Origin of the sequence: Cobetia sp. 14N.309.X.WAT.E.A4 (assembly GCF_030397495.1) — a bacterium.
GTDB lineage: Bacteria > Pseudomonadota > Gammaproteobacteria > Pseudomonadales > Halomonadaceae > Cobetia > Cobetia marina.
In genome coordinates, this window is record NZ_JAPNXT010000003.1 from 1 (window position 1) to 230686 (window position 230686).

Consider the following 230686-nt stretch of genomic DNA (forward strand, 5'->3'; position numbering starts at 1 on the left):
GATCGCCCTCGGTCAGCGCGGTCGTCGGGGTGTAGGTCCAGCTGCCATTGGTATCTGCCGTGACAGTAGCGATCACTTCATCGTTGTGGGTGATCGTGACGGTGCTGCCGGCTTCGGCGCTGCCGGTCAGCGTCGGGGTCGCGTCATTGGTGCTGTCGCCCGAGGCGAGGGCGCCTGTGACGGCTTCCACGTCGTCGGTGGCAGAGGCGATGGTCGGCGTGTTCGGTGCGGTGACGTCGGCATCTTCCGGCACGGTCAATGTGGCAGAGGCTGCGCTCTCATTGCCAGCGGCATCGGTAGCAGTGGCGCTCAGTTCGGTGCCTGGCTCCTGCAGCGGATCCAGCTCAACGACAAAGTTGCCATCGGCATCAGCCGTCGCGGTGCCCACGATCTCACCGGATGCATTGATGACTTCGATAGTGGCACCGGGCTCGCTGATGCCGCTGAGGACCATGCCATTGGTGTCGCTCAGAAGAGGAGCATCGGGCGCTGTCGTGTCCGCATCAGAGGAAGCGCTATCGCCAGAAGTGGCTGCGGCAACCCCAACGCCGGCGGCTACTGCAACACCGCCTGCCACCAGTCCGGCAGTACTGATGCCGGCGCCAGCCCCTGCGCCGGTGGCTGCTTCCGCCCCGGCGCCGACAGAGCTTGCTCCCGCAGCCGCTGTGGCGAGGGCAGACTCTGCCGTGGTCAATGTCGCAGTGCTCGTGAAGGGGACTGCGCCACTGGCACCGGCCTCGCCAAGGCCGACCTGGAATATTTCTCCAGCGAATTCATCACCCTGAAGATACAGATGACTGAGTTCGCTGGGGTCGGCGTAGAAACTCTCGATCGTGACCAGATCCCCGTTCTCGAGAGTGACAAGCAGGTTGTCCCCCTGGCGGGTCATCATTTCTACGTCACGTGGATGGAGATCCAGGCTGACATCCGAGGCTTCATTGAGGGTGATGTTATCGACTTCACGCAGGATAGCTTCCTGACTTTCGAGTTGACCGTGCGAAGCGACCTTGGCATTGACTGGCATATTGTTGTCCTCAATGGCACTTCTTGTGTGCTTTTACGACTTTCTATTAATTATCAATGATTAACACAGTATTATGTGTGGGTTCATTTTTCTAGCACTGTCGCATGAATGGTATGCGTTTATATATCGTTTGATTTGTTTTTCTTGTGTTTCTCGATTTCTTGTTCAACACGTCGAATGCTGTCTACGCCACTGATACCTAGGTAGCATGGCGGTATGGGGTGTGTTTTCAAGAACGCTGCAAGGACGTATCTGGATCATTCCTTGGGTATGATTATTCTGGTTTCGTATCGATGCGTACATGGAATGGCGCTAACTGATTAATATTGTGGCGAAAAATCGCATTACTTTAAGATATCCTTATAAGTAGGCGCCCGCTGGTCAGTAATGTCCGTTGCTTAAACGTTTGAAATGTGTATCTGAGCTCACAAAAAAACGCCACCCTGTCGGGTGGCGTTTTCATGGTTTGAGAGGAAATCGTGTCGTCAGCGTTGGAGAGGGCGAGAATTCTCCCCTCCTTGCCACTCCAGGTAGGCATCGATCTGTGACCGAGAGGCTTCGATCGGTGATTTCATCACAAACCAGGTGACGGGTTCAGAACATGGCGGAGTGGTCAGCGAGCCGGAGTATTGCCAGCCAGCATGCTCGCGTGGCAGCAGCAGGTTGGCCGACAGTCCGCTTGTCAGAGTCTCGGAGAGTCCTCGCTGTGGAAGACGGCTCAACAGACGGCTGAGCGCCAGATTGTCATGTCCTTCCTCGACCAACACGGCCAGCACTGCCAACTTGCCTTCTGGAGTGGTGTGCACCAGATGGATTTCCATGGCAGCGCGCTTGCCATCGATCGCGTGTTCCGAGGGCACATGCAGATGCACCTGTGACAGAGTGTAGGGGGTGCCATCCAGTGTCATCGTGTTTCCGCTGGCCCCTTCGATCTGCAAGGTGTGCCCCGTGTCCCGAGTGACGAGCAGCGGCGAGTGGTAGTCGAGCTTCGGCCCTGTTTCATCCAGAGGGCGTGACTGACTGTCGATGTCGATCGGTGATTGCCGGGCACCACTGGCGCATTCCGCGTAGCCGGGGGTGAGGTCTCCCCAGTGTTCCGGTCCATTGGCGCTGTCGCCCGACTCACTCGAGTAGCTCCATTCGGTGACGGATGTTCCCGGGGCTGGTGCCGTTTCATTGTCATTGGCCAAGGCCGGGAGGGATGACGAAGCGGTGGCAAGCAGCACAGCCATGGTGAGTGGGCGCAACAACGCACGAGGCGACGAGGAATTGGCTGGCATTGAGATGTCCTTGCTCAAGAGTCCGGAACATTCCAGCGTTCTGGCCTGCGGTTGGCAGGCCAGAACGCTGACGAATAAAAGCAGTCAGTGTGCCGGACTCAGAGGGAAGGTCAAGATGACGCTGGAGGGTCACTCGGTTGTCGCATTCCAGCGTCAGAGGAGGTGGGGATGCCGGTCAGTAGCGGAAATCACTCAACTCTCCAGCCATAGACACTCCACACTGTCGCCGGGGCTTATCTGTGCGTGGGGAGGGATCACGGCCAATGCCTCAGCGCCGACGCATGAGGAGAGCACGGCTGAGTTCTGGTCCGGGAAGGCGTGAGCCTCAATCTGGCCATCATCGGCTGGCGTCAGCGTGACACGCAGATGGTCCTGACGGATGGCGGTGTTGGCCGAGAAGGCGGAGCGTACCCGGAGGCTTCTCAGGGTCCGCAGTGCGTCACACTCGAGCATCTCGCCCAGTATGGGGCGAAGAAACAGCCAGCTACCGACCCAGCTCGACACCGGGTTGCCAGGTAGCCCCACCACACGCACCGAGTCGCCTTGCGTGTTGAGGATGCGCCCCAGCGCCAGTGGCTTGCCCGGTTTGATGGCCAGGCGCCAGAGATCCAGGCTGCCGAGCGCCTCGATGGCAGGGCGGACGTGATCTTCCTCTCCGACGCTGACCCCGCCACAGGTGACGATCAAGTCGGCCTGTTCTGCCGCTGTCGCGAGAGCGTCACGGGTGGCCTCGAAGGTATCGGCCACATTGAGTGGCGCCAGCACCACGTCAGCCCCGAAGTCGCTGAGCATCTGGCTGAGCATCACGCGATTGGAGTTGTAGATCTGCCCCGGTACGAGCGGCTGGCCGGGTTCGATCAGTTCATCGCCGGTCGCGAACAGGGCAACGCGTACCTTGTGTCGTACCGATACGTAGCTGAGCCCTTGACCACAGAGCAGGCCCAGCATCGCGGCATCCAGGCGAGTGCCGGCGGCGATCAGCCGAGTGCCACGAGTGACGTCGCGTCCCTGTCGGCGGATATTGTCGCCGGGAATCCGTGGGCCGGGCAGCCAGGCTTCCGTGGTGCCATTTTCGTTCTCACGCAGTGTCACTTCTTCCTGCATGACCACAACGTCGGCGCCTTCGGGGATTTCCGCCCCGGTGAACAGCCGTGCACAACTTGCCGAGGCGAGTGGCGAGGTGGGCTGGCCTGCCGCGATGCGCTGGCTGATTGGCAGCCAGGCGCCATCACCGATATCCGCCACTCTTGCACAGTAGCCATCCATCTGTGAGTTGTCGGCAGGAGGAACGTCCAGTTCGGCATAGATGTCCTCAGCGAGGACACGCCCCGCGGCCTTGCTGACAGAGACTTGCTCTACCGGCATTACCGGACAGCATTCGCGCAATGCGGACAAGGCACTGGAAAGAGGGGCCAGGCCCTTGGCGCCAACCGGCACGCTATCGCAGCCGCAGGCGGTCGTTACCTGGCCCGTCCGGGATGCCTCTTGTGCAGAACAGGAGTCAGTGGGCATGGGTTCCGCGCTCCGGGATCACCAGATTGGCGAAGTTGCAGGGGCGATGACGGCTGTCCAGTTGCTCCTTGAGGATGCCGTTCCAGGCTGTCCTGCAGGCCCCGGTAGAGCCGGGTAGGCAGAACACCACGGTACGGTTGGCCAGCCCTCCAAGACAGCGGCTCTGGATCGTGGAGCTGCCGACTTCCTGATGGGAAAGCTGACGGAACAGCTCGCCGAAGCCCTGGATTTCCTTGTCGAGCAGCACGCGGATGGCTTCCGGTGTGGAATCACGTCCGGTGAAGCCTGTGCCGCCGGTGGTCAGGATGACCTGCACGGCCGGGTCCGCGATCCACTCGCTGACCACGGCGCGCAACTGATAGATGTCATCGGGGACGATACGTTTTTCATGCAGGGTATGGCCGGCTGCCGTCAGGCTCTCGACCAGGGCGTCACCGGAGCGATCAGTGTCCTCGGTGCGCGTGTCGGAGACGGTCAATACCGCGATGGTGAGGCCGATCTGTTCGTCATTGCCGCTCATGATCAGTCCTTCTTGCCTTGTTGACGAGCCTCGAGCGCTGCGAGTTGCTCAGGGGTCGCCTTGGCCTGGTGATGTGTCTTCCACTCGGAATAGGGCATGCCGTAGACGTGCTCGCGCGCCGCGTCATAATCGAAGCTCACGCCGCGTTCCTCGCCGGCGGCCATCAGCCACTTGGACAGGCAGTTGCGGCAGAAGTCGGCGAGGATCATCAGATCGATGTTCTGGACATCCTTGTTGTCATCCAGGTGCTTGAGCAGACGGCGGAAAGCGGCCGCTTCCAGCTCGGTGCGGGTCTGCTCGTCCAGCTGGTTCAGGTCCTGGATGGTCTGGGGGGTCGGGTCGCTCATGGAAATCTCCTGAGAAGGCGCGGCATGGCGCAGGCCTTCATGGTAGAGGGGGCCTGGTGAGACCAGGCCAGATACCTGAAACTTTACGCAACTAATGCAGGGCTGTGAACCGGTGCGAGAGGCCGGGCGACGGGCAGGGAGAGGCGATATCAATGCAAAACGCCCGGCAGGCGAACCTGACCGGGCGAATCATCACTCATCCAGCGGATGTCTGGCCTCGGACTAATTCGGGCGTTGCTGACGCGCCAGGCTGTCGTCAGGTGCCGTGGCGGGGTCTGATGCCGGGTCCGCCGCCTCGGCCTGCTTGACCTCGTCATACCACAGATTGTGGTGTTGCTTGGCCCAGGTTTCATCGACGTAACCGGTCTTCATGCCCTCGAAGGCACCTTCCGTGCCGGCGGTACCGATGTAGATGTGGCCGAAGGACACCGCGATCAGCATCAATGAGGCAACGCCGTGGAAGACATTGGCCCACTGCATGTTGTCACGGGTCTGACCGAATATCGGGAAGTCGAGCACCAGCCCGCTGGCAATCACCACCAGGCCGACTGTCGCCAGAATCCAGTACCAGGCCTTTTCCCCGCCATTGGCGAAGCCGGCATCCGGGTGCTTGCCCTTCATCATGCCGCCACCCTGGCGGAACCACTCAAGGTCATGCTTCTTGGGAAGGTTGAGCTTCAGCCACTTGGCCAGCACCAGAATCAGCATGATCGAGAACAACGGCCCCACATAGTTGTGGATCACCTTGGTCGCCATGATCATGTTGGCCCAGAACACATCCCCGAAGACATTGCGGAACACGAACTTGCCCCACAACAGATTGATGCCGGTGATGGCCAGCGTGAGGAACAGTGTGGCCAGTGTCCAGTGCATGGCACGTTCCAGTGCCGTCCAGCGCAGCATCAACTTGCCTGAGCGGGGGTGGTCCAGATCGTTGCGCCCCACCAGCAGATAGAAGATCGCCAGCACGGCCAGCATACCGCCCAGAGCGATCAGGCCACCCGGTGAGATCCAGCGGTTGCGGATCTGACGCCAGGTCTCGCCGCTCTGGTTGATCAGGCTGTAGTTGGAGTCATGGCGACTGTCGATGGAATTTTCCCCATCTTTCACCTGACGCCAGGTGTCGGCATTCACCGTGCCGACCGCCTGACCGATCTCGCCGTCAGGATTCGCGGCCAGCGCCTGAGGGGCCAGCCAGAGGCTGGCCAGCATCAGACACAGGAACATGGCGACGACGGTCAACCGTGAAGCTGTGAAGTGCGCGCGCATGTCGCCTCCTTACCCCTTGCGGGCTGCGTCGTAGGCCAGGTGATCCGCCTGCTGAACGCTGCTGGTGGTCAGGTTGGCCGAGGTTTCCGGGTGGCTGGCCTTGTCGACCGGCGACCAGGCGCCGTCTTCATGGCCACGATAGACCACGCGCTGACGGAAGATGTCGGAGACGGTCTCGGCGTCACCGGCCAGCAGGGCCTTGGTGGAGCACATCTCGGCACACAGCGGCAGCTTGCCTTCGCTGATGCGGTTGGCACCGTACTTCTCGAACTCTTCTTCCGGGCTCTCGGCCGGGCCGCCGGCACAGAAGGTGCACTTGTCCATCTTGCCGCGCTCGCCGAAGGCACCTTGCTGCGGGAACTGTGGTGCGCCGAACGGGCAGGCATACAGGCAGTACCCGCAACCGATGCAGATATCCTTGTCGTGCAGGACGATGCCGTCATCGGTCTTGTAGAAGCAGTCGGTGGGGCAGACCGCCATGCAGGGCGCGTCGTCACAGTGCATGCAGGCCACCGAGATGGAGACTTCGCTCGGCTTGCCGTCATCCAGGGTCACGACACGGCGACGCTGAATGCCCCATTCCGTCTCGTTGGCGTTCTTGCAGGCCGTCACGCAGCCATTGCACTCGATGCAGCGCTCTGCATCACACAGGAATTTCATCTGGGCCATCTTGCTTCTCCTTCACGGCCCGTCGTCGAGTGGCTCAGACGACAGGCCGGATATTTCTGATCATCGACATATGATTGGCTCGATGATTCGGCGTTTACGCGATCGACAGTCAGGGTCGGGACGCGCTTCAGGCGAGGCTGACTCGGCACAGCGTGACCTTGGTTTCCTGCATCAGGGTCACGGGGTCATAGCCATAGGTCGTCGCGGTGTTGGCGGACTCACCCAGCACGTAGGGCACCGTGCCTTCCGGGTAGCGTGACTCCAGGGACTCGCCCTCGTAGTGGCCCCCGAAGTGGAAGGGCATGAAGACCACGTCCGGCCCGACTCGCTCGGTGACCAGCGCCTTGACCTTCACGCGGCCGCCTTCAGCACCCTCGACCCATACCATGTCGCCATCCTTGATGCCCTGGTCATTGGCCAGCGCCGGATTGATCTCGACGAACATCTCCTGCTGCAGCTCGGCCAGCCATGGGATGGAGCGTGTCTCTTCGCCCCCCCCTTCGTATTCCACCAGGCGGCCCGAGGTCAGGGTGATCGGGTATTTGGCGCTGACGTCCTTCTCCTGAATGGAGGCGTAGAGCGTCGGCAAGCGATAGATGGACTCCGAATCCGGCCAGGTCGGATAGTCCTTCACCAGGTCACGGCGCGCGGTATACAGCGGCTCGCGGTGCTTGGGGATCGGGTCCGGGAAGGTCCACACCAGGGCACGTGCCTTGGCGTTGCCGTACGGCATGCAGCCATGCTTGATGCACACGCGCTGGATGCCACCGGAAAGATCGGTCTTCCAGTTCTTGCCTTCCGCCGCCTGCTTTTCCTCGGCCGTCAGGTCGTCCCACCAGCCCAGCTGCTTGAGCAGCTTGTCGGTGAACTCCGGATAGCCATCCTCGATCTCGGCGCCCTTTGACCAGGAGCCCTCGGCCAGGATATTGGTGCCGTTGTGTTCCACGCCGTAACGGGCGCGGAAGTTGCCACCGCCTTCGGCCACCGTCTTGGAGGTGTCATACAGGATGGGCGAGCCCGGATGGCCCATCTCCGGCGTTCCCCAGCACGGCCATGGCAGACCGTAGAAGTCGCCATTTGCCGGACCACCCCGTGCCTTGAGTGTCTCGAAGTCGAAGGTATGCCAGTTCTTCTGATGTGCCTTCAGGCGCTCGGGACTCTGGGCGGTATAGCCAACGGTCCACATCCCGGCATTGAATTCGCGGGTGATGTCCTCGACCACCGGCACGCTGCCCTCGACCTTGATGTTGCGGAACAGCTCGTCGGCAAAGCCCAGCTTGCGGGACAGCAGGTACATGATCTCGTGATCCGGCTTGGAATCGAACATCGGTTCGATGACCTGGTCACGCCACTGCAGCGAGCGACTGGAGTTGGTCACGCTGCCGGTGGTCTCGAACTGGGTCGCGGCCGGCAACAGGTAGACGCCATCGGTGCGGTCGTGCATGACGGCGGCGATGGTCGGGTAGGGGTCGACCACCACCATCATGTCCAGCTTGGCCATGGCCTTCTTCATCTCGGGCCCGCGGGTCTGGGAGTTGACGGCATGGCCCCAGTAGAACATCGCCTTGAGCGCGGTGCGCTGGGAGATGCGATCCGGGTCCTCGAGCACGCCATCGACCCAGCGCGAGACGGTGATGCCGTTGGTGTGCATCGGCTTGCCGTCGTGGTATTCGGTCTGGTCGTAGCGGTTCTGGATCCAGTCGAAGTCGACGTTCCATACCTTGGCCCAATGCTTCCACGCCCCTTCGGAGAGGCCGTAGTAACCTGGCAGGGAGTGGGACATCAGGCCCAGATCCGTGGCGCCCTGAACGTTGTCGTGACCCCGGAAGATGTTGGCGCCGCCACCGGACTTGCCGATGTTGCCCAGTGCCAGCTCCAGAATGCAGTAGGCGCGGGTATTGTTGTTGCCGGTCGTGTGCTGCGTGCCACCCATGCACCACACGACACTTCCCGGACGGTTCTGGGACAGTCGACGTGCGACGTCGAGCATGTCGGCTTCACCGACACCGGTGATGCGCTCGACCACGTCCGGCGGGAAGTTGGCGACTTCCGCGCGTACCTCGTCCATGCCGTAGACGCGCTGCTGGATGTAGGCCTCATCTTCCCAGCCGTTCTCGAAGATGTGCCACAGCAGTCCCCAGATGTAGGCAACATCGGTGCCCGGACGCAGGCGAACGTACTTGTTGGCTTTCGCTGCCGTGCGGGTGAAGCGCGGATCGACGACGATGATCTCGGCGTTGGAGCGCTCCTTGGCCAGCAGGATGTGTTGCATCGCCACCGGATGGGCTTCGGAGGGGTTGGAGCCGATGAACAGGATCGAACGACAATTGTGCATGTCGTTGAACGAGTTGGTCATCGCGCCATAGCCCCAGGTGTTGGCGACGCCGGCGACGGTGGTGGAGTGGCAGATACGCGCCTGGTGATCGACATTGTTGGTGCCGAACAGCGCTGCGAACTTGCGCATCAGGTAGGCCTGTTCATTGCTGAACTTGGCCGAGCCGAGCCAGTAGATGCTGTCCGGGCCATGCTGCTCGGTCAGCTCCAGTACCTTGTTGCCGACTTCCTCGATGGCCTGCTCCCAGGACAGCTTCTTCCACTTGCCGCCTTCGAGCTTCATCGGATACTTCAGACGACGATCAGAGTGACCATGCTCACGCAGCGAGGCGCCCTTGGCACAATGCGCGCCGCGGTTGAAGGGGTGATCGAAGGCGGGTTCCTGCTTGGTCCAGACGCCTTCCTGGACTTCGGCATAGACGCCACAGCCCACGGAGCAGTGGGAACAGATCGTGCGCTTGGTCTCGACAGGTGCCTGAGAGACTTCCGTCTTGGCCTCGGCACGCTTCATCATCGGGGTGGCCATGAAGCTGGCCGCGGCAAGGCCGCCGGTCGCAACACCGCTGCGCTTCAGGAACTGGCGGCGGTTGATGCCGAGTCCCGTACTCTCCGTGCTGGAGGGGGTGGGGGTCAGTCGCATGACATCTTTCTCCTCATCACCCGATACACGACATGCACCGCTTGGGCGGGTCAGATGGCCGTGTCGGGAGTGGCGGTTCTTCAGGTGGCTCTTCTGGCATTCGCCAGCAAGCCCCTGTGCCGTCTTGTCGCTGTCAATGGCGGCTGGAGTGAACTCCACGCTGCCCTTTGTGTCTCTGATCGGTCACGCCGTCAGGCGAGTCTGTACTCTCCCGGAGGATCTGGCAGTGGCGGCGTTGCCACTGGCAGATTCCCCTGTGGAGACGTGACCGACAGAAGGTCAATCTCGCAGAGTGGCGTAGAACGCTTTCACGTGATCCGTCTCGCGATAGTTGTCGGTCACTCTGTCTGCTGTCTTGCCGTCCTGTGGCGCGGCCTGATCCGGGATGACGGCCCCGGCCAGCGTTCCAGCGGCTGCCGCCCCGACGGTGCTGGCTCCCAGTACCCTCAGGAACTTGCGGCGGCCCTGACGGGCCAGTTCCTGGCCTTGCGTGTTGTCATCAGTCTTCATGCTGATCTCCTGTCTGACATGTCATGTTCAAGGCGAACGTCGCTGAATCCGTTGTCGCTTGAAGGGTGTCTCACGGTCTTGCTTCAGGTCTTGCATCAGGGTCTTGCATCAGGGTCTTGCATCAGCCCCAGCACTGGCCATGGCGTGTGCCGGGGCTGTGGGTGCTGTCCGGCGCGTGTCTGTCGGTCTCACGATTGGGGAAGTTGTATGCCTTGCCAGCCAGTGGTGTCTTGGCTTGCGACGTCCGCCAATGAGGCTGTCGGTTGGGGAGCCTCTCCGAGATTGCGTCGTTCGGCTGCCAGAAATGCCTGGCCAAGATAGCCAACCGCGGCATAGAAAGGACTCTTGCGGCGCGCAAGGTCGGCACAGCAACGCTCACCCCAGTTCGCCAGATGCTGACGGAAGAAGTTGACCTGTTCGCCGGGCAGCTCCTCGATCAGCATGGCCATGACCTCGCACAGAGCCCCCAGGTGGTCCTCCGGCTCGCGAACGTCGGCTTCGCGCTCGAAACCGAGGCGCTTGAGGTCATGGCGCAGTGCCACCAGCGGCATTTCCATCAATGAGCCGGTCAGGTACCAGCTGGCATACGGCACCACTTCGCCCTGCACGACCCCGACCAGTGCCTGGAAATACTCATCCTCCAGTCGTCGAGGGTCACTGACCCGCGCCGAGAGAGACAGCGAGGCCAGCGCCCTGGGCAGTTGCTGCTGATCCGCGCCGGGCATGGTGATGGCCTCAGGCTCCAGCGCCGCCAGGAAGTCGATGAGTGGCTGATCGGGCGCTGCCCGCAGCAGGCGAGCCAGCAGGCGGTAGAGATCGGCCCGCAGTGCCTGTTGCTCGGCACTGTGGCTGATCAACGATCCATCATCAGGTGTCATATCAGTGTCATCACTTGAAGGCATGGACTCAGACCTTGAGTTGAGCATCGGGATTGCGGGCCATTTCGTGCCAGATATCCTTCACGCGGCAATCGCTGCACATCTTGAGGCGCAGCGCACCGTCACCCTGGAAATAGGCGTGGGAGGCCAGCTTGGTCTGCATCGCCGTGATGGTGGCGGTGGAGCCGAACGGGGTGCCGCAGCTGATGCAGGGGAACGGCGTGTCCTGCTTGAGCAGGCGCGGTTCACGGCGCACCTCTGGTTGTGCGGAAAAGCCCGGCGTCAGAGTGATGACGCTCTCGGGGCATGACTGCTCGCACAGGCCACATTGCACGCAATCTCCCTCGGTGAAGGACAGTGCCGGAGAGGTGCGGTTGGCGGACAGTGCGCTGGTCGGGCAGACCGCGACGCAGGCCTGACAAAGGGTGCAGCCGTCGCTTTCGACCTGAATCGCGCCGAAGGGCGCACCGGCAGGTACCTCGACGGCGGTCTGCGCCAGGTCAGCGGCGGCCAGCGTGGCCAGGTGATCCAGTACACGATTCAGGCGCTCACGCTTGCCGGGTCGGGCATCCGGTTGACCCAACAGCCAGTCACGCGCGATCGGCAGGCCCGGCTGGCCGTCTTCTTCGCGATCGGCACCGGGCGCCAGCGCGATGCAGAGCGGACTGACGAGCGTCATGGGCGAGGCCGGCACGGCGGACTCGGTGATCAGCACGAGACGGGGGGAGCCCTGGGTGTCCGTGGCCAGTTGCATGCTTTCCAGCAACGCATTGCACAGACGCTGTTCCTGCTCGAGTTGCTGGTGCTGACCGGCAGGCAGTGTCCGAGGCAGTTCGACGATGACCTGGGTGGCGCCCAGCGCCAGCGCGGCCAGCCACTCGTCGTGCCCGGTGGCGCTGATTTCATCCAGTGCAATGTCCAGGCAGCGTTCCTGATCCTCAGGTGCCAACGGCGAGTGGCGGTCACTGGCAGACTCGAGGCGGTAGCGCAGTATCGGCTGCGTGCCCCCTGCATCCTGATAGCGCTCAAGCAGACGCTGGATCTGTTCGAGACGCTGTTCGAGTGGCGGCTGGGTAAAGCTCAGCGCGCCGGTCGGGCAGGCACTCACGCAACTGGCGGCACCATGGCAGAGGTACGGGTCGATCTCGATATGCGCGTTGCGGCGTCCCGCCACGGAGAAGATGGCATCGGCGCTGCAGGAGGAAAGACAACGTGTACACCCGATGCTGCCCGCACTTGAATGAGCACAGATGTCGAGATTGACGTTGACATAATTGGGCTTGTCGAAGCTGCCGACCAGACCGGCGAATTCTGTCGCCCAATGGGTCAGGTTCGTGATCTGATCGCCGCTCTCGACAAGGCTGGCGTCGCTTGCGAGACGATCCAGCTCGCCCAGCACCGTATCCTCTGCACGCAGATAGCCCGGCGGCGGAAGTTCCGCCTGATTGAGGGGCTGGTGACCCAGATCGGCGATCAGGTCGAAGGTCTCGACCTGTCGGGCACCTGTGGACAGCAGTGCGCGCGCCAGATTGACCCCGCCAGCCAGCAGCGTGAAATGGCCAAGATGGCCGCTCAGCGAGAGCGCCTCGCGGGTGCTGGCATGGGAGGGCAGTGCTTCGCTCGTCGTGATATGCCGCTCGTCGAGGGATACCAGTGCGCTGTTGTCCTGCTCGCTGATCAGCAGAGACAGTGACAGGGAGTGAGTGGCGGGCAGTGCCAGCATCAGGCTGGACAGGGCACGCAGGCGCGCTTCGCTGCCGATCAGCAGTGTGAGGCCCTGGCTGCGATAGCGGATCGGGGCGCTGCCGGCATCACTGGCCAGCAGTGGCAGGCTGGAAGCGGGGGAGGCTCCGAGCACTGCCGCCAGGGCGCGTTGGCGTGCTTGCTGGTTGAGCGCGCGCTGGGCGTTCTCGAGACTTGAACTGAGCATCCTCATCCTTATTTCGGTCGTGGCGGCTCCGCCCTTGCGCGCCTGTCAGGTGGCGCGGTGGACGGTTCCTGATCGCCGCTGATTCTCGAGGCTCGCGCCCGGTCAGCGGTCGAAGGTCATTCAAGGAAGTGCATGGGCTTCCAGCAACGTCTTGCGCCTGATGTCATCCGGATGATCCGCATGGCGGCATCATTGCGACTGGCTTCAGCATAGTCAGGGACTGAAGGGCCAGCGATGAGCATCGGGCGTAGTCGGTCAGGTATCGGGAGGCAGTGCCGTTCTCCTGCTAGACGATACCTGCCTCTGCTGAGCGGATTCTTGCAGGCAGTGCGCCTCTCGCATGGGAGTGGAAGTCATGTGAGAGGCAAGGGAATGACCCCGCATGCCGAAAACGGAGCTCGCGCTGGGTCATAATGTCTCAGTGTCTGAGGCAGGCGTGTCATTCTGGTGGTTGGGGCGATCTGTGGGTGGGCCCATGTCCGTCAGCCGTGACGCCATCGGTCTGGTCCCATACGCCTTGCCGTGCATGCGTGTCATGCGCAAGGGCAGCATCAGTATCCGTGTGCTTGTCCTGCGCGGGTTCTCGATGGGTCTGTGGGCCGTGATCCGATGATGTCTCATCCAGTGAGTCGAGGCCTTGCTCATCCGTTGAGGGTGCAGCCTCCAGCGCCTCACCCTGCGGCTGATCTTCCGAGCCGTTGCTGGTGGCTGCGCACGCAGCCTCGTCATCTTCCAGGTTCTCGAGTCCCTCTTCGACATCGCGGGTCCAACGTCTCAGTGTCTCGGCCACACCTGCGGCGAGCGGACGCATCTGGGAGAAATCCTGATCGTAATCGTCCAGGCCATCGCGCAGGGAGTGCTCGCCTCCCATGAAGATGCGGCGCAGGGCGCGTTGTCGCAGCGCCGGGTCCACTCCTGCCTGCATGTAGGCACTGATATCCGCATCCGGCAGCAGGGTGTCGGGGTCTGGCAGCTCCACGACGGGAGGGGACTCATCTGCCTCCTGTGCAAGGGCCTCGGCGTCGGTCGTCTCACTGCCGCCTTCAGCGGACGCTTCGCCATGCCGCTCACTGTGCAGAGCATGGCTTGGCTCGTCCGATGCCTCGCAGGCCTCTGTTTCCGTGGGTGCGGTCTCAGTGGGTGCGGTGTCATTGGCCGTGGAGGGCCGAGCGACCGTCGCCAGCCCAGCGACGGCATCGGGGGAGTCCGTGGTCGTCCGTGAGGCTTCGGCGCGCTGCTTGCGGCGTGACCAGCGGGACAACAGGCCTTGCGAGGTATTGTCGCGGTCGTCGGAGTGACTCATGGCCCTTCCTTGTTGGCAGCATCAGCGTCCGGGCGCACGGTGTCGGTCTGACTGGCGCGCCCCGCCCCCTTGCGCTTCTTCTTCTTGCCTTCATCGATGCGCTCACCATGCCGGGCGAGATAGCCCTCCAGCCAGACCATCAGGGCAGGAGGCATCGGGGTATCCAGTACCAGCTGGTCGCCATCCAGCCAATGCGAGGCCACCTCCTGGCAGGCGGTGACGACCCTTGGCTGCATGCCATCCGCTTCACGCTCTTCACACAAGACGAACAGGCGCGGCTGTTCGCAACGCAGGTTGTAACGATAGTCGGTGCGCTCGGTGAGATGCAGCTGCAGGGGCAGAGTGCGTTGAGGCTCCGGTTGCGCCGCCTGTTCAGGCGTCCGGGGCGTGGTCTCGCCGTGATCCGCGGGCGCGATCCGGGAAATCACCCAGGTGTCGAGAGTGAAGCGGCCGAGAGTCTGCTGCGAGGGGGCCAGTGTCACGGTCAGCCAGCGAGTGTCGTCAGGTCGTGATGACTCGCGTGAGGCGTCGAGTGCCGTGTCCATCAACGGGTCGGGTGGCTGGGTCATGGCGTATCTCTTGAGGGCGTTCTGGAAGTGGTTCAGGGGGTGACCCGAGTCGTGGTCGGCGGCGTATCGGGTCCAAGGCGAGTCTGTCATCAGCGCCGTGGCTCGTACGTTCACGAACATGCGACGCTCTACCGGTTTTAGCAAGAAGCGTGCCGCATGCGTCGAGAATTGCATGACGCGAGATCGCAATGGCTGCCGGATCAGGACAGCCTCTCGGCCTGACTGGTATTCTTTGAGCGCTGGGTGACGACGCATGCCGCAACCTGCATGGCAGGTTCGCCGTGTGGCGGCACCCTCCGGCATCAATTCGGCTCGAAGAGGGAGACCCCGACGCCATGAAAACCTCCATGCCTCCGGTCATCAGCAATGCTCGATTGCCCACCACGCTGGATATCGTCGTGATGGATGAGCGAGGCCAGCGCCAGACGCAGTCGATCGCCGCCGAGCGCGCGCTGACGATCTACCTCAACAAGCGTGAGATCGTCACTCTGATGACGCTGGGGGCCGAGCCTGAGGCGCTGGTGGCGGGCTATCTGCGCAATCAGGGCCTGTTGGGAGATATCGAAGACCTGGAGGCGCTGCAAGTGGACTGGGAGGTGGAAAGCGCCTCGGTGGTGACGCGCCATCTACCGAAGGATATCGAGCAGCGACTGAGCAAGCGTACCGTCACTACCGGCTGCGGCCAGGGAACCGTCTTTGGCAATCTGCTGGAGCGTCAGACGCTGGAGGCGCTTGATGATCGCCCCTTTCAGCAGAGTGTGCTGTATCAGCTGCTGGCATCTCTCGCGGCCCACAATGCCACCTACCGCAAGGCGGGGGCGGTACATGGCTGTGCGCTGTGTCGGGATGATGAGGTGCTGGCATTCATCGAGGATGTCGGTCGCCACAATGCCGTCGATACCCTGGCAGGCCTGAACTGGCTTTCACCTGTGCGCGAGGACGAGACGGATTACCGGGGTGCCAATATCTTCTATACCACGGGGCGTCTGACCTCGGAGATGGTGCTCAAGGTGGCGCAGGCGGGCATTTCGGTGCTGGTCTCACGCTCCGGGGTGACCCAGAAGGGCGTTGAGCTGGCCAGACGCTTCGGGGTGCTGTTGATCGCACGTGCCAAGGGCAGCCACTTCCAGGTGGTGGACCCTGCCGGTCGGATGATACTGGACGCCATCCCTCCGCTGCGTGCCGGTGATCATCTTCGTGAAGCTGGCAAGTCTCGCCCGGGGGGCGAGCAATGAATCAGCCTGTTTCCGGGGATGCGACGATGCATGACAACCCCTTTCTGACGGTCCATGAGGTCGCACGACTGTTGCACCTCAATGAAAAGAAGATCTATCAGCTGGCCAGTGAGGGCACCATGCCGGCCACCAAGGTCACCGGCAAATGGCTTTTCCCGCGGCGCCTGGTCGAGCAATGGATTCTGGAGTCCAGCCATCATGGGGTGCTGGCGGATCGCTTGATGATCACCGGTAGCGATGACCCCTTGCTGGCAGCGCTGACGATGCGACTCAACCAGCAGCACGATGGCAGTGCCTTCTATGGCACGAGTGTCACCGGGACACGCCTGGGGCTGGATCTGTTGAGTCAGGGGCGAGCCGATGTCTGTGCCATCCACTGGGGGCGTGCCGAGGAAGCATCGCTTCGCCATCCGGCCTTGATCCGCGGGCACGATGGTTATCGTCAGTGGGTATTGGTCCGGCTGGCTCGGCGCACCCAGGGGCTGATCATTCGTCAGGAAGATCGCCACCTGCCGATCAATCCCGGTGGTCTGTTCGGGTCTCAACGGCGCTGGGTAGTGCGTCAGGAGGGGGCCGGTTCGCAGCGCTTCCTGCAGGAGTGGCTGTCCGGCCATCAGATGCGCCCGGAGCAGCTCAACACCCTCGCCATCGCCTACTCGGAGCGAGAGGTCGCATCACTCGTCGCGCGCGGGGAGGTGGATGTCGGGCCGGGGACGTTATCGGCCGCGAATGAATTCGGTCTCGGTTTCGTGCCGGTCTGTGAGGAGGCCTTTGATCTGGTCGTGCCACGCAATGTCTACTTCCGTGACCTTTTCCAGGGCCTGCTGGACTATCTGTCCACGCCCAATGGCATCCAGCTGGCACAATCGTTGGGAGGGTATGACCTGCGTGAATGTGGTCAGCTCATCTGGCGAGGCGACGCCGCCCAACATGACTGAGTCAAGATCGCCCGCTAGCACCAGGCTAAACGGTGATGATGTGGGCGCTGCCTCTGCCTCGCCAGGCCATTGTTCTGGCGAGGTAAAGATCTTTCACGTCACATGCTCCTAGAGAACGGTTTAGCGTTGCGCCAGTGAGCGTATCATCAATCGGCGTCGTTGCGCGTGCAGACCGACAGCACTACGGCATCGTCTTCGCTGGTGGAAACCAGAGCATGGCCCATGTCGGAGTCGAAATAGATGCTGTCTCCATCCCCGAGAGGCAAGGGTTCATAGAACTCGGAATACAGCAGAATGCTGCCCTCCAGCACCATCAGGAATTCCTCGCCGTCGTGGCGCACCCAGTCGGGAAACTCCTCGAAGCTGCGAGCGCGCACCCGGGTCTTGAAGGGAATCATGCGTTTCTGAGCCAGCTGCCAGGAAAGCAGCTCATGTTCATAGGTCGGGGTCGGGTGGCTCTTGCCTTCACCGAGGCGCGTCAGATCACGTCGGCCCAGCGTGCCGCTCTGTCGCTTGGGAGGACTCAGCAGTTGAGGAAGGTCGATATTGAGACCATTGATCAACTTCTGGACGGCGGTGAAGGTGGGGGATATCTGTTCATTCTCGATCTTGGACAGCGTAGAGCGTGCAAGCCCGGTACGCTGGCTGACGTCCTCGAGGGTCCAATGATTGGCGAGACGGATCTGCTTGACCCTCTCTCCAAGCTTGAGGGGCTCAACGAAGGCCTTGCGGCCGGAAGCGATCCGGACCGCGGCATCCTTGTCAGTCGGTGTACTCATGGGAAGCTTCGCTGTGGTCGATGGCGGCGGGAGTTCACAAGTTTACTATTGGAAACTTTTTCGCCAGCTTATCACAGCAAGGAAATCACGGTGTAGCTGAGCAAGGCATCGACGATGCTCCTGGCGACAGGGCACGCGTTTCTTGAGGTCGCATGTCTGGTCACTCAGAACAGTGGATGATCACGCTCATCTGGCCTTGCATGAACCGTGGGTGACGCGTGCGCGGCTGGCGGCGAATGACGCAGGGATATCCCGTCCTCCATCGGCAGACCCGCCAGTGCCTTGACATGGGCCTCAGTGCTGCGTGCCAACGCTTCCAGGCAGTAGCCGCCTTCCAGTACCGAGACGACACGTCCCTGACAATGGCGCCTGGCCACGTCCATCGCCAGGCGCGTGATCCAGTAATAGTCGTCGTCCTCGAGACACAGTTCGGCCATCGGATCCTCACGATGCGCGTCGAAGCCTGCCGAGATCAGGATCAACTCCGGCTTGAAATCATCAAGCTTCTTCAGCCATTGCGCTTCGATGGCATGGCGAAAGTCCAGCGAACCACAGCCTTCTGCCAGCGGGGTATTGTGAATGTGCTCCCAGCGGCTCTCGAGATAGCGCCAGGGGTACATGGCGTTCTGGAACGATGAGCAGACCAGCGTGTCGGGGTCATGCTTGAAGATATCTACCGTGCCGTTGCCCTGATGAACATCGAAATCGAGGATGGCGATGCGTCTGACACCGTACTGCTGGCGGGCATGCAGCGCGCCTACTGCCACGTTGTTGTAGAAGCAGAAGCCCATGGCATCCGCGCGTTCGGCATGATGGCCCGGTGGGCGCACGGCACAGAAGACGTTGTCCGCCTGATTGCGCATCACCTGGTCGACCCCGCGCACGACGGCCCCTGCCGCGAGACGTGCCGCCACCAGGCTGTCTGCACACATCACGGTGTCCTCGCTGAGCGCCAGCAGCTGACCTGCCTGGGGCGGGCACTTGTCGAGAGCCTGCAGGTGGCGCATCGGATGGACTCTTGCCAGCTGTTCCAGCGTGGCAGGGCGTGCATCGTATTGCTGGACATGCTGAATCACGCCGCTCAATGCCAGCTGACGCTGGATGGCCTGCAGGCGCAATGGGCTCTCGGGATGTGTCGGACCCATGAAATGATTGCCACAGTCGCTATGAGAGATATAAGAGGTGATCATCGGCATGTGCCTGTTTGGCTGGGCGCTAGACTGAGGATAGTTCGAAACCTCACAGTAAGATTCACTGGTAGACACGGATAGTGGCGGATGGTCTACCTTCTCCAGCACCTGCCGGCTGCTGTTCAGGCACTCACTTTCGCGGCATGCTGGTGGCATCGCGCATTGGATGCGCACCGGCTGACAGGACACCTCCATGGGGATGCGATTTCTGCGCAATTTCTTCGAGCCCACCAGTATCGCGGTGATCGGGGCCTCGGAAAAGACACACTCACTGGGCGGCCAGGTGCTGAGAAACCTGCTGGAAGGCGGGTTCAAGGGCACGCTTGTCGTGGTGAATCCCAAGGGCTATGACACGGTGCATGGAGTGCCCTGTGTGCGCCGGATCAGTGAGCTGGACACGATGCCGGACCTCGCCATCCTGTGCTCGCCTGCCGAGACCTTGCCGCGCATCGTCGAGAAGCTGGGGCGTCGCGGCGTCAAGGCCGCGTTGTTGATCTCCGGAGGAGTGGCACCGTCGCCGGCAAGCTCCCTGGCCCGCGTGACGGAAAAAGGGCTCGGAATGCTTGCCCGGCGTGAACCTGTGGCCCCCGACCACGCGCGACTGCGCATCCATCCGGATCAGGAGAGTCTCAACAGCCGTCTGCTCAAGGCGGCACGTGGCAGTGGAATACGTCTGCTGGGCCCGGAGTGCATGGGGGTCTGCGTGCCCAATCGGAATCTGAATGCCTCCTTCAGTGGTCAGCCTGTCGCCAAGGGCAAGGTCGCCTATCTGGGGCAGTCGGGGATGCTGGGCAATGCCATGATCGACTGGGCAGCGGGGCGCGGTATCGGCTTCTCCCATCTGGTGACGCTGGGAGACAGCGTCGACGTGATGCTGCCTGACCTGATTGATTACCTGAATCAATATGGGCATGCCCAGGCGCTCCTGCTGCATCTCGAGCGCATCCATGACTCGATGCACTTCATGACTGCGCTGCGCGAGGCCTCTCGCAACCGACTGGTATTGGCGATCAAGAGCGGTCGCACGCCCGAGGCCGACCTGTTCGGGACTCACGTCACCCCCGGCATCCCCAATCGCGATCAGATCGTGGACGTCGCGCTGGCGCGAGCTGGGGTGGTACGCGTCAATGACAGCGAGGACATGTTCGATGCCCTCGAGACGCTCAATCGCATGAAACCGCTGCGGGGGGACCGGCTGGCGATCGTCTCCAATGGTCTCGGGCCGGCCCTGTTGGCGATCGACAAGTTGATGGCGGGAGGCGGCAAGCTTGCCGAGCTGAGCAAGGAGAGTCGGGATGCGCTGCTCAAGGATCAGCTGGATGTCAGCCTGCCCGGTCGCAATCCGGTGGATCTGGGGGGCAATGCCACGCCCGAAGACTTCGTTGCCGCAGTCAACATCGTGGCCAATGATCAGGGAGTCGATGCGGTGCTCGTCGTGCACGCCCCGACAAGACTTGCACCATCCAAGGACACGGCCGAGGCCCTGATCACGCATCGCAAGCAGTTCCGGCGCAATCTGCTGACCAGCTGGATGGGGCTCGAGCAGGCGCTGGCGGCGCGTCATGCCTGCCACGCTGCGGGTATCCCGACCTATCTCTCACCCGAAAAGGGCGTCAAGGCCTTCCTGCAGATGGTGGATTACCAGCGGGTGCAGTCCCTGTTGCAGCAGACCCCGCCGAGCCTGTCCTTCACCACCAGCGCCGAGATTCGCGCCCGAGCACATGATCTGGTCCATAGCGCTCGGCGTGCCGGTCGTGAATGGCTGACCCATTCTGAAACGGCTCAGGTACTGGAGACCTATGGCATCGCGACAGCTGCCAGTCATTATGTGTCTGACGCCGCCGAAGCCGCGCAGGCCATTGCAGCTCTCAGGCAGGCGGCTGGCAAGGAAGACGCCGAGATGGCAGCGGGGCCCTTCGCCTTGCGGGTGGTCCACGAGCACAACAGCCAGCCCTTCCGCTATCGCCGCTTCCCGCAGCGTCTGTCTTCTGGCGTGGTCCAGGATCTCAATGGCCCGGATGACATCGCCCTGGCCATGCGTCGCATCACCAGCAAGGTGAGCGAGCGTGATGACGAGCGGGGACGCAGCGGCAGCGAACGCACCCGCATCCATGAGTTCTGCCTGCAGCCGATGCGCCGCGGCAAGCATTCGCTGCAATTGAGTGCGGGCATCACGCGTGACGAGGAGTTCGGGCCGGTGGTGGTCTTCGGGCTGGGGGGCTACAAGGTCAACGTGCTGGTAGACCGCCAGGTTGCCTTGCCGCCTCTCAACATGACGCTGGCACGCGAGCTCATCTCGCGCAGTCATGCCTCGCGTCTGATCGAGGAGCACTCGCCGGACCCCGAGCGGGATATCGCGCGCCTGTGTACCTTGTTGATCAAATTGTCGCAGTTGGCATCGGATTTGCCTGACATTCGAGGGCTGGAGATCAATCCGTTGCTGCTCAATCGTGATGAGGCCGTCGCGGTGGATTTCACGCTGGATCTGGGCAAGCCCGCGCGCTTCGCCATCATGCCGTACCCGGAAGAGCTGCGGGAGTGGGTGCGGCTTGAGGATGGCACCGAGGTGGAAGTGCGGCCGATTCGTGCAGAGGATGCGCCATTGATCACCGCTTTCCATGCCAGATTGTCCGAGGAAAGCATTCGTTTCCGTTATTTCCATCACAAGGCTTCCCTGACGCAACGCGATCTGGCGCTGCTGGCCCAGATCAATTATGACCGCCAGATGGCATTCATCGCCGAGCGTGAAGTCAGTGAGCAGGAGGAGGGCGGCTCACGTCGTGAAATGCTGGGAGTGGTGCGGGTCTGGAATGACCCTGACAACATTCGCACGGAGTTCTCGGTGATCATTCGTGATGACCTGCAAGGTGAGGGGATCGGACGACTGCTGATGGAAAAGATGCTGCGCTATTGCCGTTCGTTGGGCACTCTCGAGATGGTAGGCAAGATCATGATGGACAATCACCCGATGCGTGCACTGATGAAGCATCTGGGGTTCACCTGTCGTTACAACATGGAGGAACAGGTCATCGATGCGAGTATCCGACTCAATGAGCCCACCAGTGATTGGCAACGCCTGAGGCTTGAATCCAAGGCCTGATGTGCGCGTGTCGGGGCATGATCGGTGGTATGCCACCTTCGTCGTATAAAGCTGTGTTGTTGTTTGAGTGAATATCAATAACTCTGTATCATTATTTTAAATATAAGAATCCTTTATGGAAATTGGCGCAGGGAATGACGTGGCATTCTGCTCAGTATCAGGCAGTGTCATGACGGGTATCTCCCGCATGACGGCCTGATTGGCGCTATGCCACCCTCAGCGGCGCAACATCGTGAAAGCGCGTTGCCTGCCGTGTGACTGATCAAGCCTGTTCACGCTTCCCTGTGCACTCACAACAGGAAAGCCAATGACTGACACTCGCGATGTGAAGATCCGGGTGCGCAACCTGAGCAAGGTGTTCGGTAACCAGCCTGACAAGGCGCTCACTCTGCGTGACCAGGGACTCAAACGTCCTGAAATTCTGGAAAAGACCGGCCAGACACTGGGCCTGTCCAATGTCGATTTCGATGTAATGGAAGGTGAGCTGCTGGTCATCATGGGGCTGTCCGGCTCCGGGAAGTCCACCTTGATCCGTTGTCTCAATCGTCTGATCGACCCGACAGAAGGCGAGATCCTGATCGACGGTCAGGACGTGGCCAAGCTGGATGAGAAATCGCTGCTGCGCTGTCGTCGCAAGCACTTCTCGATGGTCTTCCAGAACTTTGCGCTCTTCCCTCATCGTACGGTTCAACAGAATGCCGAGTACGGCCTAGAAGTGCGCGGCGAGGCGAAGGAAGTCTGTTTCCAGCGCGGGCGTGATGCACTCAAGCAGGTAGGGCTTGACGGGTGGGAGGATGCCTATCCCGATCAGCTGTCCGGCGGCATGCAGCAGCGTGTCGGGCTCGCACGTGCATTGGCCAATGATTCTACCGTCCTGCTGATGGATGAAGCCTTCTCGGCACTGGATCCGTTGATCCGCAAGGACATGCAGCAGGAGCTGCTGGCGCTGCAGCACAAGATGAAGAAGACCACCATCTTCATCACCCACGATCTGGATGAAGCCCTGTCCATCGGTGATCGCATCATCCTGCTCAAGGATGGTGAAATCGTCCAGATCGGCACTCCCGAGACCATTCTCACCGAGCCCGCTGACGATTATGTCGCGCGCTTCGTCGAAGGCGTGGACATGTCGCGGATTCTGACCGCCCAGTCCGCCATGACGGATGTCCGTGCCACCGCGCGAGACGATGATGGCCCCCGTACGGCATTGCGCAAGATGGGAGAAAATGGCCTGGACAGTCTCTTCGTGGTGCGCCGCGACCGTACCGTTCTGGGAATCGTGACGGCAGAAGATGCCGAGCGTGCCGTGCGTGAGAACCTCACGGATCTCTCCAGTCTGATCCACTCCGATTGCTGTCGGGTCTCGCCTGATGAGCCCTTGCACAACCTGTTCGCGATGTTTGCCGGCCATCACCACCCGCTGGCAGTCGTGGATGAGCAATCGCGCTTGATGGGAGTCGTGGTCAAGGGATCCGTACTGGCTGAGCTGGCCGAAGCAGGGGAGGCGCATGCATGAGTGAGTCGACAGGTTTCACCATTCCGAAGATAGAGCTGGGTGACTGGATCGAGGCAGGGCTGGATTATCTGACCAACAATTATTCCAGCGTGACCCGCGCCATTTCCAAGTTCACCGAAACCGGCATCGGTGCGCTCAATGACGCCCTGATGTGGATGCCCCAGTGGGCCTTGATCGCAATGGTCGCGCTGTTGTGCTGGCGGCTGGCGGGAACGCGCCTGGCGATCGGTTCCATCCTGGGCCTCGGCCTCATCTGGAATCTGGATCTGTGGGATCCGATGATCGAATCGCTCACCCTGGTGGTCATCGCGACGCTGGTGGCCGTGGTCATCGCCATCCCCCTGGGCATTCTGGCGGCGCTGTCGGATCGCTTCTATCGGGTCATCATGCCGGTTCTGGATTTCATGCAGACGATGCCGGCCTTCGTCTATCTGATCCCGGCCATTCCCTTCTTCGGTATCGGGTCGGTCTCGGCGATCTTCGCTACGGTCATCTTCTCGATGCCGCCGGCGATCCGTTTCACTACCCTGGGGATTCGTCAGGTGCCCAAGGAGCTGATCGAGGCCGCAGATGCCTTCGGGTCCACCCGTCGCCAGAAGCTCTTCAAGCTGCAGCTGCCCCTGTCGCTGCCGACGGTGATGGCGGGCATCAACCAGACCATCATGCTGGCCCTGTCGATGGTCGTCATCGCGGCCATGATCGGCGCCGATGGTCTGGGCAACGAGGTCTGGAAGGCGATCCAGCGTCTGCGTCCCGGAGATGGGTTCGAAGCGGGTATCGCGGTGGTGATCCTGGCCATGCTGCTTGACCGCCTGACCCAGACCTTGAGCAAGGAAAAGAAGTCGCGCTCCTGAGGTGACTCACCTCGACCCACAAGCCGGCACCGCCTGTCGTGCCGGCTTGTCCCATCTCTTAAGGGCGCTTCTTGCCCACATTTCTGCACCGCGACACATTCTCCTGTTCTTTACACGTTGCATGGGGATACGGCATTCGCGGCAGCCAGTCTTTCTGCTGGTCCTGTATTGATGAAAGGCTGACCTGATCGGCGATCAGGCAATTCTCGCCCTAAGAAATAAGTAGATTCAAATAAAGGGGAAGTTGATGAATAAGCAAGGTACTTCACGTAGCCATCTGACCATCACCGCCAAGGCACTGTTGCTGGGGGCCGCCATGTCATCCTCGGTGGTCGGTGTCAGCGCGGCTCATGCGGCAGGTGACAAGGGAGATGTCACCCTGGCGTATGTCGAGTGGTCCTCCGAGGTCGCCTCCACCAATGTCGTGAAAGCGGTGTTGGAAGCCCAGGGCTACAATGTCGAGCTCAAGGCGCTGTCCGCCGCCGCGATGTTCCAGGCGGTCGCCTTTGGTGATGCTGATGGCATGGTCGGTGCGTGGCTCCCCACGACCCATGAAGACTACATGGCCAAGGTCGGGCCCAAGGTCGAGGACCTGGGAGTCAACCTCGAGGGCACCAAGCTTGGCCTGGTGGTCCCGGCGTACAGCAAGCTCGAGTCCATCGAGGACATCACCTCGCATGCCGACGAGATTGATGAGCGTATCGTCGGTATCGAGCCAGGCGCCGGCCTGACCCGACTCACCGAGCAGGTGCTCGAGGATTACGATCTCGAGAATATCGACCTCACGACCGGTAGCGGCGCGACCATGACCGCAGCGCTGAGCAATGCCATCAAGGGCGAGCGGGATATCGTGGTGACCGGCTGGACCCCCCATTGGATGTTCGCGCGCTGGGACCTCAAGTACCTGGAAGACCCGAAGGGCGTCTATGGCGGTGCCGAGGAGATCCATACCCTGGCACGCAAGGGGCTCAAGGAGGACATGCCGGAGGTCTACGCGATCCTGGACAACTTCGCCTGGACGCCGGCGGACATGGGCGAGGTGATGCTCAACAACCAGGAAGATGATGCAGACCCCTACGAGACGGCCAAGGCGTGGGTGGAAAGCCATCCGGATATCGTCAATGAGTGGCTGCCGGCAACGGCTCAGTAACCTCATCGTGATGGCAGCGGTCTAGTCCACCTCGGCCTGCCATCAATGTGAGTAAGACCAAGACAAGACGCCCCCGCAGGCTTGCCTGCGGGGGCGTCTCGTCTATCAGGGTCGTCTATCTGTCTCACCATCCGTCTCGCCGATGCGGGACGTCAAAGACGCTCAGAAGGGACAGGGGCTGCGGACTTCCATGCGCTCGCCGCTGACCGGGTGATCGAAGGCGATCATCTCGGCATGCAGCATCAGGCGCTCGGCCATGAAGAAGGCTTCATCACTGGCATACAGATCGCAGCCCAGGATGGGGTGGCCCAGCTGCTGACTGTGGATGCGCAGCTGGTGGGTGCGCCCGGAGACGGGCGTGAATTCGACCCGGGTACGCCTGGGGGCCTCGAGCCGCTCAAGCACGCGATAGTCACTGATGGCGGTCTTGCCTGTCTCATGGCAGATCTTCTGCAACGGGAACTGATCCACGTCCTTGGCAATCGGCAGCGAGATCCGTCCACTGTCCTGCTCGACGTGTCCCAGCAGCATCGCGCGGTAGGACTTGTCGATGGTCCGGGCCTGGAACTGGCGCGTCAGGTTGCCGTTGGCCGGCTTGTTGAGTGCCACCAGCATGATGCCTGATGTGCCGAGATCCAGACGGTGCAGCAGCTTGGCGGTCGGGTATTCCTTGACCAGCCGATGGTGCAGCGAGTCCAGATTGAGCGGATGCTTGCCGGACAGGCTCAGCAGACCACTGGGCTTGTGGATCAGCAGGATGTCCTCATCCGCGTAAAGCACCTTGTAGGTCTCATGACAGGGCGGAACGATGAACGGGTCGGCTTGTGGCTGCATGGGGTCTCACAGATGACGATGGGCGGTTCGACGGTGATGGTCGGCAAGGCGGGTGACGAGCTCGCCGTCACTCGTCAGGCAGCGGGGAGGCCAGCAGATCGATGTCTTCCCAGTGATACTCGTATTCCTCCTCCTCGGTGTCGTCGGGAGCTCGCCCGATGAACAGGCTGGCGGTGAAAGCCCGCACGAAGATCACCTCGCTGCCATCCAGTGCCGCAAGGCGCTCGCCTTTCCTGAGCTTCTTGATCTTGCGCTTGCGCGCCGCGACATCCTCACGCGCGGCGCGGGTCGCCTCTCGCCACTGGGCGGCAATCTCACCGGGGGCAGTGGACTGCGCCAGGAGTGCCGGCGGGCATTGCAGCGGAATATCTGGCGTGCCTTCATCCCGGATATGGTACTCCCAGCGGCTGGGGTCACCCTGTCGGGGAGCCTGCATCAGATGCTGGCGGATGAAGGTATGACCATGGGGATGCTCCAGCACGGTGTAGAGCACATTGCCGACCACGGCGTGATCCACCAGCGAGATGCCATGGTGATCGGAAGGTGTGTAGCTTGCCAGCAGGCGATCTACCAGTGTCTGACGAGCCACCTTGGGTGTTGCACTGTCGTCCCAGGCCATGTGGCCTCCCTTCCTGTAAGCATGTGACGGTGTATGCAGAACATGGGCCGTGCAGCTGTCGCCGACCTGAGCATGACCTGCACCGAAAAGCCGGCCATTGTCTGTTCTGGCACGGCGCAGGGCAAGTCATGCGTAATCTCGCGTGCCGCGTCGATGGGGCGCATCGCGGGTGCCGCATGGCTGGATGTGAGGGGCATGGCGAGAGGGGCATGGTGCGAGGGGCATGGCGTGAGGGGCATGCGTGCATCGATCAGCACGCAGGCGCCTTCACGCAAAAGGCCCCGCCATGGCGGAGCCTTCGAGAGCGTGTGGCGATCAGGTGCCACTCACGGTGCGAGCATCACCTTGTGCCACTCATTGTCTTCGGTATCCAGACGCTGATAGCGGACCCGGTCGTGCAGGCGTGATGGCTGGCCCTGCCAGAATTCGATCATCTCGGGCACCACGCGATAGCCACCCCAGTGCTCAGGGCGCGGGACATCACTGTCGGCATAGACCTTCTCGAAGCGGCCCTGTCTCTCGCTGAGCCAGTCGCGATCCGGAATCTCGACGCTCTGCTGCGAGACCCAGGCCCCCAGCTGGCTTTCCTTGGGACGGGAGGCGAAGTAGTGGTCCGAGGTGGCGTCCGAGACCTTCTCCACGCGACCCTCGATACGGACCTGGCGCTCCATGGCAGGCCACCAGAACGTCAAGGCCGCATGCGGCACATTGGCCAGTTCGCTGCCCTTGTGGCTCTGATAGTTGGTATAGAAGATGAACCCTTGTGCGTCGTATCCCTTGAGCAGCACGATGCGCGCGTGCGGCTTGCCCTGGCTGTCCACGGTGGACAACGTCATCACATTGGCATCGTTGTCATCGGCGGAGAGTGCGCTGGTCAGCCATTCCTGAAACTGCTCGAAGGGTTCGGTCGGGGTGTTGTCAAGATTCAGGCCATCACCGGAGTAGGTTCTGCGCACGTCAGCGATATCGCGATTCATGGTGGGCTCCCTTGATGAATTGCTCATGTAATGTAAGGACTGTGTACCGTCGAGCGCCAGATCGCAAGGGCCTCAGGCCTGTGCCATGGGGCCGAGCTGTACCCACGCCATGTAAAGACCGGTACCGACGGCGATGGAGAGCAGCGCATTGCGTCGCCAGAGGTGAAGGCCGGCCACGCAGGCGGCGGATATCAGCATGCCGGCACCCTCGGCCTGCATCAGCCAGTCGCGCCAGAGCTCGCTGCGAGCAAGCGTGGAGGGCAGATCACGGGGGAAGTCGCCGGGCAACGACATGGCAGACAGGGACACGATGATCAGCACGACCATCACGATGGCCGGCAGATAGCGACCCATGTGCAGGATCAAGGGATGTGCGGAATGGCGTGAGAGAAACAGGAAGGGGGTCACGCGTGTCGCGAAGGTCGCCAGAGCGGCCACGCCGATCAGCAGCAGTGCCTGGGTCGTTGTCATCGTGTCCGGCTCCCGTCGCTCAGAGAGCGCTGTTGATGGAGATAATGGCCGAGCAGAAGGACACTTGCCGCGGCGATGCTGCCGAGCAGCAGTTGGTCATGGGGTAGTACCCATAGCCCCGCCAGGGTGATCACCAGGCCCAGCAGGAAGGGCCAGCGTTCCCGCAATGCGTACCATTGCTCGATGCCGAGCACGACGAACAAGGCAGTGAGGGCAAATTCGATGCCGCTGCTGTCGAAGGTAAGCTGGCCGGCCGCCAGTCCCAGTGCGGTCCCCAATACCCACCACAGCTGGTTGAGCGCCGTAATGCGCAGCATCAGACGCTGATCATTGCGCCTGGCGGCCTTGTCATCCCGCTCACCGCTGCGCGGCAGGCTGGATAGCAGCGAGTAGGTCTCGTCGGTGAGACCGAAGATGAGATAGAGCTTGGCGATTCCGGCCTCGCGAAAACGCTCCAGCAATGACAGGCCATAGAACAGGTGGCGTGAGTTGAGCAGCAGGGTGGCGACGGCCACCTCCGTGACGCCCGCTCCAGCGCTCAGCAGAGCGACTGCCAGGAACTGCCCGGCACCCGCCAGGATGATCACCGACATCAAGAGTCCCAGCCAGGGGCTCAGGGGCAACTGGGTGAACAGCACCCCGAAGGCGGCTCCCAGCGGGATATAGCCGAACATCACCGGTAGCGTCTGACGCAGCGCCTCACGCCACGCCTGGCGAGCACTCAGCCAGGCGCTGGCCGTGGTGATCGACTCAGGTTCGGCCATCTTCAGGGAGGGCGCGCCGTCGTCGAGGGTGCGTGTCACGCCATCGGTGGTGGGTGTCGTAGGCATGAGGCGTAGGGGGTTCCTGTCGGCTCAATGGGCATTGGCATCACGCAAGGCTGCGTGACGACCCGATCCCGAAGGGGTCAGATGAATCAGCATAGCGTGACGATGATGGTGTGGCGATGCGGCCAAGGTGGCATTCTGCAGTGCAATCCTCTGGATTCTAGCGCCAATTGCCCGGCAAGCCACCGTCGAGCGCTGATCTATCATTGGAATCCTCCGCGCATCTTCAAGGGATAAGCGCCGAGGCCGAGGAAAAGGGGAAGAGGAAAAAGAGAAGTGGAAAGAGATAGCGGAAAGAGATAGCGGAAAGAGATAGCGGCAGGGACAGAAATGAGGGAAGGGGCAGAAAATTCGAAAGAATCGCCGGTCGTGCAGACAGAGCGCCAGGCCTGATGACAGATAGCGCCCCCTGGGCGCTATCTGTCAGGTCCTCGTCGGCCGGCCTTTTACCCCATGGGGGGGCCGGCCCGCATCACGACTGAGGCTGACGCTTCAGATTGCGCGAGCGAAAGCGAGCATACGCCATGCTGGCGAGGAACAGGCCAAGTGCCGCAAGCGCCTCCAGTACGCCGATCACCCCATGGCCGGGTACGCTGGCCAGCATCACGCCCTGCATGAGATAGAGCAGGCTGACGAAGGCCAGCCAGACGTGGCCGCGGGCGCGACGAGTCAGCACGGCGGGCAGGAAAAGGGCAATGGGCAGCAGGCGAATCAACAACGGCACCAGGCCGGTGTTGTCACTCTGGGCCATCAACTGGATGCCACCTACCAGCAGGATGACGGCCAGGGCCGCGAAGCTCACGATCACGCCGCGGCGGCTCTTGGCCTCGAGGGTGTCGAGGCCCTGTTCGCGTTCCATTCGTTCAAGCCAGGCGCGCATCTATCGGTTCTCCCTGAGGGGTTGCATGGCGAGGGCCAGACGCGCAATGCGCTTGCCTTGTGCGACGGCCAGGCGTCTCTCATGGTCGTTCACGTCATTGTCACCGCGCTTGCCGCTGACATGGGTGGTGCCATAGGGCGTACCGCCCTGGGTGGTTTCCAGCAATTCAGTGGCGCTGTAGGGCACACCCGCATAGACCATGCCGTGGTGAAGAAGAGGCACCAGCATGGTCATCAAGGTGGTTTCCTGACCGCCATGCAGTGAGCTTGAGGCACTGAAGGCGGTGGCGGGCTTGTCGATCAGTGCCCCGTTCATCCACAGCTCGCTGGTGGAGTCGAGGAAGTACTTCAGCGGAGCGGCCATGTTGCCGAAACGGGTCGGGCTGCCAAGTGCCAGGCCTGCGCACTGACGCAGGTCATCGAGGGTGGCATACATGGCACCGCTGTCGGGGATTTCCGGCGTGGTCTGCTCGCAGGTCGTCGAGACTTCGGGGACGCGGCGCAGGCGGGCCTGGATTCCCGGAATGGACTCTATGCCAGCGACGATCTGCTCCGCCAGGGTCTGGGTCGCACCGTGACGCGAGTAATAAAGCACGAGCACATAGGGTGTCGTATCGGGGGACGTACTGGAATGGGTGTCAGCTGACATGGGCGTCCTCAGGTCACGAAGGGATCAGGCGTCGTCGAGCAGGGCGAGTACATCCTGCGGTGGTCTGCCGATGATGGCGCGCTTTCCGTCATCGAGAATCGGGCGTTGCATCAACCTGGGCGTGGCAGCGATGGCGTCCAGACGTCGTGCATCATCGGGTTCCTCAAGGGCGAGCGCCTTCCAGTCACTCTCGTTCTCTCGCGTCAGGGCTTTCGCCCCGCCTTCGAGTCGAGCGGCCAGCGCACTCAGCTGCTCACGGCTCAACGGGGTGTCCAGGTAACGAATGGTCTCGAATTCGTCGCTTTTCAGGCGTGACTCCAGCAACGCGAGGGTTTCGCGTGACTTGGAGCAACGCGGGTTGTGATAGAGTTTCAGCATTGGCATGACTGTCTCCGTTTCCGGACAGGCGGTAAGGCGAATGGACTGTGCCGTCAGTGATTCCTGACGGCAGCTTCACATCAGGGATGCATTGTAGAGGGGCGCATGAGAATGCCACAACTGCCACAACTCAAGCGGATGACGCCTGCCATCGGGGTCGTCCTCAAGCTGGTCTCACGTTTCAACTATCACGATGGCAAGAAGACTGCCTCCGCCTTGACCTATACTACCCTGTTCGCGGTGGTGCCTCTGATGACGGTGATCTATTCGATGTTCGCCGTCATCCCGAGCTTTGACGGTGTCGGGCAGCAGCTGCAGACCACCGTCTTTGCCCAGTTCCTGCCCTCCACCGGCGAGACGGTGCTTGAGTATCTCAATGAGTTCTCGGGCCAGGCTCGCAATCTGACCTCCGTGGGCCTCATCTTTCTGTTCGTCACCTCGGTGTTGATGATGATCACCATCGAAGGGGCGTTCAATGCCATCTGGCAGGTACCGGAAGGGCGCAAGGGGCTGTCGAGCTTTCTGATGTACTGGGCAGTACTGACACTCGGGCCGCTGATGCTGGGGTCCGGTTTCCTGCTGTCTTCCTATCTGACTTCGCTGTCGTTCTTCGATTCAGCGGCTTCGATGCTGGGCGGCAAGGCGGTATTGCTGCGCCTGTTGCCACCATTGTTGAGCGCGGTGGCCTTCACCTTCATCTATGCCGCGGTACCCAATTGCAAGGTGCGCCTGCGCGATGCGGCCGTGGGAGCGGTGACGACAGCTCTGGCACTGGAACTGGCCAAGGCCGGGTTCTCGTTCTACGTCACGCAGTTCCCGTCCTATCAGGCCATCTATGGTGCCTTCGCGGCAGTGCCACTGTTCCTGCTGTGGGTCTTCCTGTCCTGGTGCATCGTGTTGCTGGGGGCGGAAGTGGCGGCCTGGATGGGGGAGCGCTCCAACGCTGACTGGCACCGCTGGCCACCGTTCTGGCAGACCCTGGGGGCCGTCATGCTGCTCAAGGATGCGCATGAACGGGGCGAGCCGCTCTCGGATGACAGCCTGACCGAGGTGTTGGGCAGCCGCTATCGTCGTGTACTCAAGCCCTTGATTGAGGAGAACATCGCCAGCCAGACCCAGGATGGTCAGTGGGTGCTGGGACGTGATCTCAATCACTATACGCTCTGGGAGCTGGCGCGAGCGCTGCCCTGGGATCTGCCGGCAGGCGAGGCCGGCGAAGCGCCGCACCCTCGTCTGGAGCCGTTGCGAGAAGCGTTGGCTCAGGCGCGTCAGGCCGAGAAGGAACGCATGGACTGTGGGCTGGTGGAGGTTCTGCCCAGTGTCGGTGAGGTCGAATCTGGCTCTGCCCACACCGGCGACCCCCTTCCGACGAATCCGTCATCCACCTCCTCCATGGCGACGTGAGTTGTCCCTGGATGAATGCGAGATGACAGCAGGCCCTCGAGTGGGCAGAATGCGCACCTCACGACCTGCCTGAGGCTGGAGGATGCAAGCTGCCAGGCAATCCAAAAGGCCCGACTCCGGTACGGGCCTTTTCATGTTTCGTCGCTCAGGATTTGTTGCCGCGCGCATCGCCATGACGGCATGGACAACGGCTTGCATGACCGCCGTGGCGCAGCGGCGAAGATCCTGAGCTGGACCTTCTGCGTGCAGGTCGCGCAGGAACCGAAGAAGACTCGACAGTGTGGCGCGTCATTTCCGGCGCGCCATTTCATGTATCAGGGAGACGCGCGCGTTTCCCGCTGGAGGTGACCCCCTGCCGATGAATAGCTCTGCTCCTGAGACGACCCCACTGGTCAAGTTGCGCTCCATCACCAAGACGTTTGGCGAGCGCAAGGTGCTCGACAGCCTGGATCTGGATTTGAAGGATGGTGAGTTCGTGACCCTGCTAGGCCCCTCAGGGTGTGGCAAGACGACCGTACTGCGCTTGATCGCAGGCTTCGAGGATCCAGATGCGGGTACCATCACGCTCGAGAACGCGGCATTGCAGCACACGCCTGCGCACCTGCGTCCGGTCAATACCGTCTTCCAGAGTTATGCGCTGTTTCCGCACATGAATCTTTACGACAACGTGGCCTTCGGGTTGCGCATGGAGAAGGTGCCCAAGGCCGAGATCCACGAGCGTGTGCGTGAAGCGCTGGAAATGGTGCAATTGGCGCATCTGTCCGACCGTCGTCCGGACCAGCTCTCCGGTGGCCAGCAGCAACGTGTCGCCATTGCCCGCGCCGTCATCAAGCGCCCGCGTGTCCTGCTGCTGGATGAGCCGCTCTCGGCATTGGACTACAAGCTGCGCAAGCAGATGCAGAATGAACTGAAGCGTCTTCAGCGCCGTCTGGGCATCACCTTCGTCTTCGTCACCCACGATCAGGAGGAAGCGCTCTCCATGTCCGATCGTGTGGTCGTGATGCGGGAAGGGGGGATCGAGCAGATCGGCACGCCGCGTGAAGTCTATGAGTCGCCGAGCACGCTGTTCGTGGCGCGCTTCGTCGGCGAGATCAATCAGCTGGCGGCACGCGTCGAGCGGCCTTCGACAACGCCGGGGCGCATCCACGTCGAGGTGCTGGGAAAGTCGCTGGAGCTGAGCAGCCACGGCCGCGAATACCTGGGTGGCGAGGCGGTGCAGGTGCTGCTGCGCCCGGAGGACATGCGACTCAAGTCCGCCGAGGACAGCGAAGGCTTCGCGGCCCGTGTCATCGAGCGCAACTACAAGGGCATGACGCTGGATACGGTGCTGGAGCTCGACAGTGGCCAGCAGCTGCTGGCCAGCGAGTTCTTCGATGAGGATGATCCGGACTTCGATTATCGCCTCGGTGAGCGCGTCAAGGTCAGCTGGGTGCCGGACTGGGAAATCATCCTGCCGGATGATGCCCCCGTGGAGGCGGGGGCATGAGTGTGGTGCGCAATCCCTTCAAGACGGCCACGCTGACCATCATCTGGGGCTGGCTGATCGTGCTGGTACTGGCGCCCACCTTGCTGGTGGTACTGGTCAGCCTGATGCCCGAGGGCAGTGGGCAGCTACTGAGTGGCGACATCTCGCCTGCCACGCTCTGGCAGGGCTTGCTGACCAATTACGGCCAGATGATCAGTCCGGTCTATCTGGGAGTGTTTGGCCATTCGCTGTGGATCGGCCTGGTCACGACCCTGATCTGCCTGGTGCTCGGCTATCCGTTCGCCTGGATGATCTCGCGTGCCAGCCCCCGGATGCAGCCGCTGCTGCTGCTGCTGGTGATCATCCCGTTCTGGACCAACTCGCTGATTCGCATCTATGCCCTGCGCACGCTGATCGCGACCCGTGGGCTGCTCAATGATGTGCTGATGACTCTGGGGCTGATCGATACTCCCCTGCGGCTTCTGTATACCGAGGAGGCGGTGATCATCGGGCTGGTCTACATGCTGTTGCCCTTCATGATTCTTCCGCTTTACGCGGTGTTCGAGCAGCTCAGCCGTCCGACCCTGGAGGCGGCACGCGATCTCGGCGCCAATGGTCTGGCCACCTTCCGTCATGTGGTGTTGCCGCTGACCATGCCCGGCATCATCGCCGGCGTGCTGCTGGTGTTCCTGCCGGCGATGGGCATGTTCTATGTGTCGGATCTGCTGGGTGGCTCGCGTCATCCCTTGATCGGCAACATCATCAAGGGGCAGTTCCTGGAAGCCAACAACTGGTCCTTCGGGGCGGCCATCAGCGTGATGCTGACACTGGTGATGGCCTTCCTGCTGCTTGCGTATTACCGCAGCGTGAAGCTCTTCAAGCGGGAGGTGACACTATGAGCCTGAACCGCCCCCTGCGCGTGTTCAGTCGTTGCTACATGACGCTGATCTTCACGCTGCTGTACGTGCCGATCCTGGTGTTGATCGGGATTTCCTTCAATGATTCGCGCAATCCGTTCCTCTGGGGTGGCTTCAGTCTGCGCTGGTACGACAAGCTGCTGGGCAACGCCAATCTGATGGATGCTGCGCTCAATACCCTGTGGCTGGGCGTGACGGCGGCGACTCTCGCCACGCTGATCGGCACCCTGACCGCCACGGCGCTGTACCGTTATCGCTTCCGGGGAAAGCCGCTGCTCAACGGCATGCTGTTTACCGTGATGATGATGCCGGACATCGTGATGGCGATCGCGTTCCTGGCGCTGTTCATCGCCCTGGGCATCCAGCTGGGCTACCTCTCGTTGCTGGTCTCTCATGCTACCTTCTGTCTGCCCTTCGTGGTGATCACGGTGTATTCGCGTCTGTCGGGGATCAATCCGCAATTGCTGGAGGCCGCACGTGATCTGGGGGCCAGCGAAGCACGAGCCGTCTGGCATGTGCTGGTGCCAGCGTTGATGCCGGCGATAGCCTCGGGTTGGCTGCTCAGTTTTACCCTGTCATTGGACGATGTCGTGATCTCGACCTTCGTCACCGGTCCGACCTTTGAAGTACTGCCGCTGCGTATCTATTCCATGGTGCGCCTGGGGCTCAAGCCTGAAGTGAATGCACTGGCAACTCTGCTGCTTGGATTGTCACTCTGTCTGCTGGTGATTTCCCAGTGGTTGATCAAGGAGAAAAAATAACATGCAAGGTTCCCGTTTCCCGCTGCGCGCCGCTGGCCTGATGGCTGCCGTCAGCCTGGCATCCGTGGCGACATCCGCCCCCGTTCTGGCCGCGGATGACAGCGACAAGGTGCTCTACGTCTACAACTGGACGGAGTACATGCCCGATGAGGTCATCGAGCGCTTTGAAGAACAGACCGGTATCGATGTCATCTATTCCACCTTCGATTCCAACGAAGCGATGTACGCCAAGCTGAAGCTGCTGGACAGCGACAACAGCTACGATCTCGTCTTCCCGTCGACGTATTACATCGACAAGATGGCGCGCGAGAATCTGCTGCAGAAGCTGGATGTCAGCAAGCTCAGCCATTTCAAGGATCTCGATCCCAACCTGGTCGACCGCGACTTCGACAAGGGCAATCAATATAGCGTGCCTTACATGTGGGGCAGCGCCGGGATCGGTTACAACCCTGACTATGTCGAAGAGGGCGCGCTGACCAGCTGGAACGATCTGTGGGATGACAAGTATCGTGACAAGCTGCTGCTCTCCAATGACATGCGCGAGGTCTTCCATGTCGCGCTGGCAAGCCTGGGCTACAGCGGCAATACCACGGACCCGGACGAGATCAAGGCGGCGTACGAGAAGCTGACCGAGTTGATGCCCAATGTTCGCGCCTTCAACTCCGATGCGGCGCGTGTGCCGTTCATGCAGGGCGAGGTCGATGCCGGTCTGATCTGGAACGGTGAGGTCTACCAGGCCAATGAGGAAGGCGTACCGGTGAATTACGTCTATCCCGAGGAAGGCATCATTCTGTGGATGGACACCATGGCCATCCCGTCCAATGCGCGTCACGTCGATGCGGCCTATCAGTTCATCGATTATCTGATCAGCCCGCAAGTCAGCAAGGAGATCAGCGAATACGTGGGTTACACCACGCCGAGCCTTGCCGCCAAGGAGATGATGGACCCCGAGGTGCGTGACAATCCGGTGGTCTTCCCGACGCAGCAGGATCTCGCACGTGGCGAGTTCCAGACCGATGTCGGCGATGCGCTGTCGATCTATCAGAAGTACTGGGAACAGCTCAAGACGGGTCACTGATCCCGTCGTGACGCCAGTCGTGTGAACGCACGAATTTGGCATGGACGCTTGAGCTTGGTTGACGCCCCGAGGCATTCTCTGTCTCGGGGCGTCGTCGTTTGCGTCCTCTGCGCCCCCGGGTGGCCAACCATCGCCCCGGGCGCTGGCAGGTCTTGATGACGACCTGCTCCCTGATTGCCACGTCCTGGTGAAGACTGGAGGGTGCCATGTCACGTTTTTCCCCTGCAATGATGTCGGCAGCGCATTCGCGCGAGATCACCCCTGATGAAGCGGATGCGCTGTTCAGTCGTGAGATGCAAGGTGTTGCTCCTCTGACGCGTGGCAAGGATCGCGCGGATGTGGCCACGGGGCCCAAGGCACCGAGCGAAGCACAGCTGGCCCGTCGGGAAGAGGCCCAGAAGGCGCTGGGCAATGAGCTGGATGGGTTGTCAGACAGTTACGTGGAGCATCTGTCGCCGCATGATCCGGTCGAGTATCGGCGTGATGGCATTCAGGTGGGCGTGCTGGACCGTCTGCGTCAGGGCGGCTACCCCCCTGAGGCACAGCTCAATCTGATGCGTCGGCCCTTGATCGAGTGTCGTCGAGAGGTCCATTGCTTCATTCAGGATGCCTGGGGCAGTGAATTGCGCTCGCTGCTGGTGATCCATGGCAAGGGGCGTGATGGTGAATCGCATGCTGCCTTGATTCGCTCCTACCTGGTGCATTGGCTGCAACAGATGCCGGAGGTGCAAGCCTGGAGCAGTGCTCCGCAGCGTCATGGTGGCCTGGGGGCAACGCTGGTGATGTTGCGCAAATCCCGTGCGGCGCGTGACAACAACCGCGAGCGCCACCAGAAGCGTCGCGGCTGACGCTTCGCTTCAAGGCTCACGACACAGAACTCACCACACAGAACTCGCGACACAAGACTCACATCACCAGGCCTTCAGGTCTTCTGCGAGCAGGCAAGCAAAGGCCCGCCACGATGAGGTGGCGGGCCTTTGCTTGCCTGCGGAGGGATGACTCGCGCCGGCTGACTTATTGCACGCTGTAGCCGCGTCCGCTGAAGCAGGCACTCAATGCGCGACGATAGGTGTCGGCATTGCCAGCGGTCACCGGCGGGGCGGCGGAATTGGCATCCGCGCCACTTTCCTGATTGGCCCAGCGATGGCACTCGTAGCGATCCCTGGCCTGCTGGTCCTGGCTCTGCCCCTTGGAGGGATAGGCGATGACATCCACCGCGGGGGCGGAGAGCGTCGCCGGAGCAGGGGCCTGGACCGGCAGGTACTGTTGCTGGCTGGCCTCCCAGAGGTAATAGGTGCCCGCCGCCAGGTAGTAGAGAGTGGCGCCAACCCAGATGCCGCGAGCGCCTGCCGGCAGTCCATGCCCGTGGCCGGGGCCGCCCGGGGCCCAGCGTACCAGCGGCCCAGGGCCACCATGCCCGATGAAGATATCCGGGCCATCCAGACGTGGGTGCCCCGGACCGGCCATTGCCGAAGCGGCCGGCAGGGCAGTCAACAGGGCAAGTGACAGCGCGAGGCCGCGCGTGGATCCTTTTCTGCTCATGCATTCAACTCCTCTGCATCAATCCGTCACGCCGATTATGCGCCTGCCGCGCTCGTTCAGTGTGCAAGCAACCCGCAAAGAAATGATATCTGATGATGTCGTGATACCCCGCAATGGCGTGTCCATGGCGTTGGGCGTGTTGCCATCAAGTGGTATTATCCGCGCCGCCATTGATGACGACTTTTCATTATGGATATGCGCGTTGAGGCGGCCAGGGGACATCAAGTGCCCACGCTGTCTCGCCAATACACCCACTAGGAAATGCCCATGCGTTCAACCCCTGCTGCGGGTGGCGGAGAGCCCGGCAAGGAGTCTCGTTCAGGCCTGTTTGCCAAGGTCAATCCGCCAGTCTTCTTCTGCGCCAACGCCATCATCCTGCTATTGGTGATCTTCACGGCAGTGTTCTCGGACACGGCCATGTCGGTATTTGACTCGGTCCAGCATTGGATCACCAATACCGTCAGCTGGTTCTATATCCTGTGTGTCGCGATCGTTCTCATTTCCGTGATCTATGTCGGTTTCTCGCGCCACGGCGAGATTCGTCTTGGTCCGGATCACTCGCTGCCGGACTACAGCAACGTCACCTGGTTCGCGATGTTGTTCTCGGCTGGCATGGGCATCGGACTGATGTTCTTCGGTGTCGCCGAACCGGTGATGCATTTCCTGAATCCGCCGACCGGAACCCCTGAAGAGGTGGAGACCGCGCGCGAAGCGATGAAGCTGACCTTCTTCCACTGGGGACTTCACGCCTGGTCCATCTATGCCATCGTCGCGCTGATTCTGGCCTACTTCAGTTATCGCCATGAACTGCCGCTGACGTTGCGCAGCGCGCTGTATCCGCTGATTGGTGAGCGTATCCATGGGCCGATCGGCCATGCGGTGGACATCTTCGCCATCGTCGGCACCGTCTGCGGGGTTGCCACCACGCTGGGCTACGGCGTGGCACAGGTCAACGCCGGGCTCTCGCACCTGACCGGCATGCCCAACAATGACTGGACCCAGGTGGCGATCATCGTCGTGATCACCGGCCTTGCGACCATCTCGGTGGTGACCGGGCTCGACAAGGGCATCCGCATCCTGTCCGAGGTCAATCTCGGGCTTGCCGTCGTGCTGTTGCTGTTCGTGTTGCTGCTCGGGCCGACCGCCTTCCTGCTCAAGGCCTTCGTGCAGAATTCCGGTTTCTACATGGCCGATATCGTCGGCAAGACCTTCGAACTCTACGCCTATGAGCCCAACGACTGGATCGGTGGCTGGACGCTGCTGTACTGGGGTTGGTGGATGTCCTGGTCTCCGTTCGTCGGCATGTTCATCGCGCGTGTCTCGCGCGGTCGCACCATCCGGGAGTTCGTGATCGGCGTGCTGTTCGTGCCGGCCGGCTTCACCCTGCTGTGGATGACCATCTTCGGCAACACGGCCATCTCGATGATCATGGAGCAGAACGTCACGGCGCTGGTCGATACCGTCAACGACAACTATTCGCTGGCCCTGTTCACCTTCCTCGAGCAGCTGCCGCTGGCGTCCATCACCTCGGTGATCGCGCTGGTGATGGTCATCGTGTTCTTCGTGACATCCGCGGATTCCGGCTCGATGGTGGTCGACATGCTGGCCTCCGGCGGTCGGGAAGATACCCCGACCTGGCAGCGTATCTACTGGGCCTTCGCGGTGGGCATTCTGGCGATCGTCCTGATGCTGGCCGGTGGGCTGGGCGCACTGCAGACGGCCACCATCGCCACTGCCTTGCCGTTCGGGATGATTCTGCTGGCGTCGATCTTCGGGCTGCTGCGCCAGCTCAATCTCGAGTCCGTCAAGCGGCGTTCACTGTCCGTCAACACGGCAGCGGCGACCCCGATGGGCGAGAAGGGCAACTGGCGCAAGCGTGCCCAGCACCTGATGAGCTTCCCGACGCGCGCCATGGTGCGGGGGTTCCTGCGCGGTACCGTCGCGCAGGGCATGCAGGAGCTGGCGGAAGAGCTGCGTGGTCAGGGGCTGGAGGTGGAAGTCACCATCAGTCGTGATCGCGTCTACTTCAATGCGCGCCATGGCGAGGAAGATGACTTCATCTACGGCGTGCGCATTCGCTCCCACCTGCGTCCGGATCTCAATCTGGATCAGGAAGACGAAGGCGATGAAGAGGATTACTGTCGTGCCGAGGTCTTCCTCAAGGAAGGCGGCCAGTCCTATGACCTGATGGGCTACAGCAAGGACCAGGTCATCAATGATCTGCTCGAGCAGTACGAGCGTCATATGCACTACCTGCACCAGCTGCGCCTGACCCAGTCTGCCGGCTGACAGCGAGTCTCTGCGCGAGACCGTCAGACCCCAAGCCCCCGTGAGTTGACTCGCGGGGGCTTTTGTCTGTCTGGATGAGACGGACCGGATGAGACGGACCGCATGAGCCGGACTGGATGAGCCGGAATGGATAGTGCATCTGTCGAGAGACCGTGACCTGAGGCCTCGCTTTCTCAGCTCAGGCATTAGCTCTGCTTATCCAGACGACGTCGAGATCTTATTTGTCTCGCGAGCGGGGGCCCTCTAGCATGGTTTCTTCCCACAAAGTCGCATACCGGCGAGGGGCCAGATGACATGCCGTGGTGGTGTCTCCTGCCAGGGTTCTCGCCCATGACTGACCGAAGGTGAACTCGATCTGCCCGCAATGTCGCCATGACGCCTGAGGTTCCCTGAGCCCCAGTATCCGCTGTCATGAACCACGATACCGGTGTCATGAAAAACGATAATAAAAGCCCGTCACGAGGTAGAAACATGCTGAAAGGAAAGGAACTGGATGCACTGATCGAGCAGCGAGATGTCTTGAAGGGACTCAACTCGACGCTCGGTATCACCGCGATCACCATGACCGTGTTTTTCATTCTCTATGCGATTCTGTTGGGCAAGACGGCCAGCGATCAGTTTCTGGGTATCAAGTCCTGGATAGAGAGCACCCTGGGCTGGTACCACGTGCTGGTCATGTTCTCGACCTTCGTGGTCTGTCTTTACGTGATGTGTTCGCGTGTCGGCAAGATCCGGCTGGGGCGTGACGATGAACGTCCGGAGTTCAGCAATTTTGCCTGGTTCTCGATGCTGTTCGGCTGCGGTACCGGCGCGGGCATGCTGTTCTTCTCGATGTCCGAGCCATGATCCATTTCGCGAGTGACTGGAGCGGGGGCAATCCGTTTCTGAGTGCTGACATCAAGGCGGCCGTCGCCGTCTTCTTCGAGGCCAAGCAGGCAGCCTTGGCGAGTGGGCTCATGCCGGGGGACGAAGGCTTCCCGGTGCCTGACAGTCGCGTCGCGGAAGCGGCGGCCGGTGGCATCAAGCTCACCGTCTTCCACTGGGGTACGATCGCCTGGGCCATGTATGCCATCGTCGGACTGTCACTGGCCTATTTCGCCTTTCGCAAGGGCCTGCCGCTCTCGATGCGCTCGGCCCTCTATCCGCTGATCGGCAACCGTATCTACGGGCCCATCGGACATACCGTCGACATCCTGACCGTGTTCGGCACCATTTTCGGCATCGCCACCACGCTCGGCCTGGGCGTCGAGCAGATCGGCTCCGGCCTGATGTCACTGGGCCTCATCGAAGAGAAGTCGCGGATGGTGACCGTGGTCTCCATCCTGCTGATCAGCGCCATCGCCACTCTGTCAGCGACCAGCGGCGTGGCACGTGGCATCAAGCTGCTTTCCACCTTCAATACCTGGGTATGCCTCGGCATCCTTGCCTACTTCCTGCTGGTGAGCGATGCCAACTATCTGATCGCGAGCTCCATCACCGCGCTCGGGGATTACCTCACCGATGGCGTCTCGATGACACTGTGGACGGCGCGCACGCCGGACGAGCGCATCTGGCAGGGCGGCTGGACCATCTTCTACTGGGGCTGGTGGATCGCCTGGGCCGGTTTCGTCGGCATGTTCATTGCGCGCATCTCGCGCGGCCGAACTATCCGTGAATTCATTCTCGGGGTGATGGTGATCCCCTCCATCGTGGCGCTGGTCTGGTTTGGCGTCATCGGCTCGGCGGGCATCTATCAGTCCCTGTACGGGGCCGACATGGGCATCTATACGGCTGCGGTCACCAACTGGGACTACGCCGGAACCCTCTACCACTCGTTCGAGGTGCTCACGCCCGGCATCGCCGCAACCGTAGCCAAGGTGGCGGCGCTGCTCGTGGTGATCATCTTCTTCGTCACGTCTGCGGATTCCGGCACCCTAGTGCTGGGACGTCTGCTGGCCTTCGGTCGTCGTCCTCCGGTTCAGCAACGCATCATCTGGGGCATGATGCTGGGCGCCGTGACCTTGATCCTGCTGTTGCTGGGGGGAGATCAAGCGCTCAAGTCCCTGCAGGCTGCCTCGACCGCCGGCGCCTTGCCGTTCACCTTCGTGTTGATCGCCATGATGATCGGGTTGTTGAAATCGCTGCGCGAGGACGGCGAATCGATGATCGAGAACGAAGAGCATATCCGCAAGATGATCGAGAACGAGGTCCGCGACCTCTCTTGAGTTGCCTGTTCCTGACGTGCGCGCCAGACGTATACGCCTGACGTGTGCGTACGGTGTGCAAGACATGAGGCCTTTGCCCCCCTGGGCAGGGGCCTCGTTGTTTCTCACTTTCGGGTGAGAAGGCGAGATCTCGCTCATCCATGTCAGCGATTTTCCGGCTTTAGGTCAGGGCTGTTTCCTCCCTGGGCTCAGGGCTGTTTCCCTGCTCCAGAGCCAGCCTGCGCATGTCACCAAGGTCGCAAGGCAATATCAAACGTACGTATGTTCCAATGCTGGCAGGTCCATCGATTCCGCCAACGGCGCGCAGCATGGGTTTGCGGCTATGCTGTCGAAAGTAAAGAGCCCACAGGCTGACACCCACCCGACGGAGCCCCAGCAGCGCCTCACCACGCAACTCACCACGATGTCTTACGACGTAGTCGCGCGACGACGTCTTACAACAACGTCATACAACAACAAGGTAGCGGGGGCAGTGACGCCGAGCGCCCCACGTACTGTTCAAGGAGCAACGCCATGCATGATCCCCTAGCGGCTCGACCCGATGAGTCAGGCAAGTCCACTAACGACGTGACTACAGAACCTTCCCACGTGGCAGATGCCTCGCCCGACGCTTCGAGAGCACAGCCAACGACAGACGACATGAGCGGCATGTCGTGCCTGCGCTCCTCGCGGGAAGTGGACTTCACCGGCCTTGATTCCCTGATGGACATGTTCGAGAACGCCTGTCGCACTCACGCCCAGCGGCCGGCCTTCACTTGCATGGACCGCACCATGAGCTTTGAAGAGCTCGAAACTTCCAGTCGCCAGCTGGCGGACTGGTTCCAGCACGAGACCGATCTCAAGCCGGGCGATCGGGTCGCCATCCAGTTGCCCAATACCTTGATGTTCCCGGTGGTGGCCTTCGCCGTCATTCGTGCGGGGCTGGTGCTGGTCAATACCAATCCGCTGTATACCGAGCGCGAGATGGAGCATCAGTTCAATGACTCCGGCGCACGGGCGCTGGTGGTGCTGGCCAACATGGCCGACAAGGTGGAGCGGGTACGCGAGCGTACCGGCCTTGAGTACGTGCTGGTCTGCGAACTGGGCGACATGCATCCACCGCTCAAGCGCCTGTTGATCAATGCCGTGGTCAAGCACGTCAAGAAGCTGGTGCCGAGTTATCGCTTGCCGGATGCCATCCCGCTGCGTCAGGCCATCTCGCAGGGCAAGGCCGAGCGTTGGGAGCGGCCGACACTGGCGCTGGATGATGTCGCCGTCCTGCAATACACCGGAGGCACCACAGGCGTCGCCAAGGGGGCGATGCTTACCCATCGCAACCTGCTGGCCAACATGCTGCAGGGCAAGATGGCGCTGACCCAGGGGCTCTCGGCCGGGAATGAGACGCTGGTGGCACCTCTGCCGCTCTATCACATCTATGCCTTCACCATTCATCTGGCCTGCATGCTCAGCGAGGGCAACCATTCACTGCTGATTCCCAATCCGCGGGACATTCCGGGCTTCGTGAAGACGCTGCAAAAGCATGACTTCACCATGTTCGTGGGGCTCAACACCTTGTTCGTGGCGTTGTGCAACAATCCCGGCTTCCAGGCACTGGATTTCTCTAAGCTCAAGATCACCACCTCGGGAGGCGTGGCGCTGACGCGCAAGGCGGCTGAAGAGTGGAAGCGGGTCACCGGCAGTGATATCTCCGAAGGCTACGGCATGACCGAGACCTCGCCGATCGTGTCGTTCAATCCGTTGGATGCCATCCAGCTGGGCACCATCGGGTGTCCGATGCCCTCGACGGAGGTGCGTCTCTACGATGAAGAGGGCGAGCTTGTCGCGATGGGGGAGCCCGGGGAGCTGTGCGTGAAGGGGCCGCAGGTGATGAAGGGGTATTGGCAGCGTGAGCAGGCGACCAAGGATAGCTTCACTGCCGATGGCTTCCTGCGCACCGGTGACATTGCGGTCTTCCAGGACGATGGCTATATGCGCATCGTCGATCGCAAGAAGGACATGATCATCGTCTCCGGCTTCAACGTCTATCCCAACGAGGTCGAGGATGTGATCGTGCGGCATCCGGATGTCCTGGAGGCCGCTGCGGTATCGGTTCTTGATGAACGTAGCGGGGAAGCCATCAAGCTGTATGTGGTACTCAAGGACGGTGCGGAGCTTGAGGCGGATGCGCTGAGAGAGTGGTCGCGCAAGGAGCTGGCCAGTTACAAGGTGCCACGCCATGTGGTGTTCATCGATGACCTGCCCAAGACCAATGTCGGCAAGGTGCTGAGGCGCGAGCTGCGCGATTCCCCGCCGGAGGCGACAGCCTGAGAGGAAATGGCGAGAGACTCCTGACGAAATAAGAAGCCCCGCTCGATGAGCGGGGCTTCTTCGTGTCAGCCACTGATCGTACGGCTGGGGTGTCTCATGAGTGGCATGTCCTATGTGACATGTCACCTGAGCCATCGGACGAAAGACGTCGCAAGCACTCCTGGTGGCGTCACTGCTTGTGCGGCGCGTTGTAGATCTCCAGATCCAGTTCCTTCTCGGACTTGCCGACGAGGGTGGTGACCATCAGGTCGCCCGCGACGTTGACGGTGGTGCGCGCCATGTCGAGGATGCGGTCGATGCCGGCGATCACGGCGATCGCTTCCAGCGGTAGACCCACCTGGCTGAGCACGATGGAGAGCATGATTAGCCCGGCGCCGGGAACGCCCGCCGTGCCGATGGAGGCCAGGGTACCGGTCAGCACGATCATGCCGTAATCCATCATCGACAGCTCGATTCCGGTCATCTGCGCGATGAACAGTGCCACGACACCCTGATAGATGGCGGTACCGTCCATGTTGATGGTGGCGCCTACCGGCAGCACGAAGCCAGACACGCCTTCCGAGACGCCCAGATTCTTCTGGGCACAGCGAATCGAGATCGGCAGGGTGCCGGAGCTTGAGGCCGAGGAGAACGCCACGACCAGCGCATCGACGATGCCGCGCAGGTAGCGCATCGGGTTCAGCTTGCCCAGTGTCGCCAACAGGCCGGAGTAGACCACCAGCACATGCACGATGCTCGCCAGATACGCCACGGCGATGACCTTGGCCAGCGGCAGCAGTACATCCATGCCGTAGTTGCCGGAAACATGCGCCATCAGGCCGAAGACCCCGAACGGGGCGAAGGCCATCACGAACTCGGTCAGCTTGTACATCACTTCCGCGAAGCTGTCGAAGACACGCACGACCGGTTCGCCCTTGTCGCCGATCATGATCAGCGAGACACCGATCCCGATGGCGAAGACGATGATCTGCATGATGTTGCCATTGGCAAGCGCATCAATGGGGTTGCTGGGCACCAGATCCACCAGGATCTGCACCAGAGACGGTGCTTCCTTGGTTTCCATGGCCTTGTCGAAGCTGAATTCGAAACCGGCACCCGGCTGGAAGATGGCAGACGCCAGCATGCCGATGGCAATCGCGAAGGCCGTGGTCAGCAGGTAAAGCGCGATGGTCTTGCCACCGATGCGCCCCATCTTCTGAGGGTCACGCATCGAGGTGATACCGACGACGAGGGTGCTGAATACCAGAGGTACGATCAGCATCTTGATGGCATTGATGAAGATATCGCCCAGCGGCTTGAAGACACTGGCGTTCTCACCCATGAGGGCGCCGGCAAGGATACCCAGCGCCAGGCCACCGAGGATCTTCTGCCATAGCGGCAGGCGGCGCCAGAGATTGGGACGTGAAGTGTCACTCATGTGGTTGTCCTTATTCGAGGTCGCGATCTCGATCGCTCATTGCACACAGGAGAACCCGAGCGCTGCTTGATAGGGGGTGTCGCAAGTTGAGGCACCGTTTTAGTGCGGGAAGATTACCAGTCCACCTGAGTGGTCCCCTTGCATCTTTAGTCGTAATTTTGCGGTCCCATTGCAGGATTCTGCGTTTCCATACCAATCCTGCATAAGCTCATGCCGCGAATCGTTCCACCAAAGATGTAGCGCTCAGGCAGTACTATTCACTGCAATCACCTATCTTTTACGTTAACGTCAACTTTCTAGCGCTGGCTGGACAACCTCGACTACGCTGACAGCAACGAGGCATGACGGAAACCACGTCGCATCGGCGATTGCCGGAGAGCGTATTGCATCGCGAGTCCTCCTCGCAGCACTTCTCTCTGCATTCCCGGGGTGGCTCAGCCAGACCATCTGCCTGCTCGCTCTCAAAAGGAGCGGGCGGGGGCCTCAGGCACCTGATCGGTAAAGAGGATGATGCGCATGTCCCATACAAGAACCACCGGCTCCTGCAAGGGCGATGGCTCCACCAGTGAGTCCGCCACTCGTGAACAGGCCCCCGCGGCCGCCTCCACATCGTCTGCGAGTGCAGCCAGGGCCTCAGCCTCGGACGCAGTGAAGGCTGACACGATGGCCTCGGGCTCTGATCCGACCGCACATCCCGAGTTGACGTCACTTCCCACTTCCCGGCAGTTGGCGCCTGAAACCGCGAATGTCCTGCATCGCATCGCCTTCATGACCGGCGATGAGCTCTGCATTCCTCTCTTCCAGCGTCTGCGCCAGGATGGCTCGCTGCATGAGGGGGGGAAAGAGGTCAGTCTCACGCGCGAGAAATCGCTCAGGATCTATCACACCATGCTGTTCATCCGGGTATTGGATGAGCGCATGCTGGCTGCCCAGCGTCAGGGGCGTCTAAGCTTCTATATGCAATGCACGGGTGAGGAAGCCACGGTGATCGGCAGTGCGGCCGCGCTGCAGGATGATGACATGATCATGGCCCAGTATCGCGAGCAGGGCGCATTGGCGTGGCGTGGGTTCAGCTGTGACGAATTCATGAACCAGATGTTCGGCAATGAACGCGACTACGGCAAGGGACGCCAGATGCCGATCCACTACGGCTCGCGTGATCTGAACTACATGACCATCTCATCGCCGCTGGCGACCCAGATTCCCCAGGCGACCGGCTACGCCTATGGTCAGAAGCTGGCGGGCAAGGGGCAATGCACCATTACCATCTTCGGAGAGGGTGCCGCGTCGGAAGGGGATTTCCACGCGGCCCTCAACATGGCATCGGTACATCGTGTGCCGTGCATCTTCCTGTGCCGCAACAATGGCTACGCGATTTCCACACCGTCCTGCGAGCAATTCGCCGCAGATGGCATCGCGCCGCGCGCCTTCGGTTATCACATGCAGTGCATCCGCGTGGATGGCAACGATGTGATTGCCGTCTACGAAGCCACCCAGGCGGCGCGCAAGATCTCCGTCGAGACGAATCAGCCGGTATTGATCGAGGCGATGACCTATCGCCTGGCCGCGCATTCCTCCTCTGATGACCCCTCGGGCTATCGCAGCAAGAAGGAAGAGGCCATCTGGCGCGACAAGGACCCCATCCTGCGCATGCGACACTGGCTTGAGGCCCAGGGCTGGTGGAGCGAGGAGGAGGAGAAGGCTACCGGCGATCAACTGCGCCGAGAGGTGCTCGAGTCGATGAAGCGCGCCGAGAAACTGGCTCCGCCTCCGCTGGAGAGCCTGATCACTGATGTCTATGACACGCCGCCCCCCTTGCTGGAAGCGCAGATGGAAGACCTCAAGCAGCATATTCGCAAATACCCGCATGCCTATCCCAAGGGGGCCAGCAGCATGGGGTTCAGTGCCGATGAGATCGAGCAGAGCCGCAAGGCCCATCAGCAGCGTCAGCAGGGAGGCCAGCCGGCATGAGCGATTCGACTCCGACCACTGCCCGTCACGACGTCACTCCCGCATCGGGTGAGACAGCCGGCGCGAGCTCAGGCAAGAAGCAGATGAACATGCTGCAGGCCATCAACAACGCGCTGGACATCGCGATGGCGGCCAACCCTCAGGTGGTGCTGTTCGGTGAGGACGTCGGCGTATTCGGCGGTGTCTTCCGTGCCACCAGTCATCTGCAGGACAAGTACGGCCGTGAGCGTTGCTTCAATACGCCCTTGACGGAACAGGGGATCATCGGCTTCGCCAATGGACTGGCGGCGCAGGGCTCGACCCCGGTCGCCGAGATCCAGTTCGCCGACTACATCTTCCCGGCGTTCGACCAGATCGTGAACGAGGCGGCCAAGTTCCGTTACCGCTCCGGGGATCTCTTCAATGTCGGCGGGCTGACCATTCGAACCCCCTATGGCGGGGGCATTGCCGGCGGGCTCTACCACTCCCAGTCACCTGAAGCCTATTTTGCGCATACCCCCGGGCTCAAGATCGTGATTCCGCGCAACCCCCATCAGGCGAAAGGCCTGCTGCTGGCGGCGATCCGTGACCCCAATCCCGTGCTGTTCATGGAACCCAAGCGCCTCTATCGCGCTTCCGTGGGCGAGGTGCCGGAAGCGGATTATGAGCTGCCGCTGGGCGTCGCCGAGGTCATCCGTGAAGGCCGTGACATCACGCTTCTGGGCTGGGGAGCCCAGATGGAGGTCATCGAGAAGGCGGCCGCATTGGCCGAACAGGACGGTATCGACTGCGAGGTGATCGACCTGCGCAGCATTCTGCCCTGGGATTTCGAGACCGTATGCCAATCCGTGCTCAAGACGGGTCGCCTGGTGGTCAGTCATGAAGCACCGCTGACGGGAGGTTTCGCCAGCGAGATAGCGGCAACCGTGCAAGAGCGTTGCTTCCTGTATCTGGAAGCGCCCATACGTCGCGTCACCGGTCTGGACACACCGTTCCCGCTGGTGCTCGAGAAGGAGCACCTGCCGGACGAGCTCAAGATATACGAAGCCATCAAGCAGAGCCTGAATTACTGAGCCCGAATGATGGAGCTCGAATGACTGAGCCTGAATGACTGAGCCTGAATGACTGAGCCTGAATGACTGAGCACGGACCTGGAATTGCTGATGGAGGCTCGATGATGTCGAGACCGCTCATGTCCAGGTGACGGCTTGTGTTTACGTGATGAGTTGCAGGGAGTGACGTGTGCCATGAATGATTTCATCCTGCCCGATATCGGCGAGGGGATCGTCGAGTGCGAGCTGGTCAAGTGGTTGATCAAGGAAGGCGATGTGATCGAGGAAGATCAGGCGGTCGCCGAGGTAATGACGGACAAGGCATTGGTGGAAATTCCCGCGCCCCACGCAGGTACCGTGGTTCGTCTGTATTGTCGGGAGGGCGAGATTGCCCGAGTGCATGCACCGCTGTTTGCGGTGGATGAGGCGGGTGAGTCGGATGGGAAGGGTGGGACAGGTGAAGCAGGTGGGGCAGATGGACAAGCAGCGCCGGCTGGCGATCACGCCCCGTCCGGAGCGAAGGCGCCGGGCGCCGACAGCGCGGATCAGACCGCTGGAGAGGCTGTCAGTGAACGACGTTCGCGTGATTTCATCCTCCCGGACATCGGCGAAGGCATTGTCGAATGTGAGGTGGTCACCTGGCATGTGGCCGAGGGTGACAAGGTCGAGGAAGATCAGACGATCGTCGATGTGATGACAGACAAGGCGCTGGTCGAGATCACGGCCTCCGAGCCCGGGCGTATCGTGCGCTTCCATTACGCTCAGGGGGAGAACGCCCGTGTCCATAGCCCCTTGTACGCTTATGTGCCTGACAGCGATGACGCGGCCGACGAGGCATCTGGCGTGGCGCACGAGGCAGTCACGGAGGCAGGGATGGCGCCGGCTGCAGCACAGCACGCTCCGTCTGCCTGTGCCTCAGGCATGTCCCCGGCCCAGGCGCGCATTCCTGCCACGCCGGCGGTTCGTCGTCTGCTGCGCGAGCATGCGCTGGACATCAGCGCCATTGCGGGCTCTGGTCGCAACGGCCGGGTATTGAAAGAGGATGTGCTCGCCTATCTCGCGCGTGATTCCGCGACAGATCGCCCGACAGCATCTCCTGCAGATCAACGCCATCGGGACGTGGCCCCCGCGGCTGCGGTGTCCCCCGATGTGGCGGTGGCCGAGCCGGTGGCGTGCGAGTCGCACGAGCCGCGTGCAGCGCGGCTGGAAGCCAGGCAGGTCCCCCTCAAGGGCGTGGCGGCCGTCATGGCCCGACGCATGGTGCAATCCAGCACCCAGATCCCCCATTTCCATTACGGAGATGAGCTCGATGTGACGGAGCTGCTCGCGCTGCGCGTGCGTCTCAAGTCACGGGCCGACAAGGAGGGGACTCGCCTGACGCTGATGCCTTTCATCATGAAGGCGATGGCATTGGCGGTGCTCGAAGAGCCGATTCTCAATGCAAGTCTCAGTGACGATGAAAGTCAGGTGCTCTATCACGCAAGCTGCAATATCGGCATGGCTGTCGATGGGGCCGCCGGCCTGATGGTGCCCAACGTCAAGGGCGTTGAACGCCTGAGCATCCTCGAGATCGCGCGCGAGGTGGCCAGACTGACCGAGGCGGCACGCGATGGTCGTGTCCCGCAGGCGGATCTCAAGGGTGGCACGCTGTCGATCTCCAACATTGGTGCTCTGGGCGGCACCTATGCGGCCCCGATCATCAATCAGCCCGAGGTCGCCATCGTGGCCCTTGGCCGTACCCAGCGGCTGCCGCGCTTCGATGTCGATGGCAATGTCTGCGCGCGCGACATCATGACGATCACCTGGGCCGGGGATCACCGCATCATCGATGGCGGTACCATCGCTCGCTTCAGCAATCTGTGGAAGCACTATCTGGAGCATCCCGATGAGATGCTGCTGTCGCTGGCATGACGGGGTTCGATGAGGGAGGCGCTTGTCCATGAGTGACGCGCGCGCTCATGAGCGCCTGCAACAGTTCTATATCCCGGAAGAGCAGTCCATCTACCTGCTCTCGCATCATGATGCCAAGAAGCTCAAGGACTGGGTGGCACTGTGCATTGCCCAGCTCGAGGGGCTGGGCTATCGCGAAATCCATCTGGTGGGCAAGGGGGCTTATGGCTTCGTGTTTGCCGGGTGGCGCCCTGGTGAAGGCACGGCCATTCGAGAGGAGCACGTCTTCAAGTTCACGCGGGTCACCTTGCCTCAGGCGTTGCAGGACCGTCTGGAGGAAGAGGCCTTCATGCTCGACCAGGTCGCGCATCCGTTGATTCCGCGCCTGATCAGTTATCAGCGCGTTCGCCGCCAGTCGATACTGGTCATGGAGCGCGCGCCGGGCATCAATCTCGAGGAGTACTCGCTCAAGCATGGCCGCATGTCACCGCGTCTGGTGATCAGGGTCGCCAGTCAGCTTGCCGGGATTCTCAAGTCGCTGCGTGGGTCATCCGCAAGCCCCGACACGCCCGCGGTGGTGCACGGGGATATCAAACCGTCCAACCTGGTCTTCGATGCCGAGCGTGAGCAGGTAGCATTGATCGACTGGGGCAGTGCCGTCTTCGCGCAACTCGACGAGCACATGCAATACCTCACGACCAATGTGATGCAGCTGATGTCGGATGATCTGCAGCAGACCAACGCGCGACTGGGCGATGTCTACTTCATCGGCGAGGAACAGCTCAATGGCGCGCTGTCCTCGCCTCGCTTCGATGAGCAAGGCGTGGCCGCGACACTCTATGCACTGGCGTCAGGGCAGTCGTGTCGCTTCGGCGTGCGGGCCATCCCGGCAACCTCGCTGGGACTGCCACGGGAGTTCGCGCGCATGCTGGATGGCATGCTGGCGGAAGACCCGATGCTGCGAATGCAGGCGGGTGACTACTTCCTGCGCGAGATGCCAAGAATGGCTCGTCTGGTCATGCCGGAACTGCCGTCATCGCCGATACCCTCTCTGCTTCCCGTCTGGGTGAGGCCTGCCGCCCGCGACATCGACACCGTCGTCTATGCCTCGCGCAAATCCTTTCTGCGGGAAGCCTTCGAGATCGATGGCATGGACAGTGCGCAGGCCAACCACGAAGACGGCGACCACGCCAATGCGCTGGATGCCGTCAACGACGTCCAGCTGGATCGCTATTACAAGAACTTCATGCAGGGCATGGGAGATACGGAGAAAGCCTTTCTGGCCGCGGTGAGCCGGCTGGGGAAGTATCCGATCGTCGGGGGACTGGCGATCCGCTGGGAGCCGCAGGGCATCTTCGTGGACACGGCGCTGCACCTGCATGACCCCTCGCTCAAGGCCGCCTTCGTGGTAGCGGTCAACAACATGGTGGCGCTGGCGCGTGCCATCTATCGACAGGGTGTGTTCAAGGCCTGTCTGTTCAATGCGCGTGATACCTTGCACCTGGAGCGCGACGACCCCGAGGACGCCTTCACGCTGCCGCAAGCCTCCCCTCGGCGTGAGGCACTCCGCTTTCCCTATGAAGTCAGCGCCGTTCCGGAGCTGGAGGATGAATCACGAGTGCACTCCTATTTCGAGGATGGCCCGGATCCCGAGGAGTTTCTGGCCCTGCCGGAACAGATCATGAACGCGCTGTCGGAACTCAATCAGATCCATCACACCGGAATGCTGATCTTCGAGGCATTGCCGCATCATCTCAAGATCCACAGTTATTACCGTCTGCTCGACCCTGGGCGTGAAGCCGATTTCGCGCATCTTCTGGATGTCATCCTGGCCGCCGTGCCACTGATTTCCGGACTGGGGGTGTCGGGCTTCATGAAGATGCCCTACAAGAACACCAAGCACTTTGACCACGTCGAAGCGCAGCCCGAGCGCTTCTACCCGCGTGACCCTCGGGTCAACATGACGACTCGGCAGGATCCAGCAGGGCAGGCCAGATAGCAGCGTGACACTGGAGAGAAGCGAGAAGCGAGGAAAGAGAAGCGAGGAAAGAGAAGCGACTTGTCTTGCCGCTATCCAGCAGAAAAACGCCCCACTCAGATTTCAAGCCTGGGCGGGGCGTTTTTCATTCTAGGCTGCGCGTCAGACCACGCCACGGTTTGGCGCAAGGATAACTCGTGATGAGTCATCGGAACGCTACTGCAGCTTCAATCCTTCATCTGGCGCGGCCGTGTCATCGCCTGCGGCGACAGCAGTGCTTCAAGGCGTGCCTCATCCAGCAGGCCTTCCTCGCGCACCAGCTCCAATACGCTGCGACCGCTGACCAGGGCTTCCTTGGCGATGCGGGTCGCGTTGTCATAGCCGATGTAGGGGTTGAGGGCAGTGATCAGGCCGATGGAGTTGTTGACCAGCTCCGCACAGCGATCCCGATTGGCCGTGATGCCGATCACGCAGCGATTCTTGAGCATGGTCATGGCACGGCTCAGCTGGCGGATGGAATCCAGCAGCTTGTAGGCGATCAGCGGCTCCATCACGTTGAGCTGCAACTGGCCGGCTTCCGCCGCCATGGTCAGTGCGGTGTCGTTGCCGATCACATCAAAGGCGACCTGATTGACGGCTTCCGGAATCACCGGATTGACCTTGCCCGGCATGATCGAGCTGCCCGGCTGCTGAGGCGGCAGGTTGATCTCGTTGAAGCCGGTACGCGGGCCGGAAGACAGCAGACGCAGGTCATTGCAGATCTTGGATAGCTTGACCGCGAGGCGCTTGAGCATGCCGTGGAACAGCACGAAGGCCCCCATGTCACTGGTCGCCTCGACCAGGTCCGACGCCGGACGGAAGTCGATGCCGGAACGACGTGCCAATGCCTCGATGGCCAGGGCGCTGTAGCGCGGATCGGCGTTGATGCCGGTGCCGATCGCCGTGCCCCCCAGATTGACTTCCTTGAGCAGCTCGTTGAGGTTGGCGATGCGCTCGACATCTTCGCGCAGGGTGTTGGCGAAGGCGCGGAATTCCTGGCCCAGCGTCATCGGCACCGCATCCTGAAGCTGGGTGCGCCCCATCTTGACGACATCATCGAATTCCAGTGCTTTGCTGGCAAAGGCATTGGCCAGTTCGCTCAGCGCATCCACCAGCATCGAGTGGCTGCGCAGCAGGCCGACACGAATGGCCGTCGGATAGGCGTCATTCGTGGACTGCGCCATGTTGACGTGATTGTTGGGGTGCAGGTGCTGGTAATCCCCTTTGGGATAGCCAAGATATTCCAGCCCGAGGTTGGCGATCACCTCGTTGGCATTCATGTTGGTCGAGGTGCCGGCACCCCCCTGGATCATGTCGACCACGAACTGATTGTGATGATCGCCATTCATCAAGCGTGCACAGGCATGCTGGATGGCATCGTGCTCACGTGTCTCGAGATAGCCCAGCGCGTGATTGGCTTCCGCGGCAGCGGCCTTGACCAATGCCAGGCCTTCCACCAGACGCGGGAAGTGGGACAGCGGCACGCCGGACAGATGGAAGTTGTTGAGTGCACGCTGGGTCTGGACACCGTAATAGGCCTCTGTCGGGACCGGCTCGCGCCCCAGTAGATCCTTCTCGAGGCGGAAACCGTTTGCCAATGCCTCCTGCTCTGCATGGCTGAGATCGGGCTGTGAGGATGGCATGGCGTTCTGAGCGGTTTCCGAGGCACTGTTCACTTGGGCGGAACTCCTGGCTGAAGTACACTGTTGCGCTTGAAGCGCGGTGAGGTGGACAAGGGTAACCAGCAGGATGCCCCGACGACCAATGCCTATCGCCGCTGCCGTATACGTCAAATGCATACGACGAAGGTAGTGATTCTCCCCCGTGAAGCTCACTGCCAGAGACAAGGCGCTACATGACCGGTTTTCACGCATATTGCCGGCATGATCGATATCGATGGGAGTTCGGGTGAACCTGGAAACAAAATGGCTGGAAGATTTCGTCGCGTTGTCCAACACGCGCAGCTTCTCCACCTCGGCTCGCCTCAGACATGTGACCCAACCAGCCTTCAGCCGACGAATTCGCGCGTTGGAGCAGGCCGTGGGCACCACGCTGGTGGATCGTTCGACCACGCCTGTCAGCCTCACGCCGGAAGGGCAGTTGTTCCTGGTGACCGCGCGCAACCTGACCGAGCAGCTGTCCGAATGTCTGGCCCATCTACGGGGGCTTGGGATGGCCAACGAGACGCTGGACATCGCGGCGGCACACTCGCTGGCGCTGGCGTTCTTCCCCAAGTGGATCTCGCGCCTTCAGCAAGGGCTGGGGGAGTTGCCGACGCGGCTCTCCGCCATGAATGTCGGCGATGCCATCCATGCCCTGCGTGAGGGCAACTGCGATCTGATGCTGGCGTATTATGACCCTTACGCCAGCATGCAGCTGGATGCAGAGGCATTCCCCTCCTTCTCGGTGGCCAAGGTCAACATGCTGCCGGTCTGCGTGCCGCTGGAGAACGGCGAGCCACGCTTCCCGCTGACCGGCCAGAGCGAAACCAGTCAGGACGCGATTCCCTTGCTCTCCTATACACAGGGAGCGTTCCTGGGGCGCAGCGTGAAGATGTTGCTCAAGAATGATCCATTGCGGCTTCGCCTGCGCACCGTCTATGAAATGGCGATGGCGGAGGGCCTCAAGGGCATGGCGTTGCAGGGAGTGGGCATGGCGTGGATTCCGGACTTCTGCATTCGTGATGAGCTGGAAAGTGGCAAGCTGGTGAGAGCCGGCAATGACGCCTGGGATATTCCGCTGGAGATTCGTCTCTATCGTTGCTCACTGGTTCACAAGCCGGGGATCGACAAGCTGTGGAAGCAGCTGATGAATCTGCCGCGAGATTTCCTTCAGGCCTGACAGGCCACATCCAGACACGACAACGGCAGGCCAATGGCCTGCCGTTGTCGTGTCTGGCAAAGCTGTCTCCCTCGACGAGTCAGAAACTGCTTTGTCCCGCATGCAAGCCCAGAAAGTTCTGGATGATGAAGAAGTGGTCTTCGAACAAGGTGTCAGGCTCCAGATCCGCCAGTGCCACCCAGCGAGCCTGCTCTTCGCTGTCCTTGCCACTGCTGCGCAGTTTCGGTAGCTGCTGCTCCGGGCGCAGTGCGAAATAGAAGGCCTCTGCCAGCGTGCGACCGCGCCAGCTGCGATGAGGCTCATCGAACAGACGCTGCCCACGCAGTGAGCCACGCAGGACGGGCTCTGGCACCTTGAGCCGCACGCGTTCTCTCAATTCGCGCAGGCAGGCGTCCAGCAGGCGCTCCTGCGACTGGACGAAGCCTCCGGGCAGGGCGTAAAGCCCCTTCCCAGGCGCCGCGCGTCGGGTGGTCAGCAGGATATGCCCTGATTGCACGACGACCGCATTGACCGTGATGAACAGGGGAGGATAGGGCGCGTCACTCCATGCCGCGCGATACTGCTCGAGCAGTCGACGCTCCTCGACCAGACCCTGCCATGCCGTTTCCTCCAGAAAGCCGCGCAGATGTTCTGCGACGCTGCCGGGCAGCAACTCCAGTCCCTCGTTGTCCAGCCAGTCCTCGACTCTGGCCCGCTCGCTGAAGATCACATCGCGGATATGGCTCGCCACCATGCCCTCGTGGTAAGGCCCTGCCACGGATTCCCACTGCGGGAACAGGCTCAGATAATAGCTGGAGCGTGCATTGTCATTGCCGTGGGTGGCCCCGATCAAGGCGATGCGTGGCATGCGATTGGCCTGCGGGCGTGCGATGTCACGCACCTTGCGCTGCACATCCCGCACCCAGACATCGTCGTTGTAGAGAGCATCCAGCAGCGGCACGATTTCCAGTCGGGCATTGGCATCCTCCCCGAAACAGCTGCGAATCATGCGGGTGCGTTCATCGAAGGTGAAAGGGTTGCGCAAGGAACGCGCCTGCCAGGCAGACCCCACCAGGACGATGACCTGGCGTGCACGACGCAGAGCCTCCTCCATGATCGCGACATGACCATGGTGAACGGGTTGGAAGCGCCCGATGAAGACGAGACAGTCATACTGACAGGCGTTGTCTGCCGAGCCCTCGGAGCAGAGCTGAGACGGTGCACGCATGGCGGGCATGAGAGACGATGAGGGCATGAAACGCTCCATGGAATTCTGAAGACTGCGTCTGGGTGGCAGGTCGTGCGTCCCCGATAGCCTATCAGATAACGCGCATACGCTGAGCATGGCCTGGCAGTGTGCGATCTGTCTGCGTCTGGAGGCATCTTTATATTATACCGTTACCTTTTATCTTCGCACAGATATCGATCCTACCCACAACACTGTCATCGACGAGGTGGGAGAGGCGAAAGACAAAAGACGAGAGAGACTGGAGAGACTGGAGAGACTGGAGAGGCGGGGAGAGCGCAATGCTGGCTGATCGCGCCTTGCCTGGCGGCTGAACATCGCAGGATACAAGGGAGGTGACGGCTGAAAGCTGAGAGGGCCGAGGCATCACGCAGACTGGCCCCCCGCAAGGCATGCCTTGCCGGGGGCAGCCGGTATCGCCATGACCCGCGGTGCGTCACGAGATATCGGGAGTACAGGCTCAGGAAGCCTTGGCGGTCAGCACGTCGGTGATCCACTCGACGACCTGCTCACCGTTGGCATTGACGCAGACGTCGACCAGCGGTGTCTGGGACCATTGATTGCCGAGGAACTCGCGTCCTTGCGGCGCGAACAGGGTCTGGCCTTCCGCCAGCCCTTCGACTTCGACGCTCAGGTGGCCACGCTCGACGGTGAACATCTCCGGCTTCATCAGCCAAGCCAGGGCACAGCTGTCGTGCGGACAGCAGCCATCGATGCCACGAGCTTCCTGGTAGAAGGCCTTGTAGAACTGATAGCTGCCGGACAGCACCTCGCCCAGGGCACCTTGCGCGACACGGATGCGCTCGACATGTGCCGGGGACAGCACGCAGCGGTGAGTGGCATCCAGGCCGACCATGGTCAGCGGCCAGCCTGCCGTGAGCACCTTGGAGGCGGCATGCGGGTCGTTGAAGATATTGGCTTCCGCGACCGGAGAGACGTTGCCGCCTTCACGGATGGAGCCACCCATCACGACCACCTGCTTGACCTTGGTGATGATGCTCGGGTCCAGTTGCAGGGCGGTTGCCAGGTTGCCCAGCGGGCCTACCGCGACGAGGGTGATCTCGCCCGGACGCGCATTGACCTGCTCGACGATGAACTGCGGTGCACTGATGGGCAGCGCCTTGCCCTTGGGCTCCGGGATATCCATGTTGCCAAGGCCGTTGGCGCCGTGGATGTGCGCCGGTGCGGGGAACTTGTCCTTGACCAGCGGTTGGGCAGCACCCTGTGCGACCGGGATATTCTGGCCCGCCAGCTCCCCCAGCAACAACGCATTGGACGTGGCGGTCTCGATGGTGACGTTGCCGAAGGTGGTCGTCATGCCGAGGAATTCGATGTCCGGATGTGCCAGGCAGATGGCGATGGCCTGGGCGTCATCAACGCCCGGGTCGGTATCAAAGATGATGGGAGTCTTCATGATGTCCTCTTGCCGATAAAGCCATGAACCGGTGCCATCGGCACCTCAATCAGCGTGCCGTGGGCTGAGCCTCACCCTCAGGAAAGGCTCAGACCTGTCCGGTTCAAGGGGGTGATCGTTCAGTTGCTCAATGCGTCCAGGGGAGGCCACTTCGCCAGGGCGTCAGCGACATCGCTGCTGCCCGGAATGCTGGGAGCGGCGCCTTCACGACTGACACAGAGTGCGGAGGCCGTGCTGGCGCGACGCAGACTGTCTTCGATGTTCATGCCATCGATCTGGCTGGCCAGGTAATAGCCGATGAAGGTATCGCCGGCAGCGGTGGTATCCACCGCCTTCACGCGATGGGCAGGCAGCTGGATGCGCTGCTCGCCCAGCTGATAGCAGACGCCTTCGCTGCCCAGAGTCAGCACGACCTCGGTGGCGGGCAGGCGCTCATGCAGGGCATTGAGCAGCGTGTCGACCGGTGCGCTTTCTTCCAGCTCGACCAGTTGCGCCGCTTCGCCACGGTTCAAGAACAGCACCTGGCAATGCTCCAGCGGGAGATCCAGCACTTCAGCACCCATCGGCGCCGGGTTGAAGGCGATCTTCATGCCCTTGGCATGCGCCATCTCAATGACCTTGCCAAGCGCATTGCACTCGTTCTGAAGCAGCAGCCAATCGCCCTGGGTGACTCCGGAGAACAGCTCGGAGAGGTGTTCGTCGGTGAAGCCATGATTGGCACCAGGGTAAAGGATGATGCTGTTCTCGGCGTGATCATCCACCTGAATGATGGCGTGACCGCTGGCGCTGGCGCTCAGTTCGACCTGAGACGTGATGACACCGGCGCTTTCCAATGGCTCAAGTGCCCAGCGGTCGGCATTGCCGAGACGTCCCCAGTGGGTGACATCTCCGCCTGCGCGTGCCAGAGCGAGGGACTGGTTGGCCCCCTTGCCGCCCAATACCTGACGGAAGGAGTGACTCGCCAGAGTTTCACCGGGGCGAACCAGATGAGGGACCCGGTAGACGTGATCGATATTGATGGAACCGTAGTTGTAAAGCATGCAGCCTCCTTGGGGGCGAGCATCCTAGCAAAGCCTTGGCCGCCTGTCCGCAGTCCTGACACCAAGGTCTGACCTTTTGGACATGTTTGAGCGTTGAAGCGCGAAGTCCACGTATAGGCAAGAGAAGGCGCATACTCGATTCACTTATGGAGGAACCAGGAAATCCGTCAATGCCGGGAACTCAACGTACCCCCATCACCATCAAGAAATGGGTCTGGCGCGCGCTGTTTACCAGTACCATGATCCCGTTGCTGCTGGTAGAGACGGCGCTGGTGGCGGTGTACTTTCTGTCCAACAACGAGATACGTGATGCCAATCTAAATTATCTTCAGGCGCAGTCGAACAGTGAGTTGAATCTGGCCATGCTGCGCGAGGCCAAGAGCCTCAATCGTCAGCTGGAACATATACAGGATCTCTCCACCGGCATGGCGGAACAGGCCCGCATGATTCGACTCGACAGTGCTTCTCCCGTCAGGGCGGAGCAAGCGGCTCGGCATGGATTCGAGCGCAGTGGCGTCTGGGCCAGCCAGAGGGATGAAGGGGATCAGGCCAGTGGCTTCCATGCCGTGCTGCCTGATATCGAGATCGATGTGCCACTGGCATTGCGAATGACGGCCGTGGACCCTCTGATGCGCAATATCGTCTCGACCCACCCCTCGGTCATCCAGACCTTCGTGACGCTGGCGAACTGCTCTGTGCGAATCTATCCCTATGTGGATCTCGTCGAGTTGTTGCCCCCCGATCACGATTGCCGAGACTTCTCCTTCTTCTACCTGGCCGCACCGGCCATGAATCCCGAGCGCCACACTGTCTGGACGGATCTCTATCAGGACCCCGCCGCCAATGGCTGGATGACGTCTGTCGTCACGCCTTTCTATGACGGTGACGAATTCCTCGGTGTGGTAGGCATCGACATGACCCTGGATGTCATCGTCAACCAGATTCTGGCCATGGAGCTGCCCTGGAGCGGTTTCGCGATGCTCTACGATGCCAAGGGGCGCTCACTGGCGGTGCCGTCGCGGGGCGAATCATTGCTGTCTCTGGCACCGGTCGAACAGCCGGACGTCAGCACTCTCCAGGAGGAGGACGTGCTGCGTCCGGCGCAGATGGAGCTGTCCAGACATCCCGTCTTCGCCACCCTGTCCGAGCAGATCCTCGGGCAGCGTCGTGGCTCTGCAAGCGTCTCGGTGGATGGCGAGCCCTTCAAGGTGGCCTGGGAGCATCTGAGCAGCAATGACTGGATCATGTTGAGCATGGTGGAGGAGTCGGCCGTTTTCTCGCGTACCGCCGAGATCGGGCGCAATTTTCAACTGGTCGGCATGGCGCTGGTGGGCGGCCTGATACTCTTCTATCTGAGTTTCTTCCTGCTGATGAGCTGGCGCACCCACCACATCAGTCGCCATCTGTCCGTGCCGCTGGCAGAGCTCAGGGATCGCCTGCATCGTATCGGCATGGGGGCGGAGGTGGATTCCGCAGGGCGTTGCGGTATCGTCGAGCTGGATGATGCCAACCAGACCGCCGAGGAAATGTACCGGCGCCTGCGTCAGACCCAGCAGGAACTCCAGGCCAGTGAGCGACGCTTGCTCGACTCCCTGGAAGCCAGTGGCGACAGTCTGTGGGAGATGGATATTCCCGGGCGCATCATCTACATTCACCCCAATCTGTGGCGGATGCTGGGAGCGACAGGGCGTGAGCCACTGGTGATGCGCGAGCTGGACTTTGATCGGCTGATCCATCCTGATGACCTGGAAGCCGTGCATGTCCTGCGTCACCGCGTGTTCACCACCTTCGGCGATACCTTCGAATGTCAGTACCGCATGCGCGCCCCGGGAGAGGAGGATCTGCGGCACATCGAAAGCATGGGCTGCAATGCGCATCCTGATCTGGCGGTTGAACCGGGCATCGAGCCGCAAGGGGGCGAGGGCCATGCGGCATCGTCGGCGAGTCGGCATGACGAGGATCAGGCGGCGGATGCCATTGATTGGGTATTGCTCATCTCGCGCGGGCGGGTAGTGACGTGGGATGCCGAAGGCCACCCCGTCAAGGCCGCCGGCATGCATATCCGTATCGACAGATCCTCATTTGCCAGCCACCTGCGCTGAGCGAACTCAAGAGTGATCTCAGGCTAGCTGCCATCGATGTCGCGTCACTCCTCTTGAATGACGCAGCAATCCCGGCACCAGAAGGGGGCCAGATGCCTTGTGCATCTGGCCCCCTTCTGGTGTCTATCCATGCTTCTGCCAGCGGGCGGGCATAGCAATGCAGCCCCCTCGTCCATGTCTCAGACGTTTTCGCCGAGATAGGCCTCGATATTGGCAAGACTCAGATCCAATATGTTCTGACGCGCTTCACGACTGATCCAGGCATTGTGGGGCGTGACGATGAGATTCCATCCGGCCTCAGACGCCGTGCGGCCGTTAGCCAGCGCTGTCAGAAGGGCATGGCCCTCCCGGGGCGGCTCCTCCGGCAGGCTGTCGACGGCCAGTCCACCGAGGTGCCCACGCTTCAAGGCGGCAAGTGCAGCCTCTTCATCGATGATGCCACCGCGTGCACAGTTGATGAGCAGGGCACCGGGCTTCAGCAACGCCAGGGCCTGCTCGTCGATCAGATGGTGTGTCTCCGGCGTCAGGGGGCAGTGCAGGCTGATGACGTCCGCTTCAGGCAGGAGGTGTTTCAGGCTCGGTCGTTGAGACGTCGACTCACTGCCCGGGCGCGCGGCGAAGGTGACGCGCATGTCGAACGCCTCCGCCAACCTGCCCACGGCAGTCCCCAGCTCCCCCTTGCCGACGATCACCAGATGCTTGCCGGCCAGCTGCAGGGTGGGGCGGCCCATCAGGCAGAAGGTATTGCTGCGCTGCCATTCACCGCTCGCGACATCTCCCTGGTAGCCAGGCAGTTGTCCGGCCAGTGCCAGCATCAACATCCAGGTGTGCTGTGCGACAGAGGCGGTGCCATAGGCCGCGACGTTCATGACGCGTATGCCTTGCGCCCTTGCCGCTTCCATGTCGATGTTGTTGGTGCCGGTGGCCATGACGGCGATCAGCTTCAATGTCGGCAGGGCCTCCAGATGCTGCGCCTCCAGGCGTACCTTGTTGACCAGCACGATCTCGGCACCCTCCAGACGCTCCACGACCTGCTCGGGCAACGTGGCATCATGGCAGACCAGCCCATTGACCCGGTCCTTCAGGCGGCTGAAGTCAAGGCCGTCGCCAAGTGATGCCATGTCGAGCATCACGGCCTGCGGGCCAGCACCAGCGGCAGCAGTAGGGGAAGTTGCAGATGCGAGTTGGGGATCAGACATCGGTGTCCTCATGACGTGAGACGGCCGGGCGGCAGTGAATGAGGCCTGACCCTGGCCGGGCATGACGGCGCATTGCCGGGAATCTATCGAGGTGTTGCCCCGCAAGGGGCCGAGCACGCTATAATGTGGCCCTTTCGCTTTGACTTGAAAGACGTTCAACTGGCCTTATTGTACGCGTTCCGAAGCTGTGCTTGAGATGTCACTCATATTGATGTCTCCGGCACGTCTGATGCAAGGGCGCCGCAAGGCATAACATTGTCATGGTCTGCGACTCGCATTCATGCGCTCGGGACCAGTATCGTCAGGAAAAAACCATGCCGATCTATGAATACCACTGCAAGGCCTGTGGCCATCGGATGGACAAGTTGCAGAAGATCAGCGCCGCGCCGCTGACGGAATGTCCGGAATGCAAGACGGACCAGCTGGAAAAGCTGGTATCCGCCGCCGGTTTCCGTCTGGCGGGCAGTGGCTGGTACGAAACGGATTTCAAGTCCGGCAGCAAGAAGAATCTGGCCGGAGGTGGCGATAGCTCGTCCTGATGTCTCCCGTCATCAGGCCAGCTGTCATGCCTGCCATCCATGTGCAAGGTCATGCATGAGTGGCAGGCATCTCCAGCGTCAGGCCCTCTGAGACAGACGCGCACCAGTGCGTCGATCACGAATTTGAGCAACAAGGAATCAACATGCGCAGCCACTATTGCGGCAAACTGAACGAGACCCTGATCGATCAGGATGTCACTCTGTGCGGGTGGGTGCACCGCCGTCGCGACCACGGTGGCGTCATCTTCCTCGACATGCGCGACCGTGACGGTATCGCCCAGATCGTCGTCGATCCGGACACCGTCGATGCCTTCGCCACTGCCGACAAGGCGCGCAGCGAGTACGTCCTGCGCATCAAGGGCCGTATTCGCATGCGCCCGGAAGGCACCCAGAACCCGAACATGCCGACAGGCATGATCGAAGTGCTGGCCAAGGATGTCGAAGTGCTCAACACCGCACAGACGCCGCCGTTCCAGCTGGACGACCACAACAAGGTCGGTGAGGAAGTTCGCCTCAAGTATCGTTATGTCGACCTGCGTCGTCCGGACATGATCGACAAGCTGCGCCTGCGTTCACGCATCACCCACAGCGTGCGTGCCCAGCTGGAAGCCCTGGGCTTCCTCGACATCGAAACCCCGATTCTCACGCGTGCCACGCCGGAAGGGGCACGTGACTATCTGGTGCCGAGCCGCACCTATGCCGGCAGCTTCTTCGCGCTGCCGCAGTCTCCGCAGCTGTTCAAGCAGCTGTTGATGGTCGCCGGTGTCGATCGTTACTACCAGATCGCCAAGTGCTTCCGTGACGAGGATCTGCGCGCCGATCGTCAGCCGGAATTCACCCAGATCGACCTCGAGGCCAGCTTCGTCGACGAGAAGGACATCATGGGCATGACCGAGACCATGATCCGTGGTCTCTACAAGGAAGTGCTGGATGTCGAGCTGGGCGACTTCCCGACCATGCCGTATTCCGAAGCCATGCAGCGCTTCGGTTCCGACAAGCCGGACCTGCGCATCCCGCTGGAGCTGGTCGATGTCGATGACCTGATGAGCGGTGTGGACTTCAAGGTCTTCTCCGGCCCGGCCAAGGATGACAAGGGCCGTGTCGCCGCGCTGCGTGTACCGGGCGGTGCCAGCCTGTCACGCAAGGAAATCGACGCCTACACCAAGTTCGTCGGCATCTACGGTGCCAAGGGCCTGGCGTGGATCAAGGTCAACGAGCGTGCCAAGGGCATCGAGGGTCTGCAGTCGCCGATCGTCAAGTTCATGGAAGACGTCGTGGATGACGTGCTGGACCGCTGTGGCGCCGTCGATGGCGACATCGTGTTCTTCGGTGCCGACAAGGCCAACATCGTGGCCGAGGCCATCGGTGCGCTGCGCGTCAAGCTGGGCGAAGACCTCAACCTCTACACCCGCGAATGGGCACCGCTGTGGGTCGTCGACTTCCCGATGTTCGAAGCCGATGCCAATGGCCGCCTGAGCGCGCTGCACCACCCGTTCACCGCGCCGTCCTGCACCCCGGAAGAACTCAAGGCCGACCCGGAAGCGGCACTGTCTCGCGCCTATGACATGGTCATCAACGGCACTGAGCTGGGTGGCGGTTCCATCCGTATCCACGACCAGGCCATGCAGCGTACCGTGTTCGAAGTGCTGGGCATCGGCGAAGAGGAAGCGGAAGAGAAGTTCGGCTTCCTGCTCGACGCGCTCAAGTTCGGCGCGCCGCCCCATGGTGGTCTGGCCTTCGGTCTCGACCGTCTGGTCATGCTGATGACCGGCGCCAAGACCATTCGTGAAGTCATCGCCTTCCCGAAGACCCAGAGCGCTGGCTGCATGATGACCGACGCCCCGGGGGAAGTCAGCGGTGAGCAGCTCAAGGAGCTGAACATCCGTCTGCGTCAGAAGGTCAAGGTTGAAGAGGAAGGCGGTCAGGCCTGATCCAGGCGAATGACCCCGGGGTGATCAACCTCTCCTGACAGGCGCCATCAGCGCCCGGGAGAGGGGGAGTCCCGCGCAAGCGGGCAAGTGACCCCCGGCAAGGCGGTGTGAGACTGTTACCTGCAGATGATGCAGGCAATGACAGTGTCGCACCGCCTTTTTTGTGGCATTGTGGCTGGTTATATACACAGTAAGCACGAAAGACGACAGGGGTGGAGAGGCAATGAGTGTGAGACGTGAGGCGGTGGCATGATCATTCTTGGCATTGATCCGGGGTCACGCCTGACCGGTTACGGCGTACTGGACGTCTCGGCGGCTCAGCCCCGCTATGTGGACAGTGGTTGCATCCGCATGTCCCAGGTCAGCCTCGACCAGCGGTTGGCGCAGATCTACGCCGGTATCAGTGAAGTGATTGCCATGCATTGCCCGGCGGAGTTCGCCATCGAGCAGGTCTTCATGTCCAAGAATGCCGACTCCGCGCTCAAGCTCGGTCAGGCACGTGGGGCAGCCATCGTGTGTGCAGCGAACCACGGCCTGCCGGTATCAGAGTATGGGCCGCGACAGATCAAGCAGGCTGTCACGGGGTCCGGTGCAGCAGACAAGGCCCAGGTCCAGCATATGGTGACCCATACGCTCAAGCTGTCTGCAACGCCTCAGGCGGATGCCGCGGATGCTCTGGCCATCGCGCTGACACATTGCTTTGCACGCATGCGACTGACTCCGAGCAGCGCGCAGCTGGAGGCATTGGGTCTGGGGGCGGGTGCAGGGCGCAAGAGCTCCCGCGCACGACGCAGCAGTAGCTGGCGTGACTTTGAGCCGGGCAAATGAGGTGTCTGCCGGTCACGTAGGGTCTGAATAGTGTCTGGTCAGGGGCTGAAGAGAGTGGGGAGCAGACTTCGGCGTGTACTGAAGGCGGCCTCTACAGGCGAGAAGTGACAAGCCCGCTTGCGCCAGATACGCTATCGTTATCAATAAATTCCAATTTTTCAGTCACTTGTGGGCTTGTTTTCACGATGTCAGGCAGCATCTTGCGTTCTGCTGGCTTCCGCATGCTGCCTGCATCTGGCCTCATGGCTACAAGTGACTGTCAGATTCATGCGACAAAATCGTCGTGACACTCGGACATGCCGCCTGCACGTTATCTTTGGTAGGCTTGCCCGCATCGCAACAACCCGTGCCGCCTGACACCTGATGTGATGAGCAGGCGGCACTGAAGACTCAAGGACAGCCCGAAACATGATTGGACGTCTGACCGGGCGTTTGCTCGAAAAGCAGCCGCCTCATCTGGTACTCGATGTACAGGGTGTGGGCTATGAACTTGAAGCCTCCATGAATACCTTGCTGGGTCTGCCGGCTGTCGGGGAGGACTGTCAGCTGTTCACCCATCTGGTCGTGCGTGAAGACGCCCAGTTGCTTTATGGCTTCGGCAAGGAGCCGGAGCGTCGTCTGTTCCGGGAATTGATCAAGATTTCCGGGGTCGGGCCGCGCCTGGCGCTGGCGATTCTCTCGGGAATGGAGCAGGCCGATTTCATTCGCTGCGTGCACGACGAAGACAGTCGGGCACTGACTCGCTTGCCCGGCGTCGGCAAGAAGACGGCGGACCGCCTGATCATCGAGATGCGCGACCGGCTCAAGCATTGGACGATTCCGCAGGACGATGGTCTGTCGGAAATGGCGCGCGCTTCGCAGCCACAGCCGCCGGTTACCCATCCCCTGGCCGACGCCGAAGCCGCTCTGGTCGCGCTGGGCTACAAGCCGGTCGAGGCGGCCAAGATGCTCTCGGGACTCGAGACAGGTGCCTCCACGGAAGCCCTCATCAAGGCGGCGTTGGCCCGCAAGATGGCCAGCTAGCGCACGTGTCTCGTGCCTGATAGCGTGAATGACAGAATAGGCACGATCTGATTGGATTTATTGACTAGGGAATGGCCGTCGACTGGGGTAGAAAGTGCGCGCTTGATTGCATTGGCGCAAGATCATTTCACTGCCTCGGTCAGACCACCTCTCGCCACATGACTCATGTCTGCAGCATGAGTCATCAGGAGTTGAGCAAGCATCATGATGGAGTCGGATCGACTGATCTCCGCGGCCACGCATGATCCGGAAGAACGGATCGATCGCGCCAATCGGCCGCGAACGCTGAATGAGTATATCGGTCAGCCGATCGTGCGCGAGCAGATGGAAATCTTCATCAGTGCCGCTCGCGGTCGTGGCGATAGCCTGGATCACACCCTGGTATTCGGGCCCCCGGGACTTGGCAAGACCACTCTGGCACACATCATTGCCAGTGAGATGAGCGTGGACATCAAGTCGACGTCCGGACCGGTTCTGGAGCGGGCAGGTGACCTGGCTGCCATGCTGACGAATCTCCAGGAAGGCGATGTACTGTTCATCGACGAGATTCATCGCCTGTCACCGGCGGTCGAGGAAGTACTGTATCCCGCGATGGAGGACTATCAGCTGGATATCATGATCGGTGAGGGCCCGGCTGCCCGCTCGATCAAGCTGGAACTGCCACGATTCACTCTGGTGGGGGCGACGACCCGGGCTGGGTTGTTGACCGCGCCCCTGCGAGATCGCTTCGGAATCGTTCAGCGCCTCGAGTTCTACGATATCGAGTCGCTGACCGGTATCGTCTCGCGCAGTGCGAAGCTGTCAGGCATGGAAGTGGAGATGGATGGCGCACGCGAGATCGCACGACGCTCGCGAGGGACGCCGCGTATCGCCAATCGGCTGCTGCGGCGGGTGCGTGACTTTACCGAGGTGCGCGGCGATGGCCGTCTGACGCTGGATGTCGCGGACAAGGCGCTCAACATGCTCAATGTGGATAGCCACGGGCTGGATCATATGGATCGCCGGTTGCTGCTGTCGATGATCGAAAAGTTCGATGGCGGGCCCGTCGGAGTGGATTCGCTGGCGGCCGCCATCGGCGAGGAGCGCGATACTATCGAAGATGTGCTGGAGCCCTATCTGATTCAGCAAGGGTTCATGATGCGAACGGCGCGCGGGCGCGTCGTGACCAGTTCCGCTTATCAGCATTTCGGCATCACGCCGCGTGAGACCCAGGCGCGTCTGACGCCGGGTGGGCAGGAGGACGCATGATGTCGTCTCTGCAGACATCCAGCCCCGGCGAGGAAACGTTGACTGAGCAGACGGGCGATTTTCATCATGCGGTGCGGGTCTATATCGAGGATACCGATGCGGGTGGCATCGTCTATTACGTCAATTACCTGCGCTTCATGGAGCGTGCACGCAGTGAATGGCTGCGCGCACGTGGCTATTCCCAGCAGACACTTCTGGAGCGCGGTATCCAGCTTGTCGTGCACAGTGTGGCCAGTCGCTATCATCGTCCTGCGAGACTGGATGATCTGCTGCAGGTCACGGCAACGGCAGGTGAATTGCGTGGCGCGCGCCTTGTCTTTCATCAACAGGTGATGAAGGACGGGGTGATGTTGAGTGATGCCGAGGTGGTGATTGCCTGTGTCGATGCCAGCACATTGCGTCCGCGTCGGTGGCCAGTGGAATTGCTGAACGCTCTTGAGGTCTGAGTCACCGATACCAGATTGACCGAGAGTCGCCGTGGTCAAGGCGTGAACGAGTGAGACGCCGTTGCAGCCATCCTTCTGGTCGGATGTCAGGCGACGGAGTCGGACGAATGTTAAGGGTGTCGCCTCACCGGTGGCACTGACTGAACCAAGTAAAAGAGGGATTTCCGTGGAAGATTCGATGTCGATCATTTCGCTGTTCGCGAATGCCAGCCTGGTGGTGCAATCCGTCATGTTGCTGCTGTTGGCGGCTTCCATCGCCTCCTGGGTAGTGATCTTCCAACGGGGGATGGCATTGTCACGAGCGAAACAGGCGTATACCGCCTTTGAAAAGCGTTTCTGGTCCGGAGTGGATCTCAATCACCTCTACCGTGAATTGCCCAGTGAAGAAGAGGCGACGCCGGGTGCTGCAGGCGTCTTCCGTGCAGGCTTTCGTGAGTACAGTCGTCTCAAGCCCAAGTCCAGCAATGCCGATGCGGTGATGGACGGCGTTCAGCGCAGCATGCGTGTCACGCTGTCACGCGAGGAAGAACGTCTCAATATCCATCTTCCGTTCCTGGCCACCGTCAGCTCCGTAAGCCCCTATGTGGGTCTATTCGGGACGGTGTGGGGCATCATGGGCTCTTTCCAGGCACTGGGGACTGCACAGCAGGCCACTCTGACCACTGTCGCTCCCTGGATTGCAGAAGCGCTGGTCGCCACCGCCATGGGGCTTTTTGCCGCGATTCCGGCAGTCATCTTCTATAACCGTCTGGCCAGCCGTGCCGATCAGCTGCTGGGCCGTTATGAAGACTTCGCCGAAGAGCTTCACTCCATTCTGCATCGCAATCTGCACGGCCGTGGCAGCAACGACGCCTGAAAGGAGAGTCGAGCATGAAAGGACCTTACAGCCGGGGGCACAAGCGCAAGCTGTCCTCTGAAATCAATGTGGTGCCCTTCATCGATGTCATGCTGGTGCTGCTGGTCATCTTCATGATCACCGCGCCGATGATGACCCAGGGGGTACAGGTCGAACTGCCCAAGGTCACCTCCAAGCCCATCGACAATCCTGATGACGTGACACCGCTGATCGTCTCGCTGGATGACAGCGGCAACTACTACATCGATCTGGGCTCTGATCAGGACAAGCGGACTCCCGTCGCCCTGGATGACCTGGGCAGCAAGGTGGCCGCCATCGTGTCGGAAAAGCCCAAGACACCCGTGCTGGTCAAAGGCGCCAAGACAGCGCCATATGGTGATGTGATGGGGCTGATGAGCACTCTGCAGGGGGCGGGCGTTCCCAATGTCGGGCTGATTTCAGAACCGCCGAACGAGGGCTGATGGATGAGTCAGCCGGAAATCGAAAAGCGGGCAGGCTATGGATTACCCGTCGTGCTGGCCGTGGGTCTGCATGTGGTCATCCTGGTACTGACCCTGGTGAGCTGGCCTGAGTCCGAGCCGGATCAGAGCAGCACGACCATCGTCAACGCGACGCTGGTCAGCACCGAAACGACGACCACTCAGCCCCAGCAGGCCAAGGCCAGCAAGGCGCGGGATGCCGCCGAAGAGGCCGATGAGCGTCAGAGCGCCAAGGAGGAGGCCTCCCGGGAAGCGGAGCGCGCTGCAGAACAGCAGAAGAGTGCTGCGCGCGAGAAAGCCGCGGAACTCAAGGCAGAGCAGGCCAAGGCTGCCGAGCAGGAGAAGGCGGCACAGGCCAAGGCGGCTGAGCAGTTGAAGGCGGAGCAGAAAGCGGCTGCCGAGGCGGCAGACAAGGCCAAGGCAGATGCAGCGCGTCGGGCGGAAGAAGCCAAGGCGATTGCGCTTGAGCGCAAGAAGGCTGAAGCTGAAAAACAGGCCAAGGCAGACGCCTTGAAGAAGGCGGAAGCCGAAAAGGCGGCCAAGGCCAAGGCGGAAGCGGAGAAGGCTGCCAAGGAAAAGGCAGCCGAGGAAGCGCGCAAGAAAGCCGAGGCGGAAAAAGCCGCTAAGGCCAAGGCAGAGGCTGAAAAGGCGGCCAAGGCCAAGGCGCAGGCTGAAAAGGAAAAGGCAGCCAAGGCAGCCGCCGAGAAAGCGGCGAAGGAAAAGGCGGCCAAGGAAAAGGCAGCGGAAGAGGCTCGCAAGAAGGCAGCCGCGGAGGCCGCGCGCCAGAAGGCGCTTGCCGAGAAGGCGGCACAGGCATCTGCCGGCTCACTGGATAGTCTGATCGACAGCGAAAGTGACGCCATCAGTGGCGCCAAGCAGGCCGCACAGGCGGCCAATGGCTTTGAGAGTCTGCTCAAGAAGTATGTCGGGCAGAACTGGAATCGGCCTTCAGGTACCGTACCCGGCATGACGGTGACGCTGCGCGTCTCATTGCTGCCGACAGGGGAACTTGTTTCGGCTGCGGTCAGCAAGAGCAGTGGCAATGCCGCCTTCGATCGTTCCGCGATTCAGGCGATACAGAAAGCAGCACCGTTTACCGAGATGCAGGACCTGCCGGCTTCAGCCAAGAGCCAGTTCCGCAACTTCAATCTGTACTTCAATCCAGAGGACCTGGGCCGATGAGACGAGTGACTACATGGATGATGGCAGCCGCCATGCTGGTCGTGACCAGCATGGCGAGAGCGGACCTGACCATCGAGATCACCAAGGGCAATGATAGCGCGACGCCGATCGCCGTGGTGCCGTTCGAGAACCTGACGGGGGGAAGTCTCCCTCAGGATCTGGCCCGTATCATCTCGGATGATCTGGCGCGCAGCGGCCAATTCGAGCCGATCAAGCGTGACAACCTGATCGCGCTGCCGGGGACTACCCAGGATGTCTTCGTCAATGACTGGAAGCGTCTCGGCGCCAGCTATCTGGTGGTCGGGCAGATCAAGAATGCGAGCAGCGGTGGCTACAGCATTCAATACGAGCTGATGGATGTGCTCGGGAACAAGCGCATGCTCGGAGAAGTTATCACGGGTAGTGATGGCCAGTTGCGTTCGCGCGCCCATTACATGAGTGATGAAATATTTGAGGAAATCACTGGAATTCGCGGTGCTTTCTCGACAAAAATCGCCTACATTACCGCCAATGGCGTGGGTGACAACATTCGTTTCGCACTGTATGTTGCCGACTCGGATGGCCATGGTAGTCAGGAGATTCTTGCATCCGATGAACCGATCATGTCTCCTGCATGGTCGCCGGATGGAAAGAAACTGGCGTACGTGAGTTTCGAATCAGAACGGCCTGCGATTTATGTTCAGGAGCTGGGAAGTGGTCGTCGTGCCAAACTGACCGGTTTCCGTGGCATCAATGGTGCTCCAGCCTGGTCTCCGGATGGCCGCAAGTTGGCGATGGCATTGTCAAAGGATGGTCAGCCCGAGATTTATGTGATGGATATCGCGTCACGCAAATTCCAACGTCTGACCAACAATCCTGCGATCGATACCGAGCCGGACTGGCTGCCGGATGGCAGTGGCATGGTCTTCACGTCTGATCGTGCCGGCTCGCCGCAGATCTATCGTCTTGATCTTTCCGGTGGTACTGAACGCGTGACGTTTACCGGAAACTACAATTCCCGTGGGCGTGTGTCGCCCGATGGGGAAACCCTGTTCATGATCAATCGCTCCGGCAACGGTTATCAGGTTGCCAAGCAGGATCTGAAGAGTGGTCGAGTGACATCCCTCACGGATACTCAGTGGGATGAATCTCCAAGTGTTGCACCGAATGGCACTATGGTGATATATGCCACTCAGCAAGGAACCCGTGGGGTCCTGGGCGAGGTCTCGGCAGATGGAAGAGCACAATTTTCCCTGCCGTCACCACAAGGCGAAGTGCGTGAACCTGCGTGGTCGCCGTTCCTGAACTAAACCACTAGAATGCATCCGAGTCACAAAGAAAGGCTTGGCATTCGTTTTCATTAGAGCAAGGAGTTTTACAATGCAGTTCACCCCGTATGCAAAAGGTCTGTTGGTTGCCCTGTCCCTGAGCGTCATGGCCGGTTGTTCCAGCAGCGGTGGCGCCCAGGACGGCGACATGGATTCAGCCAACAGCGGTGCCAACACTGCCGGCATGAACTCTGGTGCCAACACCAACGGCAACCAGATGAGCAACGCTTCCATGCCTGACGTGCGTACCATCTACTTCGCATTCGACAAGGACACCATCCGTCCTGAATTCGAAAGCGTCCTGATGGGCCACGCCCAGTACCTGAAAGCCAACACCAGCGCCAATGTCGTTCTGGAAGGCCACGCTGATGAGCGCGGTACTCGTGAATACAACCTGGGTCTGGGCGAGCGTCGTGCCAAGTCTGTCGCACGCTTCCTGACCGTTCAGGGTGTGTCTCCGTCCCAGATCGAGATCGTCTCCTACGGTGAAGAGCGTCCGGCCGTTCAAGGTCACGGCGAATCTTCCTATGCCAAGAACCGTCGTGTGGTCTTCGACTACTGAGTTCGGCAATCTCTCTGAGGTCCCTGCGGGATAACAGAGACGCTTGAAACTTGTGTTGAGCAGGCCTGAGTCCCAAGGGCAACCTTGAGGCTCGGGCCTTCTCGCACGGCAACATGATGATTCGGCGGAGCCGACAGCATGAAAGACAGCCTGAAATGGTTGTGCGGTGTGGGAGCCCTGGCGCTTCCGTTGTCAGTTGCAGCCGCACCCGCAGTGGAAGACCTTACCGTACAGTCCAACTCGCTTTATCAGCAGGCCAACACTCGCTTGAGTGGTGGCGGCACCCTGACCCTTCTCAACCAGCTTGATGAGCAGGCCCAGGAAATTGCGCGGCTGCGCGGGCGTGTCGATGAACTGGAATATCAGTTCAAGCGACTCACCGAGATGTCGCAGCAACGTTACCTGGACCTGGAGCAACGTGTTTCGGGAACAAGTCCAGCCGGTGAGAACGGTCAGGAGGTCGATGCGCAGACCGCAGCCGCGGTCAGTGGTGGTGAGGGCAGCAATGCCAGCAGCGCCAATGCCTCCAGTGGAGGAGATGCCCAGAAGGATTATGAGAACGCCTTTGCCAAGGTGCAGTCGCGTGATTTCGACGGAGCGATCGATGCCTTTGAATCCTTCGTGGTGGATCACGGGGATTCCAATCTCGCGGCCAATGCCCATTATTGGTTGGGGGAATTGTATTCCGCGAAGAATCAACTGGATGCTTCTGCCCAGGCCTTTGATACTGTCATCAGTGAGTTCTCGCAATCCAGCAAGGTGCCGGATGCGATGTACAAGCTGGGACTCGTCAAGGCGCGGCAGGGCAAGGCGCAGGAAAGTCGCAAATTGCTCGAGGAACTGGTTCGCCAGTACCCCGACAGCAAGGCCGGCGGAATGGCCAAGGATTTCCTCGCCTCTGGCGCATGACGCCAGATGATGATGACAAAGCCCGCACTTGTTGACTGACAAGGCGGGCTTTGTGCGTTCTGACATGCGCCCGCATGTCATCGATACACCTCAGGCCTTGCCCTTCGGGTCAGCCTCTCGGCAAGGCCAGCGTTCAGGACGGGATATCCTCATGGCGGAATGCAAGATCGATTATCAGGCACCAGCGGATCTGCTGAAAGGGCGAATCATTCTCGTGACTGGTGCAGGCTCGGGCATCGGTCGTGAAGCAGCCATTGACTATGCCAGGCATGGCGCGACCGTCATCTTGCTGGGGCGCACCATTGCCAAGCTCGAGGAAGTCTATGACGAGATCGAAGCATTGGGGGCTCCTCAGCCAGCGATCTACCCGCTGAACTTCGAAGGGGCCACGCTCAAGGATTACCAGCAGATGGCGGAAACGCTCGACAAGGAATTCGGGCGACTCGATGGGGTGCTGCACAATGCCAGTCTGCTGGGCAAGATCACCCCGTTCGAGCAGTATGATCCGGCGTTGTGGGAGCAGGTCATGCAGGTCAACATCAATGGGCCTATCTGGATGTTGCAGGCGCTGCTGCCACTGCTGAAAGCGTCTCGGGATGCGTCCGTGGTGCTGACGAGTTCCAGTGTCGGCCGCAAGGGGCGTGCTTTCTGGGGGGCCTACAGTGTCTCGAAGTTCGCCACCGAAGGCTTTTCACAGCTCTTGGCACAGGAGCTCGAGAATACCAGTCAGGTCCGCGTGAATACCCTCAATCCCGGTGGGACTCGAACGTCGATGCGCAAGTCGGCCTTCCCGGCGGAAGACCCGGATACCCTGCGTACGCCAGCCGACATCATGCCAAGCTACCTGTGGCTGATCGGTCCGGAGAGTCGTGGCCGCACCGGCGAGATGTTCGATGCCCAGCCGCCCAGGACGTGAGATGTCCGAGCGGGTGACAGTGACGAGCACTTGATGGTGAGAAGTTGTCACTGACAGGATTGCCTGCAATGAAAACGCCGACGGCCATGGCCGTCGGCGTTTTCATTGGCAGGGCGTCAGGGTGTCGCGCGACCCGTCAGCGCAGTTCCGCTGCGCGCAGAGCGGCATTGATGACTTCTTCCGAGGTGTCGAACCACACATCGGCAGGCCAGGCGTCCACATCGTCCCCGTCGCGGACGTAGCCATAGCGCACGGCGACCGCCAGCATGCCCGCCGCGCGCGCCGCCTGCATGTCGCGATCATGATCCCCGAGATACCAGCATCGTGACGGTTCGACGCCGAGGAGGCGGGCCGCCTCCCACAATGGCTCAGGATGGGGCTTCTTGACGGGCAGGTCATCGGCGCACAGCAGACAGCCCGGTGTGAGCGCCAGGGACTCGATCAGCGGCTCGGCGAACTGACGCGGCTTGTTGGTCACGATCCCCCAGGGCAGGCCGTTGCGCTGACAGATCTCGATCAGGGCGTCATAGCCCGGGAACAGCTCGCTGTGGGCCGCGACATCACGGGCATAGAAGTCCAGCAGGCGTGTACGCTCCTCGGCATGCGAGGGATGATCGATGTCGTGACCCAGCGCCAGTCTCACCAGGGCGCTTCCGCCATGCGAGACCTCGGCGCGAATCACCTCATAGCTCAGTTCCGGCAAGGCATGATGGCTACGCAGCTCGTTGGTCGCACGCGCCAGGTCCGGCGCAGTGTCCACCAGGGTGCCATCGAGATCGAAGATCAGCGCAGCGGGACGGGGCAGTGCGGCCGGCAGACTCATGCGAGTTCGTCTTCCGTCGGGCGGCGCGTATGCATCAGATAGTTGACGCTGAGGTCGGCGGTGTTGAGGCGATATTTCCGGGTCAGCGGGTTGTAGGTCATGCCGGTGGAACCCTCCATCTTGAGGCCCGCTTCACGCGTCCAGCGGCCAAGCTCAGCCGGGCGGATGAACTTGCGGTACTCATGCGTGCCGCGTGGCAGCATCTGCAGCAGGTACTCGGCACCGATGATCGCGAAGGCGTACGCCTTGGGATTGCGATTGATGGTCGAGAAGAACACCTTGCCTCCCGGCTTGACCAGTCGCGCGCAGGCGTTGATCACCGAGGAAGGGTCAGGAACATGCTCGAGCATCTCGAGACAGGTCACGACATCGAATTGTCCCGCCATTTCCTCGGCGGCAGCTTCCGCGGTGGTCTGGCGATAATCGACTTCCACACCGGATTCCAGCTGATGCAGGCGTGCCACTGACAGCGGAGCTTCGCCCATGTCGATCCCTGTCACGGTGGCGCCACGATGTGCCATGGCCTCGGACAGGATGCCGCCGCCACAACCGACATCGATGACTCGCTTGCCCGCCAGTCCGGCATGGGTGTCGATGTAATCGACGCGCAGCGGGTTGATGTCGTGGAGTGGCTTGAACTCGCTGTCGCGGTCCCACCAGCGGCTGGCGAGCGCGGAGAATTTGGCGATTTCGCTGGCATCGACGTTGCCCAGATGATCCGGGGCAGTGGAATCTTGCTTGGCGTCGCTATGGCTCATGATCGGATCCTTACCGTTACGGAAGTGCATCGCAAGCATGCACGCCCCTGTACAGACGCGTCACCCTCGGGCACGATTCCTCCATTCTAATCCGCCTGTCGTCGCGGGTCAGCGGTAACTGCAAAAAACTCGTCATGACGGGAACTTGCAGATGGCCTCAGCCATTATCGCGCCGCGGTGTTCTCCAGTGCGAACCCCTTTGTCCGTGAGCCTACAGGGAAGTGTCATGAGCCTGATTCCAATTCGCTGGCTGACCCAGTCAGACAATGCCACCGGTAGCGACGAAGATGCCTTGCCGCGACTGGCACTGCTGGATCAACGTCTGCTGCCGGGCGAGACCCGAGAGATCGAACTGCGGGATGCAGGCGGCGTGGCTCGCGCCATTGCCGACATGGTAGTGCGTGGTGCACCGGCCATCGGCATCGCGGCCGCCTATGGTGTGGCGCTGGAGGCGGTTCGCGCCGCACATGAGGGCGGGGCATGGGGGGCGCGTCTGGAAGCGGCCTGCGAGGTTCTGGCGGCTTCTCGGCCGACGGCGGTCAATCTGTTCTGGGCGCTGGATCGCATGCGTACGGTGATCGCTGCGCACGCCATGCGTGAGCTTGCCCCCCACGAGGCACTGCTGCGGGAAGCCGTGCGCATTCATGAGCAGGATCTCGAGGACAATCTGCGCATGGCGGAATTCGGTGCGCAGGTGATTGCCGCGTCCCTGCCGGCCGACACCCCCCACTGTGAGGTGATGACGCACTGCAATACCGGTGCGCTGGCGACTGGGGGGCACGGTACCGCCCTGGGCGTGATTCGCACGGCGTACGCTCAGGGGCTGATCAGCCGCGTCCATGTCAATGAGACGCGCCCCTGGTGGCAGGGGGCTCGACTGACCGCCTGGGAACTGGTGCAGGAAAAGATTCCCGCCCGACTTGCCGTGGAGGGGGCTGCCTCGCTGATCATGCAATCCAGGGACGGCGATGACGATGTGCGCTGGTTGATCGTTGGTGCGGACCGCATCGCGGCCAATGGCGACACGGCCAACAAGATCGGCACCTTCTCCCTGGCGGTCCAGGCGCGTGCCCACGGGGTCAAGGTGATGGTGGTGGCGCCCCTTGCCACCTTCGATGCCAGTCTGGACAGTGGGGCCGCCATCCCCATAGAGACTCGCGATGCCGATGAGCTGCGTCAGGCAGGAAATCGCAGGATCGCTCCCGATGAGATCGAAGTCTTCAATCCGGTCTTCGATGTCACACCGCATGAGTATATTGATGCCATCGTCACCGAGCATGGTGTGGTAGAGTCGCCCGATAGCGACAGTGTGGGTGCCCTGCTGGGGCGTGCCCAGCGTCGCTGAGGAGGCATCCTGTCCGCGGAGCGAAGGCTTCGCGTGGACTGGCCCGTCATGGACGTCTCAGACAGCCGATCTGATGGGCCAGTGTGGAAAATCTGCGGTCAATTCGCACTTTTTTGCCAAACTGGCATAATCCCTGCCTAGATTTCAGGACGGTCGCCATCTCGTCCGGGCGGCAGTAACTCGGTAGAGTCGTCACGATCTGCCACGACATAGACACAAGGAAGACGCTTCATGATACGCAAGGCTGTATTGCCTGTTGCAGGTCTCGGAACTCGTTGCCTGCCGGCCTCCAAGGCCATCCCCAAGGAAATGATCACCATCGTCGACAAGCCGGTGATCCAGTATGTGGTGGAAGAAGCGGTTGCGGCGGGTATCAAGGAAATCGTCCTGGTCACCCATTCCAGCAAGAATGCCATCGAGAACCACTTCGACAAGCACTTCGAGCTCGAGACGACTCTGGAAGCCAAGGGCAAGTTCGAGCTGCTCGAGGAACTTCGTCACATCATTCCGGATGACGTCAAGATCATCAGCGTGCGTCAGCCGGAACCGCTGGGTCTGGGCCATGCGGTGCTGTGTGCCAAGCCCATCGTTGGAGACGAGCCTTTCCTGGTGATGTTGCCGGACGTGCTGGTCGACGGCGAAGGTCTCGAGAAGAATGACCTGGCGCGGATGATGGAGGCCTATGAAGCCACCAATGCCGCCCAGATCATGGTCGAGAACGTGCCCCAGGAGATGGCCTACAAGTACGGTATCGTCGCCATCGATGGCGAGACGCCGGAAGCGGGCAAGTCCGCGATGATCAGTGGGATGGTCGAGAAGCCGGCTCCGGGCACCGAACCCTCCACTCTGGCGGTGATCGGCCGTTACCTGCTGCCGGGTCGTATCTTCGAGTTGCTCGAGAATACCCCGCCGGGCGCCGGTGGCGAGATCCAGCTGACCGACGCCATCGATACCCTGCGTGATGACAAGGCGGTCGCGGCCTATCGCATGGCCGGCGATACCTATGACTGTGGCCATCAGCTAGGCTATCTGGAAGCCACCATTTCCTTCGCCAAGCGTCACCCGAAATTCGGGGAAGGCTTCCGCGAGCTGATGACCCGCTATCAGGAGAAATGAGCCATGCAGGTGCTGGTGCACGGAAGCGAACTGGCGGCTGCCACGGCCAGTGCCGCCTTGGCGAGTGTCGGCCACAATGTCTGGTGGTGGCCGCATGAAGACATGGACTGGGAGTCACTGGACCGGGTCGACTGGCTGAACAGTGAGCCGGGCCTGCGAGAGCGGCTGGACCGCCACGTCGAACGTGGCGATCTGACGCTGGTGAAGGGGCTTGGTTCACTGCGTCGCATCGATGTGCACTGGGTGGCCGTCTCGCCGGATCAACGTGAGGGTGCTCTGGCGCGTATCGAGCAGGTTGTCGCGACACTCGCGGAGCCGACGGTGCTGGTCAACAATTCGACCTTTCCTGTCGGGACCACCGAGCGTTTCGAGGCGCTGCTGTCGCGGGATGATCAATATGCGGTGGCCTTGCCGGACATGCTGGAAGAGGGGCGCTCACTGGCGACCTTCGAGCGCCCCGCGCGCTGGTTGCTGGGCAGCGAGTCCGAGGTCGCGACACGTCGCGTCCAGGAGCTTCTGCGCGCCTTCAATCGTCGGGAAGATGTCTTCCAGATCATGCCGCGCCGCGCCGCCGAGCTGACCAAGCTGGCCATCAATGGCATGTTGGCGACCCGGATCAGTTACATGAACGAAGTCGCCGGGCTTGCGGATTCCCTCGAGGTGGACGTCGAGTACGTGCGCCAGGGCATGGGCGCCGACCCGCGCATCGGCTTCGGCTATCTGTATCCGGGCTGTGGCTTCGGTGGTCCCAACTTCTCGCGCGACCTGATGCGTCTGGCCGATGTCCAGCATGAGACCGGACGTGAATCGCTGCTGCTCGAGCATGTTCTCGACATCAACGAGGCCAAGAAGGAGACGCTGTTCCGTAAGCTGTGGCAGCACTTCGATGGCGAGCTGCGCGGTCGCACCATCGCCATCTGGGGGGCGGCGTTCAAACCGGGCACGGCGCGTATCGACCATGCGCCGGTGTTGACGCTGCTCGAGGCGTTGTGGGCTCAGGGCGTGCGCGTTCGTGTGCATGATCCGGCGGCGCTGTCCGCGTTGGGCGAGGCCTGTGGCGCTCACCCCTTGCTGGAGCTGGTCGATGGCAACATGTACGACGCCCTCGAAGGGGCGGACGCCCTGATGCTGGTCACCGAATGGAAGTGTTACTGGAATCCAGACTGGCAGCGTCTCAAGCGTGAGCTGGGCGCGAAGCTGGTGCTGGACGGTCGCAATATCTATGACCCCAGCTACGTGGCCAGCCAGGGGCTGACCTACCGAGGCATCGGGCGTCGCGCGACGCCGTGACACCGTCTCGGTACCTGACGAATGTGCATGACATTCGCCTGGCATGAACAAGGCCCCATCCGGCAACGGATGGGGCCTTTTCCTTGGTCACTCCTGTGGCTCATCAGGTCCAGGGCTCAAGCACGAACTTGCCGACATGGGTCTTCTCGAGGAAGGCCTTCTGGGCCTTGGCGATATCCTTCAGCGGGAAGCTCGCCGCGATCAAGGGGCGAATCTCCCCGCGCTCCACGTAGCGCACGAGATTGGGGAAGGTCGCCTTGCACCAGGCGGTGGTGCCCAGCAGGCGGAGATTCTTGAGGTACAGATCACGCAGGTCCAGGGTGACCATGGGCCCGGCGATGGCACCGGTGGTCACCAGCCGCCCACCACGTGACAACAGCTTGAGCATCACCGGGAAGTCATCGCCGGCGACATTGTCGACCACCAGATCGACGGATTCCTGTCCGAGTTCGGCGACCAGGTCCGCATGGCGATCAAACAGTCTGTCGACCCCCAGCGTGCGCAGGGCCTCATGCTTGGAAGCGCCTGCCACAGCATAGACGATGGCGCCACGTCGCTTGGCCAGTTGCAGGGTGGCGGAGCCCACGCCGCCCGACGCGCCGGTGACCAGTACGCGTTCGCCGGACGTGAGCTCGGCCTGTTCCAGCATGTTCTCCGCTGTGCCATAGGCGCAGGGCAGTGAGCCCAGTTCCACGTCGCTCCAGTCACATTCGACCGGGAAGACGTCACTGGCCCGGATACTGACGAATTGCGCGAAGGCGCCATCGAAGTCAGAGCCCATCCATTCGTTTTCCAGTGACTCCCAGCCTGCACTGCGCATGCAGGCCCGCACCAGTACGCGCTTGCCGAGCAGCGCTGTGTCGGCACCTTCGCCGAGCGCGACCACTTCACCGCAGCAGTCGGTTCCCTGGATCAGGGGGAAGGGCGTCTCGCCTTTCCAGCCACCTTCGGGCGGGACCGGCTTGTCGATTGTCGTCTCGCCAGCCGAGGTGTCGTGCTGGCTGCTGGCCTGGTTCGTGGCCGTGGTGATGCTGGAGGAATACCAGCCAAGGCGCGTATTGATCTCGGTATTGTTCATGCCAGCCGCCAGTACCTTGATCAGCACTTCCCCCTTGTCTGGCACAGGGACAGGCCGCTCTTGCGCCTCGAGGCGTTCATAGCCGCCGTGGCCGGTGGTCACGATGGCGAGCATGGTGTCGGGTAACGAGGAGGTGGTATCGGATGGCATGACGTTCCCTCTGGGGATGACGGAAGAGTAGAGTGAATGTTCTACCTTGCAGGCTAGCAAATGGCGAGGCGGCATGTCATCTGCAAGCGCGCTTCGTAAAGGATCATCAGGCGATAGGGGAGTCAGAAACCAAAAGACCCCGCCGATTGGCGGGGTCTTTCCTTGCACCCTCCTCTCACTCGAACGTCACTGTCAGGTCACATCATCCATGACGTCTGATATGAGAGTGAAGTGAAGGTGCCATCACTCATGCCGGGTGTCTCAGGCTGCGAAGTTCTGTGCAGCGAAGTCCCAGTTGATGATGTTCCAGATGCTTTCCAGATACTTCGGGCGCGCGTTGCGGTAGTCGACGTAGTAGGCGTGTTCCCAGACGTCGACGGTCAGCAGCGGGGTCTGGCCTGCCTTGGCGATCGGGGTGTCTGCGTCGTCAGTATTGACGATTTCCAGCTCGCCCTGAGCGTTCTTGACCAGCCAGGTCCAACCGGAACCGAAGTTGCCGGCAGCGGAAGTGTTGAAGGCTTCCTTGAAGTCAGCGACGGAGCCCCACTTTGCCGCGATGGCATCTGCCAGCGGGCCTGTCGGCTCGCCACCACCGTTCGGAGACAGGCAGTGCCAGTAGAAGGTGTGGTTCCACACCTGAGCTGCCTGGTTGAACAGGCCGCCCTGAGCACTCTGGATGATGTCTTCCAGAGACTTCTCTGCGTCCGCAGTGCCTTCGACCATGCTGTTGAGCTTGGTGACGTAGGCCTGGTGATGCTTGCCGTAATGGTACTCAAGGGTCTCGGCGGAGATGGTCGGCTCGAGTGCGTTCTTTTCGTACGGCAGTGCCGGGAGTTCAAATGCCATGGGGGATAAGCTCCTTTTCCTCACCAATAGAATCTTGCTCTGACTTCGTTGGGGCAGGCATGAAGGCTTTCAAGCCTCCTTCAGTGTTCTCTTCGACGTCAGGCGACGAGGAGACGATCGCCAGGGATCCACTCAGCCAGCACATGATGGAAAATGTGCAATTAGCGTGAAAAACCTTGTGAATCCAGATAGCTACGAAGCCAGAGGCTGCGAGAGTCGCAGTGCTTTGCACTATAGCACTCGTGTTCCTGCAGGCCAACGCCGCCGGGACCTGCTGGCGGGAAAGCACCGAAGGATGTCGGTAAGCGATGTCAGGCATCCCGGGCGACGTCGCTGTCTGGCGGGAAGGTACAGTGCGGTTACATGAGAGGGACCGCGGGCCGTGCTGCCGGGGAACCTGATGAGATGGCCGGGGTCTGCTGTTAGACTCGGCAGAGCCGGCAACCGAAAACCGGCCAGTCAATCAGCGGGATACGGGCGTTTTCCCTCCAGGTGTCGCATGAGGCTCGGGCCTTGCCACGGATGATGCCGACGCCTGTCGCTGGAACCTCGAGTCGATGTGCCAGTCATGGAGCCAGTATGCGGCAGGACACTACGGAACCTTCGATGGATAATTCCCGGGATGAATCACTGATAGCACGGCGTGATGAAGCGCTGGCCCGTCATCCTGATGCAGCCCCGCCCCCGCGTCGTTGGCCGCTGTGGGTGTGCGTGCTGGCACTGGGAGGGGTGGTCGCCTGGCAGCAATGGCAATTGCAGCAGCTTCAGGACATGCGAGGCCAGCAGAGTGATCAGCTGAGTCGTCAGGTCTCGAGACTCAAGGGCGATGTCGAGAACGACGCCCGGCTGCTGGGGGATGTGGATGAGCGTCTTGCCCAGCTCACCACGCGGGTGGACGAGTCGCTGAGTGCGCGCATCGACGGCCTCACGCAGACCGATGAATCCCTTGCCGACAGCCTCGCTGAACAGCAGGCCGCCTGGCAGGAGCGTTTTGCCGCGCTCTCGGACACGCTGACGGCATCGCAGGACGCGCAGGCGAGTCGTCTCGCAGCGCTTACCGAGTCCACCGAGGCCCAGCTCGAGGGACTACGCCAGGCGGGTGACAACCGCACCACCTTGCTGAGTGCCTTGCAGGGCTCCGTCAGTGCCCTTGAGTCCTTGAGCCGGGATGGGCGTGCGACGCTCAAGGCACGCCTAGATGCACAGGCTGACACCCTGGCCCATCTCGAGACCGAGCTCAAGGCAGTCGAGCAAGCGCAGCAGCAGTCGCTGCCCCGACTCGAGCAACGCCTGAGCGATCAGTCCAGCCGCCTGGATCAGCAGGCCGTGCAGCTTGAGCGTCTCGCCTCGCAGTGGGACGCCCTCAGGCAAGCGCAGGATGAGGCGACGTCAGAGGATCGCCAGACAAGCTCGCAGGCGCTGACGGCCTTCAAGCAGTCCCAGCAGGAGGCGTTGGACGCGTTGCGTCGCAGGCTCGAGCAGCAGCAGGCGTCCCTGACGGGGCTAGTGGACGCCCGGCTCGCGCCGTTGAGCAAGACCCAGACGTCGCTGTCTTCCCAGCTGGGGGAGCTGAGACGCCAGCAGACGGCGCTCAGCGCCGGGCTGGAAGCCCTGGGTGAGGCGTCCACGCAGGACGAGCAGCTGCGCTCCCTGGATGCCAGCCGTCGGCAGTTGAGTGGCCGCGTGGCGTCCATGTTGAGTCAGCTGTCCCGGTTGGAGCAGCGAGTCGCGCGCCTGGAGCGCTGAGCAGTGATGGAATCCTGGAGGGTCACGTACCCGTGAAGGATACGAACCTCCCCGAACTGGCCTGCGGCAGATGACATATGGTCAGTAACAGTGATGGACAGTACTCGCATGAGTACCTAACAAGGGACGTGCAATGAGTGGCGACAAGAATGGGAGAGCGGGTTCGCTCGAGCCTCGAGGCAAGGTGTTGAGCAACGACGCTGCACGCCGCTATCTGCGCTGGAGCAAGCCGCTGGTCCTGTGCACCGGCCTGCTGCTGGCACCACAGGCATTGGCGCTGGATGCCGCGGTGAAAGGGCTGAAAGGTGCCGCTGCCACCAACGTGGTCAATTATCTGGCGGGGCTTACGTTGGAGGAGGATGTCCCGGCCGAGCGCTACGAGGACGAGATCATCCGGCGCATCCAGGAAGCGCTGCAGGCCTTCGGTTACTACGATGCCCAGATCACTCTCCGCTATCCCGAGAAGGGGTTGCTGGGGGGCGATGATGTGGTGGTGACGGTGGATGCCGGTGAGCCGGTCACCATCGAGACACTGGAGCTGCGACTCGAGGGCGACGCCGCGCGCGACAAGGTCATGAAGAAGGCGCTGGCCGATGCCAACCTCGAGGAAGGCGATGTGCTGCGTCACTCTCGCTACGACAGCCTCAAGTCGACTCTGGCGTCGCTCAGTCTCGAGCGCGGCTATTTCGATACCTCCTTCTCCCAGCAGCGCATCGAGGTGCGCCCCTGGTTGCACTCGGCACGCATCTATCTGGTCATGCAGAGCGGTCAGCGTTACCGCTTCGGCGATATCACCTATCTCAACAGCCAGATAGAACTGGATCGCGTCAAGGCCATGCAGCCGTTCCAGACGGGGGATTATTACGAAGCCGGCAAGCTGACCCAGTTCAACCAGCGGCTGAGTGAGGCAGGCTGGTTCCGCTCGGCCGCCATCAAGCCACAGCTCAATCCGGGCGCTGAACTCAAGACCACCAGCCCTGACAGCAAGATCAAGACGCGCAACGTCAAGACAGCCTATGCCGAGGCACAGGGGTATGAGGGGTCATGGCTTGCCGATGTCGAGCGGACTGACGTCGAGCAAGACAGTCAAAAAGGCAGTGAGAAAGACCGTGACACAGAGACGAATCGTCGTGCTGGCGCGTCCTCACGATCAGCCTCGTCGGTGCCTCCCGGGCAGGCGATCTTGGCCGCCGGCGGTGCTGCGAGTGAAGCGGGTACTGATCAAGCCTCCGGCAGCGACACGCCGGTACTGACTGGCGATGCGCTGGAGGCGGCGGTCAAGACGGCCAACGGTCCCATCATTCCCGTGGACATCAGCCTGATTCCCGCCGACCGCCACAAGTTCGAGACGGGCATCGGTTACGCCACGGATGTCGGGCCACGTCTGCAGTTCAGCTGGGAGATGCCGTGGGTCAATCGCTATGGCCATAGCATGACCAACAGCCTGTTCCTCTCCTCACCGGAGCAGACCTTCGAGGGTGAATACCGCATGCCCTTGGCTGACCCGCTCAAGGACAGCTATGTGCTGGAGTACGGGGTGGCCATCGTCGACGACGATGATGAGACCAGCAATGAAACGACAGTGCGTTTCGGGCGTGAGTGGAAATTCGACAATGGCTGGCAGCAGAAGATTTACCTGGGCGCGAGCTATGACGACTTCACCATCGCCTCAGATACTGGTCAGGTGTTTCTGCTGTATCCGGGGGTCAGCTGGACGCGGACACGAACTCGTCCCAAGGCCTTCCCCATGTGGGGGGATCGTCAGAAGCTGACGGTAGAGTACGGCAATCAGATCTGGGGATCTGATGAAAACTTCGTGTGGACCCAGTTCGATACCAACTGGATCCGCTCCATCGGCAACAATCACCGTTTCGTGGCGCGTGCCGGTATCGGTAATCTCGACACCGATAACTTCCACGGCATGCCCAACTCCAAGCGCTTCTATGCTGGCGGCGACAGCAGTGTTCGCGGTTACTCCTACGAGAGCCTCTCGCCGGAAGATGATGACGGGGATGATGAAGGCGGGAGTTCCCTGCTGACCAGCAGTCTGGAATATGACTACCGCCTGACCGGTGACTGGTGGGGCGCAGCCTTCTATGACGCTGGTAACGCCTTCGATGGCTGGGATGCCCTGGAGCTCAAGACGGCGGCCGGCATGGGGATTCGCTGGATCTCGCCGGTGGGGCCGATTCGCCTCGATATCGCCCATCCCTTTGATGACGATGACAACGATTATCGCATTCACTTCTCGATCGGGCCCGAGTTCTGATCAGCAGGCCTGATCCGCAGGTCTGATCGGGGGGCCAGACGGAGTGCCTCCTGAAGCCGGGAAGTGTGATCGCTGTATGGACGCGTGATCGGCTCTCAAGCGCAGCAAGCGCCTGCTCAGCTCAATCAGCTGGGTGGGTGAGCTGATAAAAGATATGGAGATGTTGGAATTGTCTAATCCCTATGTACGTCGGGGCGGCCTGGTCATCCGGTTGCTGATATGGCTGCTCGTGTTCCTGATCGGGCTGACGATGCTGCTGGTCGGGGGCGTCTTGTCCCCGTGGGGCACAGGGCTCGTGCTCGATCAGGCACGCTCACGTGGCTTCATCGATTATTCGCAGGCCTCAGGTTCACCGCTGGAAGCGCTGTCGCTCAAGGACGTCTCGCTGGACCTGCCGGGACTGGCCGTCACTGCCGATTCCCTGTCGCTGGCCTGGGGCGAGGACTGTCTGCTCCAGGGCAAGCTGTGTCTCGAGTCGCTTGAGTCCAGCGGGCTCGCCATCACCCTGAGTGATAGCGGTGCCAGCGAGGAGCCTGCGCCAGAGAGCAGCGAGAGTCTCAACGTGCCCATCGTGGTGCCGATTCCCATCGAGGTGCGCAAGGTCGCCATTGATGACTTCGCCCTGGCGCTGGCGGATGGCAGTCGCGTCACCTTCGATCACTTCCATACCTCGGCCGCGCTGTCGGTGAGTACGCTGACGCTGGGCGAGACACGCCTGATCACCAGTCGTTTCATTCCGGCTGATGCCGTCGCGGCTCAAGCGACGTCTGACACTGTGAGTCTCGAGGGGGTGAGCCTCACGCCTGAGGCGCAGCAAGCGGCGAGCGCAGTGGTCAACGCTCAGAGGGTGGCGCCACAAGCCGAGACCGCCGCCAGGACCATCTCGAATAAGGCCATCACGGAGGACGCCGCAGAGCCGGCTGGCAAGACTGCAGACAAGACCTCAGATGAGACAGCGCAGGCCGGGCGCATCGCCTTGCCGGAGGTCTATATTCCGCTGACCATCGAGGTCCCTGATCTGGCCATTGAAGACTTTGTGCTCAAAGGGCCGAGCCCGTATGAGGTCAGCCGTCTGTCGCTGGCGCTCAAGGCGGAAGGGCATGACATCACGCTCTCGCGTCTCGAGGTCGACTCGCGTGACGTGAATGCCGATCTCGTGGCGCAGGTCACGCTCAAGGACGAGTATCCCCTGAGCGCCACGCTCAATGCCGAGACCCTGATCGACCCCGTGCGTCATGAAAGGCTCCGCCTGTCGCTTGAGGGCTCGCTGGCGGATCTTGAGGCCTCTCTCAAGGCCGACGGACCACTGGCCGCCGAGCTTGTGGCCAGCGCGGATGTGCTGGACAGTGATCTGCCCTTCGAGGCGCGTCTGAGCGCCAAACGGATCACCTGGCCCTTTGCCGCCGCCAGTGACGCAGCGGGTGATGCTGCTCTTGCGCCTCAGAAAGAGGCCCAGACTGCGGATCAGGACAACGCAGCCAAGCACATCGCCAAGAGCCAGTCTGCCTCCTTCACGCCTGACTATCTCGTCGAGAATCTGGCACTGATCGCCAAGGGCTCACTGTCAGGCTATACGACCACGCTGGATGCCATCATCGAGGGCCGTGACATTCCGCGTGCCACCGTGTCATTGGCAGGCGACGGCGATCTCGAGCATTACCGTTGGCAGCCGCTCAAGATCGCGCTCAAGCGTGGCTCCGCGACGACCCGCGGTGAGATCCAGTGGAAGGAAGGACTCCGGGTCGTGGCCCAGCTGGCGCTCGACAAGCTGCATCCCGAGGATCTGCTGCCGGCCCCGACCGGTGGAGGGCAGAAAGCCGTGCGCGGTGAGCTGAGCGGCAATCTCGCGGCCAGCTTCCATCAGCCACTGCAAGGCCCGTGGGCCGTCGATGTCAGCAAGCTGGATATCCATGGCACCTTGCTCGAGCGGCCGCTCACGCTGACCGGCAAGCTTTCAGGCAATGCCGACATGCAGTGGAACGTCGACGCGCTGGAGCTGCGCCAGGGGCAGAACCGCCTGAGCGCCAACGGCAAGATTGCCAAGACCATCACGCTTGCCGCCAATATCGATTTCCCGGCGCTCTCGACCCTGATGCCGGATGTCGCGGGTGAGCTCAAGGGCAAGATCGATGCCACGGGTACCCTCGACAAGCCGCGACTGGCGAGTAACTTCACGGGACGACGCCTGCAGATCGGGGAGAATCGTATCTCTGACATGGCGCTGTCTGCCGGGGTCGATGCCCGCAAGCGTGGTGTGGATGACCCGGCACTGGACATCGCCCTCAATGCCGACGGCGTTCGGGCTGGCGGTCAGCAGATCGCGACGGTCGCGCTGACGCTGGGGGGCTTCCTGAGCGATCACACCTTGCAGTTCGATACCGAGATGGCCGGCGAGATGCCATTGTCCCGTCTGGGACTGACCCTCAAGGGCGGGCTCGACAAGGCGCGTGAGCATTATCGCGGTGCGCTGTCTCCGCTGACGGCGAATACCGACTTCGGTGACTTCAACTTCGACACGCCGGCACGCTTCGATGCCAATCTCGCCAAGGGCAGCGTGCTGGTGCAGCCGTTCTGTCTGAGTCGGGAACAGGGGGGGCAGATCTGTGTCGCTGAGCCCTTGAGTGCGGGCAATGACGGCCAGGCCGTGGTGGCGCTCGAGGGGATTCCCCTGGACATGGCCCAGAGCGCCATGCCGGAGAGCTGGACCATCGGTGGTGCCACGGGCGGCAAGATCACGGCAAGCTGGAAGCAGGGTGGCCAACGCTGGAATGCGGATGCGGAGCTGGCAGGCAAGTTGACACTGGCCGGGGAAGACGCTGATGGCAATGCCTGGTCGCTGCCGGAAACCACCTTGCAACTGGCGTTGGAGGCCACGCCCGAGAAGGCTGATCTCGATACCCAGATTCGCCTCGACAGTGCAGGCGGCATCGGGCTTACCGTGTCGGTCCTCGACCCGGCGGGTACAGGTCAGCTGGATGGCTCGCTGGCCATTCGCGACATCGATCTCTCACCGTATCGTCCGCTGGTGGCGGGCATGACTCAGCTGGAGGGCAAGCTGGCGGGTGACGTCAAGGTCGGCGGCAATCTGAGCCTGCCGTCGTTGACCGGCCCGATCGCGCTGACCGGCGTCAAGGTACAGGGTGAGGGGCTGCCGGTGTCGCTTTCGGATGCCCAGTTCACCGTCGACTTCGATGGCAACAGTGCCGATATCGATGGGTATCTGGTGGGCAATGATGCGCGCTGGGGTATCGATGGCGAGGCGGCCTGGCCGACCTTGGATGACTGGACGGCGGCAGTGAATCTCGACGGTGCGAAGAATCCGCTCGAACTCAATATCGCCGGGATCGGGCGCATGCGTGTCGCACCGGATCTCGAGATCAATGCCAGCCCCACGCTGCTCAAACTGCGAGGTGACGTCAATGTGCCGTGGACACGCATCGAAGTGGATCAGGTGCCGCCGTCTGCCGTGTCACCCTCCAGTGACACCATCATCATCGAGCGTCCCAGTGATGAGGACACCTCCAACCCGGCTGAGCTGGCGGATGGCAGCGATACCGCCAAGGCGCTCAATGAGGCCGGCATGGCGCTGGATGTGAGGATCGGTATCCATATCGGACCAGATGCTCGTCTGGAGGCGATGGGGCTCAAGACCAGGCTCAGAGGCGATCTCGATGTGCGTCAGTCCAAGGGCGGCGTGCAGGTCTTCGGTGAGGTCAATCTCGTCGACGGGACCTACAAGAGCTTCGGGCAGGACCTGCAGATCAGCAAGGGGCAGGTATTGCTGGCCGGTCCGCCCTCGAGTCCGCGTCTGAATATCGAGGCGATCCGTGATCCTGACAACACCGAGGACGACGTGACTGCAGGGGTGCGTGTGACGGGGCTTGCCTCCTCACCCAGCATCGAGATCTTCTCGGACCCCTCGATGGATGAGTCGTCGGCACTGAGCTATCTGCTGCGCGGCGAAGGCCTGGACAGTGATACCAGTAGTGACAGTGCGGTCACGTCCGCCTTGATCGGCATGTCGCTGGCGCAAAGTGGCCAGGTGGTCGGACAGATCGGCGAAACCTTCGGCGTGAGGGATCTGAGTCTGGACAGTTCCGGCAGCGGGGATGACAGCCAGGTGGTGGTCAGCGGCTATATCGCCCCGGATCTGAAGCTCAGTTACGGCGTCGGGCTGTTCTCGCCGATCGCGGAGCTGACGCTGCGCTACAAGCTGTTCCGCAATCTGTATGCCGAAGCGGTGTCCGGTACGGCGCAGGCCGTGGATCTGCTCTACAGTTTCTCATTGGGTCGCAGTGAGCTGGCGCCCAGAGTCGGCAAGGACAGATGACACGCCAGGCCAATTGATTGCCACAGATTCAGCCCCCATCGATAGCGTCGGTGGGGGCTGTTTCGTTTTGCAGGGCGTTTTCCTGGGCGTTTCGCAGGGCGGGTCTTGCAGGGCTTATGCCCGAGATCGTGATCGTGCGCGTCAGCACCAGGCGCTGACGGTCAGCGTCATGCCGTGCAGCAACGCTTGATCTTCTTGCCGCTGCCACAGGGACACAGGCTGTTGCGCCCTGGCGTCAATGTCTGCCACTCGGCATCACCGTCGACATAACGCCAGTGATGGCCATCATGATGAAATCGGCTAAGTTCCTGCAATCGTTGGAACTTTCCCTGCTCGAAGAAGGTGGCGTGAAAGCGTACCATGCCGGTATCGGCATCTTGTCCGCTGTCCAGAATCTCCAACGCCAGCCATTGCGGACCAGCACCTTCCAGGTCGGCGCGTGCTGGGCAATGTGCCGCGTCCCAGCTGTCGATGAGGAAGTCGCTCAGCGCGAGGCAGAAGGCACTGTAGCGGGCGCGCATCAATTGCTCAGGGCGTTCGGCGCGGGTGATGTCCGCATGAATCGGCTGACAGCAATCGACGTAGCGTCGTGCCTCAGCGGTGTTGGGCTGGCAGGGGCAGATCTTGGGGGGCAGAGATGACATCATTGAACCTATACACGATTGCACGACGCGACACAGGAGAGAGTCCGCCATGTGGAAGACGCAAGACAAGCAGGCCATTCCCTCGGAAGAAGATGCCTTGCCGGGGCGCGAACAGCCGCTGCAGATAACGGGTACCCATCACGTCAATGGGCGCTCGATTGTACCTCCCTATCCCCAGGGATGTGAGGAGATCGTGCTGGGACTGGGATGTTTCTGGGGCGCGGAGCGTCTGTTCTGGCAGCTGCCGGGCGTCGTGGTGACGGCCGTCGGGTATGCTGGCGGCCATACGCCGAACCCGACCTACGAGGAGACCTGTACCGGCAAGACCGGACACACCGAAGTGGTACGTGTGGTGTTCGATCCGACGGTCATCGGTCTGCCGGAAATCCTGCGTGCCAGCTTCGAAGCGCACGACCCGACGCAAGGCATGCGTCAGGGCAATGACATCGGTAGCCAGTATCGCAGTGCGATCTACTACGTCGATGACGCGCAGCGTGAGATCGTCGAGAAGAGCCTGGCGGATTATCAGCAGGCGCTCAATCAGTCCGGTCTGGGACGGATCACCACCGAGATCGCTCCGCTCGAGACATTCTATTACGCGGAAGATTTCCATCAGCAGTATCTTGCCAAGAATCCGGGCGGCTATTGTGGCCTGAAGGGCACGGGGATCAGCTGCCCGATCGGCTAGCTGGCGGGCGGCGAGCGCATGTACGGTCTGCCCTGATTGCGCTGACCTGAAGAAACGCGAAAGCCTCATGGTGACCGTCAGCACGACGCCAGCCATGAGGCTTTCTGGTTGCTGGGCCCGCCTGCTGGGCGACGGCCGATCGCCCGGTCTCAGTCCGTCGTGGGGGAGGCCTCATCCTGGCTGCGTGAGCGACTCACCAACAGCCATGCCAGTGCCACGAGCGGCAAGGCGCCACCGATCGCCATGATGCCATTCCAGCCGAGATGGGCGTAGATCAGACTGGTCAGCGCCGAGCCGATCGCACCGCCGACGAAGATGCTGGTCATGTAGATGGCATTCAGGCGGCCACGGCTCTCGGGGTCGAGGGAATAGATGGCGCGCTGGCCGAGGACCATGTTGGTCTGTACCGCGAAATCGAGCAGCAATCCCGTCACGGCCAGTGCAACGACCTGTAGAGTCATCGGCATCAGCCCCGTCGCGAAGCTGGCACTGGCGAGTACCAGGGCGCCTACGGTGGCAATCGAGGTGTGGCCTGCATCTGCCAGGCGTCCGCTGATCGGGGCGGCGACAGCTCCCAACACCCCCACCAGGGCGAACAGCGCGACCTGGGTCTGCGAAAAGCCGTGTTCGTTGACCAGCTCGAGCGGTACGGCACTCCAGTAGAGACTGAATGCCGCGAACATCAGCCCCTGATAGAGGGAGCGTCGACGCAGTACCGGTTCATCACGCAGCAACTTGACGAGGGTCTTGAGCAGCGCGGGATAGCTTGAGGTATGGCGTGGTTGGCGGCTGGGGACCACCCGCCATACCACGCCCCCGACCAGCAGCATCAAGGCGGCACCGACGAAGAAGATGCAGCGCCAGCCGAAGTGATCCGCCAGCAGGCTGGAGGCGGGCCGTGCCAGCAGGATGCCCAGCAGCAATCCGCTCATGATGTTGCCGACCACGCGGCCACGGCTGTGTTCCGCAGACAGGTGAGCCGCCAGCGGGATCAGGATCTGCACCGAGACCGAGCTGACACCGATCAGCAATGACCAGAGCAGAAACGAGGAGGGAGCATCCGCCAGCCCCGCCAGTACCAGACTCGCCGCCGAGATCAGGATCGTGGTGATCAACAGCCGGCGGTTTTCCAGCAGATCGCCCAGCGGTACCAGAAACAGCAGGCCAAGCGCATATCCTCCCTGGGTCAGCGCCACGATGAGACTGGCGCTGCTTTCTGACAGTCCGATGTCGCCCGCGATCATGTTGATGATCGGCTGCGAGTAATAGACATTGGCGACGATCGCGCCACAGCAGAAGGCAAACAGCATCACCAGGGCGCTGCTGATGCCGTCGCTGGGGGTCGAGGAGGAGGTGTCGGAGGGAGTCATGCGTGATTGCCCCGTGTCATGAATGAAATCCATCATCGTCACGGGGAAGGTGAATCCCCATGGCCGCGTCGAAAGAACAGCTCTGACATGCGGTCAAGGGGACGCGACCATAAGGGCTGGATGGCGCAACTCTGGATTCCAGTCGGTCATGGCGTCAGCCAGCACCGATGTCACCGGGCAGGCGGCCTGGCCTTCTGCTTGAGGCGATGCCGCCTGTCGTCTCGGCTTCAGCGATACCGCTGGCGATCCTGTTCAGCTTCGGCGAAGCGGTCGATCCACTGTACCAGCGCACCGTCACCCGCCACATTGCAGGCCGTGCCGAAGCTGTCCTGCGCCAGATAGAGCGCCATCATCAGGCCGACGGCGGCAGCATCGAACCCCAGCAGACTCTGGAGCACTCCGACCGATGTCATCGCGGCGCCGCCAGGCGAGCCCGGCGCGGCGATGATGGTAACCCCGAGTGCGGCAATGAACGGCAACAACGACATCAGGTCGGGCTGCGGCAATGCCGGCGTCACCAGGATGACACCGATGGCGCAGATGGTCAGCGTGATGGCGCTGCCACACATGTGGATCGTGGCAAGCAGCGGAATGGCAAAGCTCGAGACCGAGGGCGAGATATGATTCAGGCGCGTCTGGCGCACGGTCACGGGGATCGTCGCGGCGGATGACATGGTGCCGGCGGCAGTGAAGTAGGCCGGCAACATGTTGCGTAGCGCCACCACCGGTGCACGGCCGGTACTCATGCCACTGGCAAGGTAGAGAAGACTCAGCCACAGCCAGTGCAGGGTCAGCGCGAGAATCAGGATCATGCCGAAGCTTTTCAGCGTGTTGGCCACCGTGCCGGCGATGGTCATCTCGCAGAACAGGCCGGCGATATAGAAGGGCAGTGCCGGTATCAGTGCCTTGGCGATGAACCGCTCGACGATGTCACGACCCCCGTCGGCAAGATTGCGCAGGCCATCATGGCCGGTGGCGGAGATACCGATCCCGAACAGGAAAGCCGTGACCAGGGCGGTGCTGATATCGGTCAAGGGGGGGATGTCCAGCGCGAAATAAGGTTGGAGCACCATCGGGTGACTGGCGGGCATCTGGGTGTGGCTCACGATATGTGGCACCAGTTCGAGACCCACCACCGCCGACATCAATCCGGCCAGCGTGGTAGAGGCATATGCCAGCACCATGGTCAGTGCCAGCAGCCGCCCGGAGGAGCGCTCGAGACGTGCAATGCCGCTCATGATGAAGAACAGGATGATCAACGGGATGGCATACTCCAGCAGCTCGCCGAACAGCACCTTGAAGGTGAGCAGGCTGCGCACGAGGATGTCCGGGGCCCATTGACCCAGCAGTACACCGGCGACGATGCCGAGTACCAGACGAAAAATGAGGTTCATTATCAGACCAATAGCCTAGGTATCAGGCGCGCAGTCTACCATCCTCGTGGCATCGCGACAGTGCAATCCTCCTTCTCTCTATATACCGTTATCTTGATGTTGATTCCCTTTACAGAAAGATCAGCGTATTCGGGCCGGAAGACGTCTGTGAATCTGGCCCGCGGAGATCTCCGCGGGCTCGCCCCACGATGCAGGACGTCAGTCACGCGGCAGGTACTCGAATGCGGCGGTAGGCAACTTCAGTTACAGCGTTTCCTGCTGAACACTGTGACGCTGACGGGACTGTGACAATGCTGACCAATCCGTGAGCTGGCGCGTGATTCTGCGTGCCAGCCAGGACGACAGACGACCGCGCCGCCACTCGATGAAGCCCACATGCCCGCCGCGTTCGCTCAACTCGATCCGCACCGCTTCAGAGGGCTGCGGGAAGCGCGAGAACAGATCACGAGGCATGAAGGGATCGTCCAGCGACTGCAATATCAGGGTCGGTAGCTCGATGTCTCGCAACAGCCGGCCGGCCGAGGCGCGGGAGTAGTAGTCACTGGCCGAGGAAAACCCATGCAAGGGCGCCGTGACTTCGTTGTCATAGGCCCAGAAGCTGTTCAACTGCGTCAGCTGGTGTGCACCGATGGAAATGGGCAGCGGCCCGTTGGCCAGCTTGGCGGCCACCTTGGCTTTCATGCTCTTGAGCAGATGTCGCTGATAGAGTCGCGAGCTGCCCTGATTCAGCACGTCGGAGCTTGCCGCGAGATCCAGTGGTGCGCTGATCGCGATCGCCCCGGCGAGGTCCAGCCCATCTCCGCCTTGTTCCGCCACCAGCTTGAGCAGCATGTTGGCCCCGAGAGATACGCCACAGGCCACCTTGAGGGCATGAGGGTAACGCCTGCCCATCTCCCCCAGAACCCAGTAGGCATCCGCCGTGTCACCACTGTGGTAGGCCCGCGGCAGTCGGTTGGGCGATTGCCCGCACCCCCGGAAATGCATCAGCACGGGCCGCCACCCCAGACGCGCTGCCGCATTGAGCAGATCCCGAGCGTAGGGCGACTCCAGATTGCCTTCCAGGCCATGGAACAGCACGAACAGCGGGGCGTCATCGGACAGTTCAACTTCCCGTTCGCGACGGCTGTTGCCATCACTGGTCACCCAGGAGAGTTCGACGAAATCACCGTCCGGCAGATTGAGTATCTCGGTGCGGCGAGACAGCGGGGCGCGAGGCAGCAGGCGGGGCAGCAAGGTCTGGACATGGCGATTGCGCAACCCCAGAGCGGGCCGGAACTCGGAGGTGAAGATCGAATGAGGCATGACGCTGACTCCAGAGACAGGAAATCCCGAGCAGGGGCATCGCGCGCCACATGCCAGGATTTCCTGACTTCCATTCAGTGATTCTTTACGTCTGATACCAGGACTGGCTGCATCATTTCATTATCCATCGGTCACTGCTAGTGGCACTGCAGCATGATGCGCCGTCGTCGGTCAGGTCACTGCGCTGCTCACAATCCGGTGTCGGGGCTGCGCGTCAGGTTCTCGGCGCCATCGGCGGTGATGACCAGATTGTCCTCGATTCTGACACCGCCATGAGGCGCCAGGGCGTCTACCAGTGACCAGTTGATCGCCTCGCCCCGTGCATCGTTGCGCAGTGGCTCGAGAAGCATGGGGATGATGTAGCACCCCGGCTCGATGGTGATGGCCATGCCGGTCTCGAGTACGCGGGTCAGGCGCAGCATCGGGTGACCTTCCGGAGGGTGACGCACCTCACCGCTGGTGTGATCCGGAATTCGACCCGCGACATCATGCACCTGAAGTCCCAGCAGGTGCCCGAGACCATGCGGACAGAAGGCGGCGGTGATGCCTTGTGCGACCTGCTCCTCGGCAGGCAGGGAAACCACGCCCAGTTCACGCAGCAGCTCCCCCAGCTCACGATGCATTTCCAGGTGAAGCTCGACGTAATCGACTCCGGGCGCCAGTCTGGCGATCAGGCGCTTCTGGAGCGCTTCCACGCCCACTATCAGTGAGCGGTAAAGGGGCAGCGCGTCATCACCCGCCCAGCTGCGGGTGATATCGGAGGCATAGCCGTGCACGCTGGCACCGGCATCCACCAGCAGGCTGCGGCGGGAATCAGGCGTCTGCAGGCCATAGTGCTGGTAATGCAGTACCGCGGCATGTTCGTTGAGGCCGACGATATTGCCGTAGGGCACACCGGATTCGCGTTGGCGGGACGCGCCGAGATATGCCAGCTGGATATCGAGTTCCGCACCGCCTTCCATGAAGGTCCGCCGGGCAGCCAGGTGGCCACGGGCAGCGCGCAGGCTGGCCTCTCTCAGACAGGCGATCTCGAATTCACTCTTGCAGACGCGCCCCTCGTCCAGCTGACGGACAAGCCCGAGCGGATTGGGCAGCGCCCCAAGCTCGCTGACCACCTCCGGCTGAAGCTCGGCGATCTCACCCACCAGCGCCACGCGGCCCTCGGGACGCTTCGGCAGTGTCGGCTTGCGTAGATGCACGATCTCGAAGCACGCAGCCCAGGGGGCGATGTCAGGTGTCGGCAACGTGGGCGACAGGTGCCAGAAATCATCAGGGGCATACAGATAGAGCGTTGGACGCTCACCCGGACGAACCAGCAGCCAGCTATCGCTCAGGCCTGCCATCGGCACCCAGTGAAGGAAGTGAGCATGGGACTTGAAGCTGGCATCCTGGTCATCGGCGAAATGCCGTTTCGGCTTGCCGCTATGCAGCACGATGGCGTCCAGATCATGCTGTTGCATGGCAAGCTCATAGCGCGCCTGCAGCGCCGCCAGATGCGCGCGATGTGCCTCGGCATGGGTCAGTGCGGGGTCATTCAGGCGAGGTTCGAACATCTGTCTTCCTTATGTCAATGTGGTTCAGAGCTGCGCTGTCGCCGGCGAGTCCTTCAGGTCAGTCCGCCGGACTCCGGTGGCTTGCCAAGCCGCGACCATAGCTCACTGACGCTGGCGTGACGTGGCTCTCGCGGGCGATAGAGTCGAATATGCAGTGGCAGATCCCAGCGTTCATCTCCGGCGCGCACCAGCTGCCCGCTGGCCATCTCCGCGGCCGCCAGACGCTGTGGCAACCAGCCGATGCCGTAGCCCTGCAGCACCAGTGCCTTGATGTTGGCTGCCTGGATGTTCTCGTTCATGGTCACCAGGTGTGCCTGGACGGGCACCTGAGCCAGGTGAGCCGTCAATGAGGTCGCGATGACGGCGCGGGGGTGAGGGCTGATGAACGGCAAGGGATTGCGACGCGTGCCCGGCAGGGGGTGAAGCGGGCTGCCATCCGCCTGGGGCGCGCATAGCGGAATGAAGCACTCCTCACCGACTACCAGGTATTGATAACTGTCCAGCTCAAAGCCGAGGTCCACACGTGCCTGAGGCCAGTAACACATGGCCAGATCACACTCGCCGCGATCCAGACCATGAAAGTAATCCGCCGCCAGCCAACCCGTCGCACGCAGATAGGGAAACACCTGCTCCCGCAGCTGGTGCTGATCCAGCCATTCGGGCAGGAAATGTGATACCAGCGATTGCGGCGCACCGAGCGAGATCTTGCTGGCCTGCTGCTGGGCCATGTCCTGCAGACGTTCACGCGTGATGCGTACCCGCTCGGTAATCTGCTCGCACAGCTGGAGAAACTCATCCCCGGCAGGGGTGAGTGACAGTGGCAAGGTCTGACGATTGATCAATGTGGTGCCCATCTCCTCTTCCAGCAGTTTGATACGGCGAGAAAAGGTGGGCTGAGAGACATTCTGTGCATCGGCTGCCCGTGAAAAGTGACGGGTCTGAGCCAGAACGATGAAGTCTTCGAGCCAGCGTATTTCCATGGATTCGGTGTGCCTCGTCGGCCTGTCAACAGGCCATGTCAGGAGGTCGGGCGCACATCTCTGCGGACGTGTCACACCAGGGTATCTTGCGGGGAGGTCAATGGCGCCATGCCCGGCAGCGTTCATCGTGACGATTCGCTACCGGGCGGATTGACCCCTTGGTCAATATCGGATCTGCGAGATGTTGCCCTAGACCGAGAGTGGGATGCAATCGTCGATCCGTCGATGTCGACCCGAAAGTCCACGCCAGGCATGTCATCAGACGGCAAGGCAGTCGGCTTGCGCCGGCTGCCTTGGAATCGCCATCCGTGCCCCGAGGGCCGGGCCCTGAGGCACGGGGCGATTCACCACGTAGTGGCATCTGGGCAGGTGTCCTGCTCAGTCGATTCTGCCTTCCTCGACGGCATGGCAGGCCACCTGACCACCCTCGATGGCGATCAAGCGCGGGATCTCCCGACGGCAGCGTTCATTGGCATGCGGGCAGCGGCCATGGAAGACGCAGCCCGATGGCAGATTCACCGGGGTCGGCACCTCACCCTCCAGGCGGATGTGATTGGGCTTGTCATCATGCAGGCGCGGTATCGCCGACATCAGTGCCTGGGTGTAGGGGTGTCTGGGACGAGCGAACAGCGAGCGAGTGTCCGCCAGCTCACACAGGGTCCCCAGGTACATTACGGCGACACGTGTCCCGAAGTGCTCTACCACGGCAAGATCGTGGGTGATGAACAGGTAGGTCAGATCCCGCTGTTCCTGCGCATCCATCATCAGATTGAGCACCTGAGCCTGAATCGAGACATCCAGTGCCGAGATCGGCTCATCGGCGACGATGAACTCGGGATCCACCGCCAGTGCGCGGGCAATCGAGATGCGCTGGCGCTGGCCACCGGAAAACTCGTGGGCATAGCGCTTGCCCCAATCCGGGTCGATCCCCACCGAGCGCATCACCTCCTCGATCTTGTCGCGGATCTCGCCATCCTTCAGTGTCGGCTGGTGGAAGCGCAGCGGTTCCTCCAGCGTCTGCTGGATGGTCATGCGGGGATTGAGCGACGCATAGGGGTTCTGGAAGATCATCTGCATGCGACGGCGATAGGGCAGCAGGTCCCTGGGTGCCATGTCATCGATACGTGTCCCGTCGAACCGTATCTCCCCGCCACTGGGCTTGAGCAGCCCCATCACAGTACGTGCGACCGTCGACTTGCCACAGCCGGACTCGCCGACGACACACAACGCCTCGCCCCGCTTGACGTCGAGAGTGACGCCATTGATGGCATGCACGTACTCCTGCTTGCGCCGCAGGCGTCCCTTCTCGAAGGTCAGCTGTTCGAGGAAGTCACCGGACAGCGAGAAGCGTTTCTCGAGATCGCGGATCTCGACCAGGGTGTCGCCGAGCGCGGCACTTGTCCCGCTGGCGAGACGCTCCTCTGGTGTGAGAATGGCCTGACTCATGCGTTCACCTCCGTTCGGGGAGCCTGGGAGGCATCGGTGACGATCGGGGTCCACGACTCTCCTTTCACCATCGCCTGCACCATGTGACAGGCCACCTTGCAATTGCCGGATGCCACGAAGGCGGGCACCTGCTCATGACAGATATCCGCCGCGAAATCACAGCGCGGATTGAAGGCGCAGCCAGCCGGAATCTTGGTCAGCGTGGGCATCGAGCCGCGAATCTGATTCAGGCGGCTGCCGGGCGTGGCCATCTGGGGCAGGGCGTTGATCAGCCCCTGGGTATAGGGGTGCTGGGCATCATTGATGATCTCGCGGGTCGGGCCCTGCTCGATCACGCGGCCGGCATACATCACCAGGGTGCGCTGGGTCACCTGGCTGACGACACCCAGGTCGTGGGTGATCAGGATCAGCCCGACATTGTGCTTCTCGCACAGCAGCAGCAGCAGCTCCATGATCTCGGCCTGGATGGTCACATCCAGTGCGGTGGTCGGCTCATCGGCGACGATGATGTCCGGGTCCAGCAGCAACGCGATGGCGATGATGATGCGCTGACGCATGCCACCGGACAGCTCGTGCGGGTACTGATCAAGACGCTTTTCCGGTGAGGGAATGAAGACCTGATTGAGCTTGTGCAGGGCGATGGCGCGCGCATCCTTGCTGGAGATGCGACGGTGCGCCTTCAAGCACTCGATCATCTGCTCGCCGATGGTCAGCACCGGATTCAGCGTCATCATCGGGTCCTGGAAGATCATCGAGATGCGATTGCCGCGAATCGATTGCATCGCCTTGGGCTTCATGGTGTTGAGCACTTCGCCATCGAATTTGATCTCGCCGCCGGCGATGTAGCCGGGCTTGGCGATCAGATTCAGGATGGTGAAGGCGGCGACCGACTTGCCGGCCCCCGACTCGCCCACGATGCCCAGGCGTTCGCCGCGTTCCAGCGTGAAACTGACGTCGCGCAGGGCGCGGACCTCGCCGCCTCGCATGGCGAAGCGGACATCGAGGTGGTTGACTTCAAGTAATGCCATTGTCTTGATTCCTCGCGGCTTCAGCCCTTGTAGAGGCGGGGGTTCATCACGTCACGCAGCCAGTCGCCCAGCAGATTGATCACCAGTACCAGCAGAATCAGCACGCCACCGGGAATCAGCGTGATCCACCAGCTGCCTGACTGCAGATAGTCGAAGCCGGATTTGATCAATGAGCCCAGTGACGGCTGGGTTTCCGGCATGCCGAGCCCGAGGAAGGACAGCGCCGCCTCCGAGATGATCGCGTTGGCGATCTGCACGGTGGAGATGACGAAGATCGGCGACAGGGTATTGGGAAGAATGTGGCGGAACATGATGCGGCGGGAGCGGAAGCCCATCACCCGTGCGGCATCGACATATTCCTTGCTCTTCTCCGCCAGCACGGATGCCCTGACGGTGCGCGCATACTGGGGCCATTCCGCCAGCCCGATGATCAGGATCAGCAGGATCAGCGCATAGTCCGAGAAGGCGGCGCCACCGAAGGTCGCCTTGATGATGGCACCCACCACGATGGCCACCATCAGGGTCGAGAACGACAGCTGGATATCCGCCATGCGCATCAGGAAGGCATCGACACGTCCCCCCAGATAGCCCGCCAGCAGCCCGAAGGTCACGCCGAGCAACGCCTGCAGAATCACGGCACCGAAGCCGATCAGCAGCGACACGCGCGTGCCGTACAGAATGGTGGAGAGCAGATCCCGCCCCTGGGCATCGGTGCCCAGCAGGAAGGCCGGATCACCACCCGCCATCCACGCCGGCGGAAGCTCCGAGTTCATGATGTCGATGGTGGCCAGGTCATAGGGGTCCGCCGGGGCGATCCACGGGGCGAGAAAGGCCCCGAGCACCATGGCGATGAAGACCAGCAGGCAGGCCTGGGCCATCCAGTCACGCTTGAAGCTGTAGACCAGATAGGACTCACGGAAGCGCTGCCAGCGTCCGGGGACCGCGATGGAGCTGGTCTTCGGAGTGACGGGCGTATGGGTCTCGGAAGTGGAATGGCTCATGCCGATTTCCCCGCAAGCTTGACGGTGGGGTTGACCAGACCGTAGATCAGGTCGACGAGCGTATTGGTGATCACGAAGATCACGCCGACCATCATCAGGTAGGCCACGATCAGCGGAATGTCGGAGCGGGTGATGGCCTCGAGGAACATCAGGCCCATGCCCGGCCACTGGAAGACGGTCTCGGTCAGGATGGTGTAGGCCACCATGGTGCCGATCTGCACGCCGCCGACGGTGATCACCGGCAGCATGGTGTTCTTCAGTGCATGCAGGAAGTAGATGCGCTTGAGGCCGATCCCCTTGGCACGCGCGAACTTGATGTAGTCCGACTGCAGGACCTCCATCATCTCGGCGCGAATCAGGCGGATGAACAGCGGCAGCATGATCGAGGCCAGCGAGATGGCCGGCAGTACCAGATGCCAGAGGCCATCGGCGGTGAAGAAGCCGCTGGACCAGGGGCCTGCCACATGGACCAGCTCACCCCGCCCGTAGGAGGGCATGCCGCCATCGGTGGAGAGCATGCCGTTCAGCACACTGCCCCAGAGGGTATCACCGGGGAACCAGTCCACCGTGACGCCGATGGCGAACAGCTGGATCAACACGATGGCCGTCAGGAACACCGGCACCGAGATTCCGATGATCGAGGTGCCCATGAACAGGCGTGACAGCCAGTTGCGTGGGCGGATCGCCGCGAACACGCCGATGGGGGCAGAGAGCAGGATGATGATCAGGCTCGAGGCCATCACCAGTTCCAGCGTGGCGGGCAGGTGCTTGAGTATCACCTCGGTCGCTGGCTGCTTGTAGAAATACGAGGTGCCGAGATCCCCTTGCAGGGCATTGCCGGCAAAACGCAGATATTGGGTGATGAAGGGGTCGTTGAGCCCCATTTCATCGCGCATGACTTCACGCTGGGCTTCTGACACGGCCTGGCCGGTCATCTCGCGCAGCGGGTCGCCCAGGTTGTCCTGAATGGCGAAGCTGATGATGCTGATCACGAACATGACCAGTACGGCGTGCATCAGGCGTTTGATCAGAAAGGCAATCATGGATCGCCACCTTCCTCGTGAACATCACGGTCTCGCGCGCGGCGGCCTGGTCTGGCTGGCCAATCGCGCTGGGTGTCAGGAGTCCCGCCTGTCGCTGGCCTGTCATCGGGCACAGGCTCCCCAACCCATCACCGAGAGGCGATGACCAAGGGGAAGGAACAAGCGGGGGTAAGTCGTCGCCTTCAGCCAAGCAGGGCAACCAGAGAGCTCACGTTGCCTATCTCCGGTTGCCTGACTTGCCTGTCGCGAGGGGTGCGTGGCCAGGAACATGGCACTGGACGATGCAAGACGGTTCAGTGCCTGTTGCTCACTCACTCACGGCGTGGGATCAGTCCTGGTCGATGACCAGATCACCCAGGTACGGGAAGTTCATCACGTTGAGGACCGGCTCGATGTTGACGCCATCACGCGCGCCCCAGGCAAGGTTCTGCCAGTGCAGCGGCACGAAGCCAGCATCGTCGTAGACGGCTTTCTCGGCAGCCTGCAACATCTTGGCGCGCTTCTCGGTGTCGGTCTCCAGGTTGGCCTCGGTGACCATCTTGTCGACGTCCGGGTTGCAGTAGTTGCCGGAATTGTACTGACCGACACCGCTGTCGGCATCCGGGCAGAAGGTCAGGAATTCGAAGAAGTTGGCGCTGTCTTCGGTATCCGAGTGCCAGCCGATCATCATCATGTCGGCCGCACGTGCATCATATTCCGGCCAGTACTGGGCCTTGGGCAGGGTCTTGAGGTCTACCGTGATGTTGATCTTGGCCAGCATCGAGGCGACGGCCTGAGCGATCTTGGCGTCGTTCACATAGCGGTTGTTGGGTGCCATCATGCTGATCTCGAAGCCATCCTCGTAACCGGCTTCCTTCATCAGCTCCTTGGCCTTGGCCACGTCATAGCGCGGTGTCAGCTCAGGATTGTGGCCCTGATAGCCATCCGGCGACATCTGGGCGGCGGGGGTCGCGAAGCCCTTCATCAGCTTTTGGGCAATGCCTTCCTGATTGATGGCGTAGTTGACCGCCTGACGGACACGCTTGTCCTTGAAGGCTTCGACACGTTCCTGGTTCATCTGGAAGGTGATGATGCGGGTGCCGCCCATTTCGACCAGGTGCACGCCGTCCTGCTTGCGGATGCGTTCCAGATCGGTCGGCGGTACCGGCGCGATGAAGTCCATGTCGCCGGAGAGCAGCGCCGCGACACGGGTGGCGTTTTCCTTGATCGGCGTCAGCACGATGTCGTCGACATTGCCCGGGGATTCGGTATCCCAGTAATCCTCGAAGCGTTCGAAGCTGATCTTCACGCCCTGCTGACGGTCAGTGACCTTGTAGGGGCCGGTACCGGACTCGTTGCGTGAGGCGAAGGTGTTGGCGGCCTTGGCGATCTCATCCTTGGCCTTGCCGTCTTCGGTCTCGCCGGAATAGAACTTGCTGTCCATCGGGAAGATGTAGGTGGCGGCATTCAGCACCAGCGGGAAGGGCTTGTCGGTCACCAGATCCACGGTGTAGTCATCCACTGCCTTGACGTCAGTGAACGGTGCGAAGATGGCCTTGAAGTCAGCACTCTTCTTGAGGCGCTCGATGGTCCAGACCACATCCTTGGCGGAGAAGTCATTGCCGGAATGGAACTTGACGCCTTCGCGCAGATGGAAGCGCATGGTGTTGTCATCGACACGCTCCCAGCTCTTGGCCAGACGGCCATCGAAGCCCAGGTCCTTGTTCCAGCGAATCAGCGGGTCATAGACCATGTGCGACAGCTGCAGAGTGCCGCCGGAGAGTTGCTCGTGGATATCGAGCGTGACCGGATCTGCGTCGTAGGCCATGCGCAAGGTGACATCTTCGGCCAGGGCTGGTGTCGCCATGGCCAATGTCGCGCTGCCGATCAGCGCGCACAGGGTCTTCTTTTGGAAGAGGGACTGGAAGGCATTCTGACGGGTCATGAGCTTCCCTTTACTTGTGATGTTTGGTTGTTCTTGTGGCTCTCTTCGCATTGTCTCCCTCAGGGCGACACGCAAGGATGCGCTTTCACAGTAGTGAGACACGCCGCACAGAGACAATCGAAATGTTGACTAGCCAGATTCAGGCCGTGAATAGCGGTGTCGACAAAAGCGCAACACACACGTTGCTGGTGCATCACGAGGCAAGGGCGTCTTGCATGGCGTTCGTTGGACGATGGCAAGTGTCGTTCAGGACGGTTGGTTAAGTCTCTTGCCTGTGTCACGTGGGGAGAGCGTGACTGATGATGGCATCCCGACAAAGGCGGTTGAAGGGATATTCTTATTCAATTCAATGGCTTGATGGCGATATGCATCCTGGCTCATCGAAAGGTGGCAAGAGAGCCACGCCATCGTGTCCTCTCGCGAGTCGGGCAGACGACGGAGCCTGTCTTGCGGAGATGACGGCGGGGAAATTCTTGACGAGGCGGTGTTCCCGGACGAGGAATCCGAGATTGCCTGGAAGGAAACGATGAGATGCACCGTTCTGGTGCGAGGCTTGATTCGCGACTAAGGTCTAGTCATTGTGCGCAATTTCGCGGGCGTCATACACCCGAAATCAACGCTGCAACGTGACACGCCTCCCGAAAGGAAGGCGTGTGGTGGCGCACCGCTGGCGAGCCGAGAAGCCTCAGGCGTGGAGGCAGAGCAGGGTGCGCCTGCTCACTTACTCATTTCAATTACTCATTGCTGCCGGCGACAGGCGTCAGGCGGTCAACCCGATAGAGGTTCGGCACCTGGGAGAGACCGCTGATGGTGCACTCCAGGTTGTTGACGCGACCATCCGAGAGGCCATAGACCCAACCGTGGATCTGCAGATTCTGACCGCGCTCCCAGGCACGCTGGAGAATCTTGGTACGCGCCAGGTTCTGTACCTGAGAGCGCGCATTCAGCTCACACATGCGGTCGACCTGTTCGTCCAGCGGCAAGTCCTTGAGCTCGGCGTGATGAAGGTTGTAGAGCTCGCGCAGACTGTGCAGCCAGTAGTCCACCATGCCGTTGTCCCCGCCGGTGATGGCAGCGCGTACACCACCACAACCGTAATGGCCGACGATCATGATGTGCTCGACCTTGAGGACATCCACGGCGTACTGGATCACTGACAACGCATTCATGTCGTTGTAGTGAATCAGGTTGGCGACGTTGCGGTGAACGAAGACTTCACCCGGCGGGAGATCGATGATCTGGTTGGCGGGGACGCGTGAGTCGGAACAGCCGATCCACAGATAGTCCGGATTCTGCTGGTCGGAGAGTCGCTTGAAGAAGTCAGGATCGCGCTCGGTCATGGACTCGGCCCAGACCTTGTTCTGCTCCAACAGCTTTTCAATATTGCTCATGGCGAGGGGACCATTTATCAGGATGACGGGGCAGGGGAAGATGTTGTACAGACATGCTTGCCGCCGCCAGGCCCTCTGCAATGCAATACGTCAACATCGCAGGCCATCGTGAGCGGCGCATGTTGTAACTTTTGTCTAACATCATTGGTATTTTTACCGCGCGATGACCTGCAGGGTCAACCAGCAGTCACGATGGCGGATGACCGCGGCCCACGTCATGGGGCTGCCGAGGGGCATGACTCCTGATACCATGTGGCCAATTTACCAAGGAGATTCCCGTGTCCGATCAGACCCAACAGCCTGTGACAGGCCAGTTTGACTTCGACCTGTTCGTCATTGGCGCCGGTTCCGGCGGTGTGCGTGCAGCGCGTACTGCCGCAGCCACCGGTGCACGCGTTGCCGTCGCGGAAGATCGCTATCTCGGCGGCACCTGCGTCAACGTGGGTTGCGTGCCGAAGAAGCTCTACTCCTATGCGGCTCACTACCATGATTCCTTCAAGGACAGCGCAGGTTTCGGTTGGAACATCGGCGAGGCTCCCCGGTTTGACTGGGCCACTCTGCGAGATCGCAAGACCGCCGAGATCACGCGCCTGAACGGCATCTACCGCAACATGCTCAACAACTCCGGCACCACGCTGATCGACGGCCGTGCCACGATCGCCGATGCCAACACCGTCGAAGTCAACGGCAAGCGCTATACCGCCGCGAAGATTCTGGTGGCCACCGGTGGCTGGCCTTTCCTGCCGGACTTCCCGGGCCGTGAGCATGCGCTGGACTCCAACCGCATCTTCGATCTTGAGCAGTTCCCCAAGCGCTTCTTCGTCATTGGCGGCGGCTACATCGCCGTCGAGTTCGCCAGCATCTTCAATGGCCTGGGAGCCGAGGCGCATCTGAGCTATCGCGGCGAGCTGTTCCTGCGGGGCTTTGACGATGAAGTGCGTGCCTTCACGCGTGACGAGATGGCCAAGAAGGGCGTCAACCTGCACTTCAACACCACCGTGCAGTCCATCGACAAGCAGGGCGATGTCTATCAGGTCAGCCTCAGCGATGGCCAGGTGCTGGAAGTCGACTGCATTCTCGCCGCGACCGGTCGCAAGCCGAACATCGATGGTCTCGGGCTCGAGAATGTCGATGTCGAGCTGAATGCCGACGGTACCGTGCGCGTCAATGAGCGCTTCGAGACCACCACGCCTTCCATCCTGGCACTCGGTGACATCACCGGCGGGCCGGAACTCACGCCGGTTGCGCTGGAAGAGGCCATGCATCTGGTTCGCGCACACTTCGGGGATGGCGTGGTCGGTGGCCTGGATTACGACACCATCGCGACGGCGGTGTTCTGTCACCCCAACATCGGCACCGTCGGCCTCAGCGAGGAAGCGGCGCGCGAGAAGTTCGACAGCATCCGTGTCTACACCGCCGATTTCCGCCCGATGAAGCACACGCTGTCCGGCAGTGACGAGCGTAGTCTGATGAAGCTGATCGTCGATGATGCAACCGACAAGGTCGTCGGCGTCCACATGGTGGGGGATGAGGCAGGCGAGATCATGCAGGGCATCGGCATTGCCGTACGTGCTGGCTTGACCAAGACCGACTTCGACCTGACGGTCGGTATCCACCCGACCGCTGCCGAAGAATTCGTGACCATGCGCAGCGTGACCCGCACTTGACGCCCCATGCAGGCTACGGTGAGGAAGCTCTGGGCTATTCCATGGGCAGCGTTACCATTCGTTGACACTCGTCAGCGATCGCCAGCTTGAAAAAACGCCTCGCGGCATCACCGCGGGGCGTTTTTTTATGCGCGAAGGGCGCTTGACCAGTGAATTTCTTGTCTGCCAGTTCAGGTCACCACATGATCTTGCCAGCGCATACACCTTTCGTAGCATAAAGCTTTTCCGTTACGTACCAGAGACATCAGCTATGCTAATCTCATCTCAGCGTCGAGCATCCACAAGTTGCTGAAATATCAACCTTGTCATGCAATGCGGTGATCAGGTTGTCACCTTCGCAGTATTCAGCCGGGATGCAAGACGGCAACACCAATAACAAGCCAGCAAAGGGAGTTTCAAGATGACCATGATCAAGAAGTCGTTGACAGCGGCGGTCGCGACCGCAGGTCTTGGCCTGATGGGGATCTCCGGTGGCGCCAGCGCCGCGGAGCAGACCTTCGTGACCATCGGCACCGGCGGTGTCACCGGCGTCTACTATCCGGCCGGTGGTGCCATCTGCCGCCTCGTGAATCGTGGCAAGGCGGAACACGGCATTCGTTGCAGCGTCGAGTCCACGGGTGGTTCAGGCTACAACCTGAACAGCATTCGTACCGGTGAGCTGGACATGGGCGTCGCTCAGTCAGATGCCCACTACAACGCCTATGAAGGCGAGGGTGACTTCGCGGACTTCGGCCCCAACAAGGAACTGCGCTCCCTGTTCTCCCTGCACCCGGAACCGTTCACCGTCGTTGCCCGCAAGGACAGTGGCGTGACCGAGTTCGATCAGCTGGAAGGCAAGCGCATGAACATCGGCAACCCGGGTTCCGGTCAGCGCTCCACCATCGACACCCTGCTGTCTTCCCAGGACAAGGACACCAGCGTCTACTCGGTGGCATCCGAGCTCAAGGCTTCTGAGATGTCCTCCGCGCTGTGCGACAACAAGATCGACGGCTACGTCTATGTCGTGGGTCACCCGTCCGGTTCCATCAAGGAAGCCACTACCACCTGTGACGCGACTCTGGTCAACGTCACCGGCGACGCGGTCACCAAGCTGGTCGACGAGAAGCCGTACTTCTCGGTCGCCACCATCCCGGGCGGCATGTATCGCGGCAACGATGACGACGTCACCACCTTCGGGGTGCGCGCCACCATCGTGTCCAGCACCGAAGTGGAAGATCGTGTCGCCTATGAGGTGGTCAAGGCCGTGTTCGACAACTTCGATCAGTTCCAGCGTCTGCACCCGGCCTTCCAGGTGCTGAACAAGGAAGAGATGGTCAGTGCATCGCTGACAGCTCCGCTGCACGATGGCGCCAAGCAGTACTACAAGGAAGCGGGCCTGCTGAGCGAGTGATGCGGTTGACTCGCTTGCCTGTCGCAGGCTGACCAGGCTTCACCACGGAGACCGCACATGTTGCGGTCTCCGTGCTTGTGCAGGAACCGTTGTAAAGACCTCACCTTCGTGACTCGTCGTCCTCATGAGTCGCAGCTCCTGCATGGCCAATGGATGGCTGCCGCCGGCGGGTCTGGTGATGCAGCAAGGCGCATGACTCATCCCCGTCGGTCTCAGCGGTGAGCAGGTGGGAAAGGTGGTACCCCGAGCGTCGCTCGGCGCTGAGTCAGGAAATATCGTCCTGATTCAGCCAATTAATGGAAACATCCGTCAGGCCGGACATACTGAAGATGTAACCTGCTTGATAAGCATGTGGCTGTGCAGCGTCATCCTGGGTCGGGAACATGGCGGGTAGACGTAGATGCCGTTTCCTGATGATGCCTGCCAACCATCGCCTGACTCGCGTTGATCGGATCATAAAAAATGACCAAAACTCAATCTTCACCGCCGTCCTCTGCGCCTGGCGCCGAGACGGATCATGATGCAGAAGTGCAGAAGATGCTCGAATCGGAGGTCGGCGGGCGTCATCCGGAAGGCTTCGTGGGGCGCCATTTCATGTGGCTGATCCCGCTTGCCTGGTCTCTTTTCCAGCTCTATCACGCCTCGCCCTTGTCGCTGCTGAACTCCGACACCGCGCGAGCCGTCCATCTCTGCTTCGCCATCTCGCTGGCGTTCGTGGCCTATCCCGCTTACAAGGGCGCGCCCGCCAATCGTATTCCTCTGTATGACTGGGCGTTGGCGATATTCGCCGTGGCGGGCGTGGCCTACGTGCTCATCTTCAGTGACGAACTGGCGCGACGAGCGGGTGCCTATACCACGACGGACCTCGTGTTCTCGGGCATCGGCCTCCTGTTGCTGCTGGAAGCGACCCGTCGCGCGCTCGGGCCGCCGCTTGCGGTCGTCGCCACCGTCTTCCTGCTCTACAGTCTATTTGGCGCCTACATGCCCGATGTCATCGCGCATGCCGGGGCCAGTCTCAACAAGCTTCTGGGGCATCAGTGGCTGACCACGGAAGGGGTCTTCGGTGTCGCGCTGGGTGTCTCCACCGACTTCGTCTTCCTGTTCGTGCTGTTCGGTGCCTTGCTTGAACGCGCCGGTGCCGGCAACTACTTCATCCGCATGGCCTTCTCGATGCTCGGTCACATGCGCGGCGGACCGGCCAAGGCTGCCGTGGTGGCGTCTGGCCTGTCGGGGATCATTTCCGGCTCTTCCATCGCCAACGTCGTGACCACCGGGACCTTCACCATCCCGTTGATGAAGAAGGTCGGCTTCCCTGGCACCAAGGCAGGCGCCGTCGAGGTGGCAGCCTCCACCAACGGCCAGCTGACACCTCCGATCATGGGCGCTGCCGCCTTCCTGATGGTGGAATATGTCGGCATCCCCTATCTGGATGTCATCAAGCATGCCTTGTTGCCTGCACTGATCTCCTATATCGCGCTGATCTACATCGTGCACCTGGAAGCGTGCAAGGCCGGCATGGAAGGCCTCAAGCGGACGCACAAGACCAGCCTGATGGCTTCGATGCTGACCTTCCTGACCGTCTTCATCGGCATGGGCGTGCTCACGCTGGTGGTCTATTACGGTATCGGCTGGATCAAGGGTCTGGCGGGTGATGGTGCGGTCTATATCGTGCTGCCGCTGCTACTGGCGTCCTATGTCGGCCTGATCGCCTATTCCGCCTGCTTCCCTCCGCTGGAGGAAGGGGACATCGATGAATTGCCGCCGGTGGGCCCGACGGTCAAGGTCGGTCTCTATTTCCTGCTGCCGGTCGTGGTGCTGGTGTGGTGTCTGACCGTCGAGCGCATGTCGCCGGGGCTTTCCGCCTTCTGGGCGGTGCTGTTCATGATCTTCATCACCGTGACCCAACGCCCATTGGTCGCGATCTTCCGCAAGGAAGGCAATCTGGGGGGGGCAACCCAGCGTGGCGGTGAGGACCTGTTCCATGGTCTGGTCATCGGTGCCAAGAACATGATCGGGATCGGTGTCGCCACGGCGGCGGCCGGTATCGTGGTCGGTACCGTGACCCTGACCGGGCTCGGGCTCAAGATGACGGCATTCGTCGAGTTCATCTCGGCAGGCAACCTGATGCTGATCCTGATCTTCACTGCCGTGATCAGTCTGATTCTGGGCATGGGGCTTCCCACCACGGCCAACTACATCGTGGTCTCCACGCTGATGGCGCCGGTCATCGTCAATCTGGGCGCCGAGAACGGCCTGATCGTGCCGCTGATCGCCGTGCACCTGTTCGTGTTCTACTTCGGGATACTGGCAGATGACACGCCACCGGTGGGTCTGGCCGCCTTCGCAGCGGCGGCCATCGCCAAGTCAGACCCGATCAAGACCGGTATCCAGGGCTTCACCTATGACATCCGCACCGCGATCCTGCCCTTCATGTTCATCTTCAACACCAACCTGTTGCTGATGAACATCGATAGCTACTGGCATCTGGCGATCACCATCGCCTCGGCGGTCGCGGCGATGCTGGTCTTCGCGGCGGCCACGCAAGGTTATTGGCTGACGCGTACCCGCTGGTACGAGACCATCGGCCTTCTGCTGATCACCTTCACGTTGTTCCGTCCGGGCTATTGGTGGGACATGGTCTATCCGCCAGTCATCATGGCGGCTCCGCAGCAGATCGAGACCCTGATGGAGGAGGCACCGGTCGACAGCAAGCTGCCGATTCATGTGTCAGGCATCAATCTGGATGGCGATGAGGTCTCCAAGACCGTGCTGCTGCCGGTGTCGGATGCCGACAGTGGCGAAGCGCGCCTGAGCGATGTCGGTCTGACGCTGGATATCAGCGACAAGCAGGTGCTGGTCAGCATGGTGGAATACGGTAGCGTGGCACAGCAGGCCGGTATCGATTTCGATTTCACCATCGATGGCATCCAGCAGACCGCTGAACGTCCACCGAAGGAAATCGCGATGCTGCCAGCCATCGTGCTGTTGTGGTTGATCGGCTGGTTGCAGGTGCGCCGTCGCCGTCGCGAAAGTGTCACTGCCTGATGTTTCGGGGTCTGAACGATCGAGACCCGTGACATTGTGCACCCGCCAATGAAAAACCGCCCCTGACATCGTCAGGGGCGGTTTTTTTCATCTGTCCTTCCGCAGCGCTCCTGGCGACGCGGTTGTCTGACGATCTGCGGCAGGGGATGTCTGGCAAATGAAATCTGGCACATGAAGAGTGGAGAGAGCCCAGTGGCTGAGTGCTCATGGCTGCACGAGATGCTCGGCAGGAAGGCCGGCAACATGGCCCGTGACGGACAGCAGATAGAGTGCGGCCAGCAGAGCCGGGGACAGATTATGCGCCTGCGTTGCGTGACCTGTCAGCACCCTGTGCGTGAAATCGAGCGCCAAATTGAAACATCCTCGACATATTCAGCGTGATAGCTTCAAAGGGCACACCCCAACGGAAGGCATGTCGCCAATGGTAAGAGTCGAGAAGCAGTCCCGTCGTCTGTACGTCCTCGATACCAACGTGCTGATACACGACCCCTCCGCCATCTTCCAGTTTGACGAGCACGATGTCGTCATTCCGATGACGGTGCTGGAGGAGCTGGACAAGCACAAGAATGGCCACAAGGAAATTGCCCACACTGCTCGCCAGATCAGCCGCACTCTGTCTGATCTCACCGCCGACATCACACCACAGGAGATTCTGCGAGGTATTCCACTGCCGGGCTCGTTGAATGGCGCCGGCAATCTTCATTTTCTCTCCGGTAGCATCGATCAGAGCGAGGCAAGCGCCGACAACCGCATTCTTGCCGAGACACGCAGTCTCGCGGCGCGCAGTCAGGATGCATCCGTCATCCTGGTGACCAAGGACATCAATCTGCGCATCAAGGCAGCGGCACTGGGCATGGCCGTCGAGGACTATCTGACGGATCGCGCCTTCAGTGACAGCGATGCCATGATCGAGGGCGTGAAGCTCTATCACGAGGCTGGGCCTGACGGTCAGGGCGTATGGGATGACCTGCAGGTGGATGTCACCGTCAGTCGAGAGAATCATCGCACCTTCTACACCCTCGCCGGCCAGATGCCCAAGGACTGGTATCCGGGAATGTTGATCGCGGATTGTGATCGTGGTGCCAGCTTCGAGGCCATCGTGCGCGAGCTGGACAATGATCACGCCTGCCTTGAGGTATTGCAGGATTTCCGCAACGAGCGGAGCGCCTGGGGCGTCAATGCCCATGACAGTCGCCAGAATTTCGCGCTCAATCTGTTGATGGATGAGAGCGTCGACATGGTCTCGATTGCCGGGAGTGCCGGGACAGGCAAGACCTACATGACCCTGGCGGCGGCATTTGAGCAGACTCTGGAGAAGAAACGCTTCGAACGTATCATCTTCACGCGTGCGCCGATCGCCATGGGGGAAGAGATCGGCTTTCTCCCCGGGACCGAGGAAGAGAAGATGTCGCCGTGGATGGGCGCCTTCCACGACAACATGGACAACCTGCTGCGCAAGGAAGGCGAAGGCACCAGCGCGTGGAACGAGGAGGCCACCCGTGCCTGGATTGGCAACCGTGTCCAGATTCGCTCGCCGTCCTTCATGCGGGGGCGAACCCTCAGCGACACCTTCCTGATCATCGATGAGGCCCAGAACCTGACACCGAAACAATTGAAAGGGCTGTTGACCCGGGCTGGTGCCAACACCAAGGTCGTGCTGCTGGGCAATGTCGGGCAGATCGATACACCCTATCTGACGGCCAATACCTGTGGTCTCGCGGTGGCAGTGCAACGCTTCGCCAATTGGCCGCATGCCGGTCACGTCACGCTCAAGTGTGTCGAGCGTTCGCGTCTGGCACTGGTGGCGGAAGAACTGCTGTAGATTTCTCGACAGCGGTGAGCATGGTATGACGTGAATCCTGAGGTGCGGGAACGCGCCATCCTCCAAGCGAAACGCCACCCCTGAGGGTGGCGTCTTTTATTGGTGTGAGTGTTGCAGCAACCTCAGCAGACGTTGCAGGAACATCAACACACAAAGGGAGGAAGCGGCGCGAAGGCCAGGCGCTCCTTGAGCAACTTGTTTTCATGCGTGATCTGGCTCAGCTGTGCCTCCAGACGAGATTGTTCCGCCATGGACTGCTCCAGCTGAGAGCGCAGATCCTTGAGCTCCACATCGCGCTGCTGTCGTAGCGTGGTTTCCTCGAAGCGACGACGTTCCTCTTCCTGAAGCAACTTCCGCTGCTCCGCCGTCTGGGCATCCAGGCGTTCCACGCGCTTCTCGAGCTGCTCGTGGCGGCGGCGATGCTGCTTGTCCAGCTCCTGCTTCTCCAGGCGCGCATCATCGAGCAGCTTCATCAGGCGCGTCTCACTGGCCTCGTGACGAGACTCTTCCTGCGCCAGGCGCTCCTTGAATTCGCTTTCCTGTTGCTGCACCAGCTGCTGATGGCGCTCATGGTCATGCTCGCGTGTCCGCTCGAGTGCGGTGACATCTTCCTGGGCAAGCGTCAGGCGCTTCTCGAGCTTCTCCTGCAATTGCTGCCATTGTTTGCGCTCACTGGTCAAGGTCGCCAGTGTCTGCACGCGCTCCTCGAGACGCGCCTGTACTCCCGCCAGTTGCTCCGTGAGTGCACTGAGCCGCTGCTCCGCATCCTCTGCGCGCCGCTGTGACTGTGCCTCGGCCTCACGGGCTGCCTCGGCCTGGCGGTCAGCTTCCTGCCGATAGTGCGCCAGGCTCTCGTTGGCCAGAGACTGGGCTTCACTCCATACCGTGGCCAGTGTCTCCGTCAGACTATCCGGCATCGCCTGGGTCAGAGGCTCATCACGTTTCTCGGCGCGACGTTGGCGCCATTCGCGCAGATGATCGCTGATGGTGGTGAAGCTGCCGGTCCCCAGCACTTCCCGAATCTTCTGCACGCTGGGCGCTTCACCACGTGCCATCAAGGATTCTATCGCTCGTTGTACATCCTCGTACTGGACGCCAATGCGCGCCATGGGAATCTCCGTCCGTATTCTGAAGTTGATGCTCAGCGGCCATTACGCCACGAAGTGACGTTCACTACCACTCCATTGGTCAGGATTCTGCGTGATATGCACAAGAAATCTTCCCTGTGCTCTCGCGGGCTCCCCTTTAGACAGGCTTCTGGCCGCTTAGCGTCATTGTAGCGGCTCGTCTGCTTGGGATAAAGATAATTACATATTACGTAATACGTAATTTACGTTACCCTTGATGGTCATAATTCATGATTACGCGCCTTATCTTGAATTATCATGGCCGTAACGTCACAATCAGCCCCCAGGCAACGCGACAGGAGTCGAGACAGTGGAGAAGGGCGCACACGGTGGCATGACCGCGTTGATCGGGCGCCTTGAGGGCGAGCTGGCCAATACCACCAGCACTGCAGCCGTCACGCAGAGTGGCGACGCTGCACTCATCAAGGCGCAGACGGACATTGAAGCCGTGGCGGCGTGGCTCAATGAATATCGCCACAGCCCGCAGACCCTGCGCGCCTATCGCAAGGAAGCAGAGCGTCTGCTTCTGTGGCTCAGGGCGGAAGGTGAGCAGGGGAGAGACGCCGCCCTGGCAAGTCTGGATCGTGAGCGGCTCGAGCACTTCGAGGCCTTTCTGGCCAATCCTCAGCCAGCGGAGGTCTGGGTTGGCAGTGTGCGTGCCCGCAGGCACCCCGAGTGGCGGCCCTTTCGCGGGCCGCTGGCTCCGGCCAGCCGCCGCCAGAGTCTGGTGATCCTGCAGGGGCTTTATGCCTGGTTGATCGAGGCCGGTTATCTAGCGCGCAATCCTTTCCGGCTGATGCGTGACAAGCGGCGCATGGACAATCGCACGCTGCGCATCGAGCGCTATCTCGAGCGTCCGCTATGGGATTGGTTGTGGGGGCGTATCGAGGCGCGCTGTGATGAGATGCGTTGTCACGTACCGACAGCCGGCAGTGCCTCCCTCGAGCGCGAGGTGTCGCGGGAGCGATTCATCGCGGAGCGCCAGCGGTTTCTGTTCGCGTTTGCCTACCTGATGGCGCCGCGTATCGCCGAGATGGCCGCCGCCAGAATGGGGGATATCATCAAGCGGGAAGGCCAGTGGTGGTGGCGAGTGATAGGCAAGGGTGCCAAGCTGGCCGAGATTCCGCTGCCGCCCCCGATGCTCGAGGCCCTGGTGCGCTGGCGACGCCTGCGTGGACTGAGTGACTTGCCACAGGCACTGCCCGCTGATGATTCACTGCCTCTGCTCGCGCGGTTGGATGGCACGACCCCTCTGGGCGACAATCAGCTCTACCGGTTGATCAAGCAGACGTTTACCCAGGCCGCCCACGATATGCGCCAGCGAACGGAGCGCCCCGGCGACGCCAGCGAGCTGATGGCACGCACGCTCGACCAGGCAAGCCCGCACTGGCTGCGTCACACCGCCATTACCCACCAGGCACAGGCCGGGGTAGAGCTGCGTTTCCTGTCTCGCTCCGCCAGACACTCACGGCTGGATACCACCTCTCGCTACCTGCATGCCGAAGACGGCGAGTGGCAGCAGCAGATGGCAAGGCACTCGCTGGCGACGACGACGGCTACCCCTGAGGAGGAGGCGTGACTGCTGGCATGGCGCCAGGCTTCACGCCTCCCGTGCGTCCGTCGGAGTCAGGCGTTATCATGGCCGACAGCATATTTTCAGACACTCTTCAGTGACATCATCGGGAGTCAGCATGAGCGACGCGCAACAAGCGCAGGCGGAACTGGTCGAGGAATTCAGCTTCTTCGACAATTGGATGGACCGCTATCAGTACATCATCGACATGGGCAAGGCGCTGCCGGAGTACCCGGAAGAGTTGAAGGGGCCTGAGACCAAGATCGACGGCTGCCAGTCCAACGTCTGGATTCATCCTGACGTACGTGGTGAAGGCAGCGAGCAGCGTCTGCACTTCCAGGCCACCTCGGATGCGGCCATCGTGGCAGGCCTGATCGCCGTGGTGCTGCGCATCTACAACGACCGGACGCCGCAGGAAATCGTCGCCACTCAGCCGACCTTCCTCGCTGAGCTCGGCCTCGACAAGCACCTTTCGCCGACACGCTCCAATGGCCTGCATGCAATGCTCAAGCGCATCTACGGTGTTGCCGAGCTGCACGCCAACGCCTGACGCCTGGCGAGAAAAGAGGCCTGACGATAACCAAGACGCCCGCCATGCCGATCGAGATGTCTCGAGAGGCCTGGCGGGCGTCTTTGTCATTGCGATTGTCATTGCGATGACGCGCTGACTGGACCCAGCGGGAGGTTCGCAGTGTCGTCACAGGCTCAGCGGTGCTCCTTGACCTCCAGCACATGCGTCATGGCCTGTTGCTGACCATCCCAGACGTAGCGCAGGTGGGGGCCCTGAATGGGGATGCTGACCGCCGGTGGACGCAGGATGGCCGCGCATTCGGCATCGGACTCAACCTTGGCATGGCGGACGCTGGGGTAGAGCAGACCATGACTGCCGGTATCTCTCATCTTCGCCGCGAAAGCCTGGCCGGCCGGGTAGCTGGCCGTGTCCGGCTGGCATAGCTCTGCGTATCCCTGGCGAATGTCGTGCAAGGGTTGCGTCACGCGATTGACGTAACTGCGCATCGTCATTTCCTGGCTGGGTTGCGCGGTATCGGCCAGAAAGCGTGCCATATGAAAGCGGGTTTCGCTGATGGCGGTGTCCAGGCTACTGGCGCAGTAGTAGACGCCGAAGCTGCCATCGGTGAAACGTGATGCGCGCCCGATGTGAGTGAAGGCCGCCATCACCGGTGTGGAGCCCGGCCCGCTGATGCGATCCTCGGGTGCGACACGGTTCAGATCGCCGGCCTCCTCGCGCAGACGATCATTGGTCAGCGCCTCGATGGCGAAGGCCATCTCCAGCTCATCAGGCTCGAGAATATCCTCGAACACCGAGATGGGCGGGAAGGCGCTGGAGATGACGCGCCAAGCGTTCTGCCAGTCAGGCAGTGTCAGGGCAGGTTGGGGCAGGGCGCTCATGCTCATCCACGCACTCCGTCGAGATAACGACGGGTGTCGGCCAGTGATACCACCTGCCCGGCCAGCATGTAGTCGAGCGCGCTCTGCCCATTGAAGGGAGCGGCGCGATTGGGGCGGCGCACCCATTCATGGGTCATTTCAGGCGTGTTGCTGAACAGGATGCGCAACGCCTTGTGAATCCCCATCACGTAGGAGATACGCTCCAGGGTGTCATTGGGCAGGCGGACTTCCGGCAGCTTGCGGTACTTGTGATAGGTGGTGGTGCCGATGCCGCCGAGCAGCACGCGTTGATCGGCAGCGCTGCATTGCCATTTCTCCATGATGTTGAAGAAGGACTTGAGGGCAACGCGACCCGCGCTGGGGCTGGTCGGGGACACACGATCGATGGCGGTTGCGGTGGACATGGCGCTCTCCTGCTGACTGACGATGGCATCGCACATGACGCCTTTCACATGTGAAGTATATCACGACTTAACTTCACATGCGCAAATCAGCTCGCAGGAGCGTGCGACACCATCAGGGCGTGGGGCCTGAGTCGCGGTCATTGCCCGCGCAGCAGTCTGACGATGGCTCCTTGCGTGGCGGCACGGGGTCCACTCCTCCGGGGCCACCGAGGGGATGACAGCGTGACAGGCGTCTGACTGTCAGCCAGCACCCCTTGAGCGGCCCATGCACCTTGATGGCCTCGAGGCCATAACTGGAGCAGCTGGGATAGAAGCGACAACGCGGCCCCAGCAGCGGGCTGAGCACCAGCTGATAGCCGCGCAGCAGGCCGGTGAGCAGGCGCGTCATGCCAGCCGTCACCGCGCGCGATAGCGAGCCGCGAGCAGGGCGGGGATTGGGGTCTCGTTGACCTGACTCAGGCGTTGCCATACAGCGTGTCGGGATCAATGATCGGTGCATCGGTGATCTCTGCGCCTTCGGCGTCAAGGCGCCAGTAGAAGCAGCTCTTGCGTCCGGTATGGCAGGCAGGGCCGGTCTGATCGACCTTGACCAGCAGGGTGTCACCGTCGCAGTCAAGGTGGGTGCTGACCAGATGCTGCTGCTGACCGGAGCTTTCGCCCTTGCGCCACAGCTTGCTGCGCGAGCGCGAGAAGTAGCACACGCGCCCAGTGGTCAGCGTCTCGCGCAATGCCTCGGCATTCATCCACGCCATCATCAGTATCTCGCCGCTGTCATGCTGCTGGGCGATGGCAGGAATCAACCCGTCGCCATTCCACGGTAGGGCAGCCATCAGGGTGTCCAGCGCGACCTTCTCGCCGACCTGTGCATTTTCCAGCGACTTGAGCAGTCCATCCTGTGCCATTGAATCCATATCCTTGCAGAAGCTGTATCGAAGGCTGGCCCCGTCGCAACGTTCACTGCGCAGGTTGCAGCGTTTCTGTCCGGAGGCCAGATCTCAAGAAGTCTCAGTGTAACAAGCCGCGATTCAGCGGCGCAGACCGCCACGGGCGCTACGCCAGATCAGCGAGACCAGATAGGCGATCCCCGCCACCAGTACGATGGTGGCACCGGCAGGCAGATCGAACTGCCAGGAAAGCGCCAGACCACCGGTGGTGAAGGCCATGGCCGCCAGACTCGCGATCACGATCATCATGCCCAGTGAGCGCGCATGATGGCCGGCCAGCGCGGCTGGCAGTGACAGCAATGCCAGCACCATGATCAGCCCGACGGCCTGCAGCAACAACACCACGGTGATGGCGACCAGTACCAGCAACAGCAGATAGAGCGTCTTGACCGGCACTCCTCGCAGGCGAGCGAACTCTTCATCGAAGATCACGGCCGTCAGTGGACGGTGCACGACCAGCAGCACCAGTGCCAGCCCACCCACCATCCAGGCCAGGGTGCCGATGGCGTCCGCGGGCACCAGCAGCAGATTGCCGAACAGATAGCTCATCAGATCGACCTTGTAACCCGGTGTCTGACTGATGAAGAGGATGCCGGTGGCCATGCCGATGGCCCACAGCGCACCGATGACGGTGTCTTCCTGATCAAACCCCTTGAGGCTGATATAGCCGATCAGCAATGCCGCGAGGATGGCACTGATGAACGCACCGACGAGCGGGCTGGCCCCCATGAAGTAGGCGATCCCCATGCCGGCAAGCACCGTGTGGGCGATGCCGCCTGCCAGATAGCCGATGCGGCGTACCACGACATAGGGGCCGACCAGGCCCGCCGCGAGGCTTGCCAACAGGCCGGCGAAGAGGGCGTTCTGAAGAAAGTCCTGGCTGCCCAGGGCGGTGATGAAATTCATGTGTTGTAAGCCTAGAGCGCGGGGCAGGCGCCGTGAAAGAAATGAAACCCGCCAGGCAGCCTGTCACGGGCCGCCGTATCAATGATGGTGATGAATCATCTGGACGTGTTCACCGTAGAGCCGCTCGATCGATTCGGCGGTCAGGGTCTCGGTGTCATGGACGATCATCTTGCGGTTGAGACAGGCCACCCGATCGACATAATCACTGATGAAGCCGAGATCATGACTGATCACCACGACGCTCATGCGATTGGCCAGCCGATTGAACAGCTCGAACAATGAACGCTCACCATCGCTGTCGACACTCGCGGTGGGCTCATCCAGCAGCAGCAATTGCGGCTCGGCCGCCAGTGCCCGGGCTATCAGGACACGCTGCAGCTGACCGCCGGAGAGGGCATCGATATGCCGGCGGCGCAGATGGCTGATACCGACTTCCTCCAGTACCGCACCGATCGCCTCACGATCCGCGCGTGGCCAGGGGCCCCATTGACGCTTGCGTCCCTGGCGCCCCATCAGCACGACGTCTTCCACGCGGATCGGAAAGCGCTTCACGAAATTGGCGAACTGTGGCACATAGCCGATATGGCGTGCGGCAGATTGGGGAGTGCGCCCCAGCACGCGGACACACCCAGCTGCCGGCTTGTGAAGGCCAAGCACCAGCTTGAGCAAGGTGCTCTTGCCGCCTCCATTGGGGCCGATCAGCCCCACGATCTCGCGGGCGCCGACCTGGAAGTCGACATCGTCGAGAATGACCTGCTCACCATAACGAAAGGTCACGCCGCGAATATCGATGGCATCCGGTGCATCCGCCGGGACCGGGCGAAATACCGGACCGACACTGCGCCCGGTGGCTGGTGCATCCGGATGGCTGTCCGGGCGCCGGCGCGCGACGGAGATGGGGCTGGCCATGACGAGAGGTACCTCTTTGCAACGCAGACGGGCGCGTGAGCGCCCGTCTGACTTTTTTATGGGGCAGAGCATTGTGCAAGATCATGCCGCATGCGCAATACCTGGCCAGAAATTACTGACTGTCGGTCCGCTCGAAGCCTGCTTTCAGTGCTTCGGTGGCACGCTTTAGATTCTCGAGATAGTCCTCGGCCAACGGGTCCAGCACGGCGACTTCGGCATCCAGCGAGCTGGCGATGCGCTTGGCGGCCGTCTGGGAGAATTGTCCCGAGACGAAGATGGTGCCGATATTCTCATCCTTGGCACGTGTGACCAGAGTGGCCATCTCGCGTGGTGTAGGCTCACGACCACTGACTTCAATGGCATGCTGCGCGAGTGAGTAGCGATCCGCGAAGTAGCCGAAGCTGGGGTGGAAGATCAGGAAGTTGCGACCCTTGTAAGGTGCCAGCGCCTGCGCGATCTGCGTGTCCAGCGCATTCAGGGTCTTGAGCAGCCGCTGCTCATTGGCATCGATTTCACCGGCATGTTCAGGCAGCTGGGCTTCCAATACCTTGGCAGTGCGCTCGACGACGGTCTGCATTCGCTGCGGATCCAGCCAGAGATGAGGGTCGGCTTCGCCGAGGTCTTCATGCTCATCATGGCCCGCGTGCTCGTCATGATCCGCGTGGTCTTCATGGCCATGCTCGTCATGATCTGCGTGGCCTTCATGGCCGTGCTCGTCATGCTCTGCATGGTCTGCGTGGTCTTCATGCTCATCATGGCCCGCGTGCTCGTCATGGTCGGAGCCGTGATCATGATGATGAGCGTCTTTACTGCCGAAATGGCGCGTGTTGAGACCCTCTTCCAGATGCACGACCTGCATCTCGGCATTGTTCTTCTCGAGACGCGGCAACCAGACCTGCTCGAAGGGTACGCCGATGGCGAGATAGAGGGGAACCGTCGACAACTCGGCCACCTGGCGAGGGGTCGGATCATAGGTGTGCGGGCTGTTGCCCGGTTTGACCAGCGTCGTGATCTCGACATGATCCCCGGCCAGCTGATCGACCATCCACTCGATAGGCGGCACGCTGACGGCGACATGCAGTGGCGCACTGTCTTCGGCTTGCGCGTTGGGGGCCGCCAGAACGGCAAGCGCACCCAGCACGCTCAACGGCAGGCTACGCGCAGCCCGCGAACCCAGCGTGCGCTGGATCCGGGACAGCAGCTTTTCGCAGAACACTTGGCGAGAGGCCAGGGGAGAGCCCGCATGCATACTCATGACACCACTTCCTTCTGATAGTGATCACGGCATGATGCGGGCAAGGCGCGCCGAAGATCGACACGCCAGGACCGCCATCAGCCGCGGTTGAACGAGAGACGCTGGCCGTTGGCCACCGGGTTGACGGTCTTGCCGTCATAGGCTTTCACGCCATTGACGAAGGTCGCATCGATGCGTGCCTTGAAGGTCACGCCATCGAAGGGGCTCCAGCCACACTTGTAGAGCACGTTGTCACGGGTGACGCTGGTCTCGCCATTCAGGTCGACCAGCACGAGATCCGCGAACGCCCCTTCACGGATATAGCCGCGATCGACGATGGAGAAGCGATCCGCGACGTTGTGGCTGGTCTTCTGTACCAGGGTTTCCAGGTCGTAGATGCCGTCCTGAACCTGATCCAGCAGTGACAGCAGGGCATGCTGCACCAACGGCAGACCGGAAGGCGCCTTGAAGTAGGGGTTCTGCTTCTCTTCCCAGGTATGCGGCGCGTGGTCAGTGGCTATGATGTCGATGCGACCATCCATCACGGCGGCACGCAGGGCGGCACGGTCTTCGGCGGTCTTCACGGCCGGGTTGCACTTGATCAGGCTGCCACGCGTGTCGTAATCGGCATCGCTGAACCACAGGTGATGCGCGCAGACCTCGGCGGTGATCTGCTTGCCAGCCATCGGGCCCGGCTTGAACAGCGCCATCTCTTCAGCGGTGGTCAGGTGCAGGACATGCAGCTGGGTGCCGTTGCGAGTGGCCAGGTCGATCGCCAGGCGTGAGCTCTTGATGCAGGCCTCGCGAGAACGGATCAGACCGTGCTCGGAGAAGGGCACGTCTTCCCCGAAACGCTCACGCCAGCGCGCCTCGTTCTCCAGAATCATCGGAGTGTCTTCGCAATGCGTGACGATGGGCGTCGGAGCATGCTTGAAGATACCTTCGAGAATCTCCGGATCATCGACCAGCATGTTGCCGGTCGAGGCACCCATGAAGATCTTGATGCCGCAGGTCTGATTCGGATCCAGCGTCTTGATCGCTTCCAGGTTGTCGTTGCTGGCACCCAGATAGAAGGCGTGGTTGGCATGCGCACGACCCGCCGCCACGGCAAACTTGGCCTCCAGCGCATCGCTGTCCAGGGTTGCCGGCTTGACGTTGGGCATGTCGAAGAAGGTCGTGATACCCCCGGCGACGGCGGCGGCCGACTCGGTGGCGATATTGCCCTTGGCGGTCAGGCCGGGCTCACGGAAATGCACCTGATCATCAATCATGCCCGGCAGCAGATGGCGGCCGGCAGCATCGATCACTTCACGCGCGTCCAGATGTGAGAGATCACTGCCGATGGCATGGATACGCCCGTCCTTGATGCCCACATCCAGAGTGGAAATGGTGCCTTCATTGACGACCTGTGCCTGCGAAATGCGGATGTCCAGCATGTGACGTCCTCCGTGGGAAGCAAATGTTATATCGTATCAAAAGCGCTCGCAAGCGCCATTCACTGAGCGGTTTCTACCATGTCAGCGACCTGAGAGGCGCATTTCTGGCAACGCCCCTCAAGTTCGACAGTCTGGCGTTCGATCGTGAAACCATGGCGATCTGCACTGGCGAGAAGGCGAGTGCCAAGATCATCGTCGTGCATCTCCTCGACTCTCCCGCAACCACGGCAGATCAGCAGCTGGAAACCGTGCTGATGCTCGGGACAGTGGCAGGCAAGGAAGGCATTGAGCGATTCGATGCGATGGACGAGGCCTTGTTCGATCAGGAAATCCAGCGCGCGATAGATCGTGGGCGGGCGGGCGGCACCGTGTTCCTTGGCAAGCTGATCCAAGAGGTCGTATGCCTTGAGTGCGCCATGACTGTTGGCGATCAATTCCAGCACACGTCGCCGGATCGGGGTGAAACGCACGCCACGCTTCAGGCATTGGCGTTCAGCCTGGTCGATCAGCGAAAGTTGCTCGGGCATGAAGAATCCTGGGTGTCGGGAATTCTGAGGATCGAGAATCCGGGATGACGAGAGGCCAGTGACACGTTGAGAGTGAATCAGATCAGCGTGTTACCTCAATGAACAGACTCTTATTCTAGGGCATTTGGGCGGTCTCGGGCCATATGCAGACTCAGGCTTGTCAGATAGCGGCAAGGTAGAGTGTTGTCACTGCACAGCAAAGACATGTTATAACATAACAATAACGAGCGTGATTTCCCTCTTGCCTACCCACCGAGGCGCTTACCATGCACTCGATCACTCCGATCACTCCGATCACTTCTCATGACACACCATCGGCTTCCCGGCCTGCGAAGGGCGGCAGGCTGGCCCAGTCAGCTGTCACGGCGAGCGGTTCGAAAGATTCGGCAACACCACACTGGCACATCGGCGAGCAGGCGCTGGATCTCGGGGAGATCTTTCGCCCGGAGGTGACGCTGGCCGTGATGCAGCGCCGCATCGATGCGGCATTGAAAATGGCGGTCAAGGCTCAGTCCTCGGGTGCCTACCCGCTGCGCATGCGCTGGCGCGGGCCTATCAATGACCTGCGTGAGGCGCTGGAGCGCTACCTACCCGCACCGGATGCCGGGGCTGCGCTGATAGAGGATATCTATGTGCTGGGAGAGGCCATCGGCGAGCTGTTCGACGTGCAGGATATCGGCATGCGGCTGGAAATGACCCAGAGCGCCATGTGCCCACGCTTTCATGTGGATCGCATTCCGGTCCGGTTGGTGACGACCTATGAGGGCCCCGGAACGCAATGGTTGCCGGAGCAGGCCGCCGATCGCCTGGCTCTGGGGCATGGCGTTGCCGGACACCGGGACATCTGTCGGGACCCGGAACAGATTCGGGAGCTGCGCCCGGGAAGCCTAGCCTTGCTCAAGGGAGAATGCTGGCCCGGCAATGAGGGGCATGGTCTGATCCATCGCTCGCCAGTCGTGCCGACCGGTAGCCGCCTGATGCTGAGCATGGACCCAGGTTGAGGGTCTCGTCCTGCGAACGCAAACGCCCCGTGACACTCGCGTGTCACGGGGCGTTGTTCTCTGCGGTCACGCCATCATTCAGGAATGGGGGCCATTCCGACGTTGGCCACGTCTTCCTTGCTGCGCGCGAAGTGCTTGCGGGCGAAGGCTACCCGTTCCGCGACAGGCACGCCATCGGGTTGACGCTCGATCAGCTCGAGACGCTTGCGCAGTCCTTCGCCATTGGCCATCTGGATGGCGAGGCCCGGTCGGGCATTGAGCTCGAGCAGCATCGGGCCATGGCGCCGGTCAAGCACCATATCCGTGCCCAGATAGCCCAGCCCCGTCATCTCGTAACACCCCGAGGCCAGTTCGAGCAGGGTGTCCCACTGGGGTACCTTGAGCGAGAAGATGTCATGTCCCGTATCGGGGTGGGCGAACTGCGGGCGATCATACTGCACGCCGCGCACGGCCCAGCCTGACCCGATATCCAGCCCGACACCGACCGCCCCCTGGTGGAGGTTGGCCTTGCCATCCGAGGCCGCCGTCGACAGGCGCATCATCGCCATCACGGGATAGCCCTTGAAGACGATGACCCGAATGTCGGGAACGCCTTCATAGGTGAACTCGGCGAAGGCCTGATCGAAGGAAATCAAGCCTTCGACCAGCGCCACATCCGGTGAGCCGCCCAGCGAATAAAGTCCTGACAGGATGTTGGAGACGTGGCGCTCCATGTCGGCACGCGTGATGCGCGCGCCGCTGGGCTTCACATACTCTTCGCCATCATGGTGCTCGATGACGAGGATCCCCTTGCCGCCAGAGCCCTTGGCCGGCTTGATCACGAAACCTGCGTGATCGCGCACCATGTCGACGACCCGCTCGACCTCGAACTGGCTGGCGACCTTGCCGATCATCTCTGGCGAGGCCAGACCGTACTTCTGACACAGCAGCTTGGTCTGTAGCTTGTCATCCACCAGCGGGTAGAGGCGGCGGTCGTTGTACTTCGAGATATAGCCGATGTTGCGGCGATTCATGCCGACAACCCCCCGGGCACGCAGGGCGCCCGGTGTGGTCCAGTTGCGCGACCAGCGATTCATCCATGACGCGAGCATCTCAATCCTCCGTCAGCGGCTTGAAGCGACGCAATTCCAGCAGACGATAGCCGGTGTAATTGCCCAGCAGCAGGATGAAGGCCATCAGCACCAGCTGCAGACCCAGGAAGTTGAAGGTCAGGTGGCGCACCCACGGATTGTTCATCGCCAGATAGGCCAGCACGGCGGTCAGAAGGCTACCGCCACCTTGCTTGAGGACTTCCTTGGGGCCTTCCTCTTCCCAGAGGATCGACATGCGCTCGACGGTCCAGGACAGGATGATCATCGGGAAGAAGGTGATGGTCAGGCCGGCATTGAGTCCGAAGCGATAGGCGAGTACCGAGAAGATCGAGATGATCGCGATCACCGTGATGATCACCACCGAGACCCTGGCAACAAGCAACAGGTTGAGTCGCGAAAGGTAGCTGCGAATCACAAGCCCGGTGGCGACGATGAGCAGGAAACCGATCAAGCCGGTGATCAGGCTGGTCTGGATGAAGGCGAGGGCGATCAACACCGGCATGAAGGTACCGGAAGTCTTCAGGCCCACGAGCACTCGCAGCAACACGACGACCAGTGCGCCGATCGGGATCAGCAGAATGGTCTTGAACAGGGCCTGCTCTTCCAGCGGCAGCGAGTGGATCGAGAAGTTGAGCAGCTCGTCATTGGCCAGCTTGTTGCGAACCGCGACGGCGGCCGGTTCGTTGTGGCGAATCATCGAGAAGCTGACGCGGGAATTGACGCCACCTTCCACTTCCAGCATCGGGGCACCGCGGCCTTCCCACAGCAGCAGGTTGTCAGGCTCACCTTGCTTGCCGGTCTCGGGGTTGATCAGCACCCAGTCAGTGTTGAGCTTCTCACCCTCAGGGGAGTCGATCTCGACAGCCTGATTGCTGTCAGGTGTCTCGGCGAAGACCTGCAGCCAGGAGCTCACGTTCTGGCGACGGCGTCCGTCTTCCAGGCTCAAGCCACTGACCAGACGTGCGCTCACGCCCGCTTCATTGAGCAGACGCAGCATCAGCACCGGACGCTGGAACTGGGTCAGCAGCAGACGCGCGTTCTCACCCTGACGCTGATTGTCGAACTGCTTGATCAGTTCACGGGCGAAGGTGAAGGAGTCGGCGCTGCGGGTGCGCGCCTGCTCGATCACCTGAGCGGCAGCCGTATCATAGGGACGTTCCCAGGACACTTCCTGAGGCGCCGGCAGGCGCTTGATGGCAGCAGGCGTCGCGTTGTCGGACTCCAGCATGGTCACGGTGTAATACAGCAGCTGGGAGCCAGCGGCCTCACGGATCGACCATTCAGCACGACGGCCCGGCAGATCATCCAGGTACGACAACCCGAAGCCGGAGGAGGCCGTGTTCTCGGTCAGGACGCTATAGCCTTTCTGATTTTCCGGAAGCGCCAGCGACGCCTTGACCGGACCGCCCGTTGCCGTGAAGGCGACCTGGGCCTCGATATCCCAGACTTTCTGTTGTGCACCCGGCACCCAGGGCACATCGAAGGAAATATGGCGGTAGGCGGTCAGGCCCACGCCAATCAGCATCAGCAGGCCGACCAGCAGGTAAAAGGAGAAACGCGACATGGGAGTCCTTGAGTATTATGCAGTCACAGGGTCTGGCACCCGGCCAGACCCTGTCAGTGGAGATGTTCGAGATCCGTGAACGTCAGGTGAGGGCGAGGGTCAGTCGCGATTTCCTTCATTTGGGTCCTGATCCTTGGCAGCGGCGGTGCTGGGAGCGCTGCCCGGGAATTCCGGACGCGGATTGATGAAGGTGCGGCTGACATCGACGGCTGCGATATCCATCATGAAACGACGGCCCAACAGCACCGGGTACGTCAGATCACGACGGTCATTCAGGGTAAATTCGACACGCTGCTTGATGTCGCCAAGCGTCATCAACATGCTGACCACAGGACGGTCTTCCCGGCCTGACGCCTGCACGATGGTCACGGTACGGCTGACCTTGGCTTCTACCCACTTGTCGCGCACCTCGGGGACGAAGTATTTGGCATCCTCACGAAGCGCCAGCTTGAACTTGACCCACTTGTCGCCATCACGTTCGAACTCGGTGATGTCACGCGCCGACAGTGAGGACGTGTTCGCGCCGGTATCGATGCGCGCCTTGAAATAGCTGCCGATGTCCGGAAAGCCGACCCACTCGACACGTCCGAGCAGCGTCTTGTCCATGATCGGGTTTTCAGAGGCGGTCTTGCAGGCCTGAACCACCTGCGGAGCTGCCGGCTGTTCCATTTCGGCATGCATGCGGCGTAGTTGGCTGCCGACTTCCCGCATGTCGCGGCGCAATGAGCGGTTCAGTTCGCGCTGCTCGACAAGCTGTTGTTGCTGGACGTCGCATTGCCCGGCGATCTGGCTCTCCAGGGCATCGATGCGTTGCGAGAAGGCCTCCGGGGTCAAGACCGGCTTGGGGGGCTGAGGTTGCGCCGGAACACAACCTGCCATGACGATGACGCTGGACAATGACACGGGCAGCAGCAGCTTGCGGATCAGCATGATAAAGAGGGTTCCTGTTCAGCCTTGCTGACGACCTCGTCTTCACGAGTTCGCCTTGCATGATTCTTGTTCATCCATCTCGCACCGTACTTGCACGAGTGGATGATGGGAGGGAGCCCGGCCACCTTCAGTCGTCGTCTTCGCAGCGATCGCTGAAGGTGTGGCAAAGGGCGATGATACGTAGGCCGGATAGTCGCTGTCCATGATTCGCCACCCACGGCTGGTGCGCCCGGGAACGGCTTCCGTCAATGCGTTGCCATTCACGGACAATCATTCAATCCAGCGTGATGCGAAGCGCTCATGACGCCTCTTGCCGTCGATTCCATCGCTCGACAGGCAAGAACGTCGCTCGTTGGGGACGTGCCTGTCCCAGCCGAGTTGACGTCTCCGGCTACCATACTTTGGCACTTATTTCATGGACTTGCACATTTCTCGCATCGTGAGTGCACCTTGTGGTGGGTGTCACAAGTCGTCGAATGATCGGCGGGAGCACTGGAGACCTCAGTGGCGAAGTCTGTTCTCAACGGGCTAGTCGTGACACAAGGGCAGAAGAAGACCAATCACTGACGTCAGCTGACGACAGGCAGACATACTGCTGAACTTTTCAGTACATCAGGCACTCGAGTTGTGGTTCAGCATGGCGGGTATCGGTCACGCACAGCGAATACATGACAGGCAGCCTGATCTTCAGGGCGGGTCCTGTGAGACGTGAGTCTGGGCTTCTCGAATACTATATTTAACATAATATATATTATACGAGCTTATGAGAATTCGACATCACGCTTGCGTTGACGATCCACTGCAAGCGTCGAGATACATCCAAATTGCTATTTGTAGAATCACTGCATAGTATCAGTACAAGTTTCCTAGTCGAGAATGTCGATGATTCGCTCCCGCTTGCGCTCCCTCGGTCTGATCACTCTGCTGGCCTCCTCGGCAAGTCTGTTAATGGCTTGCAGCAGCCCCTCAATCGATACCTATGCCGGTTCCGGTCCCGAGTTCAGAATCGACGAGTACTTCCTCGGGCACACACGAGGCTGGGGAATGGTTCAGGATCGTTCCGGTGAAGTGACTCGGCGCTTCGTGGTGGACCTACAGGGCACCAGGCAGGATGGACGATTGACCCTCGACGAGAACTTTCGCTACAGCGATGGCGAGACGCAGCATCGACAATGGATCTTCACCCCGACGGCTGACCGTCAATGGCGCGGCACGGCTGCTGACGTGACCGGAGAAGCCACGGCAGTCAGCAATGGCCATGCCTTTCGCATGCAATATGTCCTGCAGGTTCCCATCGATGGCAGTGTCTGGGAGTTCAACATGGATGACTGGATGTATCTGCAACCAGACGGACGCGTGTTGAATCGCACCTCGATGCGCAAATTGGGCATCGAGCTTGCCACCATCACCCTCGCCTTTCAGCGCTGTCCCTGTGAGAGCGGCCGCTAGAGGCTCTTCAAGGGCGAATGTGTCTCGGCAAGCCACTGGGCATAGCTATCTTCCGGGAGCGCAGGTTGCCCGAAGGCATCGCTCTGAACCTGATCGAAGCCGAGAGACTCAAGCTCCGATAGCTGCTGAACTCGCTTGCTACCTACCGCGATGGGCACCAGTCCCAGCGTTTTCATCGCACAGGTCCATGCCTTGATCAAACGAGTCTGATCCGGCTCATGCTGCTGAGGTGCCATGAAGCGTGGGTGCAGCTTAACGGCTACCGCCGGCATCCGGCTCAACAGACGCAGGTTGGCATTTTCCCGGCCAAACCGATCAATGCAGAAGGTTACTCCGTCACGGGTCAATGAGGTCATTGCCGCAATCAGTGCCTCTGGTGTCTCCGCGAAGCGTTCGCAGCCCGTGAGATCCAGGCGCAGATGCTCCCCCTTGAGGCGGTAAAGTCGCAGGATGCGTCTCAATGTCTCGGCGTATTCACTGTCAATCAGGCGCTTCGCCGAGAGATTCAGTGATACCGGCACTCCGAGAGACTCCGTGGAGCGCTGCGACTGCCAACGACTGATCATGGCGCACGTTTGGCGCAACACCCAGGTATCCAGTTCTTCGCCAAGGCCTGCGCGCTCAGCCATGCGCAACATCTGGTTCGCGGTGACCCAGCGCCCTTGAACCTGCCAACGCAGCAGCATCTCCATGCCGCACACCTTTCTCGTCCGGACATCCAGGATCGGCTGCGCATGCAGGCTGAGCTCATTGTCTCGCAAGGCCCGGGCGAAGCGATCACCCAATGCGATGGCAAGGGTGACATTGCTGCTGAGATCGGCGACCTGAAGATTCTGCTGACACGGTGCCCAATGCGCCGCACTGGCGAGTTCCTCCTCGAGAAGTTCGACAAGCTCATGGGCCGTGGCCCCCTCGGGCGTGAAGGTGGCCGTTGCGACCAGGAGTTTGGGCCTCAGAGCACTGGAAAGATGCATCAGCCAGGGCTGAGTGATGAAACGTTGCCAGCGCATGCCGCTGACAGACTGCCGCTGAGGCAGCAGGATGATCAAGGTATCGCTGCACAGACGACCCTTGATGACGTCTTCATCATCGAAGCTTTCATTGATCTGGCTGGACAGTGACTGCATCACCTCCTGGAGGAAGACCTCGCCCTGATGGTGACGCCAGTGTTCTGCCTCCGATACCTTGAGCATGATGGCCTGGTAGCTTTCACTCCCTCGGTTTTCCATCCAATGGGCAAATGTCTGAAGATAACGTCGTCGTGTGCTGTAGCCGGTAATGGGGTCAATGCTGGCCTGAAGCGTGGCACGCGTTCGTTCCGTCAGGAGGCTGTCGCGCTGGATCAGCTCGTTTTCGACCAGCATGGCACAGCGTCCCAGCCTTTCGAGTTGAGGCGCACTCAGCTCACGTGGTGTGTGATCGATGAGGCACAAGGTGCCCAATGGCAATCCTGAACTGTCTCGCAGCAAGGCGCCGGCATAGAATCGGAGATATGGCGGGCCGGTGACCAGGGGATTGGCATGAAAGCGTTCATCCTTGCTCGCGTCGTTGACGACGAGGTAGCGCTCTTCATGGAGAGCGTGGGCGCAGAAGGCCAGGTCACGCCCCGTTTCACGTGCATCGATACCGCAGTGGGCCTTGAACCATTGGCGATTCTCGTCCACCAGTGACACGAGACAGATGGGGACATCGAAGATATCCGCGACCAGGCGCGTCAGGTCGTCATAACGCTTTTCATGCTCACTATCCAGTACGTGAAGCGCGTGCAGGCTATCGATTCGCTCCTGTTCGCGAGGATGAGGGGCTGCTGGCATGAACCCGGGACGCCCACCTGCCGCAATGGCGGGTGGGCTGACAGACGCGTTGTGTGGGGGGATGGCCATTGGCGAGGATCTCATCTGAGTGACACGGACACCATTCAGCTTATCGTTGCCTGCATCGCGAAGGGAGACTTAGCGCCTCTGGTCAATTAAACGGTAAACTTTCGAATATTCGTGATGCAATATGGAGCCGCGCGCCCTTCTGCCCTGCTCCCACATACTACGAAGCCCCCGCAGCTTGGCTGCGGGGGCTTCGTGTGGTCAGGCCATGGATCTCGCGGTTCGTGACGCGGATTCAGGCTTCGGCAGGTGCATAGGAGCCATCTTCACGGTGGACTTCCTTGCCGGTTAGACCCGGCGTGAAGACACATGCCAGATGCATGGTCTTGGTAGCACGCAGCAGGTGGTCGTCATGTTCATTGAGGATATAGACGTCACCCGGCTTGATCGGCCAGACCTTGCCATCCGCCAGTGTCTCCACCTCGCCCTCACCTTCCATACAATACACGACTTCATAGTGGTGCTTGTAGTGGATATGGGTCTCGGTACCTTCGAAGATACGGGTGATATGGAAGGAGCACTTGCCACCATCTTCGTCGAGCAGCAGACGAGTGCTGTCCCAGTTGCCGTTCTCGGCCTTGACCAGACGATCCGTCTTGCGGGCTTCCTCGAGATTGCGAACGATCATCAACTTCTCCTCATTTGGGCGCTGTCATGACTCGACAGCTGACAGATGGCGATTCCCGCAGTGACATGAAGGCAATGGCGCTTGAACACGAAACAGCCACGACGCAGAACGATGAGCGCCTTCTTCGGTGACAGGTGACAAGGGCCAGGAATCGCATGAGATGACCCGCGCCATGGCGGGCCAGGGAAGAACGGGCGCCGATCACGTGACCAGCGCCCGATACCGCAGAGACTCAGCGCAGGACGGCTGCCGCATTTTCCTCGATGATGTCGAGGGCTTCCAGCAGGTCTTCATCACGGATGGTCAGCGGACACAGGCATTTGACGACCTGCCCGGAGTGACCGCTGGTCTCGATGATCAGGCCCTGCTCGAAACAACGTGAGGTGATGGCATCTGCCAGTTCACCTGACGCCACATCGATACCGCGCATCAAGCCACGACCTTTCTCGTGTGCCGCGAAGCCGTTTTCACGCGCCTTGGCGGCAATCTTCTGGAAGCGCTCCTCGACGATACGGCCCTTGCGCTGGATGTCGCGCTCGAACTTGTTGTCGCTCCAGAAGTGACGCAGTGCAGCGGCGCCAGTCACGAAGGCCAGTGCATGGCCACGGAAGGTGCCGTTGTACTGACTCGGCTTCCACTCATCCAGCTCCGGACGCATCATTACCATCGCGAACGGCACGCCAGAGGCCGACAGTGACTTGGAGTTGCAGACGATGTCCGGAACGATGTCGGCATGCTCGAAACTGAAGAACTTGCCGGTACGACCACAACCCGCCTGGATATCGTCGATGATCAGCAGGATCTTGTGCTCCTTGCACAGGGCATCCAGACGCTGCAGCCATTCGATGGAGGCCGGGTTGATGCCACCCTCGCCTTGTACGGTCTCGACCAGTACGGCTGCCGGGCGGTCAAGACCACTGGAGGAGTCCTTCAGCAGCTTGTCGAGATACGCGACAGTGTCGACACCCTCGCCCATGTAACCATCATAGGGCACGAACTGTGCGCCCTGGGCTGGCAGACCCGCTGCATCACGGAACTTGGCGTTGCCTGTCGTGGCCAGAGCACCCATGGTGACGCCATGGAAACCGTTGGTGAACGACACGATGTTATGACGGCCCGAGACCTTGCGCGCCAGACGGATGGCGGCTTCGACGGCATTGGTACCGGTCGGCCCCGGGAAGTGGACCTTGTAGTCCAGACCACGCGGCTTGAGGATCACTTCTTCCAGAGCTTCCAGGAAGTCGCGCTTGGCGGAAGTCCACATGTCGAGACCGTGGATGATGCCATCGCTGGTGATGTAATCGATCAATGCCTTCTTGAGCACCGGGTGGTTGTGCCCGTAGTTGAGCACGCCCGCGCCGGCCAGGAAATCGATGTAGCGCTTGCCATCCTCGGTGAACAGGTGGGCATTCTGCGCCTTGGTGAAGACGGTCGGGAAAGAACGAGAATAAGTGCGTACCTCGGATTCCATCTGTTCGAGTATCTGCGTATTCATGCTGTCACCTCCCTGGTGATGGATGGCCATGCTCGGCGCGATGAGAGCGCTGGTGGCCATGCCAGAATGTAAAGACGATTCAACGAATGACACTGCCCCGTTTGCACACGATGACTTGGGGGTCGACAAGTGATGTCACGACTTTCCTGTCATGAACATCCAGCGGGTGAGACGTGATTCTCCTCGAGGTCCGACACGAGAATCGTGACGCCGCCTCACCCGAGACTTCTCCATGGCGTCTTGAGACACCATGGCTGGCTCAGATATCGCTCGGCAGGAACGGACCGATACGTACCAGGTTCTCCGCGAGGTGCACGCCGCCCAACTGATCCGAGGAGAAATATTCACGCGAATGCAGGGGGACCTGCCAGCGCTCGGACAGACGCGTGAAGAGTGCCCAGGACGCTTCATTGTCAGGCGTGATGGTGGTCTCGAGGTGGCGCACATGGGCCATCTCCGGGCGCTTCATCACAGCTTCGATCAGACGACGTGCCAGGCCAGTCCCGCGGGCTTTCTCGCCCACGGCGATCTGCCACAGGAAGAAGGTCTGCGGGGCATCATTGCGGGTGTAGCCCGAGACGAAGCCGACCACCTCACCCTCTTCATCCGTTGCCACGGCGCAGCTGTCACGGAACTGGGTTGCCAGCAGAACGTACGAATACCCTGAATTGAGGTCCAGCGGCGGGCATGCCTTGACCAGCTCATAGATGCCCCAGCCGTCATCAGTGGTCGGCTGACGGATGAACAGCGGCGTCGTGGCGCGGTTGATCACGGCATCATGGGTGTGGTGGGCAAGGCCCTGAATCGTGGAAGTCATTGTCATGGTTTTCATAGATTATTTCGCAGTTGGCGAATTCGCTATAAACCATAACAAACCGTTATGAGTCTTGCAAACCATAGTTTATTTGCGAAGCGCTCATACATAACGGGAAATTATCGTTTATCACCCCATCGCATGAGCCGCTCCACGGGGCAATCGCCACGCCTCCGCCCACCGCGCAGACGCCAGTCATGCCATGCCCCTATCCTCCATCCCCTATCGCCAGCCGTGCCTGAGTGCAGTAAGCGTCACTGACAGCAGAACGACATATGGCGCCCGCAGGCGCCATATGGAGAAGAAAGGGTATGAAGAGATGCCGTCGCGGCAGGCATCGTGAAGACGTCATATGCGGTCTCTGACGATGTCAGCAGATCCCCATCGCACGTGCCCGAGCGACAGGTCAGCGTTTCACGGCTGTCGAGGAAGCGGCTCGCCTGGAGGAGGTCGCCACGATCTGCCCGAGTTCATCGTGGCGACTGAACTGGATGGCGCAGTTGCGGCCTTCATTCTTGGCAGCATATAGCGCCATATCGGCATTGTGAGTCAGCGCTTCACGTTGATTGCCGTGTTGCGGCGCGATCGCGATACCGATGCTGCACCCCACTTCCAGCTTGTGGTCTTCATAGAGGAAAGGCTTGCCCAATGAATCGATGATGCGCTGTGCCAGCTGGGCAAGTTCACCATGGCGCCCCAGATTTGCCTGGATGTCGGCATTGTGGACCAGTACCACGAATTCATCGCCGCCCAGACGTGCGACGAAGTCGTCCTTGCGCACCACCTGGTTGAGCCTTTCCGCGACCACCTTGAGGGCGACGTCACCAGCCGCGTGACCATAGGTGTCATTGATGGGCTTGAACTTGTCGATGTCCAGCATCAGACAGGCCATCTGACCGCCCTCTCCATTGACATCAGCCAGCCACTGCTCGCTTCTCTCATAGAAATGCTGACGATTGGGCAGCCCTGTCAGGGAATCATGCATCGCCAGCTGAGTGATGCGTTTCTTGTAGTTGTTGCTCTCGATGATGTTGTACTTGAACTTCTGCAGCGCACGCGCCATCTGGCCGACTTCATTGGTGTGCTGAGTACTGTCGATCACCACGCTGACATCATCATTGGCCAGAGTGTTCATCGTCTGCGTGAGGCGGCGAATCGGCTTGAGCACATAGCGAGCGAACAGCCACATGGAAAGCCCGATCAGCACCACGATCATCGCCAGCGCCAGGCCATTGACCACCGGGGCCACCGTGGCTAGCAGCTTGAGCGTCTTGCCGACCGCGGCAGAGGTGGCCCCGATCCGCATGCGGGTTTCATGATCCAGCACCCCCAGTGCGTCAAGCGCTGGCGCATCATTGACCTTGACCCGTTGATCGATCTCACGCGGTGAAAGGTCTGCCTGCTCATCATGCAGCTGGTTGACCTTGTTCAAGCGGTCACTGTAGGACTGGATGACATCGGCGATATCGCGGATGGCACGTTGCTCGGCGGTGTTCATGCCCAGCTGACGATAAGCCGCTAGGGTGGCGCGCAGCGATTCGATGTCCTGCGCCGCCTGCTGACCATAAATGGCGTCACTGCGCAGCACGTAATTCTTGAAGTGGTGGATCATCTCGCCGTAGCCGAGATCACGGCGCAGGTTGGCCACCAGGCGAGCCTTGCCCATGCCGTTCTCGAGCGGATTGTCATTGTCACGTAGCTCCACGATTGAGATACGGCGCAGGGTATCCAGCCCCGAGACAGCCTGGAAATCGTCGATCTGAACCACCTTGTCGATATCGGCACTCGAACTCCCCTGCTCGATCATCGTGCGTATTCTGGGCACCATCAGCTCATAGCGATTGATAGTGGCACGCAGACCCGCCACCGCCTGCTCCTCCCTCTGAGACAGTCCAAGGCTCTGGTAACGACTCAGAGCGCTACGAGCGGCACCTATCTCGTTCTGCACCTCGCCGATCAGCTCGAGGTCCTGACGCAGCACGAGATTCTTGAAGTCATGCACCATGCCGCCATAGCCCAGGGCCTTGGTCAGCTGACCTTCCAGGCGCGGTTTGTCGGAGCGCGCCTGCTGATATTCCTGCCAATCGCGTTGCAGGTCGGACACGTTGCGGGTGATGAAAGCCAACACGACCAGCAACACCAGCCCTGCCAGTGCGGAGAGTCCGCAGATGATGATGTTGATGGTACGAAAGCGCATGTTGGCCAGGGTCATGTATGGCGGTCTCTTCACTGGTGGATACGGTCATCGGGCAAGCCGTCATGAGGCGTCAGCGTAGGCGCCATCTGCAGCATTCATCTTCACAATACCAGAAATCCTAATACTCGGATGTATTACGCGGAGTTACTCCCAGTACCAGCTTCCCAATGAAAAGATCCCCCACCGCAACGCGATGGAGGATCTTCATCTGATCAAGCTGGACGGGACGTCGCAGGCCATCGACAGGCGCCTTGAGGCATCACGTCAATGAATCAGTTGTAATAGGCATTGGTCGTATCGGTGTGATCGGTCACGTCACGAATGCCGGCGAGCTCGGGGATGCGTTCCAGAAGCGTCTTCTCCACGCCATCCTTGAGCGTCAGGTCAACGGCCGAGCAGCCCTGGCACCCGCCGCCGAACTGCAGCACGGCAACCTGGTCGTCGGTCAGCTGCATCAGCTTGATCTCACCACCGTGTGCCGCCAGGCCCGGATTGATCTCGCTGTAGAGGATGTAATTGATGCGATCTTCCAGCGGGCTGTCTGCATTGACCTTGGGCATCTTGGCATTCGGTGCCTTGATGGTGAGCTGGCCGCCCATGCGATCCGCATTGAAGTCGACCGTCGCCTCTTCCAGGAACGGAACGCTGTGGGTGTCGAGATAGACCTTCAGCTTCGGAAGATCCAGAATCTCGTCCGTCGGCTCTTCTTCTCCCGGGCGGCAGTAGGCAAGACACGTCTCGGCATACGGAGTGCCCGGCTGGGTGATGAAGATGCGCACGCCGATGCCTTCCACGTTCTGCTTCTCGAGCAGCTCGGCAAGATACTCCTGGGCGCTATCGGTAATCTGGATGCTCTCACTCATGGCGCAGAGACTCTCTTGATGTCAGGTGACTAATGGCTCCATGTTAAGGAAATCCTGCTGCACTCGCAATCCTGAGCAAATCACTCGGGTTTGGCGCCATGGGCGCGGCCACTCCCGGGTGGGCTTTCCTAAAGCACTCATGTTGCGCATGAATCATGCTCATCGTGACGATTCTGAGGTCTGATACGATAGCCACATCTGGCAAGGCGAGGATGCCGCGAGCGGATCCTTCACCAGAGCCTCCCAATAGCAATGAGTTCGCGCCTGTGGCGTGTGGCTTGCCTGGCAAAGTCCTTGCTTGGCAAACAGAGTCACACGTCCGGGAAACAACGCGACAAGTCACGTACGCTGGAGTCCGTCATGGCGCAAGCCCACCCCCCTGTTCCCTATTCCCTGCCCCTGTCTGACGCGCTGAGACAGGCGCTGCAGGAGCGTATCCTGATCCTCGATGGTGGCATGGGCACCATGTTGCAGAGCTATGGGCTGGAAGAGGAAGACTTCCGCGGTGAACGCTTCGCCGACTGGCCCAGTGACATCAAGGGCAACAACGACCTGCTGGCCCTGACACGCCCGGATATCGTCGAAGCGATCCACCGTGCCTATTTCGAGGCCGGCGCCGATATCGTCGAGACCAACACCTTCAATGCGACCCAGTTGTCGCAGTCCGATTACGGCATGCAGGCGTTGGTGTACGAGATCAATCTCGAATCGGCGCGACTGGCGCGCAAGGCAGCCGATGACGTGGCCGCCGAGACCGGCATCCCGCGCTTCGTCGCCGGGGTGCTCGGCCCGACCAGCCGCACCTGCTCCATCTCCCCCGACGTGAATGACCCCGCCAAGCGCAACGTCACCTTCGATATCCTGCGCGACAATTATCGCGAAGCTGCGCTGGCGCTCTTCAAGGGCGGCGCGGACCTGATCCTGATCGAGACTATCTTCGACACGCTCAATGCCAAGGCGGCGATCTACGCCCTGGAGGAGCTGTTCGACGAGGGTCACCCGCGCCTGCCGGTGATGATCTCCGGCACCATCACCGATGCCTCGGGACGCACGCTGTCCGGCCAGACCACCGAAGCCTTCTGGAACTCGGTACGCCACGCTCGCCCGCTGAGCATCGGCCTAAACTGTGCTCTCGGCGCCGAAGAACTGCGCCCCTATCTGCGTGAGCTGTCCGAGAAGGCCGATACCTTCGTGTCTGCGCATCCCAACGCGGGCCTGCCCAATGAATTCGGCGAGTACGACCAGACCCCGGACGAGATGGCCGAGATCATCCGGACCTTCGCCGCGGAGGGTCTGCTCAACATCATCGGTGGCTGCTGTGGCTCCACGCCGGAACATATCCGCGCGATCAAGGGTGTGGTGGATCAATGCGCGCCCCGCAAGGTGCCCGAGATCGCCAGAGCTTGCCGCCTGTCGGGGCTTGAGCCCTTCAACATCCAGCCGGACTCGTTGTTCGTCAATGTCGGTGAGCGTACCAACGTCACCGGCTCCGCGCGCTTCCGTCGCCTGATCAAGGAAGAGGATTACACCACCGCGTTGGAAGTCGCCCTCGAGCAGGTCGAGAGCGGCGCGCAGGTCATCGACGTCAACATGGATGAAGGCATGCTGGAGTCACAGGAGGCCATGGTGCGCTTCCTGAACCTGATCGCCTCGGAGCCGGATATCTCGCGGGTGCCGATCATGGTCGACTCCTCCAAGTGGGACATCATCGAAGCGGGGCTCAAGTGCATCCAGGGCAAGGCGGTGGTCAATTCCATCTCGCTCAAGGAAGGCGAGGAAAGCTTCCGTCATCAGGCGCAGATCTGTCGACGCCATGGCGCGGCCGTGGTGGTCATGGCATTCGATGATGTCGGACAGGCCGACACCTATGAGCGCAAGATCGAGATCTGCGAGCGAGCCTACCGATTGCTGGTCGAAGATATCGGCTTCCCGGCCGAGGACATCATCTTTGACCCCAACATCTTCGCCATCGCCACCGGCATCGAGGAGCACAACAACTACGGCGTCGATTTCATCGAGGCCACGCGCTGGATTCATGCCAACCTGCCGCATGCGATGATCTCCGGCGGCGTCTCCAACGTGTCCTTCTCGTTTCGCGGCAACAACCCGGTGCGTGAAGCGATCCACTCGGTGTTCCTCTATCACGCCATCCAGGCAGGGATGAGCATGGGTATCGTCAATGCCGGCCAGCTGGCGCTCTATGATGATCTACCCGATGAGTTGCGTGAGGCCGTCGAGGATGTGGTGCTCAATCGTCGTGATGACAGTACCGAGCGTCTGCTCGACATTGCCGACAAGTACAAGGGTGATGGCAGTACTGGCGAGAAGAAGGAAGATCTCGAGTGGCGCAGCTGGCCAATCAACAAGCGTATCGAGCACGCGCTGGTCAAGGGCATCACCACGCATATCGAGGAAGATACCGAAGAGGCGCGGGTCCAGGCGGCGCGCCCCATCGAGGTCATTGAAGGCCCCTTGATGGATGGCATGAATGTGGTCGGTGACCTGTTCGGTGCCGGCAAGATGTTCCTGCCCCAGGTGGTGAAGTCCGCACGGGTCATGAAACAGGCGGTTGCCCACCTGATACCCTTCATCGAGGCAGAAAAATCCGGAGACACCCAGGCCAAGGGCAAGATCGTCATGGCCACCGTCAAGGGCGATGTCCACGATATCGGCAAGAACATCGTCGGCGTGGTGCTTCAGTGCAACAACTATGAGGTGATCGATCTGGGCGTGATGGTACCGGCGGAGAAGATCCTGCAGACCGCCATCGACGAGAAGGCCGATATCATCGGGCTTTCGGGCCTGATCACGCCATCACTGGACGAGATGGTCAGCGTCGCCAGGGAAATGCAGCGTCGGGGCATGCAGTTGCCGTTGCTGATCGGGGGCGCCACCACCTCCAAGGCGCACACGGCGGTCAAGATCGAGCCACAGTACGAGCATCCGGTCATCTATGTCACCGATGCGTCGCGCGCCGTGGGCGTGGCGTCTCGTCTGCTGTCCCCCGAGCTCAAGCCCGACTTCGTCGATCAGGTGCGCAGCGAGTATGCCGTGGTGCGTGAGCGCAATGCCAAACGACGCCCGAAGGCTGCGGACCTTGACTATGCCCAGGCGCGCAAGCGCCGCTTCCAGCCTGACTGGGAGAATTACACGCCGCCGGCGCCAAGTTTCACGGGCCTCAAGGTCTTCGATGGGTATGATCTCAACGAACTGGTCGAGCGTATCGACTGGACGCCCTTCTTCATGAGCTGGCAGCTGTCAGGCAAGTATCCGAAGATCCTGCAGGATGAGGTGGTCGGAGACGCCGCGCGTGCCCTGTTCGCCGATGCCAGAGAAATGCTGCGCAAGTTGATCGATGAGAAGGTGCTGACCGCACGTGGGGTCATCGGTTTCTGGCCAGCCAACTGTGTCGACGACGATACCCTGGAGGTCTATGCCGATGAGTCGCGTACTCAGGTCATCGAGCACCTCCACCACATCCGTCAGCAGATGACCAAGAACCGCGACGGCGTCTGTCACAGCCTCGCCGATTTCATCGCTCCCCGAGACAGTGGCAAGCCGGACTGGATCGGTGGCTTCGCCGTCACCACCGGGCATGGGGCGGATGAATTGGCCAGACAGTACGAGGAGACTGGCGATGACTACAACGCCATCATGGTCAAGGCGTTGGCGGATCGTCTCGCCGAAGCCTTTGCCGAGCGCCTGCACGAACGTGTCCGCAAGGAGTTCTGGGGATATGACGCCGAAGAAGTGCTCGACAACGAGGCACTGATCGCCGAGCAGTATCGGGGTATACGCCCGGCGCCAGGCTACCCGGCCTGTCCGGACCACACCGAGAAGGCCACGCTGTTCCGCATGCTCGAACCGGAGACACATGCCGGCATGGTGCTGACCGAGAGCTTCGCCATGTGGCCTGCCGCCGCCGTTTCCGGCTGGTACTTCGCCCATCCTGAGTCGAAGTACTTCTCCACCGGCAAGATCACCCGGGACCAGGTGCTGTCATTGGCGGAGCGCAAGCGCATGCCACTCGCCGAAATGGAGCGCTGGTTGTCACCGGTACTGAGCTACGATCCGGACAACGCCAGCTAGATCAGGTCGTACGAAGACTTGCCAAGCCGGCAAGCGTATCTCGCATGATCATGCAAAGGGCACCTGCCAGCGCAGGTGCCCTTTTGCGTGGGGCTGGTTGACTCAGCAGAGTCTCGGTCAGCGTCATGCACCGGATGCTGCCTGTGACACCTCACGCTATAATGGCCTCCTTTGTCCTTCCCTGCCCTCTGACCTGCGAGCCGTCTGTGTCCCTGTTCTGCGCATCCATCCCGTCTGTCCTGCCCTGCGCGGCGGCATCGTCTGAAGGTGACCCTGGAGATTGCCGGCGGCGGTATTCACCGGCGATGGGGCGTCCGTGATGTTGCCTGAACGCCAACGCAGCCTGAGAATTCTGAAGCTGGCACTGCCCATCATCGGTGGCATGCTGTCGCAGAGCCTTCTCAATCTGATCGATGCTGCCCTGGTAGGACAGCTTGGTGAGACGGCGCTGGCGGGAGTCGGGGTCGGGGGCTATGCCATGTTCATGGTCACGGCCTTGATATTCGGGCTGTCATCCGCCGTGCAGGCCCAGACCTCTCGACGGCTGGGAGAATCTGCCCCCGAACGTTGCGGCGAAGGGCTGAACGCCGGACTGATATTGGCATTGTCGGTGGGCATTCCCGTGATGTTGGCCTGCCATCACTGGGCAGACACCTTGCTTCGTCTGATCAATGACCAGCCTGAGGTCCACGCAACGGCCACCTCCTACTTCCAATGGCGCGTCGCCGGCATCGTGCCCGTCGCCATGGCATTCTGCTTCCGCGGATTCTGGAATGGACTTCAGCGCACCGGTATCTATCTGCGCATCATGTTGATCACCCAGCTGATCAATGTGGTGTTGAGCATCATCTTGATCCATGGACTCTATGGCGCCCCCAGGATGGGCGCCGATGGTGCAGGTACCGGTACGACACTGTCCCTCTTCGTGGCATTGGGCCTGTGGGTGCAGGCGACCCTGGGAGAGCGCAGACAACATGGCGTACTGCATGCCTGGCCGCCACTGAGACACTACCTGACGCTGCTCAAGCTGGCGGTGCCCCACTCCTTCCAACAGCTGTGGTTTGCGGCGGGCTATGCCGTGTTGTTCTGGATTCTGGGCAGGATCGACGCGGCCAGCGTGGCAGTGGGTCATGTGCTGGTCAATCTCTCCCTGCTGCTCATTCTGCCCGGAGTCGGTCTGGGGCTGGCGGCCATGAGTCTGGTGGGCCAGGCATTGGGACGCGATCACCATGAAGATGCCCATCGTTGGGGATGGGATACGGTGCGCATCGCCCTGCCTTGCCTCATGCTGCTGGGATTGCCGCTCTGGGCGGCACCGGAAAGCGTGCTGGGCCTCTTCCTGCATCGCCCGGAGTTGATCGCGCTGGGCAAGCTCCCGTTACAGCTGACCGCCGTGATGATCATCATGGACTGCGCGGCCATCGTGCTGGCTCAGGCGTTGCTCGGGGCTGGTGCCAATCGCACGGTCATGACCGCCACCCTGGCCATCCAATGGCTGCTCTTCCTCCCGCTTGCCTGGTGGTTCGGGGTGCATCTGGGGGGGGGATTGCTGGCCATCTGGTGTACTCAGCTCGGGTATCGAATCTTCAACTCCCTTGTCTTCAGTGCCATCTGGCAACGCAGAGAGTGGCAGTTGCTGCGGCTCTGAGTCTCGCCCTCTTCCTTCATCAAAGGGCCGTGGTGGCCTTGTCCTGTCGACCTCGAGATCGCCACGGGGGCATCACCGCCACGTGGATTCCCTTTCATCTGGTATTGCCCCTGAATCGGTCTGGAGGACCGAAGCGTTGAAATCGGGTGATAGTGCACGGTTGTTGAGGCGTATGACATGCTGAGGTCTGGAGTATGTTGGTCATACTGTAAATCCTTGTCATCGGGTGCCGACATGTCGATCACGTCTACATCAGGAGGTTGGATCAAGAGTGCGCGGCGATGGATTCCCGTCGCTTGCGTCATGGCGTTCAGCCCCCCCGATTGCCGCTGCCTCAGCCCCCCTCCCACCAGCCCTTGATGTTGCCTCGGCCAGCAGTCACTCGAGCATGACCAGGGTGGCCGACGAGATGCCCCCCACGGCGGCGTCCCTCGCGCCCGGGCGAAATCTGACCGCCGTCTTCGTCAATCCGGGGCTGCCTGGGGAACAATTCTGGAACATGGTCACGGCGACGATGCAGGCAGCAGCTCGAGACCTGAATGTCTCGCTGGAAGTCGTATATGCCGAGCGAAATCCCATCCTCATGAAACGATTGGCAAGCGCGGCCCTGGCGCGTGCAACACCCCCGGACTATCTCGTGCTGGTCAATGAGGAGCAGGCCGCTTCCGACCTCCTGCCTCTGGCAGATGGCGGCTCATCACATGTCGTGATGCTGTTGAACGGCTTGACCCCGGAGGAGCAGACAACTCACGGCGTCCCGGGCAGTGTCCACCCCTCCTGGATCGCCAGCGTCATTCCCGACAACCATGGTGCCGGGAGAAGGATGGCCAGCGAATTGATTGACGCGGCGCGTATCTATCCGCCCGGTGAAACGCGCCACGGGCTCGCCTTGATCGGCGATACCAGAACGCCAGCCTCCATCGCTCGCAATGCCGGGATGCTGAATGGCTTTGCTGAGCATGATGTCGTCAAGATGACGCGCATTCTCGAGGCACGCTGGAACCTTCCGGATGCTGAGCGGCTCACGCATCACTATCTCCAATGGGCCGAACGCTCGGGATTGCACAATACCCTCATCTGGGCGGCAAACGACGCCATGGCGGAAGGTGCCGTCCGAGCGGTTGAAGCCAGTGGCATGCAGCCGGGCAAGGATGTGCTGATCGCGGGTCTCAACTGGTCGCCCGAGGGCATCGCCATGGTGATGGACAAGCGCATGGTGATGTCAGATGGTGGGCATTTCATGGCGGGAGCCTGGGCGATGGTGATGTTGAGAGACCACGCTGATGACACCCACTGGGCCCCCAGAACCGTGCACTTCCCGATGAGCCCCATCCATCAGGGAAATGTCGATATCTACGGCCCGTTGCTGATCCAGCCGGACTGGGAAACGGTGGACTTCACGCGCTTCAGATTGCAGACAATGGAAGACGACTACGCGTTTGATCCGATGGCAGTGTTGGAGCAGATGAAAGACTCGCCTGCGCCACTCGAACGACAGGACTGATCGAGCAGATCATGGTGCGGCCCCGGGAGAGGAACACGTCAGATCACCCGTCGCCAGGCAGCCCTCTCCCCTTCAGCTCGCCAGCCGCGGGGATCGACTTGCTTCCTGACAGCCTGTCACACGCGATAATGGAGTCATCATGAGATTGACGCGACCTTCACTGGCTTCACGATGTTCGAGGATGTGCCGTGCCCTTGCCCTGTTGGCATTGATGTCCATCTCAACGATGACTCAGGCCGAGAGCTTGCGTCCCATCAAGCAGGTCGTGTTTCTGAATCCCGGATATTCCACGGAAACGTTCTGGGCCCAGGCGATCATCGCTGCCTCGACGACCGCTGAATCCCTAGGGATGCATCTGGAAGTCTTCAGTGCCAGACGCAACACCGACGAATTCATTCGAATGGGAAAGCAGGTATTGAACCGAGAGAGCCCTCCGGATCTATTGATCACCACCAACAACCATGGACTGGCGGTTCCATTGATCGAGATCAGCCATGCCGTGCGCGTGCCCATGATCATCATCGTCAATAGCCTGACCCCCCGCCAGGCCAGAGCGTTGGGCAAGCCACTTGGCCGATATCCCTACTGGCTGGGCAGCGTTTCGCCTGATCATCAACAAGGGGGGCACGACAGCATGGTGGCACTCATCAATCGCCATGACGTCTTGCATGGCAGGTCGGATGGTCGAGGCATCGCTCTTGTCGGAGGGCTGCATGACGAGGCGACACGACTCCGGGTGCGCGGTGTACAGGACGCGCTTCTCAGAGCCCCCCATCTGTCCCTGGATCGGATATTTCAGGCCAACTGGAGTTATGAGGATGCCTACCGAAAGGTCGAAAGCTACTTGAGACATCAAACAGACGCCCGCCCCCTTCGCATGATATGGGCGGCCAATGACCTGATGGGCATCGCGGCCATTGATGCCCTCAAGCGCAATGGGCTTCGCCCGGGCAAGGATGTCGTCGTGGCTGGCATGGGATGGACCCGTGCCGGAATCGATCACCTGCGCTCAGGAGAGATGGAGGTCAGTGCTGGCGGAGGCGCCCTGGCGACCGCCTGGTCACTGGTCCTGCTCGCCGCGGTACAACAAGGAAGCCTCCAGGCACGTGATATCGGCACTCGCTATTACACCATGGGGATCGCGCTGGCTGGGGACCCGGAGGCCTTTCTGGACAGGATTCCTCTGGAAGTCCTTGCCCTGCAACCGATGGATCATCTTATCAATGAGGTCGCGACACTTCCCCCTGATGCCTCTCCCTTCCTTCCGATGCCCGCTCATGCCACTTCATCGTCCAGCGTTGCAGCACCGAATGCACTGACGGCCGTCCATCAGGGAGCACGCCGCCATGCGCAATGACGAGACACAGGACAGGCCTCACGACACGACAGAGGCGCATGAGGGTCATGAGGGTCATGAGGGCCACGATGCCTCGCCCCTGCGCTGGCGGATATTGCGCGTGCTGGCGCCGCTCATCCTGTTGATCTGTGCAGTCAGCGGCGTCGTGGGTTATTCACTGTATTCAAGTGAAACCATCGAGCACATGCACGAAGATCATCAAGAGATGATGAACATCACGGTTCTGTCCCTGCCAAGTGCGATCTGGAACTTCGATGACGATGTCATTCACGCCTATCTGGAAACGCTGAGCAGTCACCCCAGCGTGCATGCAGTGCGCTACTACAACCATGAGGGCACTCTCGTCGAGGAGATCACCAAGGCGGGCGACGCCCTGGACCCGATGATACATTCCCAGGAGCTGGTCTATCGCAATTCTCTCGTGACGCAGGTCGTGGGGCGACTGGAGATGGAAAGCACCAATGCTCCCTTGCTTGCCAAGCAATACCAGGGAGGAGCGCTGCTGTTCGTCATCGCACTCTCGATCATCATCTGCGTTCTGCTGATCGTTTCCTGGCAATTGAAACGCTACGTGATGGTCCCTCTCAACCGGGCGATCGCCAGCATGCGTCAGCTGGAGAATCCGCAGACGGCATTTCGCAGGATCCCGCTCACGCGCTCAAGAGAGATCAACAAGGTCATTGCACAGCTGAATAGCCTGGGCGAGCGCATCTTCATCATGATGGAGGCGCTGCGTGACAACGAAGAGCGCTATCAGCATTTCTATCGCGACACCCCTGCACTGCTCCTGGTGATTGATGCTCACGGTACGGTGCTGGATGTCAGCCAGAGGATGCTCGAGGTAACGGGGTGGAAGCGAGAGCAACTGGTGGGATCGCCCTTCGATACCTTGATCATCGGCCAGAATGCTCATTGTATCGATCGCATCAGCTCGGCGCTTCGCAAGGGGGACGCGTGCGAGAACCAGGTGATGACCCTCAAATGCCTCTACGAAGAGGACCGGCAGGTACAGGTGGTCATCCCGTCGGCCACCAATGACAGCGAACGCGGCACCATGATGCTGTTGTCGGACGTTACCGAATTGAAGCGGACCCAGAAGCGATTGCTGGAGCATGAGCTGATCGACCCGCTGACACAGCTGCCGAATCGTCTGGCCCTGAACTCACACCTTCAGACACTCATCAATGGCGGGGCTCCCTTCGGACTGCTGCTGGTCAACATCGATCGTTTTCACAGCATCAATCACCACCTCGGCCCTGTCGACGGCGACATCCTGCTCAAGGAAGCAGGAGAACGTCTGAAGAGTTGCACTCCAGCCTGGATGGGTCGCTCCGGCGGAGATGAATTCGTCATGACCTGTGACACAAGCGAATTGCGCGCCCTGGCGCGTCGGATTGAACTGGCCTTCTCGACGCCGCTTCTCAAGGCGGGGGAGCCCATCAATCTCAGCCTGAGCAAGGCAGGGCTTGAAGTTCGCCAGGATGATGAGACGCCCAGTCGTCTGATGCGCCTGCTCGAGCGCACTGTCATGGATATCAAGCACAAGGGAGGCAACCAGTACCGACTCTGTGTACGCGACAGCGCTCTGGAGGACGGTGAGCCATTGTTCCTCAAGGAGCGTCTGATTCGCGAGGCCCTGACCAGAGGTTGGCTCTGCCTTTACCTGCAGCCCATCTTCCAGGCGCAAAGTCCTGATCTCGATGCTCCAACATTGCTGGGGGCGGAGGCACTGGTGCGTATCCATCACCCAGACCTTGGCTTGATTGCGCCCGATGAATTCATTGCGGCAGCGGAGAAGACGGGACAGATCATCGATATCGGAAACTGGGTACTGGAAGAAGCGGCCGTCATCTTGAGTGAATGGCAAAAGCAAGGTATCGAGACCCGTTACCTGTCCGTCAATGCCTCTGTCATGCAGTTCAGGGATCAGGGCCTGCTGCACAAGCTCGAATCATTGATCGAACGCCATCCGATACGTCCTCGGCAGCTGATCATCGAAGTGACCGAAAATCTGATGCTCGACAATGAGGACAGCCTGCGCTTTCAGCTGGAGGCGATTCGCAAGCTGGGCGTGAATCTGTCATTGGATGACTTCGGTACTGGCTTTTCATGCCTTTCCTATCTTCACAACCTGCCCTTCGGCACCTTGAAGATCGACCGCTCGTTCGTGATGAACGTACAGACAAGCCGGCGAGACAGGGAGCTTGCACGCATCATCGTCGACATGGGGCATTCGCTTGGCATGCAGGTCGTCGTGGAGGGAATCGAGGCACGGGGTCAGGCAGAGATCTTCAGGGCCATGGGAGTGCGCGCCTTCCAGGGGTATCACTTCGCGCGTCCGATGCCCCTGCAGGCCTTCAATGCCCGGTATTCTTCGTCAAGTGAAACCCGCATGTGTCTTCTTCGGGCGGCGACACCCGACGATCAGAACCGCGACCGCCAGATAGGCACGGGCCGTGACGAGGATTGACGGCAGCAACATGATGTCATCCAGGGCCAGACGCGCATATTGCAGCCTCTGGCCTTTTCTTTCGTTCTTGCCGTAGGCACACTCATGGCATCTTCTTCATAACCCTATCATCGAAAAGTATGATTATTTATTCTTTTAAAGAATAAAAGATAGGGAGTAAGGTGACCGCAGCATCAACAAGACTCGCATCAGTGGTCGCCCACCTGATGCCCGACCGCAGGACACCCCTGACATGTATCGGTATGACACTTACGACCAGACCCTGGTCGACGAGCGGGTAGCTCAGTTCAAGGACCAGATGGACCGCTATCTGGCCGGCCGCCTGGGTGAGGAAGAATTTCGTCCCCTGCGCCTGCAGAACGGTCTCTACATTCAGCGTCACGCACCGATGCTGCGTATCGCCATTCCCTACGGCATGCTGAGCGCTGCACAGCTGCGCTCACTGGCTGCCATCAGCCGTCGCTATGACCGTGCCTATGGTCACTTCACCACGCGTCAGAATCTGCAGCTCAACTGGCCGAAGCTTGAAGATGTCCCGGCGATCCTCGCCGAGCTGGCCCAGGTCGAGATGCATGCGATCCAGACCAGCGGCAACTGCATCCGCAATACCACTACGGATCAGTTCGCCGGTATCGCGCAAGACGAGACGGTGGATCCGCGTCCCTGGTGTGAGCTGATTCGTCAGTGGTCCACCCTGCACCCGGAGTTCGCCTATCTGCCGCGCAAGTTCAAGATTGCCGTCACTGGCGCCAGCGCGGACCGTGCCGCGATCCAGGTCCACGATATCGGCCTGCGCCTGACACGTGGCGAGGATGGTCGCGTCAAGGCGACCGTGCTGGCAGGTGGCGGCCTCGGTCGTACCCCGATGGTCGGCGATGTCGTGCGGGAAGATCTCGATTGGCAGCACCTGCTGACCTATCTTGACGCCATCGTCCGCGTCTACAACCAGTGGGGCCGTCGTGACAACAAGTACAAGGCGCGCATCAAGATCCTGGTCAAGGCATTGGGCATCGAGGAGTTCCGCCGCCGTGTCGAGGAAGAATGGGCACACCTGAAGGATGGCCCCGAGACACTGACAGATTCGGCGGTTGCCAAGGCGACCGAGTACTTCCCGGAACCGGCGCGTCGTGCCGTCGGCGAGGACGCGATTGCGGCCTACGAGACACTGCGCAGCGAGAACCGAGCCTTTGCCCGTTTCGTGACCAACAATGTCGTCGGCCACAAGGTCCCGGGTTACAAGGCCGTGACCTTGTCACTCAAGCGCCGTGAACTCGCGCCGGGCGATGTCACCGCTGATCAGATGGACGCCGTGGCCGACCTCGCGGAAGAGTACGGTTTCGGTGAACTGCGTGTGACGCACGAGCAGAACCTGGTGCTGTCAGATGTGCCGGTCGATCAGCTCGAGAATCTCTGGAAGGCGCTGGACGCGCTGGGCATGGCCAATCCGACCGTTGGCACCCTGGCCGACATGATCTGCTGCCCTGGCGGTGACTTCTGCTCACTGGCCAATGCCAAGTCGATCCCGATCGCCCAGGCACTGCAGGATCGCTTTGAAGACCTCGATTTCCTGTATGACCTCGGCCCGCTGGATCTGAACATCTCCGGTTGCATGAACGCCTGCGGCCACCACCACGTCGGCAACATCGGCATTCTCGGTGTCGACAAGAAAGGACAGGAGTTCTATCAGGTCTCGCTTGGCGGCCGCAGTGATGACAACGCGACCATCGGCAAGATTCTCGGTCCGTCGTTCAATGCCGAGGACATGCCGAACGTCATCGGCAAGGTGTTGCAGGTATATGTCGAGCAGCGACTGGAAGATGAGGTCTTCGTCGATACTTACCACCGCATCGGCATGAAGCCGTTCAAGGAGCGGGTCTATGCCTGAGGTGACAGCGGAAATGACGTCAGCACGTGAATTGACTGATCAGCGTCAAGGCGGAGTCATCCGTCAGAACCAGCTGGTCCCCGAGGACGCCTGGCAGGTCGTGCGCCTTGATGAAGACGGTAACCTGCCAAGCTACCAGCAACCTGCCCTGCTGCCTCTGGCACACTGGCAGGCGCTGGTGGACGCAGGTGAAGGGTCTGACCAGCTTGGCCCCTGGCTTGCCAGCGATACCGAGCTGACACCGGAGCTGGGAGAAGCACTTGCCACTGCACCGCTGCTGGCAGTCGATTTCCCCAACTTCAATGATGGGCGTGGCTATACCCTCGCCCGCCTGATGCGAGAGCGGTATGGCTTCCAGGGCGAAATTCGTGCCATTGGCGATGTGCTGGTCGACCAGCTGCATTACATGAGCCGCTGTGGCATCGACGCCTTCCAGCTGCGCTCGGACCAGTATGTGGAAGATGCCTTGTACGCGCTGTCCATCTTCAGCGTGAGTTACCAGACAGGTATCGATCAGACGAGTCCGCTGTTCTCTCGTCGCTGGTAACCCTTACGACTAGCCAATGAAAGGCCCCGTGAGCTGGATGTCACCAGTTCACGGGGCCTTTTCGTTTCTGGTCACCTCTTTCGTTGCAGACCTTGTCGTGGTATCGGCCTATATCATGGTATCGATGCCTATCGACAGGTCACGCCGCCATCACCGTGGCCAGCAATGCCATGCCCCCGACCAACAGAGCAGCCATCACCAGTCCTACCACCAGAAAGTCCAGCGCATGACCATGCTCGAAGTCACGTTTGCGGTTGGCTTCCTTCTGAACGCCGATGAATGCAGCAAGCACGGATTTGACTTCGTTGATCATGAGCACCTCCCAGAATGACGCATATCAATATGGTGGTGGAACAACGCTGCAAGGCGTGGCGGCAACCCCTGCGGAGAACTACGATGAGGTGATGCTGCCTTTCGCGTCACATGCGGACCTGAATTCACTATTGGCCAGAATCTGCTCGAATACCAGTGAATCATGACACGGACGGGACACAAGACAGCAGCTTCCAGTGCATTATCCAGCCGCTGAAGGAGCTATCCTCATGGAACTTTCCGTCGTGCCATCTCTGCCTTTCAAACCCTTGACGGCCCATCCGCTGTCCTGGATGAACCGTCCTGATGATCTCGTGCACCCTCTCGCCCCCTGGATGCGATGCCAGCAGGTCTTCTGGTCGCTGGGGTTGCAGGCCTATCAGCAGGAACTGGCCTTCATTCAGCTCTGTCAACTCAAGGGGCTTGAGATGACTCAGGCGCTATTGGCAGGTGACTGGCAGGAGGCTCGGACCTCGCCTGAATTGCTTGGAAAACTCGCCGGGGATGTCACCGAGCATGCGCTGACTCGCATGAAGCGACTGCAGACATTGAATGAAGAATTGCAGGATGCCATCTGGGAAGAGATCTGACTCGCATGACAGGAGTCTCCCCCGGTCTCCACGCAATGTGCCGGGGGAGAGATCACGCCAGAAATGCACAGCGAAAGGGAGCCTCTGGCGATGGCAAGGAGACTGGCGCCGTGAGGATGGAATGTGACGATTCAGGCAAGGACCATGGATGACATCAATCCGTCCGTGTCTGGAACTCACTGAGATCGCACAGCCAAGCATGTGCCGTTTCACGATCCAGCCCGAATTCCGCGATCAGGCTCTCCAGACGCGCATTGAATTCAGCCTCACGCGCTTCAGCCGGGTCCGTTGCCTGGGGGCTGCTTTCTGACGTGGCGGGGGGAGTCGAGGGACGATCCAGCGCATTCAACTCTTCAGCCAATGCCTTTTCAAGTTCATCAAACAAGGCACGCTGCTTGCGGGCGCTTGCGATGACCTTTTCATCATGTCGGTTCATGCATGGTTTCCACTATTGATCTTGTCGACAACAAGAAGAGAGGCTGAAACATTCAAGACAGCAAAATATCACACTATGCCCAAGGCTTCTGCAATGTCATATCGGCAACATGGGGGAGTAACGGAACCAGTAGGCAACCCCTTGGGAAGAAAGCCGTCAGGGAAGTGATATCTTCTTGAAAGCCATGAAGAAAGCGCCTGTCATCATGCCCATTTCCCACCATGCTAGCAAGCACGCAAGGGCCGCAGACCCGCCGCCTTGAGACGGCAATACCCAGGCAATCTCACCATGTTGGGCATGGCGTTGACCAGACGCGCGGTGCGTGATCGACAAGCAACGAACGCTTTGTCGTTGTGGTGTATCCTCAGTGTACGAAAAATACACGGATGATGTATCTGATGATCAAGGATAATGATCTTTCCTCAGACAACACACCACCAGGGCGGTCTTTCCTTGACGCCACGCGAGAATTCGCCGGCCTTTCGATTCGGCACTGGTTGGGTCTGGTAGCGCTCTCAGGCGTGGTGCTAGGCCTGGTGTTGATCATTCTCGAAAGAGACAGCCGCGAGATGGAAGCGCTGCATGCGGCCTCCACGCGTGACCTCATCACGAGCGAGAGGCGTCTGCAGGCAAGCCTGCTGGTCGAGCAGACGCTCGGCGTGATTGCCTCACGGCATCGAGATTACGAACATCGTCTGCAGCGACTGATGATGACGACGATGCGAGCCCCCTTCCTGGGAATCACCCACCTTACCGGTCGAGATCGGTCCTATATCAGTACCGAGCTCCTGCGTCAGTTCCCTGATCTTCGCATCAACCCGGATTGGATCGATATCGTTCAATTGCCGAGCAATCTCTATCCGGAATGGTGGTCCACCGAACTCAATCTGCGTCTGCACACGAGCAATGACAGTCCTCACTTCCTGCGTGGCACGGACGCAGGCCTGATCTTCGCCATCCCGAGCCAGCAGGGCCTGGGCAAGGATGGTGAGGTTAGACGCCCTCGCAACACCGCCTCGACCATCTGGACCCTGATTCATATCGACCCGCAGATGGTGGCATTCCTGGTCGCCAACGAGCTTCGTCAATCCCTGCATGCCAGCCTGGACAAGGGAGAGAGTCGCTATGTCTGGATCAATGAAATTCTGGATCCGACGGGCGGCCCCGGCTACGCCCGTCGCCTGATTCACCCGCTCTTGCCCGGCACCGAAGGCACGCTGCTCTCCACCGAGCATCGGGACAGCAGTGGACGCCAGCCTTACAAGACCGAACTCGAGGGTGTCCTGCAGGGAAGTGGCATCTTCTTCGATTACCGCTTCCCCCGCTCCCGTGGGGGGCCTGAAGAAGACAAGACGACCTATGCCGCGCTGTATCCGCCCTTCCAATGGATCGTGGCCAGTGGGGTCTACATGGGCGATATCAACAATGCGGCCCTGACAGCCCACGCGGACATCATGCAGGAGAAAAGCCGTCTGGAGCGCTGGCATCTCCTGCTGACCCTCGGTGCCTGCCTGCTGCTGTTCCTGGCCATCGGTCATGCCCTCTTCCGGCAATCCCGCACACGTCAGCGTCAGATGCGCCAACGCATGGGGCGTCTGGAAAACGAGCTTGAGCAGCGCGGTGAGGACAGGCTGATCAATACCCTGCAGATGATTCGCAACGAACGCTGCCCCCAGCGTGAAGGCAATGACCTCATCGTCGCCGAATACGTGACGGCCATCGCCAGAGAGCTGGGGCTTGAAGAGGCGCAGATCAGCGCACTGGAGCGCACGGCCATGCTCCATGACATGGGCCGACTGACACTTCCCGACACACTGCTCAAGCCGATGGCGCAGCTTCAGTTCGATCAACAACAGTTGTTGCGTCAACAGGCGGATATCGGCAGCCGAGTGTTGAGAGAAGCGCTCAATGCGCCTCTGGAGGCCAACCTGCTGAGTGAAAGCCAGCACTACATGCCTTACCGCCAGACGGACTCGGAGGCGGCCTTGCTTTCGCGGCCTGCCAGTCCCGCGATCCTGGCGCTGGTCGTCCAGGTCCTGGAGCTGGTGAGATACTCGGGCCTGACTCAGGCGGAGGCCATCAGTGAAATCGAGCATTGCGCCTACCAACCCTTTGCGCCGGACATCCTTCAGGCGGCACGCAGGGTGCTGACCCGCAAGCCGATCCCCAGGGCCGAGCCATGCAGCGCGATTCCCGGCCCGCGTCAGATCGAGCGCCATGCGGATCAATGGCGTGACCAGACGACCGGTTGCTTCAACCGTGCCTTGCTGGAGACCTTGCTGGCAGGCTTGCTGCATGAAGGGCATGTCACTGTGCAGGGGATAACGCTTCACCATCTCCAGCTCGTCGGGACGCAGTCCCCTCTCACTACGGACCGGCAATTCGGTCCCCATCTGAATGCCTGTTTGTACCCGCTCAAGGTGTTCCATCTGGCCCCTGGCCACTTCGTGGTCCTGGAAGACGAGTCCGAGGAAGCCTCGAACGTTCCCGTGCTGACTCCAGCCACTCAGCAGCAATTGAGGAATGTACTCAGGACCTTCGAGACAGACGCGGAACTCATCACCCGACAGAGACTTCTGTCCGGTGATGAGTCACTCAAGGACTGGCGACATCACATCGATCAGCTGATCGCTGATCGCTGATGACTGATGATTGATGGCAAGGTCTGAGGGGAGTCGACCGATCCCAGCGGCCTGCCCGAAGTCTCGCCATACCCCATCCCCACCTCCCACGGCGACCTGGCCTGCCGGCAACGACCAAAGTTGCATTCGTTGAGGCTTGTTCAAATGTCTGACATTTATTAAGGTTCATTCAGACATTTACCGTAGCTTGCCCTGCGCACTACGTCAGCCACGAGGCCTCGCGTGACCATCTCTCGCCCAGACCCACTCTCTGAGACTTCCAGCGATACAGCGCCGGATCAGGATTCCTCTCGCCAGAAAGATTCACTGTCGCCGGCCATGACGGGCTCCAGACAGCCCGTAGCCAGCATGGAAGCCATCGCTGCCTGCCTGGCGCGTGAAATTCTGGCCGGCAAGTTCGAGCCAGACGACAACTTCCCGCGTGAAATGGACCTCTGCAAGCGCTTCGATGCCAGCCGTAACCGGCTGCGCAATGCACTGGCCCAGCTGGTGGGGGCCGGTTTGCTGGAGCGCACTGCCGGCCGTGGCACCCTGGTGCGGCCGATGAGCGAATGGCAACTGCTGGATCCACTGATGAGCGACTGGATCAGCGGACTGGAAGGCATCAACCCTGCCCTGATGCGTGAGATCTACGCCTTCCGCCTGTCCGTCGAGCCCTATGTCAGCGCCCTGGCGGCGACCAAGGCCAACGCCCAGGACCTCGCAAGGCTGGAGCGCGCCTTCGAGGGAATGGTCGCGACCGCCAATGACGAGCAGCAGGCAGCTCACAGCGAATTTGACGTGGCGTTCCACGAGGCCATCTACCGCGCCACCCACAACCTGGTGTGGGCCCAGCTGGGTAGCTTGCTGCGCCCTTCCATCAGCCAGTTGATCGAGTCCTCTCAGCAGGCGGCACAACAGCACGACCAGGCCCATCACCGTGCCAGTCTCGAGCGACATCGCGCCGTGATGGAAGCCATCCGCCTGCGTCAACCGGACATGGCGCGTACCTGTGCCGAGCGCGTGCTGGAAACGGCTGCGCGCGATCTCGGATTCGGCCTTGATCACCCGCGCCTCGAGACGCCGCGCTTCTGACCCACGACTTTTCCTTCTTCAATGCTTTCCAAGCTCGACACGAGCGTCATCCCAAGGAATCTCGACATGAAAATCACTCGACTCAAGACCTGGCAAGTTCCGCCACGCTGGTTGTTCCTCAAGATCGAGACCGATGAGGGCTGCTATGGCTGGGGGGAACCGGTCATCGAAGGGCGTGCCGCCACGGTGGAAGCCGCGGTCCACGAGCTGTCGGATTATCTGGTCGGCCAGGACCCGCGCAACATCGAGCACCTGTGGAACGTCATGTACCGCGCAGGGTTCTATCGCGGCGGCCCTATCCTGATGTCCGCGATCGCCGGCATCGACCAGGCCCTGTGGGACCTGAAGGGCCGTGATCTGGGAGTGCCCGTGCATCAGCTGCTCGGCGGCCCGGTGCGCGACAAGATGCGGATGTACGCCTGGACCGGCGGCGATCGCCCATCAGATGTCGGCGCAGGTGCCAAAGCGCTGGTCGACCAGGGCTTTACGGCCTTCAAGATGAACGGCACGCCGGAGATGCAGATCGTCGATTCCCACAAGAAGATCGATGACGCCGTGGCGCGTGTCGCCGAAGCACGTGATGCGGTCGGCCCCGACGTGGGGATCGGCATCGACTTCCATGGCCGCGTGCACCGCCCGATGGCCAAGGCGCTGCTGCGGGAACTGGAGCAGTTCCACCCGATGTTCATCGAGGAGCCGGTGGCACCTGAGCACCTGCCCGCGCTCAAGCATATCGCCGAGGGCATCGCGACGCCCATCGCCACCGGCGAGCGCCTGCACACCCGCTTCCAGTTCCGTGACCTGCTGGCGGACGGCATGGTCGACATCATCCAGCCGGATCTTTCCCACTGCGGCGGCATCAGTGAAGGCTTCAAGATCGCGACGCTGGCCTCGGCCTACGACGTGGCCCTGGCACCGCACTGCCCGCTGGGCCCGCTGACGCTGGCGGCTTCCCTGCAGCTGGATGCGGTGTGTCACAACGCCTTCATCCAGGAACAGAGCATGGGCATCCACTACAACAAGGACAACGACGTCCTGGATTACCTGGTCGACAAGGACGCGCTGGCGATCAAGGACGGATTCTGCGCCATTCCCCAGGGCCCGGGGCTCGGGGTCGAGATCGACGAAGCCTTCGTCGAGGAACGTGCCAAGGTCGGGCATCGCTGGCGCAATCCGGTCTGGACCCACGAAGACGGCTCCGTCGCTGAGTGGTAATGCCGAGCAAGCCGCAACGTACACACTGACAACACAGACGCCATGCCAGGACAGGCTCTCAGCCGAAGGTCTGTCACGCTGCAGAAGGGACTCATCATGACCCGTACCGCATCACCCCATACTGAACTCCCCGCCTTCGCGGACTTTCGCTACCCGGACCTCGCAGGTGCCAGCGTCTTCATCACCGGCGGAGGCTCGGGTATCGGTGCCGCATTGACCGAAGGCTTCCTGGCGCAAGGTGCCAAGGTCGCCTTCGTCGGGTTGTCCGATGCCAGCGAATTCTGTGACGCCATGGAGGCCCGATACGCCAATCGCCCCCTGTTCATCCGCTGCGACATCCAGGATATCGAGGCATTGCAGGCGGCTGTTGCACAGGCGCGCGAGGCCCATGGCCCGATAGGCGTTCTGGTCAACAATGCGGCCCGCGACACTCGCCATACGCTGGAGGAATGGACGGTGAAGCAGTGGGATGAATCCATCGCCACCAACCTGCGTCCCCAGTTCTTCACCGCTCAGGCGGTCGCGGCTGACATGCGGGCACTGGGAGGCGGCGCCATCATCAACCTGTCTTCCAACAGCTACATGCTGGGGCTGGGGGGCTATCCCACCTACGTTACCGCCAAGGCCGGCATCATGGGGCTTACCAAGGCGCTGGCGCGTGAGCTTGGGCCAGACGCCATTCGCGTCAACTGTCTGATTCCGGGCTGGGTAATGACGGAGCGTCAGCGCGAGCTGTGGGTCAATGACAAGGACTTGAACGAGTGCATCGACCAGCAGTGCCTCAAGGAAGCGATTCCGGTCGAGGACATGATCAATCCTTGTCTGTTCCTGGCCTCCACCGCCTCACGCATGATGACCGGCCAACCGATGGTCGTGGATGGAGGTCGAGTGTGAGCGCCGTCCATGCCCTCCCCGCCTGGATCGCCGTGGATTGGGGCTCCAGCAATCTGCGTGCCTGGGCGCTGGATGATCAGGATCGGATCATCGCCCAGGCAAGCAGTGCCCGCGGCATGCTGGGTCTGGCGAGCGATGAATTCGAGGATGTCCTGCGGGTGGTGATCAATGACTGGCTGCCCGAGGACTCTACCTCAAGCATGCCGGTGTTGATCTGCGGCATGGCGGGCGCACGCCAGGGCTGGGTGGAAGCGGCCTACCTTCCGGTCCCGGGTGAGCAAGCGCCTGCCATCGATGTCCTGTCTGGCCTGGCAGAGCAGCTGACCCATGTGGCAACGCGCGACAGACGCATCGCCGTCACCATCGTGCCGGGGCTATGTCAGCACCAGCCGGCCTTTGATGTCATGCGCGGTGAGGAGACACAGCTGGCGGGTCTGGTCGCCACTCAGCCGGGCTATAGCGGGGCCGTCTGCCTGCCCGGCACCCACGCGAAGTGGGCACAGCTCGAGAACGGTTCGATCACGGGCTTCACCACCTTCATGAGCGGTGAACTCTACAAGCTGCTCAGTCAGGATTCGGTCCTCAAGCACTCCGTGGCGGGAGGGGATCTTGCCGATGAGCCACAGCGTCAGGCATTTCTGGCAGGCATCGATGCGGCCATGGCGGAACCGGCGCGCATGACGGCGGCGTTGTTCGGCATCCGTGCGCGGGATTTGCTCGATGAACGCCTCGATGATGAGGCCTCGCGCGCAGCCTTGCTGGGTGCGCGGCTTTCCGGTCTGGTGCTGGGCCTTGAGCTGGCCGGTGCCACATGCCTGCAGCCGCAAGGGTCGCTGATCACCTTGATCGGTGATGACATCTTATGCCAGCGCTATCGGATTGCACTCGAGCATCTGGGCTATCGCGTCAGCCTGGCCGCCAATGCCGACATGATTCTGGCCGGGCTCGGGCGCATTCATCACGCCTGTCAGGCACGCCTCGTCACTGACTGACACCCCCATCTTCCCCTGGAGAATTCCATGAGCCTTCCCCTGGTTGCCATTCTGCGCGGCGTCACGCCGCAGGAAATCATCGCGATTGCCGACGAGATCATCGCGGCGGGCATCACCCGCATCGAGGTCCCGCTCAATTCGCCCCAGCCGCTGGTCAGCATCGCGGCGCTGGTCAAGCACTGTGCGACGGCCCATGACGGCCAGATCCTCATCGGTGCCGGCACCGTCCTGACGCCGGAGCAGGTGCGGGACGTGCATGGCGTCGGTGGTCGGCTGATCGTGTCGCCCAATGCCGATGTCGAGGTCATTCGCGAAAGTCGCCGACTCGAGATGGTGTCCATGCCAGGCATCGTCACGCCGACGGAGGCCTTCGCGGCCCTCGCCGCCGGCGCCTCAGGCCTCAAGCTCTTCCCGGCGACCCAGGTCGGTATCGTCAACATGAAAGCGATGCTGGCCGTGCTGCCCACAGGCACCGAGCTGTATGCCGTCGGGGGCATCGGCAGTGACAACTTCGCGCAATGGCGTGCGGCAGGTATCCATGGTGCAGGTCTGGGAACGGCCATCTACACGCCGGGTCTGACGGCTTTTGACGTCGGTGAACGAGCACGCAAGCTGGTCTCCGCCTGGACCGCCGCCGACTGAGCCCCGGTGGCTCTCCCACAGGATTCACGAGGAGTAACGGATGACACGATCGACCTGTCTGGGCACGGCTCAGCGCCTCGTGGCCAGCCACTGCGAGCTGGGAGAAGGCCCCGGCTGGACACCCGCGACAACCACCCTGCCTGCGCGGGTGCGCTGGCTGAACATCCTCGCCGGCGAGCTGCATCACGGGGCCGCGGATGGCAGTGATCACGTCATCACTCAGCTTGCGCGCCGCACCTCCTATGCGGCGCTCACCCTTGAAGGCGACTACCTGCTGGTCGGTGAAGGCATGCTGTCACGCTGGAACCCCGAGACAGGCGCCGTGGAGGATGTCATGCCCTTCGAGGCGGACGCCATGCCCGCGACACGCAGCAATGATGCTCGAGTGGATACCCACGGCAGTCTTTGGCTCTCGAGCATGGGCTGCAACGCCGAGACCGGGGCTGGCAGCCTCTACCGCCTGCATCGCGGCAAGCTTGGCAAGCTCATGGATGGGCTGACCATTCCCAATGCGCTGTGTTTCTCGCCGGATGGCCGCTTCGCCTATTTCACCGACACCGGTACCGGTCAGGTGATGCGCTGGCCGCTGGACGCCGATGGCTGGCCACTCAAATCAGCAGGTGAAGGGTCAGCAAGTGAAGGGGCGGCAGGTGAATACGACGCCCCCGAAGTCTGGGCCGACCTGCGCGATTGTGGCGGTGGCCCGGATGGCGCCGTGATCGACGCCGACGGCCATATGTGGATTGCGCTCTGGGGGGCCGGCCGCGTGGCAAGGCTGGATCATGACGGCAAGGAAATCGCCCATGTGGCCCTGCCGGTCAGCCAGCCCTCGTGCCCGCTGTTCGGTGGTGAGGGGCTGAGCACGCTGTATATCACCACAGCGCATGAGGGCATGGCCACGCCGGATCATGCGGCGGGTGATGGTGATCTCTTCGCGCTGGACCTGTCAGCACACGGCTTCAAGGGACTGGCAGAACCGCCGCTGGTGCTGAGCTGACACTGCCATTCCGTCTCTGATTCTTCTTTATTTCTGGACCTCTCATGATGACCGCAGACGCCCCATCCACCCGACCTTCGGCAGCGCCCGACGCGACCTGGTCCCCCCAACAGCAATGGCTGAGCCTGAGCGCCGACGGCATCCAGCTGCAGCTGGATCTCGCCGATGGCCTGCTCAGGCTGGCCCACCTGGGGCGCATCGCCCCGGTCACGCCAGCCCAGCACCGCCTGATGAGCGCTGCTGCCACGCCCCAGGCAAGCCTCGATCAGCTGCCGCCCAATACCTTGTTCAATGATGCCGGGCTTGGCTTTGCGGGCTATCCGGCCTTGATCGGTGACCGTGATGGGCGTGACTGGCTCACCGACATGCGACTGAGTGAGGTGGCGTGCTCGACCGATTCACTGGGCGCGCATGCCCAGCTGACACTGGCGGATGCCACGAGCGAGCTGGAAGTTCTGCTGTCACTCACGCTCACCATCGAGGGGGTGCTGCGTCAGTCCACCACCCTGTGCAATCCTGGTACGGCCGACTATCGTCTCGAGTGGCTGGCGGCATGCTGCCTGCCACTGCCGAACCGATTCGAACAGTGCCTGAGCTTCGGTGGCCGTTGGGTCCAGGAGTTCACCGAGACACGCCACGCCCTGAGTGAAGGCACCTTCACGCTCGAGAATCGCCGCGGGCGCAGCTCTCACCAGCGCGTGCCCTCCCTCATCGTGGGTACCGAGGGCTTCAGCGAGCAGTCCGGGGAGGTCATCAGCGCGCACCTGGCCTGGAGCGGCAACCATCGACTGCTGGTGGAGCGCCAGTTCGATGGCAGCACGCAACTGCAGCTGGGCGCACTACTGTTGCCCGGTGAGCAGGTACTGGCCGCCGGGGACAGCGTCACCACGCCGGAAGTCGTCATGGCGTGGTCGGACACGGGCATCAATGGCGCCAGTCAGCGCATGCATCGTACCTTGCGTGCACGACTTGACTGGCCGACGCCGAACAAGCCTCGCCCGGTCCACGTCAACACCTGGGAGGCCCTCTATTTCGATCACGACGCCGAGCGGCTGGAGGAGCTGGTCACCGCTGCCGGCGACGTCGGCGCGGAACGCTTCGTGCTCGACGATGGCTGGTTCGTGGGCCGCGATGGTGAGCGAGCAGCGCTGGGCGATTGGTACCTGGATCAGGGCAAATACCCCGAGGGGCTGGGGCCCTTGATCGCGTCCGTCCATGCCCAGGGCATGGAATTCGGTCTGTGGGTGGAACCCGAGATGGTCAATCCGGACAGCGCGCTCTTTCGCACGCATCCCGACTGGATACTGGCGCTGGAAGGCCGTGAGCAGCCACTGGGGCGGTATCAATGCGTGCTGGATCTCACACGCCCTGACGTCACTGACTATCTGTTTGCGCGACTGGATGCCCTGCTCAGCGACTACCCTATCCGCTATCTCAAGTGGGACATGAATCGCGACCTCACCCACGCCGCGACCCAGTCCGGCGAGCGACGCGGCATGCCTGCAGCGCATGCTCAGGTACAAGCGCTCTATGCGCTGCTCGCACGTCTGCGCCAGGCGCACCCTGAGGTGGAAATCGAGAGCTGCGCCTCGGGGGGCGCCCGTACCGACCACGGCATTCTGCGCCACACCCATCGCGTCTGGACCTCGGACTGCAACGACCCGCATGAGCGAACGCACATCCAGCGCGGTGCCAGTCGCTTCCTGCCGCCGGAGCTGCTCGGGGCTCATATTGGGCCGGAGCATGCACATACCACGTCGCGGCGTACCTCCCTTGCCTTCCGTGCCTCCACGGCCCTGTTCGGTCACCTGGGCCTTGAACTGGACGTCAGCCAGCTCGCGCCATGCGAGCGTGGGGAGCTGCGCGTCTGGATCGAGCGCTACAAGGCATTGCGCGGGCTGTTGCATGGCGGCGTGAGCTGGCGTCTGGACTGTCTGGATGACGGCCAGCATGCACATGGCGTGGTCAGCCAGGACGGTGAAGAGGCGCTTTACTGCATCAGCCAGCTGGCCATGCCACGCCACGCCGTACCTGCGCCACAGCCGCTGGCAGGGCTCATCGCCGGGCAGCATTATCGACTCGAGCTGCTGGAACTGCCGGAACATCCCGAACGCCGCATGAAGCAGCTGCCGGCCTGGGTGCAGGCCCAGCTCTCGGGGGAGCCCGTCGTCGCCAGTGGCGAGATGCTGATGCGTGCCGGGCTTGCCCTGCCGGTGCTTGACCCGGAACAGGCGATCCTGATCCACCTGACGGCGGCACATGACGTTGACTGAGCCGGTGCTCCGGCTATCACTTCCCCGATTCAAGGATGACCTGTATGCAACTCGGCGTCTGTTATTACCCGGAACACTGGCCGCGTGAGCGCTGGGCACAGGATGCCCGTGACATGTTCGATGCCGGCATTCGCGTGGTGCGCATAGGCGAGTTCGCCTGGAGTCGGCTGGAGCCGCGCTTCGGAGAGCTGCGTTTCGAGTGGCTCGACGAGGCCGTTGAGGTGCTTGCCCGCGCCGGTCTCAAGATCGTGATGGGAACCCCGACGGCCACGCCCCCGAAATGGCTGGTGGATGCCCATCCCGAGATACTGGCCGTCGATGAGCATGGCCAGGTGCGGGGGTATGGCTCACGTCGCCATTACTGCTTCTCCTCGCCCGTCTATCGCACTCAGAGCGAGCGTATCGTGCGTCTGATGGGGGAGCGCTACGCCACTCATCCGGCGATCATGGCGTGGCAGACCGACAACGAATACGGCTGTCACGACACCATCCTCAGCTACTCTCGGGCGGCGCGCGCAGGCTTCCCTGAGTGGCTGGAACAACGCTACGGCAGTGTCGAAGCGCTCAATGAGGCATGGGGCGCGGTGTTCTGGAGCCTGGAAGTGACCGCCTTCTCGCAGGTCGAGGCGCCGGTCGGCACCGTCACCGAGCCACATCCGGCGATCGTGCTGGATTATCGTCGCTTCTGCTCCGACATGGTGGTCGAGTACAACCGGCTTCAGGTCCAGACGCTGCGAGACAGCGGCGTGAACGTCGATATCGTGCACAACTTCATGGGCCTATTCACAGAGTTTGACCACTTTGACGTCGCCCAAGACCTGGACATCGCCAGCTGGGATAGCTACCCGTTGGGCTTTCTGGAGCGTGGTGCCCATCCCGAGGCCACCAAGGCGTTCTATCGCCAACAGGGCCACCCTGATTTCGCCGGTTTCCACCACGACCTCTATCGCGCCATGTGCAAGGGCCGCTGGTGGGTCATGGAGCAACAGCCGGGGCCGGTCAACTGGGCCATCAGCAATGCCGCCCCACTGCCCGGCATGGTTCGCCTCTGGAGCCATGAGGCCTTTGCCCACGGCGCGGAAGTCGTCTCCTATTTCCGTTGGCGTCAGGCCCCCTTCGCGCAGGAACAGATGCATGCGGGTCTGTTGCGTCCGGATGGTTCACCGGCCTCGGCCTGGCCGGAGCTGTTGCAGGTCCGCGATGAACTGGCTCGCTTGAGCGCAGAAGGCCTCAGTGGGCGCGAGATCGAGACCGAACAGTCCCCCGTGGCCTTGATGTTCGACTATGCCTCGATCTGGGCCTGCCAGATTCAACCGCATGCCGAGGACTTCGATGCGCTGGAACTGCATCTGAGCTGGTACAGCGCCCTCCGCCGGCTGGGTCTGGACATCGACATCGTCTCCCCTCGTGATGATGTCAGTGGCTATCCTCTCGTCGTGCTGCCCTGTCAGGTGATTGCCGACGATGCGCTTGCGGCACGCCTGAGCGCTGCACGTGACAGCGGCAGCCGTATCGTGATCGGCGCACGCTCCGGCTCACGCACGCCAGACTTCCAGATACCCGACCAACTGGCACCGGGCGCCCTCGGCGAGCTGGCCGGCGTCACGGTCGATCGGGTCGATGGTCTGCGCCCCGGTGCCTGCCCCGGGGTCACCACGGCCAATGGTCATCATGGCCACGCGTTGCGCTGGCGAGACCTGCTCGACAGCACGCGAACCACGGCAAGGGTCGTGACCCGTTTCGATGATGGAGAAGCGGCTCTCACGGAGCGCGCAGGGGTCAGCTATCTGACCGCCTGGCTTGAAGAAGACACCCTCATGGCCGTGCTGGTCGAGGAATGTCGCAAGGCAGCCATCCTTACCACCGCCCTGCCGGAGGGTGTGCGCCTGCGCTGCAGAGGCAATCTGGTGTTTGCCTTCAATTATGCGCCTGAACCACGCTGGCTACCCGAAGGCCTGGTGCCGGAAGATGGCTGGATCTGCGGAGGCCAACAGCTCGCTCCCGCTGGCGTCAGTATCTGGCGCATGGCATGACGAGATGTCCAAGGCGATGACGGCAACGGAGCGCTTCAGTGGCCTTGCCATCATCCAGACAAGCGTCACGTACGTATGACTCCATGACCCCTGTCGGCCTCGCGACCGGCGGATGGTTCGATCGTTTCTGGCGGTGCCTCCGGGTACCGCCTTTTTCTTAAGGCGACAGTTGCCAACAAGAGTTTTGGTCAAGAGCTTGCCGCTGGCGGTGTTGAGAACACAGCCCCTTCCCGTGGCAGATCTTCTGCTGACACGACGGTCTCTACAGTCCTGGAAACTCGTGGAATTGGCAGGATTTTTCATTCAAACGTAAGGTAACGGTATAAATTCTATCTGTCGTACCACACGCCTTGCCAATCCCCGATACGGGAGTCCCACGCTGCCACTTAAGCCGCATTGTCCTCTTGTCAGACAAAATCTACCGTGAGCCAGATGTTACTGTAGAACAGTCCATATAAAGAAATAATTACAGGAAACGCACCTGTTCACAGGACATACGCCGTCATTGGCAGACGGCACACCATGACTACAACGCCAACCACGAGATGTCCCCTTCATGAGCATTCTTGCCATTCTGATATCGCTGGGACTGTTGATGTTCCTGGCCTACCGCGGTATCACCGTTCTGTTGCTGGCACCTGTGATGGCGGCTCTTGCCGTCGTGCTTTCAGGTGATGCAGGTGCCCTGCTGCCCAGCTATACCGTCACCTTCATGAGCCAGCTGGGCGGTTATCTGGCCAAGTTCTTCCCGCTGTTCATTCTCGGTGCCCTGTTTGGCCAGTTGATGGCGGATTCCGGGGCAGCCCACGCGATTTCCGAGGGGCTGGTAAAGCGCCTCGGAACCCGCCATGTGATTCTCACCGTCGTGCTGGCCTGCGCCCTGCTGACCTACGGTGGCGTCTCGCTGTTCGTGGTCGCTTTCGCCGTCTATCCCATCGGTGCCCAGCTCTTCCGGCGCACCTCGACACCCAAGCGACTGCTGCCCGCGGCACTGGCGCTGGGCTCCTTCACCTTCACGATGACCGCCCTGCCCGGTACCCCGGCGATCCAGAACGCGATTCCGATTCCCTACTTCCAGACCAACAGCTTCGCGGCTCCCGGACTTGGCATCATCGCCGGTCTGATCATGCTGGGGCTGGGCACCTGGTGGCTGAAGGGCAGAGCCACGAAAGCTCAGGCGCAGGGCGAAGGCTATGGCAAGCATGACAATGAGGCATTGAATGATGATGCGCCGGTGGCACGCATGAGCATGCTGACAGCCGTGATCCCGCTGATACTGGTGATCGGACTGAATGCCCTGCTCACCTACCTGGTCTTCCCGCGCATCGACTTCTCCTATCTCAATGACGCCTTCCCGGAGCTGGACCCGGCCGGCGCCACCGGCATGTGGTCGATATTGATCGCGCTGAGCTGTGCGTCACTCTGGCTGGTGGTGACTCGCTGGAAGCAGTGGGCTGACTTGAAGACGACGGTCAACAATGGCTGTTTCGGTGCCATGCTGCCCGTCTTCAACACCGCCTCGGAGGTCGGTTATGGCGCCGTGATCGCAAGCCTGGCCGGCTTTGCACTGGTCAAGGAGGCAGTACTGGGGCTCTACCCCGACAATCCGCTGATCTCGGAGGCCGTGGCGGTCAACGTGCTGGCAGGGATTACCGGTTCCTCCTCGGGCGGCATGAGCATCGCGCTCTCGACACTGGGCTCGACCTACATGGAGATGGCCGTCAATGCCGGGATAGACCCTGAATTGATGCACCGTGTGGCGGCACTGGCGGCTGGCAGCATGGATACGCTACCGCACTCAGGTGCAGTCATCACGCTGCTGGCCATCTGCAAGCTGACTCACCGCCAGTCCTACGGACAGATGTTCATGATGACCGTGGCGTTCCCGATGCTGGCACTGATCAGTGTCGTGACGCTGGGCAGCCTGTTTGGCAGCTTCTGACCACGACATGCCTCTGAAAGCCAAGGGCGACAGAAACGACACAGGCCACCTCAAGGGGTGGCCTGTGTCGTTTCGATACCTGAGACATCTGTCTCAGGGCGCCTTGATGGCACGGACAGTCTCAATAGACGTGATGCTGTTGGATCATGGGGACTTCGGCGCGGGCACGCGTCTTGATCCAGAGCGTCAGATCTTCCTTGTCGGCCCGAGGATTCTCCGCCACCCAGTCGACGATGCGCGAGGCAATGAACTCGGCGTAGAAGTCATCATCGAACTGCAACAGCATCAGGTCCTCACCGGCCTGGCTCACTCGCAGCAGCACTTCACTGCCGGGCAGCACATACAGGCTCAATTCGTGCAGGTATTGCGTCGTGAAGGTGACGCGCTTGAAGCGATCAGGGGCATCACGACCACTGTTGCTGATGTCATTCATGAAAGCCATGATGCTCCCCCGTAGTAGACATCTCATGCATTTCGCTCAGATATGAGCAGATATCTACAATGATAGACCAGATGCTCTTGCCACGGTTGCTTTTATTAGCGTTTTTTAACGGACCACCCGACGCCTGAGCGCGGAACATTGATCAGGCGTCAGATTCACGCGTTCTGACGCAACGCATCACTCTCGAGGGTGAGTTGCACCCGCTCCAGCCAGCCCGCCAGCAAGGCTTGCTTGTGGCGACTCATGGCGTCCTGTTCGGCGATGGTCTGCGAGAATCGGCGCCCGGCCTTCTCAAGCCGCCTGGGTCGCTTGCCCTGACTGCATCGCTCGAAATCCTCCGCCAGCGCCAGAATCAAGCTCTGCAAGGCACGCTGCACGGGCCTGGACATGTTCTCGCCAAGCTCCCGTCGCACGAAGCCTATTCCGCGGCCGATATCCATGCCTGTCAGGCCCAGAGACATCAGAGGCATTCCCTGCGGCTCGTCCGCGATCGCAGGTGAATCGGCCCCGCCCTGACGTGACTGCTGCTCCTGTTGACGGCTTTGCTCATGGCGGGCAAGACGCAGCAGGCGATCTCCCATGCGTCCCCCGAACCAGCTGTCCACCTGCTGAGCGGGGCGTTCGGCCAGCTCTCGGATATCACTCGCCGTTGTCTGGATCAGCTGGCGTTTGTCCCAGCCGGCCCCGGGTACCGGGATCAGGCGAAACCCGAGAATGGTCACGATCAGGCCGATCCCGGCCGCCAGACTCCGGTTGAGGGTATAGGCCACATCGAAGGTCATGCCGTTGTCGGGCATCACCAGCAGGATATTGAACACCACGAACGGCAGACAGATCCCCGCCAGCACCGGCACAACGGACCCCATCAGGCCGATGAACAACGGAACACTGAAGATCAGAATGAACGGCACGAAATGCTGGGCCTGACTCAACAGGACATTGCCGAACAACAGCACACTGGGCACGGCGAACAGTAGGCCTTTGAGCACCATGGGGATGATGGGGGCGGGGTCATCGCGACTGGCGAAGATACCGGAGAACAACGTGCCCAGCAGCATGGCCACCGCCCCATTGTCCCAGGCCGTCGCCAGCCAGAAGATGGAGGTAGTCCCGAAGATCAGCATGGCACGCAGCGCATTGGTCGCCGCTCGTCCGTGATCGCGATGCCAGCTCAGACTGGGCTGGCGCAATTGATGGCGACCGGGATGATTGATGACCTCACGTGCCTGAAGCATCACCAGCGCATGGCCCAGCACTTCCCGCAGACTATAGAGCAGCCGTGCCTCGAGGGCAGACAGATTGCGCTGACCGCGCGAGATTCTCAGACATTCTCCGCGCAGCTCCTTCAAGGTGGCGCGTGCCTGCCCGATCCCCTGGTTGTCGGCCATGCTCTGGAAGGCGCTGCCGAGTCGCTGCATCAGGTCCTGTGTCGGCTGACTGAAGCGCTCCGGTTGCTGAACGGCCGGACGCGCGAGCTGATCGTCTTGCCCGTCGTCGTCGATGGCGTTGGGGTGCTCGGACTCACCGTCAGCGCCAGTGGCGTGATGGCGCAGGAAGAATTCCGGGTGACGCAGCTGATGCAGTGCCTTGAGGGTGGCATAGAGGCGCATGCTCCGTCGGGTCAGCAGATGGACACCGCGGATACGCCCCTTGCCCTGAGGCCCCTCATACCGCGCGGAGTGGGCATCGATCTCGAGATTGTTGAGCGCCCCAAGGCCGGTCATCATCTGTTCGAGCATCGCCTGACGTTCGCGATTCTCCTCGGCATGCCGTTGCTCGGCGCTCAGGTCATCCTGGGAGGGGTCCGAGAAGGCCAGCGCCATATAACGGAAGGTGGCGTTGACGGCGGTATCCGCCAGCTGCCCCAGATGGTCTCGCACACGTATCGGCCAGACCAGCGCACTGACCAGCACGGCGCACAGTGCACCAAGACTCAACTCACTGAGGCGAGCCAGCGCCACCGAGAAGAAGTTGCCGGGCGCCGAGGACGTCAGCACCACGATGATCATGCAGGCCACCGCCCCCATCACGCAGCCATAGGAGAGGTTGTTGTGGGTGAGCGAAGCCCCGTAGATGCACAGGCCGATCCACAGGGTGACACTGCCCAGTGCCAATTCCGGCGCCTGGGCAAACAGCCCCATGATCACGACGGCGACACCGACACCCGCCACGGTGCCGGCGATCTGGCAGATGCCCTTCTCGACCACCATCCCCGACATCGGGCGTATCTGCAGAAAGGCCGCCGAGATCAGCGCCCAGTAAGGGCGATCCAGATCAAAATAGAAGGCCGCATAGAGTGCCAGTGACATGGCAAGGACACCCTTGAAGGCGAACTTCAGGGCAAAGGAAGAGGGTCTGAGAAACGCCGCGAGTGCCGGAGACATCGATCAAGGTGCTCCGTGGCCGCTGTCCTCGGCATCGGTGATGTCACTGAGCAGCCGGACACTCGCCGTCATGCCTGCCGCCAGATTGACCCCGGACGCCCGTACCGCCTCGATATCATCGAACTCCACTCTCACCGGGATACGCTGTGCCAGGCGTACCCAGCTGAAGGTCGCACTCACCTGCGGCAGCTGCTGGGCATTGGTCGCGGTATTGTCATCGGCGATCCCCTCGCCGATTCCCACGACACGGCCCTTGAAGTCCTTGTTGCCGCTCATCAGCGTGATCTGGACCGGATCTCCCTTGCGCACATGCTGCAGTTTGGTTTCCTGGAAATAGGCGCTGAGATAGAAGGAGTCATCCTTGATCAATGCCATGACCGAAGTACCCGCCGTCACATAGTTGCCCTGCGTCAGGTGCATGTTGAGGATGCTGCCATCCGCCGGAGCGGTCAGCTGGGTACGGTCAAGATCCAGTTGCGCGGATTGAAGCGCCGCCTCGGCCTGTTGCACATCGGCGCGAGCCACCTCGGCCTCGAGACGAGCACTGTCCCGCTCCTCTTCACTGATCGCCCGGTTGGTCAGGCGACTGCGTCGATTGGCTTCATGCTCCTTGAGCCGCAAGGTGGCCTTGGCACTGGCCAGACTCGCCTTGGCCTGAGCCAGCGCCGCCGCATAGCGGGCCTGGTCGATCTGCAGAATCACGTCGCCCTGCTTGACGCGAGTGGTGTCCGCCACGTTGAGCTCACTCACCCAGCCGGACACGTCAGGACTCAGCGTGATCACCTCGGCACGCACGCGAGCATCCCGCGTCCAGGGACTGTACATGTAGGTCTTCCACAGCCAGATGGCACACCAGACCGCCACGGCCACCAGACACAGAGTAATGACCCATTTCACGACTTTCTGTCGAGACTTGCTCATGCAGTTTCCTTGAAGAGTTGATCCTGACGGGAGCCTCGGCTCACACGAGGTTGCGCAGAGTGATGCTTGCCAGTGACGCCTGAGCTCGACCGCCTTCGAAGATGGGGTGACGTTGCGACAGTGACGCGACAGGTAAATGACGAGGGACATCTGACGCTTGCGACGCGAGCGCTGTCGCGATGACGATGAGTGACGGACCAGACGCGATTCGGTGAAGGCGTCAGGTCACCAGTGCGACGATTCCCGTCAGACAGATGATGAAGAGCGAGATGTCGAACCAGGCCTCGAACCATAGCTCATGATTGGCAAGCACCCGGTGCAGCAACGAGCGAATCAACCCGGCGATCACCAGCGCCGCCAGCGCATAGACCAGCATGGGGCTGATCAGGAATTCTCCCACCACCATCTCGTGCAGTGCATTGAAACCTGCCAATGGCATGTCAGGGGGTGTTTCGTTCATCGACACATGTCCTTTGGAGATCCTCTGGAGGTGAGATCACGCATGCGGGGGGCGATAGGCGAGATTGGTCGCCAGCATTGACGCTCAGTCAACGTCAACCAATGGAGGCAGGTCCGCCTGCATTCAAGGTCTCAAGCGCCCGCCACCCCACAAGAATATATGCAGGCTAACATTTATCAAGCGAGTTGCCACGTGCCCGTGATGAGACGCGACAGTGCGCAAGTGCTTCCCCCTGCTGGTTTTTCCAGTAGGGGGAGCGAGTGAAGACAGCGTCCGAGCAGAACATCTGGTGGGTGTGGCAGTCATGACAAGCGGCTTGCCTCTCGACAAGCCGCTTATGAAGGCTCCGCTCCGCTTTCGCACTCAACAACGCGCTCACTCGGTTGCGTTACACGGCATAACCGAGGATGCGCGGCAGCCATAGCGCCAGTTCCGGGAACAGCATCACCACTGCCAGGGCCGCGAGCATCGCCACGACAAAGACCATCGCCCATCCGACGGTCTTCTCGAGTCGAACACCGGCCACGCTGCTGGTCACCATCAAATTGACGGCCACCGGCGGCGTGAACTGGCCGATCGCGATGTTCATCGCCAGCAGGATGCCGAACCATACCGGATGCCACCCGAAGTGCTGCATCACCGGAATCAGCACCGGCATCAGGATCAGGTAGATGGAGACCGCATCCAGCAGCATCCCGGCGATCAGTACCGCCACCATCACCAGAATCAGCAGCACCGTGCCGCTATCGGACAGCGTGATCAACCACTCGGCGAGATGGCGGAAGGTACCCAGCATGGTGCCGGCCCAGGCGAATATGCCCGCCAGCGCGATGATCAGCATCACCACCCCCGAGATCACCGCTGCTTCCCTGAGCAGTTCCCACACCTGAGAGAGCTTGAGCTCACGGGTGATGAAGAGCCCGACACACAGCCCGTAGGCAGCCGCCACCACCGCCGCTTCCGTGGGCGTGAAGAGGCCTGAGCGCAGCCCGCCGAGGATGATCATCGGTGCTAGCAACGCCGGAATCGCTGAGCGGAACGCCGGACCCAGCGCGATACGTTCCACCTGAGTCGGATCTTCCCAGCGATAGCGCCGCGACAGCACCCAGGCCGGTACCAGCAAGGCCACACCCACCAGCAAGCCCGGAATCAGCCCTGCGGCAAACAGCGCGCGCAGATCCACCCCCGGCACCACGATGGAATAGAGGATCAACGCGATGGAGGGCGGGATCAGGATCGCCGTGGAGGCCGAGGCCGCAATCAGCGTCGCCGAGAACGCCTTGGGGTAGCCCGCCCGTGTCATGCTGGGAATCATCACCATCGCCACTGCGGCGGCATCTGCCGGGCCGGAACCACTCATGCCGCCCATGATCAGACACACCAGCACCGCCACCAGCGCGAGGCCACCGTGACGCGGCCCGATCAACGCCTGGGCAAAGCGCACCAGCCGCGCCGCCACTCCGGCACGCTCGAACACTAGCCCCGTCAGGATGAACAATGGAATGGCGATCAGCGGATACTTGGCGATGCTGTTGTAGGTATTGGTCCCCAAGGTGGCCAGCATGCTGACCGGCAGACCCGCGACGATACCCACCGCCCCCGACAGCCCCAGCGCGAAGGCCACCGGCACGCCGAGTATCAACAGCGCGACAAAGCTTGCGAGCAACCAGAGATCAGGACTCATGATCTGACTCCTTGTGCTGGTCGCGATCCACTTGCCGCGAATCAGGTCCTTGCTTCAAGCGATCAACACACTGCTGCAGCTGGCGCCAGGCCATCGCCACACCCAGTAGCGGCAGCCAGATCACATACCACCAGTTGGGCAGGCCCAGTCCCGGTGACAGCGACTCCCACTGATACTCCTCCAGCGCGAAGGTGCCGCCAAACCAGACGACCAATCCAAGCACGACAAGTACCGCCAGGGTCTGCAACACCACCACCAGTCGCCACAGCGGCAACGGCAGCACGTCTTCCAGCAGCGCGATACGAATATGTGCCTGACGGCGAATCGCCACCGAGGCGCCCGCCAGCGTCAGCAACACCAGCAGGAAGACCGAGAATTCCTCGGTGAAGGCAAAGGAGGCATCGGTGGCGTAACGCACCACCACGTTGGCCAGACTGATGATGCCGATCAGGCCCAGCGCCAGCGCCGCCAGCCAGGATTCCGGCCGCACGCATGGCGGTGGCCTGTCCGTGGGAGCAGGCGCTGCGCTCGTGCCAATTTGATGTGAGGCTTGTTGAGACGGTTGTTGCGACTTTTGCGACATGACACGCGATCCACACGAACGCCGAGGCTGTCAGGCCCCGGCGTGGTTCTTCACTCAATAACGCGCACAGACCGCATTATTCCCGATATCATCTGCTCCGTGATCAGCGGCGATCATGGCCAGACTCAGCGCGAGGCCTCGACCTCGGCACGTGCCGTCTCGACCAGCGCCTCACCGATCTTCGGTGTCCAGCTTTCGTAGACCGACTGGGTGGCATCGCGGAAGGCCTGCATCGCATCGTCATCGAGCTTGACGACATTCACGCCGCGCGCCTCGATATCCGCCAGCCGCTGGGCATTGCCTTCACGACTCATGGCGATCTCCCAGGCACCCGCTTCCCTGGCGGTCTCGGTCAGCAGGGTGCGCTCCTCCTCACTGAGCGACTTCCAGACACGCTGGTTGGCGGCGAAGATCAGCGGGTCCGCCATGTAGTGCCAGAGGGTCAGATGGGTCTGGCCGACCTGATCGATCCGCGCCACATCAAACACCGACAGCGGGTTCTCCTGACCATCCACCGCACCGGTGGTCAGCGCCGGCTTGGCATCCGCCCAGCTCATCTGGGTCGGATTGGCGCCCAGCGCCGTGAAGGTGTCCTGGAACAGCGGCGAGCCCACCACACGAATCTTCAGGCCCTTCAAGTCGTCCGGCGAGGTGATCGACTTCGAGGAATTGGACACCTCACGGAAGCCGTTCTCGCCCCACGCCAGCGGCATGATGCCCTTGGACTCGATGGCGGCGAAGACCTGCTTGCCCGACTCACCCTGGGTCAGCGCATCGATGGCGGCGTGGTCCGGCATCAGGAACGGCAGCGAGAACAGGTTGAGCTCCGGCACCTGGGGCGACCAGTTGATGGTCGAGCCCACCGCGAGATCGATCAGCCCCTGACGCATGGCCGAGAATTCCTTGGTCTGGTCTCCCGCCACCAGCTGGGCATTCGGATAGACACGCAGGGTGAGGTCGCCACCGGAGCGCTCCTCTACCAGCTCCGCCCACTTCTCGGCCGCCTGCCCCCACGGGAAGGCATCCGACAGCACGGTGGAGACGGACAGCTCGCGCGCCTCGGCATCACTCACCATCAGCGGTGACAGCAGAGCCAGGCCAAGCACGCCAGCCATCAGGGCAGCGCGACTCGGGGCGGCAACACGCAAAGAAGTAGAAGAGGTAGTGGAAGGAGTAGCAGACATCGAAGCGTGGCGATGCCATTGACGAGTGACGGTGTCAGTTCCGGAGGCGGAATCAGCGTTGGCGAGTGCGGCGGTCAGGGTCATGAATAACCTCTTGATTATGATGTTGTTGAGTGTGTCCTCGGGCAGATTCGCATCTACTTTGGTCGCTGACCATTCGACCATGCGACAGATCGGTGCTTTTTCGACGCTCACATGCTATCTCGCTCCATTCCCATCACTGTATATACATCCACCCCTCGGGTTTTCCGAGACTTTTTGCGTACGAAACGCTCGACCATGTGGTGTCATCAACGTGTGTTGCCAAGGAGTGTATCCAGCGATTCAAGAGGGCCAACCTGGGTGCAGGCCCCGCCAACAGGGAGTTTTAGGATATTTCACTTTGCTTGATGCCGTGCCTTTTACAACGCCAGCGTGTCCCCAGCCCCTTCGAGGTCAGGATTTCACGGAGCACTGTATACTTATCCAGCCCATTACATCATTGCGACAAATTTCCAGATCTGTCGCCTTTCATCCACGCAATGGCGCGCCACGGGTCGCAGACTGCGGATTCGGTCGGTAGACTGAGCGCCGTTCCCGCAAGGACCAACCACGACTGACCATCACCACGCACGCAAGTGTCGTACCTGACATCTCGTCGGCACCGCTCAAACGGTACCGACCTTGACCGATGAGGCCCCTTCCATGCCGCACCCCCAGCAGGAAGCCATACCCACTCCCACCTTCGAGACCGAGCCGCTCGACACGCCGCCCAAGCGACTGCAGCCGACCAGCAGTCTGGGCGCGGCGGTCGTTCTGTGGTCGCTGCTGCTGGGAATGGGGATGCTGATGCTGGCCAACGGACTGCAGGGCAGTCTGTTGGGGATTCGTGCCTCCTCGGAAGGCTTCAGCAACACCATGACGGGCATCATCATGTCGGCCTACTTCGCCGGCTTCCTGCTGGGCTCGACGCTTGCGCCGCGCAAGCTGCGTCGGGTCGGCCATGTGCGTACCTTCGCGGCGCTGGCCTCCATCACCTCGGTGTGTATCCTGATCCACGCGCTCTATGTGGTGCCCGAGGTGTGGATCGCGATGCGCTTCATCACCGGTTTCGCTTTCGCCGGTCTCTACGTGGTGGCGGAGAGCTGGCTCAACAGCCAGGCGACCAACCAGATGCGTGGCCGGCTGCTGGCCATCTACATGGTGATCACCTATCTGGGCATGGGCGGTGGCCAGCTGCTGCTCAACGTCGCCAACCCGAATACCTATCTGCTGTTCATCCTGGTCTCGGTGATCATGTCCTTGGCGCTGGTGCCGATGCTGCTGTCCGCCTCACCGCAACCGGAAGGCGCGCAGCCGGAGGCCATGGGGATCGTTCGTCTGCTGCGTCTGGCACCGCTGGGCACCCTGGGCGGCTTCGCCACCGGCATCGCCAACGGCACCGTCTTCGGCATGGGCGCGGTGTATGCCGACCGCGCCGGCCTGCCGGTGCAGGAAGTCTCCTGGTTCATGGGCGCCTTCATTCTGGGGGCCGCCCTGCTGCAATGGCCGCTGGGCAAGCTCTCCGACAAGCTCTCGGCCAAGAAGGTGATTCTGGGCTGTAGTGTCGGGGCGATCGCGCTGTCCATCGGCGGCGTGCCGTTCAGTGGTGGCAGCATGCTGACCATGGCGCTGCTGGGGGCGGGGCTCGGCGGGCTGATCCTGACCCAGTACTCGCTGTTCCTGGCGGCGGCCAACAACCTGCTGACCACGCCACAGATCATCTCCGCCAGCGGCACGCTGGTGCTGATGCATGGCGCGGGCGCGATTCTGGGCCCACTCACCGCGGGCCTGCTGATGGAGCGCTTCGGGGCCGTCGGCTTCCTCTATACCCTGACCGCCATCCACGTGCTGATCGTGATTCTCGCCGCCAGTGTCACCAGCAAGCCGCGTCAGGTGCTGGATGCCGAGGATGGCGATCACCCCGGTCACTATGTGGTGGCGCCCTCCACCACCAGTCCGCTGAGTGCCGCCTGGGTCGAGGAAGCCATCACCGAGCCCGAGACAGGTCAGCTGGAATTCGACTTCGATGCCGAACCTGAGCCGGAGCCTAGCGAGGAAGAACTCGCTGCCCAGCAACAGGAAGCGGCCTCTGAAACAGAAGGAGGCGTCGTACAGCAGGTCGACAACGAGGAAGGCGTGATGAACGACCGCGTCACCGGCATGGAAGACGACTGGCATCTGGATGGCCACATCGACGAGCAGGCCCAGCACCTCAGTGAAGAGGAGCGCCGCGTCAAATCAGAGCCGGAGCGCGAGAGCTACTGATCACGTCTGACGGCATGCCGAAATTGACGTGATGAAAAAGAGAGAAACAAGAACACCGCCCTGAGAGGCGGTGTTCTTGTTTGGAGCGGGCGAAATAGCGGCTGGCGAAACAGGGACAGAAAAACAAGGGCAGCCGAAACAGCAAACGGTTCAGCGGGGGGAGAAAGACCAGGAAAACGAAGAAGGCTCAAAACGATAAGGGCTCAGCGACGACGCTTGCCCGCCCGCGCCACCAGATGCGGCGCCAACACACCCTGCAGACGGCGCACGGCCTGGGAGTGCAACTGGGAAACCCGCGACTCGGTGACATCGAGCACCGCGCCAATCTCCTTGAGATTGAGATTCTCCTGATAATAGAGCGCCATCAACAGCTTCTCGCGCTCCGGAAGCCGTCCGATGGCCTCGGTGAGTGCTCGGCGAGTATCGGCCTCCTCCAGCGCCTCGTGGGGCAATGCGAAGGGTTCCGCGTAGGGAGTGGAGATTCCGCCCGGCGCAGCGCCATCCTCATCCAGCATCTCGTCCAGCGACATCACCATGCCGTTGTTGGTATCCAGCAGCAGGCGTCGATAGTCCTCCAGCGCAAGCCCCATGGCAGCGGCGATCTGGGTCTCCTCGGGCGGATAACCCAGGCGCTGCTCCAGCTGCTGGATCACGCTCTCAAGCTCGCGCCCGGCCCGCCGCACACTGCGCGGCAACCAGTCTCGCGAGCGCAGCTCATCGAGCATCGCACCCCGGATGCGCTGACTGGCATAGGTGGCAAAGCTGGCACCGTGGCCCTGCTCATAGCGGCCCACGCATTCACACAGCCCCAACATGCCAGCCTGAATCAGATCCTCGAGATCGACACTCGCTGGCAAGCGCACTTGCAGCTGAAGCGCGATCCGGCGCACCAGCGGTTGGTATTCAGAGTAGATATCCTGCTGGGCCATGCGCCCATTGGCGGTATACATCGGCGTCCTGGTCCTCGCTTGCATCCCTCGGGGTCGTTTGACTCAGGGTCGTGCCCCCCATCCTCGGGACTCCTGTTCCCAGCGTATTGTCGCGCCCCCGCCACAAACCATTCGCTCGAATAGCTACCCTCAGCGACGGCTTTCCTGCCTTACGTCGCAAGTCCGCCTCGGGGAGGCGGAAACGAAGGCAGGCTGGAAGAGACAGAAAGGTAAGACGAGACACGCCCCCACCAGCAGGTCGACAGAATGTCGCGAGCATCTCGCGGGCAGAGCCAGGAACTCAGCCGGAACGAGCAACATCAAAAGGCCGCAAAAAATTTCTAAAGTTCTGTCGCGCCGCGACGATAACTGAAGCAACGGCACAGGAGTCGTTACTGGCGACACGCCATCTATCTCCCCATTACGACAGGAAGTGACACATGGCTTCAGTGATCAATACCAACACCCTTTCCATGGTGACTCAGCAGAACCTGAATCAGTCCCAGAACGCCCTGAACACCTCCATGGAACGTCTGTCCTCCGGCATGCGTATTAACAGCGCCAAGGACGACGCCGCCGGCCAGGCCATCGCCAACCGCATGGACTCCCAGATCACCGGCCTGTCCCAGGCACAGCGTAACGCCAACGACGGCATCTCTGTCGCCCAGACCGCTGAAGGCGCTTTGAATCAGGTCAACGATAACGTGCAGCGTATCCGAGAATTGACGGTTCAGGCGCAAAATGGCACCAACAGTTCTGAAGATTTGCAATCCATTCAGGACGAAATCAACCAACGCACTACCGAAATCGACCGCATTTCAAGAGAAACGGATTTCAATGGCGTCAAAGTGCTATCTGAAGACCAATCCATCTCCATTCAAGTTGGTGCAAATGATGGTGAAACAATCAACATTGATCTCAACAAAATCGACTCGTCATCCTTAGGCTTGGATACACTTGATGTCACCAGTTTGCCTAAAGCAGCTTCATTCGGGAATGGTTTCGATGATGGTAATAACACAATTGTGACAGATGACCCGACAGTCACAATTACAGACGATGGTGGCACTGAGCTTGATGGAGCAAGCGTGTTTAAAGATAGTGACAACAACTACTATATCAAAACCGCTGATGGCGAATATTATGAAGCTGCAGCTACAAACAGCGACTCCGCTGGTGGTACCAACTATGATACAGTTACACTTGAAGCAAGTAGCACCGCTATGACAAATGATGATATTTCTAAAAATGGCTTGTCACCTCTTAGCGATATTGATGATGCCCTGAATGATATCAATAGTCAGCGCTCAGCCCTCGGTGCCCTGCAGAATCGATTTGATTCCACGATCACCAACCTCTCGACCATCGAAACCAACCTGGCCTCTGCCCAATCGCGTATTCAGGATGCCGATTACGCAGAAGAAGTCTCCAGCATGACCACTGCACAGATTCTGCAGCAGGCGGGGACATCCATGCTGACCCAGGCCAACCAGGTGCCGCAGAACGTGCTGTCACTGCTGGGCTGATCTCTGGCTCGCATGCTGCATGGACCTGTCACTCAGTAAGAGTGGCAGGCCCGTCGCTGGCAGAGGATAGTGGACTGGTTGATTTTGATCCTTTTAGCCAACAGCGCTCTTGCATTTCAACCTCCGCCAGCGATATCCAACAGCAGCAAACAAAAAAGGGCAGACGCATCGCGTCTGCCCTTTTTCATTGGAAGGCGGACAGGAATCATACCGCCATGTTCATGATTTCCTTGTAGGCGCTGAGCAACTTGTTGCGCACCTGTACGGTCATCTCGAATTCCAGTGAGGCCTTCTGGCCTGCCACCATGACCTGATCGAGGCTGACATCCGGGCTGCCCAGCTCGAAGGCCTTGGCCTGCCCCGCCGCGACCTGCTGTGACTGGCTGACGCGCGCCAGTGAATCCTTGAGCATGCCGGCAAAGTCCGACGACGCCTCAGTCATCTCGCCTGGCTGCCCGCTGCCCCCCGCGGCCTGAGCCGCCATGCGCTCAAGTTGCTGCACCCCGTCCTTCATGGCGGGTGACAGCGCGGACGTCACGCTCGCACCAACTGATTCGATTGCCATCCCGCCTCTCCTGTCTCAACGCGCGCCATTCGTCTACCGCTTTCAGTGGAGCTCAGCCTATCAGCCAAACGCAGAGCTGAAAGTCGCTAATACCCGCTTTTTGACACGCTATTCGTCTGATTGGTTACCCCGACAGCTTCGATAATGGGCACCCTGCGACAAGAGGGTGACACAACTCTCCTGCCTGCAGGCACCACCGCTGCGACCCCAGACCACGGCGCCGTCATCTTGCGCTAACCGGACATCTGCATGAGTACACCCAGCCAGTCAGCGCCCCAGGGGGCCAGCAAGCCCTCGGCGGGCAACGGCAGCCACACCGTCAATGACCTCAAGTCCCGTCTGGCGTCACTGCCACGCCTGCCCTTGATCATGGCGGCGGCGTTCTGCGTGGCCGTCATCGTCGCGCTGCTGCTATGGGGTACCCAACCACAGTGGAGCGTGCTGTACCGCGATCTGCCTGCCGATGAAGGTGGCGAGATCGTCACGCAGCTCGAGCAGGCCGGCGTGCCCTATCGTCTCAGTGATCAGGGCGCGACCCTGGAAGTGCCGGCAGACCAGGTCTATCGGCTGCGCCTGTCCATGGCACAGCAAGGTCTGCCCAGCCAGGGCGGCACCGGATTCGAGCTGATGGACACCCAGGCCTTCGGCATTAGCCAGTTCACCGAGCACGTCAATTATCAGCGCGCCCTGTCGGGGGAGCTGTCACGCACCATCGCAAGTCTCGAACCCGTCGCCAGCGCGCGCGTGCATCTCGCCCTGCCCGAGGAATCCGTCTTCGTGCGTGAGCGACGCCCGGCGACAGCCTCCGTGGTGGTCGAGCTGCATCGGGGTCAACAGCTCAAGGATCGCCAGATCCAGGCCATCCAGCATCTGGTGGCAGGCAGCGTGCAGGGCCTGGTGAGCGAGGACATCACCGTCGTGGACCAGAATGGCGAGCCGCTGTCGCGCCCGGCCGGCGATACGCTCAATCTCGATGGCAGCGCCCTGGAATATGCCCAGGCGTTGGAGCAACGTTACCAGTCGCGCATCAACGTATTGCTGACCCCGATTCTCGGACGCGACAACTTCCGTGCCGAAGTCAGCGCCCAGCTGGACTTCTCGCATTCCGAGCAGACGGAAGAACATTACAGCCCCAATCAGACCCCCGGCACTGCCGCCGTGCGCAGTGCACAGCTCAACAATGCCGGCGCGGGTGACATGGCGATGATCGGCGGCATTCCCGGAGCACTGTCCAATACGCCACCGGGTACCGCCGCCTCGCCCATCAATGCCGCGGATGACACCGGGGATGAGGGTGACACTGCCGCCAGCCACGCAACCGATGAGGAAAGGGATGGTAACTATCAGCACAGCTCGATCACCAACTACGAGCTGGACAAGGTCGTGCGTCATACCCGTGAGCGACTGGGGCGACTGGACAAGCTGTCGGTGGCGGTGGTCGTCAATCACCGAGGCGTGACGGATGCCAACGGCAATGTCACCTCCCGCCCGCTGGATAGCGAAGCGCTTGAGCAGATCAAGGCATTGGTACGTCAGGCCATGGGCTACAGCGAGCAGCGTGGCGACAGCCTCAGCGTGATCAATGCACCCTTCGTGATGGCAGGCAGCGCCGACGTGAGGCCGGATGACATTGCCGAATGGTGGCAGAACCCTGAACTCCAGGCGCTGGCCATCGAACTTGGCCGCTACCTGATCATCCTGATCGTCGCCTGGATTCTGTATCGCAAGCTGCTGCGGCCGATTCTGCAACCTCAGCAGAGCAATTCCCGGGCAACTACAGAACATGACGAAGCCATGGTGGATCAGCTTATGGCCGACAGTCTTCAGAAAAGTGATATGAGCCCGCCGGGCATGGCGCCTTACCCTAGTGCACAGAACATATCGGAAAACGCTTCTGCTTATCATCATGACCTGAAGAAGGCACAGGATATGGCCCGCAAGGACCCTCGCCTGGTCGCCATGATTCTCAAGAACTGGATGAGTCACCATGAGTAAGTCTCTGAGCAATCTGGAGCGCAGTGCTGCGCTACTGATGAGTCTGGATCAAGATACTGCAGCCGAGGTCTTCAAGTTCTTCTCGACTTCAGAGATCCAGAAACTGAGCACGACGATGACTCACTTGCCTCAGGTGTCGCATCAGCAGATGTCCCAACTACTTGAGGATTTTCATGCTGATAGTCAGCAGTTCAGTGCAGTCAACATGCTATCCCGAGACCACATCCGCTCAGTACTGATCAAGGCATTGGGTCAGGATCGTGCCAGCACGCTATTCGAAGATATCTTCGCAAGCACAGGGCAGAGTAATGGTCTTGAAACGCTCAATCTGTTGGAGCCAGCACTGGCCGCCGAAATGATTGGCGACGAACATCCGCAGATCATTGCCACCATCATGATTCACCTTGAGCGTCATCAGGCCTCACAGATTCTCGAACAATTCGAGGAGGCCTTGCGTCATGACATCCTGTTGAGGATTGCTACCCTCTCAGACATCCAGCCAGTAGCGATACAGGAATTGAACGAAGTATTGGCCAACCTGCTCGATGGCCAGGATCTGAAACGCAGCAAGACAGGTGGTATTCGGATTGCTGCCGAGATTCTCAATCTCATGCCCAGTCAGTACGAGGAAAGGGTACTTGAAGCCATTCATCATCATGATGAAAGCCTCGCCAAGTTAGTCGTCAATGAAATCTTCGTTTTCGAGAACCTCTCCGACCTGGAAGATCGAGCCATTCAACTGTTGCTCAAGGAAGTGGACAACGACACCTTGGTAATAGCCTTGAAAGGGGCCAAGGAAGACGTGCTACAGAAATTCCTGCAGAACATGTCGCAGCGTGCCGCAGAGATGCTCAAGGACGACATGGAAGCGCGCGGCCCGGTGCGTGTCACCCAGGTCGAGGCAGAGCAGAAAGCTGTTCTGGACATCGTTCGCCGCCTGATGGACAGCGGCGAGATCGTGATCAATTCGAGTGGCGAGGCCTATGTCTGATCACCTCACCAGCAGCGCAGATGACGGCTGGCAGCCGCTGGAACTCGAGTCGCTGGACACGGCGCTGGAAGCGCGGCCAGACGCCACCGGCACGCGACAGGCAAGCACGAGACAGACGGGGGCAGGCACTTCTCCGGATGCGGAGCTGCTCAGACGCATGACGCAACGGGCACGTGCCACGCTGGAAGCGCAGCGCCGCCAACTCGAACAGGCCGCCCATGAAGCAGGCTACGCCGCCGGTGAAGCGGCCGGCTATCAAGCCGGGCTGGAGCGCGCACGCCAGCAAGCACAGGCGCAGGCCGAACAGCAGGACAAGGCCGCTCGACAGGCGTTGGCCGAGCAGCTGGCTCAGGTCACGCCGCTTGTCCATCACCTGCAACAGTCATTGACCTGCCTCGAGGAGCAGATCGGCGATGAGCTGGCGGCCCTGGCCGTCAGTGTCGGTCGGCATCTGGCCAGAGAGGCGTTCCGCGCGCACCCCGAGCATGTCGTCGAGAGCGTCCGCAGCCTGCTGGCCGCGGATCCACCGCTGCTCGGGCGCCCTCGCCTCTATCTGAATCCGGCGGATCTGCCGCGGGTCGAGCAGGCGATGGGCGCCGAACTTGCCCGCCTGGGCTGGCAATGCCTGCCGGATACCAGCCTCAGCGTCGGTGGCTGTCGTGCCGAGGCGGACAGCGGCTGTCACGATGCCAGTCTGGAAAGCCGACTGGCACTGCTGTCACGCCAGCTGCGCCAGCGCGCGGCCCCCACGGATGACACCACGGCAGGCGCACGTATCCTGCACCTGGAGCCTTCGCTGCAGGAGCCCCCCGAGAACGCCTTCGCGCCATCACAGGCAGCGCCGGCGGCGTCATCGCTGTCGTCTGACACCCTCGGGCGTCTGCCCTCATGAGCGATTCTGCCTCTCAGCAATGGCGCAGCGCCATGCAGGCCATCCGTCAGCGCGTCGAGACGCTGGAACCCCAGCTCACCACCGGGCGTCTGGTGCGTGCCACCGGCCTGGTACTCGAAGCCGTCGGCCTGCGGCTGCCAGTGGGTGCCAGCTGCCTGATCGAACTGGGGCCGGGCATGTCGCCGGCAGAGGCCGAGGTGGTGGGCTTCGCCGACCAGACCCTCTACCTGATGCCCATCGACCCGCTCAGTGGCGTGGCGCCGGGTGCCAAGGTCATCCCCCTGGGGCATGGCAATGTCGGCGAACGTCGCTATCCGGTCGGCGACGCCCTGCTGGGGCGTGTCGTGGATGGCGTCGGCCGACCGCTGGATGGATTGGGGCCGCTGGAGGACGTCAGTCATGCGCCCTTGGAGGGACAGCCGCTCAATCCCCTCGAACGCGCCCCCATCGACACGCCGCTGGACGTGGGGATTCGCGCCATCAATGCCCTGCTCAGCGTTGGCCGCGGGCAGCGTATGGGGCTGTTTGCCGGCTCAGGGGTCGGCAAGAGCGTACTGCTGGGGATGATGGCCCGCTTCACCAATGCCGATGTCATCGTGGTCGGTCTGATCGGTGAGCGTGGTCGCGAGGTGCAGGAATTCATCGAGCACACGCTCGGCGAAGAAGGCCTCAAGCGTGCGGTGGTGGTCGCGACCCCTGCTGACATGACCCCCCTGCATCGACTCAAGGGGGCCAGCTACGCGACACGCATCGCCGAATCCCTGCGCGATCAAGGCCGGGATGTGCTGCTGATCATGGATTCGCTGACCCGTTACGCCATGGCGCAGCGCGAGATTGCCCTGGCCATCGGTGAGCCACCGGCCACCAAGGGCTATCCCCCTTCCGTGTTCGCCAAGCTGCCGGCACTGGTGGAACGCACGGGCAACGGCCGGCGTGGCGGCGGGTCTATCACCGCCTTCTATACCGTGCTCACCGAAGGGGATGATCAGCAGGACCCGATCGCGGACAGTGCCCGCGCGATTCTCGATGGTCATATCGTGCTGTCGCGGCGCATCGCGGAGAGCGGGCATTACCCGGCCATCGATATCGAGGCCTCCATCAGCCGCGCGATGTCCGCGGTGGCGCCGGAGCGCCAGCTGACTAGAGCCCGCCGCTTCAAGCAGCTGTACTCGAGTTATCAGCGCAATCAGGACCTCATCGCCATCGGGGCCTACCAGCCGGGCAGCGACAAGACCCTGGACAACGCGGTGCGCCTGCATGAGCCCATGGGGCATTTCCTGCAACAGGCCACTTCACAACGCGCCAGCCTTGCCGATAGTACTGACATGCTGGAACAGCTGCTGGCCCAGCAGTGACGCGGCTGTGTCGCGTCAGCGCTGCGCCTTTCGCCATCACGAGGGAACGTCACGCATGACCCTATCCACTTCACGCTTTGACACCTTGACCCGGTTGAGCGAACGCCGCCGTGATGGTGCCGCACGCCAGCTGAATCAGCAGCGTCAGCGCCAGGACTCCGCCGCCAGCCAGCTGGCGACGCTGGAACAGTATCGACTCGATTATCGCCAGCAAATGCAGCAACGCCTGGCCCAGGGTCTGGACCCGGCCAGCTGGCAGAATTTCCAGACCTTCATCGCCTCGCTGGACAATGCCATTGCGCAGTGCCGCCAGCGTGTCGCGATGGAGACGTCGCAGACGACCGCCCGGCATCAACGGCTGGTCAGCGAGCAGCGCACCCACGCGGCCTGGCAGGGCTTGGCGGAACGCGCCGCCCTGGAGACCAGTCGCGAAGTTCGGGCAAGCGAGCAACGTCGCAGTGACGAGATGGCCATGCAGGCCTGGCGGCGCCACGCCAGCCTCTGAGCCATGTGAGTGACGGCACGATCACTGCGCGTATTCCGGCGCATCAGGGAGAGCTTGCATGACCGATAGCCCCAGCAACCTGGCCACGACAGGGCCTTCCTCGTCGTCGATGGCCTTTTCAAACAGCCAGCCGCGCAATGCCCGGGTCAGTCCCCCCGGTCAGGACTTCGAGCAGCATCTGGCGCAGGCTCGCAGTGAGGAGCAGCGCAGTGCGGAGCAGGCTCAGGAAGCTCGCCTGCAATCCCGCCATCAGCGAGCGCAGGCGACGAACGACGAGTCAGCTCGAGCACTCGAGGATGATCGCGCCGCCAAGGCTGACTCAAGTGCTGATTCAAGCGCTGACGCCACGACTGACGAGACCTCTCGAGATCTTGCAGGCGCCACCGCCAGTCACGAGGTCGAGCCCCGCCATCCCTCCGATGACACCTCGGACCTCAATGGCGCGATACAGCACATGCAGGCCCTGCAGGAGATGACGGCTCAGGCCCGATCATCCTCCGGCTCCACCACGCCGGATGCGCTCGCGGGCGCCAACGGGCAGCAGGCCCAGGCGTCTCTTCCGCGCAGTGACTGGTTCACCTCACTGCGCAGCGGCAAGGTCGGTGACATCAAGAGCGAGGCAGGCAAGGCCTCGGGCACACTCACCACGCCTCCCCCGACAGACACGCCGCCCCTGTCGTCCCGTATATCAACCGACGCCGTGAGCCGTGCACTCACTGCGCTGACTCCCGCAAGCCTGACTCAGGGCGAGGCGGGACCGTTCACCGCGCTCCCCGGCGAGGGAGGTGTCGCGACGGGGTCGCCGAGCCATCAGGTCGCGCTATTTTCCGGCATGCTGGGCGATGCCAGCAGCGCCTCCGGTGGTCACTCACTGGCTGGCATGCCTCTCGCGGCCCCCGGCATGGCACCGCAAGGCATGCTGCAAGGCACTCTTCACGGCGTGTCCCCCACTGTCGGCAGCCAGGCCTGGCAGCAGTCCCTGAGCGACCAGGTGGTGCGCATGCAACTGAGCCGAACGCCCCAGGCGGAGCTGACGCTCAACCCGGCGGATCTCGGCAGGCTCAGCATTCACCTGAGCCTTGGCGAGCAGACGACCAGCGCGCACTTCGTCGCCGCGCATCAGCAGGTGCGTGCCGCGGTGGAAGCGTCCCTGGCGGACCTGCGTCAGGCGCTGGATGCGCAGGGTCATGCCCTGTCAGAGGTCACCATCAGTGGCGAGGACGATTCCGCTGCTCAGTTCCACTGGGGCGATGGCCAGCAAGGTGGGCGTGATGACGGCCATGGCGAGCGACAGTCCGGCGAGCACGCTCCCCTTTGGGCATCACGCACCGGAGGAGCCCCCTCATCAGACACTCACGACCGCCAGGCCTCCTCCCTTGGAGACCCGGCGCTTGCGAGCCGCCAATCCTCCGACCTGACGCTTGCCGCGCTCTCCTCTGGTCGCGAGTGGCAGGCATGATCTGCGGGATGAACTTGCGTGACGACATCGTGCGAGCAGAGGCCCCCGCGCCTGACCTGAGGCGCAGATGATACGACCATCACCCAAGTAAGCCCCCAAGCGTGGCCTTATTCCGCCCTTCGGCCTGGTGCCCGTCGGGCATACTGGCGCCAGCCACCGACCCCGGAGACCTTGCATCACGATGTCATCGACCACCGCTTCACAGGATCCATCCCGTACCTGGCTGATGATCGGTCTGATCAGCATGGTGACGGCCGTGATTGCTGCCCTGGCAGTGGTCTATTTCGCCTTGCCGGTCTTCAGTGACCGCCAGGCGAGCGAGGCGGACGACACGCCGGACGTCGTGGTCGAAGCGCCCCCCGTCTTCCTGCCGCTGGCACCGTTCACCGTCAATCTGGAGAGCCCGCGAGGTAATCGACTGCTCTATATCGGGGTGACCTTCAAGCTGGCCGACGAGGACGCCTCACGCCTGGTACAGTCACGCCTGCCTGAGCTCAAGAGCCGGATGTTGCTGTTGCTGTCAGGCCAGAACCCGCAAGAGCTGACCAGCCAGTCCGGCAAGCTGGCGCTCCAGACCACGCTGCGTGACGAGCTGTCTCGTCCCTACAGCGAAGGGGGCCAGCCACTGGCCATCACCGGCGTGCTCTACAACGACTTCATCGTGCAGTAATCCTCCATGGCTCAAGACGACCTGCTATCCCAGGATGAAATCGACGCGCTGCTCTCCGGTGTCAATGGAGAGCACGGCTCGGAGGCTGCCAAGGCCCCCGAGAAGGAGCGTATCCGCCCTTTTGACCCCGCACGCCAACACCGCGTGATCCGGGACCGTCTGCATGCGCTGGACATCATCAATTCACGCTTCAGCCGCCAGTTCCGCATGGGACTGTTCAATCTGATTCGGCGCGGAGCCGACATCACGCCAGGGCCGGTGCAGTTTCTCAGCTACAACGAGTTCTCGCGCAACGTGCCGGTGCCCACCAACATCAACCTGTTCACCATGAAGCCCCTGCGCGGCACCTCGATGCTGGTCTTCCCGCCCAGTCTCGTCTTCATGGTGGTCGACAGCCTGTTCGGTGGTGATGGCCGCTTCGTGACCAAGTCCGAAGGCCGTGAATTCACCCGCACGGAACAACGTGTCATCCAGCGCCTGATGAGATTGGCCCTCACTGCCTATCAGGACGCCTGGTCGGGAGTGTTTCCGGCAGAGCTTGAGTACCTGCGCAGCGAGATGCAGGTCAAGTTCGCCAATATCACCAGCTCCCCCAACGAGATCGTGGTCTGCACCGGCTTCCATCTCGAGGTGGGCAATCACAGCAGTGACTTCCAGATCTGCCTGCCCTACTCGATGATCGAACCCCATCGTGAGCTGCTATCCAGCCCGCTGCAGGAAACGACCGCCGAGGGCGACAGCCAGTGGAACGAGCGACTGCGGCAGGAAGTCCGCGCCACCGATGTCGAGCTGCATGCCGATTTCTGCACGCTGGAAACGACGCTCGGGGCACTGGCGGAACTGGCGGTTGGTGTCGTCCTGCCCATCGAACGCCCGGGCACCGTCAATGCCTACGTCAATGGCGTGCCAGTCCTGGAAGCCGGTTTTGGCAGCTCCAACGGGCATCGTGCCCTGCGCGTGAGCCGCATCATCAATCACCCGATCAATTCCGCATACGAGGACACCGGCGATGAGTGAGCCCAATTCGCCCGAAGAGCACCCGTCACCCGAATCCCCGGGAGATGCCGGATCGTCAGCCTCGGGCCAATCCCCCGATGATCCCTGGGCGGAAGCGATGACTGAACAGATGGGAGAGGAATGGGCCAAGGCCATGGAAGAGCAGGCGCCGAACGCCAGCGCCGCGCCAGGCTCAAGCGACATCTTCCAGCCGCTGGATGGCTCTGGAGGTGAGACGAGACCGCGTGAGCTGGACATGATCATGGATATCCCGGTCAAGATGACCGTGGAGCTCGGACGCACCCGCTTGACCATCAAGCAGCTGCTGGAGCTTTCCCAGGGCTCGGTGATCGAGCTGGATGGCCTGGCCGGTGAGCCGATGGACATCCTGATCAATGGCTATCTGATCGCCCAGGGCGAGGTCGTCGTGGTCGAGGACAAGTACGGTATCCGCATCACGGAAATCATCACTCCCAATGAGCGGGTACAGAAGCTCAACCGCTGAGGCTGTCTCTGCATGTCTGCCACTGCTCCCATATCCGCCGCGCTCTCGGAGTCTGATCTCGCCGAGACGACCACTGCCGCCACCGACGCCCCCCCTGCGGGTGACATCCTCGCGGGTGGCACTACCGCTGCACACACCACGCAGACGCTGGCCCCTACCGAGCCCGGCTTCCGGCATGACCCACAGGAATCGCCGCTCGGGGCGGCGAGTCTTGCCACCACGGGGCTTGCGCTGTCAGGGGTGATCGCGATGATTCTGCTGCTGGCCTGGCTGGTCAAGCGTCTGGGAGCCGGGGCCGGTGTTCACGGCACACGCGTACCGCTCCGCGCCCTGGCACGCCTGCCACTGGGCCACAAGCAGAGTCTGGTAGTGGTCGAGGTGGGGCATCAGCGCCTGATGCTGGGGGTGGGGCCGCAGGGCGTCAGCCATCTGGGGGATCTCGACGAGCAGGCACTCCCCGAGAACCTCGACTGCCAGTCCGGCGGCGAGTCTGGGTCTGATGCCGCAGGCAAGCAGGGCTTCGCGGCGCTGTTGCAGTCACGTCTGACGAACAAGGCGGTCGAACGATGACCGCGACATGCCACATCCCCCGGCCAGCCGGCCGCGGGACGGCGACGCTCATCAAGGCGGGGCTTGCGATCCTGTTGACCATGACCAGTCTGCCAGTCAACGCCGATGTCCTGACGGGGCTGACCAGCCAGCCATTGCCCAACGGTGGCGAGCAGTGGTCGCTCAATGTCCAGACATTGATCCTGTTGAGCGGGCTGGCGATGCTGCCGGCGGCGCTGCTGATGATGAGCGCCTTCACTCGCATCATCATCGTGCTGGGGCTGCTGCGCACGGCCATCGGTACCCAGTCGGCTCCCCCCAATCAGATTCTGGTCGGCATCGCGCTGTTTCTGACCTTCTTCATCATGTCGCCCGTCATCGAGCGCATCCATGACGAGGCCTGGCAGCCTTACGACAGCCAGCAGATCGGCCTTCAGGAAGCCATCGAACGCGGCGGCGTGCCGCTGCGGGAGTTCATGCTCGGCCAGGTGCGTGAGCCTGACATCGCGCTGTTCGCGCGCCTGGCAGAACTCGATGAGATACAGGGACCACAGGAGGTGCCTTGGCGTGTCCTGTTGCCGGCCTTCGTGACCAGCGAACTGAAGACGGCCTTCCAGATCGGCTTCACGCTGTTCGTGCCCTTTCTGATCATCGACCTGGTGGTGGCCAGCGTCCTGATGGCGCTGGGGATGATGATGGTACCGCCTGCCACCATCTCGCTGCCCTTCAAGCTGATGCTGTTCGTGCTGGTCGATGGCTGGCAGCTGTTGCTGGGGTCACTGGCCGACAGTTTCTACTGAGCTCTCGACGGAGGTTTCCTCTGATGTCGCGAGTGAGCTGGCTGGCCCGGCCCTCCCGCTGGCCAGCAGCACCGGCCCTCTGTGTCTGATCTTCTTTACATTTTCATCTTCGTCTCATCTCCGTCTTTTCTCCGCCTCATCGCCCATGGAGTCGCGCATGACACCTGACGTCATCACCAGTCTGGCCTCACATGCCATGTACATCACGCTACTGGTGGCAAGCCCGCTGCTGGCCAGCGCGCTGGTGATCGGGCTCGTGGTCAGCCTGTTCCAGGCCGCCACGCAGATCAACGAGATGACACTGTCCTTCATCCCCAAGATTCTCGGCGTCTTCGCGGTGCTGGTCGCGGCGGGCCCCTGGCTTCTGGAGACGCTGCTCGACTTCACGCGCAGCGTCTTCACGGGCTTTCCGCAGTTGATCGGCTAGGCTGGGAGCGCGCATGGACGGGTTGGACCCGAATCAGCTCCAGGCGATGATCGTCAGTGTCATGTGGCCCTTCGCGCGCCTGTCAGGCTTCATGCTGATCGCGCCGATCTTCGGGCACCGGAGTCTGCCGACCCCGGTGCGACTGCTGATGGCGTTCGGCCTGGCCGTGATCATCGCGCCATTGATCGACAGCCCACCGGCACCGGACATGCTGGGGCTGGTGGCCGTGTGGCAACTGGCACTGCAGATGGCGGTCGGCATGGCACTGGGTCTGGTGATGCGCATCACCTTCGCCATCGTCGAGGCGGCGGGGGAATTCATCGGTCTGCAGATGGGGCTGGCCTTCGCCAGCTTCTTCTCGGAGGACACCGGCACCAACACCCAGGTGCTGTCGCGTCTGCTGGGCATGCTCGCGATGCTGCTGTTTCTGGCCTTCAACGGCCATCTGCTGGTGCTGGAAATTCTGGTGGGACATTTCCATGACATCCCGCTGGATCTCGCTCGGCTGGGGCCACCGGGACTGGAAAACCTGCTGCTCTGGAGCGCCAGCCTGTTCAGCGCAGGCCTGCTGCTGGCATTGCCACTGGTGGCATCGCTGCTGGCCATCAATCTGGCCATGGGCGTACTGAACCGCTCGGCGCCGCAGCTATCCGTCTTCTCCATCGGCTTTCCGCTCACCCTGCTGCTGGGCATCGCCATGCTGTGGCTGATGATGCCCGGCATGACGGATTGGCTGTCGCTGCTGTTCCGTCAGGCGTTGAGCGCCCTGCAGGCCGTGCATGCAGGGCTGGGAAGCGGTCTGTGAATCAGCGCAGATAATCGAACAGCGACATCGAGGAGATCTCGGAAAAGGCCTGCTGGGAGGCCTGCAGCCCGACCTGAGCCAGTGAATAATCAGAGATCGCGGCATTGTAATCCAGGTCGATCAGGTCAGAGCGTGTGGCGGCATAATTGATTTCGCGGTCATCACCGATGAGATCGAGAGCGTCCAGTTCATTGAGCTTGGTGCCGACATCGGCGCGTACGGTCAGCACGTTGTCGAGACTGTTGCGGAACTGGCGACTGGCGCTCGCGATGGCATTGTCGAACGCGGCTTGATCCTCGTCGGTCTCGATGGGCGTCGCCAGTGCCGTGATGAGGCTGTCCAGATTGGCGAAGACCTCGGCGCTGGCCTCTCCCTCCTCGACCACCAGCTGCGTTGCCTTGCCGGACGCCTGAGCCTCAAGCACCTGTTGCTCATCACCGGACAGCGTCATCGACAGGCCATTGAACGCAAGCGTCATGCCATCGCGGAACGCCACCGGTGATGCCAGCGGGTCGCCATCACCATCCAGCATCGTGACATCCGCACCGTCGGCATCGGTGATCGTGACGCCAGTCGCATCGATGTCGATGGTGTAGGAAGCGCCATCGACACGCGCGCTCGAATCGATCAGCTCCGGCCCCTTGAAGGTGATCGGCAATGACGACTCGCGGCTGCTGGTCTGGATCGCCAACGACTGGCTGCCGGATGCCACGCCAGCGAAGATCTGGCTGCCGGTGTGATTGACCTCCATCAGGCGCGAGCTGTCGACGCGCTGCTGGCGCTGCTGGTCATCTCCGCGATAGGTGCCGTCCTCAGCGAAGGGCGCCGTATCCCCCTGCAGGCCACCGAACAGATAGTTGCCATTGCCATCGGTGCTGTTGGCCAGCCCCAGCAGCACGTCACGGCTGCCTTCGATCTCGGTGGCCAGCGCGTCGCGATCGCTGTCACTGAGGGTGCCATTGCCTGCCTGGACGATCAGGCTCTGGACACGCGTGATGGTATCCGTGACCTGTTTGAGCGTACTTTCCTCGAGGGACAAGGTGTTGCGCGCCGTGGTCCGACTGTCGCTGAACTGCTCATTGACGGCCTGTGCCTGCGAGATCGTCACTGCCTGACTGGCGGCACTGGGGTCATCCGAGGGATTGACCACGCGCTTGCCGCTGGCGAGCTGCTCGGACACCTTCGAGAACGCGGCCTGCTGCTCCAGCATCGAATTGACGCCCTGGGCATAGAGGGTTTGGGTACTGATGCGCATCACGACCTCGTTAGCGGATGTTCAGGAGGGTATCCAGCACCGTCGCCGCGGTCTGGATGACCTGAGCGTTGGCCTGGTAGAACTGCTGATAGCGAATCAGGTCCGCGGCTTCCTCATCGAGGTTGACCCCTGACACCGACTGCTCGGCGGCCGTCAGCTGCTCGGTCAGGCTCTGTTGCGCCTCCAGATTGACCTGCACCAGCCGAGTCTGATTGCCGACCTGGCTGACCAGCGAGGCGTATTGATCATTGAAGCTGCCGGCACTGCCCAGCGCGTCGCTGCTCTGCAGCTGCTGCAATGCCAGGATATTGCGGTTGTCGAGGCTGCCGCTGCTCTCGCCCGCCGCGATGTCAGCGCCGTCATCGATCGCGACCCCAAACGTCGCCGCAATCTGGCGTGTCGGCTGGATGGTGAAGCTGTCACCCTCCTGCATGTTGGTGGCCGAGAGGATCAGACCCTCATGTTGCATCAGGCCTTCGCTGTCCGGACTCAGACTCTCCACTGTGCCATTGCCCAGATTCTCGAGCCGGTATTCCCCGCCCTCCAGGCTCAGGCGATAGTCATCACCGGTCAGCGCGACACTGTAGAAGTCCTCACCCTCCTTTAGGGTCGCAGGAGCGAACTCGACCTCAAGCGCCGCATCGAGGGTGTTGCCGCTGGCGGGCAGGACCTCCGGCGTGCCGAGCGTGAAGAAGTCGCCGCCGGCGTCACCATTGGCATCGATCCCGTCGCCATGCTGGGCATTGAAGGTCAATGCCAGACCCGCCGCCAGTTGCCCCAACTGATTCTGGGCCGGCGCCAGACTCTCCTCACGAAAGCCCAGCAACCCGCCCAGCGTGCCGCCCTCAAGCTGGCCCTCTTCGAGACTCATCGGCATTCCCGGGGCCGCGCTGTAATTGACCACCACCCGACTGGCATCCTGTGGGTCCACCACCGCGACAAGATCATGGCTGTCGCTGCCATTGACCAGCAGCTGACCGTTGCCAAGGCTGATGCTCAAGCGCCCGTCCTGCTCCTGCACGTCGACACCCACCAGCGATTGCAACTCGGTGACCGCCTGATCACGCTGATCCAGCAGCCCCAGCGGCTCTTCTCCGGTGCGCGCACGCGTCATGGAAATCTGCTCGTTCAGCGAGGCGATCTGGGTGGTGGCGTTGTTGATATCGCCGACCACATCGCCGATTCGCGCATTGACACCGGCATCCATCTCATCGAGATACCCCGCGAAGGCATTGAGTTGCCCGGCCAGGCTCTCCGCCGTGCCCAACATGCTCTCGCGGGCGGCAGGGTCGCCCGGCTGGCTGGCGACACCCTCGATGGCAGCGAAGAACTGCTGCATCAGAGGCGCCAAGCCAGCCTCTTCATCCGCCAGCAGATTGTCGATCTGGCTGAGATTGGCCTCACGGGTTTCCAGCGCCGCGCTGGCGCTCAGCGCCGAATCCAGCTGCGCCGAGAGATACGCATCCGTCTGGCGACTGATGGAAGACACGCTGACGCCAGAGACCGGGCTGGCCCCCGGCCCGCCACTCAGTTCCACCGTCTCGCGGCTATAACCCGGCGTATAGACGTTGGCGATGTTGTTGCTGTTGGTGGCAAGCGCGGTCTGGGCGGCCTGCAGACCACTGACACCGATACTCAACATGCTGCTGGCCATGACGTTTACCTGAAGCGAATGAAGAAGACAGTGGGAAGATGGGCACTCTGCCGCGACGTGCCGGGCATGCCTGACTATCGGCCAGTGCTGAGCGAACTTGAGTCACGACCTACTCCAGTAGCCCTCGAGAGGTCGTTATCGCAAGCGGAATCGCTCCGCTCTGCGAAGGCGTTGCCGCCGAGGCTGTCACCGGCATTGCCGTGTCATCGGCGAAGAGGGGCCTGGCCTCACCGGCGTCGCGCTGCCACAGCGGTGCGGAGGCAGCCAGCCATCCCGGCCCTTGAGTGTCCTGCGAGGCGCTGGCGGTTGAGGTGCCCTGGAGGGAGCGCTCCACCTCCGAAGACGGCAGCACGTCACGTGACGCCAGGCGAGGCGATGAAAGCTCGCGATCACCGCTGGCATCCAGCGGGCCGACACGTTGCATGATCGAGATCAGCTTGTCGGCATAGTGAGGGTCGGTGGCATAGCCTGCCGACTGCAGGGCACGCGCGGCGCTTTGCGCATCCGGTGACCGGGCGACATGGGCATAGCGCTCGGCCCCGCTCAGCAACGCGGCGTGGTCACGCAGCGCACTGGCCTGATCCGGATAGACCCGGAAGCTGTCTTCCAGCTGCAGCCGACGTCCCTCACGATATTCCGTGGTCAGTACCGTGGTGCTGTCCCCCTGCCAGCCACTGCCGGCCTTGATCCCGAACAGGTTGTGGCTGTCCTGGCCGTCCTCGGTGTGGATGCATCGCTCGCCCCAGCCGGTCTCGAGTGCGGCCTGCGCCAGGATCAACTCAGCCGGCAAGCCGCTTTCACGACTGGCTGCGCGCGCCGCTGGCGCAAACTCCGCCACGAACCGCTGGACGTTGTCGGGTTGCTGACGCTGGTGCGCGTTGAGCATCGACACATCAGCGGCCGAGCGTGCCGTCTGATGGCCTTGTGAAAGTCGCTCAGCACCCGCCCCGACAGCTCCATGAGGTATCTCGGCATAGAGTCCCTGAACCTCCCGACCCGCCGATACCACCTCCAGCATCGCCATGAAGCCGCCAGGCGAGTCTGCGCCTTCGGCTTCCACCGCTGACAGCCAGTTCGCGTCCGCCACCCCCTGCGCAGCGCCAACCTCCTTGGCGACGAGATCAGAGGCAAGAGCGTGGGCAGACTCACTGGACGATGTCTCAGGCGGGGAATCACCGCCAGCCGTGCCTGCCCGGGAGGACAGTTGCTGAATCAGGATCCGCGAAAGCCCCACCCCCTCCCCGACACTGGCCAGCTGCTGTGAGAGCTGCTGATCCAGCATCGCGGTCATCATCTCCTGCTGCTGGGAGCCGGTCAGCGCTGAGCTTTCGGTCGCCGAGCGCATCTGCTTGAGCATCATGTTGAGCATCAAGGCTTCAAATTGACGGGCGCTCTCCTCAAGAGCCTGCTGTTGCCGCTCTCCGCCACTCGTGGCCGCCCCCTTGAGACTCGCAAGTCCCTGGGTATCGAAGGCCAGACGCCCGGCATCCACGCCGGCATTGCTCGTGGACAGCCCCATCAGATCACCTCGAGATCAGCACGCAGCGCGCCAGCTGCCTTGAGCGCCTCGAGAATCGAGACCAGATCCTGCGGGGTGGCCCCCAGGGCATTGAGACCGTCGACCACCTCGGAAAGGCTGGCCGTCCCCTCGACCATGCGCAGCGCACCGCCCTGCTGGTTAACGCTGATATCGGGGTCGTTGACCACTGCCGTCTGTCCCTGAGACAGCGGCGCGGGCTGACTGATCACCGGATTGGCATCGATCACCACCGAGAGGTTGCCGTGGGTGACGGCGGCACGCGCCAGGCGCACCTCGGAATTCATCACCACCGAGCCGGTACGGGCATTGACCACCACACGTGCGCGCGGCACGCCCAGTGACACCTCGATATTTTCCAGCCCGGCGATGAAACCGACCCGCTGGCTGATATCGCGTGGCGCCTGAATCACGATGTCCCGATTGCTCAACGGCGAGGCCAGCGAGCCACCGAAGTGTCGATTGATCGCAGTAGCGACGTTCTGGGCATGATTGAAATCGCCCTCGAACAGATCCAGATGAATCACGCCATTCTCATCGCCGAGTCGGGTGGGCACACCGCGCTCCACCGTCGCCCCGCCAGGAATGCGCCCTGCCGTGAGCTGATTGACCTGCACGCTTGAGCCACCCGCCTGGGCCCCGGCGCCCCCGATGATCAGATTGCCCTGCGCCAGCGCGTAGACCTGGCCGTCCACCCCCTTGAGCGGCGTCAGCAGCAAGGTGCCGCCACGCAGACTCTTGGCATTGCCAAGCGAGGACACCACGACATCGATGGGCTGACCGGAACTGGCGAAGGCCGGCAGGCTCGCGGTCACCATCACCGCAGCCACGTTCTTGAGCTGCATGTTGGTGCCCGACGGAACCGTCACCCCCAGCTGGGAGAGCATGTTGGTCAGACTCTGCCCGGTGAAGGGGGCCTGGGTGGTCTGGTCACCACTGCCATCGAGTCCCACGACCAGGCCATAGCCGACCAACGGGTTGTCGCGAACGCCACGTACCTGCGCGAGGTCCTTGATGCGGTCGGCCTGCACCGACTCCAGGGAGAACAGCAGGCCGGTCAGCAGCAGACAGGCAGAGAGTGCTGCGCGCAGTCGCACGGGGAGTATCAGCTCAAGCATCGGAAAGCGGCTCGTCAAGAAAGGTCATGGTGGGAGGACACCCTGTCAGGCTCACGCCGGGCGGCACCATCAGAACGGTGCCAGATTCAGGAAGAAGCGCTGCATCCAGCCCATGTTCTGGGCCTCATTGATATAGCCGTCGCCCACGTATTCAATGCGTGCGCTGGCCACCTGGGTGGACTGCACGGTGTTGGCCGAGGAAATCGTGCGCGGGTTCACGACCCCTGAAAAGCGGATCGACTCGGTGCCCTGATTGATCGCGATGCGCTTCTCGCCACGCACCTCGAGATTGCCGTTGGGCTGCACCTGACTGACCGTCACGGTGATGGTGCCGGTGAAACTGTTGTTGGCATTCGAGCCACCGCTGCCGGTGAAGTCGTTGTCGCCCTCGATATCGGCATCGGTACCATCCAGCAAGCCGGTCATGAAGTCGGGAATGGCGCTCAGCGAGAAGCCGACGCTGCCATCGCGACTCGCGTTGCTGGCCGAGCTCTTGCTGGCACTGACGTTCTCATCCAGCAGAATGGTGATGATGTCGCCGATGGCACGCGGGCGTCGGTCCTCGAACAGCGGCTGATTGCCATAAAGCGGCTGGAAGATGGCGCCATTGGCCATCGGCTGGGGACGCGGCTGCAGCGTGGATTCCAGCGGCGTGGTGTCCACCAGCGGCTCGCTTGGGACATAGGCGCAGCCAGCCCCCAGCAGCATCGCGCCCAGCAGGCCCACGATTCCTGCTCCACGCACAGACGCCCGCCGCACGGCCTGCCGTGACGCCTCTACCCTGCTCACCAGATCACACGAAAGCGCCATGCCAGAACCCTTACATCTGGACCAGACGCTCGAGCATCTGATCGGTGGTGGTCACGGCCTTGGAGTTGATCTCGTAGGCACGCTGGTTCTGGATCATGCCCACCATCTCTTCCACCACGTTGACGTTGGAGGTCTCGACGAAGCCTTGATAGAGCGTGCCAGCCCCATTGAAGCCGGGCACGCTGTCGCTGCGTGGCCCAGAGGCGTCCGTCTCGGAATAGAGGTTCTCCCCACGACTGAAGAGGCCAGCGGGATTGATGAAGGTGGAAAGCTGCAGCTGCCCGACTTCGGTACTGTTGGTCGCGCCCGGCTGGGTGACACTGACCACGCCATCCGAGGCGATATCCACGCTCAGCGCATTGGCCGGGATGACGATCGCCGGGTCCAGCGGATAGCCACTGGCCGTCACCAGCTGGCCAGTACTGTCGAGCTGGAAGGACCCATCGCGGGTATAGGCGCTGGTACCATCCGGCAGCATCACCGCAAAGAAGCCCTGCCCGTTGATGGCGACGTCCTTGGAATTTTCCGTCTGTTCCAGATTGCCCTGGATATGCAGGCGCTCGGTGGCCACGGTTCGCACCCCTGTCCCCACCTGCAGGCCCGAGGGCAGCTCCGTGGTGGCGGATGAAGCCGCGCCCGGTTGGCGAAGATTCTGATAGAGCAGGTCTTCAAATACCGCGCGCGAACGCTTGAAACCATTGGTCGAGACGTTGGCCAGATTGTTGGCGGTCACGTCCATCTGCATCTGCTGAGCTTCAAGGCCGCTCTTGGCCGTCCATAGGGCACGAATCATCTAATGGGCTCCGCAATCAGGCTTCGGTGTCAGTCGAGACCAAGCAGGCTATTGCCCCGCTCGGCCATGCGCTCTGCGGTCTCGATGCCTTTCATCTGCATCTCGAAACCGCGGGCATTGTTGATCATGGCGACCATGGCGTCGGTCGCCGAGACATTGCTGCCTTCCAGCGCTCCCGAGACGACACGCACCTCGGGGTCCGCCACCAATGGCGCGGCCGGCACCCCCTCGGCGGTCAGCGGCTGGCGAAAATAGCCGTCCGCCCCACGCTCCAGCGGCAGCCCACCGGGCACGCTATCGGGGTTGACCAGCTTGAGCTGTGCCTGCAGCACCATGGTGTCCGGTGCATCCGCCGCCGAACGAGCGCTCACGCCACCATCCGCGGCGATGTGAACGATGGCATTGAGCGGCAGCGCGATCGGCCCGCCATCGCCCATCACCGGCAAGCCACCCGATGTCAGCATGCCGTCGGCGTCGATCTGCAGGGCGCCGTTGCGGGTATAGCGTTCCTCGCCATCCGCGCCCTGCACGACCAGCATCCCCGGGCCGTCGAGGGCGACATCCAGCGCACGTCCGGTGGACTGGATCGTGCCCTGTGCCATGGAGGCCCCAGAGGTGGTCAGCTGACTGGACACCCGCGTCGGCAGGCCCTCGCCCTGGACATCCACGGCGCGTGACAGGGTCAGCATCTCGCGAAAGCCCGTGGTGGAGACATTGGCCAGGTTATGCCCGGCGACATCCTGCGCCGCCAGACTTCGCTGGGCACCGCTCATGGCGGTGTAGAGCATCCTGTCCATCACCGACTCCTCCTTTCATCAATCGTTGCGGTCAGTCGCCGCCAGTCACAGTGGTCAGGCACGGCGGTCAGTGGCCAGGTGCCGCCACCACACCGTGTCGCGACACATCACCCTTCAGCGCGGATCAACGCAGGTTGATCACGGTCTGCTGGACTTCATCCTGGACCTGGATGGTCTGGGCATTGGACTGGTAATTGCGCTGAGCGACGATCAGATCCACCAGCTCCGTGGTCAGGTCGACATTGGAGGCTTCCACCGCGCCGGACACGACATCGCCGAAGACACCCTCCCCCGGCACGCCCACCAGCGGCTCACCGGATTCCGCCGTCGCCAGCCAACCATTGTCGCCATTGGGCCTCAGCCCCTGATCATTGGCGAAATTGGCCAGCGCGATGGTACCCAGCGTCTGCTTGAGCTCGTTGGAATAGCTGCCGATGACCCGGCCATCATCCTCGAAGGACACCCCCACCAGGCTGCCCGAGGTATAGCCATTCTGGGACAGCGAGGTGACTTCATAGTCATTGGCATACTGGGTGCTGCCGGAGAGATCGATGCTGAAGTTCAGATCCTGCGCCCCATTGGAGAGGGCATAGGTCATGGCCGTGGGGGTGTAATCCGCCAACTGACCATTGGCGGCGAAGCTGATCTGCTCGACCTGTGCATCGAACTCGACCGTCGGCGCCGTGCTGCCGGCATTCACCTGTGACTGGTAGTCGGCCGACTTGCCCGCGAAATCCATCACATGCTGGACATCCCAGGTGTTGTTGCCGGTCTTGGTATAGAAGGAGGTCACCACATGCTCGCCGCCCAGGCTGTCATACACCGTCATCGCCGAGGCGTAGTCATAACTGGCGGGGTCCATGGGATCGAAGGTAGTGGAGGTGGTCTCGGCCTCGGCGTCCAGATTGATGGAAACCTGCGCGCCGAAGATGCTGTTGGCCAGATTGTCCTGGGTGGCGCTGGCGGCCAGCGGCGCCGTCGGCACCTGCAGCACGACCGGCTCCCCGGTGACTCGCTCGCCCGCATAGCCCGTCAACTGAGCGCCCTGTGCATTGACGATGAAACCGTCGGCATCGATGTTGAGCTGGCCATTGCGCGAATAGACGACCTGACCGGTACTGTCGGCAAAGCGCAAAAAGCCTTCTCCGGAGATCGCCAGGTCCAGATCACGCCCGGTGGTTTCCAGGGACCCTGTCGAGAAATCCTGAGAAATGGTGGCGACCTGCACCCCGATACCCGCCGCCTGAGAGCTGGCGTAGAGGTCCGCGAACTGGGTCTCGGATGACTTGAAGCCCACCGTTTCCGAGTTGGCGATGTTGTTGCCGATCACATCCAGATTGGTCGCGGCAGCACTCAAGCCGCTCAATGCCTGTGAAAACGCCATGATCTGTCCCTTGTCTCGCTATGTGAATGAGATCCCGAGCAGCATCGTGATACTCGGGGTGGCCGCAGCCTCTTTCCAGCGGCGCGTGTCGAGGGCTCAACGACTCGCCTCCCGCGCCGGCGCATGAGCTCAGAGCACCTGACGCACGGCCGCAAGTTCCACCACCCCAAGCTGCGGACCAAGGTCCAGCTGAGCCCCGCTCTCGGATTGATTGACGCCACTGACCACGCCATAACTCAGTGTCTGCAAGTCGCTGTAGGGCTCACCGCCACGCTCGGCACTCACCGCCAGCTGGTAGGCGCCATCCCCGGCCTGACTGCCATCCTCCAGCAGACCATCCCAGACGAAGCCATGGATGCCGGCGTCCAGGGCCCCGAGTTCGAAGGTCTTGACCACGCTGCCATCCGCGGCGAGCACCTCGACCCTGGCATCATCCACCGCTCCTTCAAGCTCGATCCCGAAGGGCGTGGAGGTGGCATTGCCCACCAGCACGGCATCGCCAGCGACCAGCACGCCCTTGTCGATCAGGCTGGCGGCCTGCAGGGCCTCGCTGCTGGAAATCTGGGTGGTGATGCTCTCCAGGGTCGTGTTGAGCTCCTCGATCCCGCTGACCGTGCTGATCTGAGCCAACTGCGCCGTGAGATCGGAATTCGAGACCGGGTCCATCGGGTCCTGGTTTTGCATCTGTGCCACCAGCAACGTCATGAACTGATCATTGAGCTCCTCGGTGCCGCTGGCAGACACGGCGCTGGCAGCCGCGCTCGAGGGGGTGGTGGAGGTCTGGTTCAGGCTGCTGAGCAGACTGGTATCTAGCGTCGCCATGCGATTACCCGGTAGCGGAGAAAGCGGTCAGAAGGCAGAAGCGAGGGGCAAGGCATCCCACGCCCGGGCTCACTCACCCAGCGTCAGTGTCTTGCGCAGCAACGACTTGGAGGTATTGAAGACCTCGACGTTGGCTTCATAGGATTTGGAGGCGGCGATCATGTCGACCATCTCGGCGATCGGGTCCACGTTGGAGAAACTGACGTAGCCCTGCTCGTCCGCCAGCGGGTGATCAGGACGATATTCCTTGCGTGCCGGCGCATCACTCAACGCCACCGAGCTGACCTGTACACCGCCCATACCGGCGCGCTGATCGAGAGGCTGGCCGAGAGTCTGACCGGTGAAGGACGAGTTCATGCCCGTCAGGGCAGTGGCGGCCTGATTGGCCTGACGGGCAAGCGGTGCATATTCAAAGACCACCTGGCGGGCCTGATAGGGCTTGCCGTCGGGCCCGGCGACGCTGTCGGCATTCGCCATGTTGCTGGCGATGGCATTGAGTCGCTGGGATTGCGCCGCCATCGCGGAACCAGCGACATGGAAGAGACTGAAATCAGGCATCAGCTGTTCTCCGATTGCATGGCCAGACGCAGGCCCTGGATCTTGCCGGTCAGCAGCTCAAGACTGGCTTCGTAATGCAGGCTGTTGTCGGCGAAACTGACGCGCTCGACGTCCATGTCCACGGTATTGCCATCCAGACTCGGCTGGGTGGGCACCCGGTACATGAGCTCGACGCCGGCCAGCGTTGCGGCTCCCTGCGCCGCCTGATGCCCGGCCCGCGGTGTAGCCAGGGAAAGGGCCGCAGGCGCGCCCGCGCTGGCGGACGTCGCCTTGGCGAGCGCCGAGGAAAAGTCAAAATCCCGCGCCTGATAGCCCGGGGTATCGGCATTGGCGATATTGCTCGCCAGCACCTGTTGACGCTCGGCGCGCAGGCCCAGCGCCTGCTGATGAAAACTCATGAGGGCATCAAGTCGATCAAACATGGGGTATCCCGGCCTTGCACCCTGGCGTGTCGGCCATGGGTGATGTCCATTGATCAGCTCACCATCGGGGAGCTTGACTCAAGCAGGAATGAGAATAGTCAGCCGGCGCGAGGATGAAGGTAGGAACAAGCCCCTTTATCGGGGCTATTTCTGGTAATGCCCGATCGGTGGGCGTCATACAATCGTGTCACGCTCGGTTTGCATGCCGATGGCCGATGACAGATGGCCAATGGCCGATGCCGATCCCCGACAGCAGACACCGTCGACGGCAGGCCCTCCAGCCAAGAACAGTTCTGCGGGGCAATCCGATCACGACATGAGAGAGAGCATGACGCCGACTTCAGCAACTACAGCCTCCCACTGGCGCAGCGCAGGACTCGCCCTGCTCGTCGGGTGGGGACTGTGCGTGCCGACCGCCCATGCCGCGCCCTCCTCGTCGCCGGCACCGACACCTGAGCAGGCATTGCGTCACCAGCTGCAGGCGTTCTTCGCCACCCCCGAAGGCGACACCGTCACGATACGCCTGCCCAAGGATGCCCCGCTCGGCACGCCCGACAAGCCGGGCGTGCAACTGGAAGTTCGACGTCTTCCGGCACGCCTGGCTGACTGCATGCCGGCGACGCTCAGCGCCTATCCAGATGGCCATGACCGCCTGTCACCGGGCCTCAAGCGCCTGCAACTGGCATGTCCCGATGGCCAACAACACCTGCTGAGTCTGCGCCTGGAACGCTTTGACTGGCGCATGAGCGCCGCCCGAGCACTGGCAAGCGGAACCCCCCTGACCGCACAGATGCTGCGCCCGCGGCTGACGGCACTTGGCAAGCTGCGCGGCGAGGGTTTCGCGCAAGCCGGGCAACTGGCAGAATTTTCCACTCGCCGCCGCTTGCGAGCGGGGGACGTCATCCGCGACAGTAGTGTGCAAGCCATCCCGCTGGTGAACTTCGGGGATACGCTGACCTATCAGGTGGATGGCAAGGGCTTCAGCATGCAGCGCAGTGCGCGGGCTCTGGAGTCCGGTGCACTGGATGACCGCATCCGCATCGAGCTTTCGCCCGGCCACTGGGTGCACGCTCGAGTGATCGGTCAGCGTCTGGTCGCCCCCTGAGCCGATGTGTCCGCCTCGCTCACGAACACGATGGCTCTGGTACCCGACGTCCCAGATGGCTCATCGAGGCTAAAGCTGGCTCGCCAGCCGCCGATACTCGATTGGAGTGCAGGATGGATGCCTGCGCTCGCAAAGGCACCGCGACACGTCCGCCTCTCATCAGCTGAAGCGGACGCCCATCATCACAGAGGACAGGCCATGAAGATCGAACACGGCGGCCCCCTGCAGCGCAGTGAGACTCACGGCACCCGTGAGCTGCGCCCGCAGGCAAACCAGGAGACGGCGACCACCACGCCAACCCCCGGCGACTCCACCCAGGTCGAGTTGTCGAGCAGCAGCATCGATGCCGGACAGGATATCGACCAGGCACGCGTGGACAGTCTCAAGCAGGCCATCGCCGATGGCAGCATCAAGATCGATGTCGATCGCATCGCTCAGGGTCTGATCGACGCCTTCGAGGGTGACGCATGACCCTCACGACCGCTTCCCCCCTTGAGCTCGAGGCGATCTTTCATGGCCTCGAGCATGAGCTGAAGCACTTCATCGCCCTGCTGGAGCAGGAACAGCGACTGTTGGGACAGCGCCAGCCCCAGACCAGCGCACTGGATGAGATACGCCAGGCCAAGCTGGCCAACGCCGGCCGACTTGAGGCGCTGGAAACTCGCCGACGTGACTGGCTTGCGCAGTCAGGTCTCTCCAATGACCCGCTGGAACTGCAGACGGCACTGGCCGGACAGCCGCAGCTGGCACAAACGTGGTGGCAACTGGTCACCCTCACTCGCCGCGCCCAGGCGCGCAATCGCCTGAGCGGAGATCTGATCCGCCAGCGCATGGCGCTGCACAGTCGGATTCTCGACAGCCTGCATGAGCGGGCACCCGGGCACTATGGTGCTGATGGCCGCCCCGGCGCTGCGCCTGCACGGCTGAACGTCTCGGCGTAAGCTCCCGCGTCGCGCTCTCCCTTGTCATGCAGTCCCTCGACGCCCCTCACTTGCCTCCTTGCCGTTCTCACTGTCCTTGCGGCTTTCACCGCCCATGAAAACGACAAGGCCCGGTCAATGACCGGGCCGAAATTCTGACCGCCTGCATGACTGGCGGATGCCTGCCGTGGTTGGCTACCACGCACGGGCGCAGGGCGTGAACGCTCAGCCCAGACTCTCCACCTCCAGCACCAGCTGGATGTCTTCCAGCTGCGCCGCGGGCGCCAGCACTCCACGACCGTTGCGGTAGACCCGCAGAGAGAACGGCGCCGTGGCGAGAATGGTCTCCGGCAATGTCAGTTTTCCACGTCGCGCGTCCAGCAGCGCGCAATGCGATGCCTGACACAGCATGACCTGCCATTCCCCGGGCGCCGAGGGCAGATGGTAGCGCCAGTGGATCGCCCCGATACGCGTCCTTTCAGGCGCCATCAGCCCCGAATCACGTACCGCAGGGCCGATTGCCAACTTGCGGGTATACCATTCGCCCCGTTCACGAATGGTCACTGACTCCACGCTCATCATGACGGCGGCACTACCCGCCTGTACCGATGGCACAGCGCCGAACGCCCCCAGCAGCACCGCTGCGGCCATCACCATCGGCACCCGCCGGCCCGGCCGCCACGTCGCCGATTCCGTGTCTGGGCGAAGCAGGAAAGAAAAAGGGTGAAACACGTCTGACTCCTTGACGATGACTCATTCATTGATGGGGCCTTGCAGACGAGCGCCGCCCACCTGACTCCCTTCAGGCGGCACGCCCGCCGATCATCCGCGTGACGCGCAACTCTCTGTCGTCGGGGATTTCCGCCTGAGACAGCACTGCCAGATGCTTGAAACGTCGACGCAGGAACCGCGAGAGCAGCGGGCGCAGGGAATGCCCCACCACCAGCACGCAAGGATCTCCCTGCGCATCCTGAGCCGTCACGGCACTCTCGGCATGTTGCATCAGCGTATCGGCAAGTCCGGGCTCCAGGGCGTTGCCGTTGCCCAGCGCCTGCATCAACACCTGTTCCAGCTGAGCCTCGAGACCGATCACCCGCAGCACACGTTCCGCGCCGAACCAGTACTGGGTAATCGCACGTCCCAGCGCCACCCGCACCATGGCCGTCAGCTCTGCCGGGTCCTGGGTGCGGGGTGCGTGCTCGGCCAGTGCCTCCAGAATGCTGCGCAGATCGCGAATGGACACCTCCTCGTCGAGCAGGGTGTGCAGAATGCGCTGCAAGGTGCCCTGGCTGACCAGCGCCGGCACGACTTCCTCCACCAGCCCCCCGTCCTGCGGCCCGAGCTTTTCCAGCAACTTGCTGACTTCACTGCGGCCCAGCAGCTGCGAGGCATGGCGTGACATCAGATGATTGAGGTGCGTGGTGATCACCGTGGCGGTATCCACCACGGTATAGCCGTAGACCTGGGCCTGCTCTCGGGTGTCCGGCTCGATCCAGACCGCAGCCAACCCGAAGGCCGGCTCGGTGGTGGCCACGCCCGGCAACTTGCCCGAGACCTTGCCGGGATTGATCGCCAGCCAACGCCCCGGATACGCCTCGCCCCGCCCGACCTCGGCGCCCTTGAGGCTGATGACATAGTGATTCGGCCCAAGTTCGAGGTTGTCGCGAATATGCACCACCGGCGGCAGGAAACCGATATCCTGGGCGTACTTGCGACGCACTCCCTTGATGCGCGACAGCAGCTCACCGCCCTGGCGCACATCCACCATGGCGATCAGCCGATGGCCGACTTCCATCGCCAGCGGCTCCACCAGCCGCACATCATCCCAGCTGGCCTCACTGACCTCCTGAACCGCCGCGGCTGGCGCAGGCGCCTGCTCCTGCGCTGATGCCTCGCCTTCCTGCCGTTCACGGCGCCCAGCCCACCAGGCCAGCGCTCCCAGCATCACGGTGAAGAAGATGAACACCAGATTGGGCATGCCGGGTACCAGCCCCAACAGCCCCATCACACCGGCTGCCAGCCACAGTACCTGAGAACTCATGAACAGCTGGCCGATCATCTGCTGGCCAACATCCTCATTGGTGTTGACCCGCGAGACCATAACCCCGGCCGCGGTGGAGATCACCAGCGAGGGAATCTGGGCCACCAGACCATCACCGATGGTCAGCAGCGTGTAAGTGCGGGCTGCCTCATCCATGCTCAGCCCATGCTGGCCGACACCGATGATCAACCCACCGATGATGTTGACCACCATGATCACGAGCCCCGCCACGGCATCACCGCGCACGAACTTGCTCGCGCCATCCATCGAACCGAAGAAGTCGGATTCCTCGGCCACTTCGCGACGCCGCTCACGCGCCTGGTCCTCACCGATGAGGCCGGCATTGAGATCGGCATCGATCGCCATCTGCTTGCCGGGCATCGCATCCAGCGTGAAGCGCGCGCCGACCTCGGCGATACGCCCCGCGCCCTTGGTGATGACCATGAAGTTGATGATCACCAGAATCGAGAACACCACCAGCCCCACGGCAAAGTTGCCGCCGACCAGGAACTGTCCGAAGGCTTCGATGACCTTGCCGGCAGCGTCTCCGCCGTTGTGTCCCTCAAGCAGCACGACGCGTGTCGAGGCCACGTTGAGCGAGAGCCGCAACAGGGTCGAGAACAGCAGCACGGCGGGAAATGCCGAGAAATCCAGCGGCTTCTGAGCGAACATGCTGACCATCAGGATCATGATCGACAGCGCGATGTTGAAGGTGAACAGCAGATCCAGAATGAAGGGCGCCAGCGGCAGCACCATCATCGAGAGGATCATCATGATCAGCATGGGCCCCGCCAGCACCTTCATCTGACCTGGCGTGCCGAGACCCATGCGATCCAGCAATGACAAGAGAGCATTCATGCAAACGGCTCGTCTGGCGGTGAAGACGCACGCGGATCGCGCGGCCTGGAAGAGGATGGTGTCGCTGGCGGCGTGCTGACGGAATCGTCTTCGCCGGCATCGGTGCCACCGGCGTCGATGCCACCGGCGTCGATGCCACCGGCGTCGATGTCACCGGTGTCAGCGTTCGGGGATTCGTCAGCGCTCCCCGTGTGAGCTTGTGCCTCTGGCGGGACCTGCAGGTCCTGCGGCACCTCGAGGCCCTCGGGATCACGCGGCCGAAGCCCCCCGTGGTCTCGGGCGCGCTTCAAGCCCATGGCCCAGGCGAGCACCTCGGCGATCACCTGATAGAGGGCAAGGGGGATTTCCTGCTCGAGCTCGACGTGGGCATGCAGGGCACGCGCCAATGGCGGAGCATTCAGGACCGGCACGGCATGCGCCTCCCCGAGCTCGCGAATGCGCAGCGCTACCTGATCACGTCCCTTGGCCACCACGCGTGGCGCGCGCATGTCCGGCTCGCGATAGACCAACGCCACCGCGAAATGGGTCGGATTGGTGACGATGACGTCCGCTCGCGGCACCTCCGTCATCATGCGTGCCCGCGCCATTGCCTGCTGCTGCTGACGAATGCGCGCCTTGACCTGAGGGTCGCCATCCGTCTCCCTGTGCTCACGCTTGATCTCTTCGAGACTCATGCGCAGCTTCTTGGCATGGCTCCACAGCTGATAGGGGACGTCCATCAGGGTCGGCACGATCAGCATCACGACCGCCAGCGCCGTGCATCGCGCCACGAGCGTCAAGGCATCCGCCAGCGCGTTGTCCAGCGGCATCAGCATCAAGGCCATCAACTCCTGGCGCTGCGCATGCAGATACAGCACCACCACCCCACCGACCAGCAGCGACTTGGCAATCGTCTTGGCCAGTTCGGCCAGGGCCTGACTCGAGAACATCCGCCCGATGCCCTTGATCGGGTTGAGTTTGCCAAGCGAGGGAGCCAGCGACTTGGTGGAGAACATCCAGCCGCCCAGCAGAATAGGCCCGACAAGCGCCAGCACGACCAGCAACGCAAACAGCGGCAACAGGGCGATCAACGCCTCCTGCCCCAGCATCAAGGCATTGGCGAGCATGACGCGACTATCCAGTGCCAGCGTGCGATCGAAACCGAAAGCCTGGCCCAGGATGCGCTCCAGGGTATCGCCCAGCACACCGGCATACAGCCACAACGCGCCGGCGCCACCGCCCAGCAACAGGAAGGTCGCCAGCTCGCGCGAGCGTGGCACCTGCCCTTCCTCGCGGGCCTTCTGCAGACGGTGAGGCGTCGCCTCTTCCGTCTTGTCGTCACTGCTCTGCTCGTCGGACACCTGCCGCTCCACTGCCGTCAGGCGACCAATGCCCGGGAATCATGCCCGCCATTGTGCCTCCCGACGTCAGGATCAAAGCGCGGAATAACGCCGAAAATCGACTCGGACTCGTGTCGATATCCTCTAGCTCTCAACCCCAGTCCGGGCATCACGAATCTCGCTGGGACTTGCCAGCTGTTCGAGGCGCGCCCTGAGGCTGTCGATGTTCTCTGCCGGGCGCGGATTGACCCCGTTGCTGTCAGTGATTTCGCGATAGGCGGTGTGACTGAGCACCATCAGGCTGATGCGTCGGTTCACGGCGGCCTGCGGGTCCTGGCTGTCCAGACTGATGCGTGACCCCATTCCGACGACACGCACGATGCGATCCACCGCCAGCCCATGCGCGACCAGCACTCGGCGAGCGACATTGGCGCGATCAGTGGACAGCTCCCAGTTGCCATAGCCTCCCTCACCGACAAAGGGACGATTGTCAGTGTGTCCGGTGATGCTCAGGTGATTGGGCAGGCGCGCCAGAATCGGCGCCAGCAGGGACAGCAGCTGGGAAAGCTGTGCCGAGGGCTGCTTGCTGCCAAGGGCAAACATCGGATGCTGATCACTGTCCGTGATCTGAATACGCAGGCCTTCCGCGGTCAGCTCGATCTGCAGCTGCTCGCGCAGCTCAGCAAGCGATGGGTCTTCACGCATCTGCTGCGACATGATGCTGTCGATCTCGTCACGGATATTCGCGAAACGCGCCTCTTCCGCCAGTGCCTGACGCTGCATGCGCGAGACATCCGCGCCCTTCTCCCCCTGGACTTCCTCGGCCATGAATCCCCCACCGGGAATGGCACTGCTGGAGGCGGAGTTGCGATCACCGCCCAGCAGCGAGATTTCCAGCGGCGCACCGAAGTAGTCGGAGATTTCCCTGAGGTCTTCATCAGAGGCATTGGAAATCACCCACATCACCAGGAAGAAGGCCATCATCGCCGTCATGAAATCAGCGTAGGCAATCTTCCAGCCGCCACCGTGATGGCCCTTCACGATCTTGGGTCGCTTGATGACGATCGGTCTGCGCGTCTCACTCATGCGTCGCCTCCCCGTGTCTCGGCGTCCCCGTCGTCGGGATGCTTGCGCTCATGTCAGCCGGCTCCCTTGTTCTTGATGTCGCGAACATGTTCTTCCAGCTCATTGAAGCTGGGGCGTTCGGCGGTGAACAGCGCCTTGCGGCCAAACTCGACGGAAATCTGCGGCGCATAGCCATTGAGCGAGGCCATCAGGATGACGCGGATGCACTGCATCATCTTCACGGCCTCATGCACTTCGTGCTGGATCTTGTTGGCCACCGGCGTCACGAACCCATAGGCCAGCAGAATCCCCAGGAAGGTGCCGACCATGGCATTGGCGATCAGGACGCCAAGCTGAGCAGCGCCCTGATCCGCGGAGGCCAGCGCATGCACGACCCCCATGACGGCAGCCACGATCCCGAAGGCAGGCAGTCCGTCCGCCACCGCAGACAACGAATGGACCGGGATCTCGGTCTCGTGCTTGAAGGTCTCGATCTCATGCTCCATCAGGGATTCCAACTCGAAGGGGTCCATGTTGCCGCTGACCATCAAGCGCAGATAATCCGTGATGAAGTTCATCAGAATCGGGTCCGACAGCACGCGCGGATACTCCGCGAACAGCGCACTCTCCTGGGGATTGTCGATATCCTGCTCGATGGCCAGCATGCCCTGCTGGCGCGACTTGGAAAGCAGCAGATACAGCAGGCTGATGACTTCCATGTACAACGACTTGTTGTAACCGCGCGTTCGCTTGAGTCTGGAGAACGCCTTGCCGGTCGCCTTGATGGCCTTGCCGTTGTTGCCCGCCAGGAAGGCACCTACCGCCGAGCCGAAGATGATCAACAGCTCAGCGGGCTGCATCAGCACCGCCAGATGCCCCCCCACCATCAGATACCCACCCAGGGTCGACCCGATCACCACCAGATAACCTATGAAAAGCAACACAACCACCCCCTTGGCATGCGATCGACCTCACGTCTCAACGGTTATCGGCCGCACGTGGGAGGTCTTGAGGGTCATGTGGGAAAACGTTCACGCATTGCCTTGCCAGCCGTTGCAGGCACAAGACGTGAGAGCGCCCACAACCAGAGACGTGTCGCTGCCGCACTCAGGGCAACAAAAAAGGCTCACCGGGAGGCGAGCCTTTCTATCGTGACACTAAAGGGACCAAGAGGCGCATCAGCCGAGCTTGACCGCGAGTGCCTCGCGCTGCATGTCCTGCTCCCGAGCCTTGCGACGCGCCGCTGTCTTCCCGGCACGGGAAGGCGGCTGGCAGATACCGCACACGTAATCATGCGCGGGGGTATGGGCATGAATCACGAAGTGGCCGGTACAGGTTTGGCAGGTCGCCAGGTCCAGCAGTTCACTCTCGAAGAAGCGCACCAGTGTCCAGGCGCGGGTCAGCGCCAGTACCGGCTCCTCCTCCCCCACGTGCTCGAGGTAGAAGCGATACGCCTTGACGAAGGCATCCATGCGCGGCACACCCTGGGAGCGCAGGCGACGATAGAAGCCATGGAAGAGGGACGCGTGCAGGTTGGGCTGCCAGGTCATGAACCAATCCGTGGAAAACGGCAGCATGCCCTTGGGCGGGGAGACGCCGCGCACCTCCTTGTACAGCTTCACCAGACGCGCACGACTGATTTCCGTCTCTGTCTCGAGCACCTGCAGACGAGCCCCCAGCTCGATCAATTCGACCGCCAGCTGCAGCTGCTGCAATTCATCCACCAGACTCTTCTGACTCATTGTCCAGCACCGCCCAGGCGGGTGACCGAGCCCGCCTGACGTGCATTCAACAACATGGCCGTGTGCATGGCACCGAAATCCTGGTCGCGCCCCCCCTGAAGCACTCCCTTGAGCTGAGCCGCATCATCCAGGGCCAACTCACACAACAACTGATTGCAGGAAGACAGCGATACCAGCTGACTGACACTCATCCCGGACAATATATCTGCCATTTCCTGACTGAGGCCAAGACGTACCCTTGCCATATCGACATCTTCGGCCAGCAAACGCTGCACGAGAAGAAGATAGGAGAGATTGACACTCTGGATATCGTTGAGAAGTGAAGACATAAAGGTTCCCTGAATAGCCTGATCTTATCGAGATCAACACAAGAAAACGGCTGATCCATCGCCAGACCTTATGATTTAGATGTAGTGACCCTACATTTCTGGTATGTCGTTTCTGCGGGACATGAAAATCATTACCTGAGTAACACCTCATGTACTGGCGATTCTAATACCAGTATCGCGATCAAACCAGCGTTATCCTGAACAACCCTTTTCAAACGCTGTGATCGATAGGAAGAAACAGCTCAAAAAACCACGAAAAGCAGGCAACTCCTGCAAAATAATGCGAAAAATACGCCATAAAAATATTCTGCAACATATGGATGAGAAACTTAATCCCAAAAAGAGCAGACTACCCTCTTGCACTGTCACAACATGAGAGCAAGGTTGAACAAACCTTGTATTGCAGATTGATGAAATGACGCGCCATATAGACCTGCCATCGCATTACCGGGATTGTCGGATAGCGCCAATCACCCCACACCCTCTTCTTGGCCTAACACGACGCTTGATCAGGGCAGGATGCGGCTGCCCGACAATCCGCATATCTCGGATCAGGCGGCTGAACAGGCATTGGGACGATGAGGAGTCCGTCGAGACGATTCCCAGTGCATTTATTGATCCAGATCAACAATGGGTTACCGTCGATAACGCCCTACCCTGCATCAAACTTAAACAATTATAATATTCTAATTATAAAGGCGTTCTTGCCCACGGTTATTTCAGGAATCCCGGTGTCCGGCGCAGCCACTGGCATGCCATGCACGCCAAGACCTGCGTACGATCTCAGGGGGCTTCTCGCCCATCCGCCCTGGGCCCTTTACCACTCGTCCCCTGGCGTGACCAGAGGTGGGCAATCTCGACGATGCACTGAAACAGCGCCTGGGGGATGGTGCGACGCGCAGGCAATCCCTGCGCAAGCAGCGCCACCAGCTCTGGCGAGGCATGGACGGGAAGCCCCACTTCAGTGGCGTGCTGCTGAAGACGCGTGCCCAGGGATTTTGCCAGACCGCAGGGGAATGCTCGCTCTGCGGGCTCTTGGGGCTGAGAGCGGATATCGACGTCGGCAGCCCCGTCTTCGCTGCCACTGGCGGTCTCGAACATTGCCGGGCCATCAGCGTATCGCGGCGGTCCCATTGCCTCACCAGGGCGGCGTACGTGAACGCGAGGGGCAAGGGCGTGCAATGCCTGAGGCAGGCTCTCGAGCAGTGCATCCCGCGCAACGCCATGCCGTGACTCCAATATCACGACAAGCGCCACTGGCGATGCGAGTTGATACCACAGAAGCGTGGCCTCCAGCACGGCTCCCTGCTCGGCCGTGAAGGTCATGACGACCCGCCACTGGGCCACGGCCTCCTCTTCACTGTCCGCCTGCCCCGCCAACGCCGTCACACTGGCAACAGGCAAGACCTCTCGGGGCCCCTGCTTGCGTGACCGCATGTCTCGCGGTCGCGGAGTCGGCGGAAAGTAGAGGCTGAAGAAGGCATGCAATCCAGGCAACAGCAGCCCCTGCCAGTTGAGAGGTTGCCCCAGCACCAGACGCAATTGCTGCTGAAGCACGCCTGGGTCAGCGCCCTCCCACTCATCGACATCTGTGGCGATCGCAGAGCTGGCGTGCTGCATCCCCTCACGGTAGGCGCTCACCGCCTGTGAGTCGCGAGTCGCAGGCTCCCTGCGCGAGGCAAGTGCCGGGTATGCCATCAGCGCCGTGGGTATCGCCACCCCCGAATCCGGACGTGTCGACACCCACGGCGGCGACACCCGAGACTCCGAGACCGGCAGATAGCGTGCCTGGGTCAGCAGCAGCGCCTGACGCCAGGCAAGCAAGGCATCCAGACGGGCCGTCGAGGCCTGGGGATGAGCACTGAGGTCGGCAAGCGGGGTCCGTCCTTGATACCAGTCCAGCAGGTCAGCCTCATAGAAGAGACCGCTCTGACTGATCTGCTGGCGCAATGCCGCAGCCAGAGGAACGTGCGGGGTGGCCGAGGCGATCTCGTAGGCAAGGCCCGGCAATGGGCGACCACTCGCGAGCCACTCCTGCAGGGAGATCCCTGCCGGCATCTTGATACCGCTGGCAGCGTAAGACGTATCGGCAGGCAGGCGACTCAACGCCTCGAATAGATCAGAGATCAGATGGGCACGATCCGTCAGCTGCACGGCGGCCGCCGGCGACTCAAGACCCGACGAACGACGGGATGCGTCGATGTCGGGCTGAGCCCCACTGGCAAGGCCCGGTGTGCGCGTTACCGGAAAGACAGTCCCCGAATCCGCCGCCGGGGGTGGCTGGGCCGTGCGGCCCAGCACCTGGTGGAGCAACCCATCGATCAAGGGAGTGATGCCTGTCATCTCAGCGCCTCCCCTGGTGTAGTGGCGTCATGCGCGGCGCTCAACGCTCGATAGGATGACGCTCGGCATTGCCAATGGCCTCATCCGGCCCGAACCGACTCAACTGAGATGCTGGCGATGTCCGTAACTGCGCGCCAGCTTGCGCCGAGCCCCCACATCGCCAAGCACTTCCTGCAACTGCGCCTTGCGCGCATTGAGCAGCGTCGTCAGCTCCGCCTCCATGCTCGTCAGCCCCTTCAGCTGACGCTCAAGATACTCACGAGCCTCCGCGCTGCCGGAATCCGGCATGCGCAGCGATTGCATCTGCTCGATATAGCGCGTCTGACCCTGTATGACACCCGGCCAGTCTCCTGCGCGCGCTGCCACCAGCATGTTGGACATCTGAGTGAAGAGCGCATCGCATAGAGCGGACGCTTCATCCACTGATGGCGCATCGATTTCCATGATCATGACTGTCCCTTGTCGTGAGCCGCGATCTGACGCCAGGCCTCGCCCAGCTCGCTGAGCAGGCGGCGCGCTTCATCCAGCTTCTCCACACTGTTGGACAGATTGGCCTGGAGCAGCAAGCGGGCAATGTAGTCATACATACGATCCAGGTTGGCGGCGACGTCCGCCCCCTGCTCGTGATCCAGACAGGCACGCAGCCCATCGGTGATGATGTTGATGGCCTTGGTCAGAGATTGTCCCTTGGCCACGATATCGCCTGCCTCCATCTGCAGACGGGCCGCGGCCAAGGTGCGATCAGCTCCCTCGAACAGCATCACGATCAGCTGGTGGGGACTGGCAGACAGGACTCCGGATTCCACGCCGACACGGGCGTAGGCATTGGCCCCACGATAGCGACTCATGACGTTTGTCTTCCTTTGTTCATAGCGTATTCAAGGCCTTCAACAGCCTGATGTCAGATGTAGGATGGCGGCGTTTGATCACCTGGCCGGCTAGTCGGTCAGGTTCCAGCTGTTTTCCAGAGTTTCCAGCTGTCCCGTCAGGTAATCGCTGGTCGAGGTCAGATTGGCGACCAGAATGTCCAGCGCCGTGAACTGTTCCCGGTAGCGCTCGATGGTGGCGTCAATGGTGGTCTCGGTCTGCTCGTACTGACTCTCGAGACTCTCCAGCGAGCTTTCGATGCTTTCGGTCGTGTTCTCGAGGGTACCGTCATCGCCGACCACCTGATCCAGCAGGCCAGCCATCTGACTTGCGAAGCCCACGCTTCCCGCTTCGCTGTCCGAGATGAAGAAGCCGGACATGGCGGCCAGCTGCGTGGCATCCGCCTCATCGACCATGGCGCTGTCGAACTCAAGCTTGCCATCGTCCGTGCGAGTGACTCCCAGCGAGGACAGCGCATAGAAGTCCCCCTCACTGGTGAAATTCAGCGCCGAGGTGAGTCGGCTCTCGATGGTTCGCAGCGTCGAATCGCCCAGCAACTCGCCCGCCGTGCCTTCATCGGCATTGAAGGCGGTGTAGTTGTCGATGGTCTTCTGCAATTCGTTGTAAGCGGTGACGAAGGCCTGCAATGCCGAACTCGCCTTGTCCGGGTTCTCGGCCACCGTCACCGTGCTCGGTGTCGAGGTCACGTCGCTCAAGACGAGGCTGAGGCCATCCACGGCATCGTCGATGTCATTGGAGGTGCTGTGCATGGCGATGCCATTGACACTGAAGCTGGCATCCAGCGGTTCCACCACCTGCTCGACCTGACTCGCGGATGGCGCGGCGGGGTCGAAGCCAATCAGGTCCTCCAGCGCCGGCTCCTCACCGCTGGTCGACAGGCTGATGACGGAGTCCTTGCCGGTCTCCCGGGAGGTCAGCACCAGACGATACGGCGAGTCAGAGCCGTCGTTGACGATGGAGGCGCTGACCTCAAGCCCTGCCGCATTGATGGCATCCCGGATGCCTTCCAGGCTGTTGTTGCTGGAGTCGATCACGATCTCGGCGGTGCGCTCGGCGTCCGCCACATAGCCATCGTCACTGCCGAGACTTCCAAGCGAGAGCGTCAGCGTGGTGGCCGTCCCGCTCCCGATGGCCTCATCGCGATGGGTCTGACCCCCGGTCGCCAGGCTCTGCGCCTGCGCCAGCTGGGAGACCGAGACCGAATAGCTGCCCGGCTCCGCGATATTGGTGGCGCTGGCACTGACGCCACTGCCACTGGCGGTGGTCGTCATGCCGGCATAGATATCGGGATCAGCCAGGGACGCTGCCGCCGTGTCCAGCGACTCCAGACGGCTCTGGATCGTTCCCCAGGCCGACAGCTCCGCCTCGTAGCTGGCCTGCTTGTTGGCAATCGGCGTGAGCTTCTGGCGCTCGGCGCTCTCCAGGTCACTCAGCAGGCCATTGAGGTCAAGCCCCGACCCTATCCCCAGCGATGAAATCGTCGCCATAAGCCTTCCCCTTGAGCATTAGCGATATTCTGGCATGCCGTTCGCAGCGCCATCGGGCGAAAAAGCACGCATACCACACGCAATTGTGTCCCGGTTGCTGCATTTATCGGCCACATCAGCAATCACTTGAGTCTTGTGGCGTCATTTCTTCATCACCGATTCTCGCCCCCGCTCGCTCGCCTTCTGCGCCGTCCACTACAAAAAAGTAGTCGCTCTACAGGGGCTACGACGTTTCGCCTACCGCGCCGCAAACGTTTGCGCGTCATACTGTCGCCCATGGTGAACCCGTCAGGTAAATGACTGGATCGACTCGCCCCTGCCTCATTCAAGGACTGAGACGTGAAACGACAAGGCCTACTCAACGCGCCGCTCAGCGGGCACATCGCTCGCCTCGGCCATACCCAGACCCTGGTGATCGCCGATGCCGGCCTGCCGATTCCCGCCGATATCCCCTGTGTGGATCTGGCGGTCATTCCCGGGCTGCCGGCCATGCTGCCGGTGCTCGACGCCCTGCTTGCAGAGCTGTGCATCGAAGCCGTGACCCATGCCAGCGAGCTGGCGCTCAAGAGCCCGGAGCTTCACGACGCGCTCTCGACCCGCCTGGCCTCACTGGAGCAGCGTGACGCCAAGCCGCTTGAGCGCCATGTGATCGAGCACGAGGCCTTCAAGGCCGAACTCCCCAAGGCCAGCGTGATCGTGCGCACCGGTGAGTGCACGCCCTACGCCAATCTGATCCTGCATTGTGGAGTTCCCTTTTGATGGGCATGCAGACGCAAGATGTCACGCATCCGGCCCCGCAAGCACCCAAGGCCAATGAGGACGCTGCCCCGCGCGTGCTGATGGCATTACGCGGCATCGACAAGGGCTTTTCCGGGGTCAGCGTGCTCAAGGGCGTCGACCTGACGCTGCGCGCCGGCCGCGTGCATGCGCTGGCTGGCGAGAACGGCGCAGGCAAGTCGACGCTGATGAAGATTCTCTCCGGCGTGTATCGCTATGACGCCGGCACCCTGTGGCTTCGCGATGAGGAAGTCATCTTCACCACCCCACGCCAGGCCATGGACAGTCGCATCGCCATCATTCACCAGGAACTCAATCTGGTGCCGGGCCTGTCCGCCGGCGAGAACATCTTCCTCGGGCGTGAACCACGCACTGCGCTTGGCACCGTCGACTGGAAGCGCCTGCATGCCGATGCCCGCCAACTGCTGGATCGCCTGCGCCAGACACTGGATTCACGCACCGCCGTCAGTGAACTGAGCATCGGTCAGCAGCAGATGGTGGAGATCGCACGTGCCCTGTCGCTTGACGCCGAGATCATCATCATGGATGAGCCCACCGATGCCCTGACGGACATCGAGACGGACATCCTGGCAGAAGTGGTCGCGGAGCTGCGCGGTGAGGGACGCTCACTGGTGCTGATCACCCATCGTCTCAACGAGATCTTCAGCATGTGCGATGAAGTCGCCGTGCTGCGTGATGGTCAGATGATCCATCAGGGGCCGACGGCGGAACTGGATGAGGATGGCTTGATTCGCCTGATGGTCGGCCGTGAACTGGCCGAGCGCTATCCCTATACGCCCGCCAGCCCTGATGGCGAGGTGATGCTGGAGGTGAAGGAGCTTCACGCCCCGGGCGTCAATGGCATCAGCTTCTCGGCGCGCCGCGGTGAGGTGCTCGGCTTTGGCGGCCTGATGGGCGCAGGACGCACCGAGCTTGCGCGCGTGCTGTGCGGTGATACCCGCATCGCGGCGGGAAGCGTGACCTTCAACGGACAGTCCGGGCAGTTCCCCTCGCCGGCCGCGGCACTGGCGGCAGGCCTGGTCTATGTGCCAGAAGATCGCAAGCAGTCAGGACTTATTCTGGCGCACTCGGTGGCCAGCAACATGTCTCTCAGTGCCCTGCCGAACTTCTGCGGTGCGCTGGGGCGCATTCGTCACGGCGAGGAAGCCGCCGCGGTCGAGCAGTTCGTCAAGAGCATGCAGATCAAGATCAGCGATACCGCCCAGGCGGTCGATACGCTGTCCGGTGGCAATCAGCAGAAGGTGTCGCTGGCCAAGGCACTGATGCCGGCACCGGAGCTGGTGATTCTCGATGAGCCGACCCGCGGTGTCGATGTCGGCGCCAAGCGCGAGATCTACCTGCTGATCAACGAGCTCAAGCGTCAGGGCAAGTGCATCCTGCTGATCTCCTCCGAGATGCCCGAGCTGCTGGGTCTGGCGGATCGCATTCTCGTGGTGGCCGATGGCCGGATTTCCGGTGAATTCAGCCGCGAGAACGCCACCCAGGAAGCGATCATGACAGCCGCCTCCGGTCTCGAGAGCCCGCTGAGTGCCAGCACTGGCGCCGCCCGGGCGACCCCTCCACACACGTCTTCTGATTTCCCCCACGAGATGCCGAACTGATGTCCACTCCCACTTCCTCTGCCGCCGGCGACCGTCGCCTCGACATCATGCGCCTGCTGGTCGACAACAAGGCACTGATCGCGCTGGCACTGTTGATCGCCGTCAGCGCCGGCCTGTCCGACAACTTCCTGTCTGCCGACAACCTGCTCAACGTGCTGCGCCAGACCAGCATCAACGCCATCATCGCCATGGGCGTGACCTTCGTCATTCTCACCGCCGGTATCGACCTGTCAGTGGGTGCGGTACTGGCACTGACCGGCGCCTTCGCCGCCTCGATGACCGCCGCCGGCCTGTCACCGTGGCTGAGCGTGCCCGGCACCATCATCGCCGGTGCCGCACTGGGCGCAGTCTCGGGTCTGTTCGTCGCCTTCGGACGCATCCAGGCCTTCATCGTCACCCTGGTGGCGATGACGGTACTGCGCGGCGCGACACTGGTCTATACCGATGGTCGCCCGGTCTCCATCGGCGTCAGTGAAGCCGCCGACAGCTTCTGGAACCTGGGCGGAGGCTACTGGATGGGCGTCCCGATTCCCATCTACATGATGTTCTTCGTCTATGTGCTGTGCTGGGGCGTGCTGCATCACACCCGCTTCGGCCGTCACGTCTATGCGGTCGGCGGTGGCGAGAAGGTGGCGCGCCTGTCCGGCATCAACGTCAATCGCATCAAGATCAGCGTCTACGCCATCGCGGGTGCCTTCGCGGCACTGGCGGGTGCCATCCTGGCCGCCCGTCTGGGTTCGGCACAGCCGAATGCCGGCACCGGATACGAACTCGACGCCATCGCCGCCGTCGTCATCGGGGGCACCAGCCTGATGGGTGGTCGAGGCCGCATCTTCGGCACCTTGATCGGCGCACTGGTGATCGGGGTCTTGAACAACGCGCTGAACATCATGGGGGTCTCAAGCTACTTCCAGATGATCGCCAAGGGCGCCGTCATCCTGCTCGCGGTACTGATCGACAGCCGCGCCCAGAAATAGTCTCGAACGCGCGCGAAAGACGCTTGCGATTTCATTCCCGGCAGCATCGAAGACCCTCGACCCCGTGCGCCAACCACGGGGTCATGCATCGCTAGGGTCGCCGACAACGAAGACGCCAGACGATGGCGTCGACAACAATGAAAGGAACCACGCCATGAAAAAACTGCTCGTTTCCTCGCTGACCACCGCCATCACCGCCGCCGGTCTGAGCATGATGCCGGTGCAATCCGCCATGGCGGACAAGATCGCGCTGGTCGTGTCCACACTTAACAACCCGTTCTTCGTCAGCCTGCAGCAGGGTGCCAAGGACAAGGCGGCGGAGCTCGGCCATGAGCTGATCGTGCTGGATTCCAGCAATGACGCCGCACGTGAGCTGTCCAACGTGGAAGACGCCCTGTCACGTGGCGTGGACCTGCTGCTGGTCAACCCGACCGACTCCGACGCCGTCGTCTCCAGCGTGCGTACCGCCAATGCGCGCAACGTGCCGGTGGTGACGCTGGATCGTAGCGCCAACGGCGGCCGGATCGCCGCCCACGTGGCCTCCGACAACGTCGCGGGTGGCGAACTGGCCGGCAGCTTCATCGCCGAGAAACTCGGCGGAGAAGGCAAGGTCGTCCAGCTTGAGGGCGTGGCCGGTGCCTCTGCGACACGTGACCGTGGGGAAGGCTTCCTCAAGGCCATCGAGGGTCACTCGGACATCAGCCTGATCGCCAGCCAGCCGGCCAACTTCAATCGCACCCAGGGCCTCAACGTGATGGAGAATCTGCTCCAGGCGCATCCTGAGGTGAATGCCGTCTTCGCGCAGAACGATGAAATGGCGCTTGGCGCACAGCGCGCGCTGCAGGCGGCCGGCAAGGACATCCTGCTGGTCGGTTTCGACGGCACCGATGAAGGCATCAAGGCGGTTCAGGCCGGCAAGATGGACGCGACCATCGCGCAGCAACCGTCACTGATCGGCAGTCTCGGCGTGGAAGTCGCCGACAAGCTGCTCAAGGGCGAGGATGTCGACAAGACCACCGACGTGCCGCTCAAGCTGATCACCGAGTAAGCGCGAGCCCGCGAGACGTGACACCAAGACGCCGGCCTCGTGCCGGCGTTTTCGTCACCGCTCTCCACCGGCGCCACCGACACGCCACGACAGACGTGACGACACTCACCACGACAGACGTGACGACAGGCGTCAGAACAGACGCATCATTCCACCAGGGACAGGGGACAGACAGCGTGATTCGACTCAAGGATGTGGCGGCACGGGCAGGCGTTTCCGTCACCACCGTCTCACATGTGGTGAATGCCACTCGGCCCGTCGCCAGGGACACCGAAGCGCGGGTGCGCGAGGCCATCGCGGCACTCGGCTATCGGCCGGACAGCGTGGCACGTGCGCTGAAATCCAATCGCAGCCGCACGCTGGGGATGATCGTCACCAGCGCGCACAACCCGTTCTTCGCCGAGGTGATCCGTGGAGTCGAGGACCGCTGCTATCAGGCAGGCTACAGCCTGATCCTGTGCAACAGCGATGATATCGATGCCAAGCAGCTCAGCTATCTCGAGACACTGCGCGATCGCCGCATCGATGGGCTGGTGGTGATGACCGCCGAGAACGGCGCGGGCTTTCTGCAGGCTCTCAGCGCCCTGCCGCTGCCGACGGTGATGATGGACGCCGACCCTCAGCCGGGTTGGGATATGACGGTGGTCAATGATGACTCGCGCCTGGGGGGCAGGCTTGCCATCGAGCATCTGATATCCCGTGGACTCGAGCGCATCGCGCTGCTGACCGGCCCACGCGATCACGCCCGCTCGCGGGAGCGCCTGTGCGGAGCACTCGAGGCGCTCAAGGCCGCCGGCCTGGGCGTACCGGAAGACTGGCAGGTCGCCACCGACCTGATGCTGGAAGATGGCCATCGCGCCGCTCACCTGCTGCTGGCGGACCCCGGGGATCGACCGGACGCCATCTTCGCCTTCAATGACCTGCTGGCGCTGGGCTGTCTGCGCGCCGCGCAGGATCTCGGTCTCGAGGTCCCACGCGAGCTGTCGATCATCGGCTACGACGACATCGAGATCAGTGCCTACCTCAACCCGGCACTCACCACCATCCGTCAGCCGATCTATGACCTCGGCACCACGGCGGTGGAACAGCTCATCGCCCGCCTGGAGGGTTCCCCCTTCCCGGGCCAGACCCAGCTGGCCCCCACGCTGGTCGTGCGCGAGAGCGTCTCGAGGGTAGACCGGGTTTCATCAGGCTCGCGCTGATAACAGCTCGGCATCAAAGATATCCATTATCAACATTTCTCTTATAGGTGATGGCGACATACCGTAGGCCACCTTGATCGACGTCAGATCAGCGCGTCAGATCCGCACATCAGCACAATGCGCAAGAGGAGCCTTTCGGTGAGCCATCAAGACGAGACGACCACGGAGACCCCCGAGTCCTCCCCCATCAGTCGCAGCCTGCTGTTGCTGATGGCGATTGCCGTGGCCGCCACGGCAGCCAACCTGTATTACAACCAGCCGCTGCTGGCCGACATGGCAGCCTCACTCGGCGTCAGTCAGGGCACCATCGGCATGATTCCCTCGGCCACGCAGTTCGGTTATGCCGTGGCGATCCTGCTGATCTCGCCGCTGGGCGACACCATGGACAGACGCCTGTTGATCCGCAATCTGTCCATCACCCTGGCCGTGGCCTCGCTGGGCGTCTTTCTTGCCCCGAGTCTCTGGCCATTGCTGGTGGCGAGTTTCGTGGTCGGTCTGGGCGCCAACATCACCCAGCAGCTGATCCCGCTTGCCGCGTCACTCTCCACACCGCAGAGGCGCGGCAAGGTGATCGGCACGCTGATGACGGGGCTGACCATCGGCATCCTGCTCTCGCGCACCCTGAGCGGCAGCATCGCCGAGTACTGGGGCTGGCGCAGCGTCTTTCTGGTCGCCGCCATCCTCGCCATCGTCATCGGTGTGTCACTGTATCGTCAGCTGCCGAGTCGTGCCCCTGCGGTGCAGATGGCCTATCCCAGGCTCATCGCCTCGATGTTCACGCTACTGAAACGCCATGCGCTGCTGCGCGAATCCGCGTTCACCGGCGCACTGTGGTTCGCGGCCTTCAACGCCATGTGGGCGACACTGGCACTTCATGTCACCGACACGCCCTTTAATTACAGCGTTCAGCAAGCCGGACTGTTCGGCATCATCGGACTGGCGGGGATCATCGGAGCCAAGGCGGCGGGACGTCTGGTCAATCGCGTCGGCGCAGGCCCCTTGATCAGCCTCGCACTCATGATGGTGGTGGCCGCCTTCGCGGTACTCGGCCTCTGGGGAGACAGCCTGACGGGGCTGATCATCGGCATCATCCTGCTGGATCTCGGGGTCTTCGCCGCCCAGATTCCCAATCAGGTACGCGTCTTCTCCATCGACCCCGAGGCGCAGAGCCGCATGAATGCCGTCTACATGCTGTGCTATTACACCGGTGCCGGCCTGGGCTCGGCCGTCGGGGTCAAGATGATGAGCCTCTTCGGCTGGCAGGGCATGGCAGTGTTCGGGCTGACGCTCGGGGCGCTGGCGCTCGGGCATCACCTGCTCAGACAGCGCCGGCCAGCGGCGCCCTCCCACAAGGCCTGAACGTCCCTCTCAAGGGGACCGTGGGCCCCGACGACAGCGAATGCCGCCATCACTCACGGACTGCGGCAAATGACGCCATGATTCAGGTAGTCGATTCAGGTACACTCTGCGCGCCATTTCGGTGCGTGGCCTGACTGCGACGACCTGCAGTCCGCCGACCAGCGAGATGGTACGCGATTCACGGCCTGTACTCAGGGCAAGAACCCGTCAAACTCTCGAGATCCACATGAAGCTCATCGTCAAACTTGTCCTCGGCATCATCGCCGGTCTTCTGATCGGTCTGATGGCCCCGGATATCGTGGTCCGCGCGGCGCTGACCGCCAAGGTCATCATCGGCCAGCTGATCAACTTCACCATCCCGCTGATCATCCTGTTCTACGTGATGAGTGGCATCGCCTCTCTGCCGAAGAATTCAGGCGCCATGCTCGGACGCACCGTCGGCATGGCCTATGGCTCCACCATTCTCGCTGGCATCTTCGCCTTCCTGGTCGCCAGCAATCTGCTGCCGGGCATGCTGTCCGGCATGGCGCCCGTGGCCGAAGGCCGCGACGCACTGGCCCCCTTCCTCGATCTCGAGATTCCGGCCGCGTTGCCGGTGATGACGGCGCTGGTACTGGCCTTCGTCTTCGGTGTCGTCATCAGTCGTCGGGAGCTTCCGACCCTGAAAAGCGCAGTATTTGAATCACGTGAAGTGGTCGACGTGTTCCTCAACAGCGTCATCATCCCGCTGCTGCCGCTGTTCATCGCCGGTACCTTTGCCGAGATGGCCTATGAGGGCAAGGCGCTGTCGACTCTGGATACCTTCTGGAAGGTGCTGGTGCTGGCCATCGTGATGCACTGGATCTGGTTGAGCACGGCCTATCTGATCACCGGGCTCGTCCAGCGTCGCTCGCCGCTGGGACTCCTGCGCAACATGCTGCCCGCCTATCTGACGGCGCTGGGCACCATGTCCTCCGCCGCGACCATTCCGGTCAGCCTGCGTCAGACCAAGGCCAACGGGGTCAGCGATGAAGTGGCGGATTTCAGCGTGCCGCTGTGTGCCACCATCCATCTGTCAGGCTCTACCATCACCATCGTGACCTGCGCTACCGCCGTGATGATGATGAGCCATGACCTGGCCATCGCCAGTCTCGGCGAAGTCGTCCCCTTCCTGATCATGCTGGGCCTGACCATGATCGCCGCGCCCGGTGCACCGGGCGGCGCCGTGATGGCCGCACTGGGCGTACTCGGCAGCATGCTCGGCTTCGGCGAGGCGGAACTTGGCCTGATGATCGCGCTGTATCTGGCACAGGACAGCTTCGGCACCGCCACCAATGTCACCGGCGACGGCGTGATCGCGCTGTGGGTCGACCACTTCGCCCGCCGCGATGGCGTCGTCGCGGACAGCGATGCCCGAGCGCTTGATGAGCAGGCCGCGCGCTCACGCTCCTGAAGCAGGCCACCCGAGCGTCACGGACTGATCTCCAGGGCGCTCGGGACAACCGCTGCACACGAAAATGCCCCGCCACTCGAGAAGTGGCGGGGCATTTTCGTGTGCAAGGCTTCCACATGCTCAAGGTGAGGCATGACGCCGCGCCGCGCCTGACACCATGCCCGCGAACGGCTACCATGAGCGCCCACGCGTGAGCGCTGTCATGGCGGTGAGTTACCGCCTCTCTGTTACCGTTGCCGGAGTGCCAGATGTCCCTGCTTGACTCTTTCCCCCTCACCCCGCGTGCCCAACGCCTGCCCCTGCGACGCACACTGGCGGCCTGGTGCCTCGCCGGTGGCAGCTTGATACTGGCGCAAAAGGCCAGTGCCCTAGAGATCGGCATGCCTGCCGACGCCGGTGTCAGCGCCAGCCCTGCCGTCGTGCTGGAAGCCGAAGGTACCCTCGAGGACTCATTGCGCGAGCCGCTGACCCTGACGCAATTCGCCAGTGCGGATGAGGTGATGAAGGGGCTGCGTGATGGCACGCTGGACGCCGCCTACCTGACGCCCTGGAATCTCAAGGCACTGGCCGAGAGCGGCGTGCCGCTGCGGGTACTGGATGGCGCGGACCTGGATGATGTCAGCCTGGTCGCACGCGATGAGCTGATCCGCTATACCAAGCTGTTCGAGCCGCAGGAAATGCTGATCCGCTTCCTGAATGACACCACGCGTGCAGTGCGGGTGGTGATCAGCGACAGTGATGCGCGCTCGCATCTGGCGCTCAAGCAGTGGATCGAGGTCAAGGTCGGTTCCAGCATGCAGCTGGTGAGCCCACGCTCGCTGGAAGCGCTGGAAGGTGATGAGTACGCCGGCGATGCGCCCAAGGCGCTGATCAACAGTCGCAAGATGCATGCCGCCTTCCTGGGTGGCGATGACGCCTCCCGTCTGGTGGCCCTGCACCCGCTCTCCAAGGACTGGCTGCCGCGCGCCAACATGCTGGATCTTCCGCGCATGCTGCTGGTCAGCCGCGCCGACATCGCCGATGACGCTCTCGATGCCGAGCTTCAACAGCTGGGCCAGGCCCACGCCGCGGCACAACGCACCCTGCATCAGGAAGACCCGACGAAGGCGGCCTTCATGCTCAAGCAGGAGTGGCCGGCCCAGGCCGGTGAAGCGCCAAGCCTGCCCCAGGTGGTACATGCGCTGAATGGCAATGCGCTTGCCGTCAGTGACATGCGTCAGGCGCTCAATGACTGGCTGGGCGAGCAGCAGGCCAACGTCACCTGGCCCGAACTCCAGAGTGAGTGACAGTCGTGAGCCGTCTTGATCCCAGGCCGTCTTGATCCCAGGCCGTCTTGATCCCAGGCCGTCTTGTCCCTCAGGCCGCCTCGGGCCGTCAAACGCCAGGCACGTCAGCCAGACACGAAAAAACCCGCCAATTGGCGGGTTTTTTCATTCATCAGCTACGATCAGGCGTCCAGCGCTTCCGCGATCTGGGACTGAGCCTTGGGACCGATACCCTTGACCTCAGCGATCACGCCGTCAGCGTGGGCCTTGCGGACCTTGGCGACGTCATCGTAGCCGGCTTCGGTCAGCGCGCGGATAGCCGCAGCGTTCAGACCCAGGTCTTCCAGGGTAGCCGCGTCTGCGGTGTCCTCGGACTCCGCCTGCTCTTCAGCGGCTGCCATCGGCATCATGCGGGACTGGGCGATGGCCTGTTCACGGGCCAGACGCGCCTTGTACTGCACCAGCTTCTGGTTGAACTCGTGTTCGACCTGCTTGCGGTGCTTGTCAGAGGCTGCTGCCTTCTCGCTCAGACGCTCGTTGCGAGCACGCAGGTCCTCGACTTCCTTCTTTGCCTTGTCACGGGCATTGCGGAGCTTGTCGGCTTCCTTGCTGGCTTCACGCAGCTGACGCTCCAGCTCCTTGATGCGGGCGTTCTGGTCCTGCTTGGTGTCCTGCTCCTGAAACAGGGATGCAAGCTGATCGTCAAGAGTAGCGTCGGTCATACTGCTATGTTGCCTCGAATAATTGATAAAGAGCTAAAGTCTGGGCGCACATTCTACCGCAGTTCTTCAGTTTGTGCTGCATTTGAGCGCAACCGAGCGGGATGAATGTGATGTCGGTGTCCTGCCTGGCGCAATTTTACCCCATCCTCACCATAGCGCCAGCACTGGTTGTCTCTGGCGCCGGGTGAGCCTATCGGCCAGTCGTCGTGGCGGTCTTCACGCATGCCACGTCGACTGGCCAGGCAATTCCTGCCCCCTTCTCACGTTCACATTCATGTTCACATTCACGCAAGAGGGGGCGATCAAGGGCGCCTCAGTGCTTGCGCCATTCTTCCAGCTTGTCCGCCAACTGCTGGCGACGCGCATCAGGCGCCGCGAGAGAGGCACTCTGGTGACCTTCCCCGAAGCGATTCTCCAGGTAGTCCATCAGGTTGATCAGCTCGCCGTCGGTCAGATTGTCATCAAAGGCCGGCATGAAGACGCTGTGACCATTGTTCTCGCGCTGCACGCCATTGAGAATCGCCTGCGCCAGGTTGTCCGGATAGACACTGCCGGTCACGCTGTTGTGGAACAGCGAAGGGTAATAGCCATCCTGAGTGCCGGCACCATCCGCCCCGTGACACATGGCACAGTGGCCCAGATACAGGCGCACACCGGGGGTGGCATCCGTCAGCTGACCGATCAGCGCTTCGTCATCCGGGCGTTTGTCGAGCGGCTGACCGCGCAGCAACAGGACATCGTCAGCCGGTGCCCCTTGATTGAACCGCGTGGCGACCTGAGGCTCGCTGGCCTGCTCGGCTTCCGCCTGGCGATCGCCATCATTGATCGCCTCGCCCTGCTCACCCTTGCCATTCACGGCCGGGATGGACTTCAGATAGACGGCAATGGCACGCAGATCATCTTCGCTCATGTGACGCATGGAGTGCGTGACGACATCCGCCATCGGGCCGCCGGCCTGCGCCTTGCCCTTGAGGTTGCCAGTGGCGAGGTATGTCTGGATATCCTGCTCACTCCAGCTGCCCAGACCATCCTGCATGTCCGGCGTCAGGTTGAAGGCGCGCCAGCCTTCGATCATCGCACCACCGAGATAGCCGTCCTCATCGCCTGTCAGCGCCTTCTCCTGGAAGGCGATGCCACGCTCGGTGTGACAGCTGCCACAGTGTCCCGGCCCCTGGACGAGATAGGCGCCACGGTTCCAGTCGGCGCTCTTCTCGGGGTCATCCTGCCAGGGCTCCAGC

General features: G+C 61.5%; 194 protein-coding genes (1 of these 194 cut by a window edge). 94 read left to right on the forward strand and 100 right to left on the reverse strand.

The annotated features are described in order from the left end of the window. From OW493_RS05280 to OW493_RS05340, 13 genes are all read right to left on the reverse strand, one after another. The coding region (locus tag OW493_RS05280; protein WP_289863474.1) for an Ig-like domain-containing protein at positions 1-1024 on the reverse strand (1024 nt) is incomplete at its 3' end. A gap of 485 nt (positions 1025-1509) precedes the next feature. Continuing rightward, on the reverse strand, positions 1510-2304 hold the full coding sequence (locus tag OW493_RS05285) for a carbonic anhydrase family protein (RefSeq protein ID WP_284728637.1): 795 nt from the start codon (positions 2302-2304) through the stop codon (positions 1510-1512). 192 nt (positions 2305-2496) lie between these two features. Beyond that, positions 2497-3816, reverse strand: coding sequence for a gephyrin-like molybdotransferase Glp (glp, locus tag OW493_RS05290; protein WP_289863478.1), 1320 nt, complete (start codon positions 3814-3816; stop codon positions 2497-2499). After that, on the reverse strand, positions 3806-4336 hold the full coding sequence (gene moaB, locus OW493_RS05295) for a molybdenum cofactor biosynthesis protein B (protein WP_136937849.1): 531 nt from the start codon (positions 4334-4336) through the stop codon (positions 3806-3808). The genes glp and moaB overlap by 11 nt, the downstream gene beginning before the upstream one ends. 2 nt (positions 4337-4338) lie before the next feature. After that, positions 4339-4683, reverse strand: coding sequence for a DUF1244 domain-containing protein (locus OW493_RS05300; protein ID WP_289863479.1), 345 nt, complete (start codon positions 4681-4683; stop codon positions 4339-4341). A gap of 222 nt (positions 4684-4905) precedes the next feature. Beyond that, on the reverse strand, positions 4906-5910 hold the full coding sequence (locus tag OW493_RS05305; protein WP_240499745.1) for a formate dehydrogenase subunit gamma: 1005 nt from the start codon (positions 5908-5910) through the stop codon (positions 4906-4908). A 51-nt stretch (positions 5911-5961) separates the two neighbouring features. Continuing rightward, on the reverse strand, positions 5962-6621 hold the full coding sequence (fdh3B, locus tag OW493_RS05310; protein ID WP_084208727.1) for a formate dehydrogenase FDH3 subunit beta: 660 nt from the start codon (positions 6619-6621) through the stop codon (positions 5962-5964). A 127-nt stretch (positions 6622-6748) separates the two neighbouring features. Then, a complete protein-coding gene (locus tag OW493_RS05315) occupies positions 6749-9595 on the reverse strand; it encodes a molybdopterin-dependent oxidoreductase (RefSeq protein WP_077376621.1) in 2847 nt (948 codons plus the stop codon). A 279-nt stretch (positions 9596-9874) separates the two neighbouring features. Further along, positions 9875-10105 carry a hypothetical protein gene (locus tag OW493_RS05320; protein WP_077376618.1) on the reverse strand — a complete coding sequence of 77 codons (231 nt, stop codon included), beginning with the start codon at positions 10103-10105 and terminating at the stop codon, positions 9875-9877. A gap of 188 nt (positions 10106-10293) precedes the next feature. Then, positions 10294-10983, reverse strand: a complete 690-nt coding sequence (locus OW493_RS05325) for a molecular chaperone TorD family protein (RefSeq protein WP_176493876.1) — start codon at positions 10981-10983, stop codon at positions 10294-10296. A 28-nt stretch (positions 10984-11011) separates the two neighbouring features. Then, positions 11012-12913, reverse strand: a complete 1902-nt coding sequence (locus tag OW493_RS05330) for a 4Fe-4S dicluster domain-containing protein (RefSeq protein ID WP_289863489.1) — start codon at positions 12911-12913, stop codon at positions 11012-11014. Between the two features lie 439 nt (positions 12914-13352). Then, positions 13353-14216 (reverse strand): DUF3306 domain-containing protein, encoded by an 864-nt coding sequence (locus OW493_RS05335; protein WP_289863490.1) that lies wholly within the window; start codon positions 14214-14216, stop codon positions 13353-13355. Beyond that, the gene (locus tag OW493_RS05340) at positions 14213-14785 is read right to left on the reverse strand and encodes a DUF3305 domain-containing protein (protein ID WP_289863491.1); all 573 of its coding nucleotides are present in this window, start codon (positions 14783-14785) and stop codon (positions 14213-14215) included. Before OW493_RS05340 ends, OW493_RS05335 begins: the two co-directional genes overlap by 4 nt. A gap of 347 nt (positions 14786-15132) precedes the next feature. Between OW493_RS05340 and OW493_RS05345 the strand changes: the two genes are divergently transcribed. Both OW493_RS05345 and OW493_RS05350 read left to right on the forward strand, forming a co-directional pair. Continuing rightward, positions 15133-16020 carry a formate dehydrogenase accessory sulfurtransferase FdhD gene (locus OW493_RS05345; RefSeq protein ID WP_289863695.1) on the forward strand — a complete coding sequence of 296 codons (888 nt, stop codon included), beginning with the start codon at positions 15133-15135 and terminating at the stop codon, positions 16018-16020. A gap of 26 nt (positions 16021-16046) precedes the next feature. Next, positions 16047-16958, forward strand: a complete 912-nt coding sequence (locus tag OW493_RS05350) for a helix-turn-helix transcriptional regulator (RefSeq protein ID WP_289863493.1) — start codon at positions 16047-16049, stop codon at positions 16956-16958. A gap of 146 nt (positions 16959-17104) precedes the next feature. Here OW493_RS05350 and OW493_RS05355 read toward each other — a convergent pair whose 3' ends face one another. Both OW493_RS05355 and OW493_RS05360 read right to left on the reverse strand, forming a co-directional pair. Next, the gene (locus tag OW493_RS05355) at positions 17105-17737 is read right to left on the reverse strand and encodes an XRE family transcriptional regulator (protein WP_077376603.1); all 633 of its coding nucleotides are present in this window, start codon (positions 17735-17737) and stop codon (positions 17105-17107) included. A gap of 164 nt (positions 17738-17901) precedes the next feature. After that, complete coding sequence (locus tag OW493_RS05360) at positions 17902-18927, reverse strand: histone deacetylase family protein (RefSeq protein ID WP_289863496.1); 1026 nt, start codon at positions 18925-18927, stop codon at positions 17902-17904. Between the two features lie 193 nt (positions 18928-19120). Here OW493_RS05360 and OW493_RS05365 point away from each other — a divergent pair, with 193 nt between their 5' ends. The 4 genes from OW493_RS05365 to OW493_RS05380 all read left to right on the forward strand — a co-directional run bounded on the left by OW493_RS05365 (position 19121) and on the right by OW493_RS05380 (position 25547). Beyond that, complete coding sequence (locus tag OW493_RS05365; protein WP_289863498.1) at positions 19121-22027, forward strand: bifunctional acetate--CoA ligase family protein/GNAT family N-acetyltransferase; 2907 nt, start codon at positions 19121-19123, stop codon at positions 22025-22027. Positions 22028-22334: 307 nt separating this feature from the next. Next, positions 22335-23543 (forward strand): glycine betaine/L-proline ABC transporter ATP-binding protein, encoded by a 1209-nt coding sequence (locus tag OW493_RS05370; protein ID WP_084208718.1) that lies wholly within the window; start codon positions 22335-22337, stop codon positions 23541-23543. Beyond that, positions 23540-24397 carry a proline/glycine betaine ABC transporter permease gene (locus OW493_RS05375; protein WP_077376591.1) on the forward strand — a complete coding sequence of 286 codons (858 nt, stop codon included), beginning with the start codon at positions 23540-23542 and terminating at the stop codon, positions 24395-24397. The genes OW493_RS05370 and OW493_RS05375 overlap by 4 nt, the downstream gene beginning before the upstream one ends. A gap of 247 nt (positions 24398-24644) precedes the next feature. After that, positions 24645-25547 (forward strand): glycine betaine ABC transporter substrate-binding protein, encoded by a 903-nt coding sequence (locus OW493_RS05380; RefSeq protein WP_289863502.1) that lies wholly within the window; start codon positions 24645-24647, stop codon positions 25545-25547. Between the two features lie 162 nt (positions 25548-25709). On the opposite strand, the gene OW493_RS05385 is transcribed toward OW493_RS05380, so the two are convergent. The 8 genes from OW493_RS05385 to OW493_RS05420 all read right to left on the reverse strand — a co-directional run bounded on the left by OW493_RS05385 (position 25710) and on the right by OW493_RS05420 (position 31187). Further along, positions 25710-26381, reverse strand: coding sequence for a pseudouridine synthase (locus tag OW493_RS05385; protein WP_136937843.1), 672 nt, complete (start codon positions 26379-26381; stop codon positions 25710-25712). A gap of 67 nt (positions 26382-26448) precedes the next feature. After that, the gene (locus tag OW493_RS05390) at positions 26449-27000 is read right to left on the reverse strand and encodes a hypothetical protein (protein ID WP_077376582.1); all 552 of its coding nucleotides are present in this window, start codon (positions 26998-27000) and stop codon (positions 26449-26451) included. A gap of 326 nt (positions 27001-27326) precedes the next feature. After that, entirely contained in the window at positions 27327-27977 is a 651-nt protein-coding gene (gene pdxH / locus OW493_RS05395) for a pyridoxamine 5'-phosphate oxidase (RefSeq protein ID WP_289863505.1), read from the reverse strand. A 72-nt stretch (positions 27978-28049) separates the two neighbouring features. Next, the gene (locus OW493_RS05400) at positions 28050-28448 is read right to left on the reverse strand and encodes an AzlD domain-containing protein (protein WP_136937841.1); all 399 of its coding nucleotides are present in this window, start codon (positions 28446-28448) and stop codon (positions 28050-28052) included. Continuing rightward, positions 28445-29278 carry an AzlC family ABC transporter permease gene (locus tag OW493_RS05405; protein WP_289863507.1) on the reverse strand — a complete coding sequence of 278 codons (834 nt, stop codon included), beginning with the start codon at positions 29276-29278 and terminating at the stop codon, positions 28445-28447. The genes OW493_RS05400 and OW493_RS05405 overlap by 4 nt, the downstream gene beginning before the upstream one ends. Positions 29279-29747: 469 nt before the next feature. Next, positions 29748-30155, reverse strand: a complete 408-nt coding sequence (locus tag OW493_RS05410; RefSeq protein ID WP_176503282.1) for a DUF2069 domain-containing protein — start codon at positions 30153-30155, stop codon at positions 29748-29750. Continuing rightward, positions 30156-30803 (reverse strand): NAD(P)H:quinone oxidoreductase, encoded by a 648-nt coding sequence (wrbA, locus tag OW493_RS05415; protein ID WP_077376567.1) that lies wholly within the window; start codon positions 30801-30803, stop codon positions 30156-30158. Between the two features lie 24 nt (positions 30804-30827). Then, positions 30828-31187, reverse strand: a complete 360-nt coding sequence (locus tag OW493_RS05420) for an ArsC/Spx/MgsR family protein (protein WP_084208713.1) — start codon at positions 31185-31187, stop codon at positions 30828-30830. A 99-nt stretch (positions 31188-31286) separates the two neighbouring features. On the opposite strand from OW493_RS05420, the gene OW493_RS05425 reads away from it, so the two are divergent. The 6 genes from OW493_RS05425 to smrA all read left to right on the forward strand — a co-directional run bounded on the left by OW493_RS05425 (position 31287) and on the right by smrA (position 37654). Continuing rightward, entirely contained in the window at positions 31287-32585 is a 1299-nt protein-coding gene (locus tag OW493_RS05425; RefSeq protein ID WP_077376561.1) for a YihY family inner membrane protein, read from the forward strand. A 358-nt stretch (positions 32586-32943) separates the two neighbouring features. After that, positions 32944-34071: a spermidine/putrescine ABC transporter ATP-binding protein PotA gene (potA, locus tag OW493_RS05430; RefSeq protein ID WP_077376558.1), complete on the forward strand. Its 1128-nt coding sequence runs from the start codon at positions 32944-32946 to the stop codon at positions 34069-34071. Continuing rightward, entirely contained in the window at positions 34068-34949 is an 882-nt protein-coding gene (gene potB, locus OW493_RS05435) for a spermidine/putrescine ABC transporter permease PotB (RefSeq protein ID WP_077376555.1), read from the forward strand. Before potA ends, potB begins: the two co-directional genes overlap by 4 nt. Beyond that, positions 34946-35728 carry a spermidine/putrescine ABC transporter permease PotC gene (potC, locus tag OW493_RS05440; RefSeq protein WP_289863512.1) on the forward strand — a complete coding sequence of 261 codons (783 nt, stop codon included), beginning with the start codon at positions 34946-34948 and terminating at the stop codon, positions 35726-35728. The genes potB and potC overlap by 4 nt, the downstream gene beginning before the upstream one ends. 1 nt (position 35729) lies before the next feature. Further along, positions 35730-36806, forward strand: coding sequence for an extracellular solute-binding protein (locus tag OW493_RS05445; protein WP_205632690.1), 1077 nt, complete (start codon positions 35730-35732; stop codon positions 36804-36806). Positions 36807-37012: 206 nt separating this feature from the next. After that, a complete protein-coding gene (smrA, locus tag OW493_RS05450; RefSeq protein ID WP_354670131.1) occupies positions 37013-37654 on the forward strand; it encodes a DNA endonuclease SmrA in 642 nt (213 codons plus the stop codon). Positions 37655-37820: 166 nt separating this feature from the next. Here the strand turns inward: smrA and OW493_RS05455 are convergent, their stop codons facing one another. Next, entirely contained in the window at positions 37821-38348 is a 528-nt protein-coding gene (locus tag OW493_RS05455; RefSeq protein ID WP_084208710.1) for a hypothetical protein, read from the reverse strand. Positions 38349-38615: 267 nt separating this feature from the next. On the opposite strand from OW493_RS05455, the gene betT reads away from it, so the two are divergent. From betT to OW493_RS05475, 4 genes are all read left to right on the forward strand, one after another. After that, positions 38616-40637 carry a choline BCCT transporter BetT gene (gene betT / locus OW493_RS05460; RefSeq protein ID WP_077376546.1) on the forward strand — a complete coding sequence of 674 codons (2022 nt, stop codon included), beginning with the start codon at positions 38616-38618 and terminating at the stop codon, positions 40635-40637. Positions 40638-41108: 471 nt separating this feature from the next. Continuing rightward, entirely contained in the window at positions 41109-41483 is a 375-nt protein-coding gene (locus OW493_RS05465) for a BCCT family transporter (protein ID WP_289863515.1), read from the forward strand. Continuing rightward, positions 41480-42841, forward strand: coding sequence for a BCCT family transporter (locus tag OW493_RS05470; RefSeq protein WP_289863517.1), 1362 nt, complete (start codon positions 41480-41482; stop codon positions 42839-42841). Before OW493_RS05465 ends, OW493_RS05470 begins: the two co-directional genes overlap by 4 nt. A gap of 639 nt (positions 42842-43480) precedes the next feature. Next, positions 43481-45148 (forward strand): AMP-binding protein, encoded by a 1668-nt coding sequence (locus OW493_RS05475; protein WP_141391659.1) that lies wholly within the window; start codon positions 43481-43483, stop codon positions 45146-45148. A 169-nt stretch (positions 45149-45317) separates the two neighbouring features. Here OW493_RS05475 and OW493_RS05480 read toward each other — a convergent pair whose 3' ends face one another. Further along, the gene (locus OW493_RS05480; protein WP_289863520.1) at positions 45318-46565 is read right to left on the reverse strand and encodes a dicarboxylate/amino acid:cation symporter; all 1248 of its coding nucleotides are present in this window, start codon (positions 46563-46565) and stop codon (positions 45318-45320) included. A 768-nt stretch (positions 46566-47333) separates the two neighbouring features. On the opposite strand from OW493_RS05480, the gene OW493_RS05485 reads away from it, so the two are divergent. The 4 genes from OW493_RS05485 to OW493_RS05500 all read left to right on the forward strand — a co-directional run bounded on the left by OW493_RS05485 (position 47334) and on the right by OW493_RS05500 (position 53456). After that, the gene (locus tag OW493_RS05485; protein ID WP_289863697.1) at positions 47334-48536 is read left to right on the forward strand and encodes a thiamine pyrophosphate-dependent dehydrogenase E1 component subunit alpha; all 1203 of its coding nucleotides are present in this window, start codon (positions 47334-47336) and stop codon (positions 48534-48536) included. A gap of 83 nt (positions 48537-48619) precedes the next feature. Further along, positions 48620-49588 (forward strand): alpha-ketoacid dehydrogenase subunit beta, encoded by a 969-nt coding sequence (locus OW493_RS05490; protein WP_084209720.1) that lies wholly within the window; start codon positions 48620-48622, stop codon positions 49586-49588. 174 nt (positions 49589-49762) lie between these two features. After that, positions 49763-51478, forward strand: a complete 1716-nt coding sequence (locus tag OW493_RS05495) for a dihydrolipoyllysine-residue acetyltransferase (protein WP_289863521.1) — start codon at positions 49763-49765, stop codon at positions 51476-51478. A 28-nt stretch (positions 51479-51506) separates the two neighbouring features. Continuing rightward, positions 51507-53456 (forward strand): phosphotransferase, encoded by a 1950-nt coding sequence (locus OW493_RS05500; RefSeq protein WP_289863523.1) that lies wholly within the window; start codon positions 51507-51509, stop codon positions 53454-53456. Positions 53457-53662: 206 nt separating this feature from the next. Here the strand turns inward: OW493_RS05500 and OW493_RS05505 are convergent, their stop codons facing one another. Continuing rightward, positions 53663-55117, reverse strand: a complete 1455-nt coding sequence (locus OW493_RS05505; RefSeq protein ID WP_289863698.1) for an aspartate ammonia-lyase — start codon at positions 55115-55117, stop codon at positions 53663-53665. Positions 55118-55382: 265 nt separating this feature from the next. Here OW493_RS05505 and OW493_RS05510 point away from each other — a divergent pair, with 265 nt between their 5' ends. Further along, on the forward strand, positions 55383-56315 hold the full coding sequence (locus OW493_RS05510) for a LysR substrate-binding domain-containing protein (protein WP_077377372.1): 933 nt from the start codon (positions 55383-55385) through the stop codon (positions 56313-56315). Between the two features lie 79 nt (positions 56316-56394). On the opposite strand, the gene OW493_RS05515 is transcribed toward OW493_RS05510, so the two are convergent. From OW493_RS05515 to OW493_RS05525, 3 genes are all read right to left on the reverse strand, one after another. Next, the gene (locus OW493_RS05515) at positions 56395-57522 is read right to left on the reverse strand and encodes a bifunctional nicotinamide-nucleotide adenylyltransferase/Nudix hydroxylase (RefSeq protein WP_240499743.1); all 1128 of its coding nucleotides are present in this window, start codon (positions 57520-57522) and stop codon (positions 56395-56397) included. A gap of 478 nt (positions 57523-58000) precedes the next feature. Next, positions 58001-58954 (reverse strand): nucleoside hydrolase, encoded by a 954-nt coding sequence (locus tag OW493_RS05520; RefSeq protein WP_077376524.1) that lies wholly within the window; start codon positions 58952-58954, stop codon positions 58001-58003. Between the two features lie 119 nt (positions 58955-59073). Next, positions 59074-59994, reverse strand: a complete 921-nt coding sequence (locus tag OW493_RS05525; RefSeq protein ID WP_077376521.1) for a ribokinase — start codon at positions 59992-59994, stop codon at positions 59074-59076. A 170-nt stretch (positions 59995-60164) separates the two neighbouring features. Here OW493_RS05525 and OW493_RS05530 point away from each other — a divergent pair, with 170 nt between their 5' ends. Continuing rightward, on the forward strand, positions 60165-62096 hold the full coding sequence (locus tag OW493_RS05530) for a hypothetical protein (protein ID WP_289863529.1): 1932 nt from the start codon (positions 60165-60167) through the stop codon (positions 62094-62096). Between the two features lie 179 nt (positions 62097-62275). Here the strand turns inward: OW493_RS05530 and OW493_RS05535 are convergent, their stop codons facing one another. Next, a complete protein-coding gene (locus OW493_RS05535) occupies positions 62276-63295 on the reverse strand; it encodes a D-2-hydroxyacid dehydrogenase (RefSeq protein WP_289863531.1) in 1020 nt (339 codons plus the stop codon). Positions 63296-63609: 314 nt separating this feature from the next. On the opposite strand from OW493_RS05535, the gene OW493_RS05540 reads away from it, so the two are divergent. From OW493_RS05540 to OW493_RS05600, 13 genes are all read left to right on the forward strand, one after another. Next, positions 63610-63834: a zinc ribbon domain-containing protein gene (locus OW493_RS05540; RefSeq protein WP_136937831.1), complete on the forward strand. Its 225-nt coding sequence runs from the start codon at positions 63610-63612 to the stop codon at positions 63832-63834. 143 nt (positions 63835-63977) lie between these two features. Further along, a complete protein-coding gene (gene aspS, locus OW493_RS05545; protein ID WP_191236994.1) occupies positions 63978-65765 on the forward strand; it encodes an aspartate--tRNA ligase in 1788 nt (595 codons plus the stop codon). A 249-nt stretch (positions 65766-66014) separates the two neighbouring features. Beyond that, complete coding sequence (gene ruvC, locus OW493_RS05550; protein ID WP_289863533.1) at positions 66015-66593, forward strand: crossover junction endodeoxyribonuclease RuvC; 579 nt, start codon at positions 66015-66017, stop codon at positions 66591-66593. 408 nt (positions 66594-67001) lie between these two features. Beyond that, positions 67002-67616 (forward strand): Holliday junction branch migration protein RuvA, encoded by a 615-nt coding sequence (ruvA, locus tag OW493_RS05555; RefSeq protein WP_077376504.1) that lies wholly within the window; start codon positions 67002-67004, stop codon positions 67614-67616. Positions 67617-67820: 204 nt separating this feature from the next. Then, the gene (gene ruvB / locus OW493_RS05560; RefSeq protein ID WP_077376500.1) at positions 67821-68864 is read left to right on the forward strand and encodes a Holliday junction branch migration DNA helicase RuvB; all 1044 of its coding nucleotides are present in this window, start codon (positions 67821-67823) and stop codon (positions 68862-68864) included. Next, positions 68861-69310, forward strand: a complete 450-nt coding sequence (gene ybgC / locus OW493_RS05565; RefSeq protein WP_289863537.1) for a tol-pal system-associated acyl-CoA thioesterase — start codon at positions 68861-68863, stop codon at positions 69308-69310. The genes ruvB and ybgC overlap by 4 nt, the downstream gene beginning before the upstream one ends. A 178-nt stretch (positions 69311-69488) precedes the next feature. Next, the gene (gene tolQ, locus OW493_RS05570; protein ID WP_077377369.1) at positions 69489-70166 is read left to right on the forward strand and encodes a protein TolQ; all 678 of its coding nucleotides are present in this window, start codon (positions 69489-69491) and stop codon (positions 70164-70166) included. A 14-nt stretch (positions 70167-70180) separates the two neighbouring features. Then, positions 70181-70627, forward strand: coding sequence for a protein TolR (gene tolR / locus OW493_RS05575; protein WP_077376494.1), 447 nt, complete (start codon positions 70181-70183; stop codon positions 70625-70627). 3 nt (positions 70628-70630) lie between these two features. Beyond that, positions 70631-71827, forward strand: coding sequence for a cell envelope integrity protein TolA (gene tolA / locus OW493_RS05580; RefSeq protein WP_289863538.1), 1197 nt, complete (start codon positions 70631-70633; stop codon positions 71825-71827). Further along, positions 71824-73116 carry a Tol-Pal system beta propeller repeat protein TolB gene (gene tolB / locus OW493_RS05585; RefSeq protein ID WP_289863539.1) on the forward strand — a complete coding sequence of 431 codons (1293 nt, stop codon included), beginning with the start codon at positions 71824-71826 and terminating at the stop codon, positions 73114-73116. The genes tolA and tolB overlap by 4 nt, the downstream gene beginning before the upstream one ends. Before the next feature lie 70 nt (positions 73117-73186). Continuing rightward, positions 73187-73696, forward strand: a complete 510-nt coding sequence (gene pal / locus OW493_RS05590; protein WP_065392600.1) for a peptidoglycan-associated lipoprotein Pal — start codon at positions 73187-73189, stop codon at positions 73694-73696. 138 nt (positions 73697-73834) lie between these two features. Further along, positions 73835-74605, forward strand: coding sequence for a tol-pal system protein YbgF (gene ybgF / locus OW493_RS05595; RefSeq protein ID WP_289863540.1), 771 nt, complete (start codon positions 73835-73837; stop codon positions 74603-74605). A 151-nt stretch (positions 74606-74756) separates the two neighbouring features. Beyond that, positions 74757-75521: a YciK family oxidoreductase gene (locus OW493_RS05600; protein ID WP_077376482.1), complete on the forward strand. Its 765-nt coding sequence runs from the start codon at positions 74757-74759 to the stop codon at positions 75519-75521. Between the two features lie 136 nt (positions 75522-75657). On the opposite strand, the gene OW493_RS05605 is transcribed toward OW493_RS05600, so the two are convergent. After that, on the reverse strand, positions 75658-76344 hold the full coding sequence (locus tag OW493_RS05605) for an HAD-IA family hydrolase (RefSeq protein ID WP_084208694.1): 687 nt from the start codon (positions 76342-76344) through the stop codon (positions 75658-75660). Beyond that, entirely contained in the window at positions 76341-77057 is a 717-nt protein-coding gene (gene ubiG, locus OW493_RS05610) for a bifunctional 2-polyprenyl-6-hydroxyphenol methylase/3-demethylubiquinol 3-O-methyltransferase UbiG (protein WP_103751442.1), read from the reverse strand. Before ubiG ends, OW493_RS05605 begins: the two co-directional genes overlap by 4 nt. Before the next feature lie 271 nt (positions 77058-77328). On the opposite strand from ubiG, the gene mtnA reads away from it, so the two are divergent. From mtnA to OW493_RS05625, 3 genes are all read left to right on the forward strand, one after another. Further along, complete coding sequence (gene mtnA / locus OW493_RS05615) at positions 77329-78447, forward strand: S-methyl-5-thioribose-1-phosphate isomerase (RefSeq protein WP_136937825.1); 1119 nt, start codon at positions 77329-77331, stop codon at positions 78445-78447. A 231-nt stretch (positions 78448-78678) separates the two neighbouring features. After that, the gene (galU, locus tag OW493_RS05620; RefSeq protein ID WP_077376470.1) at positions 78679-79563 is read left to right on the forward strand and encodes a UTP--glucose-1-phosphate uridylyltransferase GalU; all 885 of its coding nucleotides are present in this window, start codon (positions 78679-78681) and stop codon (positions 79561-79563) included. A gap of 3 nt (positions 79564-79566) precedes the next feature. Next, positions 79567-80853: a nucleotide sugar dehydrogenase gene (locus OW493_RS05625; RefSeq protein WP_141391654.1), complete on the forward strand. Its 1287-nt coding sequence runs from the start codon at positions 79567-79569 to the stop codon at positions 80851-80853. Between the two features lie 103 nt (positions 80854-80956). Here the strand turns inward: OW493_RS05625 and OW493_RS05630 are convergent, their stop codons facing one another. Both OW493_RS05630 and OW493_RS05635 read right to left on the reverse strand, forming a co-directional pair. Further along, positions 80957-82081, reverse strand: a complete 1125-nt coding sequence (locus tag OW493_RS05630) for an alcohol dehydrogenase family protein (RefSeq protein WP_205700436.1) — start codon at positions 82079-82081, stop codon at positions 80957-80959. Between the two features lie 261 nt (positions 82082-82342). Then, positions 82343-82927, reverse strand: coding sequence for a Fe-Mn family superoxide dismutase (locus tag OW493_RS05635; protein ID WP_136937823.1), 585 nt, complete (start codon positions 82925-82927; stop codon positions 82343-82345). Positions 82928-83533: 606 nt separating this feature from the next. Between OW493_RS05635 and OW493_RS05640 the strand changes: the two genes are divergently transcribed. The 3 genes from OW493_RS05640 (at position 83534) to OW493_RS05650 (ending at position 91272) form a co-directional block, all read left to right on the forward strand. Further along, positions 83534-84673 (forward strand): hypothetical protein, encoded by a 1140-nt coding sequence (locus tag OW493_RS05640; RefSeq protein ID WP_289863543.1) that lies wholly within the window; start codon positions 83534-83536, stop codon positions 84671-84673. A gap of 187 nt (positions 84674-84860) precedes the next feature. After that, positions 84861-86942 carry an autotransporter assembly complex family protein gene (locus OW493_RS05645; protein ID WP_289863544.1) on the forward strand — a complete coding sequence of 694 codons (2082 nt, stop codon included), beginning with the start codon at positions 84861-84863 and terminating at the stop codon, positions 86940-86942. A gap of 160 nt (positions 86943-87102) precedes the next feature. Next, positions 87103-91272 carry a translocation/assembly module TamB domain-containing protein gene (locus OW493_RS05650; RefSeq protein ID WP_289863546.1) on the forward strand — a complete coding sequence of 1390 codons (4170 nt, stop codon included), beginning with the start codon at positions 87103-87105 and terminating at the stop codon, positions 91270-91272. A gap of 167 nt (positions 91273-91439) precedes the next feature. Here OW493_RS05650 and OW493_RS05655 read toward each other — a convergent pair whose 3' ends face one another. After that, positions 91440-91916 (reverse strand): YchJ family metal-binding protein, encoded by a 477-nt coding sequence (locus OW493_RS05655; protein ID WP_084209716.1) that lies wholly within the window; start codon positions 91914-91916, stop codon positions 91440-91442. A 49-nt stretch (positions 91917-91965) separates the two neighbouring features. Between OW493_RS05655 and msrA the strand changes: the two genes are divergently transcribed. After that, the gene (msrA, locus tag OW493_RS05660) at positions 91966-92604 is read left to right on the forward strand and encodes a peptide-methionine (S)-S-oxide reductase MsrA (RefSeq protein WP_289863549.1); all 639 of its coding nucleotides are present in this window, start codon (positions 91966-91968) and stop codon (positions 92602-92604) included. Between the two features lie 149 nt (positions 92605-92753). On the opposite strand, the gene OW493_RS05665 is transcribed toward msrA, so the two are convergent. From OW493_RS05665 to can, 11 genes are all read right to left on the reverse strand, one after another. Beyond that, complete coding sequence (locus tag OW493_RS05665; RefSeq protein ID WP_289863550.1) at positions 92754-93974, reverse strand: MFS transporter; 1221 nt, start codon at positions 93972-93974, stop codon at positions 92754-92756. A gap of 227 nt (positions 93975-94201) precedes the next feature. Next, on the reverse strand, positions 94202-95368 hold the full coding sequence (locus tag OW493_RS05670) for a dicarboxylate/amino acid:cation symporter (protein WP_289863551.1): 1167 nt from the start codon (positions 95366-95368) through the stop codon (positions 94202-94204). Between the two features lie 243 nt (positions 95369-95611). Beyond that, a complete protein-coding gene (locus tag OW493_RS05675; RefSeq protein WP_289863552.1) occupies positions 95612-96670 on the reverse strand; it encodes a hydrolase in 1059 nt (352 codons plus the stop codon). A 188-nt stretch (positions 96671-96858) separates the two neighbouring features. Beyond that, a complete protein-coding gene (gene pepQ / locus OW493_RS05680) occupies positions 96859-98223 on the reverse strand; it encodes a Xaa-Pro dipeptidase (RefSeq protein WP_289863553.1) in 1365 nt (454 codons plus the stop codon). Positions 98224-98276: 53 nt separating this feature from the next. Beyond that, positions 98277-99203 carry a LysR family transcriptional regulator gene (locus OW493_RS05685; RefSeq protein ID WP_077376443.1) on the reverse strand — a complete coding sequence of 309 codons (927 nt, stop codon included), beginning with the start codon at positions 99201-99203 and terminating at the stop codon, positions 98277-98279. A gap of 378 nt (positions 99204-99581) precedes the next feature. Next, on the reverse strand, positions 99582-100649 hold the full coding sequence (locus OW493_RS05690; protein WP_077376441.1) for an oligopeptide/dipeptide ABC transporter ATP-binding protein: 1068 nt from the start codon (positions 100647-100649) through the stop codon (positions 99582-99584). Continuing rightward, entirely contained in the window at positions 100646-101677 is a 1032-nt protein-coding gene (locus OW493_RS05695) for an ABC transporter ATP-binding protein (RefSeq protein WP_289863554.1), read from the reverse strand. Before OW493_RS05695 ends, OW493_RS05690 begins: the two co-directional genes overlap by 4 nt. Before the next feature lie 20 nt (positions 101678-101697). Further along, entirely contained in the window at positions 101698-102678 is a 981-nt protein-coding gene (locus OW493_RS05700; RefSeq protein ID WP_077376435.1) for an ABC transporter permease, read from the reverse strand. Then, positions 102675-103721, reverse strand: coding sequence for an ABC transporter permease (locus OW493_RS05705; protein ID WP_289863555.1), 1047 nt, complete (start codon positions 103719-103721; stop codon positions 102675-102677). Before OW493_RS05705 ends, OW493_RS05700 begins: the two co-directional genes overlap by 4 nt. 328 nt (positions 103722-104049) lie before the next feature. After that, on the reverse strand, positions 104050-105645 hold the full coding sequence (locus OW493_RS05710; RefSeq protein WP_084208685.1) for an ABC transporter substrate-binding protein: 1596 nt from the start codon (positions 105643-105645) through the stop codon (positions 104050-104052). Between the two features lie 734 nt (positions 105646-106379). After that, a complete protein-coding gene (gene can, locus OW493_RS05715) occupies positions 106380-107036 on the reverse strand; it encodes a carbonate dehydratase (RefSeq protein ID WP_084208684.1) in 657 nt (218 codons plus the stop codon). A gap of 278 nt (positions 107037-107314) precedes the next feature. Here can and gorA point away from each other — a divergent pair, with 278 nt between their 5' ends. From gorA to OW493_RS05735, 4 genes are all read left to right on the forward strand, one after another. Next, entirely contained in the window at positions 107315-108703 is a 1389-nt protein-coding gene (gene gorA / locus OW493_RS05720; protein ID WP_254696484.1) for a glutathione-disulfide reductase, read from the forward strand. A gap of 400 nt (positions 108704-109103) precedes the next feature. Then, the gene (locus OW493_RS05725; protein ID WP_103751429.1) at positions 109104-110093 is read left to right on the forward strand and encodes a TAXI family TRAP transporter solute-binding subunit; all 990 of its coding nucleotides are present in this window, start codon (positions 109104-109106) and stop codon (positions 110091-110093) included. A gap of 462 nt (positions 110094-110555) precedes the next feature. Further along, the gene (locus OW493_RS05730) at positions 110556-113138 is read left to right on the forward strand and encodes a TRAP transporter permease (RefSeq protein WP_127735429.1); all 2583 of its coding nucleotides are present in this window, start codon (positions 110556-110558) and stop codon (positions 113136-113138) included. 421 nt (positions 113139-113559) lie between these two features. After that, positions 113560-114960: a PhoH family protein gene (locus OW493_RS05735; RefSeq protein WP_077376418.1), complete on the forward strand. Its 1401-nt coding sequence runs from the start codon at positions 113560-113562 to the stop codon at positions 114958-114960. 143 nt (positions 114961-115103) lie between these two features. Here the strand turns inward: OW493_RS05735 and OW493_RS05740 are convergent, their stop codons facing one another. Then, a complete protein-coding gene (locus OW493_RS05740; RefSeq protein ID WP_289863556.1) occupies positions 115104-116069 on the reverse strand; it encodes a DNA-binding protein in 966 nt (321 codons plus the stop codon). A 328-nt stretch (positions 116070-116397) separates the two neighbouring features. On the opposite strand from OW493_RS05740, the gene OW493_RS05745 reads away from it, so the two are divergent. Continuing rightward, positions 116398-117666: a site-specific integrase gene (locus OW493_RS05745; protein WP_289863557.1), complete on the forward strand. Its 1269-nt coding sequence runs from the start codon at positions 116398-116400 to the stop codon at positions 117664-117666. Positions 117667-117778: 112 nt separating this feature from the next. Beyond that, positions 117779-118210 (forward strand): SufE family protein, encoded by a 432-nt coding sequence (locus OW493_RS05750; protein WP_084208681.1) that lies wholly within the window; start codon positions 117779-117781, stop codon positions 118208-118210. Between the two features lie 155 nt (positions 118211-118365). On the opposite strand, the gene OW493_RS05755 is transcribed toward OW493_RS05750, so the two are convergent. From OW493_RS05755 to OW493_RS05795, 9 genes are all read right to left on the reverse strand, one after another. Then, positions 118366-119076: an RES family NAD+ phosphorylase gene (locus tag OW493_RS05755; protein ID WP_289863559.1), complete on the reverse strand. Its 711-nt coding sequence runs from the start codon at positions 119074-119076 to the stop codon at positions 118366-118368. Further along, positions 119073-119474 (reverse strand): MbcA/ParS/Xre antitoxin family protein, encoded by a 402-nt coding sequence (locus OW493_RS05760; protein WP_279875023.1) that lies wholly within the window; start codon positions 119472-119474, stop codon positions 119073-119075. Before OW493_RS05760 ends, OW493_RS05755 begins: the two co-directional genes overlap by 4 nt. 112 nt (positions 119475-119586) lie before the next feature. Further along, on the reverse strand, positions 119587-119862 hold the full coding sequence (gene yidD, locus OW493_RS05765) for a membrane protein insertion efficiency factor YidD (RefSeq protein ID WP_217622036.1): 276 nt from the start codon (positions 119860-119862) through the stop codon (positions 119587-119589). A 67-nt stretch (positions 119863-119929) separates the two neighbouring features. Next, the gene (gene hisI, locus OW493_RS05770) at positions 119930-120385 is read right to left on the reverse strand and encodes a phosphoribosyl-AMP cyclohydrolase (protein ID WP_084208680.1); all 456 of its coding nucleotides are present in this window, start codon (positions 120383-120385) and stop codon (positions 119930-119932) included. Between the two features lie 114 nt (positions 120386-120499). Next, positions 120500-121324, reverse strand: a complete 825-nt coding sequence (locus OW493_RS05775; RefSeq protein ID WP_077376406.1) for a metal ABC transporter permease — start codon at positions 121322-121324, stop codon at positions 120500-120502. Positions 121325-121402: 78 nt separating this feature from the next. After that, positions 121403-122233: a metal ABC transporter ATP-binding protein gene (locus OW493_RS05780; RefSeq protein WP_136937812.1), complete on the reverse strand. Its 831-nt coding sequence runs from the start codon at positions 122231-122233 to the stop codon at positions 121403-121405. Positions 122234-122345: 112 nt separating this feature from the next. Beyond that, positions 122346-123488: a zinc ABC transporter substrate-binding protein gene (locus OW493_RS05785; protein ID WP_289863560.1), complete on the reverse strand. Its 1143-nt coding sequence runs from the start codon at positions 123486-123488 to the stop codon at positions 122346-122348. 77 nt (positions 123489-123565) lie between these two features. Next, the gene (locus tag OW493_RS05790; RefSeq protein WP_077376398.1) at positions 123566-124903 is read right to left on the reverse strand and encodes a dihydroorotase; all 1338 of its coding nucleotides are present in this window, start codon (positions 124901-124903) and stop codon (positions 123566-123568) included. 59 nt (positions 124904-124962) lie between these two features. Further along, positions 124963-125430 carry a Fur family transcriptional regulator gene (locus tag OW493_RS05795; protein ID WP_084208678.1) on the reverse strand — a complete coding sequence of 156 codons (468 nt, stop codon included), beginning with the start codon at positions 125428-125430 and terminating at the stop codon, positions 124963-124965. Between the two features lie 266 nt (positions 125431-125696). Here OW493_RS05795 and OW493_RS05800 point away from each other — a divergent pair, with 266 nt between their 5' ends. Further along, complete coding sequence (locus OW493_RS05800) at positions 125697-126431, forward strand: DUF1826 domain-containing protein (protein WP_289863561.1); 735 nt, start codon at positions 125697-125699, stop codon at positions 126429-126431. Between the two features lie 74 nt (positions 126432-126505). Here the strand turns inward: OW493_RS05800 and OW493_RS05805 are convergent, their stop codons facing one another. From OW493_RS05805 to OW493_RS05815, 3 genes are all read right to left on the reverse strand, one after another. Then, a complete protein-coding gene (locus tag OW493_RS05805) occupies positions 126506-127522 on the reverse strand; it encodes an alpha-L-glutamate ligase-like protein (protein WP_240499519.1) in 1017 nt (338 codons plus the stop codon). A gap of 1 nt (position 127523) precedes the next feature. After that, on the reverse strand, positions 127524-129086 hold the full coding sequence (locus OW493_RS05810; protein WP_077376389.1) for an inactive transglutaminase family protein: 1563 nt from the start codon (positions 129084-129086) through the stop codon (positions 127524-127526). A 99-nt stretch (positions 129087-129185) separates the two neighbouring features. Beyond that, the gene (locus OW493_RS05815) at positions 129186-130016 is read right to left on the reverse strand and encodes an ATP-dependent zinc protease (RefSeq protein WP_077376386.1); all 831 of its coding nucleotides are present in this window, start codon (positions 130014-130016) and stop codon (positions 129186-129188) included. 948 nt (positions 130017-130964) lie between these two features. Here OW493_RS05815 and OW493_RS05820 point away from each other — a divergent pair. Continuing rightward, positions 130965-131465 (forward strand): DUF3833 domain-containing protein, encoded by a 501-nt coding sequence (locus tag OW493_RS05820; protein WP_289863700.1) that lies wholly within the window; start codon positions 130965-130967, stop codon positions 131463-131465. Here the strand turns inward: OW493_RS05820 and OW493_RS05825 are convergent. The 6 genes from OW493_RS05825 to nfuA all read right to left on the reverse strand — a co-directional run bounded on the left by OW493_RS05825 (position 131462) and on the right by nfuA (position 139342). Beyond that, a complete protein-coding gene (locus tag OW493_RS05825; protein WP_289863562.1) occupies positions 131462-133279 on the reverse strand; it encodes an EAL domain-containing protein in 1818 nt (605 codons plus the stop codon). The two genes, OW493_RS05820 and OW493_RS05825, sit on opposite strands and share 4 nt — an antisense overlap. Positions 133280-133580: 301 nt before the next feature. Then, positions 133581-133973, reverse strand: coding sequence for an ectoine synthase (locus OW493_RS05830; RefSeq protein ID WP_065392486.1), 393 nt, complete (start codon positions 133971-133973; stop codon positions 133581-133583). 232 nt (positions 133974-134205) lie between these two features. Beyond that, complete coding sequence (gene ectB, locus OW493_RS05835) at positions 134206-135468, reverse strand: diaminobutyrate--2-oxoglutarate transaminase (protein WP_289863563.1); 1263 nt, start codon at positions 135466-135468, stop codon at positions 134206-134208. A 259-nt stretch (positions 135469-135727) separates the two neighbouring features. Then, positions 135728-136285: a diaminobutyrate acetyltransferase gene (gene ectA, locus OW493_RS05840; protein ID WP_077376377.1), complete on the reverse strand. Its 558-nt coding sequence runs from the start codon at positions 136283-136285 to the stop codon at positions 135728-135730. A gap of 403 nt (positions 136286-136688) precedes the next feature. After that, positions 136689-138494, reverse strand: coding sequence for a sensor domain-containing diguanylate cyclase (locus OW493_RS05845; RefSeq protein WP_289863564.1), 1806 nt, complete (start codon positions 138492-138494; stop codon positions 136689-136691). Between the two features lie 257 nt (positions 138495-138751). Then, positions 138752-139342: a Fe-S biogenesis protein NfuA gene (gene nfuA / locus OW493_RS05850; RefSeq protein ID WP_077376371.1), complete on the reverse strand. Its 591-nt coding sequence runs from the start codon at positions 139340-139342 to the stop codon at positions 138752-138754. A 360-nt stretch (positions 139343-139702) separates the two neighbouring features. Here nfuA and metH point away from each other — a divergent pair, with 360 nt between their 5' ends. The 7 genes from metH to OW493_RS05885 all read left to right on the forward strand — a co-directional run bounded on the left by metH (position 139703) and on the right by OW493_RS05885 (position 152842). After that, positions 139703-143431 carry a methionine synthase gene (metH, locus tag OW493_RS05855; protein WP_289863567.1) on the forward strand — a complete coding sequence of 1243 codons (3729 nt, stop codon included), beginning with the start codon at positions 139703-139705 and terminating at the stop codon, positions 143429-143431. Between the two features lie 319 nt (positions 143432-143750). Beyond that, on the forward strand, positions 143751-145079 hold the full coding sequence (locus OW493_RS05860) for an MATE family efflux transporter (protein WP_289863568.1): 1329 nt from the start codon (positions 143751-143753) through the stop codon (positions 145077-145079). Between the two features lie 388 nt (positions 145080-145467). Then, positions 145468-146583, forward strand: coding sequence for an ABC transporter substrate-binding protein (locus OW493_RS05865; RefSeq protein ID WP_289863569.1), 1116 nt, complete (start codon positions 145468-145470; stop codon positions 146581-146583). Positions 146584-146827: 244 nt separating this feature from the next. Then, entirely contained in the window at positions 146828-147940 is a 1113-nt protein-coding gene (locus OW493_RS05870; RefSeq protein ID WP_289863570.1) for an ABC transporter substrate-binding protein, read from the forward strand. Continuing rightward, positions 147930-150410: a GGDEF domain-containing phosphodiesterase gene (locus tag OW493_RS05875; RefSeq protein WP_289863571.1), complete on the forward strand. Its 2481-nt coding sequence runs from the start codon at positions 147930-147932 to the stop codon at positions 150408-150410. Before OW493_RS05870 ends, OW493_RS05875 begins: the two co-directional genes overlap by 11 nt. Before the next feature lie 232 nt (positions 150411-150642). Then, positions 150643-152295: a nitrite/sulfite reductase gene (locus OW493_RS05880; protein WP_289863572.1), complete on the forward strand. Its 1653-nt coding sequence runs from the start codon at positions 150643-150645 to the stop codon at positions 152293-152295. Then, complete coding sequence (locus OW493_RS05885; RefSeq protein ID WP_084208669.1) at positions 152288-152842, forward strand: DUF934 domain-containing protein; 555 nt, start codon at positions 152288-152290, stop codon at positions 152840-152842. Before OW493_RS05880 ends, OW493_RS05885 begins: the two co-directional genes overlap by 8 nt. Before the next feature lie 139 nt (positions 152843-152981). On the opposite strand, the gene OW493_RS05890 is transcribed toward OW493_RS05885, so the two are convergent. Further along, positions 152982-153155 carry a DUF2970 domain-containing protein gene (locus OW493_RS05890; RefSeq protein WP_077376348.1) on the reverse strand — a complete coding sequence of 58 codons (174 nt, stop codon included), beginning with the start codon at positions 153153-153155 and terminating at the stop codon, positions 152982-152984. 229 nt (positions 153156-153384) lie between these two features. On the opposite strand from OW493_RS05890, the gene OW493_RS05895 reads away from it, so the two are divergent. Then, positions 153385-153744 (forward strand): hypothetical protein, encoded by a 360-nt coding sequence (locus OW493_RS05895; protein WP_176493923.1) that lies wholly within the window; start codon positions 153385-153387, stop codon positions 153742-153744. Positions 153745-153898: 154 nt separating this feature from the next. Here OW493_RS05895 and OW493_RS05900 read toward each other — a convergent pair whose 3' ends face one another. Further along, positions 153899-154180 carry a hypothetical protein gene (locus OW493_RS05900; RefSeq protein ID WP_084208667.1) on the reverse strand — a complete coding sequence of 94 codons (282 nt, stop codon included), beginning with the start codon at positions 154178-154180 and terminating at the stop codon, positions 153899-153901. A 398-nt stretch (positions 154181-154578) separates the two neighbouring features. Here OW493_RS05900 and OW493_RS05905 point away from each other — a divergent pair, with 398 nt between their 5' ends. From OW493_RS05905 to OW493_RS05950, 10 genes are all read left to right on the forward strand, one after another. After that, entirely contained in the window at positions 154579-156822 is a 2244-nt protein-coding gene (locus tag OW493_RS05905) for a cache domain-containing protein (protein WP_289863573.1), read from the forward strand. Between the two features lie 348 nt (positions 156823-157170). After that, positions 157171-157896, forward strand: coding sequence for an FCD domain-containing protein (locus OW493_RS05910; protein ID WP_167593009.1), 726 nt, complete (start codon positions 157171-157173; stop codon positions 157894-157896). Between the two features lie 66 nt (positions 157897-157962). Beyond that, positions 157963-159111, forward strand: a complete 1149-nt coding sequence (dgoD, locus tag OW493_RS05915) for a galactonate dehydratase (protein WP_136937796.1) — start codon at positions 157963-157965, stop codon at positions 159109-159111. A 96-nt stretch (positions 159112-159207) separates the two neighbouring features. Next, complete coding sequence (locus tag OW493_RS05920; protein WP_289863574.1) at positions 159208-160005, forward strand: SDR family oxidoreductase; 798 nt, start codon at positions 159208-159210, stop codon at positions 160003-160005. Further along, on the forward strand, positions 160002-160997 hold the full coding sequence (locus tag OW493_RS05925) for a 2-dehydro-3-deoxygalactonokinase (RefSeq protein WP_289863575.1): 996 nt from the start codon (positions 160002-160004) through the stop codon (positions 160995-160997). Before OW493_RS05920 ends, OW493_RS05925 begins: the two co-directional genes overlap by 4 nt. 27 nt (positions 160998-161024) lie before the next feature. Further along, the gene (locus OW493_RS05930; RefSeq protein WP_136937793.1) at positions 161025-161639 is read left to right on the forward strand and encodes a 2-dehydro-3-deoxy-6-phosphogalactonate aldolase; all 615 of its coding nucleotides are present in this window, start codon (positions 161025-161027) and stop codon (positions 161637-161639) included. A 40-nt stretch (positions 161640-161679) separates the two neighbouring features. After that, the gene (locus tag OW493_RS05935) at positions 161680-162636 is read left to right on the forward strand and encodes an SMP-30/gluconolactonase/LRE family protein (RefSeq protein ID WP_289863576.1); all 957 of its coding nucleotides are present in this window, start codon (positions 161680-161682) and stop codon (positions 162634-162636) included. A gap of 44 nt (positions 162637-162680) precedes the next feature. Then, positions 162681-164909: an alpha-galactosidase gene (locus OW493_RS05940; protein ID WP_289863577.1), complete on the forward strand. Its 2229-nt coding sequence runs from the start codon at positions 162681-162683 to the stop codon at positions 164907-164909. Positions 164910-164953: 44 nt separating this feature from the next. Then, positions 164954-166942, forward strand: a complete 1989-nt coding sequence (locus tag OW493_RS05945; protein ID WP_289863578.1) for a beta-galactosidase — start codon at positions 164954-164956, stop codon at positions 166940-166942. Between the two features lie 556 nt (positions 166943-167498). Then, positions 167499-168884, forward strand: a complete 1386-nt coding sequence (locus OW493_RS05950) for a GntP family permease (protein ID WP_289863579.1) — start codon at positions 167499-167501, stop codon at positions 168882-168884. 121 nt (positions 168885-169005) lie between these two features. Here the strand turns inward: OW493_RS05950 and OW493_RS05955 are convergent, their stop codons facing one another. The 7 genes from OW493_RS05955 to OW493_RS05985 all read right to left on the reverse strand — a co-directional run bounded on the left by OW493_RS05955 (position 169006) and on the right by OW493_RS05985 (position 176473). Further along, positions 169006-169326 carry a hypothetical protein gene (locus tag OW493_RS05955; protein WP_176503324.1) on the reverse strand — a complete coding sequence of 107 codons (321 nt, stop codon included), beginning with the start codon at positions 169324-169326 and terminating at the stop codon, positions 169006-169008. A 155-nt stretch (positions 169327-169481) separates the two neighbouring features. Next, positions 169482-171710 (reverse strand): FUSC family protein, encoded by a 2229-nt coding sequence (locus tag OW493_RS05960; protein WP_289863584.1) that lies wholly within the window; start codon positions 171708-171710, stop codon positions 169482-169484. 3 nt (positions 171711-171713) lie between these two features. Then, the gene (locus OW493_RS05965) at positions 171714-172631 is read right to left on the reverse strand and encodes an HlyD family secretion protein (RefSeq protein ID WP_077376306.1); all 918 of its coding nucleotides are present in this window, start codon (positions 172629-172631) and stop codon (positions 171714-171716) included. A 220-nt stretch (positions 172632-172851) separates the two neighbouring features. Next, positions 172852-173091 (reverse strand): DUF1656 domain-containing protein, encoded by a 240-nt coding sequence (locus tag OW493_RS05970; protein WP_240499517.1) that lies wholly within the window; start codon positions 173089-173091, stop codon positions 172852-172854. A 388-nt stretch (positions 173092-173479) separates the two neighbouring features. Further along, on the reverse strand, positions 173480-174775 hold the full coding sequence (locus OW493_RS05975) for a TRAP transporter large permease (protein WP_289863586.1): 1296 nt from the start codon (positions 174773-174775) through the stop codon (positions 173480-173482). Beyond that, positions 174765-175265, reverse strand: a complete 501-nt coding sequence (locus OW493_RS05980) for a TRAP transporter small permease (protein WP_255317572.1) — start codon at positions 175263-175265, stop codon at positions 174765-174767. The genes OW493_RS05975 and OW493_RS05980 overlap by 11 nt, the downstream gene beginning before the upstream one ends. 218 nt (positions 175266-175483) lie before the next feature. After that, on the reverse strand, positions 175484-176473 hold the full coding sequence (locus OW493_RS05985) for a DctP family TRAP transporter solute-binding subunit (RefSeq protein WP_289863701.1): 990 nt from the start codon (positions 176471-176473) through the stop codon (positions 175484-175486). 753 nt (positions 176474-177226) lie between these two features. On the opposite strand from OW493_RS05985, the gene OW493_RS05990 reads away from it, so the two are divergent. Further along, positions 177227-178828, forward strand: coding sequence for an MFS transporter (locus OW493_RS05990; RefSeq protein ID WP_289863587.1), 1602 nt, complete (start codon positions 177227-177229; stop codon positions 178826-178828). Positions 178829-179031: 203 nt separating this feature from the next. On the opposite strand, the gene OW493_RS05995 is transcribed toward OW493_RS05990, so the two are convergent. Next, the gene (locus tag OW493_RS05995) at positions 179032-179778 is read right to left on the reverse strand and encodes an RNA polymerase sigma factor FliA (protein ID WP_289863588.1); all 747 of its coding nucleotides are present in this window, start codon (positions 179776-179778) and stop codon (positions 179032-179034) included. Between the two features lie 419 nt (positions 179779-180197). Here OW493_RS05995 and OW493_RS06000 point away from each other — a divergent pair, with 419 nt between their 5' ends. Next, complete coding sequence (locus tag OW493_RS06000; protein WP_289863589.1) at positions 180198-181283, forward strand: FliC/FljB family flagellin; 1086 nt, start codon at positions 180198-180200, stop codon at positions 181281-181283. A 205-nt stretch (positions 181284-181488) separates the two neighbouring features. Here OW493_RS06000 and fliE read toward each other — a convergent pair whose 3' ends face one another. Further along, positions 181489-181848, reverse strand: a complete 360-nt coding sequence (fliE, locus tag OW493_RS06005) for a flagellar hook-basal body complex protein FliE (protein WP_289863590.1) — start codon at positions 181846-181848, stop codon at positions 181489-181491. Positions 181849-182097: 249 nt separating this feature from the next. On the opposite strand from fliE, the gene fliF reads away from it, so the two are divergent. The 13 genes from fliF (at position 182098) to fliR (ending at position 193797) form a co-directional block, all read left to right on the forward strand. Then, positions 182098-183843: a flagellar basal-body MS-ring/collar protein FliF gene (gene fliF / locus OW493_RS06010; RefSeq protein WP_289863591.1), complete on the forward strand. Its 1746-nt coding sequence runs from the start codon at positions 182098-182100 to the stop codon at positions 183841-183843. Continuing rightward, on the forward strand, positions 183836-184834 hold the full coding sequence (gene fliG / locus OW493_RS06015; protein ID WP_191237032.1) for a flagellar motor switch protein FliG: 999 nt from the start codon (positions 183836-183838) through the stop codon (positions 184832-184834). The genes fliF and fliG overlap by 8 nt, the downstream gene beginning before the upstream one ends. After that, positions 184827-185726 (forward strand): FliH/SctL family protein, encoded by a 900-nt coding sequence (locus OW493_RS06020; protein WP_289863592.1) that lies wholly within the window; start codon positions 184827-184829, stop codon positions 185724-185726. The genes fliG and OW493_RS06020 overlap by 8 nt, the downstream gene beginning before the upstream one ends. After that, the gene (gene fliI, locus OW493_RS06025) at positions 185723-187081 is read left to right on the forward strand and encodes a flagellar protein export ATPase FliI (RefSeq protein ID WP_077376276.1); all 1359 of its coding nucleotides are present in this window, start codon (positions 185723-185725) and stop codon (positions 187079-187081) included. Before OW493_RS06020 ends, fliI begins: the two co-directional genes overlap by 4 nt. 55 nt (positions 187082-187136) lie before the next feature. Continuing rightward, entirely contained in the window at positions 187137-187586 is a 450-nt protein-coding gene (gene fliJ / locus OW493_RS06030; protein ID WP_127735356.1) for a flagellar export protein FliJ, read from the forward strand. Between the two features lie 58 nt (positions 187587-187644). Continuing rightward, a complete protein-coding gene (locus OW493_RS06035; RefSeq protein ID WP_289863593.1) occupies positions 187645-189045 on the forward strand; it encodes a flagellar hook-length control protein FliK in 1401 nt (466 codons plus the stop codon). A 181-nt stretch (positions 189046-189226) separates the two neighbouring features. Beyond that, entirely contained in the window at positions 189227-189715 is a 489-nt protein-coding gene (locus OW493_RS06040) for a flagellar basal body-associated FliL family protein (RefSeq protein ID WP_289863594.1), read from the forward strand. A 6-nt stretch (positions 189716-189721) separates the two neighbouring features. Next, the gene (gene fliM / locus OW493_RS06045) at positions 189722-190732 is read left to right on the forward strand and encodes a flagellar motor switch protein FliM (protein ID WP_289863595.1); all 1011 of its coding nucleotides are present in this window, start codon (positions 189722-189724) and stop codon (positions 190730-190732) included. Beyond that, on the forward strand, positions 190725-191216 hold the full coding sequence (gene fliN, locus OW493_RS06050) for a flagellar motor switch protein FliN (RefSeq protein WP_084208643.1): 492 nt from the start codon (positions 190725-190727) through the stop codon (positions 191214-191216). The genes fliM and fliN overlap by 8 nt, the downstream gene beginning before the upstream one ends. Positions 191217-191228: 12 nt before the next feature. Next, positions 191229-191786 carry a flagellar biosynthetic protein FliO gene (gene fliO, locus OW493_RS06055; RefSeq protein WP_289863596.1) on the forward strand — a complete coding sequence of 186 codons (558 nt, stop codon included), beginning with the start codon at positions 191229-191231 and terminating at the stop codon, positions 191784-191786. Between the two features lie 80 nt (positions 191787-191866). Continuing rightward, the gene (fliP, locus tag OW493_RS06060; protein WP_279875085.1) at positions 191867-192565 is read left to right on the forward strand and encodes a flagellar type III secretion system pore protein FliP; all 699 of its coding nucleotides are present in this window, start codon (positions 191867-191869) and stop codon (positions 192563-192565) included. A 157-nt stretch (positions 192566-192722) separates the two neighbouring features. Beyond that, a complete protein-coding gene (fliQ, locus tag OW493_RS06065) occupies positions 192723-192992 on the forward strand; it encodes a flagellar biosynthesis protein FliQ (protein WP_077376253.1) in 270 nt (89 codons plus the stop codon). 13 nt (positions 192993-193005) lie between these two features. Further along, positions 193006-193797, forward strand: coding sequence for a flagellar biosynthetic protein FliR (fliR, locus tag OW493_RS06070; protein WP_136937775.1), 792 nt, complete (start codon positions 193006-193008; stop codon positions 193795-193797). Position 193798: 1 nt separating this feature from the next. On the opposite strand, the gene flgL is transcribed toward fliR, so the two are convergent. From flgL to flgB, 11 genes are all read right to left on the reverse strand, one after another. Further along, the gene (gene flgL / locus OW493_RS06075) at positions 193799-195052 is read right to left on the reverse strand and encodes a flagellar hook-associated protein FlgL (RefSeq protein ID WP_289863597.1); all 1254 of its coding nucleotides are present in this window, start codon (positions 195050-195052) and stop codon (positions 193799-193801) included. A 10-nt stretch (positions 195053-195062) separates the two neighbouring features. After that, positions 195063-196706: a flagellar hook-associated protein FlgK gene (gene flgK / locus OW493_RS06080; RefSeq protein WP_289863598.1), complete on the reverse strand. Its 1644-nt coding sequence runs from the start codon at positions 196704-196706 to the stop codon at positions 195063-195065. Between the two features lie 109 nt (positions 196707-196815). Next, the gene (gene flgJ, locus OW493_RS06085) at positions 196816-198225 is read right to left on the reverse strand and encodes a flagellar assembly peptidoglycan hydrolase FlgJ (protein ID WP_289863599.1); all 1410 of its coding nucleotides are present in this window, start codon (positions 198223-198225) and stop codon (positions 196816-196818) included. Then, complete coding sequence (locus OW493_RS06090; RefSeq protein ID WP_077376238.1) at positions 198225-199361, reverse strand: flagellar basal body P-ring protein FlgI; 1137 nt, start codon at positions 199359-199361, stop codon at positions 198225-198227. Before OW493_RS06090 ends, flgJ begins: the two co-directional genes overlap by 1 nt. Positions 199362-199430: 69 nt before the next feature. Continuing rightward, positions 199431-200069 (reverse strand): flagellar basal body L-ring protein FlgH, encoded by a 639-nt coding sequence (locus OW493_RS06095; RefSeq protein ID WP_127736814.1) that lies wholly within the window; start codon positions 200067-200069, stop codon positions 199431-199433. Positions 200070-200181: 112 nt separating this feature from the next. Then, the gene (gene flgG / locus OW493_RS06100) at positions 200182-200964 is read right to left on the reverse strand and encodes a flagellar basal-body rod protein FlgG (RefSeq protein WP_077376232.1); all 783 of its coding nucleotides are present in this window, start codon (positions 200962-200964) and stop codon (positions 200182-200184) included. Positions 200965-200993: 29 nt separating this feature from the next. Further along, on the reverse strand, positions 200994-201761 hold the full coding sequence (locus tag OW493_RS06105; RefSeq protein ID WP_136938391.1) for a flagellar basal body rod protein FlgF: 768 nt from the start codon (positions 201759-201761) through the stop codon (positions 200994-200996). 124 nt (positions 201762-201885) lie between these two features. Then, entirely contained in the window at positions 201886-203145 is a 1260-nt protein-coding gene (flgE, locus tag OW493_RS06110; protein WP_136937769.1) for a flagellar hook protein FlgE, read from the reverse strand. Between the two features lie 129 nt (positions 203146-203274). Continuing rightward, positions 203275-203967, reverse strand: coding sequence for a flagellar hook assembly protein FlgD (locus OW493_RS06115; protein WP_077376223.1), 693 nt, complete (start codon positions 203965-203967; stop codon positions 203275-203277). 69 nt (positions 203968-204036) lie between these two features. Further along, the gene (gene flgC / locus OW493_RS06120; RefSeq protein WP_084208632.1) at positions 204037-204525 is read right to left on the reverse strand and encodes a flagellar basal body rod protein FlgC; all 489 of its coding nucleotides are present in this window, start codon (positions 204523-204525) and stop codon (positions 204037-204039) included. Further along, positions 204525-204947, reverse strand: coding sequence for a flagellar basal body rod protein FlgB (gene flgB, locus OW493_RS06125; protein WP_077376218.1), 423 nt, complete (start codon positions 204945-204947; stop codon positions 204525-204527). Before flgB ends, flgC begins: the two co-directional genes overlap by 1 nt. 328 nt (positions 204948-205275) lie before the next feature. On the opposite strand from flgB, the gene flgA reads away from it, so the two are divergent. The 3 genes from flgA to OW493_RS06140 all read left to right on the forward strand — a co-directional run bounded on the left by flgA (position 205276) and on the right by OW493_RS06140 (position 206993). Continuing rightward, positions 205276-206052, forward strand: coding sequence for a flagellar basal body P-ring formation chaperone FlgA (gene flgA / locus OW493_RS06130; RefSeq protein ID WP_289863600.1), 777 nt, complete (start codon positions 205276-205278; stop codon positions 206050-206052). A gap of 198 nt (positions 206053-206250) precedes the next feature. After that, positions 206251-206523 (forward strand): flagellar biosynthesis anti-sigma factor FlgM, encoded by a 273-nt coding sequence (flgM, locus tag OW493_RS06135; protein WP_289863601.1) that lies wholly within the window; start codon positions 206251-206253, stop codon positions 206521-206523. Next, positions 206520-206993 (forward strand): flagellar protein FlgN, encoded by a 474-nt coding sequence (locus OW493_RS06140; protein WP_289863602.1) that lies wholly within the window; start codon positions 206520-206522, stop codon positions 206991-206993. The genes flgM and OW493_RS06140 overlap by 4 nt, the downstream gene beginning before the upstream one ends. Before the next feature lie 204 nt (positions 206994-207197). Here OW493_RS06140 and OW493_RS06145 read toward each other — a convergent pair whose 3' ends face one another. The 11 genes from OW493_RS06145 to fliD all read right to left on the reverse strand — a co-directional run bounded on the left by OW493_RS06145 (position 207198) and on the right by fliD (position 219044). Next, positions 207198-207629 (reverse strand): flagellar protein FlhE, encoded by a 432-nt coding sequence (locus tag OW493_RS06145; RefSeq protein WP_279874960.1) that lies wholly within the window; start codon positions 207627-207629, stop codon positions 207198-207200. Between the two features lie 145 nt (positions 207630-207774). Next, a complete protein-coding gene (gene flhA / locus OW493_RS06150) occupies positions 207775-209871 on the reverse strand; it encodes a flagellar biosynthesis protein FlhA (RefSeq protein WP_077376204.1) in 2097 nt (698 codons plus the stop codon). After that, entirely contained in the window at positions 209868-211211 is a 1344-nt protein-coding gene (gene flhB, locus OW493_RS06155) for a flagellar biosynthesis protein FlhB (RefSeq protein ID WP_289863603.1), read from the reverse strand. Before flhB ends, flhA begins: the two co-directional genes overlap by 4 nt. Before the next feature lie 123 nt (positions 211212-211334). Further along, positions 211335-212276: a flagellar motor protein MotB gene (gene motB / locus OW493_RS06160; protein WP_289863604.1), complete on the reverse strand. Its 942-nt coding sequence runs from the start codon at positions 212274-212276 to the stop codon at positions 211335-211337. Between the two features lie 53 nt (positions 212277-212329). Beyond that, a complete protein-coding gene (motA, locus tag OW493_RS06165; protein WP_077376180.1) occupies positions 212330-213199 on the reverse strand; it encodes a flagellar motor stator protein MotA in 870 nt (289 codons plus the stop codon). 234 nt (positions 213200-213433) lie between these two features. Continuing rightward, complete coding sequence (flhC, locus tag OW493_RS06170) at positions 213434-213997, reverse strand: flagellar transcriptional regulator FlhC (RefSeq protein WP_289863605.1); 564 nt, start codon at positions 213995-213997, stop codon at positions 213434-213436. Then, complete coding sequence (gene flhD / locus OW493_RS06175) at positions 213994-214326, reverse strand: flagellar transcriptional regulator FlhD (protein WP_077376174.1); 333 nt, start codon at positions 214324-214326, stop codon at positions 213994-213996. The genes flhC and flhD overlap by 4 nt, the downstream gene beginning before the upstream one ends. A 783-nt stretch (positions 214327-215109) precedes the next feature. Then, positions 215110-216669 carry a hypothetical protein gene (locus OW493_RS06180; RefSeq protein WP_289863606.1) on the reverse strand — a complete coding sequence of 520 codons (1560 nt, stop codon included), beginning with the start codon at positions 216667-216669 and terminating at the stop codon, positions 215110-215112. A gap of 99 nt (positions 216670-216768) precedes the next feature. Beyond that, the gene (locus tag OW493_RS06185; protein WP_289863607.1) at positions 216769-217119 is read right to left on the reverse strand and encodes a flagellar protein FliT; all 351 of its coding nucleotides are present in this window, start codon (positions 217117-217119) and stop codon (positions 216769-216771) included. Then, positions 217116-217517 carry a flagellar export chaperone FliS gene (gene fliS / locus OW493_RS06190; protein WP_077376165.1) on the reverse strand — a complete coding sequence of 134 codons (402 nt, stop codon included), beginning with the start codon at positions 217515-217517 and terminating at the stop codon, positions 217116-217118. The genes OW493_RS06185 and fliS overlap by 4 nt, the downstream gene beginning before the upstream one ends. Positions 217518-217607: 90 nt before the next feature. Beyond that, positions 217608-219044 (reverse strand): flagellar filament capping protein FliD, encoded by a 1437-nt coding sequence (gene fliD, locus OW493_RS06195; protein ID WP_289863608.1) that lies wholly within the window; start codon positions 219042-219044, stop codon positions 217608-217610. Between the two features lie 339 nt (positions 219045-219383). On the opposite strand from fliD, the gene rbsD reads away from it, so the two are divergent. The 8 genes from rbsD to OW493_RS06235 all read left to right on the forward strand — a co-directional run bounded on the left by rbsD (position 219384) and on the right by OW493_RS06235 (position 228747). Continuing rightward, positions 219384-219803, forward strand: coding sequence for a D-ribose pyranase (gene rbsD / locus OW493_RS06200; protein ID WP_136937754.1), 420 nt, complete (start codon positions 219384-219386; stop codon positions 219801-219803). After that, positions 219803-221443 carry a sugar ABC transporter ATP-binding protein gene (locus tag OW493_RS06205; protein ID WP_289863609.1) on the forward strand — a complete coding sequence of 547 codons (1641 nt, stop codon included), beginning with the start codon at positions 219803-219805 and terminating at the stop codon, positions 221441-221443. Before rbsD ends, OW493_RS06205 begins: the two co-directional genes overlap by 1 nt. After that, the gene (rbsC, locus tag OW493_RS06210; protein WP_084208619.1) at positions 221443-222420 is read left to right on the forward strand and encodes a ribose ABC transporter permease; all 978 of its coding nucleotides are present in this window, start codon (positions 221443-221445) and stop codon (positions 222418-222420) included. Before OW493_RS06205 ends, rbsC begins: the two co-directional genes overlap by 1 nt. A 154-nt stretch (positions 222421-222574) precedes the next feature. Next, positions 222575-223468 carry a ribose ABC transporter substrate-binding protein RbsB gene (gene rbsB, locus OW493_RS06215; protein ID WP_084208618.1) on the forward strand — a complete coding sequence of 298 codons (894 nt, stop codon included), beginning with the start codon at positions 222575-222577 and terminating at the stop codon, positions 223466-223468. Positions 223469-223644: 176 nt separating this feature from the next. Further along, the gene (locus OW493_RS06220) at positions 223645-224670 is read left to right on the forward strand and encodes a LacI family DNA-binding transcriptional regulator (protein WP_289863610.1); all 1026 of its coding nucleotides are present in this window, start codon (positions 223645-223647) and stop codon (positions 224668-224670) included. Between the two features lie 138 nt (positions 224671-224808). After that, positions 224809-226029 (forward strand): MFS transporter, encoded by a 1221-nt coding sequence (locus OW493_RS06225; protein WP_289863611.1) that lies wholly within the window; start codon positions 224809-224811, stop codon positions 226027-226029. Positions 226030-226255: 226 nt separating this feature from the next. Further along, positions 226256-227461: a dicarboxylate/amino acid:cation symporter gene (locus tag OW493_RS06230; protein ID WP_084208616.1), complete on the forward strand. Its 1206-nt coding sequence runs from the start codon at positions 226256-226258 to the stop codon at positions 227459-227461. Between the two features lie 248 nt (positions 227462-227709). After that, positions 227710-228747 (forward strand): hypothetical protein, encoded by a 1038-nt coding sequence (locus OW493_RS06235; RefSeq protein WP_289863612.1) that lies wholly within the window; start codon positions 227710-227712, stop codon positions 228745-228747. Between the two features lie 161 nt (positions 228748-228908). On the opposite strand, the gene OW493_RS06240 is transcribed toward OW493_RS06235, so the two are convergent. Continuing rightward, positions 228909-229448 carry a hypothetical protein gene (locus OW493_RS06240; RefSeq protein ID WP_176503370.1) on the reverse strand — a complete coding sequence of 180 codons (540 nt, stop codon included), beginning with the start codon at positions 229446-229448 and terminating at the stop codon, positions 228909-228911. Positions 229449-229761: 313 nt separating this feature from the next. Next, a protein-coding gene (locus tag OW493_RS06245) for a cytochrome c (protein WP_218015077.1) crosses the window boundary here: on the reverse strand, positions 229762-230686 show its 3' portion. It continues 617 nt past the right edge of the window; only the last 925 of its 1542 coding nucleotides appear in the window; its start codon lies beyond the right edge, outside the window — the gene reads right to left on this strand; its stop codon occupies positions 229762-229764.

Excerpts from the sequence above, each read along its gene's own strand:
- OW493_RS05285 (WP_284728637.1), bottom strand. The coding sequence starts at position 2,304 with ATGCCAGCCAATTCCTCGTCGCCTCGTGCGTTGTTGCGCCCACTCACC.
- glp (WP_289863478.1), bottom strand. The coding sequence starts at position 3,816 with ATGCCCACTGACTCCTGTTCTGCACAAGAGGCATCCCGGACGGGCCAG.
- moaB (WP_136937849.1), bottom strand. The coding sequence starts at position 4,336 with ATGAGCGGCAATGACGAACAGATCGGCCTCACCATCGCGGTATTGACC.
- OW493_RS05300 (WP_289863479.1), bottom strand. The coding sequence starts at position 4,683 with ATGAGCGACCCGACCCCCCAGACCATCCAGGACCTGAACCAGCTGGAC.
- OW493_RS05305 (WP_240499745.1), bottom strand. The coding sequence starts at position 5,910 with ATGTTCCTGTGTCTGATGCTGGCCAGCCTCTGGCTGGCCCCTCAGGCG.
- fdh3B (WP_084208727.1), bottom strand. The coding sequence starts at position 6,621 with ATGGCCCAGATGAAATTCCTGTGTGATGCAGAGCGCTGCATCGAGTGC.
- OW493_RS05315 (WP_077376621.1), bottom strand. The coding sequence starts at position 9,595 with ATGCGACTGACCCCCACCCCCTCCAGCACGGAGAGTACGGGACTCGGC.
- OW493_RS05320 (WP_077376618.1), bottom strand. The coding sequence starts at position 10,105 with ATGAAGACTGATGACAACACGCAAGGCCAGGAACTGGCCCGTCAGGGC.
- OW493_RS05325 (WP_176493876.1), bottom strand. The coding sequence starts at position 10,983 with ATGACACCTGATGATGGATCGTTGATCAGCCACAGTGCCGAGCAACAG.
- OW493_RS05330 (WP_289863489.1), bottom strand. The coding sequence starts at position 12,913 with ATGCTCAGTTCAAGTCTCGAGAACGCCCAGCGCGCGCTCAACCAGCAA.
- OW493_RS05335 (WP_289863490.1), bottom strand. The coding sequence starts at position 14,216 with ATGAGTCACTCCGACGACCGCGACAATACCTCGCAAGGCCTGTTGTCC.
- OW493_RS05340 (WP_289863491.1), bottom strand. The coding sequence starts at position 14,785 with ATGACCCAGCCACCCGACCCGTTGATGGACACGGCACTCGACGCCTCA.
- OW493_RS05345 (WP_289863695.1), top strand. The coding sequence starts at position 15,133 with ATGCCTCCGGTCATCAGCAATGCTCGATTGCCCACCACGCTGGATATC.
- OW493_RS05350 (WP_289863493.1), top strand. The coding sequence starts at position 16,047 with ATGCATGACAACCCCTTTCTGACGGTCCATGAGGTCGCACGACTGTTG.
- OW493_RS05355 (WP_077376603.1), bottom strand. The coding sequence starts at position 17,737 with ATGAGTACACCGACTGACAAGGATGCCGCGGTCCGGATCGCTTCCGGC.
- OW493_RS05360 (WP_289863496.1), bottom strand. The coding sequence starts at position 18,927 with ATGATCACCTCTTATATCTCTCATAGCGACTGTGGCAATCATTTCATG.
- OW493_RS05365 (WP_289863498.1), top strand. The coding sequence starts at position 19,121 with ATGGGGATGCGATTTCTGCGCAATTTCTTCGAGCCCACCAGTATCGCG.
- OW493_RS05370 (WP_084208718.1), top strand. The coding sequence starts at position 22,335 with ATGACTGACACTCGCGATGTGAAGATCCGGGTGCGCAACCTGAGCAAG.
- OW493_RS05375 (WP_077376591.1), top strand. The coding sequence starts at position 23,540 with ATGAGTGAGTCGACAGGTTTCACCATTCCGAAGATAGAGCTGGGTGAC.
- OW493_RS05380 (WP_289863502.1), top strand. The coding sequence starts at position 24,645 with ATGAATAAGCAAGGTACTTCACGTAGCCATCTGACCATCACCGCCAAG.
- OW493_RS05385 (WP_136937843.1), bottom strand. The coding sequence starts at position 26,381 with ATGCAGCCACAAGCCGACCCGTTCATCGTTCCGCCCTGTCATGAGACC.
- OW493_RS05390 (WP_077376582.1), bottom strand. The coding sequence starts at position 27,000 with ATGGCCTGGGACGACAGTGCAACACCCAAGGTGGCTCGTCAGACACTG.
- pdxH (WP_289863505.1), bottom strand. The coding sequence starts at position 27,977 with ATGAATCGCGATATCGCTGACGTGCGCAGAACCTACTCCGGTGATGGC.
- OW493_RS05400 (WP_136937841.1), bottom strand. The coding sequence starts at position 28,448 with ATGACAACGACCCAGGCACTGCTGCTGATCGGCGTGGCCGCTCTGGCG.
- OW493_RS05405 (WP_289863507.1), bottom strand. The coding sequence starts at position 29,278 with ATGCCTACGACACCCACCACCGATGGCGTGACACGCACCCTCGACGAC.
- OW493_RS05410 (WP_176503282.1), bottom strand. The coding sequence starts at position 30,155 with ATGCGCGCCTGGCTTGAACGAATGGAACGCGAACAGGGCCTCGACACC.
- wrbA (WP_077376567.1), bottom strand. The coding sequence starts at position 30,803 with ATGTCAGCTGACACCCATTCCAGTACGTCCCCCGATACGACACCCTAT.
- OW493_RS05420 (WP_084208713.1), bottom strand. The coding sequence starts at position 31,187 with ATGCCAATGCTGAAACTCTATCACAACCCGCGTTGCTCCAAGTCACGC.
- OW493_RS05425 (WP_077376561.1), top strand. The coding sequence starts at position 31,287 with ATGAGAATGCCACAACTGCCACAACTCAAGCGGATGACGCCTGCCATC.
- potA (WP_077376558.1), top strand. The coding sequence starts at position 32,944 with ATGAATAGCTCTGCTCCTGAGACGACCCCACTGGTCAAGTTGCGCTCC.
- potB (WP_077376555.1), top strand. The coding sequence starts at position 34,068 with ATGAGTGTGGTGCGCAATCCCTTCAAGACGGCCACGCTGACCATCATC.
- potC (WP_289863512.1), top strand. The coding sequence starts at position 34,946 with ATGAGCCTGAACCGCCCCCTGCGCGTGTTCAGTCGTTGCTACATGACG.
- OW493_RS05445 (WP_205632690.1), top strand. The coding sequence starts at position 35,730 with ATGCAAGGTTCCCGTTTCCCGCTGCGCGCCGCTGGCCTGATGGCTGCC.
- smrA (WP_354670131.1), top strand. The coding sequence starts at position 37,013 with ATGTCACGTTTTTCCCCTGCAATGATGTCGGCAGCGCATTCGCGCGAG.
- OW493_RS05455 (WP_084208710.1), bottom strand. The coding sequence starts at position 38,348 with ATGAGCAGAAAAGGATCCACGCGCGGCCTCGCGCTGTCACTTGCCCTG.
- betT (WP_077376546.1), top strand. The coding sequence starts at position 38,616 with ATGCGTTCAACCCCTGCTGCGGGTGGCGGAGAGCCCGGCAAGGAGTCT.
- OW493_RS05465 (WP_289863515.1), top strand. The coding sequence starts at position 41,109 with ATGCTGAAAGGAAAGGAACTGGATGCACTGATCGAGCAGCGAGATGTC.
- OW493_RS05470 (WP_289863517.1), top strand. The coding sequence starts at position 41,480 with ATGATCCATTTCGCGAGTGACTGGAGCGGGGGCAATCCGTTTCTGAGT.
- OW493_RS05475 (WP_141391659.1), top strand. The coding sequence starts at position 43,481 with ATGAGCGGCATGTCGTGCCTGCGCTCCTCGCGGGAAGTGGACTTCACC.
- OW493_RS05480 (WP_289863520.1), bottom strand. The coding sequence starts at position 46,565 with ATGAGTGACACTTCACGTCCCAATCTCTGGCGCCGCCTGCCGCTATGG.
- OW493_RS05485 (WP_289863697.1), top strand. The coding sequence starts at position 47,334 with ATGACCGGCGATGAGCTCTGCATTCCTCTCTTCCAGCGTCTGCGCCAG.
- OW493_RS05490 (WP_084209720.1), top strand. The coding sequence starts at position 48,620 with ATGAACATGCTGCAGGCCATCAACAACGCGCTGGACATCGCGATGGCG.
- OW493_RS05495 (WP_289863521.1), top strand. The coding sequence starts at position 49,763 with ATGAATGATTTCATCCTGCCCGATATCGGCGAGGGGATCGTCGAGTGC.
- OW493_RS05500 (WP_289863523.1), top strand. The coding sequence starts at position 51,507 with ATGAGTGACGCGCGCGCTCATGAGCGCCTGCAACAGTTCTATATCCCG.
- OW493_RS05505 (WP_289863698.1), bottom strand. The coding sequence starts at position 55,117 with ATGCCATCCTCACAGCCCGATCTCAGCCATGCAGAGCAGGAGGCATTG.
- OW493_RS05515 (WP_240499743.1), bottom strand. The coding sequence starts at position 57,522 with ATGCGTGCACCGTCTCAGCTCTGCTCCGAGGGCTCGGCAGACAACGCC.
- OW493_RS05520 (WP_077376524.1), bottom strand. The coding sequence starts at position 58,954 with ATGAAGACTCCCATCATCTTTGATACCGACCCGGGCGTTGATGACGCC.
- OW493_RS05525 (WP_077376521.1), bottom strand. The coding sequence starts at position 59,994 with ATGCTTTACAACTACGGTTCCATCAATATCGATCACGTCTACCGGGTC.
- OW493_RS05530 (WP_289863529.1), top strand. The coding sequence starts at position 60,165 with ATGCCGGGAACTCAACGTACCCCCATCACCATCAAGAAATGGGTCTGG.
- OW493_RS05535 (WP_289863531.1), bottom strand. The coding sequence starts at position 63,295 with ATGTCTGATCCCCAACTCGCATCTGCAACTTCCCCTACTGCTGCCGCT.
- OW493_RS05540 (WP_136937831.1), top strand. The coding sequence starts at position 63,610 with ATGCCGATCTATGAATACCACTGCAAGGCCTGTGGCCATCGGATGGAC.
- aspS (WP_191236994.1), top strand. The coding sequence starts at position 63,978 with ATGCGCAGCCACTATTGCGGCAAACTGAACGAGACCCTGATCGATCAG.
- ruvC (WP_289863533.1), top strand. The coding sequence starts at position 66,015 with ATGATCATTCTTGGCATTGATCCGGGGTCACGCCTGACCGGTTACGGC.
- ruvA (WP_077376504.1), top strand. The coding sequence starts at position 67,002 with ATGATTGGACGTCTGACCGGGCGTTTGCTCGAAAAGCAGCCGCCTCAT.
- ruvB (WP_077376500.1), top strand. The coding sequence starts at position 67,821 with ATGATGGAGTCGGATCGACTGATCTCCGCGGCCACGCATGATCCGGAA.
- ybgC (WP_289863537.1), top strand. The coding sequence starts at position 68,861 with ATGATGTCGTCTCTGCAGACATCCAGCCCCGGCGAGGAAACGTTGACT.
- tolQ (WP_077377369.1), top strand. The coding sequence starts at position 69,489 with ATGTCGATCATTTCGCTGTTCGCGAATGCCAGCCTGGTGGTGCAATCC.
- tolR (WP_077376494.1), top strand. The coding sequence starts at position 70,181 with ATGAAAGGACCTTACAGCCGGGGGCACAAGCGCAAGCTGTCCTCTGAA.
- tolA (WP_289863538.1), top strand. The coding sequence starts at position 70,631 with ATGAGTCAGCCGGAAATCGAAAAGCGGGCAGGCTATGGATTACCCGTC.
- tolB (WP_289863539.1), top strand. The coding sequence starts at position 71,824 with ATGAGACGAGTGACTACATGGATGATGGCAGCCGCCATGCTGGTCGTG.
- pal (WP_065392600.1), top strand. The coding sequence starts at position 73,187 with ATGCAGTTCACCCCGTATGCAAAAGGTCTGTTGGTTGCCCTGTCCCTG.
- ybgF (WP_289863540.1), top strand. The coding sequence starts at position 73,835 with ATGAAAGACAGCCTGAAATGGTTGTGCGGTGTGGGAGCCCTGGCGCTT.
- OW493_RS05600 (WP_077376482.1), top strand. The coding sequence starts at position 74,757 with ATGGCGGAATGCAAGATCGATTATCAGGCACCAGCGGATCTGCTGAAA.
- OW493_RS05605 (WP_084208694.1), bottom strand. The coding sequence starts at position 76,344 with ATGAGTCTGCCGGCCGCACTGCCCCGTCCCGCTGCGCTGATCTTCGAT.
- mtnA (WP_136937825.1), top strand. The coding sequence starts at position 77,329 with ATGAGCCTGATTCCAATTCGCTGGCTGACCCAGTCAGACAATGCCACC.
- galU (WP_077376470.1), top strand. The coding sequence starts at position 78,679 with ATGATACGCAAGGCTGTATTGCCTGTTGCAGGTCTCGGAACTCGTTGC.
- OW493_RS05625 (WP_141391654.1), top strand. The coding sequence starts at position 79,567 with ATGCAGGTGCTGGTGCACGGAAGCGAACTGGCGGCTGCCACGGCCAGT.
- OW493_RS05630 (WP_205700436.1), bottom strand. The coding sequence starts at position 82,081 with ATGCCATCCGATACCACCTCCTCGTTACCCGACACCATGCTCGCCATC.
- OW493_RS05635 (WP_136937823.1), bottom strand. The coding sequence starts at position 82,927 with ATGGCATTTGAACTCCCGGCACTGCCGTACGAAAAGAACGCACTCGAG.
- OW493_RS05640 (WP_289863543.1), top strand. The coding sequence starts at position 83,534 with ATGGATAATTCCCGGGATGAATCACTGATAGCACGGCGTGATGAAGCG.
- OW493_RS05650 (WP_289863546.1), top strand. The coding sequence starts at position 87,103 with ATGTTGGAATTGTCTAATCCCTATGTACGTCGGGGCGGCCTGGTCATC.
- OW493_RS05655 (WP_084209716.1), bottom strand. The coding sequence starts at position 91,916 with ATGTCATCTCTGCCCCCCAAGATCTGCCCCTGCCAGCCCAACACCGCT.
- msrA (WP_289863549.1), top strand. The coding sequence starts at position 91,966 with ATGTGGAAGACGCAAGACAAGCAGGCCATTCCCTCGGAAGAAGATGCC.
- OW493_RS05665 (WP_289863550.1), bottom strand. The coding sequence starts at position 93,974 with ATGACTCCCTCCGACACCTCCTCCTCGACCCCCAGCGACGGCATCAGC.
- OW493_RS05670 (WP_289863551.1), bottom strand. The coding sequence starts at position 95,368 with ATGAACCTCATTTTTCGTCTGGTACTCGGCATCGTCGCCGGTGTACTG.
- OW493_RS05675 (WP_289863552.1), bottom strand. The coding sequence starts at position 96,670 with ATGCCTCATTCGATCTTCACCTCCGAGTTCCGGCCCGCTCTGGGGTTG.
- pepQ (WP_289863553.1), bottom strand. The coding sequence starts at position 98,223 with ATGTTCGAACCTCGCCTGAATGACCCCGCACTGACCCATGCCGAGGCA.
- OW493_RS05685 (WP_077376443.1), bottom strand. The coding sequence starts at position 99,203 with ATGGAAATACGCTGGCTCGAAGACTTCATCGTTCTGGCTCAGACCCGT.
- OW493_RS05690 (WP_077376441.1), bottom strand. The coding sequence starts at position 100,649 with ATGAGTCAGGCCATTCTCACACCAGAGGAGCGTCTCGCCAGCGGGACA.
- OW493_RS05695 (WP_289863554.1), bottom strand. The coding sequence starts at position 101,677 with ATGGCATTACTTGAAGTCAACCACCTCGATGTCCGCTTCGCCATGCGA.
- OW493_RS05700 (WP_077376435.1), bottom strand. The coding sequence starts at position 102,678 with ATGAGCCATTCCACTTCCGAGACCCATACGCCCGTCACTCCGAAGACC.
- OW493_RS05705 (WP_289863555.1), bottom strand. The coding sequence starts at position 103,721 with ATGATTGCCTTTCTGATCAAACGCCTGATGCACGCCGTACTGGTCATG.
- OW493_RS05710 (WP_084208685.1), bottom strand. The coding sequence starts at position 105,645 with ATGACCCGTCAGAATGCCTTCCAGTCCCTCTTCCAAAAGAAGACCCTG.
- can (WP_084208684.1), bottom strand. The coding sequence starts at position 107,036 with ATGAGCAATATTGAAAAGCTGTTGGAGCAGAACAAGGTCTGGGCCGAG.
- OW493_RS05725 (WP_103751429.1), top strand. The coding sequence starts at position 109,104 with ATGACCATGATCAAGAAGTCGTTGACAGCGGCGGTCGCGACCGCAGGT.
- OW493_RS05730 (WP_127735429.1), top strand. The coding sequence starts at position 110,556 with ATGACCAAAACTCAATCTTCACCGCCGTCCTCTGCGCCTGGCGCCGAG.
- OW493_RS05735 (WP_077376418.1), top strand. The coding sequence starts at position 113,560 with ATGGTAAGAGTCGAGAAGCAGTCCCGTCGTCTGTACGTCCTCGATACC.
- OW493_RS05740 (WP_289863556.1), bottom strand. The coding sequence starts at position 116,069 with ATGGCGCGCATTGGCGTCCAGTACGAGGATGTACAACGAGCGATAGAA.
- OW493_RS05750 (WP_084208681.1), top strand. The coding sequence starts at position 117,779 with ATGAGCGACGCGCAACAAGCGCAGGCGGAACTGGTCGAGGAATTCAGC.
- OW493_RS05755 (WP_289863559.1), bottom strand. The coding sequence starts at position 119,076 with ATGAGCATGAGCGCCCTGCCCCAACCTGCCCTGACACTGCCTGACTGG.
- OW493_RS05760 (WP_279875023.1), bottom strand. The coding sequence starts at position 119,474 with ATGTCCACCGCAACCGCCATCGATCGTGTGTCCCCGACCAGCCCCAGC.
- yidD (WP_217622036.1), bottom strand. The coding sequence starts at position 119,862 with ATGACGCGCCTGCTCACCGGCCTGCTGCGCGGCTATCAGCTGGTGCTC.
- hisI (WP_084208680.1), bottom strand. The coding sequence starts at position 120,385 with ATGGATTCAATGGCACAGGATGGACTGCTCAAGTCGCTGGAAAATGCA.
- OW493_RS05775 (WP_077376406.1), bottom strand. The coding sequence starts at position 121,324 with ATGAATTTCATCACCGCCCTGGGCAGCCAGGACTTTCTTCAGAACGCC.
- OW493_RS05780 (WP_136937812.1), bottom strand. The coding sequence starts at position 122,233 with ATGGCCAGCCCCATCTCCGTCGCGCGCCGGCGCCCGGACAGCCATCCG.
- OW493_RS05785 (WP_289863560.1), bottom strand. The coding sequence starts at position 123,488 with ATGAGTATGCATGCGGGCTCTCCCCTGGCCTCTCGCCAAGTGTTCTGC.
- OW493_RS05790 (WP_077376398.1), bottom strand. The coding sequence starts at position 124,903 with ATGCTGGACATCCGCATTTCGCAGGCACAGGTCGTCAATGAAGGCACC.
- OW493_RS05795 (WP_084208678.1), bottom strand. The coding sequence starts at position 125,430 with ATGCCCGAGCAACTTTCGCTGATCGACCAGGCTGAACGCCAATGCCTG.
- OW493_RS05800 (WP_289863561.1), top strand. The coding sequence starts at position 125,697 with ATGCACTCGATCACTCCGATCACTCCGATCACTTCTCATGACACACCA.
- OW493_RS05805 (WP_240499519.1), bottom strand. The coding sequence starts at position 127,522 with ATGCTCGCGTCATGGATGAATCGCTGGTCGCGCAACTGGACCACACCG.
- OW493_RS05810 (WP_077376389.1), bottom strand. The coding sequence starts at position 129,086 with ATGTCGCGTTTCTCCTTTTACCTGCTGGTCGGCCTGCTGATGCTGATT.
- OW493_RS05815 (WP_077376386.1), bottom strand. The coding sequence starts at position 130,016 with ATGCTGATCCGCAAGCTGCTGCTGCCCGTGTCATTGTCCAGCGTCATC.
- OW493_RS05820 (WP_289863700.1), top strand. The coding sequence starts at position 130,965 with ATGGCTTGCAGCAGCCCCTCAATCGATACCTATGCCGGTTCCGGTCCC.
- OW493_RS05825 (WP_289863562.1), bottom strand. The coding sequence starts at position 133,279 with ATGCCAGCAGCCCCTCATCCTCGCGAACAGGAGCGAATCGATAGCCTG.
- OW493_RS05830 (WP_065392486.1), bottom strand. The coding sequence starts at position 133,973 with ATGATCGTTCGCAATCTCGAGGAAGCCCGCAAGACGGATCGTCTGGTC.
- ectB (WP_289863563.1), bottom strand. The coding sequence starts at position 135,468 with ATGAATACGCAGATACTCGAACAGATGGAATCCGAGGTACGCACTTAT.
- ectA (WP_077376377.1), bottom strand. The coding sequence starts at position 136,285 with ATGACTTCCACGATTCAGGGCCTTGCCCACCACACCCATGATGCCGTG.
- OW493_RS05845 (WP_289863564.1), bottom strand. The coding sequence starts at position 138,494 with ATGACCCTGGCCAACATGCGCTTTCGTACCATCAACATCATCATCTGC.
- nfuA (WP_077376371.1), bottom strand. The coding sequence starts at position 139,342 with ATGAGTGAGAGCATCCAGATTACCGATAGCGCCCAGGAGTATCTTGCC.
- metH (WP_289863567.1), top strand. The coding sequence starts at position 139,703 with ATGGCGCAAGCCCACCCCCCTGTTCCCTATTCCCTGCCCCTGTCTGAC.
- OW493_RS05860 (WP_289863568.1), top strand. The coding sequence starts at position 143,751 with ATGTTGCCTGAACGCCAACGCAGCCTGAGAATTCTGAAGCTGGCACTG.
- OW493_RS05865 (WP_289863569.1), top strand. The coding sequence starts at position 145,468 with ATGACCAGGGTGGCCGACGAGATGCCCCCCACGGCGGCGTCCCTCGCG.
- OW493_RS05875 (WP_289863571.1), top strand. The coding sequence starts at position 147,930 with ATGCGCAATGACGAGACACAGGACAGGCCTCACGACACGACAGAGGCG.
- OW493_RS05880 (WP_289863572.1), top strand. The coding sequence starts at position 150,643 with ATGTATCGGTATGACACTTACGACCAGACCCTGGTCGACGAGCGGGTA.
- OW493_RS05885 (WP_084208669.1), top strand. The coding sequence starts at position 152,288 with ATGCCTGAGGTGACAGCGGAAATGACGTCAGCACGTGAATTGACTGAT.
- OW493_RS05890 (WP_077376348.1), bottom strand. The coding sequence starts at position 153,155 with ATGATCAACGAAGTCAAATCCGTGCTTGCTGCATTCATCGGCGTTCAG.
- OW493_RS05895 (WP_176493923.1), top strand. The coding sequence starts at position 153,385 with ATGGAACTTTCCGTCGTGCCATCTCTGCCTTTCAAACCCTTGACGGCC.
- OW493_RS05900 (WP_084208667.1), bottom strand. The coding sequence starts at position 154,180 with ATGAACCGACATGATGAAAAGGTCATCGCAAGCGCCCGCAAGCAGCGT.
- OW493_RS05905 (WP_289863573.1), top strand. The coding sequence starts at position 154,579 with ATGATCAAGGATAATGATCTTTCCTCAGACAACACACCACCAGGGCGG.
- OW493_RS05910 (WP_167593009.1), top strand. The coding sequence starts at position 157,171 with ATGGAAGCCATCGCTGCCTGCCTGGCGCGTGAAATTCTGGCCGGCAAG.
- dgoD (WP_136937796.1), top strand. The coding sequence starts at position 157,963 with ATGAAAATCACTCGACTCAAGACCTGGCAAGTTCCGCCACGCTGGTTG.
- OW493_RS05920 (WP_289863574.1), top strand. The coding sequence starts at position 159,208 with ATGACCCGTACCGCATCACCCCATACTGAACTCCCCGCCTTCGCGGAC.
- OW493_RS05930 (WP_136937793.1), top strand. The coding sequence starts at position 161,025 with ATGAGCCTTCCCCTGGTTGCCATTCTGCGCGGCGTCACGCCGCAGGAA.
- OW493_RS05935 (WP_289863576.1), top strand. The coding sequence starts at position 161,680 with ATGACACGATCGACCTGTCTGGGCACGGCTCAGCGCCTCGTGGCCAGC.
- OW493_RS05940 (WP_289863577.1), top strand. The coding sequence starts at position 162,681 with ATGATGACCGCAGACGCCCCATCCACCCGACCTTCGGCAGCGCCCGAC.
- OW493_RS05945 (WP_289863578.1), top strand. The coding sequence starts at position 164,954 with ATGCAACTCGGCGTCTGTTATTACCCGGAACACTGGCCGCGTGAGCGC.
- OW493_RS05950 (WP_289863579.1), top strand. The coding sequence starts at position 167,499 with ATGAGCATTCTTGCCATTCTGATATCGCTGGGACTGTTGATGTTCCTG.
- OW493_RS05955 (WP_176503324.1), bottom strand. The coding sequence starts at position 169,326 with ATGGCTTTCATGAATGACATCAGCAACAGTGGTCGTGATGCCCCTGAT.
- OW493_RS05960 (WP_289863584.1), bottom strand. The coding sequence starts at position 171,710 with ATGTCTCCGGCACTCGCGGCGTTTCTCAGACCCTCTTCCTTTGCCCTG.
- OW493_RS05965 (WP_077376306.1), bottom strand. The coding sequence starts at position 172,631 with ATGAGCAAGTCTCGACAGAAAGTCGTGAAATGGGTCATTACTCTGTGT.
- OW493_RS05970 (WP_240499517.1), bottom strand. The coding sequence starts at position 173,091 with ATGAACGAAACACCCCCTGACATGCCATTGGCAGGTTTCAATGCACTG.
- OW493_RS05975 (WP_289863586.1), bottom strand. The coding sequence starts at position 174,775 with ATGAGTCCTGATCTCTGGTTGCTCGCAAGCTTTGTCGCGCTGTTGATA.
- OW493_RS05985 (WP_289863701.1), bottom strand. The coding sequence starts at position 176,473 with ATGGCTGGCGTGCTTGGCCTGGCTCTGCTGTCACCGCTGATGGTGAGT.
- OW493_RS05990 (WP_289863587.1), top strand. The coding sequence starts at position 177,227 with ATGCCGCACCCCCAGCAGGAAGCCATACCCACTCCCACCTTCGAGACC.
- OW493_RS05995 (WP_289863588.1), bottom strand. The coding sequence starts at position 179,778 with ATGTATACCGCCAATGGGCGCATGGCCCAGCAGGATATCTACTCTGAA.
- OW493_RS06000 (WP_289863589.1), top strand. The coding sequence starts at position 180,198 with ATGGCTTCAGTGATCAATACCAACACCCTTTCCATGGTGACTCAGCAG.
- fliE (WP_289863590.1), bottom strand. The coding sequence starts at position 181,848 with ATGGCAATCGAATCAGTTGGTGCGAGCGTGACGTCCGCGCTGTCACCC.
- fliF (WP_289863591.1), top strand. The coding sequence starts at position 182,098 with ATGAGTACACCCAGCCAGTCAGCGCCCCAGGGGGCCAGCAAGCCCTCG.
- fliG (WP_191237032.1), top strand. The coding sequence starts at position 183,836 with ATGAGTAAGTCTCTGAGCAATCTGGAGCGCAGTGCTGCGCTACTGATG.
- OW493_RS06020 (WP_289863592.1), top strand. The coding sequence starts at position 184,827 with ATGTCTGATCACCTCACCAGCAGCGCAGATGACGGCTGGCAGCCGCTG.
- fliI (WP_077376276.1), top strand. The coding sequence starts at position 185,723 with ATGAGCGATTCTGCCTCTCAGCAATGGCGCAGCGCCATGCAGGCCATC.
- fliJ (WP_127735356.1), top strand. The coding sequence starts at position 187,137 with ATGACCCTATCCACTTCACGCTTTGACACCTTGACCCGGTTGAGCGAA.
- OW493_RS06035 (WP_289863593.1), top strand. The coding sequence starts at position 187,645 with ATGACCGATAGCCCCAGCAACCTGGCCACGACAGGGCCTTCCTCGTCG.
- OW493_RS06040 (WP_289863594.1), top strand. The coding sequence starts at position 189,227 with ATGTCATCGACCACCGCTTCACAGGATCCATCCCGTACCTGGCTGATG.
- fliM (WP_289863595.1), top strand. The coding sequence starts at position 189,722 with ATGGCTCAAGACGACCTGCTATCCCAGGATGAAATCGACGCGCTGCTC.
- fliN (WP_084208643.1), top strand. The coding sequence starts at position 190,725 with ATGAGTGAGCCCAATTCGCCCGAAGAGCACCCGTCACCCGAATCCCCG.
- fliO (WP_289863596.1), top strand. The coding sequence starts at position 191,229 with ATGTCTGCCACTGCTCCCATATCCGCCGCGCTCTCGGAGTCTGATCTC.
- fliP (WP_279875085.1), top strand. The coding sequence starts at position 191,867 with ATGACCAGTCTGCCAGTCAACGCCGATGTCCTGACGGGGCTGACCAGC.
- fliQ (WP_077376253.1), top strand. The coding sequence starts at position 192,723 with ATGACACCTGACGTCATCACCAGTCTGGCCTCACATGCCATGTACATC.
- fliR (WP_136937775.1), top strand. The coding sequence starts at position 193,006 with ATGGACGGGTTGGACCCGAATCAGCTCCAGGCGATGATCGTCAGTGTC.
- flgL (WP_289863597.1), bottom strand. The coding sequence starts at position 195,052 with ATGCGCATCAGTACCCAAACCCTCTATGCCCAGGGCGTCAATTCGATG.
- flgK (WP_289863598.1), bottom strand. The coding sequence starts at position 196,706 with ATGGCCAGCAGCATGTTGAGTATCGGTGTCAGTGGTCTGCAGGCCGCC.
- flgJ (WP_289863599.1), bottom strand. The coding sequence starts at position 198,225 with ATGGGGCTGTCCACGAGCAATGCCGGCGTGGATGCCGGGCGTCTGGCC.
- OW493_RS06090 (WP_077376238.1), bottom strand. The coding sequence starts at position 199,361 with ATGCTTGAGCTGATACTCCCCGTGCGACTGCGCGCAGCACTCTCTGCC.
- OW493_RS06095 (WP_127736814.1), bottom strand. The coding sequence starts at position 200,069 with ATGCTGCTGGGGGCTGGCTGCGCCTATGTCCCAAGCGAGCCGCTGGTG.
- flgG (WP_077376232.1), bottom strand. The coding sequence starts at position 200,964 with ATGATTCGTGCCCTATGGACGGCCAAGAGCGGCCTTGAAGCTCAGCAG.
- OW493_RS06105 (WP_136938391.1), bottom strand. The coding sequence starts at position 201,761 with ATGGACAGGATGCTCTACACCGCCATGAGCGGTGCCCAGCGAAGTCTG.
- flgE (WP_136937769.1), bottom strand. The coding sequence starts at position 203,145 with ATGGCGTTTTCACAGGCATTGAGCGGCTTGAGTGCTGCCGCGACCAAT.
- OW493_RS06115 (WP_077376223.1), bottom strand. The coding sequence starts at position 203,967 with ATGGCGACGCTAGATACCAGTCTGCTCAGCAGCCTGAACCAGACCTCC.
- flgC (WP_084208632.1), bottom strand. The coding sequence starts at position 204,525 with ATGCCTGATTTCAGTCTCTTCCATGTCGCTGGTTCCGCGATGGCGGCG.
- flgB (WP_077376218.1), bottom strand. The coding sequence starts at position 204,947 with ATGTTTGATCGACTTGATGCCCTCATGAGTTTTCATCAGCAGGCGCTG.
- flgA (WP_289863600.1), top strand. The coding sequence starts at position 205,276 with ATGACGCCGACTTCAGCAACTACAGCCTCCCACTGGCGCAGCGCAGGA.
- flgM (WP_289863601.1), top strand. The coding sequence starts at position 206,251 with ATGAAGATCGAACACGGCGGCCCCCTGCAGCGCAGTGAGACTCACGGC.
- OW493_RS06140 (WP_289863602.1), top strand. The coding sequence starts at position 206,520 with ATGACCCTCACGACCGCTTCCCCCCTTGAGCTCGAGGCGATCTTTCAT.
- OW493_RS06145 (WP_279874960.1), bottom strand. The coding sequence starts at position 207,629 with ATGGTGATGGCCGCAGCGGTGCTGCTGGGGGCGTTCGGCGCTGTGCCA.
- flhA (WP_077376204.1), bottom strand. The coding sequence starts at position 209,871 with ATGAATGCTCTCTTGTCATTGCTGGATCGCATGGGTCTCGGCACGCCA.
- motB (WP_289863604.1), bottom strand. The coding sequence starts at position 212,276 with ATGAGTGAGACGCGCAGACCGATCGTCATCAAGCGACCCAAGATCGTG.
- flhC (WP_289863605.1), bottom strand. The coding sequence starts at position 213,997 with ATGAGTCAGAAGAGTCTGGTGGATGAATTGCAGCAGCTGCAGCTGGCG.
- flhD (WP_077376174.1), bottom strand. The coding sequence starts at position 214,326 with ATGTCTTCACTTCTCAACGATATCCAGAGTGTCAATCTCTCCTATCTT.
- OW493_RS06180 (WP_289863606.1), bottom strand. The coding sequence starts at position 216,669 with ATGACAGGCATCACTCCCTTGATCGATGGGTTGCTCCACCAGGTGCTG.
- OW493_RS06185 (WP_289863607.1), bottom strand. The coding sequence starts at position 217,119 with ATGATCATGGAAATCGATGCGCCATCAGTGGATGAAGCGTCCGCTCTA.
- fliS (WP_077376165.1), bottom strand. The coding sequence starts at position 217,517 with ATGAGTCGCTATCGTGGGGCCAATGCCTACGCCCGTGTCGGCGTGGAA.
- fliD (WP_289863608.1), bottom strand. The coding sequence starts at position 219,044 with ATGGCGACGATTTCATCGCTGGGGATAGGGTCGGGGCTTGACCTCAAT.
- OW493_RS06205 (WP_289863609.1), top strand. The coding sequence starts at position 219,803 with ATGGGCATGCAGACGCAAGATGTCACGCATCCGGCCCCGCAAGCACCC.
- rbsC (WP_084208619.1), top strand. The coding sequence starts at position 221,443 with ATGTCCACTCCCACTTCCTCTGCCGCCGGCGACCGTCGCCTCGACATC.
- rbsB (WP_084208618.1), top strand. The coding sequence starts at position 222,575 with ATGAAAAAACTGCTCGTTTCCTCGCTGACCACCGCCATCACCGCCGCC.
- OW493_RS06230 (WP_084208616.1), top strand. The coding sequence starts at position 226,256 with ATGAAGCTCATCGTCAAACTTGTCCTCGGCATCATCGCCGGTCTTCTG.
- OW493_RS06235 (WP_289863612.1), top strand. The coding sequence starts at position 227,710 with ATGTCCCTGCTTGACTCTTTCCCCCTCACCCCGCGTGCCCAACGCCTG.
- OW493_RS06240 (WP_176503370.1), bottom strand. The coding sequence starts at position 229,448 with ATGACCGACGCTACTCTTGACGATCAGCTTGCATCCCTGTTTCAGGAG.